228 protein-coding genes, 3 tRNA genes and 1 pseudogene (2 of these 232 only partly in view) are annotated in these 224,191 nt (G+C 73.6%); 108 read left to right on the forward strand and 124 right to left on the reverse strand.

What is annotated here, in order from left to right:
* Both PP1_RS12235 and PP1_RS12240 read left to right on the forward strand, forming a co-directional pair.
* Nucleotides 1-1,022, forward strand: the 3' portion of a protein-coding gene (locus tag PP1_RS12235; RefSeq protein WP_010229754.1) for a magnesium transporter MgtE N-terminal domain-containing protein. The gene continues 280 nt to the left of window position 1, outside the view; the window shows 1,022 of its 1,302 coding nt (coding positions 281-1,302); its start codon lies beyond the left edge, outside the window; it ends in the stop codon at nt 1,020-1,022.
* Nucleotides 1,015-1,572 carry a DUF1003 domain-containing protein gene (locus PP1_RS12240; RefSeq protein ID WP_010229756.1) on the forward strand — a complete coding sequence of 186 codons (558 nt, stop codon included), beginning with the start codon at nt 1,015-1,017 and terminating at the stop codon, nt 1,570-1,572. Before PP1_RS12235 ends, PP1_RS12240 begins: the two co-directional genes overlap by 8 nt.
* Here PP1_RS12240 and PP1_RS12245 read toward each other — a convergent pair.
* Nucleotides 1,562-2,044, reverse strand: a complete 483-nt coding sequence (locus PP1_RS12245; RefSeq protein WP_010229758.1) for a MarR family winged helix-turn-helix transcriptional regulator — start codon at nt 2,042-2,044, stop codon at nt 1,562-1,564. The two genes, PP1_RS12240 and PP1_RS12245, sit on opposite strands and share 11 nt — an antisense overlap.
* A gap of 110 nt (nt 2,045-2,154) precedes the next feature.
* On the opposite strand from PP1_RS12245, the gene PP1_RS12250 reads away from it, so the two are divergent.
* Nucleotides 2,155-3,303, forward strand: coding sequence for an Mrp/NBP35 family ATP-binding protein (locus PP1_RS12250; RefSeq protein ID WP_010229761.1), 1,149 nt, complete (start codon nt 2,155-2,157; stop codon nt 3,301-3,303).
* A gap of 81 nt (nt 3,304-3,384) precedes the next feature.
* Here the strand turns inward: PP1_RS12250 and PP1_RS12255 are convergent, their stop codons facing one another.
* From PP1_RS12255 to PP1_RS12275, 5 genes are all read right to left on the reverse strand, one after another.
* A complete protein-coding gene (locus PP1_RS12255) occupies nt 3,385-4,641 on the reverse strand; it encodes an aspartate aminotransferase family protein (RefSeq protein ID WP_010229764.1) in 1,257 nt (418 codons plus the stop codon).
* 339 nt (nt 4,642-4,980) lie between these two features.
* Nucleotides 4,981-5,910, reverse strand: a complete 930-nt coding sequence (locus PP1_RS12260) for an AEC family transporter (RefSeq protein WP_010229767.1) — start codon at nt 5,908-5,910, stop codon at nt 4,981-4,983.
* Between the two features lie 68 nt (nt 5,911-5,978).
* A complete protein-coding gene (locus PP1_RS12265) occupies nt 5,979-6,650 on the reverse strand; it encodes a GntR family transcriptional regulator (protein ID WP_033199509.1) in 672 nt (223 codons plus the stop codon).
* A gap of 12 nt (nt 6,651-6,662) precedes the next feature.
* Nucleotides 6,663-7,391 carry a maleate cis-trans isomerase family protein gene (locus PP1_RS12270; RefSeq protein ID WP_010229771.1) on the reverse strand — a complete coding sequence of 243 codons (729 nt, stop codon included), beginning with the start codon at nt 7,389-7,391 and terminating at the stop codon, nt 6,663-6,665.
* A 42-nt stretch (nt 7,392-7,433) separates the two neighbouring features.
* Nucleotides 7,434-7,931, reverse strand: coding sequence for a DUF3830 family protein (locus PP1_RS12275; RefSeq protein WP_010229774.1), 498 nt, complete (start codon nt 7,929-7,931; stop codon nt 7,434-7,436).
* A gap of 125 nt (nt 7,932-8,056) precedes the next feature.
* On the opposite strand from PP1_RS12275, the gene PP1_RS12280 reads away from it, so the two are divergent.
* Nucleotides 8,057-9,040 (forward strand): D-2-hydroxyacid dehydrogenase, encoded by a 984-nt coding sequence (locus PP1_RS12280; RefSeq protein WP_010229777.1) that lies wholly within the window; start codon nt 8,057-8,059, stop codon nt 9,038-9,040.
* A gap of 66 nt (nt 9,041-9,106) precedes the next feature.
* A complete protein-coding gene (locus PP1_RS12285) occupies nt 9,107-10,516 on the forward strand; it encodes an amidase (RefSeq protein WP_075313973.1) in 1,410 nt (469 codons plus the stop codon).
* A gap of 34 nt (nt 10,517-10,550) precedes the next feature.
* Here the strand turns inward: PP1_RS12285 and tatB are convergent, their stop codons facing one another.
* The 5 genes from tatB to sigE form a co-directional block, all read right to left on the reverse strand.
* On the reverse strand, nt 10,551-11,015 hold the full coding sequence (gene tatB / locus PP1_RS12290; RefSeq protein ID WP_060573899.1) for a Sec-independent protein translocase protein TatB: 465 nt from the start codon (nt 11,013-11,015) through the stop codon (nt 10,551-10,553).
* 50 nt (nt 11,016-11,065) lie between these two features.
* Complete coding sequence (locus PP1_RS12295) at nt 11,066-12,622, reverse strand: S1C family serine protease (protein ID WP_075313972.1); 1,557 nt, start codon at nt 12,620-12,622, stop codon at nt 11,066-11,068.
* A 92-nt stretch (nt 12,623-12,714) separates the two neighbouring features.
* Nucleotides 12,715-13,050: a hypothetical protein gene (locus PP1_RS12300; protein ID WP_075313971.1), complete on the reverse strand. Its 336-nt coding sequence runs from the start codon at nt 13,048-13,050 to the stop codon at nt 12,715-12,717.
* Nucleotides 13,025-13,369: an anti-sigma factor family protein gene (locus tag PP1_RS12305; protein WP_075313970.1), complete on the reverse strand. Its 345-nt coding sequence runs from the start codon at nt 13,367-13,369 to the stop codon at nt 13,025-13,027. Before PP1_RS12305 ends, PP1_RS12300 begins: the two co-directional genes overlap by 26 nt.
* Nucleotides 13,366-14,001 carry an RNA polymerase sigma factor SigE gene (gene sigE, locus PP1_RS12310; protein WP_010241558.1) on the reverse strand — a complete coding sequence of 212 codons (636 nt, stop codon included), beginning with the start codon at nt 13,999-14,001 and terminating at the stop codon, nt 13,366-13,368. The genes PP1_RS12305 and sigE overlap by 4 nt, the downstream gene beginning before the upstream one ends.
* Nucleotides 14,002-14,166: 165 nt before the next feature.
* On the opposite strand from sigE, the gene PP1_RS12315 reads away from it, so the two are divergent.
* The gene (locus PP1_RS12315) at nt 14,167-14,799 is read left to right on the forward strand and encodes an O-methyltransferase (RefSeq protein ID WP_010241560.1); all 633 of its coding nucleotides are present in this window, start codon (nt 14,167-14,169) and stop codon (nt 14,797-14,799) included.
* A 1-nt stretch (nt 14,800) separates the two neighbouring features.
* Here PP1_RS12315 and glgC read toward each other — a convergent pair whose 3' ends face one another.
* Complete coding sequence (gene glgC / locus PP1_RS12320; protein ID WP_050802543.1) at nt 14,801-16,036, reverse strand: glucose-1-phosphate adenylyltransferase; 1,236 nt, start codon at nt 16,034-16,036, stop codon at nt 14,801-14,803.
* A gap of 125 nt (nt 16,037-16,161) precedes the next feature.
* Here glgC and glgA point away from each other — a divergent pair, with 125 nt between their 5' ends.
* Nucleotides 16,162-17,325 carry a glycogen synthase gene (gene glgA, locus PP1_RS12325; RefSeq protein WP_029239978.1) on the forward strand — a complete coding sequence of 388 codons (1,164 nt, stop codon included), beginning with the start codon at nt 16,162-16,164 and terminating at the stop codon, nt 17,323-17,325.
* 63 nt (nt 17,326-17,388) lie between these two features.
* On the opposite strand, the gene PP1_RS12330 is transcribed toward glgA, so the two are convergent.
* From PP1_RS12330 to dapE, 8 genes are all read right to left on the reverse strand, one after another.
* Nucleotides 17,389-17,556 (reverse strand): DUF3117 domain-containing protein, encoded by a 168-nt coding sequence (locus PP1_RS12330; protein WP_010241564.1) that lies wholly within the window; start codon nt 17,554-17,556, stop codon nt 17,389-17,391.
* A gap of 188 nt (nt 17,557-17,744) precedes the next feature.
* The gene (locus PP1_RS12335) at nt 17,745-18,338 is read right to left on the reverse strand and encodes a DNA-3-methyladenine glycosylase I (RefSeq protein ID WP_010241565.1); all 594 of its coding nucleotides are present in this window, start codon (nt 18,336-18,338) and stop codon (nt 17,745-17,747) included.
* Complete coding sequence (locus PP1_RS12340) at nt 18,335-18,856, reverse strand: SRPBCC family protein (protein ID WP_029239979.1); 522 nt, start codon at nt 18,854-18,856, stop codon at nt 18,335-18,337. Before PP1_RS12340 ends, PP1_RS12335 begins: the two co-directional genes overlap by 4 nt.
* 72 nt (nt 18,857-18,928) lie before the next feature.
* Nucleotides 18,929-19,291, reverse strand: coding sequence for a DivIVA domain-containing protein (locus PP1_RS12345; RefSeq protein WP_010241567.1), 363 nt, complete (start codon nt 19,289-19,291; stop codon nt 18,929-18,931).
* 12 nt (nt 19,292-19,303) lie between these two features.
* Nucleotides 19,304-20,296, reverse strand: coding sequence for a glucosyl-3-phosphoglycerate synthase (locus tag PP1_RS12350; RefSeq protein ID WP_010241568.1), 993 nt, complete (start codon nt 20,294-20,296; stop codon nt 19,304-19,306).
* Nucleotides 20,293-20,886 (reverse strand): TIGR00730 family Rossman fold protein, encoded by a 594-nt coding sequence (locus PP1_RS12355; protein ID WP_010241569.1) that lies wholly within the window; start codon nt 20,884-20,886, stop codon nt 20,293-20,295. Before PP1_RS12355 ends, PP1_RS12350 begins: the two co-directional genes overlap by 4 nt.
* Nucleotides 20,886-21,656 (reverse strand): TIGR00730 family Rossman fold protein, encoded by a 771-nt coding sequence (locus PP1_RS12360; protein ID WP_010241570.1) that lies wholly within the window; start codon nt 21,654-21,656, stop codon nt 20,886-20,888. The genes PP1_RS12355 and PP1_RS12360 overlap by 1 nt, the downstream gene beginning before the upstream one ends.
* 47 nt (nt 21,657-21,703) lie before the next feature.
* Nucleotides 21,704-22,768: a succinyl-diaminopimelate desuccinylase gene (gene dapE, locus PP1_RS12365; RefSeq protein WP_029239981.1), complete on the reverse strand. Its 1,065-nt coding sequence runs from the start codon at nt 22,766-22,768 to the stop codon at nt 21,704-21,706.
* 503 nt (nt 22,769-23,271) lie between these two features.
* On the opposite strand from dapE, the gene PP1_RS12370 reads away from it, so the two are divergent.
* Genes PP1_RS12370 through PP1_RS12380 form a run of 3 tightly spaced genes read left to right on the forward strand, consistent with a single transcriptional unit; the run spans nt 23,272 to nt 25,895 of the window.
* Nucleotides 23,272-23,967, forward strand: a complete 696-nt coding sequence (locus PP1_RS12370; RefSeq protein WP_083697019.1) for a helix-turn-helix transcriptional regulator — start codon at nt 23,272-23,274, stop codon at nt 23,965-23,967.
* Between the two features lie 11 nt (nt 23,968-23,978).
* The gene (dapD, locus tag PP1_RS12375) at nt 23,979-24,917 is read left to right on the forward strand and encodes a 2,3,4,5-tetrahydropyridine-2,6-dicarboxylate N-succinyltransferase (RefSeq protein ID WP_010241575.1); all 939 of its coding nucleotides are present in this window, start codon (nt 23,979-23,981) and stop codon (nt 24,915-24,917) included.
* 9 nt (nt 24,918-24,926) lie between these two features.
* The gene (locus PP1_RS12380) at nt 24,927-25,895 is read left to right on the forward strand and encodes a CHAD domain-containing protein (RefSeq protein ID WP_010241578.1); all 969 of its coding nucleotides are present in this window, start codon (nt 24,927-24,929) and stop codon (nt 25,893-25,895) included.
* Nucleotides 25,896-25,899: 4 nt separating this feature from the next.
* Here PP1_RS12380 and PP1_RS12385 read toward each other — a convergent pair whose 3' ends face one another.
* The 3 genes from PP1_RS12385 to fdxA all read right to left on the reverse strand — a co-directional run bounded on the left by PP1_RS12385 (nt 25,900) and on the right by fdxA (nt 28,648).
* Nucleotides 25,900-27,129 carry an MFS transporter gene (locus PP1_RS12385; protein ID WP_050802544.1) on the reverse strand — a complete coding sequence of 410 codons (1,230 nt, stop codon included), beginning with the start codon at nt 27,127-27,129 and terminating at the stop codon, nt 25,900-25,902.
* Nucleotides 27,130-27,221: 92 nt separating this feature from the next.
* Nucleotides 27,222-28,325: a succinyldiaminopimelate transaminase gene (gene dapC, locus PP1_RS12390; protein ID WP_010241580.1), complete on the reverse strand. Its 1,104-nt coding sequence runs from the start codon at nt 28,323-28,325 to the stop codon at nt 27,222-27,224.
* Nucleotides 28,322-28,648, reverse strand: coding sequence for a ferredoxin (fdxA, locus tag PP1_RS12395; RefSeq protein WP_010241582.1), 327 nt, complete (start codon nt 28,646-28,648; stop codon nt 28,322-28,324). Before fdxA ends, dapC begins: the two co-directional genes overlap by 4 nt.
* 127 nt (nt 28,649-28,775) lie before the next feature.
* On the opposite strand from fdxA, the gene PP1_RS12400 reads away from it, so the two are divergent.
* On the forward strand, nt 28,776-29,846 hold the full coding sequence (locus tag PP1_RS12400; protein ID WP_139323773.1) for a GNAT family N-acetyltransferase: 1,071 nt from the start codon (nt 28,776-28,778) through the stop codon (nt 29,844-29,846).
* Nucleotides 29,847-29,863: 17 nt separating this feature from the next.
* Here PP1_RS12400 and PP1_RS12405 read toward each other — a convergent pair whose 3' ends face one another.
* From PP1_RS12405 to typA, 10 genes are all read right to left on the reverse strand, one after another.
* Nucleotides 29,864-30,673 carry a hypothetical protein gene (locus PP1_RS12405; RefSeq protein ID WP_010241584.1) on the reverse strand — a complete coding sequence of 270 codons (810 nt, stop codon included), beginning with the start codon at nt 30,671-30,673 and terminating at the stop codon, nt 29,864-29,866.
* A 3-nt stretch (nt 30,674-30,676) separates the two neighbouring features.
* Nucleotides 30,677-31,063 (reverse strand): hypothetical protein, encoded by a 387-nt coding sequence (locus tag PP1_RS12410; RefSeq protein ID WP_010241585.1) that lies wholly within the window; start codon nt 31,061-31,063, stop codon nt 30,677-30,679.
* Complete coding sequence (gene mshB / locus PP1_RS12415; protein ID WP_010241586.1) at nt 31,060-31,950, reverse strand: N-acetyl-1-D-myo-inositol-2-amino-2-deoxy-alpha-D-glucopyranoside deacetylase; 891 nt, start codon at nt 31,948-31,950, stop codon at nt 31,060-31,062. Before mshB ends, PP1_RS12410 begins: the two co-directional genes overlap by 4 nt.
* A 9-nt stretch (nt 31,951-31,959) precedes the next feature.
* A complete protein-coding gene (gene tsaD / locus PP1_RS12420) occupies nt 31,960-33,078 on the reverse strand; it encodes a tRNA (adenosine(37)-N6)-threonylcarbamoyltransferase complex transferase subunit TsaD (protein ID WP_050802545.1) in 1,119 nt (372 codons plus the stop codon).
* Between the two features lie 35 nt (nt 33,079-33,113).
* Entirely contained in the window at nt 33,114-35,177 is a 2,064-nt protein-coding gene (locus tag PP1_RS12425; RefSeq protein WP_050802546.1) for an ABC transporter ATP-binding protein, read from the reverse strand.
* Between the two features lies 1 nt (nt 35,178).
* The gene (locus PP1_RS12430) at nt 35,179-36,162 is read right to left on the reverse strand and encodes an ABC transporter permease (RefSeq protein WP_010241592.1); all 984 of its coding nucleotides are present in this window, start codon (nt 36,160-36,162) and stop codon (nt 35,179-35,181) included.
* A gap of 51 nt (nt 36,163-36,213) precedes the next feature.
* Nucleotides 36,214-37,146, reverse strand: a complete 933-nt coding sequence (locus PP1_RS12435) for an ABC transporter permease (RefSeq protein WP_010241593.1) — start codon at nt 37,144-37,146, stop codon at nt 36,214-36,216.
* An 80-nt stretch (nt 37,147-37,226) separates the two neighbouring features.
* On the reverse strand, nt 37,227-38,933 hold the full coding sequence (locus tag PP1_RS12440; RefSeq protein WP_050802547.1) for a peptide ABC transporter substrate-binding protein: 1,707 nt from the start codon (nt 38,931-38,933) through the stop codon (nt 37,227-37,229).
* A 319-nt stretch (nt 38,934-39,252) separates the two neighbouring features.
* The gene (locus tag PP1_RS12445) at nt 39,253-41,121 is read right to left on the reverse strand and encodes an ABC transporter substrate-binding protein (protein WP_010241596.1); all 1,869 of its coding nucleotides are present in this window, start codon (nt 41,119-41,121) and stop codon (nt 39,253-39,255) included.
* Nucleotides 41,122-41,281: 160 nt separating this feature from the next.
* Nucleotides 41,282-43,237 carry a translational GTPase TypA gene (gene typA / locus PP1_RS12450; protein ID WP_010241597.1) on the reverse strand — a complete coding sequence of 652 codons (1,956 nt, stop codon included), beginning with the start codon at nt 43,235-43,237 and terminating at the stop codon, nt 41,282-41,284.
* 64 nt (nt 43,238-43,301) lie between these two features.
* Between typA and PP1_RS12455 the strand changes: the two genes are divergently transcribed.
* Complete coding sequence (locus tag PP1_RS12455) at nt 43,302-43,451, forward strand: hypothetical protein (RefSeq protein WP_010241599.1); 150 nt, start codon at nt 43,302-43,304, stop codon at nt 43,449-43,451.
* A 238-nt stretch (nt 43,452-43,689) separates the two neighbouring features.
* Here the strand turns inward: PP1_RS12455 and PP1_RS12460 are convergent, their stop codons facing one another.
* Nucleotides 43,690-44,724, reverse strand: coding sequence for a type IV toxin-antitoxin system AbiEi family antitoxin domain-containing protein (locus PP1_RS12460; RefSeq protein ID WP_075313969.1), 1,035 nt, complete (start codon nt 44,722-44,724; stop codon nt 43,690-43,692).
* Nucleotides 44,725-44,831: 107 nt separating this feature from the next.
* Nucleotides 44,832-45,656 carry an NUDIX domain-containing protein gene (locus PP1_RS12465; RefSeq protein WP_010232762.1) on the reverse strand — a complete coding sequence of 275 codons (825 nt, stop codon included), beginning with the start codon at nt 45,654-45,656 and terminating at the stop codon, nt 44,832-44,834.
* 161 nt (nt 45,657-45,817) lie between these two features.
* Between PP1_RS12465 and PP1_RS12470 the strand changes: the two genes are divergently transcribed.
* From PP1_RS12470 to PP1_RS12480, 3 genes are read left to right on the forward strand one after another with little or no spacing between them, the layout of a single operon-like run.
* A complete protein-coding gene (locus PP1_RS12470) occupies nt 45,818-46,750 on the forward strand; it encodes an ABC transporter ATP-binding protein (RefSeq protein WP_010232764.1) in 933 nt (310 codons plus the stop codon).
* Nucleotides 46,747-47,550, forward strand: a complete 804-nt coding sequence (locus PP1_RS12475; RefSeq protein WP_075313968.1) for an ABC transporter permease — start codon at nt 46,747-46,749, stop codon at nt 47,548-47,550. Before PP1_RS12470 ends, PP1_RS12475 begins: the two co-directional genes overlap by 4 nt.
* Nucleotides 47,551-47,603: 53 nt before the next feature.
* Nucleotides 47,604-47,903 (forward strand): 4a-hydroxytetrahydrobiopterin dehydratase, encoded by a 300-nt coding sequence (locus PP1_RS12480; RefSeq protein ID WP_010232766.1) that lies wholly within the window; start codon nt 47,604-47,606, stop codon nt 47,901-47,903.
* A gap of 25 nt (nt 47,904-47,928) precedes the next feature.
* Here PP1_RS12480 and PP1_RS12485 read toward each other — a convergent pair whose 3' ends face one another.
* A complete protein-coding gene (locus tag PP1_RS12485; protein ID WP_010232767.1) occupies nt 47,929-48,741 on the reverse strand; it encodes a carbon-nitrogen hydrolase family protein in 813 nt (270 codons plus the stop codon).
* Between the two features lie 230 nt (nt 48,742-48,971).
* Here PP1_RS12485 and PP1_RS12490 point away from each other — a divergent pair, with 230 nt between their 5' ends.
* Nucleotides 48,972-50,042, forward strand: coding sequence for a 3-deoxy-7-phosphoheptulonate synthase (locus PP1_RS12490; protein WP_010232768.1), 1,071 nt, complete (start codon nt 48,972-48,974; stop codon nt 50,040-50,042).
* Between the two features lie 190 nt (nt 50,043-50,232).
* Nucleotides 50,233-50,661 carry a large conductance mechanosensitive channel protein MscL gene (gene mscL / locus PP1_RS12495; RefSeq protein ID WP_075313967.1) on the forward strand — a complete coding sequence of 143 codons (429 nt, stop codon included), beginning with the start codon at nt 50,233-50,235 and terminating at the stop codon, nt 50,659-50,661.
* 22 nt (nt 50,662-50,683) lie between these two features.
* On the opposite strand, the gene PP1_RS12500 is transcribed toward mscL, so the two are convergent.
* Nucleotides 50,684-51,103 (reverse strand): YunG family protein, encoded by a 420-nt coding sequence (locus PP1_RS12500; protein WP_060573948.1) that lies wholly within the window; start codon nt 51,101-51,103, stop codon nt 50,684-50,686.
* A gap of 75 nt (nt 51,104-51,178) precedes the next feature.
* On the reverse strand, nt 51,179-51,685 hold the full coding sequence (locus tag PP1_RS12505; protein ID WP_010223801.1) for a GNAT family N-acetyltransferase: 507 nt from the start codon (nt 51,683-51,685) through the stop codon (nt 51,179-51,181).
* 162 nt (nt 51,686-51,847) lie between these two features.
* On the opposite strand from PP1_RS12505, the gene PP1_RS12510 reads away from it, so the two are divergent.
* Together PP1_RS12510 and PP1_RS12515 are read left to right on the forward strand one after the other, a co-directional pair.
* Complete coding sequence (locus tag PP1_RS12510; protein WP_010223799.1) at nt 51,848-52,432, forward strand: hypothetical protein; 585 nt, start codon at nt 51,848-51,850, stop codon at nt 52,430-52,432.
* Between the two features lie 58 nt (nt 52,433-52,490).
* Entirely contained in the window at nt 52,491-53,048 is a 558-nt protein-coding gene (locus tag PP1_RS12515; protein ID WP_010223797.1) for a TetR/AcrR family transcriptional regulator, read from the forward strand.
* Nucleotides 53,049-53,129: 81 nt separating this feature from the next.
* Here the strand turns inward: PP1_RS12515 and PP1_RS12520 are convergent, their stop codons facing one another.
* A complete protein-coding gene (locus PP1_RS12520; protein ID WP_010223795.1) occupies nt 53,130-53,771 on the reverse strand; it encodes a hypothetical protein in 642 nt (213 codons plus the stop codon).
* A 629-nt stretch (nt 53,772-54,400) separates the two neighbouring features.
* The gene (locus PP1_RS12525; protein ID WP_010223793.1) at nt 54,401-54,859 is read right to left on the reverse strand and encodes a MarR family winged helix-turn-helix transcriptional regulator; all 459 of its coding nucleotides are present in this window, start codon (nt 54,857-54,859) and stop codon (nt 54,401-54,403) included.
* Nucleotides 54,860-55,021: 162 nt separating this feature from the next.
* Between PP1_RS12525 and PP1_RS12530 the strand changes: the two genes are divergently transcribed.
* Together PP1_RS12530 and PP1_RS12535 are read left to right on the forward strand one after the other, a co-directional pair.
* On the forward strand, nt 55,022-55,669 hold the full coding sequence (locus PP1_RS12530; protein WP_010223791.1) for a LysE family translocator: 648 nt from the start codon (nt 55,022-55,024) through the stop codon (nt 55,667-55,669).
* A 113-nt stretch (nt 55,670-55,782) separates the two neighbouring features.
* Nucleotides 55,783-57,705 (forward strand): S9 family peptidase, encoded by a 1,923-nt coding sequence (locus tag PP1_RS12535; protein WP_010223789.1) that lies wholly within the window; start codon nt 55,783-55,785, stop codon nt 57,703-57,705.
* An 11-nt stretch (nt 57,706-57,716) separates the two neighbouring features.
* Here the strand turns inward: PP1_RS12535 and PP1_RS12540 are convergent, their stop codons facing one another.
* Nucleotides 57,717-58,142: a PIN domain-containing protein gene (locus tag PP1_RS12540; RefSeq protein WP_010223787.1), complete on the reverse strand. Its 426-nt coding sequence runs from the start codon at nt 58,140-58,142 to the stop codon at nt 57,717-57,719.
* 178 nt (nt 58,143-58,320) lie between these two features.
* Between PP1_RS12540 and PP1_RS12545 the strand changes: the two genes are divergently transcribed.
* Complete coding sequence (locus tag PP1_RS12545) at nt 58,321-59,034, forward strand: dienelactone hydrolase family protein (protein WP_010223784.1); 714 nt, start codon at nt 58,321-58,323, stop codon at nt 59,032-59,034.
* A gap of 14 nt (nt 59,035-59,048) precedes the next feature.
* Nucleotides 59,049-59,897, forward strand: a complete 849-nt coding sequence (locus tag PP1_RS12550; protein WP_010223783.1) for an RCC1 domain-containing protein — start codon at nt 59,049-59,051, stop codon at nt 59,895-59,897.
* Between the two features lie 604 nt (nt 59,898-60,501).
* Here the strand turns inward: PP1_RS12550 and PP1_RS12555 are convergent.
* The 3 genes from PP1_RS12555 to PP1_RS12565 all read right to left on the reverse strand — a co-directional run bounded on the left by PP1_RS12555 (nt 60,502) and on the right by PP1_RS12565 (nt 62,033).
* On the reverse strand, nt 60,502-60,789 hold the full coding sequence (locus PP1_RS12555) for a DUF6343 family protein (protein WP_349289774.1): 288 nt from the start codon (nt 60,787-60,789) through the stop codon (nt 60,502-60,504).
* Nucleotides 60,790-60,996: 207 nt separating this feature from the next.
* Nucleotides 60,997-61,680 (reverse strand): HAD-IA family hydrolase, encoded by a 684-nt coding sequence (locus tag PP1_RS12560; RefSeq protein ID WP_010223782.1) that lies wholly within the window; start codon nt 61,678-61,680, stop codon nt 60,997-60,999.
* Nucleotides 61,681-61,796: 116 nt separating this feature from the next.
* Nucleotides 61,797-62,033, reverse strand: coding sequence for a hypothetical protein (locus PP1_RS12565; RefSeq protein ID WP_010223781.1), 237 nt, complete (start codon nt 62,031-62,033; stop codon nt 61,797-61,799).
* A gap of 334 nt (nt 62,034-62,367) precedes the next feature.
* Between PP1_RS12565 and PP1_RS12570 the strand changes: the two genes are divergently transcribed.
* The gene (locus PP1_RS12570; RefSeq protein ID WP_010223780.1) at nt 62,368-62,808 is read left to right on the forward strand and encodes an STAS domain-containing protein; all 441 of its coding nucleotides are present in this window, start codon (nt 62,368-62,370) and stop codon (nt 62,806-62,808) included.
* Nucleotides 62,809-63,121: 313 nt separating this feature from the next.
* Nucleotides 63,122-63,580, forward strand: coding sequence for a hypothetical protein (locus tag PP1_RS12575; RefSeq protein ID WP_139323770.1), 459 nt, complete (start codon nt 63,122-63,124; stop codon nt 63,578-63,580).
* 252 nt (nt 63,581-63,832) lie between these two features.
* Here PP1_RS12575 and PP1_RS12580 read toward each other — a convergent pair whose 3' ends face one another.
* The 4 genes from PP1_RS12580 to PP1_RS12595 all read right to left on the reverse strand — a co-directional run bounded on the left by PP1_RS12580 (nt 63,833) and on the right by PP1_RS12595 (nt 69,094).
* Complete coding sequence (locus PP1_RS12580; protein ID WP_249265931.1) at nt 63,833-64,603, reverse strand: GAF and ANTAR domain-containing protein; 771 nt, start codon at nt 64,601-64,603, stop codon at nt 63,833-63,835.
* Between the two features lie 171 nt (nt 64,604-64,774).
* Nucleotides 64,775-65,068 (reverse strand): hypothetical protein, encoded by a 294-nt coding sequence (locus PP1_RS12585; protein ID WP_010223777.1) that lies wholly within the window; start codon nt 65,066-65,068, stop codon nt 64,775-64,777.
* Between the two features lie 1,232 nt (nt 65,069-66,300).
* Complete coding sequence (locus tag PP1_RS12590) at nt 66,301-68,409, reverse strand: AAA family ATPase (RefSeq protein ID WP_075313966.1); 2,109 nt, start codon at nt 68,407-68,409, stop codon at nt 66,301-66,303.
* 256 nt (nt 68,410-68,665) lie between these two features.
* The gene (locus tag PP1_RS12595; RefSeq protein ID WP_029239117.1) at nt 68,666-69,094 is read right to left on the reverse strand and encodes an NUDIX hydrolase; all 429 of its coding nucleotides are present in this window, start codon (nt 69,092-69,094) and stop codon (nt 68,666-68,668) included.
* Between the two features lie 68 nt (nt 69,095-69,162).
* Here PP1_RS12595 and PP1_RS12600 point away from each other — a divergent pair, with 68 nt between their 5' ends.
* From PP1_RS12600 to PP1_RS12650, 11 genes are all read left to right on the forward strand, one after another.
* A complete protein-coding gene (locus PP1_RS12600) occupies nt 69,163-69,939 on the forward strand; it encodes a GntR family transcriptional regulator (RefSeq protein ID WP_010223775.1) in 777 nt (258 codons plus the stop codon).
* A gap of 111 nt (nt 69,940-70,050) precedes the next feature.
* On the forward strand, nt 70,051-70,455 hold the full coding sequence (locus PP1_RS12605; RefSeq protein ID WP_050802171.1) for a hypothetical protein: 405 nt from the start codon (nt 70,051-70,053) through the stop codon (nt 70,453-70,455).
* Nucleotides 70,456-70,775: 320 nt separating this feature from the next.
* The gene (locus PP1_RS12610) at nt 70,776-70,964 is read left to right on the forward strand and encodes a hypothetical protein (protein ID WP_029239116.1); all 189 of its coding nucleotides are present in this window, start codon (nt 70,776-70,778) and stop codon (nt 70,962-70,964) included.
* A gap of 5 nt (nt 70,965-70,969) precedes the next feature.
* Nucleotides 70,970-71,308 (forward strand): hypothetical protein, encoded by a 339-nt coding sequence (locus PP1_RS12615; protein ID WP_010223772.1) that lies wholly within the window; start codon nt 70,970-70,972, stop codon nt 71,306-71,308.
* Nucleotide 71,309: 1 nt separating this feature from the next.
* Complete coding sequence (locus tag PP1_RS12620; protein WP_010223771.1) at nt 71,310-71,498, forward strand: hypothetical protein; 189 nt, start codon at nt 71,310-71,312, stop codon at nt 71,496-71,498.
* Nucleotides 71,499-71,598: 100 nt separating this feature from the next.
* Nucleotides 71,599-73,059, forward strand: coding sequence for an FtsK/SpoIIIE domain-containing protein (locus PP1_RS12625; RefSeq protein WP_050802170.1), 1,461 nt, complete (start codon nt 71,599-71,601; stop codon nt 73,057-73,059).
* The gene (locus PP1_RS12630; RefSeq protein WP_010223768.1) at nt 73,059-73,274 is read left to right on the forward strand and encodes a hypothetical protein; all 216 of its coding nucleotides are present in this window, start codon (nt 73,059-73,061) and stop codon (nt 73,272-73,274) included. Before PP1_RS12625 ends, PP1_RS12630 begins: the two co-directional genes overlap by 1 nt.
* The gene (locus PP1_RS12635; protein ID WP_139323769.1) at nt 73,271-73,951 is read left to right on the forward strand and encodes a hypothetical protein; all 681 of its coding nucleotides are present in this window, start codon (nt 73,271-73,273) and stop codon (nt 73,949-73,951) included. Before PP1_RS12630 ends, PP1_RS12635 begins: the two co-directional genes overlap by 4 nt.
* Before the next feature lie 84 nt (nt 73,952-74,035).
* Nucleotides 74,036-75,388 (forward strand): replication initiator, encoded by a 1,353-nt coding sequence (locus PP1_RS12640; protein ID WP_010223763.1) that lies wholly within the window; start codon nt 74,036-74,038, stop codon nt 75,386-75,388.
* Nucleotides 75,385-75,573 (forward strand): helix-turn-helix transcriptional regulator, encoded by a 189-nt coding sequence (locus PP1_RS12645; protein ID WP_010223761.1) that lies wholly within the window; start codon nt 75,385-75,387, stop codon nt 75,571-75,573. The genes PP1_RS12640 and PP1_RS12645 overlap by 4 nt, the downstream gene beginning before the upstream one ends.
* Nucleotides 75,573-76,709 carry a tyrosine-type recombinase/integrase gene (locus tag PP1_RS12650; RefSeq protein WP_010223759.1) on the forward strand — a complete coding sequence of 379 codons (1,137 nt, stop codon included), beginning with the start codon at nt 75,573-75,575 and terminating at the stop codon, nt 76,707-76,709. Before PP1_RS12645 ends, PP1_RS12650 begins: the two co-directional genes overlap by 1 nt.
* Nucleotides 76,710-76,737: 28 nt before the next feature.
* Here PP1_RS12650 and ychF read toward each other — a convergent pair whose 3' ends face one another.
* The 3 genes from ychF to PP1_RS12665 are packed head-to-tail and all read right to left on the reverse strand — an operon-like array spanning nt 76,738 to nt 79,988.
* Nucleotides 76,738-77,811 carry a redox-regulated ATPase YchF gene (ychF, locus tag PP1_RS12655; RefSeq protein WP_010223757.1) on the reverse strand — a complete coding sequence of 358 codons (1,074 nt, stop codon included), beginning with the start codon at nt 77,809-77,811 and terminating at the stop codon, nt 76,738-76,740.
* A gap of 24 nt (nt 77,812-77,835) precedes the next feature.
* A complete protein-coding gene (locus PP1_RS12660; protein WP_010223755.1) occupies nt 77,836-78,513 on the reverse strand; it encodes a response regulator transcription factor in 678 nt (225 codons plus the stop codon).
* On the reverse strand, nt 78,510-79,988 hold the full coding sequence (locus PP1_RS12665; RefSeq protein WP_010223753.1) for a sensor histidine kinase: 1,479 nt from the start codon (nt 79,986-79,988) through the stop codon (nt 78,510-78,512). Before PP1_RS12665 ends, PP1_RS12660 begins: the two co-directional genes overlap by 4 nt.
* A gap of 217 nt (nt 79,989-80,205) precedes the next feature.
* Here PP1_RS12665 and PP1_RS12670 point away from each other — a divergent pair, with 217 nt between their 5' ends.
* The 3 genes from PP1_RS12670 to PP1_RS12680 all read left to right on the forward strand — a co-directional run bounded on the left by PP1_RS12670 (nt 80,206) and on the right by PP1_RS12680 (nt 82,833).
* Nucleotides 80,206-80,763, forward strand: coding sequence for a hypothetical protein (locus tag PP1_RS12670; RefSeq protein ID WP_170918874.1), 558 nt, complete (start codon nt 80,206-80,208; stop codon nt 80,761-80,763).
* A gap of 76 nt (nt 80,764-80,839) precedes the next feature.
* Nucleotides 80,840-82,324 (forward strand): AlkA N-terminal domain-containing protein, encoded by a 1,485-nt coding sequence (locus PP1_RS12675; protein ID WP_075314944.1) that lies wholly within the window; start codon nt 80,840-80,842, stop codon nt 82,322-82,324.
* Nucleotides 82,321-82,833: a methylated-DNA--[protein]-cysteine S-methyltransferase gene (locus tag PP1_RS12680; protein WP_010237556.1), complete on the forward strand. Its 513-nt coding sequence runs from the start codon at nt 82,321-82,323 to the stop codon at nt 82,831-82,833. The genes PP1_RS12675 and PP1_RS12680 overlap by 4 nt, the downstream gene beginning before the upstream one ends.
* 67 nt (nt 82,834-82,900) lie before the next feature.
* Here the strand turns inward: PP1_RS12680 and PP1_RS12685 are convergent, their stop codons facing one another.
* The 3 genes from PP1_RS12685 to PP1_RS12695 form a co-directional block, all read right to left on the reverse strand.
* On the reverse strand, nt 82,901-83,410 hold the full coding sequence (locus tag PP1_RS12685) for a hypothetical protein (RefSeq protein ID WP_010237558.1): 510 nt from the start codon (nt 83,408-83,410) through the stop codon (nt 82,901-82,903).
* Between the two features lie 193 nt (nt 83,411-83,603).
* Nucleotides 83,604-84,128 carry a hypothetical protein gene (locus PP1_RS12690; RefSeq protein WP_010237560.1) on the reverse strand — a complete coding sequence of 175 codons (525 nt, stop codon included), beginning with the start codon at nt 84,126-84,128 and terminating at the stop codon, nt 83,604-83,606.
* 92 nt (nt 84,129-84,220) lie between these two features.
* Nucleotides 84,221-84,730, reverse strand: a complete 510-nt coding sequence (locus PP1_RS12695; RefSeq protein ID WP_010237562.1) for a hypothetical protein — start codon at nt 84,728-84,730, stop codon at nt 84,221-84,223.
* Between the two features lie 246 nt (nt 84,731-84,976).
* On the opposite strand from PP1_RS12695, the gene rmuC reads away from it, so the two are divergent.
* From rmuC to PP1_RS12710, 3 genes are all read left to right on the forward strand, one after another.
* The gene (rmuC, locus tag PP1_RS12700; RefSeq protein WP_075313965.1) at nt 84,977-86,605 is read left to right on the forward strand and encodes a DNA recombination protein RmuC; all 1,629 of its coding nucleotides are present in this window, start codon (nt 84,977-84,979) and stop codon (nt 86,603-86,605) included.
* Nucleotides 86,606-86,609: 4 nt separating this feature from the next.
* A complete protein-coding gene (locus PP1_RS12705; RefSeq protein ID WP_075313964.1) occupies nt 86,610-87,677 on the forward strand; it encodes a DUF6542 domain-containing protein in 1,068 nt (355 codons plus the stop codon).
* A 203-nt stretch (nt 87,678-87,880) separates the two neighbouring features.
* The gene (locus PP1_RS12710; protein ID WP_010225423.1) at nt 87,881-88,435 is read left to right on the forward strand and encodes a L,D-transpeptidase; all 555 of its coding nucleotides are present in this window, start codon (nt 87,881-87,883) and stop codon (nt 88,433-88,435) included.
* A 100-nt stretch (nt 88,436-88,535) separates the two neighbouring features.
* Here PP1_RS12710 and PP1_RS12715 read toward each other — a convergent pair whose 3' ends face one another.
* Nucleotides 88,536-89,498 carry a 4-hydroxy-3-methylbut-2-enyl diphosphate reductase gene (locus PP1_RS12715; protein WP_010225421.1) on the reverse strand — a complete coding sequence of 321 codons (963 nt, stop codon included), beginning with the start codon at nt 89,496-89,498 and terminating at the stop codon, nt 88,536-88,538.
* A 114-nt stretch (nt 89,499-89,612) separates the two neighbouring features.
* Between PP1_RS12715 and PP1_RS12720 the strand changes: the two genes are divergently transcribed.
* The 4 genes from PP1_RS12720 (at nt 89,613) to PP1_RS12735 (ending at nt 92,861) form a co-directional block, all read left to right on the forward strand.
* Nucleotides 89,613-90,224: a lipid droplet-associated protein gene (locus tag PP1_RS12720; RefSeq protein WP_010225419.1), complete on the forward strand. Its 612-nt coding sequence runs from the start codon at nt 89,613-89,615 to the stop codon at nt 90,222-90,224.
* Nucleotides 90,221-91,498 (forward strand): exodeoxyribonuclease VII large subunit, encoded by a 1,278-nt coding sequence (gene xseA, locus PP1_RS12725; protein WP_010225417.1) that lies wholly within the window; start codon nt 90,221-90,223, stop codon nt 91,496-91,498. The genes PP1_RS12720 and xseA overlap by 4 nt, the downstream gene beginning before the upstream one ends.
* Complete coding sequence (locus PP1_RS12730) at nt 91,495-91,731, forward strand: exodeoxyribonuclease VII small subunit (RefSeq protein ID WP_010225415.1); 237 nt, start codon at nt 91,495-91,497, stop codon at nt 91,729-91,731. The genes xseA and PP1_RS12730 overlap by 4 nt, the downstream gene beginning before the upstream one ends.
* Before the next feature lie 161 nt (nt 91,732-91,892).
* The gene (locus tag PP1_RS12735) at nt 91,893-92,861 is read left to right on the forward strand and encodes a type IV toxin-antitoxin system AbiEi family antitoxin domain-containing protein (protein ID WP_010225413.1); all 969 of its coding nucleotides are present in this window, start codon (nt 91,893-91,895) and stop codon (nt 92,859-92,861) included.
* 413 nt (nt 92,862-93,274) lie between these two features.
* Here PP1_RS12735 and PP1_RS12740 read toward each other — a convergent pair whose 3' ends face one another.
* On the reverse strand, nt 93,275-94,051 hold the full coding sequence (locus PP1_RS12740; RefSeq protein ID WP_010225411.1) for a DUF4245 domain-containing protein: 777 nt from the start codon (nt 94,049-94,051) through the stop codon (nt 93,275-93,277).
* A gap of 115 nt (nt 94,052-94,166) precedes the next feature.
* Between PP1_RS12740 and glpX the strand changes: the two genes are divergently transcribed.
* The 4 genes from glpX to PP1_RS12760 all read left to right on the forward strand — a co-directional run bounded on the left by glpX (nt 94,167) and on the right by PP1_RS12760 (nt 99,857).
* Nucleotides 94,167-95,228, forward strand: coding sequence for a class II fructose-bisphosphatase (gene glpX, locus PP1_RS12745; RefSeq protein ID WP_050802217.1), 1,062 nt, complete (start codon nt 94,167-94,169; stop codon nt 95,226-95,228).
* Between the two features lie 57 nt (nt 95,229-95,285).
* A complete protein-coding gene (locus PP1_RS12750) occupies nt 95,286-96,686 on the forward strand; it encodes a class II fumarate hydratase (protein WP_010225406.1) in 1,401 nt (466 codons plus the stop codon).
* 140 nt (nt 96,687-96,826) lie between these two features.
* Entirely contained in the window at nt 96,827-98,233 is a 1,407-nt protein-coding gene (locus PP1_RS12755) for an EAL domain-containing protein (RefSeq protein ID WP_060573970.1), read from the forward strand.
* A 94-nt stretch (nt 98,234-98,327) separates the two neighbouring features.
* The gene (locus tag PP1_RS12760) at nt 98,328-99,857 is read left to right on the forward strand and encodes an ATP-dependent DNA ligase (protein WP_075313963.1); all 1,530 of its coding nucleotides are present in this window, start codon (nt 98,328-98,330) and stop codon (nt 99,855-99,857) included.
* Nucleotide 99,858: 1 nt separating this feature from the next.
* Here the strand turns inward: PP1_RS12760 and PP1_RS12765 are convergent, their stop codons facing one another.
* The gene (locus tag PP1_RS12765) at nt 99,859-100,608 is read right to left on the reverse strand and encodes a GntR family transcriptional regulator (RefSeq protein WP_170918873.1); all 750 of its coding nucleotides are present in this window, start codon (nt 100,606-100,608) and stop codon (nt 99,859-99,861) included.
* A gap of 111 nt (nt 100,609-100,719) precedes the next feature.
* Here PP1_RS12765 and PP1_RS12770 point away from each other — a divergent pair, with 111 nt between their 5' ends.
* Nucleotides 100,720-102,165 (forward strand): GuaB1 family IMP dehydrogenase-related protein, encoded by a 1,446-nt coding sequence (locus PP1_RS12770; RefSeq protein WP_010240756.1) that lies wholly within the window; start codon nt 100,720-100,722, stop codon nt 102,163-102,165.
* 66 nt (nt 102,166-102,231) lie between these two features.
* Here PP1_RS12770 and PP1_RS12775 read toward each other — a convergent pair whose 3' ends face one another.
* Together PP1_RS12775 and PP1_RS12780 are read right to left on the reverse strand one after the other, a co-directional pair.
* On the reverse strand, nt 102,232-103,512 hold the full coding sequence (locus PP1_RS12775) for a PhoH family protein (RefSeq protein WP_029239924.1): 1,281 nt from the start codon (nt 103,510-103,512) through the stop codon (nt 102,232-102,234).
* Nucleotides 103,513-103,967: 455 nt separating this feature from the next.
* Entirely contained in the window at nt 103,968-105,224 is a 1,257-nt protein-coding gene (locus PP1_RS12780) for a DUF885 domain-containing protein (RefSeq protein ID WP_139323766.1), read from the reverse strand.
* A 315-nt stretch (nt 105,225-105,539) separates the two neighbouring features.
* Between PP1_RS12780 and PP1_RS12785 the strand changes: the two genes are divergently transcribed.
* Both PP1_RS12785 and PP1_RS12790 read left to right on the forward strand, forming a co-directional pair.
* Nucleotides 105,540-105,929: a hypothetical protein gene (locus tag PP1_RS12785; protein WP_010240746.1), complete on the forward strand. Its 390-nt coding sequence runs from the start codon at nt 105,540-105,542 to the stop codon at nt 105,927-105,929.
* A gap of 1,367 nt (nt 105,930-107,296) precedes the next feature.
* The gene (locus PP1_RS12790) at nt 107,297-107,722 is read left to right on the forward strand and encodes a hypothetical protein (RefSeq protein WP_139316990.1); all 426 of its coding nucleotides are present in this window, start codon (nt 107,297-107,299) and stop codon (nt 107,720-107,722) included.
* Between the two features lie 132 nt (nt 107,723-107,854).
* Here the strand turns inward: PP1_RS12790 and PP1_RS12795 are convergent, their stop codons facing one another.
* Nucleotides 107,855-108,625, reverse strand: a complete 771-nt coding sequence (locus PP1_RS12795; RefSeq protein WP_010240742.1) for an isoprenyl transferase — start codon at nt 108,623-108,625, stop codon at nt 107,855-107,857.
* Nucleotides 108,626-108,756: 131 nt separating this feature from the next.
* Here PP1_RS12795 and trhA point away from each other — a divergent pair, with 131 nt between their 5' ends.
* Entirely contained in the window at nt 108,757-109,383 is a 627-nt protein-coding gene (gene trhA / locus PP1_RS12800) for a PAQR family membrane homeostasis protein TrhA (protein WP_010240741.1), read from the forward strand.
* 43 nt (nt 109,384-109,426) lie between these two features.
* On the opposite strand, the gene PP1_RS12805 is transcribed toward trhA, so the two are convergent.
* From PP1_RS12805 to mca, 4 genes are all read right to left on the reverse strand, one after another.
* A complete protein-coding gene (locus PP1_RS12805) occupies nt 109,427-109,993 on the reverse strand; it encodes a hypothetical protein (protein WP_010240739.1) in 567 nt (188 codons plus the stop codon).
* Between the two features lie 45 nt (nt 109,994-110,038).
* Complete coding sequence (locus tag PP1_RS12810) at nt 110,039-112,054, reverse strand: thioredoxin domain-containing protein (RefSeq protein WP_075314942.1); 2,016 nt, start codon at nt 112,052-112,054, stop codon at nt 110,039-110,041.
* Nucleotides 112,055-112,078: 24 nt separating this feature from the next.
* Entirely contained in the window at nt 112,079-112,342 is a 264-nt protein-coding gene (locus PP1_RS12815; RefSeq protein WP_010243006.1) for a hypothetical protein, read from the reverse strand.
* Between the two features lie 74 nt (nt 112,343-112,416).
* Complete coding sequence (gene mca, locus PP1_RS12820) at nt 112,417-113,352, reverse strand: mycothiol conjugate amidase Mca (RefSeq protein ID WP_033200678.1); 936 nt, start codon at nt 113,350-113,352, stop codon at nt 112,417-112,419.
* A gap of 483 nt (nt 113,353-113,835) precedes the next feature.
* Here mca and greA point away from each other — a divergent pair, with 483 nt between their 5' ends.
* The gene (greA, locus tag PP1_RS12825) at nt 113,836-114,324 is read left to right on the forward strand and encodes a transcription elongation factor GreA (RefSeq protein ID WP_010243002.1); all 489 of its coding nucleotides are present in this window, start codon (nt 113,836-113,838) and stop codon (nt 114,322-114,324) included.
* Nucleotides 114,325-114,417: 93 nt separating this feature from the next.
* On the opposite strand, the gene ilvA is transcribed toward greA, so the two are convergent.
* The gene (gene ilvA / locus PP1_RS12830; protein ID WP_010243000.1) at nt 114,418-115,656 is read right to left on the reverse strand and encodes a threonine ammonia-lyase; all 1,239 of its coding nucleotides are present in this window, start codon (nt 115,654-115,656) and stop codon (nt 114,418-114,420) included.
* 96 nt (nt 115,657-115,752) lie between these two features.
* Here ilvA and PP1_RS12835 point away from each other — a divergent pair, with 96 nt between their 5' ends.
* Nucleotides 115,753-115,980 carry a hypothetical protein gene (locus PP1_RS12835; protein ID WP_010242998.1) on the forward strand — a complete coding sequence of 76 codons (228 nt, stop codon included), beginning with the start codon at nt 115,753-115,755 and terminating at the stop codon, nt 115,978-115,980.
* Between the two features lie 26 nt (nt 115,981-116,006).
* Here PP1_RS12835 and PP1_RS12840 read toward each other — a convergent pair whose 3' ends face one another.
* The 3 genes from PP1_RS12840 to PP1_RS12850 are packed head-to-tail and all read right to left on the reverse strand — an operon-like array spanning nt 116,007 to nt 119,030.
* Nucleotides 116,007-117,152 (reverse strand): cystathionine gamma-synthase, encoded by a 1,146-nt coding sequence (locus PP1_RS12840; RefSeq protein WP_010242995.1) that lies wholly within the window; start codon nt 117,150-117,152, stop codon nt 116,007-116,009.
* A 29-nt stretch (nt 117,153-117,181) separates the two neighbouring features.
* Nucleotides 117,182-118,549 (reverse strand): cystathionine beta-synthase, encoded by a 1,368-nt coding sequence (locus PP1_RS12845; RefSeq protein WP_010242993.1) that lies wholly within the window; start codon nt 118,547-118,549, stop codon nt 117,182-117,184.
* A 19-nt stretch (nt 118,550-118,568) separates the two neighbouring features.
* Nucleotides 118,569-119,030 (reverse strand): pyridoxamine 5'-phosphate oxidase family protein, encoded by a 462-nt coding sequence (locus tag PP1_RS12850; protein ID WP_010242991.1) that lies wholly within the window; start codon nt 119,028-119,030, stop codon nt 118,569-118,571.
* 110 nt (nt 119,031-119,140) lie between these two features.
* Between PP1_RS12850 and PP1_RS12855 the strand changes: the two genes are divergently transcribed.
* The 4 genes from PP1_RS12855 (at nt 119,141) to PP1_RS12870 (ending at nt 123,926) form a co-directional block, all read left to right on the forward strand.
* Nucleotides 119,141-120,361 carry an acetyl-CoA C-acetyltransferase gene (locus PP1_RS12855; RefSeq protein WP_010242989.1) on the forward strand — a complete coding sequence of 407 codons (1,221 nt, stop codon included), beginning with the start codon at nt 119,141-119,143 and terminating at the stop codon, nt 120,359-120,361.
* Nucleotides 120,362-120,565: 204 nt separating this feature from the next.
* Nucleotides 120,566-121,741: an ROK family transcriptional regulator gene (locus tag PP1_RS12860; protein WP_010242986.1), complete on the forward strand. Its 1,176-nt coding sequence runs from the start codon at nt 120,566-120,568 to the stop codon at nt 121,739-121,741.
* 206 nt (nt 121,742-121,947) lie between these two features.
* Nucleotides 121,948-123,387, forward strand: a complete 1,440-nt coding sequence (locus tag PP1_RS12865; RefSeq protein ID WP_029240085.1) for a sugar porter family MFS transporter — start codon at nt 121,948-121,950, stop codon at nt 123,385-123,387.
* A gap of 128 nt (nt 123,388-123,515) precedes the next feature.
* Nucleotides 123,516-123,926 (forward strand): DUF2267 domain-containing protein, encoded by a 411-nt coding sequence (locus PP1_RS12870; protein WP_075313960.1) that lies wholly within the window; start codon nt 123,516-123,518, stop codon nt 123,924-123,926.
* Between the two features lie 13 nt (nt 123,927-123,939).
* Here the strand turns inward: PP1_RS12870 and PP1_RS12875 are convergent, their stop codons facing one another.
* The 3 genes from PP1_RS12875 to PP1_RS12885 all read right to left on the reverse strand — a co-directional run bounded on the left by PP1_RS12875 (nt 123,940) and on the right by PP1_RS12885 (nt 125,814).
* Nucleotides 123,940-124,392: a hypothetical protein gene (locus PP1_RS12875; protein ID WP_139323765.1), complete on the reverse strand. Its 453-nt coding sequence runs from the start codon at nt 124,390-124,392 to the stop codon at nt 123,940-123,942.
* A gap of 177 nt (nt 124,393-124,569) precedes the next feature.
* On the reverse strand, nt 124,570-125,376 hold the full coding sequence (locus tag PP1_RS12880) for a Bax inhibitor-1/YccA family protein (protein ID WP_010242976.1): 807 nt from the start codon (nt 125,374-125,376) through the stop codon (nt 124,570-124,572).
* 159 nt (nt 125,377-125,535) lie between these two features.
* A complete protein-coding gene (locus PP1_RS12885) occupies nt 125,536-125,814 on the reverse strand; it encodes a hypothetical protein (protein WP_139323764.1) in 279 nt (92 codons plus the stop codon).
* 148 nt (nt 125,815-125,962) lie between these two features.
* On the opposite strand from PP1_RS12885, the gene PP1_RS12890 reads away from it, so the two are divergent.
* Complete coding sequence (locus PP1_RS12890; protein ID WP_010242972.1) at nt 125,963-126,199, forward strand: hypothetical protein; 237 nt, start codon at nt 125,963-125,965, stop codon at nt 126,197-126,199.
* 17 nt (nt 126,200-126,216) lie between these two features.
* Here the strand turns inward: PP1_RS12890 and PP1_RS12895 are convergent, their stop codons facing one another.
* Nucleotides 126,217-126,510, reverse strand: coding sequence for a hypothetical protein (locus tag PP1_RS12895; protein ID WP_139323763.1), 294 nt, complete (start codon nt 126,508-126,510; stop codon nt 126,217-126,219).
* A gap of 164 nt (nt 126,511-126,674) precedes the next feature.
* Between PP1_RS12895 and PP1_RS12900 the strand changes: the two genes are divergently transcribed.
* The gene (locus PP1_RS12900) at nt 126,675-126,908 is read left to right on the forward strand and encodes a DUF397 domain-containing protein (protein ID WP_010242967.1); all 234 of its coding nucleotides are present in this window, start codon (nt 126,675-126,677) and stop codon (nt 126,906-126,908) included.
* Nucleotides 126,909-126,918: 10 nt separating this feature from the next.
* On the opposite strand, the gene PP1_RS12905 is transcribed toward PP1_RS12900, so the two are convergent.
* The gene (locus tag PP1_RS12905) at nt 126,919-127,968 is read right to left on the reverse strand and encodes an NAD(P)H-dependent flavin oxidoreductase (RefSeq protein ID WP_075313959.1); all 1,050 of its coding nucleotides are present in this window, start codon (nt 127,966-127,968) and stop codon (nt 126,919-126,921) included.
* A gap of 93 nt (nt 127,969-128,061) precedes the next feature.
* On the opposite strand from PP1_RS12905, the gene prcB reads away from it, so the two are divergent.
* Nucleotides 128,062-128,853, forward strand: a complete 792-nt coding sequence (gene prcB / locus PP1_RS12910) for a proteasome subunit beta (RefSeq protein WP_010242963.1) — start codon at nt 128,062-128,064, stop codon at nt 128,851-128,853.
* Nucleotides 128,854-128,905: 52 nt separating this feature from the next.
* Nucleotides 128,906-129,409, forward strand: a complete 504-nt coding sequence (locus PP1_RS12915) for a DinB family protein (protein WP_010242961.1) — start codon at nt 128,906-128,908, stop codon at nt 129,407-129,409.
* 4 nt (nt 129,410-129,413) lie between these two features.
* On the opposite strand, the gene PP1_RS12920 is transcribed toward PP1_RS12915, so the two are convergent.
* Entirely contained in the window at nt 129,414-129,623 is a 210-nt protein-coding gene (locus PP1_RS12920) for a hypothetical protein (RefSeq protein ID WP_010242959.1), read from the reverse strand.
* Between the two features lie 86 nt (nt 129,624-129,709).
* On the opposite strand from PP1_RS12920, the gene PP1_RS12925 reads away from it, so the two are divergent.
* The gene (locus PP1_RS12925) at nt 129,710-130,282 is read left to right on the forward strand and encodes a TetR/AcrR family transcriptional regulator (protein WP_010242957.1); all 573 of its coding nucleotides are present in this window, start codon (nt 129,710-129,712) and stop codon (nt 130,280-130,282) included.
* A 7-nt stretch (nt 130,283-130,289) separates the two neighbouring features.
* Here PP1_RS12925 and PP1_RS12930 read toward each other — a convergent pair whose 3' ends face one another.
* Entirely contained in the window at nt 130,290-130,841 is a 552-nt protein-coding gene (locus PP1_RS12930) for a dihydrofolate reductase family protein (protein WP_010242955.1), read from the reverse strand.
* Between the two features lie 190 nt (nt 130,842-131,031).
* Between PP1_RS12930 and PP1_RS12935 the strand changes: the two genes are divergently transcribed.
* From PP1_RS12935 to PP1_RS12945, 3 genes are all read left to right on the forward strand, one after another.
* The gene (locus PP1_RS12935) at nt 131,032-131,643 is read left to right on the forward strand and encodes an FMN-binding negative transcriptional regulator (RefSeq protein ID WP_010242953.1); all 612 of its coding nucleotides are present in this window, start codon (nt 131,032-131,034) and stop codon (nt 131,641-131,643) included.
* Nucleotides 131,644-131,793: 150 nt separating this feature from the next.
* A complete protein-coding gene (locus PP1_RS12940) occupies nt 131,794-132,345 on the forward strand; it encodes a dihydrofolate reductase family protein (RefSeq protein ID WP_010242951.1) in 552 nt (183 codons plus the stop codon).
* Nucleotides 132,346-132,566: 221 nt separating this feature from the next.
* Nucleotides 132,567-133,268 (forward strand): class I SAM-dependent methyltransferase, encoded by a 702-nt coding sequence (locus PP1_RS12945; protein ID WP_010242949.1) that lies wholly within the window; start codon nt 132,567-132,569, stop codon nt 133,266-133,268.
* 352 nt (nt 133,269-133,620) lie between these two features.
* Here PP1_RS12945 and PP1_RS12950 read toward each other — a convergent pair whose 3' ends face one another.
* The gene (locus PP1_RS12950) at nt 133,621-133,917 is read right to left on the reverse strand and encodes a DUF1905 domain-containing protein (protein WP_029240084.1); all 297 of its coding nucleotides are present in this window, start codon (nt 133,915-133,917) and stop codon (nt 133,621-133,623) included.
* Between the two features lie 213 nt (nt 133,918-134,130).
* Nucleotides 134,131-134,203: transfer RNA gene (locus tag PP1_RS12955), tRNA-Leu, on the reverse strand.
* Between the two features lie 32 nt (nt 134,204-134,235).
* On the opposite strand from PP1_RS12955, the gene PP1_RS12960 reads away from it, so the two are divergent.
* Complete coding sequence (locus PP1_RS12960; RefSeq protein WP_010242945.1) at nt 134,236-135,054, forward strand: class I SAM-dependent methyltransferase; 819 nt, start codon at nt 134,236-134,238, stop codon at nt 135,052-135,054.
* Nucleotides 135,055-135,158: 104 nt separating this feature from the next.
* Here PP1_RS12960 and PP1_RS12965 read toward each other — a convergent pair whose 3' ends face one another.
* The gene (locus tag PP1_RS12965; RefSeq protein WP_010242943.1) at nt 135,159-135,893 is read right to left on the reverse strand and encodes a uracil-DNA glycosylase; all 735 of its coding nucleotides are present in this window, start codon (nt 135,891-135,893) and stop codon (nt 135,159-135,161) included.
* The gene (locus PP1_RS12970; protein ID WP_029240083.1) at nt 135,890-136,843 is read right to left on the reverse strand and encodes a Ppx/GppA phosphatase family protein; all 954 of its coding nucleotides are present in this window, start codon (nt 136,841-136,843) and stop codon (nt 135,890-135,892) included. The genes PP1_RS12965 and PP1_RS12970 overlap by 4 nt, the downstream gene beginning before the upstream one ends.
* Before the next feature lie 85 nt (nt 136,844-136,928).
* Here PP1_RS12970 and PP1_RS12975 point away from each other — a divergent pair, with 85 nt between their 5' ends.
* Nucleotides 136,929-138,584, forward strand: coding sequence for an acyl-CoA dehydrogenase family protein (locus PP1_RS12975; RefSeq protein WP_010242939.1), 1,656 nt, complete (start codon nt 136,929-136,931; stop codon nt 138,582-138,584).
* On the opposite strand, the gene PP1_RS12980 is transcribed toward PP1_RS12975, so the two are convergent.
* From PP1_RS12980 to eno, 3 genes are all read right to left on the reverse strand, one after another.
* Complete coding sequence (locus PP1_RS12980) at nt 138,581-139,108, reverse strand: DUF501 domain-containing protein (RefSeq protein ID WP_010242937.1); 528 nt, start codon at nt 139,106-139,108, stop codon at nt 138,581-138,583. The genes PP1_RS12975 and PP1_RS12980 overlap by 4 nt on opposite strands.
* A 4-nt stretch (nt 139,109-139,112) precedes the next feature.
* Nucleotides 139,113-139,718, reverse strand: coding sequence for an FtsB family cell division protein (locus PP1_RS12985; RefSeq protein ID WP_010242935.1), 606 nt, complete (start codon nt 139,716-139,718; stop codon nt 139,113-139,115).
* A gap of 155 nt (nt 139,719-139,873) precedes the next feature.
* Entirely contained in the window at nt 139,874-141,169 is a 1,296-nt protein-coding gene (gene eno, locus PP1_RS12990) for a phosphopyruvate hydratase (RefSeq protein WP_010242933.1), read from the reverse strand.
* 141 nt (nt 141,170-141,310) lie between these two features.
* Here eno and PP1_RS12995 point away from each other — a divergent pair, with 141 nt between their 5' ends.
* The 4 genes from PP1_RS12995 (at nt 141,311) to efeB (ending at nt 145,120) form a co-directional block, all read left to right on the forward strand.
* Nucleotides 141,311-141,736 (forward strand): tetratricopeptide repeat protein, encoded by a 426-nt coding sequence (locus tag PP1_RS12995; RefSeq protein ID WP_010242931.1) that lies wholly within the window; start codon nt 141,311-141,313, stop codon nt 141,734-141,736.
* A 149-nt stretch (nt 141,737-141,885) separates the two neighbouring features.
* Entirely contained in the window at nt 141,886-142,716 is an 831-nt protein-coding gene (gene efeU, locus PP1_RS13000; RefSeq protein ID WP_010242929.1) for an iron uptake transporter permease EfeU, read from the forward strand.
* A 41-nt stretch (nt 142,717-142,757) separates the two neighbouring features.
* Nucleotides 142,758-143,897, forward strand: a complete 1,140-nt coding sequence (gene efeO, locus PP1_RS13005; protein ID WP_010242927.1) for an iron uptake system protein EfeO — start codon at nt 142,758-142,760, stop codon at nt 143,895-143,897.
* The gene (gene efeB / locus PP1_RS13010; RefSeq protein WP_010242925.1) at nt 143,894-145,120 is read left to right on the forward strand and encodes an iron uptake transporter deferrochelatase/peroxidase subunit; all 1,227 of its coding nucleotides are present in this window, start codon (nt 143,894-143,896) and stop codon (nt 145,118-145,120) included. Before efeO ends, efeB begins: the two co-directional genes overlap by 4 nt.
* A 13-nt stretch (nt 145,121-145,133) precedes the next feature.
* Here efeB and PP1_RS13015 read toward each other — a convergent pair whose 3' ends face one another.
* The 5 genes from PP1_RS13015 to mfd all read right to left on the reverse strand — a co-directional run bounded on the left by PP1_RS13015 (nt 145,134) and on the right by mfd (nt 155,034).
* Complete coding sequence (locus PP1_RS13015) at nt 145,134-145,865, reverse strand: lytic murein transglycosylase (protein WP_249265930.1); 732 nt, start codon at nt 145,863-145,865, stop codon at nt 145,134-145,136.
* A gap of 37 nt (nt 145,866-145,902) precedes the next feature.
* The gene (locus tag PP1_RS13020) at nt 145,903-146,841 is read right to left on the reverse strand and encodes a MazG family protein (protein WP_075313958.1); all 939 of its coding nucleotides are present in this window, start codon (nt 146,839-146,841) and stop codon (nt 145,903-145,905) included.
* Complete coding sequence (locus tag PP1_RS13025; protein ID WP_075313957.1) at nt 146,838-147,758, reverse strand: peptidyl-prolyl cis-trans isomerase; 921 nt, start codon at nt 147,756-147,758, stop codon at nt 146,838-146,840. The genes PP1_RS13020 and PP1_RS13025 overlap by 4 nt, the downstream gene beginning before the upstream one ends.
* Nucleotides 147,759-147,853: 95 nt before the next feature.
* Nucleotides 147,854-151,360, reverse strand: coding sequence for a S41 family peptidase (locus tag PP1_RS13030; protein WP_075313956.1), 3,507 nt, complete (start codon nt 151,358-151,360; stop codon nt 147,854-147,856).
* A 47-nt stretch (nt 151,361-151,407) separates the two neighbouring features.
* A complete protein-coding gene (gene mfd, locus PP1_RS13035; RefSeq protein ID WP_029239170.1) occupies nt 151,408-155,034 on the reverse strand; it encodes a transcription-repair coupling factor in 3,627 nt (1,208 codons plus the stop codon).
* Between the two features lie 311 nt (nt 155,035-155,345).
* On the opposite strand from mfd, the gene PP1_RS13040 reads away from it, so the two are divergent.
* The 4 genes from PP1_RS13040 (at nt 155,346) to PP1_RS13055 (ending at nt 157,918) form a co-directional block, all read left to right on the forward strand.
* Entirely contained in the window at nt 155,346-156,227 is an 882-nt protein-coding gene (locus tag PP1_RS13040) for a hypothetical protein (protein ID WP_033198676.1), read from the forward strand.
* Between the two features lie 164 nt (nt 156,228-156,391).
* On the forward strand, nt 156,392-156,973 hold the full coding sequence (gene nthA, locus PP1_RS13045) for a nitrile hydratase subunit alpha (RefSeq protein ID WP_029239169.1): 582 nt from the start codon (nt 156,392-156,394) through the stop codon (nt 156,971-156,973).
* Nucleotides 156,970-157,629 (forward strand): nitrile hydratase subunit beta, encoded by a 660-nt coding sequence (gene nthB, locus PP1_RS13050; protein WP_010224496.1) that lies wholly within the window; start codon nt 156,970-156,972, stop codon nt 157,627-157,629. The genes nthA and nthB overlap by 4 nt, the downstream gene beginning before the upstream one ends.
* Nucleotides 157,616-157,918, forward strand: coding sequence for a nitrile hydratase accessory protein (locus PP1_RS13055; protein ID WP_029239168.1), 303 nt, complete (start codon nt 157,616-157,618; stop codon nt 157,916-157,918). The genes nthB and PP1_RS13055 overlap by 14 nt, the downstream gene beginning before the upstream one ends.
* 4 nt (nt 157,919-157,922) lie before the next feature.
* Here PP1_RS13055 and PP1_RS13060 read toward each other — a convergent pair whose 3' ends face one another.
* The 3 genes from PP1_RS13060 to PP1_RS13070 form a co-directional block, all read right to left on the reverse strand.
* Nucleotides 157,923-159,398 carry a GntP family permease gene (locus PP1_RS13060; protein ID WP_010224494.1) on the reverse strand — a complete coding sequence of 492 codons (1,476 nt, stop codon included), beginning with the start codon at nt 159,396-159,398 and terminating at the stop codon, nt 157,923-157,925.
* Nucleotides 159,399-159,474: 76 nt separating this feature from the next.
* Nucleotides 159,475-161,070, reverse strand: coding sequence for an N-acyl-D-amino-acid deacylase family protein (locus tag PP1_RS13065; protein WP_010224493.1), 1,596 nt, complete (start codon nt 161,068-161,070; stop codon nt 159,475-159,477).
* Nucleotides 161,070-162,338 (reverse strand): alanine racemase, encoded by a 1,269-nt coding sequence (locus PP1_RS13070; protein WP_010224492.1) that lies wholly within the window; start codon nt 162,336-162,338, stop codon nt 161,070-161,072. The genes PP1_RS13065 and PP1_RS13070 overlap by 1 nt, the downstream gene beginning before the upstream one ends.
* A gap of 122 nt (nt 162,339-162,460) precedes the next feature.
* On the opposite strand from PP1_RS13070, the gene PP1_RS13075 reads away from it, so the two are divergent.
* Genes PP1_RS13075 through PP1_RS13085 form a run of 3 tightly spaced genes read left to right on the forward strand, consistent with a single transcriptional unit; the run spans nt 162,461 to nt 164,621 of the window.
* Nucleotides 162,461-163,459, forward strand: a complete 999-nt coding sequence (locus PP1_RS13075) for a sugar kinase (protein WP_050802191.1) — start codon at nt 162,461-162,463, stop codon at nt 163,457-163,459.
* Entirely contained in the window at nt 163,456-164,220 is a 765-nt protein-coding gene (locus tag PP1_RS13080) for an IclR family transcriptional regulator (RefSeq protein ID WP_010224490.1), read from the forward strand. Before PP1_RS13075 ends, PP1_RS13080 begins: the two co-directional genes overlap by 4 nt.
* Entirely contained in the window at nt 164,217-164,621 is a 405-nt protein-coding gene (locus tag PP1_RS13085; protein WP_010224489.1) for a RidA family protein, read from the forward strand. Before PP1_RS13080 ends, PP1_RS13085 begins: the two co-directional genes overlap by 4 nt.
* Nucleotides 164,622-164,711: 90 nt before the next feature.
* On the opposite strand, the gene PP1_RS13090 is transcribed toward PP1_RS13085, so the two are convergent.
* The 5 genes from PP1_RS13090 to PP1_RS13110 all read right to left on the reverse strand — a co-directional run bounded on the left by PP1_RS13090 (nt 164,712) and on the right by PP1_RS13110 (nt 168,943).
* Complete coding sequence (locus tag PP1_RS13090) at nt 164,712-164,981, reverse strand: DUF2277 domain-containing protein (RefSeq protein WP_010224488.1); 270 nt, start codon at nt 164,979-164,981, stop codon at nt 164,712-164,714.
* A 64-nt stretch (nt 164,982-165,045) separates the two neighbouring features.
* Nucleotides 165,046-166,074, reverse strand: a complete 1,029-nt coding sequence (locus tag PP1_RS13095) for an NAD-dependent epimerase/dehydratase family protein (protein ID WP_010224487.1) — start codon at nt 166,072-166,074, stop codon at nt 165,046-165,048.
* 29 nt (nt 166,075-166,103) lie between these two features.
* Entirely contained in the window at nt 166,104-166,793 is a 690-nt protein-coding gene (locus PP1_RS13100; RefSeq protein ID WP_010224486.1) for a PIG-L deacetylase family protein, read from the reverse strand.
* Nucleotides 166,794-166,851: 58 nt separating this feature from the next.
* Nucleotides 166,852-167,691, reverse strand: coding sequence for a sugar phosphate nucleotidyltransferase (locus PP1_RS13105; protein ID WP_010224485.1), 840 nt, complete (start codon nt 167,689-167,691; stop codon nt 166,852-166,854).
* A 4-nt stretch (nt 167,692-167,695) separates the two neighbouring features.
* Entirely contained in the window at nt 167,696-168,943 is a 1,248-nt protein-coding gene (locus PP1_RS13110; protein ID WP_369821667.1) for a class I SAM-dependent methyltransferase, read from the reverse strand.
* Nucleotides 168,944-169,139: 196 nt separating this feature from the next.
* Here PP1_RS13110 and PP1_RS13115 point away from each other — a divergent pair.
* The 4 genes from PP1_RS13115 (at nt 169,140) to PP1_RS13130 (ending at nt 171,964) form a co-directional block, all read left to right on the forward strand.
* Nucleotides 169,140-169,210, forward strand: a tRNA-Gln gene (locus PP1_RS13115).
* A 400-nt stretch (nt 169,211-169,610) separates the two neighbouring features.
* The gene (locus PP1_RS13120; RefSeq protein WP_029239166.1) at nt 169,611-170,372 is read left to right on the forward strand and encodes a GAF and ANTAR domain-containing protein; all 762 of its coding nucleotides are present in this window, start codon (nt 169,611-169,613) and stop codon (nt 170,370-170,372) included.
* Between the two features lie 381 nt (nt 170,373-170,753).
* Nucleotides 170,754-171,248, forward strand: a complete 495-nt coding sequence (locus PP1_RS13125) for a hypothetical protein (protein WP_075299440.1) — start codon at nt 170,754-170,756, stop codon at nt 171,246-171,248.
* Nucleotides 171,245-171,964, forward strand: a complete 720-nt coding sequence (locus PP1_RS13130) for a LuxR C-terminal-related transcriptional regulator (protein WP_075313954.1) — start codon at nt 171,245-171,247, stop codon at nt 171,962-171,964. The genes PP1_RS13125 and PP1_RS13130 overlap by 4 nt, the downstream gene beginning before the upstream one ends.
* An 85-nt stretch (nt 171,965-172,049) precedes the next feature.
* Here PP1_RS13130 and PP1_RS13135 read toward each other — a convergent pair whose 3' ends face one another.
* Both PP1_RS13135 and PP1_RS13140 read right to left on the reverse strand, forming a co-directional pair.
* Nucleotides 172,050-172,493 carry an OsmC family peroxiredoxin gene (locus PP1_RS13135; RefSeq protein ID WP_010234715.1) on the reverse strand — a complete coding sequence of 148 codons (444 nt, stop codon included), beginning with the start codon at nt 172,491-172,493 and terminating at the stop codon, nt 172,050-172,052.
* A gap of 117 nt (nt 172,494-172,610) precedes the next feature.
* Nucleotides 172,611-173,198, reverse strand: a complete 588-nt coding sequence (locus PP1_RS13140; RefSeq protein WP_060633598.1) for a L,D-transpeptidase — start codon at nt 173,196-173,198, stop codon at nt 172,611-172,613.
* Nucleotides 173,199-173,600: 402 nt separating this feature from the next.
* Between PP1_RS13140 and glmU the strand changes: the two genes are divergently transcribed.
* The 4 genes from glmU to pth all read left to right on the forward strand — a co-directional run bounded on the left by glmU (nt 173,601) and on the right by pth (nt 177,573).
* The gene (glmU, locus tag PP1_RS13145) at nt 173,601-175,079 is read left to right on the forward strand and encodes a bifunctional UDP-N-acetylglucosamine diphosphorylase/glucosamine-1-phosphate N-acetyltransferase GlmU (protein WP_249266073.1); all 1,479 of its coding nucleotides are present in this window, start codon (nt 173,601-173,603) and stop codon (nt 175,077-175,079) included.
* A complete protein-coding gene (locus tag PP1_RS13150) occupies nt 175,076-176,056 on the forward strand; it encodes a ribose-phosphate diphosphokinase (protein WP_010232607.1) in 981 nt (326 codons plus the stop codon). The genes glmU and PP1_RS13150 overlap by 4 nt, the downstream gene beginning before the upstream one ends.
* Nucleotides 176,057-176,287: 231 nt before the next feature.
* Entirely contained in the window at nt 176,288-176,983 is a 696-nt protein-coding gene (locus tag PP1_RS13155; protein WP_010232609.1) for a 50S ribosomal protein L25/general stress protein Ctc, read from the forward strand.
* Nucleotides 176,980-177,573: an aminoacyl-tRNA hydrolase gene (pth, locus tag PP1_RS13160; protein WP_010232611.1), complete on the forward strand. Its 594-nt coding sequence runs from the start codon at nt 176,980-176,982 to the stop codon at nt 177,571-177,573. The genes PP1_RS13155 and pth overlap by 4 nt, the downstream gene beginning before the upstream one ends.
* A gap of 18 nt (nt 177,574-177,591) precedes the next feature.
* On the opposite strand, the gene PP1_RS13165 is transcribed toward pth, so the two are convergent.
* Nucleotides 177,592-179,274, reverse strand: coding sequence for a fatty acyl-AMP ligase (locus PP1_RS13165; protein ID WP_075313953.1), 1,683 nt, complete (start codon nt 179,272-179,274; stop codon nt 177,592-177,594).
* Nucleotides 179,275-179,364: 90 nt separating this feature from the next.
* On the opposite strand from PP1_RS13165, the gene PP1_RS13170 reads away from it, so the two are divergent.
* Both PP1_RS13170 and PP1_RS13175 read left to right on the forward strand, forming a co-directional pair.
* Entirely contained in the window at nt 179,365-180,732 is a 1,368-nt protein-coding gene (locus tag PP1_RS13170) for a M20/M25/M40 family metallo-hydrolase (RefSeq protein ID WP_010225906.1), read from the forward strand.
* Between the two features lie 47 nt (nt 180,733-180,779).
* The gene (locus PP1_RS13175) at nt 180,780-181,610 is read left to right on the forward strand and encodes an LLM class F420-dependent oxidoreductase (RefSeq protein WP_029239271.1); all 831 of its coding nucleotides are present in this window, start codon (nt 180,780-180,782) and stop codon (nt 181,608-181,610) included.
* A 242-nt stretch (nt 181,611-181,852) separates the two neighbouring features.
* Here PP1_RS13175 and PP1_RS13180 read toward each other — a convergent pair whose 3' ends face one another.
* The 7 genes from PP1_RS13180 to metG all read right to left on the reverse strand — a co-directional run bounded on the left by PP1_RS13180 (nt 181,853) and on the right by metG (nt 191,681).
* On the reverse strand, nt 181,853-183,673 hold the full coding sequence (locus PP1_RS13180) for an ABC-F family ATP-binding cassette domain-containing protein (RefSeq protein ID WP_010225904.1): 1,821 nt from the start codon (nt 183,671-183,673) through the stop codon (nt 181,853-181,855).
* A gap of 17 nt (nt 183,674-183,690) precedes the next feature.
* The gene (locus PP1_RS13185; RefSeq protein ID WP_010225902.1) at nt 183,691-184,668 is read right to left on the reverse strand and encodes a 4-(cytidine 5'-diphospho)-2-C-methyl-D-erythritol kinase; all 978 of its coding nucleotides are present in this window, start codon (nt 184,666-184,668) and stop codon (nt 183,691-183,693) included.
* Between the two features lie 673 nt (nt 184,669-185,341).
* On the reverse strand, nt 185,342-186,883 hold the full coding sequence (locus PP1_RS13190) for a DHA2 family efflux MFS transporter permease subunit (protein WP_249265929.1): 1,542 nt from the start codon (nt 186,881-186,883) through the stop codon (nt 185,342-185,344).
* A gap of 60 nt (nt 186,884-186,943) precedes the next feature.
* Nucleotides 186,944-187,822 carry a 16S rRNA (adenine(1518)-N(6)/adenine(1519)-N(6))-dimethyltransferase RsmA gene (rsmA, locus tag PP1_RS13195; RefSeq protein ID WP_010225898.1) on the reverse strand — a complete coding sequence of 293 codons (879 nt, stop codon included), beginning with the start codon at nt 187,820-187,822 and terminating at the stop codon, nt 186,944-186,946.
* Between the two features lie 43 nt (nt 187,823-187,865).
* Nucleotides 187,866-188,774, reverse strand: coding sequence for a resuscitation-promoting factor (locus PP1_RS13200; protein WP_010225897.1), 909 nt, complete (start codon nt 188,772-188,774; stop codon nt 187,866-187,868).
* 265 nt (nt 188,775-189,039) lie between these two features.
* Entirely contained in the window at nt 189,040-189,894 is an 855-nt protein-coding gene (locus PP1_RS13205; RefSeq protein ID WP_010225895.1) for a TatD family hydrolase, read from the reverse strand.
* Nucleotides 189,891-191,681: a methionine--tRNA ligase gene (gene metG, locus PP1_RS13210; RefSeq protein WP_010225893.1), complete on the reverse strand. Its 1,791-nt coding sequence runs from the start codon at nt 191,679-191,681 to the stop codon at nt 189,891-189,893. The genes PP1_RS13205 and metG overlap by 4 nt, the downstream gene beginning before the upstream one ends.
* 124 nt (nt 191,682-191,805) lie before the next feature.
* On the opposite strand from metG, the gene PP1_RS13215 reads away from it, so the two are divergent.
* The gene (locus tag PP1_RS13215) at nt 191,806-192,366 is read left to right on the forward strand and encodes a hypothetical protein (protein WP_139323760.1); all 561 of its coding nucleotides are present in this window, start codon (nt 191,806-191,808) and stop codon (nt 192,364-192,366) included.
* Nucleotides 192,367-192,387: 21 nt separating this feature from the next.
* Here the strand turns inward: PP1_RS13215 and PP1_RS13220 are convergent, their stop codons facing one another.
* The gene (locus PP1_RS13220) at nt 192,388-194,238 is read right to left on the reverse strand and encodes a glycoside hydrolase family 15 protein (RefSeq protein ID WP_010225889.1); all 1,851 of its coding nucleotides are present in this window, start codon (nt 194,236-194,238) and stop codon (nt 192,388-192,390) included.
* Nucleotides 194,220-195,641 (reverse strand): glucose-6-phosphate dehydrogenase, encoded by a 1,422-nt coding sequence (zwf, locus tag PP1_RS13225; protein WP_010225887.1) that lies wholly within the window; start codon nt 195,639-195,641, stop codon nt 194,220-194,222. Before zwf ends, PP1_RS13220 begins: the two co-directional genes overlap by 19 nt.
* Before the next feature lie 77 nt (nt 195,642-195,718).
* Here zwf and PP1_RS13230 point away from each other — a divergent pair, with 77 nt between their 5' ends.
* Nucleotides 195,719-196,201, forward strand: coding sequence for a cation:proton antiporter regulatory subunit (locus tag PP1_RS13230; RefSeq protein ID WP_010225885.1), 483 nt, complete (start codon nt 195,719-195,721; stop codon nt 196,199-196,201).
* Nucleotides 196,202-196,207: 6 nt separating this feature from the next.
* Entirely contained in the window at nt 196,208-197,395 is a 1,188-nt protein-coding gene (locus PP1_RS13235; protein ID WP_010225883.1) for a cation:proton antiporter, read from the forward strand.
* A gap of 327 nt (nt 197,396-197,722) precedes the next feature.
* Here PP1_RS13235 and rsmI read toward each other — a convergent pair whose 3' ends face one another.
* Nucleotides 197,723-198,613 carry a 16S rRNA (cytidine(1402)-2'-O)-methyltransferase gene (rsmI, locus tag PP1_RS13240; RefSeq protein WP_050802236.1) on the reverse strand — a complete coding sequence of 297 codons (891 nt, stop codon included), beginning with the start codon at nt 198,611-198,613 and terminating at the stop codon, nt 197,723-197,725.
* A 25-nt stretch (nt 198,614-198,638) separates the two neighbouring features.
* Here rsmI and PP1_RS13245 point away from each other — a divergent pair, with 25 nt between their 5' ends.
* From PP1_RS13245 to PP1_RS13260, 4 genes are all read left to right on the forward strand, one after another.
* A complete protein-coding gene (locus tag PP1_RS13245) occupies nt 198,639-200,234 on the forward strand; it encodes a dolichyl-phosphate-mannose--protein mannosyltransferase (RefSeq protein ID WP_010225879.1) in 1,596 nt (531 codons plus the stop codon).
* Nucleotides 200,225-201,634, forward strand: coding sequence for a phytoene desaturase family protein (locus PP1_RS13250; protein WP_010225877.1), 1,410 nt, complete (start codon nt 200,225-200,227; stop codon nt 201,632-201,634). Before PP1_RS13245 ends, PP1_RS13250 begins: the two co-directional genes overlap by 10 nt.
* Before the next feature lie 63 nt (nt 201,635-201,697).
* The gene (locus tag PP1_RS13255) at nt 201,698-202,282 is read left to right on the forward strand and encodes a copper resistance CopC family protein (RefSeq protein WP_060574020.1); all 585 of its coding nucleotides are present in this window, start codon (nt 201,698-201,700) and stop codon (nt 202,280-202,282) included.
* Nucleotides 202,213-203,250, forward strand: coding sequence for a CopD family protein (locus tag PP1_RS13260; RefSeq protein WP_075313951.1), 1,038 nt, complete (start codon nt 202,213-202,215; stop codon nt 203,248-203,250). Before PP1_RS13255 ends, PP1_RS13260 begins: the two co-directional genes overlap by 70 nt.
* 24 nt (nt 203,251-203,274) lie before the next feature.
* Here PP1_RS13260 and PP1_RS13265 read toward each other — a convergent pair whose 3' ends face one another.
* From PP1_RS13265 to PP1_RS13290, 6 genes are all read right to left on the reverse strand, one after another.
* Nucleotides 203,275-203,907, reverse strand: coding sequence for a DUF5701 family protein (locus tag PP1_RS13265; RefSeq protein ID WP_010236777.1), 633 nt, complete (start codon nt 203,905-203,907; stop codon nt 203,275-203,277).
* A 129-nt stretch (nt 203,908-204,036) separates the two neighbouring features.
* A tRNA-Ala gene (locus PP1_RS13270) sits at nt 204,037-204,112 on the reverse strand.
* Nucleotides 204,113-204,156: 44 nt separating this feature from the next.
* Nucleotides 204,157-205,527: a divisome protein SepX/GlpR gene (gene sepX, locus PP1_RS13275; RefSeq protein WP_010236773.1), complete on the reverse strand. Its 1,371-nt coding sequence runs from the start codon at nt 205,525-205,527 to the stop codon at nt 204,157-204,159.
* Nucleotides 205,528-205,736: 209 nt separating this feature from the next.
* Nucleotides 205,737-206,399 (reverse strand): GNAT family N-acetyltransferase, encoded by a 663-nt coding sequence (locus tag PP1_RS13280; protein ID WP_029239787.1) that lies wholly within the window; start codon nt 206,397-206,399, stop codon nt 205,737-205,739.
* Between the two features lie 5 nt (nt 206,400-206,404).
* Nucleotides 206,405-207,625, reverse strand: a complete 1,221-nt coding sequence (glp, locus tag PP1_RS13285; protein ID WP_082399152.1) for a molybdotransferase-like divisome protein Glp — start codon at nt 207,623-207,625, stop codon at nt 206,405-206,407.
* Between the two features lie 2 nt (nt 207,626-207,627).
* Nucleotides 207,628-208,530 carry a UTP--glucose-1-phosphate uridylyltransferase gene (locus tag PP1_RS13290; protein ID WP_010236148.1) on the reverse strand — a complete coding sequence of 301 codons (903 nt, stop codon included), beginning with the start codon at nt 208,528-208,530 and terminating at the stop codon, nt 207,628-207,630.
* Nucleotides 208,531-208,591: 61 nt separating this feature from the next.
* Between PP1_RS13290 and PP1_RS13295 the strand changes: the two genes are divergently transcribed.
* Both PP1_RS13295 and PP1_RS13300 read left to right on the forward strand, forming a co-directional pair.
* Nucleotides 208,592-209,215 carry a 5-formyltetrahydrofolate cyclo-ligase gene (locus PP1_RS13295; RefSeq protein ID WP_050802477.1) on the forward strand — a complete coding sequence of 208 codons (624 nt, stop codon included), beginning with the start codon at nt 208,592-208,594 and terminating at the stop codon, nt 209,213-209,215.
* Between the two features lie 37 nt (nt 209,216-209,252).
* Nucleotides 209,253-209,459, forward strand: a pseudogene (locus PP1_RS13300) (FmdB family zinc ribbon protein); the annotation flags it as partial.
* Nucleotides 209,460-209,473: 14 nt separating this feature from the next.
* Here the strand turns inward: PP1_RS13300 and PP1_RS13305 are convergent.
* Nucleotides 209,474-209,785 (reverse strand): hypothetical protein, encoded by a 312-nt coding sequence (locus PP1_RS13305; RefSeq protein ID WP_029239772.1) that lies wholly within the window; start codon nt 209,783-209,785, stop codon nt 209,474-209,476.
* A gap of 15 nt (nt 209,786-209,800) precedes the next feature.
* Between PP1_RS13305 and PP1_RS13310 the strand changes: the two genes are divergently transcribed.
* On the forward strand, nt 209,801-210,457 hold the full coding sequence (locus tag PP1_RS13310; RefSeq protein ID WP_060574027.1) for an SAF domain-containing protein: 657 nt from the start codon (nt 209,801-209,803) through the stop codon (nt 210,455-210,457).
* Nucleotides 210,458-210,473: 16 nt separating this feature from the next.
* On the opposite strand, the gene PP1_RS13315 is transcribed toward PP1_RS13310, so the two are convergent.
* The gene (locus PP1_RS13315; protein WP_162832149.1) at nt 210,474-210,641 is read right to left on the reverse strand and encodes a hypothetical protein; all 168 of its coding nucleotides are present in this window, start codon (nt 210,639-210,641) and stop codon (nt 210,474-210,476) included.
* A gap of 161 nt (nt 210,642-210,802) precedes the next feature.
* On the opposite strand from PP1_RS13315, the gene PP1_RS13320 reads away from it, so the two are divergent.
* Nucleotides 210,803-211,219: an antitoxin gene (locus tag PP1_RS13320; protein WP_010237742.1), complete on the forward strand. Its 417-nt coding sequence runs from the start codon at nt 210,803-210,805 to the stop codon at nt 211,217-211,219.
* Between the two features lie 65 nt (nt 211,220-211,284).
* Here PP1_RS13320 and PP1_RS13325 read toward each other — a convergent pair whose 3' ends face one another.
* The 6 genes from PP1_RS13325 to PP1_RS13350 all read right to left on the reverse strand — a co-directional run bounded on the left by PP1_RS13325 (nt 211,285) and on the right by PP1_RS13350 (nt 217,069).
* The gene (locus PP1_RS13325; protein WP_010237740.1) at nt 211,285-211,776 is read right to left on the reverse strand and encodes a MogA/MoaB family molybdenum cofactor biosynthesis protein; all 492 of its coding nucleotides are present in this window, start codon (nt 211,774-211,776) and stop codon (nt 211,285-211,287) included.
* 235 nt (nt 211,777-212,011) lie between these two features.
* Entirely contained in the window at nt 212,012-213,661 is a 1,650-nt protein-coding gene (locus PP1_RS13330; RefSeq protein WP_139323759.1) for a trypsin-like peptidase domain-containing protein, read from the reverse strand.
* Nucleotides 213,662-213,719: 58 nt separating this feature from the next.
* Complete coding sequence (locus tag PP1_RS13335; protein ID WP_010241002.1) at nt 213,720-215,204, reverse strand: sensor histidine kinase; 1,485 nt, start codon at nt 215,202-215,204, stop codon at nt 213,720-213,722.
* Nucleotides 215,201-215,899, reverse strand: coding sequence for a response regulator transcription factor (locus tag PP1_RS13340; protein WP_010241001.1), 699 nt, complete (start codon nt 215,897-215,899; stop codon nt 215,201-215,203). The genes PP1_RS13335 and PP1_RS13340 overlap by 4 nt, the downstream gene beginning before the upstream one ends.
* A gap of 79 nt (nt 215,900-215,978) precedes the next feature.
* Entirely contained in the window at nt 215,979-216,827 is an 849-nt protein-coding gene (locus PP1_RS13345) for an NAD(P)-binding domain-containing protein (protein ID WP_010241000.1), read from the reverse strand.
* Between the two features lie 14 nt (nt 216,828-216,841).
* Complete coding sequence (locus PP1_RS13350; RefSeq protein ID WP_010240997.1) at nt 216,842-217,069, reverse strand: hypothetical protein; 228 nt, start codon at nt 217,067-217,069, stop codon at nt 216,842-216,844.
* Nucleotides 217,070-217,157: 88 nt separating this feature from the next.
* On the opposite strand from PP1_RS13350, the gene PP1_RS13355 reads away from it, so the two are divergent.
* A complete protein-coding gene (locus PP1_RS13355; protein ID WP_033200476.1) occupies nt 217,158-217,862 on the forward strand; it encodes a mycothiol-dependent nitroreductase Rv2466c family protein in 705 nt (234 codons plus the stop codon).
* A gap of 24 nt (nt 217,863-217,886) precedes the next feature.
* On the forward strand, nt 217,887-218,573 hold the full coding sequence (locus PP1_RS13360) for an SGNH/GDSL hydrolase family protein (RefSeq protein ID WP_010240993.1): 687 nt from the start codon (nt 217,887-217,889) through the stop codon (nt 218,571-218,573).
* Here PP1_RS13360 and PP1_RS13365 read toward each other — a convergent pair.
* Nucleotides 218,570-219,766 (reverse strand): MFS transporter, encoded by a 1,197-nt coding sequence (locus tag PP1_RS13365; protein ID WP_010240991.1) that lies wholly within the window; start codon nt 219,764-219,766, stop codon nt 218,570-218,572. The genes PP1_RS13360 and PP1_RS13365 overlap by 4 nt on opposite strands.
* Before the next feature lie 158 nt (nt 219,767-219,924).
* Between PP1_RS13365 and ppk2 the strand changes: the two genes are divergently transcribed.
* Entirely contained in the window at nt 219,925-220,725 is an 801-nt protein-coding gene (ppk2, locus tag PP1_RS13370; RefSeq protein ID WP_010240989.1) for a polyphosphate kinase 2, read from the forward strand.
* Nucleotides 220,726-220,872: 147 nt separating this feature from the next.
* Entirely contained in the window at nt 220,873-221,976 is a 1,104-nt protein-coding gene (locus tag PP1_RS13375; protein WP_075313950.1) for an SDR family oxidoreductase, read from the forward strand.
* A 1-nt stretch (nt 221,977) separates the two neighbouring features.
* Here the strand turns inward: PP1_RS13375 and PP1_RS13380 are convergent, their stop codons facing one another.
* Nucleotides 221,978-223,177 carry an FAD-dependent monooxygenase gene (locus PP1_RS13380; RefSeq protein WP_010240985.1) on the reverse strand — a complete coding sequence of 400 codons (1,200 nt, stop codon included), beginning with the start codon at nt 223,175-223,177 and terminating at the stop codon, nt 221,978-221,980.
* Between the two features lie 136 nt (nt 223,178-223,313).
* Here PP1_RS13380 and PP1_RS13385 point away from each other — a divergent pair, with 136 nt between their 5' ends.
* Nucleotides 223,314-224,018 carry an ABC transporter ATP-binding protein gene (locus PP1_RS13385; RefSeq protein WP_010240983.1) on the forward strand — a complete coding sequence of 235 codons (705 nt, stop codon included), beginning with the start codon at nt 223,314-223,316 and terminating at the stop codon, nt 224,016-224,018.
* Nucleotides 224,015-224,191: the beginning of an ABC transporter permease gene (locus PP1_RS13390; protein ID WP_010240981.1), read on the forward strand. Its footprint extends 1,032 nt past the window's final position; 177 of the gene's 1,209 nt are visible here — the first part of the coding sequence; its start codon is at nt 224,015-224,017; its stop codon lies off the right edge, out of view. Before PP1_RS13385 ends, PP1_RS13390 begins: the two co-directional genes overlap by 4 nt.

The following is a 224,191-nucleotide window of genomic DNA, read 5'->3' on the forward strand; positions in this document are numbered from 1 at the left end:
GTGAGCTGCTGAACTCCACGGTGGGCGTGCGCGAGTCGGGGGCGTCGGGCGTCGTCGTGGACGCGGCGATCGAGCCGACCCGGACCCGGGACTGGGCGATCACGAAGGTCGCGGTCCGGTTCCGCCGGGCGCGACTGTCCCGTCGCCCGCGCGTCGAGGTGTACGGCTGGGAGGCCGTGTCCGGGCTCGACGTCGCCGCCACCCAGGGCGCCGACCGGCTGCTGGCGGTGTTCGACACGATGCGCCCCGCCGACGTCGCGGCGGCCCTGTCCCGGCTGCCCGACGAGCGGCAGCGGCAGGTCGTCGACGCCCTCGACGACGAGCGTCTCGCCGACGTGTTCGAGGAGCTGTCCGAGTCCGACCAGCGGGAGCTGCTGGCCTACCTCGACGACGACCGGGCCGCCGACGTGCTCGAGGCGATGAGCCCGGACGACGCCGCGGACCTGCTCGGCGAGCTGTCCGACGACGAGGCCGGCCGGCTGCTGGAGCTGATGGAGCCCGACGAGTCCGAGCCCGTCCGGCGGCTGCTGCGCTACGAGTGGGACACCGCGGGCGGTCTCATGACCCCCGAGCCGATCACGCTGTCCCCGGACGCGACGGTCGCGGAGGCGCTGGCCCGGGTCCGGAACCCGGAGGTGCCGCCCGCGCTGGCGTCGATGGTGTTCGTCGTCCGGCCGCCGACGGCGACCCCGACCGGGCGCTACCTCGGCTGTGTGCACGCCCAGCAGCTGCTCCGTGCCGCACCGTTCGAGCTGGTCGCGGGCATGGTGGACACCGAGCTGCAGCAGCTCGGCCCGGAGGCGGGGCTGGGTGCGGTGACGCGCTGGTTCGCCAGCTACAACCTGGTCGCCGGCCCGGTGGTCGACGCCGAGGACCACCTGCTCGGTGCGGTCACCGTCGACGACGTGCTGGACCACCTGCTGCCGCAGGGCTGGCGGGACCGCGACCTCGCCCCCGGCGAGGTGCACAGCGGCACCGCGAACGGCGGGGACACCGGCGGTGCGGAGGTGCGCGGTGCCTGAGGCCCCCGTCGGACGCCGGCTCGACCAGCCCCGCGTCGGACGCCGGCGGTTCGAGGTCGACCCGGACGGCTTCGCCCGGCTGTCCGAGCGCATCGCACGGTTCCTCGGGACGGGGCGCTTCCTGGCGATCCAGTCCGTCATCGTGGTCTTCTGGATCGCGCTGAACCTGATCGCCTGGCGGATCCAGTGGGACCCGTACCCGTTCATCCTGCTGAACCTGGCGTTCTCCACCCAGGCGGCGTACGCGGCACCGTTGATCCTGCTGGCCCAGAACCGGCAGGACGACCGGGACCGGATCGCGCTGGACGAGGACCGGCGCCGGGCCGAGCGGACCAAGGCCGACACCGAGTTCCTCGCCCGCGAGCTCGCGGCGCTCCGGCTGGCGGTCGGTGAGACGGCCAGCCGGGACTACCTCCGCGGGGAGCTGGAGAAGCTCACCGACCGGCTCGACGACGCGGTCGCCCGCGCGGCCGAGGGCACCGGTCCGGCCCCGCACGCGGAGAAGGACGACCGCAAGCGGGGCCGCAAGAAGGACCGGTTCAGGGGATGAGCTTGCGGCTGATCCGCTCGAGGTCGACGAGATCGGCGGGGTCGAGCCGGTCGGCGAAGTGCTCGCGGACCCCGCGCAGGTGCGTCGTGGCGGCGATCCGCAGGCGCTCGTAGCCGGCGTCGGTCAGCTTGGCGGTGACGCCGCGGCCGTCGCCGGCGAACTTGGCGCGGGCGACCAGCCCGGCCCGCTCCAGCCGGTCCACCAGCCGGGTCACCCCGGACCGGGACAGCAGGACGGCGTCGGCGAGCTCGGTCATCCGCAGCCGGTGCTCCGGGGCCTCGGAGAGCTGCACGAGGACGTCGTACGCGGCCAGTGAGAGCTGCTGCTCGACCTCCAGCTCGCCCTCGAGCAGCTTGGTGATGCCGGCGTGCGCGCGCAGGAAGCTGCGCCACGACGCCAGCTCCTCGCGCGTCGGGACCGCGCGGCGCCGCCCGGTGAGCTCGCGCCCCGGGGCGCCGACGGTGTCCTCCACCGAGACGATGCTAGGGGGACGCCGACTGCGGCGTGGTGGGAGGCACGCGTCGTGTCCCGTACCCGCACGTAGCATGGGTGGGACGCGAGAGGAAAGAGGTCGTCAGGCTCATGTCCGTCACCGACAGCACCAGCACCGTCGAGGACCGGGTGCGCGCCGCTCTCGGCACCGTCGAGGACCCGGAGATCCACAAGCCGATCACCGAGCTGGGGATGGTCAAGAGCGTCGCCGTGTCGGCCGACGGGCTCGCCGAGGTCGGCGTCTACCTGACCGTCGCCGGCTGCCCGATGCGCGAGACCATCACCACCCGGGTGACCGACGCCGTCACGAAGGTCCCGGGCGTCGAGCGGGTCGAGGTCGAGCTCGACGTGATGAGCGACGAGCAGCGCACCGAGCTCCGCAAGTCGCTGCGCGGCGACTCCGACGAGCCCGAGATCCCGTTCGCCCAGCCCGGGTCGATGACCCGCGTCTACTGCGTGGCGTCCGGCAAGGGCGGAGTCGGCAAGTCCTCGGTCACCGTCAACCTGGCCGCGTCGATGGCGCGACGCGGGCTGAAGGTCGGCGTGGTCGACGCCGACATCTACGGCCACTCGGTGCCCCGCATGATCGGGGCGGACGACCGGCCGACCAAGGTCGACAACATGATCATGCCGCCGCAGTCGCACGGCGTGAAGGTCATCTCGATCGGCATGTTCACCGACGGGAACACCCCGGTCGTCTGGCGTGGGCCGATGCTGCACCGGGCCCTGCAGCAGTTCCTCGCCGACGTCTTCTGGGGCGATCTGGATGTCCTGCTGCTGGACCTGCCCCCCGGCACCGGCGACGTCGCCATCTCGACCGCGCAGCTCGTGCCCAACGCCGAGCTGCTCGTCGTCACCACCCCGCAGCAGGCGGCCGCCGAGGTGGCCGAGCGGGCCGGTGCGATCTCCACGCAGACCCGTCAGCGGCTGGCCGGCGTCGTGGAGAACATGTCGTGGCTGGAGATGCCCGACGGCTCCCGCAACGAGCTGTTCGGCTCCGGCGGCGGGCAGATCGTGGCCGACTCGCTCTCGAAGATCGTCGGCGCACCGGTGCCGCTGCTCGGGCAGGTCCCGCTCGAGGTGGCGCTGCGCGAGGGCGGCGACGCCGGGAACCCGATCGTGCTGGGCAGGCCCGAGTCCGGGGCCGCGCAGGCCCTGGAGGGCATCGCCGAGAAGCTCACGGTCCGTTCGCGCGGGCTGGCCGGGATGAGCCTGAACATCTCGCCCGTCGGGCGCTGAGTACACCGGGTCCGCCCGGACGACGAACGGCCCCGCACACCGATCGGTGTGCGGGGCCGTTCGCGGTTCCCCCGGGGTTGGTCAGGACAGCGCGTCGTCGAGCGCCTTGGTCCAGAGCGCGAGGCCCTCGTCGATCTGCTCGCCGGTGACGACCAGCGGCGGGATCATCCGGACGATGTTGCCCTGGACGCCGCAGGTCAGCAGGAGCAGACCCTGCGCGGCTGCGGCGGCATGGACCTTCGCCGCGGTGGCGCCGTCCGGGTTGCCCGCGGCGTCGACGAGCTCGATGCCGACCATCAGGCCACGGCCGCGGACGTCGCCGATCGCGGCGATCCCCTGCGCCGCGTCCCGGACCCCGGCGACGAGCTTCTCGCCCTGCACCCGGGCGTTCTCGACGAGACCCTCGCCCTGCACGACGTCCAGGGTGGCCAGGGCCGCGGCGCAGGCGACGGCGTTGCCGCCGTAGGTGCCGCCCTGCGAGCCCGGCCAGGCCTTCTCCATGATCGCCTTCGGCGCGGCGATCGCGGACAGCGGGAACCCGGACGCGAGCCCCTTCGCGGTGACGATGACGTCCGGCGTGAAGCCCTCGGCGTGCTGGTGACCCCAGAACCTGCCGGTGCGGCCGTAGCCCGTCTGCACCTCGTCGGCGATCAGCAGGATGCCGTGCTTGTCGGCCCGCTCCCGCAGACCGTGCAGGAACGCGGACGGGGTCGGGACGTAGCCACCCTCGCCGAGCACCGGCTCGACGATGAAGGCCGCGACGTCCGACGCCGGCGCGGAGCTGGCCAGGACCCGGTCGAGCTCGCGCAGCGCGAACGCGACGGTGTCCTCCTCCGACCAGCCGTAGCGGTAGGCGTAGGGGAACGGGGAGAACGCGACCCCGCCCATCATCGGGCCGATCCCGGCGCGGATCTTCGCACCGGAGGTGGTGAGCGCCGCGGCGCCCATCGTGCGGCCGTGGAACCCGCCGTCGAAGGCGACGATCGTGGAGCGGCCGGTGGCCTGGCGCGCGAGCCGCACCGAGGCCTCGACGGCCTCCGAGCCGGAGTTGGTGAAGAAGACCGAGTCGATGCCCTCGGGCAGGACCTCGCCCATCCGCTCGACCAGCTTCAGCAGCGGCTGGTGCATGACGGTCGTGTACTGGCCGTGGATCAGGGTGCCGACCTGCTCCTGCGCCGCCTTGACGACCGTCGGGTGGCAGTGCCCGGTGGACGTGACGCCGATGCCGGCGGTGAAGTCGAGGTGCCGGCGGCCGTCCGTGTCGTACAGGTAGACGCCCTCACCGCGGGCGGCCTGGACCGGGGTGGCCTGCTTCAGCAGCGGGGACAGCTGTGCCATGGGTTCGCAGCTCCTGGTGCGTCGAGGTGTCCGGCGTGCGGCTGGGATCCGGGTCCGTCGACCCGAGTTGTCGAGTTGTCGACAATCCAAGGGAAGCATGCGCGACCGGGGCGGGGCAAGGGCCTCCCCTGGCTCCCTTTGCTCTGCACACCGGTACGCGCCGGGGGGGGCAGAGCCGGGACTCCGGCACCGGGCCGGCTCCGACCCGCCCGGCCCGGGGGCCGCGCAGGCGGGTGGTGCGTACCGGTGTGCAGAGCAAAGCGGCCCACGGGCAGCACCCTCCCGGGCGGGCGGGCGGGCAGGCAGGCGGCCGGGCGGATCGGTGGGTCGGGACGCCCGTCAGCTCAGGAGACCCGCGATGACCAGCAGGACCGGCACCGCGACGATCGTCGATGCCAGTGCGGACTCACGGGCCACGGAGACGGCGCGGTCGTAGCGCACCGCGTAGCCGAACACGTTCTGCGCGGTCGGCAGCGCGGCCAGGACGACGGCGGCCAGCAACGCCGGCCCCGTCAGCCCGAGCAGGCCGGCGGCCAGGGCCCAGGCGAGCAGCGGGTGCACGACGTTCTTGATCGCGACGGCGGTCCACACCGAGCCTGCGGTGTCCCCGAGGCCCGGCAGCCGGGCGCCGTGCAGGGAGATCCCGAACGCGAGCAGCATCGCGGGCACGGCGAGGTCGGCGAGCAGGTCGATCGGCGCCGCGACCGGCTCGGGCAGCGTGATCCCCGTACCCGACACGATCAGTCCGGCCGCCGTCGCGAGGGCGATCGGGTTGCGCAGCGGCGCGAACGCGATGCGCGTCCAGCCGGGACGCTCGCCGCGGCCGTCGCCGGGCAGGATGTCCATCAGCGTCGTGAACAGCGGTGTGAGGATCGCGAGCTGGAACAGCAGCACCGGTGCGACGGTCGCCGGGTCGCCGAGCACGTAGGTCGCGATCGGGATGCCGAGGTTGCCGGCGTTGACGTAGCCCGACGCCATCGAGCCGACCACCGCCTCCCCCGCGGGCCGGCGGCGCAGCAGCGCGATCGGGACGAACAACGCGCAGGCCAGGGAGCTGGTGACGGCCGTGACCACGAGCGCGGAGGAGAAGACCGCACCGACGTCGGCCCGGGACAGGGTGGTGAACAGCAGTGCGGGCGAGGCGACGAAGAACGCCGTGCGCGCCAGGACCCGGGACCCGTTGTCGCCGAGGACCCCGCCCCGGCCCAGGGCGTACCCGACGGCGACGACGACCGTGATGACCAGGAATCCCTCGAGCACGCCCGTCACGTGCCCAGATGTTACGTATGCGAACGATCGCGCGGGGCGGCGAGCGCCCCGATTCACACGGTTCCGGCTCAGGCGGCCCCGGGCATCGCGGCGAGGATCCGGGTGACGGCATCGTCCATGTGTGCGGCCAGCCGGTCGAGCAGGAGCTCGGTCCGGCCGTCGCGCAGGGCGTCGCGCAGCCGCTCGTGCTCGGCGAGCAGCTCCGGGGCGGGCGGGGCGGTCTGCTGGAACGCGGCCAGGCACATCCGGGTCTCGACGAGCAGCCCGTCGGTCATCCGGCGCAGCCGCGGGCTCCCGGACGCCGCGACCAGCGCGGCGTGGAAGTCGTGGTCGGCGTCGGCGAGGCCGATCGCGTCCCCGGCCGCCGCGGCGGCCTCCATCGCACCGAGCGGGATCTCCAGCGCGACGACGGCCGACGCCCGGTCCCCCGCCAGCACCTGCAGCGCTGCGGCCCGCTCGACCGCGGTCCGGGCCAGGTACACGTCACGGACGTCGTCGGGGCCGAGCTCGCGCACGAACAGGCCGCGGTGCCGCTCGCTGCGCAGGAGCCCCTCGGCGACGAGCCGCTGCATCGCCTCGCGCAGCGGCCCCCGGCTCACCCCGAGCCGTCCGGCCAGGTCCACCTCGCCGAGCTGGGTGCCCGGCGCGAACGTGCCGCGCATGATCGCGGCGCGGATCCGGTCCGCGACGATCTCCGCGGTCGACCGCCGGCTGACCGGCTCCAGGTCCGAGACGTCCAGGCCCACCCGGGCTCACCCCTTCCGGAACAACGTCCCCAGCCCGGGGCGGTCGACGTCCGAGCCGGCCAGGCGCAGGCCCTGCCAGATGCTGACCTGGTTGGCCGTCAGCACCGGCTTGCCGAGACGCTCGTCGAGCGCGTCCAGGATCTCCACGGTGTGCAGTGCGGTGTCCGGCAGCAGCACCGCGTCGGCGGCCGGCGCGTCCGACGACACCGCGTCGGCGAACTCGAGCACCGTCGACGACGGCAGCGTCCCGACCTCCGCGGCGGTGATGATGTCCCGCGCGGAGACGGTCAGCACCGAGATGCCGTGGTGGGTCAGGAACTGCACGAACGCCCCGGCGACGTCCGGCGGGTAGGTCGCGCCGACCGCCACCGTCGTGACGCCGAGCCGCTTGCAGGCGTCCACGAACGCGAACGACGTGCTCGACGCCGGCACGCCCGCCGCCTTCTCCAGCGCCGCCGCCTGCCGGGCCGCCCCCTCGGGGCCGAAGATGAAGCTGCCCGAGGTGCAGGCCCAGACGACCGAGTCGAGGGGCCCCGCCTCGGCGGCGACGCGCCCGGCCGCCTCGGCGAGGACGTCGTCGCCACCGATGTCGAGCAGCGCGTCCTCCCGGTGTGCGTCCACCTTCATCTCGGAGTGGACAAGCGGGAGCCTGCTGCCGTCGGCGAGGAGCTTCTCGGCGCGGGGGTAGTCGTCCTCCGCGGAGTATCCGGGGTACAGGATGCCGACCGTGCTCATGTTGTCGACAATCCTACAGAGCCCGGGGTCACCGCAAGGGGCTCACTCGACCCGCGAGTAGACGAGCCGCTCCCCGACGCTGCCGGAACGCCAGACGTCGTGGCAGGCCGTCGCGATCGCGTCCAGCCCGTCGACGATCGTCGCGAAGACGTTCCCGGGCACCCAGCCGACGTCGCCGTTCAGCAGCAGGTTGTTCCGGCCGTAGAAGATCGCCAGGTCGATGCCGCCCTGGTCGGCGTCGATGCCCTGGTCGTCCTTGAAGGCCGCGTCGAGCATGCCCCCGTGGAAGTCGAAATAGCAGACGTCGCCCGGGATCGGGGTGACGGTCGGGTTCTCCTGGCCGATCCGCGGGCCGAACCGCGGAACGATCGTGTAGACCTCGTTGCGGGCGTACTTGGCGTGCTGCGCGTCACCACCCTGCGGGCCGCCCGCGAGGGCCTCCCAGACCGCCGCGGACGTCCGCGGCGCCTCCTTCTCCAGCAGTTCCGCGGTGCACGCGACACCGCGCTTCGCGAGTTCGATCCTGATCAGCTTGGGCATCCGTTTCCCCTCGGACGTTCGCGGATACGGGGAGACCTCCACCGGATAGGTGGATTGTTGACAATCCTAGGTGCGCTTCCTAGCGTGTCAACGCCGCCCGACCTCCCCACCGACAGGATCTCCCGTTGCCGGTTTCCGCTGGTCAGGACCCCACCACCATCACCGCGCTGTGCGCGGGCGACGCCCCGCCCGGGATCGATGACCGCATCGGTGACGCACGCCTCAGGATCGTGTCGAGCGCCGACGAGCTGGCCGCCGCGCTCCCCGGCAGCGACGTCCTGCTCACCTGGGACTTCACCTCGGACGCCGTCCGGCAGGTGTGGTCGCCCGAGCGCACCGCCGACCTGCGCTGGGTGCACACCGCCAGCGCCGGCGTCGACCGGGTCGCGTTCCCCGAGCTGCTCAGCTCCCCGGTGACGCTGACGAACTCGCGCGGCGTGTTCGACCGGCCGATGGCCGAGTTCGTGCTCGGCGCGGTGATCGCCTTCGCCAAGGACACCGCCCGGTCGCTGGCCCTGCAGCGCGAGCGCACCTGGCAGCACCGCGAGACCGAGACCGTCGCCGGGAAGGTCGCCACCGTCGTCGGGAGCGGCCCGATCGGGCACGCGATCGCCGACCTGCTCGGTGCCGTCGGGATGACCGTGCGGCTGGTCGGCCGCCGCGCGGCCGATGGCGTGCACGCCTTCGACGAGCTGCCCGGGCTCCTGCCCGACTCCGACCACCTGGTGCTCGCCGCGCCGCTGACCGACGCGACCCGCGGCATGCTGCACAGCGGGACGATCGCGCTGCTCCCCGAGCGGGCGCGGGTGATCAACGTCGGGCGGGGGCCGTTGGTCGTGCAGGACGACCTGACCGACGCGCTGGCGTCCGGCCGGATCGCGGGCGCCGCACTGGACGTCTTCGAGGTCGAGCCGCTCCCCGCGGACTCGCCGCTCTGGGACATGGAGAACGTCCTGCTCTCCCCGCACATGTCCGGTGACGTCGTCGGCTGGAAGACCATGCTCGTCGACCTGTTCGCCGACAACCTCGCGCGCTTCCGGGAGGGCCGGGAGCTGCGCAACGTCGTGGACCCGGAACGCGGGTACGTCAGCACCGGGGCGAACTCGTGAGCCCCGCAGACAGCACCGGGGCGAACTCGTGAGCCCCGCAGAAGAGACTGCCACCGGAGGGAACTCGTGAGCGAGACGACCGCGGACCTGAGCGCGACCGAGCTGCTGGCCGCCTACCGCACCGGCGAGGTCTCCCCCGTCCAGGCCACCCGGGACGCGCTGGACCGCATCGAGGCCCACGACGGGGCCGTCAACGCCTACTGCCTCGTCGACGCGGACTCCGCGCTGGCGCGGGCCAAGGAGTCCGAGGCGCGCTGGCAGGCCGGCGAGCCGATCGGCCCGCTGGACGGCGTCCCCACCTCGATCAAGGACATGCTCCTGACGATCGGCTGGCCGACCCGCCGCGGATCGACGACGACCTCGCCCGACGGCCCGTTCGAGGTCGACGGCCCGCCGGTCGCCCGGGTCCGCGCCGCCGGCGCGGTGTTGCTGGGCAAGAACACCACCCCGGAGCTGGCCTGGAAGGGCGTCACCGACTCGCCGCTGACCGGCGTCACCACGAACCCGTGGGACGCGACGAGGACGGCGGGCGGCTCGTCGGGCGGGTCCGCGTCGGCCGTCGGCTTGGGAATGGGCCCGCTGTCGCTGGGGACCGACGCCGGTGGCTCGGTCCGGATCCCCGCCGCCTTCACCGGGACGGTCGCGCACAAGCCCACCTACGGCCGCATCGCACACTACCCGGGTTCGGCCTTCGGCACCCTCGCCCACGTCGGCCCGATGACCCGCACCGTCGCCGACGCGGCGCTGCTGCACGACGTCGTCGCCCAGCCCGACACCCGCGACCCGTGGGTGTTCGACGTGCCCCGGGAGTCCGCCGTCGAGCGGCTGGCCGGCGGGGCCCAGGGCCTGCGGATCGCGTTCTCGCCCACGCTCGGCTTCGTCGACGTCGACCCGGAGGTGGCCGCGCTGGTCGCCGACGCCGTCGCGGTGTTCTCCCGCGCGCTCGGCGCGACCGTGGAGCACGCCGACCCGGGGTTCGCCGACCCGATCGAGCCGTTCCACACGCTCTGGTTCGCCGCGGCGGCCAAGTCGCTCGAACCGATCGGCGCCGAGGCGCGGACGGCGATGGACCCGGCGCTCGTCGGGATCGCCGAGCAGGGCGAGCGGGTGTCCGCGCTCGACTACCTGGGCGCGATGGCCGTCCGCAACGAGCTCGGCACCCTGATGGGCGCCTTCCACGACTCCTACGACCTGCTGCTCACCCCGACGCTGCCGATAACCGCGTTCGAGGGCGGCCGGGAGGTCCCCGAGGGCTGGCACGACCCGCGCTGGACGTCGTGGACGCCGTTCACCTACCCGTTCAACATGACCCAGCAGCCGGCGACGTCGGTGCCGTGCGGGTTCACCTCCGCCGGGCTGCCGGTCGGGCTGCAGGTCGTGGGGCCGCGGCACGCCGACGCGACCGTCCTGGCCGCGGCGCACGCCTACCAGCAGGCCACGGAGCACCACCTGCGCCGGCCGGCCCTGCTGGGCTGAGCCCGCCCTTCGCCCCGGGCCCCGGGGCGTCCCGTCAGGTCGCGTCGGGGTCGACCGGCGGCTGCTCCCCGGAGGACAGCGGCTGCTGCGGCGGCCGGGGCGCCGGTGCGGGTGCGCTCGTCGCGGCGCCCGCAGCACCGGCGGCACCGGTCGCCGCCACGCCCCCGGCAGCGGCCGCGGAGCCGTTCGAGCCTGCGGCACCGGGCGCGAACCCGTTCGGCTTCACCGGGTCGTCGTCGGAGAACAGGCTGCGGGTGATGGCGCGGCGGGGGTTCAGCGACCGCAGGCTCCGCAGGTCGTCCAGGGGCTGGCGGATCTGGTCGAACTCCGGGCCCAGTTCCTTCTTCAGGTGGTTCTGGGCGCCGGTGGCGTAGTCCTTGACCTGCCGTACGGCGCTGCCCAGCCAGCGGGCGGCCTCGGGGAGGCGGTCGGGGCCGAGGATGAACAGACCCGCGACCACGAGGACGAGGATCTCCCACATGCCGATGTTCTCGAACACACCGTCAGCGTACGGCCGGTCCCTGTGAGACCGGTGTGCGCCGGTCCTCCTCAGCGCTCGCCGAGCGTCGCGGTCACGGTGAGCGGTCGGCCCTGACGGACGAGCTCGATCGGGATCTGCTCACCGGGGTCGTGCTCCCGCACCGCGACGACGAACTCGTCGGCGCCGGCGATGGGACGGCCCGCGACCCGGACGACGACGTCACCCTCCACGACACCCGCGGCCGCGGCCGGTCCCCCGGCGACGACGTTCTGCACCTGGGCACCGTCGGTGGAGCCGTCGGTCACCGAGCGCGCGTTCACCCCGAGATCGGCGTGCGCGACCCGGCCGCTGCGGATGAGCTCCTCGGCGATCGCGCGTGCGTCGTCGATCGGGATGGCGAACCCGAGGCCGATCGAGCCGCCCTGACCGCCGCCCTCGGCGGCGCTCGCGCTGCGGATCGCGGTGTTGATCCCGACGACGGCGCCGGTCGCGTCCACCAGCGGCCCGCCCGAGTTGCCGGGGTTGATCGCGGCGTCGGTCTGCACGGCGTCGATGACGGCGTCACCGGCGCTGCCCTCCGGGTCGAGCCGGACCGGGCGGTCGACGGCCGAGACGATGCCGGTCGTCACGGTGCCGGCCAGCCCGAACGGCGACCCGATCGCGATCACCGCGTCGCCGACGGCGAGCTCCGAGGACCGGCCGATGGCCGCCACCGTCGGGTTCGCGACCGGCACCTTCACCACGGCGAGGTCGGTCATCGGGTCGGCGCCGACCACGGTCGCCGGGAGCCGGGAACCGTCGGAGAACACGGCCTCGACCGAGCCCTCACCGGGCCCCGCGGCGGGCGCGACGACGTGGTCGTTGGTCAGGACGTAGCCCTCGGGGTCGATGACGATGCCGGAACCGTTGCCCGCCTGGTTGCCGACCGACACCTCCAGCGACACCACCGACGGCAGGACCCGGCCGGCGACCTCCGGTACCGACCCGGGCGGACGTTCCTTCGCCTCCTCCGCCGACGCGAGCACCGCGCCGGGGCTGGTCAGCTCGCTCGCCCCGGACGCCGTCCAGTGCCCGACGAGACCGCCGAGCGCGCCGATGCCGAGCGCCAGCACGCCGAGGAGTGCCAGGGCGCGGGGCTGCACCCGCTTGCCGAAGAGGACGTCGCGGACGCTGAGCCGCGGACCGTCCTCCGGGTCGGGACCGGGCTCGGGGTCGGCGTCGCCGTGCGGGGCGGACGCGACCACCGGGGTCCCCGGATCCCGCCACGGGTCGTCGGTGGAACCGCCCGGCCAGAACGCCTCTTTGCTCTGCTCACCGGGAGTGGCCGGACCCTCCGCCTCGTCGGCCGCCGGCCGTTGCAGGCCGGGGCCCCCGTCCTCGGGCCTGCCGAACGCACGGGCGACCGCGGCCGTCGGCGGCGGTGCGGCGGGCAGGCCGGAGCCGTTGCGCGAGCCGTGCCGCGGCGGAGGTGCGAACGAGGAGCCGACGCCGTCCGGACGTCCGAACGCGGCCCGCTCACCCGGATCGGTGTCCGGGCGGGTCAGCGGACGCGGCCGCAGCCGGGGCGGAGCTGATCCGGCCGGGTCTCCGGGGCGGTCGTCCCCGTGGTCGGGAGTCCCGCTCATCGGCGGCCCGTCACGCACGACGTCGCGTCACCCCACAGCACCCCGCCAGACTGCCGGTCCGGCGGTGAAGTCCCTGTATCGGTCCGGCGCCGTCAGCCGGACGGGGGCAGCCCGGCGTTGCGGACGGTGGAGGTCGGCGCCGCCGGGGCGACACCACCGGTCGGCGACGCGGGGGTGCCCGGCGCCGGCGTGGCCGACGACGAGCGCTGACGCGGGGCCTGCGTCGGGGTGGTGGCGAACCGGGCGACGGCGGCGGCTCCGGGACCCGGGCCGCCGGGGGCCGGGGCCGACGTCGTCGCGGCCGGTACGCCGAACGCGAGCGCGCCCAGCGCGATCCCGGACACGGCTGCACCGGTGCCGAGCCGCACCCGCCGCGACCGGCGGGAGCGGCGCTCTCCGGTGTCACCGAACTCGGCGGGACGCAGCACCGAGACGAGCTCGCCGTCGGGTGTGAGCGAGAGGCCCGCCGGCGGCGGGGGGGAGTTCGGTGTCCTGCGGGATCGACCGCAGCGCGCTCATCAGCGACGGCGGCAGGGTCGGCGCGTCGGCACCGCGCAGCGCGGACCGGGCCCGCCGCTGCTCGGCGACCTCGGCCGCGCAGTCCGGGCAGTGCCCGAGGTGCCGGGTGGCCCGGTCGTGCGGGCCGCGGGCCAGCTCGTCGTCCACGTAGGCGACGACCGCCTCGAGCGTCAGGTGGGCCTCCCCCCAGTCCGGGGGGACGACCTGGAAACGCCGTCGATCGGTCACGACGTCAACTCTGCCACCGGGTTGCGGTCGGTTGCCACCGCCTCGTCCCGCTCGGCGGCACGGTGCCGCTCCAGCGACGCGCGCAGCGCGGTCCGCCCGCGGTGGATCCGGCTGCGCACCGTGCCCAGCTTCACACCGAGCGTCGCGCCGATCTCCTCGTAGGACAGGCCCTCGACGTCGCACAGGACGACGGCGACCCGGAAGTCCGGCGGGAGCTCGTCCAGCGCGGCCTGCAGGTGCGGGTCCAGGTGGTTGATCGCGAACACGGTCTCCGGCTCGGGGCCGCCACCGGGGAGCCGCTCGGTGTCCTCCGGCAGGCCCTCCATCCGGAGGCGGGCGCGGCGGCGGACCATGTCCAGGAACAGGTTCGTCGTGATGCGGTGCAGCCAGCCCTCGAACGTGCCCGGCTTGTACGACGCGAGCGAGCGGAACACCCGGATGAACGTCTCCTGGGTGAGGTCCTCGGCGTCGTGCTGGTTGCCGGACAGGCGGTAGGCGAGCCGGTAGACACGGTCGGCGTGCTCCCGGACGACCTCGTCCCAGCTGGGCGGGGTCCAGTCGGCGCCCTCACCGGGGCGCGTGCCGGCGGCGTCCCGGACAGGGGCGTCGTCGGCGGTTCGAGGAGCAGGCATCGGGGCGGGGCACCTCCGTCGATCGCGGCCGGTCGGTTGTTCGCTCGCCCGCGAGGTCTGGTTCGTTGCAGTACAGAGTGCCCGCCGCTGATGAGGAGCATGTGAAACGGATCTGAGAGAAGTCTGTGAAATCGTTCCGGACCGGTACGTAGATAATCTTGCGCCATGAGCACACCCGCGGGGGGCGCCGCGTACGCCGAGGGCTACCTCGCCGAGGACGACGCGCTCGGCGAGGCCCGTGCGCTCGGCACGTCGGCGGGCGCGCACCCGATCTCCCCGGCCGGCGGTGCGGCGCTGTCCGTGCTGGCGGCGACGGTCGCCGCGCGCGCCGTCGTCGAGATCGGCACCGGAGCCGGTGTCAGCGGGCTCTACCTGCTCCGGGGCATGGCGGCGGACGGCGTGCTCACCACCATCGACGTCGACCCGGAGCTGCAGCGCGCGGCGAAGCGCACCGCGATCGGCGCCGGCTACGGTCCCGGCCGGCTGCGCCTGATCAACGGGATGGCGCTCGACGTGCTGCCGCGGCTCACCGACGGCGGCTACGACCTCGTCGTCGCGGACGCCGTCCCCGCCGAGTACCCGGGCTACCTCGCCGAGGCGGTCCGGCTGCTCCGCCCCGGTGGCGTGCTGGTCCTGGAGGGTGTGCTCGACGGGGGCCGCGTCGCGGGCGACGGCTCGGACGACGGCCCGGGGACGGCGGCCCTGCGCGAGACCGCCGCGCTGGTGCGCGACGACGAGCGGCTGCTCTCCGCGCTGCTCCCGGTGGCGGACGGCATGCTCTGCGCCGTCCGCCGGTGACTCACTGGGCCGTGACGCCCTTCCCGAGCACGACGACGCCGCCGTTGGAGACGGTGTAGCGGCTGCGGTCCAGGTTGAGGTCGACGCCGATCAGCGCGCCGTCCGGTACGACGACGTTCTTGTCCAGGATCGCCCGCCGCACGACCGCGCCCCGCCCGATCCGGGCACCCGGCAGCACCACCGAGTCGGAGACCTCCGCGCCGCCCTGGACGCTGACGTTCGGGCTGATCACCGACCGGCGCACGATGGCCCCGGAGATGATCGTCCCGGCGCCGACGATCGAGTCCTGCGCGATGCCGCCCTCGACGAACTTCGCCGGCGGCAGGGCGGGCGTCGCGGTGCGGATCGGCCAGCGCGCGTTGTACAGGTTGAAGATCGGGTGCACGGAGACGAGGTCGGTGTGCGCGTCGTAGTACGCGTCGATGGTCCCGACGTCGCGCCAGTAGCCCTCGTCACGATCGGTCGCGCCGGGGACGACGTTGTCGGCGAAGTCGTAGACGTGCGCGTCCCCCTTCGCCACCAGCGCCGGGATGATGTCGCCGCCCATGTCGTGGTCGGAGTCCGCGTTCGCGGCGTCGGCCTTCAGCGCGTCGAGCAGCGCCTCGGTCGTGAAGACGTAGTTGCCCATCGACGCGAAGGTGACCTCGGGGTCGTCCGGCACGTGCGGCGGGTCGGACGGCTTCTCCAGGAACTCGGTGATCCGCCCGGTCTCGTCGGAGGCGATGCAGCCGAACGCCTTGGCCTCGGCCCGCGGCACCCGGATACCGGCGACGGTGACGCCCGCGCCGGACTCGGCGTGCTGGGCGATCATCTGCGCCGGGTCCATCCGGTAGACGTGGTCGGCGCCGAACACGGCGATGTACTCGGGCTCGTCGTCGTAGACCAGGTTCAGGCTCTGGAAGATCGCGTCGGCGCTGCCCGTGTACCAGCGGCGGCCGAGCCGCTGCTGCGCCGGGACCGTGGTGATGTACTGGTCGAGGACGCTGGACAGCCGCCACGTCGTGGAGATGTGCCGGTCCAGCGAGTGGGACTTGTACTGGGTCAGCACGCAGAGCCGGTCCATGCCCGCGTTCACCAGGTTCGACAGGACGAAGTCGATGAGCCGGTAGTTGCCACCGAACGGGACGGCGGGCTTGGCGCGATCGGCGGTGAGGGGCCAGAGGCGCTTGCCCTCCCCGCCGGCCAGCACGATTCCGAGAACCCTTCCGGGAAGACGCCCGGACGCCGTCGGTCGCATGGTGTGAACAGTAGTAGGCACACGGTGGCGGGGCCATATGTCCGGTGCTGCCGGACCCGGCCGGAGCGATCCGGGCACACCGGTGGGTCGCGTGGCGGCACCCGGACGCAGTAGCGTCACCCGCCGTGCGCGTCGGCCTGCTCACCCGTGAATACCCACCTGCCGTCTACGGCGGCGCCGGAGTCCACGTCGGACACCTCGTCCCCGCCCTGCGGGAGCTGGTCGACGTCGACGTCCACTGCTTCGCCGAGCCGGGGATCGACGCCCCGGCCGACGCCCGCGCGCACTCCGCGCCACCGCTGCCCGACGGCGCCAACGCAGCGCTGACGACGCTGGGCGTGGACCTGTCGATGGCCGCCGAGCTGGAGCGGTGCGACGTCCTGCACTCGCACACCTGGTACGCCAACATGGCCGGCCACATCGGCGCGCTGCTGCACGGCCGCCCGCACGTCGTGACCGCGCACTCGCTGGAGCCGCTGCGCCCCTGGAAGGCCGAGCAGCTCGGCGGCGGGTACCGGCTGTCGTCGTGGGTGGAGCGGACCGCCTACGAGGCCGCGGACGCCGTCGTCGCGGTGTCGCACGGCATGCGCCGCGACGTCCTCGCGGCGTACCCGGCGATCGACCCGGAGCTGGTGCACGTGGTGCACAACGGGATCGACACCGGCTTCTACGCGCCCGACCCGGCCCGCGACGCCCTCCTCGAGAACGGCGTGGACCCGGACCGGCCGATGGTGGTGTTCGTCGGGCGGATCACCCGGCAGAAGGGGCTGAAGCACCTCGTCGCGGCGGCGCACCGGTTCGACCCGGCGGCGCAGGTCGTGCTGTGTGCCGGCGCGCCGGACACCGCGGAGATCGCGGCCGAGACCGAGGCGGCGGTGACGGAGCTGTCGGCGTCGCGCTCCGGCGTCGTCTGGATCCAGCGGATGCTGAAGACCACCGAGGTGCGGCAGCTGCTGTCCGCGGCGACGGTGTTCGTGTGCCCGTCGGTGTACGAGCCGCTGGGGATCGTGAACCTGGAGGCCATGGCCTGCGGGACGGCCGTCGTCGCGTCCGACGTCGGCGGGATCCCGGAGGTCGTCGCGGACGGCGAGACGGGTCTGCTCGCGCACTACGACCCGGCCGACACCGAGGGGTTCGAGAAGTCCATCGCCGACGGGGTCAACGCGCTGGTGGCGGACCCGGAGCGGGCGGCGCGGATGGGTGAGCGGGGCCGGGAGCGGGCGGTCGCCGAGTTCGCCTGGGCGGAGATGGCCCGCCGGACCCTCGAGGTCTACGAGAGCGTGGCCTGAACGACGGCGGGGCCGGTCACCCGGCCCCGCCGTCGCACCGCTCGACCGAGGGGGAGCGGTCGGTCAGCCGACGGTCGACTTGAGCGCCTCGCTGAGGTCCGTGGCCTCGTCCGGGGTCATCTCGACGACCAGACGCCCACCGCCCTCGAGCGGGACGCGCATCACGATGCCCCGACCCTCCTTGGTGACTTCCATGGGCCCGTCGCCGGTGCGGGGCTTCATCGCGGCCATTCGTCCGTCCTCCGTCAGCTTCCTCAACAGTCGTTCCTCGGGGACGCGCTCGGGGCACGCGCCGACCGTGGACCTCCATTGTTCCCCATCCCCGGTGGCGGGGTGCAACCGAGGCGATCACGGCGCGGGCGCGGACGCGTGCGCGTTCACGCAGCGCAACAGCGCGGCGACCGTCCGGCGTGGTCGTCTCAGGCGTCCCGGGCGGTGCCGGCCCGCCAGCAGTACGCGACGTGGTCGTCGACGAGACCGGTCGCCTGCATGAGGGCGTAGCAGGTCGTCGGGCCGACGAACCGGAACCCGCGCTTCTTGAGCGCCTTCGACAAGGCGGTGGACTCCGGGGTGCTCCCGGGGACGTCCTCGATCCGGGCCGGGCGGGGATGCTCGGCCGGGTCCGGGGCGAACGAGGCGAGGAGGCCGCCGAGGTCGTCACCGGCGTCGGCCAGGTCGAGGACGGCCCGCGCGTTGGTGACCGCGGCCTCGATCTTCTGCCGGTTCCGGACGATGCGGGCGTCGGTGAGGAGGCGGGCCACGTCGTCGTCCCCGAATCGGGCGACGCGCTCGGGGTCGAAGTCGTGGAAGACCTCGCGGAACGCCGGGCGCTTGCGCAGGATGACGATCCACGACAGGCCGGACTGGAACCCCTCGAGGGTCATGCGTTCGAACCAGGCCGCGGTGCCGTGGACGGGGTGGCCCCACTCGTCGTCGTGGTAGGCGACGTAGTCGGGGGCCGAGAGCGCCCAGTCGCAGCGGCCCCTCCCGTCCGGTGCCTCTGCTCTGCTCACCTCGGCGCTCCTCCCCCGTCCTGCCCGTGATGGCGCTGCTCGGTGCGCCGCGCCATCGCACGCAGGGAGTGCGCGACCCCGGCCCGCATCGCCGGCCGGACGACCGGCCAGCCGAGCCGGCCCAGTGCCCCGAGCGGCAGCTCCAGCAGTTCGGTCCACAGGAACCGGGACCGGCCGGGCCCGAGCTCCTCGACGACGAACACCCCGTCACCCCGGATGACGGTGCCGGTGTGCGTGACGACGATCCGTCGCGTCCCGGACCCGCCGGCGGGCGGCTCGGTCCACTCGGTGACCCGCATCGTGTCGGCGACGCCGAGCGGACCGAGCCCGGTCGTGGCGCGCAGCTCGGTGCCGACCGAACGGCCGTCCCCCGAGGTGATCTGGACGGTCGTGGCGAGCATCCACTCCGACTGGCCCTCGAGGTCGGAGACGACCTCCCAGAGCACCGCGGCGGGTACGTCGACGTCGACCGGGACGGTCAGCTCCGCCGGCCCTTTGCTCTGCTCACCGTCACGCACGTCGCCCACTCCCCCGCCCGTCCCTTGCTCTGCTCACTCCGGCGCACACCCCCGAGCCCGCGGCCCGCGATTTCACCGCTGCCGGCGCGGATCCTCCCCCGGGGTCTCCCCGGCGTGCATCCGCGCGATCGTCGCCTCCAGCCGGGCGACCCGGTCGGCCAGCTCGTGCCGGTCGGCGCGGACCCGGTCCAGCTCACCGGCCAGCCGGTCCAGCGCCCAGTCGACCTCGGCCATCCGGTACCCGCGCAGGACCTGCTGGAACCGCAGGTCCCGCACGTCGGAGCCGGCCACCTCGCGTGCGGGCAGCCGGGTCGGCGTCGCGTCCGGCGCGAGCGGGGCCAGCTCCTCGCCCCGCCCGAAGACGGCGGCGGCGATCACGAAGACGAGCGCCGCCACCACGGCGAGGACGAGCACGTACACCAGCGCGGTCCCCATGGACCCATCTCATCACGAGCGGACGACGGCGGCGCCCGCCCCACGCGGCCGGGCGCCCACGTCCACCGGCTCGGCCGGACCGCCGGCGCGGACGTCACCGGGCGGGGGACGGTCGACCTGGACGAGGGGGTGTGTCTCGGTGCGCCAGCCGGGGGCACCGTCGTCGTCTCCGGGCAGGAACCCCACGAGGCCGGCGCCGGAGTCGTCGATCCCGCACCGGTCCAGCGCGGTCGCGAGCACCTCCCGCGAGGTACGGGCGAGCTCGTGCAGCGGCCGGTTGCGGTGCCGCCGGACGCCGAGATCGGCCTGCCCGACCGCCTCGGGACCCCGGAGCGCGACGGTGTCGAGCAGCAGGCCGACGTCGACGCCGTACCCCGTGGCGAACGGCAGCCGGTCGAGCAGCCCCACGGTGGCCGCGTACTCACCGCCGAGGGGCTGCCGGACGTGCCGCAGCCCGGGCCGCAGCGCCGCCAGCAGGGGCCGGGCCATGAGCTCGGTGACCCGGCCGCCCTCGTGACCGTCCGGCCCGTCGAGCGGACGGCGGTGGAAACCCTTCACCAGCGCCGTCCCCGGCTGGTGCAGCAACGGCGCCACCAACCGTGGGACGAGCTCGGGGTCCGGGTCGACGAGATCGGCGTCGACGAAACAGATCAGGTCGGACGGGGCGGCTCCGGATCCCAGCGCGACGACCGCCCGCCACATCGCCTCGCCCTTGCCGGGCAGCACCGGGACATCCGGCACCGCGCGTTCCCGGTCGAGCACACGGGCACCGGCCGCGGCGGCGCGCTCCGCCGTGCGGTCGGTGGAGCCCGAGTCGAGGACGACGACGTCGTCCACCAGTGCGGTCGGCCCACCCGCGAGCCGCACGAGACCGGAGACCAGTGGGCCGATCGTCGTCTCCTCGTCCAGCGCGGGCAGGACGACGGTGATCCGGCGACCGTCCTTGGACGCGGCCAGGCGCTCCGGATCGACGGACGGCACGCCGTCGCCGCCCGGGCGGCTCACGCGACGGGACGGGCGCAGGCGTCGAGGGCGGCGCCGACGAGCGCGGCGCCGTCCGGTCCTGCGCCGTCGGATCGGACCACCTGCAGCCGTCCCATCGGAGGGCGCGCGGCGAAACCGCGGTCCTGCAGGCCCGCGACCCAGTCGAGCAGCCCGTCCCAGTGCCCGTCCGGGTCGAGCACGACGACCGGCTTGTCGTGCAGACCGAGCACCCCCGACGTCCACACCTCGAACAGTTCCTCGCAGGTCCCGATGCCGCCGGGGAGGGCCAGGAACGCGTCGGACCGCTCCTCCATCTGGCGCTTGCGGTCCCGCATGCTGTCGGTGATCACGAGCTCGTCGCTCTCGTGGTCTGCCCACTCCCAGTCGACCATGGACTTCGGGATGATCCCAACGGTCCGGCCGCCCGCCGAGCGGGCACCGGCGGCGACCGCACCCATCATGGAACGACGCCCGCCGCCCGACACGAGTGTCCAGCCGCGGTCCGCGACGCCCCGGCCGACGGCCCCGGCGAGATCGAGGTAGTGCTCGGCGACGCCGTCGGAGCTGGCGCAGTACACGCAGACGGAGAACCCGGGTGCGGCGTCGGTCATCAGTGCGTCTCCTCCCAGGCGTGGTAGGCCTCGCCGACGACGTCGACGGCGTCGTCGATGTCGTCGGTCAGGTAGAGCAGGTCCATGTCCTTCTCGGAGACCTTCCCGTCGCGCAGCACGGTCTTCGCGATCCAGTCGTGCAGCCCACCCCAGTAGTCGGTGCCGAGCAGGACGACCGGGAACTTGGTGACCTTCTTGGTCTGCACGAGGACGAGGGCCTCGAACAGCTCGTCGAGGGTGCCGAAGCCACCGGGCAGGCAGACGAACGCCTGCGAGTACTTCACGAACATCGTCTTGCGCGCGAAGAAGTACCGGAAGTTGATCCCGAGGTCGACCCACGGGTTCAGGCCCTGCTCGAACGGCAGCTCGATGCCCAGCCCGACCGAGAGACCCCCGGCCTCCGACGCGCCCCGGTTGGCCGCCTCCATCGCGCCCGGACCACCGCCGGTGATCACAGCGAAACCGGCTCCGGCCAGCCGGGCCCCGAGCTCGCGCCCCTGTTCGTACTCGGCCGAGCCGACCGGTGTGCGGGCCGACCCGAACACCGTGGCGGCCCGGGGCAGTTCGGCGAGCATCCCGAAGCCCTCGACGAACTCCGCCTGGATCCGCAGGACCCGCCACGGATCGGTGTGCACCCAGTCCGTCGGCCCCCGCGAGTCGAGCAGCCGCTGGTCGGTGGTCGTCGGCTCGATGCTGCGGCTGCGCCGCAGCACGACCGGGCCACGCTGCTTCTCCGGCAGCCTCTGGGGATCGGCGTTCTCGTCGGCCATGCGGCTCACGGTATTCCGCGTGCGTGCACGCCGATCGCCCGGCTGGCTCAGGGCGCGAGGTAGCGGCGCAGCACGGCCGCGCAGGCGGTGATCGCGTCCTCGGCGACGTGTTCCTCGCGGGTGTGCGCCAGGTTCGGGTCACCGGGTCCGTAGTTGACGGCCGGGATGCCGAGGGCAGCGAACCGCGAGACGTCGGTCCAGCCGTACTTCGCGCGCGGCGTGGCGCCGCTCGCGGTGACGAACTCGGCGGCGGCGGGCGCCGACAGCCCCGGCAGCGCCCCCGGCGAGAGATCGGTGACGGTCAGCGGGAACCCGTCGAACACCTCGCGGACGTGCTCCACGGCCTGGTCCGCCGAGCGGTCCGGCGCGAACCGGAAGTTGACGGTGACGACGCACTCGTCCGGGACGACGTTGCCGGCGACACCGCCGCCGATCCGCACCGCCTGCAGCCCCTCGCGGTAGAGGCAGCCGTCGATGTCGACGTCGCGGGCGTCGTAGGCGGCGAGCCGGGCGAGGATCTCGCCGGCGCGGTGGATCGCGTTGTCGCCCAGCCAGGACCGCGCGGAGTGCGCGCGCCGCCCCGAGGTGCGGAGCTCGACCCGCAACGTGCCCTGGCAGCCTGCCTCGAGCGCACCGTCGGTGGGCTCACCGAGGATCGCGAGATCGGCGTCGAGCCAGTCCCGGTGCTCGCGCTCGATCCGGCCCAGCCCGTTGCGCTCGGCCTCGATCTCCTCGCAGTCGTAGAACACGAAGGCCACGTCGTGCCGCGGATCCGGCAGTGTGGCCGCGAGGTGGGCGAACACGGCGTCGCCGGACTTCATGTCGGACGTGCCGCAGCCGTGCAGGATCCCGTCGGCCCGGTACGACGGCACGTTGTCGGCGATCGGCACCGTGTCGAGGTGCCCGGCCAGGAGGACACGGTGCGACCGGCCGAGGTTCGTGCGGGCGAGCACCGCGTCACCGGACCGCAGGACCTCCAGGTGCGGCGCCTGCGTCCGCAACGCACGCTCGAGCGCGTCGGCGAGCTCCTTCTCGTCCCCGGAGACGCTCGCGACGTCGACCAACGCTGCCGTGAGCGTCACCGGGTCGGAGGTCAGGTCCAGGGCGGGCAGCGTCCTCGTCACCGTCGCGACGCTACCGACCGGCGCTGCAGGTTCCCGGGGCCGCCCGGCTCGGTCGCCACGCCCCGGGCCCGGTTCGCGGACGGACAGTGACCTCGCGCGGGCGGCGCCGTCGTGATCACGGGCCACGCGCCCGAGTCCGGCGGGTCGAGTCGAGGCGGGATCGGGCGGCGGGGGTGTCTACTCCCGGCTTTGCTCTGCACACCGTGGCGCGCGGGCACTCTCGACGTCCGATCACTCGACGAGGTGCGCGCGCATCGGTGTGCAGAGCAAAGGGAGCAGTGCGCACCCCTCCCGGGCCCACCCGATCGGCGCCACGAGGCGCGCCGGCGTACCGGGACGGCACCGGGTAGGCCGCGGGCCGTGGCGCGGAGCGCCGACGCGACTGCCGCCGGAGGAGCGACGTCCGCCGCAACCATCCACAAGTCGTCCGGTTGTCCACAGGCCGGCGAACGACCGCTCCGGACGCCTCGCCGGCAGCCAGGCTCGACCACATGACAGACCATGACCCGGTGCTCGCGGAGCCGCCGGCTGCGCCCGACGACGTGGCGGTCCCCGACGTCTCGGGCCTGGTCCGCGCGGTCCGCCGACGAGCCGAGCTCTCCCAGCGGGAGCTCGCGGAGCGCACCGGGCTGGCCCGGTCGACGATCGGCCGGATCGAGAGCCGGTCGCTCGCGCCGAGCCTCGACACGCTCTCGGCGATCCTCGACGTCGCCGGCCTGCGGCTGGTCGCCGTCGACCAGGAGAACCGCCTCGTGCGGCCGATGGAGGACATCCCGGGCGATGTCCGCGACGGTGCGGGGCGCCGGTTCCCGTCGCACCTGGACACCGTCCTCGACCCCGTGGACGGTGAGTGGTGGGCCGACCGGTTCGGCCTGGCCCGACCGCCGGAGACGTTCCGCCGGGATCGTGCGATGCGCGACGTGATGCGCGCCCGCAGCGTGTGGGAGGTGCGGGTGGCGCTGTACCGGTGCGTCCCGGCTCCTCCGACCGTCGAGCGGTGGATCCAGCTGCAGTCGCGGTGCGAGTCGTGCGGCAGGCTCCCCGCGCCCGTTCCCCCGCCGTTCGCGCCCCAGCGGGTCGCGCGTTACCTGCGGGCCGCTGCCCATCTGAGCGGTGCCGCCACGTCCGGGCACGACGTGGCCCGGCGCACCCACGGCGGCGCGCCACGGGCGTCGCCGGGACGGTAGGTTCGGCGGCCGTGAGTACCGAGTACCGCCGCGAAGGCGCTTCCGGCACCGGCCTGGCCACGGTCACGACCGACGGCACCGTCCTCGACGTCTGGTACCCGGCGCCCGCGCTCGCCGGGACCGACGTGACCGACCCCGCCGACGACCTCGCCGCGCTCGTCGCGACCGACGAGCTGCGCGGGGTGCGCACCGAGGTCGTCCGCACCGAGATCGGCTCGCTGGCCGACGCCCCGGTCGACGCGGCCGACGCCTACCTCCGCCTGCACCTGCTCAGCCACCGGCTGGTCCGGCCGCACCAGGTCAGCCTGGAGGGCCAGTTCGGCCTGCTGGCCAACGTCGTGTGGACCAACCACGGCCCGTGCCCGGTCCCCGGCTTCGAGCTGACCCGCGCGAAGCTACGGTCCCGCGGGCCCGTGACGGTCACGCACGTCGACAAGTTCCCGCGGATGGTCGACTACGTGGTCCCGTCCGGCGTGCGGATCGGCGACGCCGACCGGGTCCGCCTGGGCGCGCACCTCGCCGAGGGCACGACCGTCATGCACGAGGGCTTCGTGAACTTCAACGCCGGCACGCTCGGTGCGTCGATGGTCGAGGGCCGCATCTCGGCCGGCGTCGTCGTCGACGACGGCTCCGACATCGGTGGCGGCGCGTCGATCATGGGCACACTGTCCGGGGGCGGCAAGGAGGTCATCTCGATCGGCCGCCGCTGCCTGCTCGGCGCCAACGCCGGGCTGGGGATCTCGCTGGGCGACGACTGCGTCGTCGAGGCGGGTCTCTACCTGACCGCGGGCACGAAGGTCGTCCTTCCCGACGGGGCGACGACCGCGGCACGCGAGCTCTCCGGGCAGGACGGGCTGCTGCTGCGCCGCAACTCCGTCTCCGGCGCGGTCGAGGCGCTCGCCCGCACCGGCGACGGCATCGCCCTCAACGCCGCACTGCACGCCAACTAGGACGTGAGCATGGACGGGGCCCCGCAGCCTCCCTCGAACCTGTACGGCGTCGCCGACCTGGGCGAACGACTCACGGCCGGGCCCGGTGAGCCGGCCGTCGCCCACGTGCGGGCGCTGCTCGACAAGCGTCTGCGCGCGATGCTGCACCACGAACCCGGTGTCCGGGACGGCTCCGACATCGAGGAGCTGCACCAGATGCGGGTCGCGGTCCGCCGGATGCGGGCCGCTCTCAAGGCGGCCCGCCCGCTCCTCGACCACACCTGGGCCGACGGTCTCCGGTCCGACCTCGGCCGCCTCGGACGGGCACTGGGCCCGGTCCGCGACCTCGACGTCATGATCGAACGCCTGCGCGGCGAGGTCGCGACGCTCCCGCCCGCCGAGCAGGACGCCGGGGACCGTCTCGTCGGTGTGCTCGAGGCCGAACGGATCGCGGCACGGGCGGAGATGCTCGACGAGCTCGACTCCGACCGGCACACCGCGCTGCGGCGACACCTGGTCGAGGCGGTCTCGGAACCGCTGCCGGAGCCGCCCGACGAGGTCGCCCGCCCGGCCCTGATCGACCTGGTGCGCGCCGAGACCCGCAAGCTCACCAAGGCGGTGCGGCGGGCCGGCGAGAACCCGCCGGACATGACGCTGCACGACCTGCGGATCCGCACCAAGCGGCTCCGCTATACCGGCGAGCTCGTCGAACCGGCGATGCGCGACGACGACGGCGACCGCACCAAGGACGCCAAGCACGTCAAGAAGATGCTCAAGGCCGCCGAGGGGCTCCAGGAGGTGCTCGGTGACCACCAGGACGCCTGCGTCGCCGAGCACCGCATCCGGGCCCTGCTGGACGAGCTGGGCAACTCCCCCGACGCGCACGAGGTCTTCGTCGGAGGGCGCCTCGTCGAGCGGGAACGTGCCCGGGCCGAGGACCTCCGCACCCGGTGGTGGGACGCCTGGCTGGAGCTGTCCGAACGCGCCGAGAAGCTCTGACCGGCTACTCCCGGCGGTCGCCGATCCGCCAGACGGCGGCCGCCTGGAGACCGGCAGCGGCGACGAGCAGGACGATCGCCGGCGGGAACCCGCCGAGATCGATCAGCAGCCCCATCACCAGTGGCCCGATCCCGGCCGCGAAGTAGCCGATCCCGAGCCCGAACCCGCTGACGGCCGCGCTGCGCGCCGGCGTCGGCGTCCGCCAGGCGATGACGGTGAGGCCGAGCGGGAACCCGGCCCCGACCCCGATGCCGATCAGCGACGCCCAGAGCCACGGCAGTGGCGTCCCCGGCGCGGGCAGGAACAACGCCCCCAGGGTCCCGGCGAGGCTGCTCAGGACCGTCAGTGACGCCCACAGCTGCCACCTCCGCTGCCGTTCCGCGGCCGCCGGGAACAACAGCGCAGCCGGGATCTGCGCGATGCTCCAGACCGCCAGCAGCAGACCCGCCGCCTGCGGGGACCACCCCTGCTGCTCGTAGAACGGCGACAGCCAGGTCAGCCAGCCGTAGAAGATCGTCGACGACCCGGCGAGGTAGCAGGCGATCCGGCGGGCGAACGGATCGCGCCACGTCCGGAGCTCGTCCCGGACGGTGGTGTCCCCGGCGTCGTCGCCGACCGTGTTCCCGGCCGCCACCGGGGCGGCCCGCCCCATCCGCGACGCGACCGGGATCCACACCGCGACGGCCAGGACGGCGGGCACCGCCCAGACCGCGAGGGAGAACGACCAACCGCCCAGCGCGACGGCGAGCGGCACCGCGACCGCCGACGCGATCGTCGCACCGATCATCATCGAGACGACGTAGGCGCCGGTCACCGCCCCGGCCCGTTCGGCGAGGTGCTCCTTGACCACACCCGTCAGCAGGACGCCCGCAACGCCGATCCCCAGGCCGACCAGCACGCTCCCGCCGATGAGCGCCGGGAGCGCGGCGACGGCACGCAGGAGACTGCCCAGACCGATCGTGGCGACCGCGACACCGAGGAGCCGCTCCCGGCCGACCCGGGCCGCGACCGCGGCGGCCCCGAAAGACCCGGCCGACATCATCAGCACGGCGCCCGCCTGGACCAGTCCGGCGCCGCCCGCCCCGATCCCGAGGTCGGCGCGGGCCGTCTCCAGCAGCGGCGGGTACCCGGCCAGACCGGCACGCAGGTTGACCGCGAGGGCCAGCACCCCGGCGAGGACGAGCCCCGGCCGCACGGCCCGGTGCACGGGCGACGTACCCGCTGACGACGACATCGGCGCAGCTCCCTTGTCCGGCGAAACGATCAGGCCGAGTACCGGGCCCGTCCTCGCCGCACAGCGCGGAGCAGGAGCCCGGCGCGCGGTGCTCAGGTACCGCCGAGGCGCTCCACCGCGGCGTCGATGCGCTCGTCCGGTGCGGTCAGCCCGACGCGGACGTGCCGGGAGCCGGCCGGGCCGTAGAACTCGCCGGGCGCGACGAGGATGCCGAGATCGGCGAGCCGGTCGACGGTGGCTCTGCACTGCTCACCCATGGTGGCCCACAGGTAGAGCCCGGCCTGCGAGTGCTCGATCTCGAGCCCCGCCTTCTCCAGCCCGGCACGCAGGCGGGTACGACGGTCGTCGTAGCGCGCGGCCTGCTCGGTGACGTGGGCGTCGTCCGAGACGGCCGCCTCGAGCGCGGCCTGCACCGGCCGCGGGACGATCATGCCGGCGTGCTTGCGCACCTCCAGCAGACCCGAGACCAGGGCCGGGTCACCGGCGACGAACCCGGCGCGGTACCCGGCCAGGTTCGACACCTTGGACAGCGAGTGCACGGCGAGCAGGCCGGTGACGTCGCCGTCGCAGACGTCGGGGTGCAGCACCGAGCGCGGCGCCGGGTCGGCCTCGCCGGGGAGCCCCAGGTAGCACTCGTCGGACGCGACGACCGCGCCCCGTTCCCGGGCCCACGCGACGACCTTCCGCAGGTGCTCGACCGGAAGGACCCGCCCGGTGGGATTCGACGGCGAGTTCAGCCAGACCAGCCGGACGCGGGCCGGACCGGCCGCGGTCAGGCCGTCGGACCGGACGTGGTCGGCCCCGGCCAGCCGGGCACCCACCTCGTAGGTCGGGTAGGCCAGCTCCGGGATGACGACCGTGTCGCCGCCGGCGAGCCCGAGCAACGTCGGCAGCCAGGCGACCATCTCCTTGGAGCCGATCGTCGGCAGCACCGCCGCCGGGTCGACACCGACCACACCGAAGCGCCGCTGCAGCGAGGCGACGATCGCCTCCCGCAGCGGCGCGGGGCCGTGCGTCGTCGGGTAGCCGGGTTCCCCGGCGGCGGGCCCGGAGAGCGCGTCGCGGACGACCGCGGGGACCGGGTCGACCGGCGTGCCGACCGAGAGGTCGACGATGCCGCCCGGGTGCGCCGCCGCCCGCTCACGCGCCGGGACCAGCGAGTCCCAGGGGAAGTCGGGAAGGTCCAGCCGGCTCACTCGTCGTGTTCCTGCGGGGGCAGGCTCTTGGCCGGCTCCACGTCCATGTCGACCTTCCCGACCTTGGACGCACCGCCCGGCGAACCGAGCTCGTCGAAGAAGTCGACGTTGGCCTTGGTGTAGGCGGCCCACTGGTCCGGGACGTCGTCCTCGTAGTAGATCGCCTCGACGGGGCAGACCGGCTCACACGCACCGCAGTCGACGCACTCGTCGGGGTGGATGTAGAGCATCCGGCCGCCCTCGTAGATGCAGTCCACCGGGCATTCCTCGATGCACGCCTTGTCGAGCAGGTCGACGCAGGGCTCGGCGATCACGTAGGTCACTTCGGTGGTCCTCCACTCGGGCCGCGGGCCCCCGTAGATCATGTGGTGGTGGGGTGCCCGGTCAAACTGGGACTCCCGCAGGTTAACCCGCGACCCCGGCAGGGGCAGGAGTGAGGTGGTCGGCGACATGCTGGACGAGTTGCACGGACGCCGGGTCAGCCTGCGGCACCGCATCGCACCGGGGGGCGCAGCGGGCCCCGGCCTGACCGACGCCGTGGGCGACCTCACCCCCGACGGGCCGGACGGTGTGGTCGTGCACACCCGTTCGGGACCGGTCCGGGTGGCGCGCGACGCCGTCGTCGCCGTGCGGGAGGTGCCACCCGCGCCGACCCGGAGAGCGTCCCGGGCGGCCGTCGCCCGACTTGAACGGCTCCGCTCCGCGGCCTGGCCCGCCCCGGTGCAGGTGGAGCAGGGCGGATGGCTCCTGCGGGCCGCAGGTGGCTACACCAAGCGCGCCAACTCGACGCTCGTGCTCGGCGACCCCGGTGTGCCGCTCGTGACCGCGCTGGACGGGACGACGACGTTCGCCGCCGCCCACGACATCGCCCCGCTGATCCAGGCCCCGGTCGGTTCGCCGTGGTCGAACCGCGTCCGGGAAGCCGGTTGGCAGGTCCTCGACGACCCGGGCGACTGCCTGGTGCTGGTGGCCGCGGTCGACGACCTCGTCCCCGCCGACGAACCCGTACCCGACCTGGCGCCCACCCCGCAGGACGGCTGGTGGTCGGTCGCCGACGAGCCTGTCCCCGAGCCCGGGACGCCGGCGTGGTCGGTCGTCGTCGCCGGCCGGACCGGAGGCCTCGGTGGGGTGGCGCGCCCGGGTGCGCAGAGCAAAGGCGGGGCCGCGGAGGGCCCGGCGCGTCACGGTGTGCAGAGCAAAGGGGCGAAGACAGACCACCCCCACCTCGGCTTCGGCATGATCGTCTCCCAGCGGGACGAGCCCGTCGGGGTCGTCCGGGCCGCGGTCGTCGAGGACCACGTCTACGTCTCCCGGCTGCACGTCCGCCCCGAGCACCGCCGCCGCGGCCTGGCCGGCGATCTCATGCGCAGTGCGCTCGCCTGGGCCCGCGCGCACGGCGCCCGGCACGCGATGCTCGACGTCACCGCCGACAACGACGCCGCCCGCGGGCTCTACGCCCGCGACGGATGGACCGAGCACCACCGCTACCACTATCTGGCTCCGGCGCCCGCCCGCGGCTGATCCCGTGCGCCGGCCTCTCAGCCGCGGGCAGCGAGCCCGCGGCGCTCCAGCCACGTGTGGCCGTGCCGGGCGGCACGCTTGAGCCCCGACCACTCGCCGAGGTACTTCCCGACCACGCCGACGACCGGCAGCAGGCCGATCCACTGATGGTAGAAGCGCCCGTTGGGCCGCTTGTCGAGCTCGTCCTCGACCGACCACAGCGCCCGGCCGAGCCGCCACACGGCGGCCCCGACCCGCTTCAGCGTCGCCCGGGTCCCGAAGCCCGCCAGATCGCCGGTGAGCTCCGAGGCCCGCGTGTCGACCGCCGCGTCCTCCTCGGCCGTGAGGGCCCGCTGGTCCAGCGTGAGTTCGCGCCGGAACAGCACCGACGCCAGCAGCTCCACGAGCCGGTCCTCGTCGCGGACACCGTGCTCGCCGGCGATCGCCACGAGCAGCAGCCCCTCCCCCGCGGCACCGACGGCGTCGGAGACCGGCAGCGTCCGGGCGAGCGCGCCGCCCAGTCCCGGGATCGCCGCGATCAGGGTCGTGAACCGGCCGACCCGGTAGACCCACCAGTGCGCGCGGGCCTCGACGCCCATCCGCGCCCAGGCCGCCGTGCCCGGCACCTGGACCGACGCGAGCGTGTCGAGGATCTTGTCGGCGAGCGAGCGCTCCTCGGGGGTCGGCCCGTCGGCGGAACCGTCCGGGGCCGGGCGGCCCGCGCCCGGCGCCACCCGCGCCCGCAGCCCGAACGGGTCGGACTCGCGCAGCCCGTCGAGGACGGGCCGGGTGGCCCGGACGAACGGCCGCAGCACCGTGACGAGGTAGTCGTCGGGCATCTCGGGCATCGTCTACAGCACCCTCGGTCCGGAATCGGCCACGAGGCCCTCGACGGCCCGCCGGAACGCGACCACACCGGCGGCGGCGCCCGCGACCAGCAACAGGAGCGACTGCCACGTCGCCGGCAGCAGCAGGTCGCCGCCGGGCCCGAACATCCCCAGCACCAACACCGACGCGAACCACAGCAGCACCGGCGCGGCCGCACCGGCCGTCGTCGGGGAGATCTCGGTGACGGTGGTGTGGACGAGCCACGGCAGCGACACCAGGACGACCACCGTCCCCACCGGCACCGGGACCGGCCCGATGTAGAGCATCTGGAACATCAGCTCGAAGGCCGCCAGCAGTACCGAGATCACCACCAGCAGCGCCGCGAACGGCAGCCGGGTCGGGTCGCTCACGTCTCGACTCCCTCGAACAGGTCCGTCTCGGAGGTCCCCGCGTCCGCGCCGTGCAGCACGAACTCCTCCGTACCCAGCAGCGGCTGGACGATCTCGTTGCTCATCGCGAACGCCGTCCACCCGTCCCCGCTGCGCACGTCGATCTGGGTGGTGTGCGCGCGCATCGCCGCGATCCGCTCGTCGTCGTGGGCCGAGACGTCGACCCGCGTCGTGATCGAGGCGGTGTCGTGGCCGGGGTGCTCGTCGGGCTCGGGCCAGCGCAGACCGGTCCGGCCCGGGTCCCCGCCGCAGGCGGTGACCAGCTCGGCGAGGCCCTTGTCGAGCAGCGCGGTGGACCGGACGGCGAAGTACAGCTTGGCGACGACGTCCGGGCGCGCGGCCGCGGCGGCGACCGTCAGTTCGTGCGCACGGACGTGGTCGGGATGCCCGTAGGTCCCGTCCGCCGCGTAGGACACCAGCACCTGCGGCCGGACCGTGTCGACGACGTCGAGCAGCTGGGCCAGCTGGGTCCCGAAGACGTCCGGCGCGGCGAACGCCCGGGGGTGCAGCTCCGGCGGCAGCGCGGCCCGCGTGCCGTGCCCGGCGAGCACCATCCCGGTGTCCCGCCAGCGGCCGGCCCCGCCCAGGTAGCGGTGGTCCGGGCCACCGAGGGCGGTGAGCGCCGCGTCCAGCTCGCGGATCCGGTACCCGCCCAGCTGGTCACCCCGGTCCGGGGCGAGCTCGGCGAGCTCCGGCGGGATCACCTCGCCCTCCTCGCCGAGGGTGCAGGTCACGACGGTGACGCCGGTGTCGGGCTCGGCGGCGTAGCGAGCGATCGTGCCGCCGGTGGTCAGGGTCTCGTCGTCGGGATGTGCGTGGACGAGCAGCAGTCGGCGGGCGGGAGACACCGGGGGAGCTTACGAGGCGGTGATCGTCCGGGGCGCGACGGATCCGGGTAGCGGGTACGCGGCCGCCTCACCCTCGGCGGGCGGGACCGGCACCGACGCGCCGGTCAGCGGGACCGTCGGCACGGCCGTCGACGCCAGACCGGCGGGTTCGATCCCCCCGCGCACCAGCAGGTCACCGAGCGCCGCGATCATCGCGCCGTTGTCGGTGCACAGCCGCGGCGCGGGGACCCGCAGGGTGATCCCCGCGCCGGCGCAGGCCCGCTCCATCTCCGCACGCAGGACCCGGTTCGCCGCGACGCCGCCGACCATGAGCAGGGTGTCGGCGCCGCGTTCGCGGCAGGCCCGCAACGCCTTGCGCACCAGCACGTCGACGACGGCCATCTGGAACGACGCCGCGACGTCCGCGACCGGGAGCGCGCGGCCCGCGTCCTGGGCGGCCTCGACGTGCCGGGCGACGGCGGTCTTGAGCCCGGAGAAGGAGAACCCGAACGCCGCGTCGCGCGGGCCCGTCATCGGCCGCGGGAACGCGATCGCCGCCGGATCACCCTCGAGCGCGGCACGGGACACCGACGGCCCGCCAGGGTAGGGCAGGCCGAGCAGCCGGGCGACCTTGTCGAAGGCCTCCCCCGCCGCGTCGTCGACGGTGTCGCCGAGGTGCTCGACCGGGTCCCGGGCGAGGTCGCCGAGCGACAGCAGCGAGGTGTGCCCGCCGGAGACGATCAGGCAGACGCAGCGGTCCGGGAGCGGTCCGTGCTCCAGCACGTCGACGGCCGCGTGACCGGCCAGGTGGTGCACCCCGTACAGCGGGACGTCCAGTGCGGCCGCGTACGCCTTCGCCGCGGCGACCCCGACGTGCAGCGCCGGCGAGAGTCCCGGCCCTGCGGTGACGGCGACGGCGTCGACGTCGGACAGCGCGACCCCGGCCGACTCGACGGCCGCCCGGACCATCGGTACGACGGCGCTCACGTGGGCGCGGGCCGCGACCTCGGGGACGACCCCGCCGAAGCGGGCGTGCTCGTCCGCCGACGACGCCAGGCCCTCACCGAGCAGCACACCGTCCCGGACGAGACCGGCCCCGGTCTCGTCGCACGACGTCTCGATCCCCAGCACCAGCGACACGCCGGGCATTCTCCCAGCCCGGCGTGCCGCCGCGACGCCAGCCCTCAGGCGCGCACGACCTCGCGCTCCTCGGCGAAGTGGCAGGCCACCTGGTGCGAGGGCCCGGACCCGATCTGCAGCACCGGCCTGTCGTCGATGCAGCGCTGCTTGTCGGCGTCGGACAGCTCCAGGTGCTTCCAGCAACGGGTGCGGAACCGGCAGCCCGACGGCGGGTCGGCCGGGTTCGGCACGTCCCCGGTCAGCACGATCCGCTCCCGCGAGCGCTCCACCGCCGGGTCCGGGATCGGGACGGCCGAGATCAGCGCCTGCGTGTAGGGGTGCTGCGGCCGGTCGAACAGGTCGTCCCGGTCGGCGACCTCCACGACGTTGCCCAGGTACATCACCGCGACCCGGTCCGAGATGTGCCGGACCACCGACAGGTCGTGCGCGATGAACAGGTAGGTCAGCCCGAAGTCGCGCTGCAGCCGCTCCAGCAGGTTCAGGACCTGCGCCTGGATGGAGACGTCGAGCGCGGAGACCGGCTCGTCGAGCACGACGAACTTCGGGTTGAGCGCGATCGCCCTGGCGATGCCGACCCGCTGGCGCTGCCCGCCGGAGAACTCGTGCGGGTAGCGCTCCGCGTACTCGGCGGACAGGCCGACGGTCTCCAGCAGCTCCGGGATCGTCTGGTCGGTGAGTTCGCCGCCGAGCAGCTCGTACTTCTCGGACAGGATGGAGCGCACCGTCATCCGCGGGTTCAGCGACGCGTACGGGTCCTGGAAGACGATCTGCATGTCCTCCCGGGCGGTCCGCAGGTCCTGCTGGGACAGCGCGGTGACGTCACGCCCGTTGACGTGCACGGTGCCCGCGGTGGGCTCGTGCAGCCGCAGGATCGCCCGGGCCGCGGTCGACTTGCCGCAGCCGGACTCGCCGACCAGCGACAGCGTCCGCCCCTCCGGGATCTCCAGGTCGATGCCGTCGACGGCCTGGACGACGCCGACGGTGCGCTGGAACAGCACCCCCGAGCGGATCGGGAACTTCTTGGTCAGTCCGTCGGTGCGCAGCATCGGCTCGCCGGCCGCGTCGGCACCCGCGGCGTGCTCGACGGGGGCCGCGGGCTCCCGCGGGGTCGCGACGGCCTCGGCGACCCGGTCGGCGTGCAGGCACGCGTGCGCGTGCCCCGGCCGGTCGGTGATCTGCAGCAGCTCCGGGACGGTCTCCGCGCAGGCGGCGGTGGCGAACCGGCACCGCGGGTGGAACGCGCAGCCCGACGGGACGTGCGCCAGGTTCGGCGGCTGCCCCGGGATCGGCTCCAGCTTCTCCGGCCGGGCCTGGTCCATCCGGGCCAGCGACGACAGCAGCCCGTAGGTGTAGGCGTGCCGCGGCTCGGCGAAGATCTCGTCGTTCGTCCCGGTCTCGACGACCTTGCCGCCGTACATGACCATGATCCGGTCGGCGTGCGCGGCGACCAGGCCCAGGTCGTGCGTGATGAGCACGATGGCGGTGTCGCGCTGCTCCTGCAGTTCCTCGAGCAGGTTCATGATCTGTGCCTGGACCGTGACGTCCAGCGCGGTGGTCGGCTCGTCGGCGAGCAGCACCTTGGGGTCGTTGGCCAGCGCCATCGCGATCATCGCGCGCTGCCGCATGCCGCCGGAGAACTCGTGCGGGTACTGCGCCGCCCGGGTCGCCGGATTCGGGATGCCGACCTCTCCGAGCAGGTCGACGGCCCGGCGGCGCGCGGTGACCTTGCCTGCCTGCCGGTCGTGCGCCCGGATCATCTCGGCGATCTGATCGCCGACCTTGTAGACCGGGTTCAGCGCGGTCAGCGGGTCCTGGAAGATCATCGCGATGTCCTTGCCGCGCAGCGCGCGCTGCTCGGACTCGGGCATCGTCAGCAACGAGCGGCCCTCCAGCAGCACCTCGCCGCTGGGGAACGTCGCGGGCGGGGCCGGGACGAGCCCCATCAGGCTCATCGCCGACACCGACTTGCCGGAGCCGGACTCGCCGACGATCGCGAGGGTCTCGCCGCGGTCGACGTGCCAGCTGACGCCGTCGACGGCCTTGACCAGGCCGCCGTCGGTCTCGAAGTGCACCCGCAGGTCGCGGACCTCGAGCATGTGCTCGCTCATCTCAGTTCCCCCCGCGCAGCTTCGGGTCGAGTGCGTCGCGCAGCCCGTCGCCGACGAAGGCGAACCCGAGCGTCGTGAGCATGATCGCCAGGGACGGGAACAGCCACAGGTGCGTGACCCCGTCCGCGGACAGGTACCGGGCGGCGGACGCGATCAGGCGTCCCCACTCCGGCACGTCCGGCGGGACACCGACGCCCAGCCAGGACAGCGACGCCATCGCCACGACCGTCACGCCGATGCTGGTCAGCGAGTAGACGAGCACCGGGGCGACGGCGTTGGGCAGGATGTGGCGGCGCAGGATCCGCCCGGTGCCCGCGCCGATCGAGCGGGCCGCCTCGACGTACTCGGCCTCGCGCAGCGCCAGCACCTGCCCGCGCATCAGGCGCGCCGTCGTCATCCAGCCCAGCGCCACCAGCGCGATGATCACCGGGACGACGCCGTTGCCGGTCGCCCGCACGATGACGATCGCGCCGACCAGCGCGGGGAACGCCAGGAAGATGTCGATGATCCGGCCGATCACCGAGTCCCAGGCACCGCCCTTGAACCCGGCCACCGCGCCCAGGGTCAGGCCGAGCAGCAGCGAGAACAGCACCGTCGAGACGCCGACGATCATCGCCAGCCGGGTGCCGTAGATGACGCCCGAGTAGAGGTCGCGGCCCAGCACGTCGGTGCCGAAGAAGTGGTCGGCCGACGGCGGCTGCAGCGTGTTGAGCAGGTTCTGCTCGAACGGGTCGTAGGGCGTCGAGAACGGCGAGACGATCGCGACGACGACCAGGAAGGCCACGATCACCAGGCCGGCCATCGCCAGCTTGTTCCGCCGGTAGCGGCGCCAGATCTCGGTGAACTGGCCGGGGCCCTGCGGGCGGCCGACCGGCCCGGCTGCCGGGACGCCCGGGAGCGCCGACGACGGGTCGGCGTCCGACGGGGTGCCCGGGGTCGAGGTGGGCGCGGAGGTGGTCGCGCCGCTGGAGGGTGGTGGGTTCATGAGGGATCGCCTCGCGTGGGTTCGGGACCGGTCCGCTGCGACGCCGGAGCGTCAGTTCAGCCGGATCCGCGGGTCGAGGTAGGCGTACAGGATGTCGACGATCAGGCTCAGCACGACGTACGCGATCACCGTGTAGATGACGACGGCCATGATCACCGGCGCGTTGTTGTTCACGATCGCCCGCGAGAGCAGGTAGCCCACGCCGTTGTACTGGAACACGGTCTCGGTGATGATCGCGCCGCCGACGTAGGAGCCCAGTGTGAGGCCGACGAACGTGACGACCGGCAGCAGTGAGTTGCGGACCGCGTGCCTGCCGAGCACGGTGCGTTCCGGCAGCCCCTTGGCCCGGGCGGTGCGCACGTAGTCGGCGCGCAGCACCTCGAGCATCGACCCGCGCATCAGCCGGGCGACGAACGCCGCCTCGATGACGGCGAGGGTGAAGGCGGGCAGCAGCACGTCGAAGTACCAGGGCACCTCGACGGTGAAGCTGCGCGGCACCGGCGGGAACGGCCCGATCCCGGAGACGTTCGCGACCAGGAAGATCGCGAGGACGAAGACCGGGATGCCGATCATGACCGTGGTCAGGACGGTGACGAGCGCGTCCCAGAACGAGTAACGCCTGACGGCGGCCAGGATGCCGGCGCTGACCCCGAACAGCAGCAGGAACAGCATCGCGACGAGCCCGAGGATGATCGTGTTCGGGAGCACGGCGCCGATCAGCTCGGTGACCGGGCGGCGCTGGTCGAAGTCGATGCCGAGGTCGCCTGTGAACAGGTTCCCCAGGTAGTGCAGGAACTGGATCACCAGCGGCTGGTCCATGCCGAACTTGGCGCGGTTGAGGGCGGCGACCTCGGGCGGGACGGCCTTCTCCCCGGTCGAGGCGAAGGGGTCACCGAGCGCGAAGGTGGCCAGGAAGATCAGGAGTGCGGCGACGACGACGACCAGGATCCCCTGGAGCACGCGCCGGGTGATGAAGCGACCCATGTGGTGGTTTTCCCGTCAGCAGCGGACCCCGTGCCGGGCCCGCACCGCCGGATCGCGGCGGTGCGGGCCCGGCCCGTGGGTCACTTGAGGGTGATGGTCTCCAGCGTCGGGTTCTCGTAGAAGTCCATGCCGAGGTTGGCGAACTTCTCCGTGTTGATCAGCCGGTACTGCTGGCGCTCGAACATCGGGATGAGGGCGAGGTCGTCCCCGATCGCGATCTTCTCGGCCTGCTTGTACAGGTCGTCGCGCTGCGCCTCGTCCTTGGTGGCCGAGGCCTGGTCCATCAGCCGGTCGAACTCCGGGTTGGAGTAGCGGCCCCGGTTGTCGCCCAGCGCCGGGTCGTTCGGCGACGCGGCGCCGATCGAGCGGGTGGCCAGCAGCGGCGTCAGGAAGTTCGCCGCGGTCGGGTAGTCGGCGCTCCAGGCGAGACGCGAGATGCCGGTCACGGTCGGCGACTGCTGGTTGTCCAGCAGGTCACGGAACGGCACGCCCTCGTAGTTGACCTTGATACCGAGGTTCTGCTCGATCTGCTGGCGCACCGCGGCGGTCCACTCCTCGTGCCCGCCACCGGTGTTGAACTGGAAGTTGATCTCGGTACCGGGCTGGAAGCCGGCCTCCTGGGCGAGCTGCTTGGCCCGCTCCGGGTCGAACGTGCACGCGTCGCAGACGCCCGGCTGGTAGGTCTGCGGGAACGCCGGCGGCACGAACGCGGTGGCCGGGGACTGCCCGCCCTGGAAGACGCCCGCGGTGATCGCGGCCCGGTCGATGGCCATCGAGACGGCCTTGCGCGCCGCGACCGTGTCCAGCGGCGGCTTGGTCACGTTGACGACCAGGAAGTTGATGCCCGCCGTCTTGCGGGACAGCCACTTGCCCTGCGGGTCGAACTCGGCCTGCGCCTGCTGGTAGACGGGCGTGGGCATCCGGGCCCAGTCGAACTGGCCGTTGCGGAAGCCGTTGTACTCGGTGTCCGCACCGGTGTCGGCCGGGGTGATGGTGATCTCGACGGCGTCGAGGTTGGCCTTCTCGCCCGCCGTGTAGGCGTCGTTGCGGACCAGGCGGATGCCCTGGTCGTGCCGCCACGCGCCGTCCATCTTGAACGGGCCGTTGCCGATCGGCAGGTCGTTGTAGGTCGCGTTGTCGGCGCCACCGGCCACGGTCGGGATCGGGGACAGCGCGGGGTGCGCGGTGCGGAGCTCGAACTCGCAGTTCGGCTCCTTCAGCGACACGACCAGCGAGTTCGGGTCGGTCGCGTTCACGCCGGACAGCTGCTGGGCCGTACCGGCCTGCATCTCGTCATAGCCCTGGACCTGGTCCAGGTGGTACGAGACCTCGGAGGCCGACGCCTTCGCGCTGGTGCGCTCCCACCCGCGCTTGAACGACGCCGAGGTCAGCGCCTCACCGTTCGAGAACGTCTGGTTCGGCTTGAGGGCGAAGGTCCACTGCGTGCAGTTGTCGTTCGACTCCCAGGACTGGGCGACACCCGGGTACTCGTCACCGTTCGGCTGCACCTGCACGAGGCCGGTGAACAGCTGCTTGGCGACCAGCGAGCCCTCGGACTCCTGCACGTTGTACGGGTCGATCGCGGTCGGCTCGGTGATGCCGAGCCGGAAGATCCCGCCCGGCTTGCCGGGCACCTGCTCGGGAACGGGCGTCTCCGGGAACCCGGCGCCGGCCTGCGCGGCATCCCCCGAGGTCCCCGTGTTGCTCTGCTGGCTGCAGCCGGTGAGGACGAGCCCCACCACCGCGGTCAGGGCGATGGCCGAGGCGGCCGCCCTTCTACCCCTCATCTGTCGTGCCTCTCGAAATCGGTGGGCGCACGCCGGTGTGGCACCCGCTCGGGACCGGACGGCTCCCCGGATGTACTGCCGGGTAACCGCCCGAGAGGACGCTAGGAATGGCGTTCCTCCGGCCGCGACGCCGGTGGTCGATCGTGACCAAAGGGTGACCTCCGATCGACGTAACACCGTCGCGAACGGACGGGACAGTAACAACGGGAGAGGCGCGTTCCCAGGGGTCCGATGCACTTCGAAACCTGTTTGGTACACACGTACCACTAGCCGTCACGGAAGCGGGACGCAGCGCACCCTCCGGGTGCCGGATCAGGCGTCAGTTGCCGCGGTCGCCCGGCTGCGTCGACATCTCCTCCTCGGCGGAGCCCTCCGGCTCGGCCCAGGTCCGCGCACCCGTCATCGGACCGCTCTGGATCGGCCCCGGCGTCACCCGGGTGGCCGCGTCGGTCTCCCGGTTGCTGATCACCAGGCCCTGCGCCTGGAACAGCGGCAGCGCCGGCAGCTGGCGCCACAGGACCCGCTCCGCCTCGCCGACGACGGCCGGATCGGCGTCACCGACCAGCAGCTCGTCGAGCAGCGGCTGCAGCGCCGGGAAGCACGACGTTCCGGGCAGGTCCTCCGGGAGGTCACCGGGAGGGCAGCCGTAGTCGGAGTCCAGCCGCGGCCCGATCTCCCCGTACGCCGGCCGCGGCGCGACCAGCAGGTCGACCGCGACCTGGGACGCGTCGTCGGAGTCGCTCGACGACGAGGTCGGGCTCGACGACGTCGTGGGCGCCTGCTCCCCCGGCGCCCCGCCGGGGGCCGGGGCGGGCGTGGGAGCCGGCGTCGGCGTGATCGTCGAGGCCGACGTCGGCGTCGGCGTCGTCGGGGCGACGCTCGCGTTCGAGAGCAGGTCCGTCGCCGACGGCGCGACGACCGTCGACCCGATCCCGGCGACCCGGAGCTGTTCGGCGACGACGCGGGCGATCTCGACGTCCTCGCTGCGTTCCGCGCCCGCACCGATCACGATCGACAGCGGCCGGCCGCCGAGCGTCCAGCGCCCGTCGGCACCGCGCACGTAGCCGGCCTCGGTGAAGGCCCGCTCCGCGACCGCCGGATCGGGACGCCCGGGGGCGCCCGCGGGAGCCGTCGGCGCGTAGCCCGCGTCGGAGGGGGCGAACCCGAACGCGTCCACCGGGACCGAGTCCGGGCTGACCCGTTCGCGGATCGCGCCGCGGTCCAGGCTCGCCGCGATGCCCTCGCGCACCCGCGGGTCGGCGAGCGGCCCGTCCTGGGTGCGGAACGCGAGCTGCTGCACCGACGGGCGCGGGGCGCTCTGGACCGTCGGGGGCTCCGGGGAGCGCGCCAGCACGTCGAGCGCCTGGGTGATCTCCGGCCGGGCGTCGGGCAGGGCCAGGTCGATGCCCTGGCTCTCCAACGCGGTAGGGAGGGTGTCGGCCGGGATCCGGCGCAGGACGAACTCGTCGAGCACCGCCGGCGTGTCCCAGTAGGGGTCGTTGCGGACGAGCAGCACCTCACCGCGCAGCCGGTCGACCTGCATCAGGCGGAACGGGCCACCCGCGGCGGGAGTGCCGTTCGCGAACGGCGCGGTCCAGCCACCGGGGGCGTCCTTGAGCAGGTGCGCGGGCAGCAGGTTGTCGAACAGCTCCTGCCAGTGCGGGTAGGGCTCGCGGAAGACGACGTCGACGGCCTTGCCCGCGGCGCGCGACCGGACGTCGGTGATCTCCCGGTAGCCGGCGGCGCCGATGGTGTTGGGCTGGCTGCGCATCTGCTGCCAGAGGTAGACGAAGTCCTCGGCGGCGATCGGCGCGCCGGTCGACCAGCCGGCCTCGACGTTGAGCTCGTAGCTGACCGTGAACGGGCTCTGGGAGGTGACCTTCGCGTCGGTGGCGACCGTCCGGTCGAGCTGCCGGACGCCCTGCGCGTCGGGCCGGAACACCGACGGCATCGTCATCGCGGCGATCGCCGTGGTCGCCGTCGACTGGTCCGACCGCAGGTGCGGGTTGAACCCGGCGCCCAGGTCGTCGATCCCCGCCACGACCCGGCTCGGGGTCGTCACGGGTTCGGCCGGCTGGTCGATGTCCGGCGGAGGTGCCGGCTGCGGGTCCGCGGAGCAGGCGGTCAGCGCCAGCAGGCCGGCCAGCAGCAGCGCGGGGAGCGCTCGGATCGGTCGACGTGCTCTCACGTCGGCAGTATCCCCGTCCGGTCCTCCCGGCCCGGCGGACGGGGTCCGTCGGCGGGTGCCTTTGCTCTGCACACTCCGGCGCACCGGTCCGCTCCCTGCACCCGGGTGCACCGCCTTGCTCTGCGCACCCGGGCGCACGACCCGCCGCGGACCCCGGACCTCACTTCTCGGCGTTCGCCGCCGCCTTGGCCCGCGACCGGGCGCGGGCACGCAGGTTCGGGTCCAGCTCGATCTTGCGGATCCGGACGTTCTGCGGGGTGATCTCGACGCACTCGTCGGGCGCGCAGAACTCCAGCGACTGCTCGAGGCTCAGGATCGTTGGCGGGACCAGCTTGACCAGCACGTCGGACGTCGAGGACCGGACGTTCGAGAGCTTCTTCTCCCGGGTGATGTTGACCTCGAGGTCCTCGTTGCGGGTGTACTCGCCGACGACCATGCCGCCGTAGACCAGGGTGGTCGGACCGACGAACAGGGTCCCGCGGTCGGAGAGCTGGTCGACCGCGTGGCCGGTGACGGGGCCGCTGCGGTCGGAGATCAGCGAGCCCTTGTTGCGGGTGCGGATCTCGCCGACCCACGGGCCGTAGCCGTCGAAGACGTGGCTGGCGATCCCGGCGCCGCGGGTGAGCGTGAGGAACTCGGTCCGGAAGCCGATCAGGCCACGGGCCGGGACCCGGAACTCCATCCGCACGCGCCCCTCACCGTGCACCATGTCGCCCATCTCGCCCTTGCGGCCGGCGAGCAGCTGGGTGACACCGCCGAGGCTGTCGTCCGGGACGTCGACCGAGAGCTGCTCGAACGGCTCGTGCAGCTTCCCGTCGATCGTCTTCGTGACGACCTGCGGACGGCCGACGGTGAGCTCGAAGCCCTCCCGGCGCATCTGCTCGACGAGGACCGCGAGGGCCAGCTCGCCACGGCCCTGGACCTCCCAGGTGTCCGGACGGTCGGTCGGCAGCACCCGGACGGACACGTTGCCGATGAGCTCGGAGTCCAGCCGGTTCTTCACCAGCCGGGCGGTCAGCTTCTTGCCGGGCAGCGGGTCGCGACCGGCCAGCGGCGAGGTGTTGGTGCCGATCGTCATCGAGATGGCGGGCTCGTCGACGTCGATCCGCGGCAGCGCGACCGGGTGCTCCGGGTCGGCGAGGGTGTCGCCGATGGTCACGTCCGCGATCCCGGCGACGGCGACGAGGTCACCGGCTCGGGCCTCCTCGGCCGGGACACGGGTGAGCGCCTCGGTCATCATCAGCTCGGTGATCTTGACGCGCGGGGTGCTGCCGTCCTCCCGGCACCAGGCGACCTGCTGGCCGCGACGGAGCACGCCGCCACGGATCCGGCAGAGCGCGATCCGGCCGAGGAAGCTGGACGCGTCGAGGTTGGTGACGTGCATCTGCAGCGGCGCGGACGGGTCGTCGGCCGGCGGCGGGACGACGTCGAGCAGCGTCTCGAAGAGCGGGGTGAGGTCGTCGGAGTCCGGCAGCTCGCCGTCGCCCGGGCGGATCCGGGAGGCCTTCCCGGCCCGCCCGGAGGCGTAGACGACCGGCAGGTCGAGCAGGTGTGCGGTGGCCGACTCGTCGAGGCCCAGCTCGTCGGCCAGCTCCAGCAGCAGCTCGAGGGACTCGTCGACGACCTCGGCGATCCGGGCGTCGCCACGGTCGGTCTTGTTGACCACGAGCATGACCGGCAGGCCGGCGGCAAGGGTCTTGCGCAGCACGAAACGGGTCTGCGGCAGCGGGCCCTCGGAGGCGTCGACCAGCAGGACGACACCGTCGACCATGGACAGGCCGCGCTCGACCTCGCCACCGAAGTCGGCGTGGCCGGGGGTGTCGACGACGTTGATCGTGTAGCCCTGCCAGCTCACCGCGGTGTGCTTGGCGAGGATCGTGATGCCCTTCTCGCGCTCGAGGTCGCCGGAGTCCATGATCCGGTCGACGGGCTCGGCGCGTTCGCCGAAGGCGCCGGACTGGCGCAGCATCGCATCGACGAGGGTCGTCTTGCCGTGGTCGACGTGCGCAACGATCGCGACGTTGCGCAGCTCGGGCCGGCCCGCGGAATCGGGCACGGCGTCGCTTCCGATGGCGGAGGCAGCGTCGAGGGCCGAGGCGGAACGAGGGATGGTCACACCACCACGGTATCGGCAGCAACCCCTGGCCCCTGCCCGCGGTGCAGGTTAGCCTGACCTCATCATGGGTAAGGTCAAGAAGAAGTGCTGCCGCTCCAAGCCGAAGCGCTGCAAGAACTGCCCGGTGGTCGCGATGCGCCTGCGCAAGGTCGGTGCCGACGACCTGAGCGGCAAGTCGTACCAGCGCGCACTCAAGGTCGCACGGATCTACTGACCACAGTGGACGACCGCTGATCAGCGGCTGAGCCGGTCCGTCGATCGACACGGGCCGAGCGGGCGGAGTGGCCCGGAGCGCGGCGGAGCGCGTCCCCGGACTCCGCCTGCGCCCCCGACGACGGCCGGTCGAACCCGTCCGTCGGCAGTGTCCGGGAGCCCCACGGACCACCCCGCGGGCATGGCCGGGATCACACGGTCTGCTGCGTCACCCCGGTGCCGCGGGGCCACCGGAACCGTCATCCGGCGGCCCGTCCGGCCGTGGCGCCACCGGGCCCGGCCGGTCGCCCGGACACCGCGGCGCCCAGCGCGGCGAGGGTGGCGGCGGGGCGTCCCACGGGGTCCGACGGGTCGAGCACGAGCACCCGCCAGCCGTGCCGGCGGAGCATCGCCCGCCGCCAGCCCGCCCCGCACCCGTCACCCACCGACGAGGCTCCGCGGATCTCCACCGCGACCCGGGCGTCGGGGAACGCCAGCCGCAGGACGACGCCCGCGATCTGGTGCTCGGAGCGCCACCCGGTCACCCGTTCCTGCACGAGCAGGGCGCGGAGCCGGTGCTGGGCGTGCTCGACGGCCTGCCCGGTCGCGGAGGCCAGCATCCGGGCGACGGCCGACGACCCGTGCGCGCCGCGGTACCTCCCGAGCGCGGCGGTGAGCGTGGCCAGGTCCGGGACGGACCGGGCACCTCCCGTTCCCGCCCCGGACAGGACCCGGGTCAGCAGGGCCTCCCCCGCAACGTGCGGTTCGAGGGCCGCCTCGATCAGCGCGAGCGCCGGTGCGGCGACGGCGATCCGGTCCCGGTGCACGACGTCGGCCGGGCTCAGCCCGCGGCGCCGGACCTGCACCTCCGGCCGGGGGCGCGGCGCGCGCCGGCGGGGGACGGTCACGGTGACCGTCACCGGCGCGTCCGGGAGCAGTCCCCACCACCAGGCGGCCGCGGCGCCGGTGAGGACCGCGTCCTCTCCCGCCCACAGCACCGCCGCCCGCACCCGGCCGGCATCGGTGACCGCGTACGCGGTGTCCCGGTAGACCCGCGGATGCACCGGCACCCAGCGGCGCGCCGCCAGCCGGCGGTCCACGGCGTCCGGTGAGACGCCCGCCCGCACCGCCTGGCCACGGGAGAGCACACCGTCCTGGGCGGCGAGCAGGTGCTCGACCGGACCGGGCGGGGCGATCCGCGACCGGCGACGGCCGGGTGGCGCTCCGTGCGACCCGGCGGAGCCGGCGGCAGACCCCCGGGACGGGGACGAGGACGGCGGGAGGGTGGCGGGCATCGGGCTGCGAGTCATGCGGCTTGGACGACACCCGGGGCCCGGCGGTTCCCCCGACTTCCGGAGCCGTCGTCGTTCCGGCACGGTCCACCGCGGTCCACGTGCCGGGATCAGGACCGGAGCAGGTCGACCAGCTCCGCGACGACGGCCCGGTCCGCGTCGAGCCAGCCGAGGGCCGCCACCTCGTGCGCCCCGACCCATCGCAGCGACCGGTGCTCGCGGGCCTCCGGGTCGGGCGAGTCCGGCGTGAGCCGGGCGGTGCGGATACGCAGCACCCGGCGCCCGATCGGCAGGTCGGTCCCGATCCGGCCGTCCGCGCGGATCCGTGCCCCCAGCTCCTCCCGGCACTCCCGGACGAGCGCGTCCGTCTCGCTCTCCCCGGGCTCGACCCCACCTCCGGGCAGCTCCCAGCGACCGGCGAGCTCGGCCGGGTAGGACCGCTGGGCGACGAGCAGCCGCCCGTCGCGCACGATCGCCGCACCGACGACGACGGGGGCCCGGCCGAGCTCCCCGGCCCGCTCGGCGACGACGTCGCGGCGCGCCCCGAGCAGGCGACGGCCGTACCGGCGCAGCACCGGGTCGGAGAGCCGTCCGAGGACGCCGAACGGCGGTGACCAGGTGAGTTCGTCGCGGACCCGGGTACCGGCGCCGTCCGGGATCACCCGGGTCGCGTGCCGCAGGACGGCGGCCGGTCCCGTCGCGAGCTCGGACCACACTCCGGCAACGCCGGCCCGGGTGATCCGGGTCCGGCAGGCGAGGACCCCGCCCGGCAGGGCGACCCGCACCTCGTCGCCGGCGACGAGCAGCCGGGCGGGGGCGGTGAGCCGCGCACCGGTCCGGGAGAGCGCCTGCTCCGCAACGGCCGTCTCCCGGAGGACCCCCGCGACGAGCGCCGGTGGTGCGTCCACGTGGTGGTCGAGGGTCAGCACGGGCACACGGACGATCCTCGCAGGACGGGTCCCGGCGGCCGTCCCGGGCCGGATCTCGCCGAAACGCCACGGCCACCGGCGGTCGCGGCCAGGCTGGCGGCGTGCAGCAGACCCTCGGCGCTCCCGGAGAACGGGCTGTCCCGGCCGCCCGGCCACCCGCCGTCCGCATGACCGGCCTGGGCCGGGACTTCGGCGCGGTGCGCGCCGTCGACGGCGTCGACCTGGACGTCCCGATGGGATCGGTCCTGGGTCTGCTCGGGCCGAACGGGGCGGGCAAGACCACGCTGCTGCGGATGCTGCTCGGGCTGCTCGCCCCGACCGACGGCACGATCGAGCTGCTCGGGCGGCAGCTCCCGGGCCGGGCCGCCGAGGTCCTCCCGCACGTCGGCGCCCTGATCGAGGGCCCGGCGCTGCACGGGCACCGGACGGGCAGGCAGAACCTGCTGCGGTACGCGGCGGCCGAACCGCTGCTGGCCACCGACCGGGTCCCGACCGCCGTCGCCGCCGTCCTGGAGCGGGTCGGGCTCAGCGGCGCTGCGGACCGGAAGGTGCGCGAGTACTCGCTCGGCATGCGGCAGCGGCTGGGCCTCGCCGTCCCGCTGCTGACCCGACGACGGCTGGTGGTCCTCGACGAGCCGACCAACGGTCTCGATCCGGCCGGCACCCGCGACGTCCGCCGGCTCGTCGCGGAGATGCACGCGGCCGGCGCGACCGTGGTGGTCAGCTCGCACCTGCTCGCCGAGATCGAGACCACCTGCACGCACGTCGCCGTGCTGCGGGCGGGGCGGCTGGTGGCCGCGGGCCCGTTGCGGGACCTGCTCGACGGCGCGGCCGGACGGCTGGTCGTGACCACACCGGACGGCGGCCGCGCGGTCCGTGTCCTGCTCGACCGCGGCATCGACGCCGAGGTGGCACCGGAGGGCCGGGTGCAGGTCGCGGCCGGGCCGCCGGCGCCGGACGTCGTCGCGCTGCTCGTGCACGCCGGTGTCGCCGTGCACGGGGTGACCCGGCCCGTGGCCCGACTGGAGGAGGTCTTCGCCGACCTCACCGGGGATCCCGGCCGGAGCCGGACGCCCGGTGGACCCGGGGCGTACCGGTGAGCACCACGGTCCGCCCCGGGACTGCACCGCGCGCGGCCGGCCGGGCCACCGCGGCACCGCTCCCCCGCCTCCTCCGCTCGGAGCTCGAGCTGGCCCTGGCGCGCCCGCGGACCGCCGTCGTGCTCGCCGCGGCGGCGGCCGTCCCGGTGCTCGCGACGCTCGCCCTGGCCGGCGGGCCCGGCGACCTGACCCACGCGCTGGGTGTCCTGGTGGTCGCTCTGTCCGAGCCGGCCGCGTTCTCCCTGGGCATGCCCCTCGTGCTCGTCGCCGCGGACGCGTTCGCCGGCGAGCGGGGCAGCGGCACCCTCGACGGGCTGCGCCTGTCGCCGGTCGGCCCCGGACGGTTGTTGCTGCTCAAGGCCTCGGCGGTGGCGTGTGCGGCGACCCTGTCCGCACTCGTCGTGGTCGCCGCCGCGCTGGTCGCCGGTGGCCTGGTGCTGGGCGCCGGGCCGTACGGCACCGGGGTGACGCTCGGGCGGGCGCTTGTCCTCGCCGCCTGGGTGACCGGGCAGCTGACCGGGCTCGGTCTGCTGCTCCTCGCGTTGTCGGCGGCGGTGCGGCGACCGGCGGTCGTGGTCGCCACCGGGCTCGCCGCCCTCACCGCCGCCCCGCTGGTCGCGACGGTCCTCCCGGATGCCGCCGCCGTGCTCCCCTCCGGGCACTGGCACGAGGTCCTCGCCGCGGTCACGGCCGTACCCGCCGACACCGGCGCGGCGTGGGCCACCAGGGTGCGCGCGGCGGGGTTCGCCGTGGCCGGGGCCGGGATCGCGCTGTTCCTGCTCACCCGCCGCGACGGGTGACCCGGCGGTCGTCCCGCCGTGACGCGCGGTCCGGTCTGCGCCACGATGGGCCGATGGCCACCCCGCTGCTGACCGACGCCGAGATCACCGACGCCCTGCGGACGCTCCCGGGCTGGGACCGGGACGGGGACTCGATCGTCCGCACCGCCCGGCTGCCCGACTTCGTCGCCGCCGTGTCGGTGGTGGACCGCGTCGCCGACGACGCCGAGGCCGCCGACCACCACCCGGACATCGACATCCGCTACAACACGCTCACGTTCCGGCTCTCCACGCACTCCGAGGGCGGGCTCACCGCCAAGGACACCGGCCTGGCCGGCCAGATCTCCGACCGGATCGCCACCGCAGGCGGCTGAGCCCGGCCGGGACGGCCCGGCCGCCTCAGAGCCGGCGGTTGCGCAGGACCGGGATCTGCTCGCGGACCTCGGCGGCGACCGCCGGGTCGACGTCGGCGACGAGCACGCCCGGGGCGGCGTCGAGGGAGTGCACGATCTCCCCGCGCGGTCCGGCGACCAGGCTGTACCCGATCCCGGTGGGGGCCTTGCCGTGCTCCCGGCCGACGGTCGTCGGGTCGGCCTGGTCACAGGCGACGACGAACGACCCGGTGTCCAGCGCCCGCGCGCGGACCAGCAGCTCCCACTGCTCGCGCTTCCCCGCTCCCGCACCCCAGGACGCGGGCACGAGCTGGACGGTCGCGCCTGCGTCGGCGAGCCGCTGGTAGAGCCCGGGGAACCGGACGTCGTAGCAGGTGGAGAGCCCGACCCGGACCGGATCGGCGCCGGGCCCGTCCGCCTCCGGGACGTCGACCGTGACGGGTTCGGTCCCCGGCGCGACGGTGTCGGACTCGGCGAACCCGAACGCGTCGAACATGTGGATCTTGTCGTAGTGGGTGTCCACACCGGCACCGGTGACCAGGAGGGTGTTGCGGACCCGGCCGTCACCGGAGGGGGTGAACATCCCGACCACCACCGTGATCCCGGCGGCCGCGGCCAGCCCACGCACCCGCGACGCCCACGGCCCGTCCAGAGGCTCGGCGACCGGTCCCAGCGCGGTGCCGAAGCAACACATGCCGGCCTCGGGGAACACGACGATGCGGGCCCCCGCACCGGCCGCCTCCCGGACCCGCGGTCCGATCTCGGCGAGGTTCTCCTCGGGGTCGCGGGTGGAGGAGATCTGGGCCAGTGCGATCCGCATGGACCGGTCGTACCACGTCCACCTGGTGGACGCGCCGGTCGAGCCGCGGGCGGAACGTGGGGTACGGTCGAACCGTGCTGCGCGCCTACTACTACTGGTTTCGCCAGCCGGCCCGGGATGGGTCGGCCGGCGCGGTAGCGCGCTGACCTCCATCCCCGCGAGCCGGCATCACGGACCGGCTCGGGCACGGTGATCCGGGGCGGTCTGCCGGGAAAGGACCGCCGTCCCCGATGAGTAGCACTCCCGCTGCACTGCTCGACACCCCGCTGGACGACCGGCGCATCGAGCGGATCAGCCCACTGATCTCCCCCGCCCTGCTGCGGCACGATCTGCCATGCACCCCCCAGGTCGCCGACACCGTCACCCGTGGACGGGCCGCCGTGACCGGGGTGCTCGACGGCACCGACGACCGGCTGCTCGTCGTCGTCGGGCCGTGCTCGGTGCACGACCCGGAGGCCGCCATCGACTACGCCGGCCGGCTTGCCGCGCGGGCCGAGGAACTCTCCGGCGAGCTGTGCGTCGTCATGCGGACCTACTTCGAGAAGCCGCGCACCACGGTCGGCTGGAAGGGCCTCATCAACGACCCGGGCCTGGACGGCACGTTCGACGTCAACCGGGGCCTGCGCACCGCCCGCAAGCTGTTGCTCGACATCTCCGCCCTGGGCCTGCCGGTGGGCTGCGAGTTCCTCGACCCGATCACCCCGCAGTACATCGCGGACGTCGTGACGTGGGGATCCATCGGCGCCCGCACCGCGGAGAGCCAGGTGCACCGGCAGCTGGTCAGCGGGTTGTCGATGCCGGTCGGGATCAAGAACGCGACCGACGGTGACGTCCGGGCGGCGCTCGACGGCATGCGGGCGGCGGCGGCGTCGCACGTGTTCATGGGGGTCAACGCCGACGGGCTCGCCGGGCTGGTCACGACCACCGGCAACCCGGACACCCACGTGATCCTGCGCGGCGGCACCCGGCCGAACTACTCGGCGGAGGACGTCGCCGCGACCACGAGCGCCCTGCGCGACGCCGGGGTCCCGGAGCGGGTGGTCGTCGACGCGAGCCACGGAAACAGCGGCAAGGACCACGAACGCCAGGCCGTGGTGGTCGGCGAGCTGGCCGAGCGGATCGCGGACGGGGAGCGCGGCGTCACCGGGCTGATGATGGAGAGCTTCCTGGAGGCGGGGCGCCAGGAGCTCGGCCCCGACATGGTGCGCGGCCGTTCGGTGACGGACGCCTGCATGTCCTGGGACACCACCGACGAGCTGCTCGGCACCCTCGCCGCTGCCGTCCGCACCGGCCGCCGCTGAGCCGGACCGGCGGGGCCGGGCCGGGAGCCGGTCGCCGCTCCCGCCCCGGCCCGCCGCCACGGGTCCTCTCCCACCGGCCGGGTTCCGTCGCGCACAGTTCCGGCGTGGGCACTGTCCGTCCGTTGCGGACGGTGCGAGGCTCGGCCCCCGTCCGGCCGGGACCGGCCGTGACCACCGGGAGGGGACGAACATGATCAAGGGCTTCAAGGACTTCCTGCTGCGCGGGAACGTCGTCGACCTCGCCGTGGCGGTCGTCATCGGCGCCGCCTTCACCGCGGTCGTCACGGCCTTCACGGAGGCGTTCCTGAAGCCGCTGATCCAGCTCTTCTCCGGCGGCGGCGAGCTGGCCGGGGCGTTCGAGGTGAACGGCGTGACGTTCGACTGGGCGAGCTTCGTGAACGCGGTGATCACCTTCGTGATCACCGCGGCGGTCGTGTACTTCCTCGTGGTGCTGCCGCTGAAGACGATCCAGGAGCGGCGCAAGCGGGGCGAGGAGGCCGGACCGGCCGACCCCACCGAGGTCGAGCTGCTCAAGGAGATCCGCGACCTGCTGCGCGAGGGCCGTGCCGACGGCGTCGCGGGCCGGCACGCCGTCGGGCCCGACGGGTCGACCGACTGATCCCGGGGCCGCCCGGCCGGTCTCACCCCGCACCGCCGCCGAGCCGGGCCCGCACGCGTCGGCGCAGCAGGTCGTACTGGGCGGCGCAGCGCCGCGGCGGCCCGGGCGGCCGCACCACCGGGCGGGGCGGCTGGACGGTCTCCCCCGGTGCGAACTGGTCGCGCGTCAGGTCGATCTCGGTGCCGCCGGGGAGCCGGTTCCACCAGTGGTATCCCTGCAACCTGCCGTCGGGCAGCCAGACCTCGGCGAGCAGCAGCTCCCCGCCGAAGAGGTCGTGCAGCACCAGTGCCGTCGCCCCGCACTGCCCGCGGGACGGCGACCCGGGGCTCCAGTCGTCGAGATCCGCGTCGTCGCAGGTGTCCCGGCCCCACGACGACCGCAGCGCGGCCGCCACCTCGGACAGGGTGGGTGCCGGTGCGGCCGGCCGGGCGGCGGTGGTCATGGCGCGGAAGCTACGACCGACCCCCGACAGTTCCGGCCGGTGCGGGCGCGTCGGCAGCGGTCGCCGCCCGGACGGTCACCGGCACCGCGACACCGGTCGCGGCACGCCGCGCTCCATCCGGTGCTCGGTGATCCCGTCCGGGCGCTCGATCGGTCCGAGATCGACGAACCCGAGCCTGCGGTAGAGCGCGGCGGCCCGCTCGTTCCCGACGACGACGTGCAGGGCCAGCCGGCCCGCGCCCCATCCCCCGGCCCGGTCGAGCACCGCGGAGACCAGTGCCTCCGCCGCGCCGGTGCCACGGGCGTGCGGCGCGACCCACAGCGCGATCAGGTCGGCGGTCCCGGTCTCGTCCGGCGGGACGGCGACGACCTGGCCGCACGGACGCCCGTCGAGGTCGGCGACGAGGTGGCGGTTCGGCGCGGCCAGCCGGTCCCGCCACTCCTGCTCGCCCGCGCCCAGCCAGTCCTCGAGCCTGCTGTGGAACGCGTGCGGGGCCTCGGCGAGCGCGGCGAGCCGCAGCGCACGCCAGGTCCTCCAGTCGTCGGGCTCCAGCTCTCGCACGGTGATCGACGGACCGGCCAACGAGCACCTCCCGGGGTCGGACGGAAGGGCGAACCTAGCAGCGTCCACCCGGCCGCCGACGCCCGCTGCACCGTGGCGTCCGAGACCTCCGGCGCCGCGATGTGTCCGGATCGTCCGGTCCGAACCGGCAACCGGAGCCCGGAGCGGGTACGAACAACGGTCATGCCGCCCGAACCACGTCACCGCGCCCGGACGGTCGTCTCGTCCTGGTCGGCCGGAACCCACCGTGTCCTCGTCCTGCTGATCGTGGCGGTGCTCGTCGTCGCCGGTGTCCTGACCGGACTGATGCTGAGCCGCGCCGACGCGCAGGGCACGGGCGTCGACGCACTCGGCCCCCTGACCGGCCCGCCGACGCTCGTCGGGCGGGTGCAGGAGGTGCGGGACCCGGCCACCGTCGTCGTCGACGTGCAGGGCCGGCCGGTGACCGTCTCGGTGCTCGGTGTCGACACCTCGGCGACGCCGGAGTGCGCGCAGACCGGCGCGCTGGAGTTCGCCCGCGACTTCCTCGACGGCGAGGAGGTCACCCTGGTACCCGACCCGACACTGCCCGCCCCCGCGGCGGACGCCTCGGCCTGGCCGGCCTACCTGGTCGTCGCCAGCCAGCAGTCCTACACCGACGCCGCCCTGGTGGCGGGCTGGGTCTCCCCCGGTGAGGGCAGGTACCGGCCCGGGTTCGAGGCCGGCGAGCGGATCGCTCAGGACCAGGACGCGGGGATGTGGGGCCCGCCCTGCAACCGTCAGCCCTGATCGTGGGCGACACCCCGGTCACGCGGCACGGCGACCACGCTCCTGGGAGGATGCCGCCGTGGATCCCCGGGTGGTACGGACGCGCAGGCGCCTGCAGGACGCCCTGCTCGCCCTCGCCCGCGAACGCCCGCTGGAGTCGATCGCCGTCGCGGACGTCGCCGAGCGCGCCGGGGTCAACCGCAGCAGCTTCTACCAGCACTACGGCGACAAGGAGGCCCTGCTCGCGGACGCGCTGAGCGCGCAGGCCCTCGCGGCGGGCGCCGACCTGTCCGAGCTGGTGACGACCGACGTCGGGCCCGAACCCCCGGGGGCATTGCTCCGCTGGTTCGCGCACGTCGGCGATCACGCGTCGCTGTACCGCCAGGCACTGGGCGGGGCGGCGGCACCGGACGCGGCGGCCGGGATGCGCCGCTGGATGCAGGACTTCGTCGCCGACACCGCGCGGCGGATGGGGTTCGCCGAGGACGACGCCGGCATCCCGCTCGACGTGTTCGCCGCCGGTCTGACGTGGTCGTTGCTCGGCGTCGCGGCGAGCTGGCTGGAGCGCGATCCGCTGCCCGCCCCGGAGGTCGCGGCCGGGTGGGCGTGGCGGATGCTGGTCCGCCGGGACTTCTGAGCTCGCTCGGTCGTTCCGGTCGGCCGTGCCGCCCGGGCCGGGTCCAGCGGCCCGGGCGGCACGTGCCTTCCACCCCGTGGATCAGCCCTGCACGATCCCGGAGTTGCTCGAGTCGACCGTGGTCGAGGACTGCGAGACCGGGCCGCTCGAGAGCAGGCCGCCGATGTTGAGCGTCGGGTTCACCGAGGCGTCGACGTCGATCAGGCCGCCCTTCTGCGACGCGTGGCCGCCACCCTGCCCGTGCTTGCCGGAGCCGGACTGCAGGATGCCGCTGTTGGACTCGTCGACATCGGTCGTCGACTGCTCGACCGCGCCGGAGCTGAGGATGCCACCGACGTTCGCCGACGGGCTCACGTCGAGGCCCAGGCCCACCAGGTCGTCGACCTGGACGGCGTCGCCGGCGCCGCAGCCGGACTGCGCGATGCCGGAGTTCGAGCGGTCGACCTTCGTCGACTGCTGCGAGACCGGGCCGTCGTTGGCGATCCCGCCGAGGTTCAGCGCGGGGTCGACGGCGGCGTCCAGGCCGAGCAGGCCGCCCTTCTGGGAGGCGTGCGACGGGCTGCAGTCACGGTCCTTGCCGTCCTTGCCGTGCCCGCCGTCGCCGTAGTCACCGGCGAAGGCCATACCGGCCGAGCCGAGGGCGAGCGGGACGGTCAGCGCACCGACGGTGGCGACGCGCCGCAGGGCGCGGCGGGAGGAGAACGTCGTCTCGGGGGCGTTCATGGCACTCCTTCTCTTCTGTGTGGCCCGACCGCCCGCATTTCACGCTGTGTCACGGCCAGGTGGCACAGAACGTACGGACGACCGTGACAGAACAGGAGGGCACCCCTCACTTCACGACCTTTTTGTCCGTTTCGGCACTGACCGATGGACCGCTCGCCGTTGATCAACTACACCGAGTGCTATCCATCATCTGTCGGATAGCTACTCTGCGTATAAGTGAGGGCTCTCTCCGATCGTTACACTCGACCGCGGAAATGAGGCCCACGTCACAGGCGCGCAACGGCAGGGCGGACGAGGCGTCCTACTGCGCGGGCACGGAGAACACTCCGAAGCGCGACACTCTCTCGCTTGGGATCTCACCTGCGGCGATGCGCCGTCCGGAGCAACGTCTGCTGCGCCGTTCCGCGAGCGACGGACGGCGGACGGCGACATATCGATCGCCGAACGGCAGCGCGACTCACGCCTCCGACAATTGGCGATAGGCCATCGTGAAACGGCTCGCCGTCAGTGCGTTCGCATCCCGCTCAACGACGTGGCCCGTCTGGAGTAACGGCTCACGGCGAAGAATTACGCCGTCGGTGGTACCCCGACGCGGTGCCACCCGCCCGTGATCGACCCGCGCCCGGCGGTCAGCGTCCGGCGAACGCCGCCAGGAGCCCGTCGGTCAGGGCGGCGCGCTGGTGCTCGGGCACGTCCTCGAGCAGGATCCGGTCGGACTCGCGCAGCACGGACCTGCCCCAGCGGGTCAGCTCCCGGCCGTACTCGGTGACGTGCAGGCGTGCGGCCCGCCCGCGACCGCCCGGGCCCCGCCGCTCGACCGCGCCCAGCTCCTCGAGCTGCCGCAGCGTGGCCTGCATGCTCTGGGCCGTGATCCCGGACCGCCGGGCGAGTTCGCTGTACGAGCGTCCGGAGTCTCCCGCGAGGTGCCCCAGCGCGGAGAGGTGGCGCATGGACAGGTCCCGGGTGCGCAACGTGTCCTCGACCTGCTCGCGGAGCCGGCGGCCGAGCGCCATGATCAGGAACGTCGGGCTGGGCTCGATCGCCGGCCCCGCGACGGGGACGGACGGGGACTCGGACGGCTCGGACACCCGCCCATCATCCCCGTCCGCCGGGCACGGTGAGCACACGTCGAGTGGTACTCGGTGCACCCTCCGGTGATCGCACCGGTGCATGGCGTGCCAGTCGACGGCGCCCGGACCGCTGGGAAACCGGGGCGCGACGGCCGGACGTCGGCGCTTAGCATCGCTTCCATGACCGTCGCGTCGGCCCTGGCCTACACCTTCGCGTTCGTGCTCCTGCTGGTCGTCCCGGGACCCGACTTCGCACTGGTGCTGCGCAATGCAGGCACGGGCGGCCGGCGGGCCGGGATCGCGACGGCGCTGGGCGTCGGCGCCGGACTCGCCGTGCACGCGGTGGGTGTGGCGCTCGGCCTGGGCGCGATCATCGCCGCGTCCGCGACGCTGTTCACGATCGTCAAGTTCGTCGGCGTCGCCTACCTCGCCTACCTCGGGATCGCGGCGCTGTGGGCCGGGCTGCGCCGCCCCCGGCCGTCGGGCACACCCGCGACCGACGACGAGCCTGCCGCTCCGTCCGGCCCCCGGCCGTTCGCCGCGCACTTCCGGCAGGGCCTGCTCTGCAACGTGCTCAACCCGAAGGCGATCCTGGTCTACCTCGCGCTGATGCCGCAGTTCCTCCCTGCCGGGGCGGCGCTCGGCGCGACCCTGACCCTGTCGACGATCACCGTCGCGTCGGCGGTCGTCTGGTTCGTGCTGGTCGCGTGCACCGTGGCGGCCACCGGGCAGGTGCTGCGCCGGCCACGGGTGCGGCGCTCGCTCGACGCGCTGACCGGTACCGCACTGCTCGCGTTCGGAGCGAGACTGGCGCTCGCCCGGCCCTGACCAGCATCGACACACCGGTGTGGCGCCGGTCACATTCTCCCGAGCTTGTGTGTGCCGCTGCGGCACAGCGTCTCCTCGTCGGCGGAACCGGCCGCGAGCAGTGAGGAGATCCCATGAACCCGCCCGAGACCATCGCCGTCGAGGACTTCCTGCGCCCTCCGGAGCGCACCGGGGCCTCGATCTCACCGGACGGCACGAGGATCGCGTTCCTCGCGCCGTGGAAGAACCGGCTGAACGTCTGGATCGAGGACCTCGACCCGGCGGACGGCGAGGTCCCCGAGCCGCGCTGTGTGACCGCCGACGAGACCCGCACCGTGCAGGACTACCGCTGGACGCACGACCCGCGGTGGATGCTGTACCTGCAGGACGACGGCGGCGACGAGAACTGGCACGTCTACCGCATCGATGTCGACGACCCGGACGCCGCGGCCGTCGACCTGACCCCGTTCCCCGGTTCCCGGGTACTCGACCTCGTCCAGCCCCCGGCCCGGCCGGGGACCGCGATCGTCCAGCTCACCGGGCGGGTGTCCGCCGCGATCGAGCTGCACGAGCTCGACATCGCGACCGGGGAGCTGACCTTGCTGTCCGGCGCCCCGGAGACCGCCTCCGACGACGGGGATTACGTCAAGAGCTCGCACCACGTCGGTGACGGGACGCTCCTCGTCGAACAGCTGAACGCCGACGGCGACATCGAGCTCCTGCGGAGCATCGGCTCGGGACCGCCGCGCCGGATCACCACCTTCGACGGATCCGACCTCCCGCTGGGTCTCTACCCGTTCGAGGTGACCCCGGACGGCACCGGCCTCTGGGTCGGCTCGAACCGTGGCACCGACCGGACCCGCCTGGTGCGGGTCGACCTGGCCACCGGGGAGGAGACGGAGGTCGACAGCCACCCGTCGTTCGACCTGGACACGCGCGCGCTCGTCCTGGGCCACCTGCCGAGGCCACTGATCCGTCACCGGCGCACGGGCGAGCTGCTCGGCGTCCGCTACCTCGGCGAGCGGCAGGTGATCCATGCGCTGGACCCGCACTTCGCCGAGGTGCTGCCGCAGCTGGAGGCCCTGTCCGACGGCGATCCGGCCACGATCTCCTCCGACCGGGACGGGCGCCGCTGGATCGTGTCCTTCACCCACGACCGCGAACCCGGCGTCACCTGGCTCTACGACCACGCCACCGGGGAGAGCCGGCTGCTGTTCCGGCCGAACCCGCACCTCGATCCGGACGCGCTGGCGCCGACCACGCCGGTGACCATCACCGCCCGGGACGGTCTCACGCTGCCGTCGTACCTGACGTTGCCGGTCGGGGTGGAGCCGTCGGCGCTGCCGATGGTGCTGCTGGTCCACGGCGGCCCCTGGGTGCGCGACGCCTGGGGGATGGACCGGTCCGTGCAGGTGCTGGCGAACCGCGGCTACGCGGTCCTGCAGGTCAACTTCCGCGGCTCGTCCGGATTCGGCAAGGCCCACATGAAGGCGGCGATCGGGGAGTTCGCCGGGAAGATGCACGACGACCTGCTCGACGCCGTCGACTGGGCCGTCGAGCAGGGGTACGCCGACCCCGACCGGGTCGGGATCTTCGGCGGCTCCTACGGCGGTTACGCGACGCTGGTCGGCGTCAGCTTCACCCCGGACCGCTTCGCCGCGGCCGTCGAGTACGTCGGTATCTCCGACCTGTCGACGTTCATGCGGAGCGTGCCCGAGTTCGCCCGGCCGGGCCTGCGGATGAACTGGTACCGCTACGTCGGCGACCCCGACGACCCGGAGCAGGAGGCGGACATGATCGCCCGCTCCCCGATCAGCCGGGCGGACGACATCCGCACACCGCTGATGGTGGTGCAGGGCGCCAACGACACCCGGGTGGTCCAGGCCGAGTCCGACCGGATCGTCGGGGCGTTGCGGTCCCGCGGGGTCGACGTCGAGTACCTCGTCTTCGACGACGAGGGTCACTTCATCATCAACCCCGAGAACCTGCTCACGATGTTCCGGTCCGCGGAGCGGTTCCTCGCGGAGCACCTCGGCGGACGGGTGCACGAGAGCTGACGACGGTGCGCTCACCCGCGCTGCGGCGGGACGGCGTCGGGGCGTGGGACGAGGGTCGTGAGCTCGGGCACGTCCCGCGCCAGTCCCTCGTCGAGCGTGGCCGGCGACGCGCCCGGGACGGCGGCCACGAGGCTCGTGAGGTAGGCGTCCGTCACCTGCCGGTGTCCGCCCACGTGGCCGAGACGGGCGTCGGCGAAGGACAGGGAGTCCGGCCAGAACTCGCATCCGGGGAGCGCGTGCACGGCCCGGAGGAGCCCGGTCGCCGTCGACGGTGTCTCCCCGGCCCGGACCAGGAACCGGACGAGCGCGCCCTCCACCACGGGGCACAGGGCGAAACGCTCGATGCGTGCACCCCACGCGGACGCCCTGTCGTGGTGTTCGTGTTCCGTGACGGTGAGCGCGATCAGGACGTTCGCATCGAGGAGGTAGGTCGTCACTCCTCGTCCACCGTGGCCGCGACGTCCTCCGAGGTGACCCGCCGTCCCACGCTCACGACCGGGAATCCGGACCGGTCGTCGTCGACACCGATCACGGCGGGCTCCCCGAGCTGGATCAACCCGCGCGCCGCCAGCTCCGCGACCCCGATCGAGGGCGTCCGGTCCCTAGGCTGTTCCCATGGTCAGCACTCGCTACGAGTCGATCGGGACACCGGACGGCGCGTTCGACGCGTTCTGCGCGGCGCCCGACGGGCCCGGCGCCCCGGCCGTCCTGGTCTTCCAGGAGGTCTTCGGGATCAACGACAACATCCGCGGGCTGGCGGTCCGGCTGGCCGAGGCAGGCTTCCTGGCGCTGGCACCGGACGTCTTCTGGCGCATCGAGCCGCGCTTCGAACGCAAGGACGAGTCGGGGCTGGCCGACGGCTTCGCGATGGTGCAGCAGCTCGATCTCGACCTCGCCGCCGCCGACATCACCGCCACGATGGCGCACACGCTGGCGATGCCGGGGTGCGACGGGCGGATCGGCGGCGTCGGGTTCTGCCTCGGCGGCACGCTCGCCTACCTGTTCGCCACCACGTCACGCGTGGCGGGCCGCGGACCGGACGCCGTCGTCTCGTACTACGGCTCCGGCGTGAACGGCCTGCTCGGTTCGGCGGACAGCATCGAGTGCCCGATGCTGTTCCACTACGGGGCGGACGACCCGTACATCCCCACCGAGCAGATCGACGAGGTCGAGCGGGCCCTGGCCGGTCGCGCCGACGTCACCCTGCACCGCTACGACGCCGGGCACGCGTTCTCCAACTGGGACGCCCCGTCGATGTACGACGAGTCCGCCGCGCGGCCGGCGTGGGACCGGACGATCCGGTTCCTCGACCGGCACCTCCGCACCTGAGGCCGCGAGGACGGATGGGTGTCCTGGCGGCAGGACGACGCCACTCGGTCGCATGCCGGACGGACGGCACGGTCGTCGCGACCGGGGACGGCCGGGCCGGCGAGTGCGACGTCGGCGGGTGGACCGGCGTCGTCGCCGTGGCGGTGGGCAACGTCCACACCGCGGCCAACACAGGCAGGGCCCACACGGTCGGACTCCGCTGCGACGGGACGGTGCTCGCGACCGGCTGGAACGGCGACGGGCAGTGCACCGTGGACGGGTGGCGGAGTGTCACGGCGGTCGCAGCCGGGTGGCGCCGGACCCTCGGGCTGCTCGCGGACGGCACCGTGGTGGCTGCAGGGAGGGATGCCGAAGGGCAGTGCCGGGTCGCGGACTGGCGTGGGGTGCGGGCCCTCGCCTGCGGTGACTGGCACTCCGTCGGGGTGCTGGTGGACGGGACGGCCGTCGCCACCGGGAACGACCGGCGCGGCCAGTGCCGGGTCGAGGAGTGGCGCGACCTGGTGGACGTCGGCGCCGGTGCGCTGCACACCGTCGGGCTGAGAGCCGGCGGCACCGTCGTCGCGGCGCCCGGCGACGGGCCGGGCACCGTGGCCGTCAGGGCGTGGCGGGACGTCGTCGCGCTGTCGGCCGGCAGCCACCACACCGTGGCGTTGCGCGCGGACGGCACGGTCCTGGCCGCCGGGGCCGACACCCACGGGCAGTGCGACGTGCAGGAATGGCGTGACGTCGTCGCGGTGGCGGCCGGTTCCACCCACACTCTCGGGCTCCGGGCGGACGGGACGGTCGTCGCCGCCGGGAACGACGCGGCCCGGCGGTGCCGGGTCGGTGGGTGGAGCGGAGTCCGGTCGGCGCCTACACGTTGAAGCGGAACGAATCCGCACGTTCCACGGGCCTGCGGCGTTCACGATCGCACGCGACCTGACCTGTGTGAAAGCATCTTGAAGACTACCGCTGGCTATCGGCATTGGTGGACGCGCTGACGAATGACTGACGAACACCAGCAGCCAGCTTGGAAGATCTCGCCAGACTGGCGCTCCCGAGGGGCGCCCAGGGAGAACAGTGGACGAGATGGCCCTGCGAGTGAGGGTAGTTGACCGCCCGTAGTTGCACGCCACTTGCACGGTCTCACCGGGTACCCGATGAGCGTGAAGCGTCGCTGAACCTGCAGTGGAGAATGTCGCGAAAGTTGCAATGAACGTCCTCAGAATTGCAGCGCCGGGGAGGGCGCTGCCCATGCGACCTCGGTCACCAGTCGGCGACGCTGGCGCCGCTGCTGAACGCGAGCGCGAGGAGGCTGGCGGGGCGGGGGCCGTGGAGAAGTGGAGGGGCGCACTACGGGGTACGAGTCCGCTCAGCGTGACTCGGCGGCCGATCATGTGGGCCAAGCGTTGGGCGCTGCCCCAGTGGCGGCCAGGTGGCGCGAACAGCGGTCGCCCGTCACGGGCTGCTGTCAGGTGACGCGACCGGTCATCCGGGTTCGCCCCGCCACTTTCGGTAGAGGACCCATGCGAGGTCGACCAGCGCGATCATAGCGATCACCCCGAGCGCCCAGGCGAACCATGTGTGGCCAGCTAGCACCGCTAAGACTGTCCCCGCTATGCACACCACCAGGCCGAACCCGGCCAGTAGCGCCCGCAGTGTGAGCGCGCTGCGCCCCGGCGGCGCACCGCCGAGGCCCGCGGTCGGGTCGTGGTAACCGGGCAACCCGCGCCGGTAATCTGTCTCGCCAGAACGTCGTTGCCGGAATCGGCTCACGGTGGCCAACCTCCTTCGGGTGTCGGCCGGCGACGCCGACAGCAGGTCGAGCGATTGGGTCTCTCTCGAAGTGGATGCCACGTCGGCTCGACCGAGTTCCTGAGCAAGCCCTGACCAGCTTGCTCGGTCGGAACGACATCGCCCGGTCAAGTCGTCGTGTTGGTCGAACGTCGGGGGCTTGTGGCTCCCACGGGCCGGAGGTTTGCTCTACATCGCGGTGGTGAGGGGCGTGTGGTCGAGCTCGTCGCGCAGCTGCCCGAGCGACGTAGCGACAGTCACCGCCCCAGCTTTGATGAGTTCGTCGTCGGAGAATCCGCCGGTGCGGACGCCGACAAAGGGCGTGCCCGCGTGCGCGGCGGCCTGGCCGTCCCAGACCGAGTCTCCGATCACCACGCCGGAGCCACCGCCGACCGCGTCGAGCGCGTACCGGATCAGGTCGGGCGCGGGCTTGCTAGCCGCTACGTCACCGGAGGTGACGATCGCTTCGGCGTAACGACGGCCGTCGACCAAGTCCACGAAGTGATCAACGTGCTCGGGCCGTCCGGACGTGGCCAACACGACCTGCAAGCCGCGTGTACGTAGCTGATCGAGCAGCGCCGTGGCGTCGGCGAACGCGCATACCTGCCCGATCCACGCGTCGAACTCGTCCGCGTGTGCCTCCCGGAGCTGGTCGCCATGACAACGCTCGGCCTCGGCGCCGGCCACGTGAGTGATCAGCTGGTCTCCACCCATGCCGATCGCTCGGTGCAGATGCCAGACCGGCACCGTGATGTCGAACCGGCGAAACGCGCGGAACCAGGACAGAGCGTGCTGGTAGTTCGTGTCCACTAGCGTGCCGTCGACGTCGACGATCGCTACGTCGGTCATGTTCACCTCCATCGAGACAGTCACCCACGAACCTCGGGACGCAGGCTCCGGAGCCGGAGCCGCGGTGGTGACTACGAACGTTCACGCGCAGCAACCGCAGTCACGGCCTTGGCACGCGCGCAGCGGCGAAGTGGATGAGCTCAGGCGCTGTGGGTGGGCGCAGCCACCGGCGCCGCGGTGTCGGCGCAGTGCCGACAGCAGAAGAAGCGGCCGGCAGCATGCACACCGTGGCCGATCATCCGGCAGCCGCAGTGTTCGCAACTCGGGGCCATGCGGTGGATGGCGCATTCGAAGCTGTCGAACACGTGCACCGCGCCCTGAGCGTGGATCTCGAAGGTCATCTCGTAGTCGTTGCCACAGACCTCGCAGGTTCCCATCGGGATACCTCCCTCACTTGGGTCCTCTCGTGGACTACCCGCCATGGCCTCGCTCAACCCGCCGGAAGCCACCGAACGCGGTCGGAGCGGCGCACAGGATCTGCTAAGACGGTCGCCGCGGTTGGGCCCGAATCGGAGAAATGGGTCCTCGACTGCTCCGGGCACGACCGAGTACGATCGGTTCACGGCGCGCCACGAGCTGGCTGGCCCCTCGGGGCCTCAACCAGGCATGAGCGGGGCGCGTCGGCCAGTGGCCAGCGGTTCACTCCACGAGTCCCGGCTTCCCGTCGACGTACGCGGTACTCCGTGCGTCCGGATCCGAAGGACCAACGCCGTGACTCTGCTACACGACATCCCGCACACCCAAGGCCGCCGAGGCAACGACAGGGACCCCGGCGGCGGTCTCCGGATCGACATCGCCCGGGCCGCACCCGATGTCGCGATCGTCAGCCTCGCCGGGGACCTCGATATCGGCACCGCCGACGCTGCGGCCACTGCACTGGCCGACACCGTCGCCGCCAACACAGGTGGGCGAGTCGTGCTCGACCTCAACCACGTGAGCTTCCTGGCCGCACACGGACTCGCCGTCATCCTCGCCACGCAGGACCACGCCCACCGCTGGGGCACAACCCTGGTCCTGGTCCACGGCCAGGACGCGCCGGCCGCCCGGACCCTGCGGTTCCTGCCCGCCCACGCGCCGCTCACCTATCCGACGCTGAGCACCGCGCTGGCCGCCGCGCTCGCCATCCCCGCATCCTGCGAGGCCCCGGCATGAGCGCGCGAGGTAGGCACCCGCACGGCCGAGGGGATCCCGCCCGCCGACCGGATCACCGCCGACGCGGCGAGGTGATCGCGGCCCTCGGGCGACTCGGCGAGGGCGCCTGTGCCCGCTGCGACATCTGCGGGGTACAGATCTCCGACCGCCTGTTGCGCCTGGCCCCCGTCGCTGACCGCTGTATGCACCACCTGCTTCACCCCAGCCCTCGCCGCAACCCCTACAGCTCGGCTCCGCACACATCACCGCAGCGAGGCTCCAGCGGCTGGCCAGCCGACAACGGCACAGACCACGACGAGAACGAGGACCAGTGATGACCACAGCCTCGAACAGCGGGCCGCTCACCGGCGACGGACCCCGCCGCGATACCGGGCAGCGGGTCGACCACTTGCCCGTCGGCGTAGCTCCGTCGTCCTCAACCGGCCGGCCTGACGGAAACCACGATTCGTGGGAGTGGCAACTCGGCGAGCTCCTCGCACCATTCGTGGCGTGGCTGGCCACTCAGGGCATCGACGAACCCGACCGCCGACGCCATCGCGTCGCCGCCGAACGGTTCCTGCGCTGGAGCCGCACCGACACCGGCCCGGTGGAGAACCGCCGCCGACGCTACGAGCACCATCTCGACAGCCACGACCCCGAACACCTGTCCGACGCCCGCGCCGGGCTGGACCAGTGGACCGACCACCGCCGGATCCTGGCCCGCACCCGATCCGCCGACCAGCAATGGCCCACCACGCCGCCCACGGCCCCAGGACCAACGCCCTCCAGCTAGAACAGCCCTCCGCCGCAACCGACACCCGGGCTGCCACGAGCCTCCTCAGGCTGCCCAACCCGCACAAGAGGCCAACTACCCAGGTAACCGCCCAACGTAGGACACCACCACCTCGTCGACCCCCTCCAACCGCGGCACCGCCCTGCTTCAGCCGTGTCTCGCTGATCATGATCAGAGGGCGGCCGAGGGCTCATCGATCAACGACACAGAGCACGGCCGTCGGCTGGGCCAACAGTCCGCGCACTGGCCACGTCACCCCGTGCGAGAGCCGTTGGCAGGGCTGGTCTCGTCGACCAGCCAGGTCGCGACATCAACGAGCCGCATGTTGGTGTCCTGCGAGGAGCGCACCAGCAGCGTGAATGCCCGATCGGAACTGATCTGAAATCGCTCCATCAGGATGCCCTTCGCCTGCCCGATCACATCACGAGTGACCAGGGCGGTATTCAGATGAGCGATCCGCTGGGCACCGTGCAGCACCAACGCGGCCTGTGAGGCGAACAACGACCCTGTGTCGGCGGTCCCGTCGTCGAACACCCCCGGCGTTGCAGCATAGAGGTTCAACGCGCCCGCACTGCCGTCACGCGCGAACAACTGGAATGACATCAAGGTCCCGATCCCACGGCCATGGGCCGCGGCCGCCCACCGCGGCCACCGCCCGACCGCCTGGGACATGTCCTCGACCAGGGTGCGCTCCGCCTGCCAGATCGAGTCCAAACACGGGCCCTCTCCCAGCTCGTTCTGCAGCTCATCAAGCTCGCGGACCACCTCACTGCTTGGTGCTGCCGCCCGCACCACGCCCCGCCGCTCCACCAACGAGACACCGGCATGATCGACATAGGGAATGGCGTCGATCGCTCCACCGACGATCAGATCCAGAGTGTGCTCCACACCCTCCTCGCGATCGAGCAGAGCGCGGGCAGCCGAGTCGAGCACACGGGCCAGCTCCGCACCTCCACGCTCCCCACCCACACGCCCAGCGCCACCGGCGGCCTCGTCGGCGTCGTCTCTGCGTTCGTTCCTCACGTGAAGCACGCTCCCTTCCCACATCGCCGCCCGCGACGCGATTCCTAGCTCCCCGAAACTACCCCGCCCCAGGAGCACGACGGCTCACATCAGACCTGGCCCCCGCCGAAGACGACACCGACAACCGGAACGAGTAGCGTGCCGACACCAGCGATCTGGTCGACGGCGAGATCAGTCACCGCCGACCGACCCGAGCTCGCCGGAGTAGCGGACAGGATGGTTCTCGTCCCGGTCGATAAAATGGTCATTAGCAGCCTGGGCCAACGCGTCGTGCTCGTAGGCGGTGCAGATCCGCTCGCCGGCCAACACCTGCTGCACCTGCGGCCACGTCAACACCCCGCTCACCTCGACCAGGTTCCTCCACAACTGTTCAACCGGCATATTCCCCAGCACAAGCCCGGCCCGCAGCGACCGCACCGCCTCGTGCTGCTCGGCCTCAGACAACAACCGCTGCGGATCATCCATCCACCCCGACTACCCCACCACCAGTGAAGTACCCACCAAGGCAGGCCGGAGCAGGCCACGGTCGCGACCGGCCCGGTCGATGGCGCTGGTAACCGTTCCTGGCTGTCGGGCCGGATCCATGCTCGGCGTTCTGCCACGCGACGGTTCGACTCACATCGAGGACGCCGGCCGCCGATGTGCCGGGACAGATCGTCGGCGCCATCGCCTGGCCCGGCTCGGGACCAGTTGGCACAGTAGGCGACCGATGACGTCGCGGTCTCCGGCGCTTCTAGCTAGCCGACTCGACCGCCTTGAAAACGCGAACCGGGTTCGTCCCTTGCCTTGGCGTTCAGATCGGTGCCCGCGATTAGCAGCCCATCCGCTGCCACGTCGTGTCGGCGAGTATTGGGCCGTTCGGGGCGGTTGTGCCCCCAATGTGCCCCGACCTTGTCCTGAATACGGAGGCACCGCCTTGAGTCGCAGCGGCAACGTCAGCGCATGGGAGTCCGCCGCGCAGTCACCGACGATGCCGTCGAACTCGTTAGCGTCCACATCCGCGCCTGCCAGGTGGGCTACCGCGGGCAGCTCCCTGACGAGGTCCTGGACGCGCTCGACCCAGGAAGTGCGCTACCACCGGCCGCTCGCTTGACCGGTAGGCCGACCTTGATGACTCCTTCGGTGTGAAGCAACCGGAACGACGACTCCACGAGCGATGATGCGCAGGTCAGTGCGCTCACTCCGTCCGTGGACGTCCACCGGGAACCGCTTTCGTGAGGGGCCGTTGTCAGGCAGTTGGTCAGGCAGCTCCACCCTCACCTGCACCCTGAATCCGCGAGACAAGATCCACTACTTCCAGCGACGCTCGACGTTCGCCGTCACTCCTCGTGCGCTGCGCGGACTCACCGCCGCGCCTTCCACCGGTAACGGTCCGCCGTCGGCTTCTGCCGTTGAATTCCGGGGTAACCCGGGGGCGAGCCCGCTCCCCCGCGCCTTCTGAGTGCCATCCCGTCGACCTGTCGCCAGACCGACCGTGCGGGCGCCCGTGGGCGGCCCTCGACGCAACCGCGCCCGACCATGCCACGCTCCGCCCACGGGTGCTCGTGCGGTACGCCCTCCGGGAGGTTGACGGGATGGCACGGGGCCACCATCCCGGAGACTTGCCCGCCCGGCGAGGGCGAGAGTTTGCAGTCTCCGTGCACTCTATTCCCGACAAGCGCGCGAGCTTCACAATCTGACCGATTTGCTCGAGGCAACTAGACGTCTACACCCACACCCAGAATGCGTTCGATTGTCGGCTGCATCTTGGGTGGGCTAAAGGCAGCGTCTTCCATTTTGTCAATAATTAGGTTGCGTAAAGTAGAATATGAAACCTGTTGCCCGAAGACGTCGAGTGCGAACTGTGTGAGTACTCGCCGTCCCGGAAAGATGTCTCGCCACGTGCCACTGTCCAGTGCAGCCTGCAATCCCGAGCGAGCCATATCGCCAACCTGCTTTAAAGAGTCGGATTCTTCTAGATCAGCACGAACACTGTCCAGCCGGTCGAATGTGGCCGTAACGGACCCACTGATAGCTCGGACTGGGTCATCAGTGTCCTTATTACCCTTAATATCGATAGAGCTAGCTATTCTCCGGGACGCTGAGTCTCGAACCTTTTCGTACACTATTCGGTTCAAGACTTTGCTAGCACTATCTCGTAATGCAAGATCCACCGCGTCGTCGGATTCGTAGCGATCTTGCCGCAATGCCGCATTCACCGCCAAGCGGACAAATTGGGGCTCTAACAAGAAATTCTCAATGTGGTAGACGCCCCATGTCAAGAATTGCGCATGCGTCGTTGAAGCCTCGTCGAAATCACTATCAACGACAGCAAAGAACCTTCCCCTTGCCCCGAGTTGGTCTCCGGATCTTTCAAGTGTTTCATACAAGTCTCGGACGCGTCGCTTATCGCCCCCGCTAATCAAGTTGACCCGTTTAGCGAACTCGGGCGCCAGAGTACTGACTAGGTCCACGTCGAACTCAGAATCACCGCCACCTTCGAGTATTACGACTCTCGCTGATGGCTTGTAAGACGCAAGATCTCCTACGATCGCAATCGTTGCTTTCTCAAGGTCGTCTTCAGCCACCACTTTGCTTGCCTGATTCTCAAGATCACCTTCTAGGGCATGCAGAGGCGACATGTGGAACACACTGAGCCGAGAGTCGCTAACTGCTTGCCGAAGAAGTGCATCAGAATGCGTAACAAGCCAGAGCTGGTTATCCTGCGCTCGACCGAGATTCTGATGGTAAAAAGTCACGAGCCCTCTCAGCATACCGGGATTGAGGTGAAGTTCAGGCTCATCTATCAGAATCATCGACTCCTTAGGGGCAGAGTTGCGAAGTCGCAGATAACCGTAGACTAGCTCCTTCTCACCACTACTCAGCTCGTTAATGTCGTGAACCTCCCCACTCCCGAGCTGAACCGGAAACGAAACAGTTCCACCAGCCTCTGGCGTGACACCGAGATATGTCTTATCGGGCAAGAACTGTCGAAAAAGCTCCTGGATTGTGTCATTTACATTGCTAATCGAGGTATCTTGGTCCGCCTCCTTAGCAATGAGACCACGTAGGTACGTTGCAGCAAGCTCACTCTTGATGTTCGAATACTTATTTTGCCAGTTGTAGAGCGTGCTTTGGCGTCTTTGATCCTCGAAGTTCTGGACGTTAAGATCGATTCCGCCCAGCGCCTCGCGCTGATACGTGCGGGAGGCGCTATGGTATTCGATGACTCCCAGATGTCCCGGGTCGTACGTCGTAAACAACGCCGCGACGACGTCGTTCGGCACCGCAACAATTTGCGGACTATTAGGCGTCAGCGTGATCGAAATCGATTGCGTGCTCTCCTGTAGTTTTGTACGGAAACCAGGAAGACGGGCGTCGAGCTGTTGGCTCACTGCTGGAAGCTGGCTCTGCGCCTGCATAGACATGTTGGCTCGACGCGCAAACCGCATCTGATATGGGTCCACACCTCCGATTTCCATCCACAGGACAGCCTCTAGCACGGCTTCGGCGTTCTGAGCTAGATACTCACGCTCACTGTCGCCAAGTTGGATCGTCGCCGTGATGACAATCGGCTTCGTTGAGTCGCGGTATAGACGTCGGATGTCGGAGGGGCGATTCAGGTCAATTTGCAGTTCGGCGAAAAAATGGTGCCACTCGTTGGGTGCGTACCCTCCATATATTGATTTCAGTAAACGGATTGCATCGAACACACAGGACTTTCCGCAGCCATTTGGCCCGGCAATCATTACGAAATCCGACAGGTTATCAATGCGAAAGTTTTTCACTCCGCGGAAGTTCTCGATCGACAAGGCAGTGATCCGCACTGAAACCGTCCCTAGCTGAGCTGGCGAGAGCGCCAATCCGATGGATTGAGCATCTGCAGTACAGGATCGCGGTGAGCGGCGATCCCGTTACCAAGCGGGTGCCGGGCGGTGCGGCGTCCGTCGCCGTACGGGGACCGGCCGGAGGCCGCACGCCCCGGGCGGCGACGGACGCGGTGCCGGAGGCGCCGCCTTGATACCGAATGGAAGGTCTAGACACGGCGCGCACTGACTCGACGTGCGCAAGTCGATCGGCTGGTCAGGACACGACGAGCTGCACTCCGTCATGGGCACGCGATGCGGGGGTGTCTGTGAGAGCGTCGAGGACGCGGACGGCGTAGGCGGGGTCCATGTGCTCGCGGACCTCGTCGGGGGTGAGCCAGGCGACGCGGCGGGACTCGTCCGTGGTTGTGGACTCGCCTCCGGTGGGCCGGCAGCGAAAGACCAGGGCGACGATGCCGCGGGTCAGGTTCTTGTAGGCACCGGTCAGCCGCTCGACCTCGACCGCGATGCCGGTCTCCTCGGCGACCTCGCGGCTGACGCCGTGCTCGAAGGTCTCCCCCAGCTCCAGGACACCGCCCGGTGGCTCCCAGTGGGCGTTATCGCGGCGCTGGATCACGAGGATTCGGCCGTCGTCGCGTACGACGATTCCGGCCACGCTGACAGAATGCTTGGGCGTACCGGTCATGGGCCACCTCCCTACCTGAGTTGACAATTACCTATGATAGCTCTCGTCTGGACGACTGGAGGAGTGGCGTGCAGCTCGGGGAGATCGACCGGCAGGATGGCCGGCCGCCGTATCGGCAGATCGCGGATCACCTGCGGTCGGCGATCGAGCGCGGCGACCTACGCGCGGGCGACCGGCTGCCGTCCGAGGCCGAGCTGACCCGGCACTACAGCGTCGCCCGGATGACCGCGCGACAGGCCATCCAGGAGCTGCGCACGGAGGGCCGTGTGGTCGCCGAGCACGGGCGGGGGGTGTTTGTACGTCTCCCTGCGCCCGTCCGGCGTCTGGCCTCTGACCGGTTCGCGCGCAAGCACCGTGAGGCCGGGCAGGCTGCGTTCCTCGCCGAGGCGGACAAGGCCGGTGTGAGCCCGTCGGTCGATCAGATCGAGATCGACCGGTCCGCTCCCCCGGCGGACGTCCGGGAACGCCTGCGTCTGGCGGAGGACGACCAGGTCGCGGTCCGTTCACGCCGCTACATGGCCGATGACCGGCCTATCGAGGTCGCTACGTCGTTCCTTCCGCTGTCCATCGCGGAGGGCACGGCGATCCTGGAGGCGAACACCGGTCCCGGCGGGATCTACGCACGCCTGGAGGAGAGCGGGCACGTCCTGGACCACTTCGTCGAGGAGGTCACGGCTCGGATGCCGACCGCTGAGGAGCGGCGTCGCCTGGAGCTTCCCGACGGCGTGCCCGTTCTCGTGGTCGTGCGGACCGCCTACGACACAGCAGGCGTCCCGGTCGAGGTGTGCGACACCGTCAAGGCCGCACCCGCATACGTATTGGAGTACGAGATCTCAGCTCGCTGAGCAGCGGAGAACCGGTGAGACACTCCAGGCATTGCAACTCGTCTAGACGTCCTCTACTCTCGTTGTTACTCCCCTAGACGTCCAGTCGTGGGGCATGGAGAGGAGATGGCGATGAGGGACCTTCCGGTGGTGCTCGACGGCTTCAAGCTCACGGTGGTGGAGCCGCCGGCACCCAAGATGCGGCAGGACGCGAACGGCGCCGATATCCCGGTGACCGACCGGGACGGGGTCACGCAGTTCGTGGTCTCGCTGTTCGCGAAGCTCCAGGTCCAGGCGGGCCAGCGGGCACCGAAGGGCGAGGAGATCAAGGTGACGCTCACCGCCGACCCGGGGGAGGGCTTCCCGGAGGACGCGCGGGTGCAGCTGATCGACGCCAAGATCAACCCATACTCGATCGAGTCCCCGGACGGGCGCACGGTCTCGGGGATCGCGTTCAAGGCGATGGGTCTCAAGCACGCCACCCCGGCCCCGATGCCGACCCGGCGCCACAACAAGGACGGCGACGGCGAGTCCTGACCGGCGCCAGTAGCGCCAACAGTCCGTAGCTCTGTGCGGGCAGGCCGCCTGATGTAGCGGCCCACTCTTTCCGCCGGACGCGGTTCCGGCACATCGATGCAATTCCGACCTGGGGACACGTGTGTCTCCGACCAGGGGTGATCGCCGGTGGTGTGTGGCGAATGCAGCGGTAGCCGCGCCTGCGACGTGTGTGACGGCTACGGCGACTCGATCAACGGCATCGAGTGCGCGACGTGTGGCGGTTCCGGGGCCTGCCCGGGCTGCTTCGGAGACGGCGAGACCAGCGGCCCGGCGTCGCTGGCCGGAACGGAGATGACGCGATGAGCACGACCACGAACACCCGGCCCCCGGCGACTACCGGCGTAGGTCGTCTGGTGCGGCGCCTGGAGATCGAGCGCCGCCGCTGGTCCCGCACTGAGCTGCCGGTGGTGCCGACCGAGCAAGCGTGGCGGGCCGGGGTCGCGGAGGGCCTGCGCCTGGCCCAGCTCGCGATCCGTAAGGGGGTCTGACCGTCATGGCGATCAGCCTCGGCCCGCGGGACCGGATCAGGACCCTGCCGAAGGTCAACCGGCGCGCGCTGCGCAAGTACGGCGAGTTCTGGCGCGCGTTGCAGCTGGTCGGCGACGCCCTGACCGACGCAGAGAAGGTCGCGGCCAAGGCCACCGACACCCGGACCAAGCGCAGCGGCAAGGGCGCCTCGGCCAAGGCCGGCGCCGACGGGCAGCACTGGTCGGTCGCCTCCCCCGATGAGATCTCCGCGTCGGCGAAGAAAGCCCACGGCTCGCTGAAGGTCATGGCCAGCTCGGCGAAGAAGTGGGAGGCCGAGCTGGTCTCCCGGGAATGGAGGAAATGACATGTCGAAAGCCGTCGACCGCACCGTCGAAGAGCTGGACGCCGCGATGCGCGAACTCAAGCGGTCGCTGCACGGGATCCCGTATCGGACCGGTGGGTTCAAAAACACCCACGACAACCTCGCCCGCGACGTCGCGCACCTGACGGTGCATCTGGACTCGGCCCGCGGCGCGCTGCGCGAACAGAAGTGACCACCCGGGTTGGTGGGGCGCCCGCCGAACTGATTCTTGGCGGAAACACACAGCGGGCGCCCCGCTACCCGGCCAACTCATCTCGTGAGGACTGGTAGCAGTGAACAAGCGTAGTAGCACCGCCACCCGTATCAACGGACCCGCACGCTCACAGTCCGGGCGTGCGCCCCGGCCGCCTGGCCGTGAGGTTCAGGCCGCCGCCTGGCTCGCCCGCCACCCCGGCTTCGTCACCGTCCCCCTCGTTGTCCTGGGCCTGGCACTGATCCTCGGTCCGCTCGTCACCAGCGCTGTGTTCGGCGGCCTGGCTCTGGCCGTGTTCGTCTGGGGCCGCTGCCATCCGGCGAGCTTCGACCGGTTCGCTGCCCCGCTGCTGCGGGCCACCTGGCGGCGCTGGACGGTCTACCGCGGCCGTCGCTGGGCCCAGCTCATGTCCGACACCGGCCTGACTCGCGAGCACCGCCACAGCGGCGAGCAGCTCGTCCCCCGCGTGCTGCGGGTCCGGTCCTCCTCGGCGTCGATCGACACCGTGTACGTCCGCATGGTCCGCGGGCAGGACGTCGCGTTCTGGCAGGAACGCGCCTCGGTGCTGTGGGAGGCCTTGATCGCACACCGGGTCGCGATCACCCGCCACCGCCCCGGCGTGGTTGCGATCGTCATCGAGTGGGAGCTGCCCTTCACCCGCACCATCCCGGCCCCCGACATTCCAGAGCAGGCCGAGGACGTCGACCTCGGCGCGGTCGAGATCGGCGACAACGAGCGCGGCGAGCCCTTCACCGCCCCGATCATCGGTGGGCACCGCCTTGTCGCCGGCGCCTCGGGAGCGGGCAAGGGTTCCGTGCTCTGGTCCACGCTGCGCGGCGTCGGGCCCTGCATCCGAGAGGGCGTCGTCCGTGTCTGGATGGTCGACCTCAAAGGCGGGGTGGAGACCGAGCAGGGCTCACCGCTGTTCCACCGCTACGCCACCTCGATGCCCCAGGCCCTCGAACTCCTGACTGAGTTCCGCGACAGCATGCGCGACCGGCAGGACGACATGCGCGAGCAGAACCTCCGCGTCTGCACCCCCAGCACCGCGACGCCAGTGGAGCTGCTGGTGATCGACGAGATGGCCATGCTCACCGCCTACGGCGACCGCACTGCAGTCCGCGAAGCCCTCCGCTTGCTCGCCGAGGTCATGACCCAGGGCCGAGCGTCGCTGTTCGCCGTTCACGGCTACCTGCAGGAGCCCTCCAAGGACGTCGTCGACGTCCGCGAGCTGTTCACCCAACGGATCTGCCTCGGCGTCACCGCCGCCAGCCACGTCGACATGGTCCTCGGGGAAGGCGCCCGCGAGCGGGGTGCGCTGGCCGACGAGATACCCGGAGACGAGCGGCACGCGGGGATCGGGTTCGTGATCGACCGTGGGTCCCGGCTCCCGGTCCGGTTCCGGGCCGCGTTCGTCTCCGACGACGACATCACCGAACTCGTTACCCGCTGCGCACCGCCGGTGGCTGACGTCATCGGTCTCCTCCAGGACGACGAGACCGGCGACGGTGACAAGCAGGGCGATCGGGGGGCGGCGTGATGGGCACGACGACTATCTGGGCGCTGCGCACCTGGGCCAAGCTCACCCTGCTGTTCCTGCTGGTCATCGGCGGGACCTGGCTCTATCTGGGCACCGGTTCGGGCTGGTTCTGGATCGTGGTCGGCGGCGCGGTCGTGGCCGAGTACTACGTGATCCGCCAGCTGGCCCGTGAGTGGTCCTGGGAGGCCCGCGCCACCTGGTGGTGGTCGGCATGACCGCCCAGACCGGCGCAGCACAGACCGGCACCGTGCAGGACGCACTGTTCGGCGAGCCCGCCGTCGTCGAGACCGCCCACCACGGCCCGGCGGCGACGCAGGACCCGCGCGAGGTCGCCCGCCTCGTGGGCCTGGCCCAAGACCCCGGCCTGTTCCTCGTCGAGCGCTCCGGGCAGGTCCTGCGCGCCGACCCCGCCCAACCAGGCCGCGCCGATCCGGTCGCCCGCCACGACGGGGACACCGTGGCTCAGCTCCTGGACTCCGGTCACCTCAAGCTCGGCGGCACCCACCACCTCCAGCACGCCGGCAATGAGGGCCCGGCTCGGTCCGTGCTAGTGCCGAGGACGACTCGGGACATGGTGTCCCGCTGGGACCACCTGCGACCCATCCCGGAATCGGCCCCGCCGCCGGAGACCAAGAAGCAGCCCCAGCGCTCTACCGGCGTGATCGGCGTCGATGTCGTCGAACCGGGCAAGGCACTGGTCACCCTCGGGGGCGCCGGCCACGGCGGGACCGTGCTGCGCGACGGCGCCCGCTACCGGGTCGAGAACGACCACGGCACCCACATCGGCCACGCCAGCTCCTACCGGGCCGCCGCCCGCCTGCTCGCCCGATACCACGGCTTCACGCCGGGCCCGGTCGAGATCGAGCACGAACACCGCACCTACCGCCGGTGACCCGGCCTGGCCCCGCCGCGTGAGACCAGCTCCCGGCGTGGCCGCGCCCCACCCCCTCAGCTCCGTCCCGGGAGGGATGCCGCCATGACGGCTGCCACCACCCAGCACGAACACGACCTCTCGCACCTGCTGCGCTCGCCGGACTTCCAGGGTTGGCGCCGTGAGGTCACCGCCCTCGGCGGCTGCGCCGCCCCCATCCATCTGACCGGCTCCTCACGGATCCAGGACCGCGCCACCGGTGCTGTGCTGGCCGAGCGCGACGGCGAGATCCTCGCCCCGTGCGGCAACCGGCGCGCCTCGGTGTGCCCGGCCTGCTCGGACCGCTACGCCTCGGATGCCTACCACCTCATCCGCTCCGGAATGGCTGGCGGCAAGGGCGTCCCGGACACCGCTTCCACTCACCCGCGGGTATTCGTCACGCTGACAGCGCCGTCGTTCGGGCCAGTCCACACCCGCCGGGTCACCGCGCGCGGTCTGGTCGTCCCATGCGGATGCGGCGACAAGCACCACCCCGACGACCCGCGCATCGGCACCGCGCTCGACCCCGACACTTACGACTACGTCGGCGCGGTGCTGTGGCAGGCCCACGCCGGGAAGCTGTGGAATCGCTTCGCCATCCGCCTGCGCCGGATCATCGCGCAGATGCTCGGGGTTAAGGTCCGCGAGTTCCGCGACCACGCCCGCCTCTCGTACGCCAAGGTCGCCGAGTACCAGCGCCGCGGGCTGGTCCACTTCCACGCCGTCGTCCGTCTCGACGGCCCGGACGGATCGACCACCCCGGCACCGGCCGGGGTCACCGCCGAGGGCCTGCACTCCGCGGTCCAAGACGCGGCCCGCTCGATCTCGCTGGTCGTCGACCGCCCGGACGGGACACCGCTGCCGCTGGGCTGGGGCCGGCAGGTCGACGTCCGCCCGATCACCTCCACCACCGCGGCCACGCTTGAGAACGACGACGGCGAGATCACAGACTCCGCACTGGCCGCCTACGTCGCCAAATACGCCACCAAGGGCACCGGCAAGTCCGAGGCCACCGACCGCCCCATCCGCGACATCGCCCACCTGCGCCACCTCGACCTCACCGCGCACCACCGCAGGCTGATCGAGACCGCGTGGGAGCTCGGCGGCCAGGAGCAATACGAGGACCTGAACCTGCGCCGCTGGGCCCACATGCTCGGGTTCCGCGGGCACTTCCTCACCAAGTCCCGCAACTACTCCACCACCTTCGGCGCCATCCGCGGCGAACGCCGCACCTACCGCCTCGGCGAAACCCTCGCCGCCCTCGACACCCCTGCCGAACCCGGCTCGGTGCTGGTGGTCAACGACTGGCACGTCACCCAGTTCGGGCACCGCAACGACGCCGAACGAGAAATCGCCCTCGGCATCGCCGAACGACGACGCGAGCAACGCCGCACCCGTACGGAGAGGAACGCCCGATGATCAGCGCTGAGCGACTGTGGACGATCCAGGACCTCGCGCACTACCTCGGGGTGCCGGTGCAGACCCTCTACCAGTGGCGCAGTCGCGGTTACGGCCCGAGGGGCGTCCGGATCGGCCGGCACGTCCGGTACCGCTCGGACGACGTCCGCCGCTGGGTCGCCGACCAGGTCAAGGCGAGCGCCTGATGGCCAGCGTGCGGAAGCTGTCGGACGGTCGGTGGCAAGCCCAGTACCGGCCGTACCCGGGCGGCAAGCAGATCACCCGGACGACCCGGAAGAAGTCCGACGCCCAACGGTGGCTGGACGAGCAGACCACGTCGCTCATCAGCGGCAACTACGTCGACCCGAACGCCGGGCGGGTCACGTTCGGGGTGTACTTCGAGCGCTGGTCCGCCCGCCAGATCTGGGTACCGGGCACCGCTCGGGCGATGAACCTGGCCGCACGCTCGGTGCCGTTCTGGGACGTCCCGCTACAGCGGTTGCTGCGGTCGCACATCGAGCTGTGGATCAAGGAGATGCAGACTGCCGACCGCGGCCCTGACCGTGCCGCCGGGCTCGCGCCGGGAACCATCCGGACGCGGGTGAACAACGTCCGGGCCGTTCTACGCGGGGCGGTCAAGGACCGGGTCCTGGCGACCGATCCGAGCGAGGGCGTCAAGCTCCCCCGCGCCCGTCGTACCGACGTGGCGATGGAGCTACCGACCTCGGACGACGTCCGGGTGCTGCTGGAGATGGCCGACCGACGGTTCGTGTGCTTCATCGCGCTGTGTGCCTTCGCGGGGCTGCGGCTCGGGGAGGCTGCCGCGGTCCAGGTCGGTGACTTCGATCTGGCGGCCCGGAGGCTCGTGGTCCGGCGGCAGGTGCAGCGGGCGAACAACCAGGCCGTCGAGATCCGAGCACCCAAGTACGGGAGCGAGCGGACGGTCCACCTCGCCGACGGCCTGGTGGACATCGTGCGGGTGCACCTGGCTGGGCTCTCGGGCCGTGGGTCGGAGCGGTGGCTGTTCCGGGGCGAGAACGGCAACCCGCCGCACCAGAACACAGTCGGCTATTGGTGGCGCAAGACCCGCCGCGACGCCGGGCACCCGACGATCCGCCTGCACGATCTGCGGCACTTCTTCGCCTCGGGGCTGATCGCGGCCGGCTGCGACGTGGTAACCGTGCAGCGGGCGCTCGGGCACTCCAGTGCGACCGTCACCCTGAGCACCTACGCGCACCTGTGGCCGACCGCGGAGGACCGCACACGAGCCGCTGCGGACTCGATGCTGACGGCCGTCCTCGGCGCTACTGACGAACCGGTGACGAATACGCCGGAGCCCTAACGTGCTGACCAGCGGAAACGGGACCCGATCAGACGTTGAAGCGGAATTCGACCACGTCGCCGTCGTGCATGACGTAGTCCTTCCCCTCCATCCGCACCTTCCCCGCGGCCTTCGCGGCGTTTATCGTCCCGGCCGCGACGAGGTCGTCGTAGGACACGATCTCGGCCTTGATGAACCCGCGCTCGAAGTCGGTGTGGATCACGCCGGCGGCCTGCGGGGCGGTCGCGCCCTGCGGGATCGTCCAGGCGCGGGACTCCTTGGGCCCGGCGGTGAGGTAGGTCTGCAGCCCGAGGGTGGAGAACCCGGCGCGGGCGAGGGCGGCGAGGCCCGCCTCGTCCTGCCCGATCGACTCCAGCAGCTCGGCCGCGGACTCGTCGTCGAGCTCGAGCAGCTCGGCCTCGACCTTGGCGTCCAGGAAGACCGCCTGCGCCGGGGCGACGAGCTCGGTCAGCTCCTTGCGGCGGGCGTCGTCGGAGAGGACGGCCTCGTCGGCGTTGAACACGTACAGGAACGGCTTGGTGGTGAGCAGCGTCAGCTCGCGCAGCAGGCTGGTGTCGGCGCCGGCCTGGAACAGCGTCCGGCCCTCGTTGAGGATCCCGGCCGCGGCCTGCGCGGCGTCGAGCACCGGGCGCCGGTCCTTCTGGGTGCGAGCCTCCTTCTCCAGCCGCGGGAGTGCCTTCTCCAGCGTCTGCAGATCGGCCAGCACGAGCTCGGTCGCGATCGTCTCGATGTCGCTCGCGGCGTCGATGCGGCCGTCGACGTGCACCACGTCCGGGTCGTCGAAGACCCGCACGACCTGGCAGATCGCGTCGGACTCGCGGATGTTGGCGAGGAACTTGTTGCCCAGGCCCGCCCCCTCGGAGGCGCCCTTGACGATGCCGGCGATGTCGACGAACGACACCGTCGCCGGGAGGATCTTGTCCGAGGCGAAGATCTCGGCCAGCTTGTCCAGGCGGGGATCCGGCAGCGGGACCACGCCGACGTTCGGCTCGATCGTCGCGAACGGGTAGTTCGCGGCCAGGACGTCGTTACGGGTCAGCGCGTTGAACAGGGTCGACTTGCCGACGTTGGGCAGGCCGACGATGCCGAGGGTGAGGGACACGGACGACCAGGGTAGTCGCGCCGGTCAGCCGGGTTCGAGCCGGTAGCCCGCCCCGCGCACCGTCGCGATCCAGTCGGGCCCGAGCTTGCGCCGCAGGTAGCGGACGTAGACGTCCACGACGTTGGACGACGTGGCCGCCGCGCTGTACTCCGAGCCCCACACCAGGCGGAGCAACTGGTCCCGGGACAGCACCTGCCCGGGGTGCCGCAGGAACGTCTCGGCCAGCGCGAACTCCCGCGCCGACAGCTCGACCGCGTGGCCGTGCAGGGTCACCAGCCGGGTCCGCGGGTCCAGCTCCAGCCCGCGGTGGGCCAGCACCTCCGGGTCCGGGGCGGGCCGGGCCCGTTCGAGCCGCAGCTGCACCCGGGCCAGGAGCTCCTCGAACTGGAACGGCTTGGCCATGTAGTCGTCGGCGCCACCGGTCAGCCCGGCCACGGTGTCGTGCACGCTGTCCCGCGCCGTCAGGATGATCACGGGGATGGCGCTGCCCGCCGCGCGGAGCCGGCGGAGCACGTCGAAGCCGTCCATCCCGGGCAGTCCGATGTCGAGCACCATCAGGTCGAACCCGCCGGTGAGGGCGTGGTCGTGGACACCGGTGCCGTCCGCGACGACGGTCACCCCGAACCCGGCGGCGACCAGGCCCTTCTTGAGGAACGACGCGATCCGCGGCTCGTCCTCGGCGACCAGGATCCGGCTGCTCACGTCTCGCTCCTCGGCAGGTCCAGTGTGAACGTCGCGCCGTGCCCGGGGGTGCTCTCCAGCAGGACGCGGCCCCCGTGCGTCGTCGCGATCGCCTCGACGATCGACAGTCCCAGCCCGGCGCCGTCGGAGCGCGGTGCGTTCTCGCCGCGGGCGAACCGGCGGAACACCCGGTGCCGGTCCTCGGGCGCGACACCGGGGCCGCCGTCGGCGACCCAGACACGGAGCCGGTCCCCCACCGCCTCGGAGCCGAGCGCGATCCGGTCGCCCGCACCGGTGAACCGGGTCGCGTTGTCCGCCAGCGCGACGACTGCCTGGGTGATCCGGTGCGGATCCATCCGGGCGTGCACGTGCGCGACGGATTCCAGCTGCCAGTCCCGGTCGGCCAGCCCGGTGAGCTTGTCGAACAGCTCCCGGGTCAGCTCGGCGACGTCGACCGACTCGGGCCGGAGCAACGACGGCTGCTCGGCGCGGGTCAGCGCGAGCATCTCGGAGACGAGCCGGTTCATCCGTTCCAGCTCGTCGTCGACCAGCGCGACGGTCTCGGTGACGTCCTCGGGGTCGCGCGCATCCAGGACGCCCAGGTGCCCCCGGACGATCGTGATCGGTGTGCGGAGCTCGTGGCCGGCGTCATCGACGAAGCGGCGCTGGGCCTGCACACCCGACTGCACGCGGTCGAGCATCGCGTTGAGCGTCCCGGCCAGCTCGGCGATCTCGTCGCGGGCCCGCGCGTGCTGCGGGACGCGTCGCGAGAGGTCGCTGCCGGTGATCGTCCGCGCGGTGGCGGCGACGTCGCGCAGCGGGCGCAGGATCCGCCCCGCGACCAGCCAGGCACCGACGGCGCTGAGCAGCGCCGTCCCGAACCCGACCAGACCCATCAGCCGAGCCGCCTCGTTCGCGAACTCGTGCTCCTGCTCGGTGAAGTAGCCGATCACGATGACGCCGGTGGACGGGTCGCCCGCCAGCCCGACCGGCAGCGCCGACCAGCGGACCTCGCCGGCCTCGCTGAGGTAGGAGCCGCTGGTCAGCCGCGGGACGTCGGCGACGAGCCGGTTGAACTCCGGGTCCTCGCGCAGCAGCACCCGGGGGCTGGTGCGGCGGGACTCCCAGCGGAACTCGCCGTCGAGGTAGCCGAGGAACTTCTCGTTCGGGCGGGCGACGTTCGCCGCGATCACCGACCGCAGGATCTCGTCGACCGAGCCGTAGGGCCGGCCGGTCGTCGGGTTGATGCCGGTCACCGTCACCCGGGCGAACTCGGCGGTCTCGGAGCGCAGCGCCTCGTCGATCCGGCGGTCCGACTCGTTGATCAGCAGCAGCCAGGTCACGAACGTGACGACGCCCAGCGACGCGAGCACGAGCAGCAGCACCCAGCCCACGATGCGGGTGCGGGCCGCGGTGGCCCGGCCCGCACGTCGGCCCTCGGGGCCGGCGTCGACGGCCTCGGTCGCGATGATCGCCTCCTCTGCTGCCCGGGTCACCACCATGATCCCGTACGACGCGGGGTGCGCGTCGGCGAGGCCCCCTTGCCAAAGGTCACGGACCGTCGCTGTCACTAGGCCGAGCGGAGTACGACATACTGCGCCGAGCACCCGGTCGTGACGCACCGTTCGTCGGCACGACCGGTGGCATCACCCCACGGACGCAACACCGGCCCGCACGGGGTGGAAGCTGCGGCGCCGAGACCGAGGGGGATTCATGCGCCTGCCGGGAATGCACGCCCTGCTGACCGCCGGGGTGGCGGTGCTCGCCACCGCGGGCACCGTCTCCGCGGTGTCGCTGACGGCGACCGGTGCCGAGGAGGCCGCGCTGCCGCCCGCGACGCCGGCCACCTCGGCGCCGCCGCCCGCGCCGGCCCCGCCGCCGGTCGTCGCGCCGCCGCCCGCGGCGCCGGTGGAGGACGAGGCGTCCGGGGACGGCGGATCGCGCGGATCCGGGGGCTCGGGCTCGGGTTCGGGTTCGTCCGGCTCGGGTTCGTCGGGCTCCGGTTCGTCCGGCTCGGGCACGTCCGGAACCGGGAACTCCGGATCCGGCGGGTCCGGATCCGGCACCTCCGGATCCGGCACCTCCGGATCCGGCGGGTCCGGATCCGGCGGATCGGGTTCCGGCGCCGAGCGGCCCGACCCGCCGCGCGCCACGCCGGACGACGACGGCGTCCCGCCCCGCGGCCGCCCCGACGACCCGGGCGAGCGGGAGCAGCAGGTCGAGTTCGCCTGCGAGCAGGGCTGGCTCTCCGGCTCGGTCTGCGGGAGCTGAACGGCTCGTCGCGGGTCCGATACCCGCGACCGATTCCCGCGAGTCCCGGGCGGTGCGCGGTGGCACAGTCGGTGTCGTGCTGCTCGACCACGACACCTGTTACCGCGCCGTCGCCGCGAAGGACCAGCGGTTCGACGGCCAGTTCGTCACGGCGGTGCGCACGACCGGCATCTACTGCAGGCCGTCCTGCCCGGTGCCGCCACCGAAGGCACGCAACGTCGAGTTCCTGCGCACGGCGGCGGCCGCCCAGTCGGCCGGCTACCGGGCGTGCCGGCGGTGCCTGCCCGACGCCGTCCCGGGGTCCCCGGAGTGGAACCTGCGGGCGGACGCCGCCGGGCGGGCGATGCGGCTGATCGCCGACGGCGTCGTCGAACGGGAGGGGGTGCCCGGGCTCGCGTCGCGACTCGGGTACTCGCCCCGGCAGCTCGGCCGGATCCTCACCGCCGAGCTCGGCGCCGGGCCGCTCGCGCTGGCCCGCGCGCAGCGCGCGCACACCGCCCGCGTCCTGGTGGAGACGACGCCGCTCGGCCTGGCCGACGTCGCGTTCGCCGCCGGGTTCGGCAGCGTGCGCCAGTTCAACGACACCGTCCGCGGCGTCTACGGCGTGCCGCCGTCACGGCTCCGGAGCGAGGCCGCGCGGCGGCGGGGTGCGGCGCACGCGGCACCGGGGACGATCACGCTCCGGCTGCCCTACCGGGCGCCGTTCGACCCGCACGGGCTGCTCGAGCACCTGGCCGCCCGTGCCGTCGACCGCGTCGAACGCGTCGACGGCGGCACCTACCGGCGGACGCTGCGCCTGCCGCACGGCCCGGCGTCGGTCGCGCTCGACCTGACCGCCCGGCCCGGCGCCGTGCTGGCGACGCTGCGCACGACCGACCCGCGCGACGTCGGCCCGGCGGTGTCCCGGCTTCGCCGGCTGCTCGACCTCGACGCCGACCCGCTCGCCGTCGACACCGCACTGGCCGCCGATCCGGTCCTCGCCCCGCTCGTCGCGGCGACGCCGGGGATCCGGCTGGCGGGCACCGCCGATCCGGCCGAGACGGCCGTCCGCACCGTGCTCGGCCAGCAGGTCTCGGTCGCCGCGGCGCGGACCGCGGCGTCCCGGATCGCGGCGTCGCACGGGACGGAGCTGCCGCCCGCCCTGCGCGACGACGACGGTCCCGACCTGCTCTTCCCCGCCCCGGAGACGCTCGCCGACGTCGAGCTCGCCGGTCCGGCGCGGCGGGCCTCCTCGCTACGCGGGCTGTGCTCCGCGCTCGCGTCGGGAGAGCTCGTGCTCGACGCCGGACGCGAGCCCGGCGCGCTGCGCGCCGAGCTGCGGACGCTGCCCGGGATCGGGCCGTGGAGCGCCGGCTACCTCGCGATGCGGGTGCTCGGTGACCCCGACGAACTGCTGGCGTCCGACCTCGCGGTGCGCCGCGGGGCCGCGGCGCTCGGCCTGCCCGGTGAGGAGGACGCGCTCGTCGAGCGCGCCCGCGCCTGGGCGCCCTGGCGGTCCTACGCCGCCACCCGTCTCTGGCGGGCGGCCACGTCCGCCCCCGCCGTCAGGAGGAACGCATGAGCACCGCCGTCTGGGCCACCCGGGACACCCCGGCCGGGCCCTTCACCGCCGTCGTCGACCCCGACGGGTACGTCCTCGCCTCCGGCTGGACCGGATCGGTCGACGACCTGCTGCCGCTGATCCACGACTCGCTGGCCCCCACCGAGGTGACCGAGGGCGACATCGGTGCGGTCGGCGACGCGATCGACCGCTACCACGACGGCGACCTGTCGGCCGTCGACGACGTCGCGGTCCGCCAGCGGTCCGGTCCGTACCGCGAGCACGCCTGGGACGTCCTGCGCACGGTGCCCGCCGGCGCCCCGGTCACCTACACCGGCTATGCCGAGAAGACCGGGCGTCCGGCCGCCGTGCGGGCGGCGGCGGGCGCCTGCGCGCACAACGCGGCCGCCCTGTTCGTGCCGTGCCACCGGGTGCTGCGCACCGACGGCTCGCTGGGCGGGTTCCGCTGGGGGCTGCCGGTCAAGCGGTGGCTGCTCGACCACGAGTCGGCCGACCTGCGGCTGGGCTGACCCGCCGGGGGCGGACCGTCCACGGTGGCCGTGCGTCCGGTCCGGACGCACGGCCGCGTCCTCGCGGTCAGGGTGCGGAGTAGAAGGACGTGACGCCCATCCGCTCCCCGATGCCGATCCTGCCGGTCGCGACGAAGCGCCCCGGGATCGGCTCGAGCGCCTCCGACGCCGTGAACTCGACGGTGTCGGCCGGGACGAGCGCCGGGCCCTCGACCCGGACGTCGAACTGCACCGGGGTGCCGGGGCCGAAGTCGACCGGGCTGGCGGCACCGTCGGCGGGACCGGCGTAGGGCAGCTCCTGCGGCACCCCGGCGAGCGAGGCCGCCACCAGGTGCGGCCAGCCGTTGACCCGGCACGGCGCGGTGCCCTCGTCGGCGACGAGGCGGACGGTGTAGCTGCTGAACTCGCCCGTCGAGACGCCGGGCCGGACGGTCGCCCGGACGTTCTCGGGCGCGCACGCCGTCGGCGCGGCCGGCGGGGGTGTCGCGGCCGACGCGGCGTTCGCGACGCCGGCCGGGGCGAGTGCCAGGCCCGCCGTGACGGCCAGTGCGGCGGCGGTACGGGTGATGGTGCGCATGGGTTCCCCTCGGATTCGATGACGTCCGGCGGCCCGTCCACGGGCGGGGCGGTGTCCCCCCTCCCCTGCCCCGTGGACGGGCGCCGGTGCGCGGTCCCGGACGGGACCGCGCCGCGGGCCGGGTCCGGCCCGCGATGGCTCGGTGCTGCGGATCAGCGGTGCGGCCCGGTGCCGCACGGATCTGCGCCGCGGGTCACTGCTGCCCGGTGACCGGCCCGATCCGGATGCCCGCGTCGACCCCGATCGGGCCGTACGCGGTGAAGGCGCCCGGGATCTCCCCGTCCGGGGCGCCCGGGGCGAAGTCGACCTGGTCCGCCTGCGCGGGGCCGGGCGAACTCGGGACCTGGACGTCGAACTGCACGGGATCGGCCGGGCCGAAGACCACCGGACGCGTCTGGTCGCCGTAGGGCACCGCGTCGACCGCACGCGGCGAACCGTCCAGGCTGAACGTGACGTCGGACGGCGATCCCTGCAGGATGCAGTTCGCCGTCCCGGGCGCGGCGGTGAGCACCACCGAGTAGTGGCGGTGCCCGGCGCTCGACGGCGCCGGCTCCACGACCGCGTTCGTGTTCGCGGGGCGGCAGGCGCTGGGTGCGGGGTCGATCACCGGGTCGGCGCTCGCGACCCCGGCGGGGACGAGCACCGCCCCGGCGGTGGCGACGGCGGCGGCCGTCGTCGCGGCGGTCCGTGCGATGGTGCGGGCGAGTCGGGTGTCCATGGGTACCTCTCTCGGTCCTCGCGGTGCCGCTCCGATGTCCCGGAGCGCTGGTGTCACGGCGGCCGGGCCGCCGGACGGGTCGGCGCCGTCGATCAGCGGGCGGCGCTGGTGATCGGGCCGGCCGTCGTGCCGGCGTCGACGGTGATCGGGCCGTACGCGGTGAAGGTGACGTCGGACGCCGGGATCGGCTTGAAGGTCGTCTCGTTGGCGTGCGCGGGCCCGCCGGAGTTCGGGACGTGGATGTCGAACTGGACCGGGGCGCCGTCACCGAACGCGACGACGTAGCCGTCCTCGCCGGTGGGCTGGACGTCGGCCGGGCGCGGCGAGCCGTTGAGGCTGAAGCCGAAGTCCGTCGGCGAGCCGGACAGGAAGCACTGCTCAGCACCGGGCGCGGCGTGGACGGTGACCGTGTAGTTCGCGACCTCCGCGGTGGAGGGCAGCGCCTCGACGACGGCCGACTGCTTGCCGGGGGTGCACCCGGTGAAAGGCGGCGGGTCCTGTGCGGGCGCGGCCGCGGCGACCCCGGCGGGGACCAGCGCGGCGGCGGCTGCGACGGTGACGGCGGCGGTGATGCGGGCGAGTCGGGTCTGCTTCGTCGTCATCTGCGTACCTCTCTCGTTCCTCGTGGACGCCCCGGCCGCCGATCGGGCCGCCGTGGGCGCTTGCACAGGGAGAGACGCGTGCACCACGGAACAGTTCGCCCGGCGTGTCATCCGCCTCGCCGGAGCAACCCCGAGGTCCGTCCGGACGTCCGCGTGTACGCCGTCCGCCGCACACCGGACTCGCGGACACGCCCATGACCTGCGGGTTCACCGGAACTGTCAGGGGTCCGGTGCACGCTGCGTGCCGTGGACGTCCTGAGCCTTCTCGCCGGAACGCTGCTCGGTGCGGCGCTGGCCGTCGTCGTCACCTGGCTGGTCGCCGCCGCCCGGTTCCGCGCCGAGGCGGCGGAGGCCGCCCGGGTCGCCGCCAACACGGCGGCGACCACGCGGGCCGACGCGGCGGGCCTGCGCGCCGAGCGCTCCGGGTTGATGGAGCGGATCGAGGAGCTGCACGAGTCCCTGGACGACGCGGCCGTCCGCGCGCGACGGGCGGAGTCCGACGCGGCGGGCGCGACAGCGGCGCTGCGTGCCGAGCGGGAGGCGCGGGCCGAGGCCGAGACCGGGTTGAAGGACTCCTTCGCCGCGCTGTCGCAGGACGCGCTGGCCCGCAACAACGAGGCGTTCGTGGCGCTCGCCGAGAGCCGGCTCAAGGAGGCGACCGCCGAGCTGTCGGCGAAGGCCCGGGGCGACGAGACCGCGCGGGCCAAGGCCGTGGAGCAGATGCTCGACCCGGTCACGGCGGCGCTCGGCCGCGTCGAGGGACAGCTGCGGTCGGTGGAGAAGGAGCGCGAGTCCGCCTACGCGGGACTGCGCGAGCAGGTGCGGGCGATGGCCGCCAACTCCGAGAAACTCGGCACCGAGACCAAGGCGCTGGTGAACGCGCTGCGCGCGCCCCAGGTCCGCGGGCGGTGGGGCGAGATGCAGCTGCAGCGGGTCGCCGAGATGGCCGGGATGGTCGAGCACTGCGACTTCTCCACCCAGGTCTCCGCCGACGGCGAGGACGGCGGCGTCCGCCCGGACATGCTCGTCCGCCTGGCCGGGGGCAAGCAGGTGGTGGTGGACGCCAAGGTCCCGTTCGCGGCGTACCTGGAAGCCGTCGAGGCCACCGACCCCGACGTGCACGCGCAGAAGCTCACGGCGCACGCCCGGCAGCTCCGCACCCACGTCGACCAGCTCGCGGGCAAGGCGTACTGGGAGTCGTTCGAGCCGACACCCGAGTTCGTCGTGCTGTTCGTGCCGGGCGACCCGTTCCTGGAGGCGGCGCTGCGTTCCGATCCCGGGCTGCTGGAGCACGCGTTCGGCCGCAACGTGGTCCTCGCGACGCCGACCACCCTGGTCGCGCTGCTCCGCACCGTCGCCTACGGCTGGAAGCAGGAGGCACTGGCCCGCAACGCGGCACAGGTGCACCGGCTCGGCCGCGAGCTGCACGGCCGGCTCGCGACCATGGGCACGCACGTCGCCAAGCTCGGCCGGAGCCTCGACTCGGTGGTGGAGAGCTACAACCGCACCGTGTCGTCGCTGGAGGCGCGGGTGCTGGTGAGCGCCCGCAAGTTCACCGAGCTGCAGGTCGCCGACACCGAGCTCGAGGGGCCCGCCACGGTGGACCGCACCCCGCGCGGTGTCTCGGCGCCGGAGCTGGTCGCCTCCGCCGGGGACTCGCTGGTGTCGCTGGAGGACCTCGGCCGCGGCGACGCCGAGGAGCGGCAGCAGCGGGTCCGCACGCCGTGGGCCGACGCGGCCCGGGCCGAGCACGGCCGGAGCGGGCCCGGCCGGGCCGACCACGCCGGCGACCCGCACCTCCACCCGGACGGCCCCTTCGGCGACGGTGGGCCGGCCGACGGGTCCGGGCCCGCACCGCGGGGGGAGTTAGGCTGACCGGGTGACCACGCGCACGAGCTCGGCCCGCCGGCCCGGCGGATCCGCGTCCCGGTCCCCCGCTCCTGCCCGTGGCAGCTGGCCGGTCCGGGAGCGGTCGCTCCTCTGTCCCGTCCTCGGCATCCCGCCGCTCGCCGCGATCGGCATCGCCGTCGCGACGACGGCCGTCGGGGTGCTCGTCGACCTGCTCCGGATCGGGACCGTGGGCCGGGTCTTCGAGGTCGGGTACCTCCTCGGGTGTGTGCTCGCCGTCTCCTGGGTGCGACGGCGCAGCATCTTCCTCCCGGCGGTGCAGCCACCGCTGCTGCTGGCCGTCGTCGTGCCGTTGACGGCGGTGCTGATCGGCGCCCCGACCGGTGGCGGCGCGGCGGAGAGCGTCCTGATGGCGGGTGCCCCGCTGATCAACGCGTTCCCGGCGATGGCGGTCACGACGGCGGTCGTCCTCCTGGTCACCGGCTTCCGGCTGCTGCGGCAGCGGCTCGGCCCGGACGACTCCGTGGGACGCCTGCGGGCGCGGCTCGGCCGCGACCCGGGTGGCCACGACCCGGACGGTCCCGGCGGTACCCCCGGCGCCGGCCGGAGCCGCCGCGGTGGGGCCCGCAACGCGGACACGGAGCGCCCCGGAGAACGACGTCCCGGGCGTGGCCGTTCCGGACGGGGCACGACGACGGGCCGGTCCGCCGACGGGCGCGGCCGTCCCGGTGGCGCGGGCGGCGCGACCGAGCGGTCCCCGCGACGGGGATCCACCGGCCGGGCCGGGGACGGCGCCGCCCGAACCGGCTCGACCGGCCGTGCCGACGCCGGCCGGGGCGGTTCCGTGTCGGACCGCTCCGGGTCGGGACGGTCCGGGGCACCCGGCTCCGGCGGCTCCGCGGGCGCGGGTGGTGTGGCCGGCTCCCGCTCGTCCGGTACCGGGCGGTCCGGGTCCGGACGGTCCGGCATCCCGGGTGCGGCGCGGTCCGGCGGTACCGGCGAGGCCGGGGGCCGGTCGACGTCCCGGTCGGAAGGAGCGCGACCGTCCGGCGCGACACGGCGGAACCCCTCCGGGCGGACCCGCCGCGACTCCGGCTGACGGAGCCCGGCACACCGGACGGATCACACATCCGGTCCCGCCGGCGTCGTCGCTGGTAGGCGGTCCGGGGGTACCCCGGTCACACCGTCCGGGGCAACCGACCGGACAATCGAGGCAACCCGCCCCCCGGTCCGGGCGTCACATGTTCCGGGGGCAGGCGTGACCGCCCGCTCCCCGACGCCCGTCGCACGACCTGGAGAACGATGTCCACCACCCGGAACACCCGCCTCCCCCGGCCCGCGATCCTCGTCGCGCTCGTCACCGCGGCGATCGCGCTGATCGGCGTCGGTACGGCACTGGCCTCGACGCCGGCGGCGCAGGCGTTCCGCGACCAGCCCCTGGTGCCCGGCACCCCGTGCACCGTGACCGCCCGCGCCTGCGTCGATCTCGACTCGAAGCAGTCCTGGCTGTTCGACGCCGGCAAGGTCGTCAACGGTCCGGTCCCGGTCGCGACCGGCGGTCCCGGCAAGGAGACCCCGATCGGCCACTCGCTGCGGGTCTACCGCAAGGAGCAGCTGCACCACAGCGGGGAGTACACCGCCACCAACGGCGAGCCGGCCCCGATGCCCTGGTCGGTCTTCTTCCAGGACGGCGGGATCGCCTTCCACGAGGGCCGCACCGACACCCCGTCGGCCGGCTGCGTCCGGCTGACCAAGGACCACGCCGTCGCGTGGTTCAACCACCTGCAGATCGGCGACCAGGTCCAGGTCGTGTCCGGCAAGCAGGTCCAGGCGGAGCGCGGCGCGCCCCCGGCCTGATCCCCTCACACACGACGAACGCCCCCGGGACCCGATCGGGTCCCGGGGGCGTTCGTCCGTTCTCGGCCGGCGCGGAGTCCGCGCGGCGGGTCTCGGCGGGTCAGGGTGTCGCGGGCTGGCGCGGCGGGCGCAGCTCGCGCGGCAGCGAGAAGACCAGCGTCTCCTCGGCGGTGTCGACCTCCTCGACCGAGCCGAAGCCGCGCTCGGCGAGATGGTCGACGACACCGCGCACCAGCACCTCGGGGACCGAGGCGCCGCTCGTCACGCCGATCGTCTGCACGCCCTCGAGCCAGGTCTCGTCGATCTCCTTGGCGTAGTCGATCAGGTACGAGGATCCGGCGCCCGCGCCGAGCGCCACCTCGACCAGCCGCACCGAGTTCGACGAGTTCCGCGAGCCGACGACGAGCACGAGGTCGCAGCGCGGTGCCATCGTCTTCACCGCGACCTGGCGGTTCTGGGTGGCGTAGCAGATGTCGTCCGACGGCGGGTTCTGCAGCTTCGGGAACTTCTCCCGCAGCGCACGGACCGTCTCCATCGTCTCGTCGACGCTCAGCGTGGTCTGGGACAGCCACACGACCTTGTCCGGGTCGCGGACGGTGACCTTGTCGACGTCGGCGGCCGACTCGACGAGCTGGATGTGCTCGGGCGCCTCACCGGAGGTGCCCTCGACCTCCTCGTGGCCGGCGTGCCCGACGAGCAGGATGTCGTAGTCCTCGCGGGCGAACCGCTTCGCCTCCTGGTGGACCTTGGTCACCAGCGGGCAGGTCGCGTCGATCGTCCTGAGCTCACGCCCCTTGGCCTCGTCGCGCACGGCGGGCGAGACCCCGTGCGCGGAGAACACGACGTGGGCGCCCTCGGGGACCTCGGAGGCCTCCTCGACGAAGATCGCACCGCGGTCGCGCAGCGTCTCGACGACGTGCTTGTTGTGCACGATCTCCTTGCGCACGTAGACCGGCGCGCCGTACTGGTCGAGCGCCTGTTCCACCGCCTCGACGGCACGGTCGACGCCCGCGCAGTAGCCGCGGGGCTTGGCGAGCAGGACCTGCTTCGCAGAACCGGACATGCCACCAGCGTACGGACCACGATCGGCACGGGCAGCGGTACGTGACGGGCCCGACCGGACACGCCACGGCGGTCCCCCGCGACACGCACGCGCCACTGCTGGACAATGAGCCACATGTCACCGCTGCCGTTCCCCGTGCGGATCGCCGCCGGCCTCGTCGTGACGGCCGTGGAGCAGGCCCGTGAGCTGCCCCGGCACGCCGTCGAGCTGCCGGTCACCGCGGTCAGTCAGGCCCTGCAGGTCTCGATGCGCCTGCAGCAGACGGTCACCGAGCTGGCGATCAAGGGTGATCGCGCGCTGGGCGCGCTGCGCCCCGCCGACGACGTCCCGAACTGGGCCACCTTCGACGACGACCTCGCCGACCTGCGGCTGCCCGAGGCGGAGCCGATCGCGCCGCCGCTGCCGCCGGAGTCGTCGTCGGCCACGCCCGGCGACGGCCCGCGCAACGGCTCCGTGTCCACGCTGCGGCCGTCCCGCTCCGGCATCCCGATCGAGCGCCCCGGGCGGCCCGCGACGGCGTCGAACCGCGCCGAGGCGGCGGCGGGCGCACCGCAGGCCGTGCCGGAGTACCCGACGATGACGGTCCCCCAGCTGCGCGGCAAGATGCGCGCGCTGAGCCTCGATGACCTCTCCGACCTGCTCGCGTGGGAGACCGCGCACGAGAACCGGCCGCCGTTCGTCACGATGCTGACGAACCGGATCGCGACGCTCTCCCAGGAGAAGTGACCACCTCCGAGGAGGACCCCTGGCCCGTCCGCACGGTCGCCCGCAAGATCGCCGAGTGGGTCGACCGGCTCGGAGCGGTGTGGGTCGAGGGTCAGCTCGCGCAGGTCAATGCCCGGACCGGCACCGCGTTCCTGACGCTGCGCGACCCGGCTGCCGACGTGTCGCTGCAGCTCACGGCTCCCTCGTCGCTGGTGCGCGACTCCGGCGGTGCCGTGACCGAGGGCAGCCGGGTGATCGTGCACGGCAAGCCGTCGTTCTACCTGGGGCGCGGGACGCTCAGCCTGCGGGTGGACCGGATCCGCGCCGTCGGTCTCGGCGAGCTGCTCGCCCGGATCGAGCGGCTGCGCCGGCTGCTCGACGCGGAGGGCCTGTTCGATCCCGCGCTGAAGCGCCGCCCACCGCTGCTCCCGCACACCATCGGCCTGGTGACCGGCCGGGACTCGGCCGCCGAGCACGACGTCGTCTCGGGCGCCACGGCCCGCTGGCCCGCGGTGCGGTTCCGGATCGAGAACGTCGCGGTGCAGGGCGGGCTCGCCGTCGAGCAGGTCGTCGGCGCGCTGCGGACCCTCGACCGCGACCCGGACGTGCAGGTGATCGTCCTCGCCCGCGGCGGCGGCAGCGTGGAGGACCTGCTGCCCTTCTCCGACGAGACCCTCTGCCGGGCCGTCGCGGCCTGCCGGACGCCGGTCGTGTCGGCGATCGGGCACGAGCCCGACACCCCGCTCGTCGACCACGTCGCCGACGTCCGCTGTTCCACCCCGACCGCGGCCGGCCGGAGCCTGGTGCCCGACCTCGGCGAGGAGACCGCGCGGATCGCCGGGCTGCGGGACCGGGCCCGGCACGCGTTGCACGGCTGGGTCGACCGCGAGCAACGACGACTGGACGACCTGCGGCGCCGGCCCGCCCTGGCCGAGCCCCTGCGGCTGGTCGGATCCCGGGAGCGGGAGATCGCCGACGCCCGCGCCGCCGCGCACCGGGCCGTGCTGCGGCGGCTGGACCGGTCGTCCGCGGAGCTGGAGCACCTGACTGCACGCCTGACCGCGCTGGGGCCGACGGCGACGCTGGCCCGCGGGTACGCGATCGTCCAGCTCACCGGGTCCGGGGACGACGTCCCGCCGCTGCTGCGGTCCGCCGCCGACGCACCCGCCGGGACCGGGCTGCGGATCCGGGTCGCCGACGGCGCGGTCGCGGCGACCGTCACGGGCCCGGACGACGACAGCAGACGGGCCTCGGGCACCACCACGACCTCGGGCACAGCGAAGGAGACCGGATGAGCGAGCGACCTGCCGTCGACACCCTCGGGTACGAGCAGGCCCGTGACGAGCTCGTCGAGGTCGTGCGCGCGCTCGAGGTGGGCGGCCTCGGCCTGGACGAGTCCGTCGCGATGTGGGAGCGCGGCGAGGCCCTGGCCAGCCGCTGCGAGGACCAGCTGGCCGGTGCCCGTACCCGCATCGAGGATCGGCTCGCCGAGGCCGAGTCGGGGGACGACTCCGCCGACGAGACCTGAGCCCCTGGTTCGCACGGGTTCCCGTCGTTCGCACGGGTTCCCGTCGTTCGCACGGGATCCGATCCCGTGCGAGGAGACCGATCCCGTGCGAGGCGCGGTTGGTTGTCCACAGGGAGCGGATTCGGGGGCGTAGGGGTGCTGCTGGGGGGCAGGGTCGGGGTATGACCAGCTCCGATGCGCTCCCCGGGCTCGGGCCGTTCCGCCGGGCCGACCTGCATGCGGTGGGGCTCGGCGATCCCGCGATCCGGGCCTTGGTGCGGGCGGGCCGTCTGCAGGCGGTGTGCCGCGGCATGTACGTGCCGGGCCCGGTCGCGCCGACCCCGGCGCGGTCCCGGGCCGAGCACGTCGAGCGGCTGACGGCCCGGCACGTCCTCGCGATCCGTGGCGTCGTCGCCCGGCTCGACGCGCCGGCCGTGGTCAGCCACGTCTCCGCCGCGGTCCTGCACGCCGTCGACCTGTGGGACCTGCCGTTCGACCGCGTGCACCTGACCCGGGACCGCCCCAGCGGCGCGCGGCGCGGACACGACCTGCACCTGCACGCGGCACCGCTCCCTCCGGGCGACGTCACCGTGATCCGCGGGATCCCCGTGACGACACCGGCACGGACTGCCGTCGACATCGCCCGGGCGGCGACGTTCGACCAGGGGGTCGTCGTCGCGGACGCCACGTTGCGACAGACCGGCACGAAACGTCCCGCGCTCGAGGAGGTCCTCCGCGCGTCTGCCGGGCGGCACGGGGTGACCCGCGCGGCCCGCGTCGTGGCGTTCGCGGACGGGCGCGCCGCAAGTCCGGGCGAGTCACGCAGCCGGGTCCTGTTCGCGCGGAACCACCTACCGGTGCCGGTGCTCCAGCGGGAGGTCAGGGACCGGGACGGGATGCATGTCGCGACCGTCGACTTCTGGTGGGGCGGACGGCGCCCGGTCGTCGGGGAGTTCGACGGCGAGGTCGAGTACGGACGCCTGCTGCGCCCCGGTCAGGATCCTGGCGACGTCGTCGTCCAGGAGAAGATCCGGGAGGACCACCTGCGGGAGCTCGGGCTGGACGTGGTCCGCTGGACCTGGCAGGACCTGGCCGACCCGCAGCACCTGCTGGCCCGGCTCCGCCGCAGGCTCGGCACCCACAACACATGACCGACCCATGACACCGCCCGCCCACCCGCTGGTTGCGCCACTTCGCACGGGATCCCTTCGTTCGCACGGGATCGGATCCAGTGCGAACGGAGGGATCCCGTGCGAGCCATGGGCCGCGACCGATCCGGAGCGGGCCGCGGCCCCGGCGTAGCGGAGTCCGTTCGGGACGAGGTCCCGTGGCTCACGAGCTCCCGCCGCCCGCACGGGGTCTCGTCGCCCGCACGGGGTCTCGTCGCCCGCACGGGGTCTCGTCGCTCGCACGAGGTCCGACCCCGTGCGAGCGAACCGATCCCGTGCGAACCGGGATCCGACACGGGCAGGTCCTGCGTCGACGCGGGGCCTGTGTCGACGCGGGTCCCGGCGGGGGTGGGCACGGTGGTCACGGGGACCGGGCCGGTCGGCCGGCGCCGGGGTCAGGTCCCGGTGGGGAGGGTCCGGGCGGTGGACAGGGCTCCGGCGAGGGTGCGGAAGTCCTCGTCCGGGGCCGATCCCGTCACCAGGACGCGCACCTCCGGCGCTCCCGGCAGCGTCGTGACGCGGAACGGCTCCCCGCCCTCACGCTGGTAGGTCTCCCAGGTCAGGCCACCGGCGTCGATCGTGCCCTGGCGCAGCGGGGGTCCCTCCCCGCGCCCGGCGGCACCGGACTCGGTCACGAGCACCCCTTCCACCGACGCGTCGGTCTGCACCAGGCTCAGGTAGTCCGCGCCCGGCGTCACGTAGCCGATCCGGACCGCTGTCCCACCGCCCTCGACGGGCCCCCGGTCCGCCGAGTTCGCGCGGAACGGCACCCCCGGCACCCGCAGCGGGAACGCCGAGCCGCGGGCGAAGTCGGCGAGGCGGGCCTCGACGTTCACGGTGGGCCCGGAGTCGGGGTCCTCGACCGGGCCGGTCGGTGCGAAGGAGCACGAGCCACCCACCGAGAAGATCAGCAGTGCGACGGGGATCAGGATCAGCACGGCGCCGATGAGGTCCCGCACCGACGTCTCGCCCCGCTCCGGCTTCCGCATCGCACGTGGCCCCACCCGCGGGGCGGACCGGGTGGACGGCCCGGTCTCGCCCGCCGCACCGGGACCGGCGCCGGTGTCGGCGACCGCGTCGTCCGACCGGCCGGGCGTCGCGGCGTCGTCGGACCGTCCCTGCTCGTCGGCTCCCCCGGACGCGGACGTGCTCGGATCCCGTGGCGAACTCACCGGTACATCGTCCCCCAGGCATGGCGTCGGTCGCTCATCACTCCTCCCCCACCCGGTCACGTGCGAGGATCGGAGGCCGCCGGTCCCCTGGCCGGGACCGAGCACGCCGCCGTGAATGGAGACGTCAGTGAGCCAGCCCCCCAACCCGACGACGAACCGCCGCCGCGAGGCGCCGGACCGCAACCTCGCGATGGAGCTGGTCCGCGTCACCGAGGCGGCCTCGATGGCGGCCGGTCGCTGGGTCGGCCGGGGTGACAAGAACGGCGGTGACGGCGCCGCGGTCGACGCCATGCGCCAGCTCATCTCGTCGGTGTCGATGCGCGGCGTCGTCGTCATCGGCGAGGGCGAGAAGGACGAGGCGCCGATGTTGTTCAACGGCGAGGAGGTCGGGAACGGCGAGGGCCCGTTCTGCGACGTCGCCGTGGACCCGATCGACGGCACCACCCTGATGAGCAAGGGCATGCCGAACGCCCTCGCGGTGCTCGCCGTCGCCGAGCGGGACGCGATGTTCGACCCGTCGGCCGTCTTCTACATGGAGAAGATCGCGGTCGGGCCGGAGGCGGCGGATCTGATCGACATCACCGCGCCCGTCGCCGACAACATCCGCAAGGTGGCCCGCGCCAAGCACGTCGACGTCGCCGACGTGACGGTCTGTGTCCTCGACCGCCCGCGGCACGAGCAGATCGTCAAGGAGATCCGCGAGGCCGGGGCCCGGATCCAGTTCATCTCCGACGGCGACGTCGCGGGCGCCATCGCCGCGGCCCGTCCGACATCCGGTGTGGACATGCTCTACGGCGTCGGCGGCACCCCCGAGGGGATCATCACCGCGGCCGCGCTGAAGTGCATGGGCGGCGAGATCCAGGGCCGGCTGTGGCCGAAGGACGAGGAGGAGCGCAGCAAGGCGGTCTCCGCCGGGCACGACCTCGACAAGGTCCTGACGACCGCGGAACTGGTCCGCGGCGAGAACGTCTTCTTCTGCGCCACCGGCATCACCGACGGCCCGCTGCTGCGCGGCGTCCACTACCGCGGTGGCGGCGCGACCACCCAGTCGATCGTGATGCGGTCGAAGTCCGGCACCGTCCGCCTCATCGACGGCTACCACCGGCTGACGAAGCTGCGCGAGTTCTCCTCGGTCGACTTCGACGGCGTCGAGGGCGAAGCTCCCCCACTGCCCTGATGAGGTGAGCCTCACCTAAGGGAGCGGGGACCGTCGCGGTGGAGTAGACCTGCGCGTATGAGCTCCGACTACCGCATCGAGCACGACACCATGGGTGAGGTCCGGGTTCCCGCCGACGCGCTGTGGCGGGCCCAGACCCAGCGCGCCGTGGAGAACTTCCCGATCTCCGGGCGCGGCCTGGAGCGCGCCCAGATCCGCGCGCTCGGCCTGGTGAAGGCGGCCGCCGCCCGGGTGAACGGCGAGCTGGGCGTGCTCGACGACGACCGCGCGGCCGCCATCGCCGCGGCCGCCGACGAGGTGGCCGAGGGCCGGCACGACGACCACTTCCCGGTGGACGTGTTCCAGACCGGCTCCGGCACCTCGTCGAACATGAACGCGAACGAGGTCATCGCCACGATCGCGAGCCGCGCCGGCACCGACGTGCACCCGAACGACCACGTCAACGCGTCGCAGTCGTCGAACGACGTCTTCCCGACGACCATCCACCTCGCCGCGACCGAGGCGCTGGCCACCGAGGTCGTCCCCGCCCTGGAGCACCTCGAGGCGGCGCTGCGCCGCCGTGCGGCGGAGTGGTCCGAGGTCGTGAAGGCCGGCCGCACGCACCTCATGGACGCCGTGCCGATCACCCTCGGGCAGGAGGCCGGTGGCTGGGCCAGCCAGGCCGGCTACGGCGCCGACCGGGTGCGGGACGCGCTGCCCCGGCTCGCCGTCCTCCCGATCGGCGGCACCGCGGTCGGCACCGGGCTGAACGCACCGGACGGGTTCGGCGGCGCCGTCGTCGCGAAGCTGCGCGAGGCGACCGGACTGGACCAGCTGTCCGAGGCGACCGACCACATCGAGGCGCAGGGCTCCCGGGACGGGCTGGTCGAGGCGTCCGGCGCGCTCCGGACGGTCGCGGTGAGCCTCTACAAGATCGCCAACGACCTGCGCTGGCTGTCCTCGGGCCCGCGCACCGGGCTCGCCGAGATCCACCTGCCGGACCTGCAGCCGGGCAGCTCGATCATGCCGGGCAAGGTCAACCCGGTGATCTGCGAGGCCACGATGATGGTCTGCGCCCAGGTCATGGGCAACGACGCGACCGTCGGCTTCTCCGGCAGCCAGGGCAACCTGGAGCTGAACGTGATGATGCCGGTGATGGCGCGCAACGTGCTGGAGTCCGCGCGGCTGCTGGCGAACACGTCCCGGCTGCTGGCCGACAAGGTCGTCGACGGCATGGAGGCCGATCTCGAGCGCACCCGGGAGTACGCCGAGTCGTCGCCGTCGATCGTCACGCCGCTGAACTCGACGATCGGCTACGAGGAGGCGGCGTCGATCGCCAAGCAGGCGCTGAAGGAGCGGCGGACGATCCGCGAGGTCGTGATCGAGCGCGGTCACGTGGAGTCCGGGAGGCTCACCGAGGACGAGCTCGACCGCGCCCTCGACGTGCTGGCGATGACGCGCGGGGAGAAGCGCTCGTAGGTCTCCGACTGCGGACCGCGACCGCCCCGTCGCTGCAGGTCAAGCCATCTCCTGTTCACCTCGTGGCCCCCGTTCGGTCCACTTCGTCGTGACACCGTGTGGCTGATTGCCGATCATCACCATCCGAACGGATCAGCCGCATGCCCGACCAGCGCTTCGCGTACGAGCCCGTGCACGACCTGCGCAGTGGACGCTTCGCGGGCGTGGAGATCGTGCCGCGGCGTGTCCACGACGCCGTCGCCGTGCAGGCCAGGGACCGCGGGTGGGGCGCCCGGCAGATCGCCGAGCTGGACGCGAGCACCGTCGTCTCGGCGGTGACGTCGGCCCGCGCGGCCGACGGCGTCGTCCCGCTCCAGGTCGACGTCGCCGCCGACACGGTGCTCTACGCGCGGGACCGGCTGCGGGCCGTGCTCACCGTCGGCGCGACGTCGGTCGGCGCGGTCGCCCCGCTGCTGGAGATCGGCCCGCCGATCGCGGCGGCCGCCCCGGCCGAGGTGCTGGTGCCCGCACTCGCGGAGCTGCGCCGGTGGGGGTTCCGGATCGGGCTCGACGGCTGCGGACGGGCGTTCGGGCCCGAGCTCGTCGCGGCCGTCCGCCCGGACGTCGTGAAGCTGGAGCCGGAGCTCGCCGACGGCGTACTGGACGCCGGCACCGGGGCCGCCGTGCGCGCCGTACTGGAGGTCGCGCGGGCGGTCGGGGTGCCGGTGGCCGCGACCGGCGTCCGGGACCCGGACCGGCTGACGGGGCTGTACGCGACCGGGGTGTCCGTCGCGCAGGGACCGCTGCTGGGTGGGGCCAGGCCCGAGCCCACGGCGGATCCGGCGACGCTGCCCGAGCTGCTGGCGTTGCTGCGTGCCGCACCGGGCGGTGCGGCGGTGCGGACGACCGGTCCGGCCACCGTGGGTCCGGCCGCACCCGGCCCGGCCGGACCCGCCCCCGCGGGCCCGCCGGTCCGGGGACTGGCCGCGCCCGCCGTCACGGTCGGCGCGGACGTCACCGGCGACGTCGCCCGCGAGACGATGCGCGAGCACCCGGACTCGGCGGGCGTCGTGCTGGTCGATGCGGCCCGGCGACCGGTCGGCTATCTCGACCGCAGCCGGTTCCTGCTGAGCATGACCGGCAAGTTCGGGCACGCGCTGTGGGCCGACAAGCCCGCGCGGGAGCTGGCCGACCCGCCGCGCACGGTCGACGAGCGCACCCCGCTGTCCCGCGCGCTGGAGCTCAGCCTGTCCGGCGACCCCGCCCGCGCCTACGACGACCTGGTCGTCGTCGCGCCGGACGGGTCCTGCCGCGGGACGGTGACGGTGGCGGAGCTGTGGCGGCAGGCGATCCTGCCGGGCGCCGCCGACCGGCCCGGTCCCCGGTCGCAGGCCGCGGTGTCGGGTCCGCACCCCGTACCGGCGGCCGCGGCGTCCGGGGCGCATCCGGTGCGGGCCGACGCGGGTCGCCGTCCGGTCCACGGCCCGTCGGGCCGCCCGCCGATGAGCGCACCGGCCGCGCGGCACGGCCCGGGTCCCGGGGACGGACGCACGGCACGCAGCGCCTGAGCCACACCTGACCGGCCCGTGTCCGGGGACGGCGACGGGTCCGGGCCCGGCTCGACGCCGCGCGACTGTCGGTGGTCGCTGCTTTCATGAGTTCGTGCTGTTCCACGACGTCGTCGCCACCTCCGCCGCGGTCGGGGCGACCCGCGCCCGCACGGAGAAGACCGCCGCGCTGGCCGGGCTGCTGCGCGCGGCCGGGCCCGGTGAGGTGCTGCCCGTCGTCGCGTGGCTGTCCGGGGTGCCGCGGCAGGGCCGGATCGGGACCGGCTGGCGGACCCTCTCGGCGGTCGACGTCCCGGCGGCCGCGGAGCCCGCACTCGACATCGGGACCGTCGACACGCTGCTCGACGAGCTGGCCGGTACCGCGGGCCAGGGCTCCGCGCAGCGCCGCCGCGACCTCCTGGCGGAGCTGTACGGCGCCGCCACCGCCGACGAGCAACGTTTCCTGCACCGGCTGCTCACCGGCGAGCTGCGGCAGGGCGCGCTCGAGGGTCTGATGGTCGACGCGGTGGCGGCCGCGTCCGGCGCGGGGCAGGCGGCCGTCCGGCGCGCGTTCATGCTCTCCGGCCGGCTCCCGGAGACCGCGGCGACCGCGCTCGACGGCGGCGAGACGGCACTCGCCGCGGTCGGTCTGGAGGTCGGGCGCCCGGTCCGGCCGATGCTGGCCTCCCCCGGCGACTCGCTCGACGCCGCGCTGACCTCGCTCGGCGCCGACGTCGTCGTCGAGCACAAGCTCGACGGCGCCCGGATCCAGGTCCACCGGCGCGGCGACGAGGTCCGCGTCTGGACGCGCACCCTGCGCGAGATCACCGCGGGGGTGCCCGAGCTCGTGGATCTGGCCCGCGGGCTGCCCTGCGACACCGCGGTGCTCGACGGGGAGACCCTCGCCCTCGACGACGACGGCCGTCCCCGCCCCTTCCAGGACACGATGAGCCGGTTCGGGTCCGACACCGACGACGAGGGCGTGATGCTCAGCCCGTTCTTCTTCGACCTGCTGCATCTCGACGGCCGGGACCTCGTCGACGAGCCCCTGGAGACCCGGCTCGACGCGCTCGCCGGGCTGCTCGCCGCCGACCGGCACGCGTCGCTGCGGATGCCGGGGGCACGGCGGCCGTCGGCGGAGGAGGCCGCGGCTGTGCTCGACGGGGCGCTCGGCGCAGGGCACGAAGGTGTCGTCGTGAAGGACCTCGCGACGCCGTACGCGGCGGGCCGGCGCGGGAAGGCCTGGCAGAAGGTCAAGCCGGTGCACACGCTCGATCTCGTCGTGCTCGGCGCGGAGTGGGGTTACGGCAGGCGCACCGGGTCGCTGTCGAACATCCACCTCGGGGCCCGCGACCCCGACGGCGACGAGCCCGTGATGGTCGGCAAGACGTTCAAGGGGATGACCGACGAGCTGCTGGCCTGGCAGACCACGACGTTCCCCGGGTACACGCGCGCCGAGGAGCCCGGCGTGGTGTACCTGCGCCCCGAGCTGGTCGTGGAGATCGCGCTGGACGGTGCGCAGCGCAGCACCCGCTACCCCGGCGGGGTGGCGCTGCGGTTCGCGCGGGTCCTGCGCTACCGGCCCGACAAGACCCCGGAGGAGGCGGACACCCTCGACGCGGTGCGGGCGCTGCTGTCGGGCTGAGTCACCACACGGCCGCCACCGGAGCCGGGAGCGCGCCCTCCGGGCGGCCGTCGCCGGCGGTGCGGGCGGCGTGCGGCACCGGGCCCGCGTGCGCGCGCAGCACCCCGGCGGCGAGCACCCCGCCACCGGGCGCGGCGACGGTCCGCTCGATGCCGAGCAGTGGTGTCGCTGGTGCGACGCCGAGCAGGCCCGCGGTGTCCGGGTCCGCGGGCACCGGCCCCGAACGGGTCCGGACGACACCGGGGTCCAGGCAGGCGTCGGCCAGCAGCCGGTCGAACGGTCCCGTGTCGGGCACGGCGAGCAGCTCGGCGGCGGCGGGCGTCGCGACGTAGTGGGTCTCGAGCACCGTGCCGCCGCCGGCGGTGCCGGCCACGCACTCGGTGCGCAGCACCGGGCTGCCCGGCGGTACCCCGAGCCAGCCGGCGAGCACGTCGGGTGCGGTGATCCCGGCGCGGCCGAGCCAGCGCGGCGGCCGGTACGGGTCGGTGACCACGTCGTGCCCGCCCCGGTAGTCGGGGGTCGCGACGATCCGGTGCGCGGCCGGGCCCGGCCGCAACAGACCCTCGTCGGAGAGCAGTGCGAGCGCGGCCCGCACCACCGAGCGGGACACCCCGAAGGCGACCATCAGCTCGTCCTCCCGGGGCAGGAGGCCGGCGGCCCGGGGCCGGCCCGCGACGGCGATCCGCAACAGGTCCCGCACCCGGCGCGCGTCCGCGGCACGCACCTGCGGGATCGGCGACGGCACCGGCATGTACTCCACGGTAGGGAGGACGGGTTGCCCGAGGGTTCCGCGAACGTGACGTGCGGGTGACGGGCCCGACGCGCACGCCGCACCCGTCGTGGCGCGTATCATTCCGACACCGTGCGCTTCCTCGACGACCGCTCGCCGGACCACGACCTCACCTACGACGACGTCTTCCTCGTCCCGCGCCGTTCCTCGGTCGCCTCCCGGTTCGACGTCGACCTCGCCACCCCGGACGGCACGGGTGCCACGGTGCCGGTCGTCGCGGCGAACATGACGGCCGTGGCGGGCCGCCGGATGGCCGAGACCCTCGCCCGCCGGGGCGGCCTGACGGTCCTGCCCCAGGACGTCGCGACCGACGCCGTCGCCGGGATCGTGTCCTGGCTCAAGTCGCGGCACCCGGTGTGGGACACCCCGCTGGTGCTGCGCACCGGTGACGCCGTGGCGGACGCGCTCAACCTGCTGCCCAAGCGCGCCCACGACGCCGTCGTGGTCGTCGACGACGGCGGACGCCCCGTCGGGACGGTCGGCGAGGCCGCCTGCACCGGCGTCGACCGGTTCACCCGGCTCGCCGACGTCCTCGATCCGGACCCCGTGCTGCTGCCGTTGGACACCGCGCCCCGCGACGTCTTCGAGCAGCTCGACACCCGGCGCGGGAAGGTCGCGCTCGGGATCGACGACGACGGCCGGCTGGCCGGGCTGCTCACCCCGCTCGGCGCGATCCGGGCCGGGATCTACTCCCCCGCCCTCGACGGCGAGGGCCGGTTGCGCACGGCGGCCGCGATCGGGATCAACGGCGACGTCGCGGTGAAGGCGAAGGCGCTGCTCGACGCGGGCGTGGACGTCCTGGTGGTCGACACCGCGCACGGCCACCAGGAGAAGATGCTCGACGCCCTGGGTGCGGTGCGGCGGGTCGTCGCGGAGTCCGGTGCGCCCGTCCCGGTCGCGGCAGGCAACGTCGTCACCGCCGACGGGGTCGCCGACCTGGTCGACGCGGGTGCCGACATCGTGAAGGTCGGGGTCGGCCCGGGTGCGATGTGCACCACGCGGATGATGACCGGCGTCGGGCGCCCGCAGTTCTCCGCGGTCGCCGAGTGCGCTGCGGCGGCCCGCGAGCGCGGCGCCGTGGTCTGGGCGGACGGCGGTGTGCGGCACCCGCGCGACGTCGCGCTGGCTCTGGCCGCAGGAGCCGCGTCGGTGATGATCGGCTCCTGGCTGGCCGGGACGTACGAGTCGCCCGGCGACCTGCTGCGCGACGAGCACGGCCGCGCCTACAAGGAGTCGTTCGGCATGGCGTCCAAGCGCGCGGTCGGTGCCCGCACCCGCGGGGACAACGCGTTCGACCGCGCTCGCAAGTCGCTGTTCGAGGAGGGGATCTCGTCGTCGCGGCAGCAGCTCGACCCGGAGCGGCCCGGCGTCGAGGATCTCCTGGACGAGATCTGCTCCGGGGTCCGGTCGGCGTGCACCTACGCCGGCGCCCGCACCCTCGACGAGCTGCACGAGCGGTCCGTCGTCGGGGTCCAGACGACGGCCGGGTTCACCGAGGGCACCCCGCACGGCCTGTAGCGACCGGGCCCCGGCACGACGTGGCCCCCGCACACCGGGGGGTGTGCGGGGGCCACGGTGCGGTGCCTAGGAGTTCGGCCCCTCCAGCATCTCGGTGACCAGTGCGGCGATCGGCGACCGCTCGCTGCGGGTCAGCGTGACGTGCGCGAAGAGCGGGTGCCCCTTCAGCTTCTCGATGACGGCGTTGACGCCGTCGTGCCGGCCGACGCGCAGGTTGTCGCGCTGCGCGACGTCGTGGGTGAGCACGACGCGGGACGCGGCGCCGAGCCGCGACAGCACCGTCAGCAGCACGTTGCGCTCCAGCGACTGCGCCTCGTCGACGATCACGAAGGTGTCGTGCAGCGACCGGCCACGGATGTGGGTGAGCGGCAGCACCTCGAGCATCCCGCGGGCGATGACCTCGTCGATGACGTCCTGGCTGACCAGCGCTCCGAGGGTGTCGAAGACGGCCTGGGCCCAGGGCTGCATCTTCTCGCTCTCGCTGCCGGGCAGGTAGCCGAGGTCCTGCCCGCCGACGGCGTAGAGCGGCCGGAACACCACGATCTTGCGGTGCTGCTGGCGTTCCAGCACCGCCTCCAGCCCGGCGCACAAGGCCATCGCCGACTTGCCGGTCCCGGCCCGCCCGCCGAGCGAGACGATCCCGACCTCGTTGTCGAGCAGCAGGTCGAGCGCGATCCGCTGCTCGGCGGAACGGCCGTGCAGCCCGAACGCCTCCCGGTCACCGCGGACGAGCTTCACCCGCTTGTCGGCGGTGACCCGGCCCAGCGCGCTCGACGCCCCGGTGAGCCGCAGCCCGGTGTTGCAGGGCAGCTCGCGCGCCTCGTCGTGATCGATGACGCCGTCGCGGAACAGCGCGTCGACGTCCTCGGGGGCGACCTCCAGGTCCGTCATCCCGGTCCAGCCGGAGAACAGCACGTCCTGGCCGTGGTACTCGTCGGCGTCCAGCCCGACCGCGGCCGCCTTCACCCGCAGCGGCATGTCCTTCGTGACCAGGGTGACGTCCCCCGGGGATGCGGGGTCGGCCTTCAGGTTCAGCGCGCACGCCAGGATCCGCGAGTCGTTCGAGTCGGTGCGGAACCCGGCCGGCAGGACCGTGGGGTCGGAGTGGTTCAGCTCGACGTGCAACGTCCCGCCCTTGTCACCGACCGGGATCGGTGCGTCGAGCCGGCCGAACTTCACGCGCATCTCGTCGAGCTGGCGCAGTGCGGTCCGGGCGAACCACCCGAGTTCGGGGTGGTGACGCTTCGCTTCGAGCTCGGAGATCACGACCAGCGGCAGTACGACCTGGTGCTCGTCGAAGCGGAGCAACGACCACGGGTCGGACAGCAGGACGGACGTGTCGAGCACGTAGCAGCGGGTGGTACCTGCCGGGGCGTCCCCGACGGGCTCCGTCAGCGGAGACCTGTCGGTGAGAGCGGGACGATCGGTCACGGGTGCTCCCTCACGGGCGTGGCACCACGCCCGCTCTGCGTCGGGCCGGCCGGCCCTGATGCGGGTCGTGACGGCGTCGGAGGACCGTGGCGGTCCACCGGCCGGCACGCCCACGAGGGCCGGGTGCCGGCCCTCTCGGGTGCGTTCGACACCACGTTCAGGGCCTCCCGGACGAGCCGCATCGGGTACGGCCCGTCGACGAGGACGCTACTAGTGGTCACCCTCGTGCGGTCAATAGCAACTCTCCGTCGGTCAGCCGCAGAGAACCCTGATGGCAGAGTTGTAACCTGCCGTTCATCGCAACATTGCTACCGTCTGCCGTCGCAGCGACCTGCGGCGACACGAACGGGCGCCTACCGTTCGTCGGACGCTCAGTACTCCGGGTGCAGCAGCGCGGGCGCCGTGACTGCTGCCGTACCGGAACCGTTGCCTCTCGCGTCGCCACCCTCGGTGACGAGGTCGGGGGGCAGCACCGGGGTGTCCAGCAGCGCCCGCAGACCGGCCACCGGGCCGCCGGGATGCCGGGCCAGCCAGGACCGGACCAGCGGGGCACCCTCGGCGTAGGTGACGGGGTACCCCCGCCACTGCGGATGGTCGAGGAACGCGAGGATCCGCCGTGCCCGCGCCTCGGGGACGAGCAGCCAGCGTGCGAGGTACGCCGTGACCTCGTCCGGATCCGCGCCGTCGACGTGCCGCAGCAGGGCCGCGTCCTGCCGGACCCGGCCGAGCAGGTCCAGTTCGCTCTCGACCCGCTCGGCGAGGTCTCCGTCGATCCGGACCCCCGCGCCGGCCAACGCCCGCGCCGCGACCGCTCCCCAGCCCGGCCCGGGGACGACGCCCGCGGCCGCCTCCGCCGCGCCCTCGGCGATCAGCCCCTGCGGGCTGTGCACCAGGCGCAGCGCGAGCTCGGGGAAGCGCGCCACCGCCACCTCGGCCCGGCAGTACTGGGTGTGGTGGCCGGGGTAGACCTCGTGCGCGAGCAACGGGAGCAGCGCGCCGGCACGGATCCGCGCGGCATCGGTGATCGACACCCTGCTGCGCAGGCCGCCCCGGTAGCGCGTGAAGGCGGTCCACGGCCGGTCGGCCACGAGCGCGACGACGGCATCCTCCCCCCGCGGCAGCCCCAGCAGGTCCCGGGTGCGGCGACGCAGCTCGGCCGTCACCGCCGTCACCGCCGCACCGAGCCGCCGCGGCGGGACGACGTCGCCCTCCCGGTACGCGCGCATCCGCGCGACCACCGGCCCGCGGCCCGGCAGCAGCGCGCCGAGCCTCCGGTGCACCTCGCGGTACTCGTCGGGGTCCGTACGGCGCGGGGTCACCCCGAAGGTGTCCCTGACCTCGGCGAGGTAGCCGGGCCGGTCCCCGTCCAGCAGCCGGGCCTGGCAGTGCAGTGCAGTGAGACCCGCGTCCAGATGACGACGGCACGGAGCCGGCATCCCCGATCCCGAGAGCTCCGCCCGGAGCCGGGCCGCGTCCGCCACGAGACGACCCGGCTCGGACGGTGGCTCGTCGGCGACCCGGCGGGCGAGCGCCGCGTCCGGTGCGGGCCCGTCGAGTATCCCGGGGCGCAGCCGGTCGAGACGCACGGCGAGCTCGACCGTCGCAACCAGGAGCGGGTCCGGGGTCATCATCGGAGCGTAGGCGGGTCGCAGCTGAACGACGCCCCGAGCCGCGGGGTACGCGTCCGTTCGGTGGCCAGCGGGCACGTAACGTCACCGAAACCTGGGTCCGAACCCACAGCCGGCGCGCTCGAAGAATGCCCGATCGAGGGAGTATCCGAACTCAAAGTAATAGGGTCCCCCGATGGTGTGGCCGAGTTTGTTCGGGCGGAATACGACCGCTAGATTTCTCGGCAGTCGGTACGGGCTCCCCCACTTGTCAACGTGCCGACAGGCGTGAGACCGGCCTTCGGGCGGACTCAGAGACTCTACAGGAGAAGAACTGTGCTGAAGAAGGCTGGAATCGTGGTTGCGGCCTCCGCCGCGTCCCTGCTCGCCGTCTCCCCCCTCGCCTTCGCCGGCGACAAGGGTGACGACCACGGCCACAAGGGTGGGCACCACCACGGCGCCGAGAACGTCATCGACAAGGACGCCAAGGGCCTGATCGCCGGGCTGAACGGCAACAACGTCAACGTGCCGATCCAGGCCTGCAACAACAACGTCCCGGTGAACGTCCTCGGCGTTCAGGTTCCGGTCGAGGACGCCTCCGCCCTCAACGGCGTCACCGGTGCCCTGGGCATCCTGGGCGACGCCAAGGCGAAGTCGGGCGACTCGGTCACCGACCAGTCCGACAACTGCGCGCAGGAGTCGGGCGCGGGCGACAGCATCAACTGATCTCGATCAGTTCGCCGAAAGGCCCCGGAGCATTTCGCTCCGGGGCTTTTTCGCGTTTCCGGGCGATTCCTGATCCAGCCGCGTCCGATCACCACACGTGACTCTTCACGGAACGGCGGACGCCTTCGACACGACCGTGTCCGATAACTGGGAGTAGATCGTCCGTATCGGCCGCATCTAGCTACGTTCCGTGACCGTCTCGTCAGTCGCCTCGACACCGACGGTGGGTCGCGCCGGATTGGTCGGGGCGCTCAGCGGACAGGTTCGCCCGGGCCCGGACCTCCCGACCGAGGGTGGGGTCCGCTGAAGTCGCTGCTTGGGGAAGCGATTTCCCGCACGGGGGGCCCGCCGCCCGGTCCGCCCTGCGGCACCGCGGCCGACCCTCACCGTCGGAGGCGCTCCACCCGCCGGCCCGACCCGCAGCACCGAACCGGACGATGGCCCCGAAGCCCACCCCGGACTCGGCTCGCCCCCGCTCGCCCCAGCTCGCCCCAGCTCGGCTCGGCCCCGCCCGATTCGGCTCCGCCCGGTTCGACCCCGCTCGGTTCGCCCCAGCTCGGTTCGGCCCCGCCCGTCCCAGCTCGGCTCGGCCCCGCTCGGCTCGGCCCCGCTCGGCTCGGCCCCGCTCGGCTCGACCCCGCTCGGCTCGCCCCAGCTCGGTTAGGCCCCGCCCGGCCCCGCCCGGCCGGCCCGGCCCCGCTCGGCTCGGCTTGGCCGGTTCGGCCGGCTCGGCCTGTTCGGCCCGGACAGGCCGGGACTCACCGAATCCGCCGCAGCAGGGCCCGCCGCCCAGCACCTCCCGCCCGCCTCCCTGCAGCGCATTCCCTTCCGCGGCGCCCACGGCGCCCGACCCCGCCGAGATGCAGCTCAGCGCACCTCGGAGATCGACACATCGCGCTGACCTGCATCTCGGCGAGGTTCATCCGGGCACGGACGGCCCAGCGCCCGACCCCGACCCCGGCGGCCGGCGGCCGGCCCCGACGGCCGACGCAACGATCCCCGGCGCTCCGGCCTCCGATCACCGGCGCCCGAGCGCCGCAGCGGCCGGGATCCGGGACGAGCCGGACGGGCGCTCACGATGCCCCCGGGGCGGCTACGCCGATCAGCCGCCGACCGTTGCGCCGCTCCACCCAGCCGCGACACGCCCGAACGCCTCTCCGACATCTGTCGGGATCATCCAGAAATCCGCAGGTACACGAATGGATCGGCGACGCCCGCTGAAAAATACGGAGGGTCAGATTGTCGTCGCGGGAAGCCTCCGTTAGATTGACGCTCAGTCGATGCGGGCTCCCCGGTTCGAGCGTCGACAGGTACTGAGAGTGTGTGCGGCGACTCCGTGCGCGCTCTCCGACTACAGGAGACGGACTGTGCTGAAGAAGGCTGGAATCGTTGTGGCGGCCGGTGCCGCGTCGATGGTCGCGCTGAGCCCGCTGGCGTTCGCCGGCGACAAGACCGACGTCGACTACAAGAAGAACAGCGACAACAAGTCGTACTCGAAGTCCGAGGTCAACAAGCAGCTCGGCGACAACGCCGACCAGCTGGCCAGCAAGGACTCGGCCGGCCTGGTCAACATCTCGGGCAACAACCTGAACGTGTCCCCGCAGGCCTGCGGCACCGCGTTCAACGGCAACAGCCTGGTCCAGGGCGCCCTGGGCGGCCTGTTCTCCGAGGCCGAGAACTCCTCGGGCGTCACCTCGGACAACGGTGTCGACTGCACCAACGCCTCCGACAACGGCGACGAGGTCAACCAGAACTCCTCGGAGTCCGGCAAGCACGGCGGCAGCCACAAGTAAGTCGCCCGCGCACCGCGCACAGGAAGGCCCCGGGGTTCGCCCCGGGGCCTTTCCCGTTCCCGGACCGCCGGGAACCCGCTCGCGAAAATGCTACAACGAGCGAGGACCCGGAAGGTTACGCACGAATTCTGGTCAGCCGCCGAAACGTCGGTGTCGTGCGGCGAAGTCGCGCAGAGCGCGGAGGAAATCGACCCGTCGGAACTCGGGCCAGTACGCCTCGCAGAACCAGAACTCCGAATGCGCCGACTGCCAGAGCAGGAAGCCCGACAGGCGCTGCTCCCCGCTGGTCCGGATGACGAGGTCCGGGTCCGGCTGTCCGGACGTGTACAGGTGCTCCGCGATGTGGTCGACGTCGAGGGTCTCGGCGAGCTCCTCGATCGTCCGTCCGGCCTCGGCCTGGCTCAGCAGCATCTTGCGCACCGCGTCCGCGATCTCCTGCCGGCCGCCGTAGCCGACGGCGACGTTGAGCTGCAGGCCGCCGCGCTCCCCCGTCCGCGCCACCGCGGCCGCCAGCCGGTCCGCGAGCGACTTCGGCAGCAGCTCCATGGCTCCGACGACGCGCAGGCGCCACGGGGTGTCGGGCCCGGAGAGGTCGTCCACGACCCCGCCGATGATCTCCAGGAGGTCCTTGAGCTCGTCCGGCGAGCGCGTGTCGAGGTTGTCGGTCGACAGCAGGAACACCGTCACCACCTCGACGCCCGCCTCCGAGCACCAGCCGAGCATCTCCGCGATCTTCGCGGCCCCGGCGCGGTGTCCCTCCGCGGGATCGGCCAGTCCGGCCTCCCGCGCCCAGCGCCGATTGCCGTCGAGGATCAGCGCGACGTGTTTCGGGCTCTCGGCCCCGTCGAGCTGGCGCAGGATCCTGCGCTCGTACACCGTGTAGAGCAGGTCTCGGACGGCCACGTGCGCAGAGCCTAGTCCGGCCCCGCCGCGTGTGGCGTTCGTCCGCCCCGCGGGACGACGACCGGTGCACCGCGTAGCGTCGGCCCGTGTCTCCCGTGAGCACCTCTCCGTCCGCTCCGGTCAAGCCCCGGATGCGGGGCTGGCTGCACCTGTGGAGCCTGGTCGCCTCGGTCTTCGCCTGCGCGACGCTGATCAGCGTCGCCGGCGCACTCGTCGGCACGTCCGCCGCGCTCGCGACGGCCGTGTACACGCTCACGACGTTCGGGTTGTTCGGGATCAGCGCCCTCTACCACCGGCGCACCTGGGCCGACCCCGCCCACCGGCGCCTGATGAAGCGCCTCGACCACTCGATGATCTTCCTGTTCATCGCGGGGACCTACACACCCGTGTCGGTGCTGGCCCTCCCCACGAGCACCGCGACCTGGGTGCTGACCGTCGTGTGGGTGGGCGCGCTCGCCGGCGTGGCGCTGAAGCTGGCCTGGCCGACCGCACCGTCCTGGGTCGGCGTCCCGATCTACGTCGCCCTCGGCTGGGTCGCCGTGTTCGTCCTGCCCGCCCTGCTGGAGGGCGGCGGGGTCGCCGCGTTCGTCCTGCTGATCGCCGGCGGGGCGCTCTACACGGCGGGCGCGGTCGTGTACGCGCTGCGCCGGCCGGACCCGTGGCCCGCGACGTTCGGGTACCACGAGCTGTTCCACGCGGCGACCGTCCTGGCCTGGGCCTGCCACCACGTCGCGATCTGGCTGGTCCTGCTGCGCTGACCCGGCACGCGCCGCGGTCGCGGCCGGATGCTGCGGACCTCGCTCAGGCGGGGCCCTCCGCCCGCAGGTCGTCCACCCGTGCCATCGCCGACCGCAGCTCGGACAGCCACTCGTCGGCGTTCCGGCCGACCAGGCGCACCGACCAGGCCAGTGCGTCCGAGCGCGACCGGGCGACGCCGGCGTCGACCAGCGTGTCGAGCACGACCCGCTCCGGCTGACGCAGCCGTGTCATCACCGGCACCGAGATCGTCGTGAACAGCTCTCGCGTCTCCCCGAGACGCGCGCCCCACGCCACCTTGCGCCGGTAGCGGCTCTCCGCCTGGCGAGCGATCTCGATCCGCTCGTCGCGGGTCTCCTCACGGAAACGGGCGATGCGCCCGGCCTCCGCGGCGGCGGTGTCCGCACGGCCCTCGTCGGTACCGGCCTGCTCGCCGTCGAGCGGCGGGAGCTCGCCGACGACGACGATCTCGTCGCGGTCGCAGGTCACCTCCGGCGCTCCGGTGAACCAGCCGTCCGGCAGCCGCCCGGAGAACCACGCCGCGGCGTCGTCGGCCGGCGGGAGGTCGGCCTGCTGCCAACCGCCCCGGCCACGTCCTCGTCCTGTCATCATCACGCACCTCCGCGTCGAATGATTACAGGATTACACAGCAAGCGCTCACCGCGCGAGGAGTTCCGCGAGCTCGTCCGGCGTCGTGACCGGCAGGTCGCACACCACCCCGCGGCAGACGTGCGCGGCCGGCAGCCCGTCGACGGTCCCGCGGTCGGCCAGCAGCGGGACGCCGTCCGCCTCCGGTGCCCCTGCGACGACCACCGAGCCGCCCGGCGCGGCCCGCCGGGCCCGGTCCGTCAGCGGCCCGGTCCCGGGCTCGCCGACCACCGCGACCTGCACCGGGCCCGCGACCAGCGCCTCGGCCGCGGAGAGCCAGTGCCCGAGGAACCGCGGCGCGCGCGGCACCAGGGTCCCGACCGTCCGCACCATCTCCTCGGCGGCCGCCCGGTAGCCCGCCGCACGCTCCGGCGGCGCCAGGACCGACGCCGTCACCAGCGCCTCGGCCAGCGCGGACGACCCGCACGGTGACGCGTTGTCGGTCAGTTCGCGGGGCCGGTGCGGCAGCAGCGCGGCGTCCGGGGCGTCGGCGGCGGTGTCCAGGTACGCCCCGGGCCGGTCGTCGGCGGCGAACCGCTCCCGTGCCGTGTCGAGCAGGTCGAGCGCCGCGGTGAGCCGCTGCGGGTCGCCGGTCGCCTGGTGCAGTGCCAGCAGCCCGGCCGCGAGCAGCGCGTGGTCGGCGAGGACGGCGTCGGCGGGCCCGGGCACACCGTCCCGCGACGAGCGGCGCAGCCGGCCGTCGACGACGTGGACGTCCAGCAGCAGGTCGGCGATCTCCCCGGCGGCCCGCACCCACTCCGTACGCCCGGACGCGGCTCCGGCCTCGGCCAGCGCGACGACGGCGAGCGCGTTCCACTCGGTCACGACCTTGTCGTCGCGGGCCGGCTGCGGGCGCGACGACCGCGCGTCGAGCAGCGCGGAGCGGGTCCGTTCCCACCATGCGGCGTCGTCCGGGTCGCGGCGCAGCTGCAGGGTCGAGGCGCCACCGTCGGCGGTCCCGGCCGCGGTCACACCGAGCAGCTCGGCGGCGCGGTCGCCGTCCTCGGTGCCGAGGACCGCGCGCAGCTCGTCCGGCGTCCACACGTAGGTGAGCCCCTCGACGCCACCGGCGTCCGCGTCCAGCGCGGAGGCGAGCCCGCCCTCCGGTGTGCGCAGGTCCCGGAGCAGGAACTCCGCGGTCGACACGGCGACCCGCTCGGCGAGCACCGATCCCCGGCGCCCCAGGTGGGCGTACACGCGGAGCAACAGGGCGTTGTCGTAGAGCATCTTCTCGAAGTGCGGGACCACCCAGGCGTCGTCGGTGGAGTAGCGCGCGAACCCCCCGGCGAGCTGGTCGTGGACCCCGCCGCGCGCCATCGCCTCGCAGGTGCCGGTGGCCAACCGCCACGCCCGGTCCGAGCCGGTCCGCTCGTGGTGCCGGAGGAGGAACTCGCAGACCATCGACGGCGGGAACTTCGGCGCCCGGCCGAACCCGCCGAGCTCGTCGTCGTGCTGCGCCGCGAGCTGCTCGACGACGTCGTCGAGGGCCTGCTCCCCGACGACGACCGGCTCCGGGTCCGCGGCGGCCTGCTCCGCCAGCTGCTCGGCGATCTGCCCGGCGGCGAACCGGACCCGGTCGCCGTCGGATGCCCAGGCCGAGGTGACGGCGTCGAGCACCTGCCGGAACGACGGCAGACCGTGCCGCGGCTCGGCGGGGAAGTAGGTGCCGCAGTGGAACGGCTCACCGTCCGGGGTGAGGAAGCAGGTCATCGGCCAGCCACCCTGCCCGGTCATGGCCTGGGTGGCGGCCATGTGGACGGCGTCGACGTCCGGGCGCTCCTCCCGGTCCACCTTGATCGCCACGAACGACCGGTTGACGACGGCGGCGACGCCCGGATCGGAGAACGACTCCCCCGCCATCACGTGGCACCAGTGACAGGCCGCGTAGCCGACGGAGAGGAGCACCGGCACGTCCCGGCGCCGGGCCTCGGCGAACGCCTCCGTCGACCAGGGGTACCAGTCGATCGGGTTGTCGGCGTGCTGGAGCAGGTACGGACTGGTGGCGGTCGCGAGCCGGTTCGGCATGCCGGCCACCCTGTCAGACCCCGGTCAGGAGCTGCGGGAGTCCGCCTCGTCGTCGGTGCCCGCGGCCGGCTGCTCCTCGAACGACTCCGGCAGTCGCTTGATCCGCTTGCTCATGTTGCGGATGAGCAGCACGGTCGCGAGCAGGAGGACCAGCACGATCGCCAGTCCGACGGGTGCGGCGTTCCCCCACTCGGGCAGCTGCCCGGGGGGCGGCGGGCGGTCCTGCGCGGGGACCACGAAGCCCGTCGCCACCATCTGCACGGTCGCCACCGCGTTGTCGATCAGCACCGCAGTACGCCTCCGAACTCCATGACCGTGCACGCCCGGGCCGCCGGACGGCCCGTGACCAGGCTACCGCCGGGTCAGCCCGCCCTGCGCTGCTCCCCGGCCGTCTCGGCGAGCTCGAACGGGATGCCGGTGAACAGGTCGTCCTCCGGGGTGGTGGTCTCCACCAGCGAGTGCACCAGCTCGTAGTCCTCGGTCGGCCACACCCGGGCCTGCACCTCGAGCGGGGTGAAGAAGAACCGGCTGTCCGGGTCGATCTGCGTCGCGTGCGCACGCAGGGCGTCGTCGCGGCGGCCGAACCAGTCCGAGCACGGGACCTTGGTGGTCACCCGGGTGCCCGGGTCCGGCCGGTCGGACGTCCAGTTGGCCAGCCACTCGGCGTAGGGCGACTCCTGCCCGGACTCCAGGATGGCCTGGTGGAACGCCTCGAGCCGGGTCCGCGAGAAGCCGTGGCCGTAGTACAGCTTCAACGGCTGCCACGGCGCGCCCGCCTCCGGGAAGCGGGTCGGGTCGCCCGCGGCCTCCCAGGCGGCCATCGAGATCACGTGGGTGCGGATGTGGTCGGGGTGCGGGTACCCGCCGTTCTCGTCGTAGGTGACGATCACGTGCGGACGGAACTCGCGGATGACGCGGACCAGCGCCGCGGTCTGCTCCTCGACGTCGCCGACGGCGAAGCACCCCTCCGGCAGCGGCGGCTTCGGGTCGCCCTCGGGGAGCCCGGAGTCGACGTAGCCGAGCCACACGTGCTGCACGCCGAGGATCTCGGCGGCCCGCGCCATCTCGGCGTTCCGCACGGCGGTCATGTTCTCGAGCACGTCCGGCCGCTCCATCGCCGGGTTGAGGATGCTGCCGCGCTCGCCGCCGGTGCAGGTCACGACCATGACGTCGTGTCCCTCGTCCGCGTACCGCGCCGTGGTCGCCGCGCCCTTCGACGACTCGTCGTCGGGGTGGGCGTGCACCGTCATCAGCCGCGGACGCTCCCCGGGAGCGAGGACGGGTTCGGTGTGGGTCATCGGGTCGGGTTCCTCCACGGTCACCGGGCTCGGGTCCCGCGCACCGGGCGCGGGAGGCGAGGTCGTACTCGGGGACGATCCTGGCAGAGGGGACCGACAGGATCGTTCCGAGCGGGCAGCGCCCGCGTTCTCCAACACCCGTCGGCGCCCGGCTGTTCCCGATCGGCCCACGGTCGGCGAGAGGATCCACCGACACACGGTGGACGGTTCCGCGTCACTTCGGAAGCGATTCCCTGACGTCGTCACTGAAGCTGTCACCTGCGAAAACCGGGGTGTGGGGAACTTCCGCGGCCCGCGCTCCGTTCATCGAACGGCTGCGCCGAGCGGTGCGCCCCGTGCTAAGGTGACTCCCACACGGCCCGCCCGCGGGTCGTGTTTTTCCTTACTCGGGGCGTGCCGTCCGGAGCCGCCACCCCCGTGTGCCCCGCCGGCGCCAGGCGCCCGGCGGAAACACGCCCTGTTTTCCTGGAGGAGTTGATGACGGTGACGGATACCCAGGCCACCTGGCTGACCCAGGACGCCTACGACCGGCTGAAGTCGGAGCTGGACGGGTTGATCGAGAACCGGCCCGTCATCGCCGCCGAGATCAACGCCCGCCGCGAGGAGGGCGACCTGAAGGAGAACGGCGGCTACCACGCGGCCCGCGAGGAGCAGGGCCAGCAGGAGGCCCGGATCCGCCAGCTGCAGGAGCTGCTGCGCACCGCCCAGGTCGGCACCGCCCCGAGCAGCGCCGACGAGGCCGCGCCGGGCACCGTGCTCACCCTCAAGTACGAGGACGACGACGACACCGAGAAGGTGCTGCTCGGCTCCCGCGAGGAGGGCAGCCACGGCGACCTGCAGGTGATCTCGCCGAACTCCCCCCTCGGCGCGGCGCTGCTCGGCGCGAAGCCGGGCGACACCCGCGAGTACCAGCTGCCCGACGGCGGCAGCATGAAGGTCAGCCTCGTCGAGGTCGAGGCCTTCACCGGCTGATCCGGCGCACACACCACGACGGGGCCCGGCCGGTTCGGCCGGGCCCCGTCGGCGTCCCGTGTCCCGGTGGGGCAGGACAGGTGCCGGAGCAGCTCAGGAGGGCGCGGTGACCGCGTGCCCGGTGTCGCGGAGGCCCGCGACGATCGTGTCGCGGTGCTCCGGGCCGCGCGTCTCCAGGCTCAGCTCCACGTCGACCTCGCCCACCGGCAACGCACCGCTGATGCGGGAGTGCGCGACGTCGGTGACGTTCGCGCCGAGCGTCCCGACCCGGGCCAGCAGCTCGGCGAGCGCGCCGGGCCGGTCCGGGATCTGCACGTGCAGGGTCAGGTAGCGCGACGACGCGACCAGCCCGTGCCGGATGACCTGCAACAGCACGAGCGGATCGACGTTCCCGCCGGACAGCACGGCCACCACCGGTCCCGGGAAGCGGCCGGGCTCGGCCATCACGGCCGCGACCGGCGCCACACCGGCCGGCTCGACGACCAGCTTCGCGCGCTCCAGGCAGTGCACCAGCGCGCCGGACAGCGCGTCCTCGCCGACCGTGACGAGCTCGTCGACCAGGGCCGACACCTGCGGGAACGTGACGTCCCCCGGCCGTCCGACGGCGATGCCGTCGGCCATCGTCCGCATCCCGCCGAGCGGCAGCGGCCGGCCGGCGGCGAGCGACGACGGCCACGCCGCGGCTCCCGCGGCCTGCACCCCGACGATGCGTGTCTCCGGCCGGTGCTCGCGCAGCACGGCCGCGATCCCCCCGAGCAGCCCACCGCCGCCGGCCGAGACGAGCACGGTCCCGGCGTCGGGGACCTGCTCCAGGATCTCGCAGCCGACCGTGCCCTGACCGGCGATGACGTCGGGATGGTCGAACGGGTGCACCAGCACGGCGCCCGACTCCCGGGCGGCCGCCGACGCCGCCTCCACCGCCTCGTCGACCGTCCGCCCCGTCAGGACGACGTCGGCGCCGTAGCCGCGCGTCGCGTCGACCTTGGGCAGTGCGGCACGTTCGGGCATGAACACCGTCGCCCGCACGCCGAGCAGCCGCGCCGCGAGTGCGACGCCCTGGGCGTGGTTCCCGGCCGAGGCGGCGACCACCCCCGCGGCCCGCTCGTCGGCGGTGAGCCGGGCGATCCGGGTGTACGCACCGCGGATCTTGAACGAGCCGGTGCGCTGCAGGTTCTCGCACTTCAGGTGGACGGGCGTGCCGGTGAGGTCGGAGAGCGCGCGGGCGCCCGCGACGGGGGTGGTGCGGACGACCCCCTTGAGCAGCTCACGAGCGGCGAACACGTCGGCGGAGGTGACCGGTGGGGTGACGGGGGCGTCCGGTGGGGCGACCATCCGGGCAGTCTCGCACCCGCGGCGGTAGCCTCGGTGGTGTCTCACCGGGCGTGATTCCCCAGTAGCTGCGCGTCCGGTGTCGGGAGGGACTCGCTGATGACGCGGCTGCGCACGACCGTGCCCCTGCTGCTGGCCGCCGGGCTGACCGTGCTGGCCGTGGCGACGGTGCGCGACGCGGGCTGCGACGACCCGGGTCACTACGAGCCGCGGACCGACGGCACCTGGTCGCTGGTCGGTGGGTGCATCGAGCCCGGCGACCTGGTCGTCCCGCCGCCGCCCGCGGTCGCCGACCCGGTGCCCTCCCCGGAGCAGTCCCGCAGCTGACGCCGCGCTGCCCCGGGGCGGACGGGTCAGCGGACGATGTCGAGGGCGGTCCGCAGGTCCTCGAGCAGGTCGTCGGCGTCCTCGATGCCGACCGACAGGCGCACCAGGTTGTCCGGCACCTCGAGCATCGACCCCGCGGTGGACGCGTGCGTCATCTGGCCCGGGTGCTCGATCAGCGACTCCACCCCGCCGAGCGACTCGGCCAGGGTGAACAGCCGCGTCTCGGCGCAGATCCGCAGGGCCGCGTCCCGCCCACCGGCGGCCAGGAACGACACCATCCCGCCGAACCGGCGCATCTGCTTCGCGGCGACCTCGTGCCCGGGGTGCGACGGCAGGCCCGGATAGAGGACCGACGCCACCGCCGGGTGCGAGCCCAGCATCTCGGTGACCCGCTCGGCGTTGTCGCAGTGCCGCTCCATGCGCACCGCGAGCGTCTTCGCCCCGCGCAGGGTCAGCCAGGCGTCGAACGGCCCCGGCACCGACCCGACCGAGTTCTGGGTGAAGGAGATCCGCTCGGCGAGCTCGCCGTCGTCGGTCACCAGTGCACCGCCGACGACGTCGGAGTGCCCGCCGACGTACTTGGTCGTCGAGTGCACGACGACGTCGGCGCCGAGCGCCAGCGGCGTCTGCAGGTACGGCGACGCGAAGGTGTTGTCGACGACGAGCCGCGCACCGGCCTCCCGGGCCACCCCGGCGAGACCCGCGATGTCGGCGATGCCGAGCAGCGGGTTGGTCGGGGTCTCCGACCAGATCACCTTCGTGGCCGGCCGGATCGCGGCCCGGGTGGCGTCGAGGTCACCCAGGTCGACCGGGGTGTACTCGATGCCGGTCCCGGACAGCACCTTGTCGACCAGCCGGAACGTGCCGCCGTAGGCGTCGTGCGGGATGACGATGTGGTCACCGGGCCGCAGCAGGATCCGCAGGAGGGTGTCGGTGGCCCCCATGCCCGACCCGAACGCGTGCGCGTGCCGGCCGCCCTCGAGAGCGGCGAGGCACTCCTGCAGCACCGTCCGGGTCGGGTTGGCGCTGCGGGAGTACTCGTACCCGCCGCGGGTGCCGCCGACGCCGTCCTGCGCGAAGGTCGAGCTGGTGTGGATGGAGGTCGTGACCGCACCCGTCGTGGGGTCCGGTTCCTGACCGGCGTGGATGGCACGCGTGGAGAAGCCCTGCATGTCCGCGGAGGCTACTCCCGCCCCCGACGTCAGCCGTTGCCGAGGAACCCGATGACGTCGGAGCGTGTGACCACCCCGGCCGGCTTGCCGTCCATCAGCACCAGCGCCGCGTCCGCCTTCGCGAACGCCTCCATCGCGTCCTGCACCGACTCGCCCGCGCCGAGCGTCGGCAGCGGCGGGGACATGTGGTCCTCCAGCCTGTCGGCGAGCTGCGCACGGCCGGTGAACAACGCGTCGAGGAGGTCGCGCTCGACGACCGCCCCCGCCACCTCCGCGGCCATCACCGGCGGCTCGGCCTTCACGACCGGCATCTGCGAGACGCCGAACTCGCGCAGGTAGAGCGCCGCGTCGGCGACGGTCTCGTTCGGGTGGGCGTGCACCAGGGCGGGCATCGACCCGTCCTTGCGGCGCAGCACGTCGCCGATGGTGGCGCCCTCCGACGGCGGCAGGAAGCCGTAGCTGGCCATCCACCGGTCGTTGAAGACCTTGCCCAGGTAGCCGCGGCCACCGTCGGGCAGCAGCACGACCACCACGGCGTCGGCCGGGAGCGTCGCGGCGACCCGCAGCGCGGCCACCGCCGCCATCCCGCAGGAGCCGCCGACGAGCAGCGCCTCCTCCCGGGCGAGCCGGCGGGTCATGTGGAAGGAGTCGGTGTCGGAGACGGCGACGATCTCGTCACAGACGTCGCGGTCGTAGGTGGTCGGCCAGAAGTCCTCACCGACGCCCTCGACCAGGTACGGACGCCCGGTGCCGCCGGAGTAGACCGAGCCCTCCGGGTCCGCGCCGATGATCTTCACGGCACCGCCGGAGACCTCCTTGAGGTAACGCCCGATGCCCGAGATGGTGCCGCCGGTGCCGATGCCCGCGACGAAGTGCGTGATCTTCCCGTCGGTCTGCTCCCAGATCTCCGGGCCGGTCGAGTGGTAGTGGGACTCCGGGTTCGCCGGGTTGGCGTACTGGTTGGGCTTCCAGGCGCCGTCGATCTCCTCGACGAGCCGGTCGGAGGTCCGGTAGTAGGAGTCCGGGTGGTCGGGGTCGACCGCCGTCGGGCACACGACGACCTCGGCCCCGTACGCCTGGAGCACGTTGCGCTTGTCCTCGCCGACCTTGTCCGGGCAGACGAAGACGCAGTGGTAGCCCTTGCGCTGCGCGACCATGGCCAGCCCCACGCCGGTGTTGCCCGACGTCGGCTCGACGATCGTCCCGCCGGGGCGGAGCTCCCCGGATGCCTCGGCGGCCTCCACCATCCGCAGGGCGATCCGGTCCTTCACCGAGCCGCCCGGGTTCAGGTACTCGACCTTGGCGAGGACCGGCGGGGCGATCCCCTCCGCCGTCGCCCCCAGCCGGACGAGGGGTGTGTTCCCGACCAGGTCGACGACGTGTTCGACGTAGCGCATGTGCGCATCCTCGCACCGATCACTCACGTTCGACCGACCGCAGCCCCGTCGACGGCCGCCACCACCGCACGACGAGCCGGTTCCGGGCGTCGTTCAGGCCGGTCCACACGACCTCCGAGAGGTCGGCCCGGAACGCGTCGCCGGCGACCGGGCCGGACAGTGGACCGTTCCAGACCGCGCGCCCGGACACCTTGAGGTCGCCGTCACCGAGATCGCCGCCGGACTGGTCGGCGGGTGCGGCGTGCAGCGCGAAGCGCGGGTCCCGCCGCAGGTCGGCACCCTTGCGGGAGCCGGGCATCGATCCGAAGGCGAGTTCCGTGGACGGCCCCGCGTCGTCGAGCACCACCTCGATGCCGGAGACCCGGGGCGAGCCGTCGGCGCGCAGGGTCGCGATCACCAGGGCCACCCCCCGCTGCAGGATCCGCTCGGCCAGACCGGCGAACTCGGGTTCGGCCGCCCGGAACTCTCCCCACGACGTCATGGGTGCAGCATGCCCGCCACCCCTGACAGGTTCGTCACGTCCGGGCGGGCACCGCTGTTACCGCTGAGTAGTCTCGGTCCGGACACATCCTGCGATGGAGGAGGACGACGATGCCCGAAGCCGTGATCGTCGCCGCGGCCCGGTCCCCGATCGGCCGCGCGAACAAGGGCTCCCTGGCCGGGATGCGCCCGGACGACCTGACCGTGCAGATGGTGCGCGCCGCACTGGACCAGGTGCCCGCACTCGACCCCACCGAGATCGACGACCTGATGCTGGGCTGCGGCCTGCCCGGGGGCGAGCAGGGCAACAACCTGGCCCGGATCGTGGCCGTGCAGCTCGGCTACGACTCGCTGCCCGGCACGACCATCACCCGGTACTGCTCCTCGTCGCTGCAGACCACCCGGATGGCGCTGCACGCGATCAAGGCGGGCGAGGGCGACGTGTTCGTCTCGGCCGGGGTCGAGACGGTGTCCCGCTTCCCGCGGGGCACCTCGGACTCGTGGCCGGACACGCACAACCCGCTGTTCGCCGACGCCGAGGCCCGGACCGTGGAGACGGCGGAGAAGGGCTCCGAGACCTGGACCGACCCGCGCGAGCAGAACCTGCTGCCCGACGCCTACATCGCGATGGGCCAGACCGCGGAGAACCTCGCCCGCCACAAGGACGTCTCCCGCGAGGACATGGACCGGTTCGCGGTGCGCTCGCAGAACCGCGCCGAGCAGGCCATCGCCGACGGGTTCTTCGCGCGCGAGATCACCCCCGTCACCCTGCCGGACGGCACCGTCGTCTCCACCGACGACGGCCCCCGCGCCGGCACCACGTACGAGAAGATCTCCGAGCTCAAGCCGGTGTTCCGGCCCGACGGGCGGATCACCGCGGGCAACGCCTGCCCGCTCAACGACGGCGCCGCGGCCCTCGTGATCATGTCCGACACGAAGGCCGAGCAGCTCGGGCTCACCCCGCTGGCCCGGGTCGTCTCCACCGGCGTCACCGGGCTCTCCCCGGAGATCATGGGCTACGGCCCGGTCGGCGCCTCCGAGCAGGCGCTGCAGCGCGCCGGGCTGACCATCGACGACATCGACCTCGTCGAGATCAACGAGGCGTTCGCCGCGCAGGTCCTGCCCAGCGCCCGCGACCTGGGCATCGACGAGGAGAAGCTGAACGTGCACGGCGGGGCGATCGCGCTCGGCCACCCGTTCGGCATGACCGGCGCCCGGATCACCACCACGCTGCTCAACGGCCTGCGCTCCACCGGCGGCCGCTACGGCCTGGAGACCATGTGCGTCGGCGGCGGCCAGGGCATGGCGATGGTGCTCGAGCGCCTGTCGTAGCTCCGCACCGCGGTACGACGGGCCGGTCCGCACCGTGCGGGCCGGCCCGTCGTCGTCCGGAGGGTCGGTGTCGTCCCGGCGGCACCGGGTGCCCGCCTTCGACGGCCAGGTCCGCTCGGCACGACTCACGTTCATTTCTTGAACACAGGGACGCGGGATAGGCTCGGACAGGAGACGCCGTCCGACGGAAGCAGGTGGCGCGGCATGGACGTCCGGATCCCGGACGGTCGACCGGGCTCACAGACCGCGCTGCGCCGGGCGAACCGGGACCGGGTCGTCTCGGAGCTGACCGGCACCGGGGACGCGGCGACGCAGGCGGATCTCGCCCGCTCGACGGGCCTCGCTCCGGCGACGGTGTCGAACATCGTGCGGGAGCTCGAACGCGACGGCGTGGTCGAGGTGTCCGAGACCGGACGGCGCAGACGGGTGCGCCTGCGGGCCGACGTCCCCGCCGCGCCGGCCGCCGGTGTCGACTACGGCCACCGGCACGTGACCGTGGCGATCGCCACCCCCGACGGCCGGATCACCGCCGAACGGCGCGCCGACCTCGCACCGGACCTCCCCGCCGAGCAGGGCATGGAGATCGCCGCTGGACTCCTGCGGGAGACGCTGGCCGAGACCGGTACGGAGCTGGGCGACCTGGCGGGTATCGGCATGGGCCTGCCCGCCCCGATCGACGTCAGGTCCGGCAGCGTCGGCTCGCTGACGATCATGCCCACCTGGGTGGGCCTCCCGGCGGCGGCGCTCGCGGAGCAGAAGTTCGGCCGTCCCGTCGTGGTCGACAACGACGCGAACCTCGGCGCGATCGCCGAGTCCCGCTGGGGCCGGGGTGCCGGTCTGGTCAGCCTCGTCTACCTGAAGCTCTCCGAGGGCGTCGGCGCGGGACTGATCATGGACGGCCGGCTGTACCGCGGCCCCACGGGCACGGCGGGCGAGATCGGGCACACCACCGTGGACGAGTTCGGCGCACTGTGCCGCTGCGGCAACCGGGGGTGCCTGGAGACCCTGATCGCCGCCAGGCACGTCATCGAGCTGCTCCGCCCCGTCGTCGGGGGCGAGCTCACGATCGGCGCCATCGCGGCCCGGGCACGTGCGGGCGATCGGGCGTGCGCCCGGGTCGTCGGGGACGTCGGCCTGCAGGTCGGCAGGGCGATCGCGGACGTGTGCAACATGCTCAACCCCGAGCTGCTGATCGTCGGCGGGGAGCTCGCCCAGGCGGACGAGCTGCTGCTCGAGCCGATCAAGCAGGTCATCGCCCGGCGCGGGATCCCGAGCGCGGTCGACCAGCTGGAGCTCACGACGGCGGCCTTCGGAGCGCGGGCGCACGCGCTCGGCGGCGTCGCCCTGGCCTTCGACGCCGCCGGGATCTCCACGCGATGAACACATCGCGCGTCTTCGCCTGAGGTTCTTGCCTATTTCTTGAACGGTGACTACGGTCACTCCTCGACGCGGACGCCCGATCGGCGGCCGCAGCAGTCCGCACGAGCACTGCACACCACACCCCCTTCCCACGCCCGTCGGCGGGGCGCTCCGGCGCGCCCGTCGACGAGCGCTGTCTCCGGGTGCCGGCCGAGGGAGCCCTGCGCATGAGCGAACACCGTTCGATCGATGACGAGCCGTCCGTCTTCGACGGCGACGACGAGGGTGCCGGTACCGGCGTGGTGCGGATCGCCTCCGTCGCCGCGCTGGGCGGTCTGCTGTTCGGCTACGACAGCGCCGTGATCAACGGCGCCACCAGCTCGATCAAGGAGGTCTACTCCATCGGTGAGGGGCCGCTCGGCTTCGCCGTGGCCTCGGCCCTGCTGGGCGCCGCGGTCGGGGCCTTCTCGGCGGGGCGGATCGCCGACCGGGTCGGCCGGCTCCAGGTCATGAAGATCGCGGCGGTGCTGTTCCTGCTGAGCGCCGTCGTCACCGGCATCGCCCCCAACCTGGAGATCCTGGTGCTCGGCCGGGTCATCGGCGGCTTCGGCGTCGGGATCGCGTCGGTCATCGCACCGGCCTACATCGCCGAGACCTCGCCGGCCCGTATCCGCGGGCGGCTCGGGTCGCTGCAGCAGCTGGCGATCGTGAGCGGCATCTTCCTGTCGTTGCTGGTCGACTGGCTGCTGGCCGAGACGGCGGGCGGCGCGGACCAGCAGCTGTGGCTGGGCATGGAGGCCTGGCGCTGGATGTTCCTGTGCATGGCCGTCCCGGCGGTCGTCTACGGGGCGCTGGTCACCACCATCCCCGAGTCGCCGCGGTTCCTGATCGCGCAGCAGCGCATCCCGGAGGCCCGCACGGTGCTCACGGCACTGCTCGGCGAGAAGAACCTGGACATCACGATAGACCGGATCCGGTCGACGCTGGACACGGCGACCACGCCGTCGTGGCGCGACCTGAGGCGGCCCGGTGGCGGGATCTGGCCGGTCGTCTGGGTGGGGCTGTTCCTCTCGATCTTCCAGCAGGCCGTCGGCATCAACGTGATCTTCTACTACTCGAACGACCTGTGGCAGGCGGTCGGGTTCGCCGAGAGCGCGTCGTTCGGGATCAGCGTGTTCACCTCGGTGGTCAACATCGCGACGACCCTCATCGCCATCGCGCTCGTCGACAGGATCGGACGGCGGCCGCTGCTGCTGATCGGCTCGGTCGGGATGGCGGTGTCCCTCGGCGCCATGGCGGTCTGCTTCGCCACGGCCGGGACCGGGGCCGACGGCCGGCTCGAGCTGACGGGTGCCGCGGGCCCGGTGGCGCTCGTCGCGGCGAACCTGTTCGTCATCGGCTTCGGCATGTCGTGGGGGCCGATCGTGTGGGTGCTCCTGGGCGAGATGTTCCCCAACCGCATCCGGGCCGCCGGCCTGTCACTGGCCGCCGCGGGTCAGTGGGCCATGAACTGGCTGATCACGGTGACGTTCCCGGCGCTCGCCGCGTTCTCCCTCGGCTTCGCCTACGGCCTCTACACGCTGTTCGCCGTGCTGTCGCTGATCTTCGTGGTCCGGTACGTCGCGGAGACGAAGGGCCGCGCGCTCGAGGACATGGAGGCGTCGTGACCGCCCGTCGGTCGTGCCGGCCGGGCACCCGTGCGTGGTCCGGGGTCCGTTTCGTGCCGGCGGCACCGGGTAGGCCGCCGTCGGCGGCACCGACGCCCGCCGTACCGATGTGACCCGAGGAGGTCCGTATCTCCGCGAACGATCCGCACCCCGCCGACTCCACCCCCGGTCTCGACGCCTTCGTCGCCCGGGTCCGCGACCGCGCCGGTGTCGACACCGCGTCCGAGGCCGAGGCGCTGGCCCGCGCCACCTTCCGCCGTCTCGGCGAGCAGATCAGCCGCGGCGAGGCCGAGAAGCTGGCCCCGGCCCTGCCCACCGAGCTCTCCTCGGAGCTGCTCGCGCAGGCGACCGGGCAGGCGCGCGGCTTCGATCGCCGCACCTTCGTCGACGCCGTGTCCGGCGCGACCGGTGACTCCGACATCGAGCAGGCCGACGCGCGGGTCGCCGCCGTGCTGGGCACCTTGGACTCGTGGGCGGACCTGTCCGACACCGTCGAGCAGCTGCCGGACGGGCTCGCGGCGATGGTCCGCGCGCGCTGACCCGCCCGCGGACTCAGGCCGCCGACGGGCCGGGCGGGTCGATCCGCACCCCGGTGGCCTCCAGCTCGGCCTCGGTGCGCAGCCGTGCGAGATCACGACCCGGGTCGAGCGCCCCCGTCACGCCGCCGCGCTCGACGAACGCCCGCAGCGGCGGGTCGTCGACGCCGGTGGCCCGGCACGTGGCGAGCAGGACGTCGTCGTAGGCGGCGAGCAGCGCGAGCCGGCGGACCCGGGTGGTGGGTGGTGGCCCGCGGCGCATCCGGTCGAGCCGGCGGAGATCGGCGACGAGCCGTTCCAGCGGCGGTCCGGCGGGTACCGGCGGCGGTGGCCGTCGTCGTCGCCAGGACCGGGCCACCCACCGCAGGACAGCGGGCAGGCGCACCAGCAGCCACAGCAGTACCGCGGGACCGAACGAGACACCGAGGAAGACGGCGAGCCCGGCGAGCACCGGGTCGTTCCCGGGCATCCGCCCGACGGTACGCCCGGCCCGGGACACCGGGAAGCGCCCGGCCGGGCGCACGGAGGGCCCCGGTACGACGACGCCGCGGACACCCGTGAGGGCGTCCGCGGCGCGTGGGACCGGAGGGGGCGATTCCGGCCCGCTCCCCGGCCCGCAGGGGCCGGGTCGTCGTGTGACCTGCCGCTAGTTCTGCTGGAAGTAGCTCAGCAGGCGGAAGATCTCGATGTACAGCCAGACGATCGTCGTCATCAGGCCGAACGCGATGTACCAGGAGTACTTCTCCGGCACGCCGGACCGCACGGCGTTGTCGGCGGCGTCGAAGTCGAGCATCAGGCTGAACGCCGCCACACCGATCACGACGAGGCTGAACAGGATCGCGAGCGGGCTGCCGTCGCGGAGGCCGAGGCCGCCACCGACGAAGAAGCTCATGACCAGGTTCGCCAGCATCAGGACGACGACGCCGATCATCGCGCCCATGATCCACTTGGTGAACCGCGGCGTGACCTTGACGGCGCCGGTCTTGTAGAGGACCAGCATCCCGAAGAACACGCCCGCGGTGCCGATCACGGCCTGGAAGGCCACGGTCGGGAACATCGCGGAGATGGCGCCGAGCGCGGCACCCATCGCGACCGAGTAGGTGATGGTCAGCGGGGCGCTGGGCTTCTGCTTGAAGATGACGACCAGCGACACGATCAGACCGACGACGAAGCCGGCGATGCCGATCGCCATGCCGATCGGGCCGAGCATCCCGGTGACGACACCGGAGACGAGCGCCAGGACGGCACTGATCGCCGTCTTCTGGACGATGTCGTCGATCGTGATCGGCCGACCGGTCTCCTGCGCGGCGCGCGGGTCGATCTGGGACGACTGGGCGCCGGCGTAGGCGGTGGCTCCGCCCATCATGCCGCCGCCCGAGCCGCCGAACGTGGCGTAGCCGCCCTGCCCACTGGTGGGCAGGTTGCGGAACGCCGGGTTGCTCGTGGAGCGCACCTGGATCCTCCTCGACGGACGTGTGCGGGACCCGCCATCGGCGGGCCCTCGCATCTGTGCAACGTCGAGGGAGCGCCGGAGGTTCCCGCCGGTAAAAGAAAATTTACCGCTTGCCGGTCACCGGGCGACAGGGCACTCCACCAGGACCGACCCGGCTCCTCACTCGGGGCGTCCCACCTGCGGGAACGTGCGCGTCGCCGGCGGCTCGTCGCGCACGGCGGGGATGTCCGGCGTCGTGTCGTCGCGACGGTCGGCCTGCTCCCCCGCCTCGAGCGGCGCGTCGCCCCGCAGCTCGGAGCGGATCAGCCCCGGCCAGCGCCCGACGGAGCTGAACACCGCGTGGGCCGCACGGCGGCCGGGCGGGCTGAGCAGCGCGACGACGACCAGCAGCAGCGCGACGGCGAGTGCCGTCACACCTCCGGTACCCGAAACGAGCACGGGGGACCTCCTCGTGACCCGGGCGTCCGGCCGGGGGCCGCCGAACCCGCCCTGCCCTGATCAACGAGCCGGCGCCCGACCGGTCACGTAGCGGGCGCCGACGCGACCGGCGTACTACGGTCGCGGGAGGACGAGGACGACGAGGAAGGTGGGCCGGACCGTGTGGGCGTTGCTGTCCCGGCACCTGCGGGTGTGGCTGCTGCTGGCGGTGGGTGCGCCGGTTCTCGCCTGGCTGCTCGGCAAGCTCGGCGCGGCGATCGAGCGTCGCCGCGGGCCGAACGCACTCAGCAAGCTCTCGCACGCCGGCAGGCGGTTCCTGGAACGCCGCTCCCGCGGCCCGCTGCGACACCGCGAGCAGCCCGATCCGGACCGGCTCGCCCGCTGACCCGGGTACCCGGTCACTCAGACCGGGAGGAGCCTGCGCAGACCCCAGCCGCGCCGCCGGCGACGGCGTCGTGGCCGCGCCGTCGCGGGGGTCGGGTCCAGCTCGGTGCACCGGTCGCACGGGGCGCCGTCGGCCTCGATCAGCGGCGCCGGCGACACCAGATGTCCGCAGAGCGCCTCGAACCGTCCGGTGTGCGTCGTGTGCGGTGCACAGAGTTCCGAACCGATCACTTTGTGTGCACGATTGTCGATCACCGACGTCAAGGTCAGCACATCGAGCTCGTCCGCGTCAGTACTCCGGTCGGCTGTCACGACGACGACCGTCCGGAGTCACATCCGTGCGTCGACCGGCGCATTTTCGGAACTCCTTCGCGGTGGATCACTCCTATGGTCGACGATGCTCGTTGCGGATGCAAGTGCGAACGCACACCCACTTGTGACACTCCGCAGTTGGTCGAACGCTCCTGGAGGCCCCTGTGAGCCACCCGAACGGAACCCGCGCCGCCGATCTCGGACCGGTGACGTGGCGTCGCCCGGCCGGTGCGTCCGCCGACGACGAGAGCGTCGAGTTCGCCGTGCTCGACGACGGCCAGGTGGCCGTCCGCAACGCCCGCGACCCCGAGGGCCCGGTGCTCGTCTACACGCCCGCGGAGATCTCGGCGTTCGTCGACGGCGCGAAGAAGGGCGAGTTCGACGACATGGTGGAGTGAGCCGCCCGGGTCAGGGCAGCAGCGCGTCCGCCTCGCGCCACATCCGCTCCACGACGTCCCCGGCCGGGTCGGTGGTCGAGCGCGCCGCGGCCTGGCCCGCCCAGTGGTTGGCCCGGTCCACCCGGCCGGGCTCGCCCGCGCGGTAGCGGGCCACCATGTGTCGCTGGTGGGGGTAGGGCGCCGGGGCCGGGGCGTCCGGCCGGGCCCAGGCCCGCACGAAGTCGGTCGGGACGGCACGGGCCAGACGCCCGGTGTACGCCCGCGTGGTCACGGTCGCCTCGGGGGCGAGGCCGTCGAAGGTCGCGGCCCAGCCGTCGTCGATCCCGGCCTCGGGGGTGCGCAGCAGCGCCGTCCCGACCTGTGCGGCGCTCGCGCCGAGGGTGAGCGCGGCGGCGAGCGAACGGCCGTCGGCGACCGCCCCGGCCGCGACGACCGGCACCGTGAGCGCGTCGGCCAGCCACGGGACCAGCGCGAACAGCCCGACCACAGTGGACTCGGCGTCGGCGGGATCGGTGGTCCCGCGGTGCCCGCCGGCCTCCATCGCCTGCGCGACCACGACGTCCGCGCCCGCCCGCTCGGCCGCGAGGGCGTCGTCGCGGGTGGTGGCCGTGGCGAACCACGCGATGCCCGCGTCGTGCGCGGCCGCGACCTGGTCGGGACCCAGCAGACCCATGATCGTCGAGACGGCGGTGGGCCGGGCCTCGAGCACCGCCTCGAACTGGGCGTCGACGTCCGGGCCGGGGCCGGGCGGGGGCGCCGGACGGCCGCCGAACCCGGCCAGGAAGGCGTCGGCAGGGCCGGTCGCGGCCTCGACCGGCGGGTCCGGGATCCACAGGTTCAGCTGGAACGGGGCGTCCCCGGCGAGCTCGCGGAAGCGCCGCGCCCAGGCCGCGATCCGCTCCGGCGGGTCGTTCACGACGCCCGCGGCGCCCATTCCGCCCGCCGCGGCGACCGCGGCCGCCAGCTCCGGCGGGCAGGCGCCCGCCATCGGTGCCTCCAGGACCGGCGCCCGCAGGCCGTACCGCGTGCAGAAGTCCGTCGTCCGTACCCGCGCGTCCACGGGGACGAGTCTGCACCCGATCCGGCTGGACCCGCGGCGCGCGGGAGGGAAGGATCACCGCAGAGCCCCGACCCGAAGGAGCCCGCTCCCTCCATGACCGGCCCGTCGTTCCTGGAACAGCTCCGCGTGCACGCCCCCGAGTCGCTGCCGGTGAACCTGCCGCGCGATCCCGCGCAGCGGGTGCCCGCCGATCTCCGCGCCCCGCACGGCACGACGATCATCGCCTTCACCTGGGCCGACGGTGTGCTGCTCGCCGGCGACCGGCGGGCGACCTCGGGCAACGTGATCGCACAGAAGGACCTGGTCAAGGTCATGGCGATCGACGACACGTCGGCCGCGGGCTTCGCCGGGTCGGTCGGGCACGCGCTGCTGATGCTGAAGATGTTCGCGGCCGAGGTGGAGCAGTACGAGAAGGTCGAGGGCTCCCCGATCAGCCAGGACGGCAAGATCCGTCGGCTGTCCACCGTCGTCCGGGAGAACCTGGGGGCGGCGATGCAGGGCTTCGTCGCGCTGCCGCTGTTCGTCGGCTACGACCCGGCCGACGCCGATCCGGCCCGGATCGTCACGTTCGACCCGTCGGGCAGCATCGCCCGCAACCGTTCCGGCTACACGAGCATCGGCTCGGGGTCGTACTTCGCCGAGGCGTCGCTCAAGAAGCTGCACCGCCCCGACACCGACCGCTCCGGGGCGATCTCGCTCGCCGTGAACGCGCTGTGGGACGCCGCCGACGACGACACCGCCACCGCGGGCCCCGATCTCACCCGCGGGCTGTTCCCGAACCTGATCACCGTGACGGCCGCCGGCGCCGAGGAGGTCGACGAGGCGGAGGTCCGCACCGCGACCGAGGCCATGCTGGCGGCGCGAGCGGAGCGCCCGGGCGGCTGAGCGTCGCGAACCCGCTGGCGCCGGACCGGCCCGCCCTGCAGGATCGCCCGCCGTGACCGACCTCCTGCGCGAGCAGTTCGACCTGACCTGGGCGCTGGCCGAGTACCACCTCGAACGGCTGACCGACGACGACCTCGCCTGGGCCCCGGCGCCGCTGCACTGGACCGTGCACCGCGGCCCGGACGGCCGGTGGACGCCCGACTTCCCCGCCGACGGCACCGAGCCCGATCCGGTGCCGGCCCCGACCGGCGCCTGGATCGCCTGGCACCTGCTGTGGTGGTGGGGCACCGCCCTCGACGAGCTGACCGGGGTCCCGCGGCGCGACCGGGACGACGTCGTCTACCCGGGCAGCGCCGCCGGGGTGGCCACCGCCCTGCGCGCCCTCGCCGCGTCCTGGTCGGACGCGCTCGGCACCGCGGACCGGGACCGCCCGGTCGGGTTCCCCTGGCCGGAGGGCCACGACGTCCGGCAGATGCTCGGCTGGGCGAACGCCGAGCTCATGAAGAACGTCGCCGAGCTGGGCCAGCTGCGGGTGCTGCGGGGCGCGGGGGCCTGACCGGTCAGTGCCGGGCGCGCTCGGCGCGGTCGAGGCCGACCACCCCGACGGCCGCCACCACGAGCACCACCAGCGGGTAGAGCCACGGCAGCGGCGGTGCCTCCCCCACGACGAACCGCCAGAGGCCGATCCCGCCGGCGAACAGGTACTGCAGCAGCGGGATCAGGCCGAGCACGATCCCGGCGAACCCCAGTGCGTTCTGCGCTGCCTTCACGATGACTCCCCTCGTTGCAATGCAGATGCATTGCAACACTCGCACGGACATCGTGTCAATGCGATCGCATTGCTACGGTGGGCGGCATGCCGCGCTCCGTCGACCACGAGGCCCGCCGCACCGAGATCGCGGAGGCGGTGCTCGCGATCGTCGCCCGGGACGGCACCGAGGCCGTGTCGCTGCGATCGGTCGCGGCCGGGGCGGGGATCTCGATGGGCCGGGTGCAGCACTACTTCGCGAGCAAGGACGCGCTCCTGCTGCACGCGCTGGAGCTCTCCCACCGGCGGATGGAGACCCGCATCGAGGCGCGGGCCCGGGCGACGACCGGCGGGGAGCGCGAGGTGCTGGCGACGATCCTCGACGAACTGCTCGGCGGGCACCCCGAGTCGCGGGACGCGCTGCGGATCCACGACGCGTTCGCCAGCCGCCGCACGGACGAGAAGGCGCAGGCCGTCCTCACCGACGGCGACGACGAGATCCTGGCTCTCGCCGTCCGGGTGGTCGCCGACGCCGGATCACCCGACCCGGAGACCGACGGCTACGCGCTGATGGCACTCACCGCCGGCCTGTCCGGTGACGTCGTCCAGCACGGGGCGCCGATCGAACGGGCCCGGCGGACCCTGGTGTCGATGCTCGACCGGCTCGCACCGCCGCGCTGAACCACCCCTACCTGCGCCGGTAGTGCAGGAACACGAAGCCGTTGCCGAACCGCCGCTCCCCGGCGAGCTCCAGCCCCGTCCGGACGCCGTCGGGCAGCGCCCGCAGCCCACCGCCGACGAGCTGCGGCACCAGGTAGAGCTCGACGTCGTCGACGATGCCGGCCCGCAGCGCCGCCGCGGCGAGCGTCGGGCCGGAGATCGACGCGTCGTTCGGCGCGGCGTCGACGACCGCCCGCGCCGCCACCGGGTCGAAGGTGCGCTCCAGGGTGGTCCGGGCCGTCGTGACGGCGGGCAGTGTCGCCGAGTAGACGACCTTCGTCGCCGCACGCCAGGTCCGGGCGAACTCGAGGTCCGGCTCGGGCCGGCCGGAGATGGTGTCCTCCCAGCCCACCATCTCCTCGTACATCCGGCGGCCGTAGAGATGGGTGTCGGCGGTGCGCTCCCGTTCGGTGACGAAGGCGAGCACCTCGTCGTCGGGCATCGCCCAGTCGTAGCGGCCGTCGGGGTCGGCCAGGTAGCCGTCCGCCGACATGATCACGATGTAGCGCAGGCGACCCATTCGTCCCTCCCGCGGCGCACGGTGCGCCGTCCCTCCCCCATGGACCGCGGCCGGGTGCGGAACTCATCGGTCCGGGGCCGGGACCGCGCAATGGCCTCCTGGGATCCGGCGGGATCGGCCGTCGTCAGGGGCCACCGGCCCGGGCATCCTCGGCGTCACCGATCCGACGACCGAGGAGCCCTGCAGCGCCGTGTACGTGCCGTCCCACTTCGCCCCCGACGACGAGGCCGTGCAGCAGCTGCTCGCCCGGCACGGCGCCGCGGACCTGGTCACCTGCGGTCCCGACGGGCCGGAGGCCACGCTGCTGCCGTTCGTCCACGATCCCGCCGAGAACGTCCTGCTGGGGCACCTCGCCCGCAACAACGACCACTGGACCCGGATGGACGGGCAGCGCGGGCTGGTCATCCTGCGCGGTCCCGACTCCTACGTCAGCCCGTCCTGGTACGCCTCGAAGGCCGAGCACGGCCGTGTCGTGCCGACCTGGAACTACGTGACCGCCCACGTCCGCGGCACGGTCACCGTGCACGACGACGTCGACTGGCTCGACGGCGTCGTCCGGCGACTGACCGACCTGCACGAGGCCGGCCGGGCGGCGCCCTGGCGGGTCGACGACGCCCCGGAACGCTTCTACCGCGGCCAGCTGCGTGCCGTCGTCGGTGTCGAGGTCCGGATCGAGCGGATCGATGCCAAGTTCAAGCTGAGCCAGAACCGCCCCGCCGCCGACGTCGACGGCGTCGTCGCGGGCCTGCGCGCGGACGGGGACACCGCGGGGGCCGACGCCGTCGCCGCTCACCGGTCGTGAGCTCCGCGCGAGGCTCGCGGTCCTCGCCACGGCGAGGACCATGCCGGTTGCGGGACGGGTCGTGACCGAGGACGACCGGCAGCCCCCGGTCTCCGCCCCGAGACGACCCTGGACCGATGAGTTCGTGACGTGCACCGGGTCCACACGGGTATGAGCGACACGGCTGCGGGCAAGGTCGTCGTGAACCGGGCGATGTCGCTGGACGGCTTCATCGCCGGTCCCGGCGACGCCATGGACTGGGTCCTCGAGTACCGGACCCAGACGGGGTTCCCCGAGGTCATGGAGGCCACCGGCGCCATGCTGGCCGGCCGGGGGACCCACGAGGTCGGCAGGCGGATGGCGCACGGCGGCACCGACACCGACTACGACGGGGGGCCGGTGTTCGTCCTGACACACCGCCCGCCGGACGAGCCGGAACCGGGCGTCACGTTCCTCACCTGCGGTCTCGACGAGGCCGTCGCCACGGCGCGCGCCGCCGCGGGCGGGAAGGACCTGGAGATCCTCGGGGCCGACGTGGCCTCGCAGTGCCTGCGGCGGGGACTCGTGGACGAGATCCTGGTGTACGTCCTGCCGGTGCTGCTCGGTGACGGCGTCCGGTTCTCGACCCCGGGGCTCGGCAGGATCGACCTCGAGCCGGTGGGCAACAGGCAGTCGGGGCCGGTCACACTGCTCCGCTTCCGGGTGCGGACCAGGGACTCCTGACCCGGCGTCGGTGTGCCGCCGGCCGCGCCGCCCGTCCGGGTACGTCCGGCTCCCGCCGAGATGCGGCTCAGCGCGAATCGCGGATCTCCGGACGACGCTGATCTGCATCTCGGCGAGGGGCTGCGTTCCGCGGAACGCGGACCGACCGCCACGGACGGTGTGCCAGGCTCGGCCGCGTGCCCGACACCTCCCAAGATCCTTCCGGACCGTCGGGTCGGCCCGTGGCGAACGACTACGACGCCGTCGCCGAGGCGTACACGGCCGAGACCGAGCACAATCTCGTGAACGGCTACTACGAACGGCCGGCTCTCCTCGACCTGGCCGGTGACGTCCGGGGTCGACGGATTCTCGACGCCGGCTGTGGGTCGGGCCCCCTGCTCGCGTCTCTGAGGGACCGCGGCGCGACCGTGACGGGCGTCGACTCCAGCTCCGCGATGCTCGCTCTCGCCCGGCGTCGGCTCGGCGACGACGCGGCCCTACAGCTCATCGATCTCCGCGACCCACTGCCGTTCCCCGATGCAGCGTTCGACGACGTGATCGTGTCGCTGGTCCTGCACTACCTCGAGGACTGGTCCGGCCCGCTGACCGAACTGCGACGTGTCCTTGTTCTCGGCGGAAGGCTCATCGTGGCCGTCGACCATCCGTTCCAGAGCCAGATGCAGGCCCCGTCCGGAGCCGACTACTTCGCGCTCCGGCCCTGGTCGTTCACCTGGAATCTCGGCAGCCGGACCGCTCCGATGACCTTCTGGCACCGGCCGCTCCACGCCATGACCGATGCCTTCACCGCGGCGGGCTTCCGGATCACGGTCGTCAGCGAACCACCGGTTGCGCACGGCGCGCGCGAGGCGTTCCCCGACCAGGTGGCGACCATGCCGTCGGGCGCGTTCCTGTGCTTCCTGTTCTTCGTCCTGGAGGCCGTGTGAGCGCACATCATGCATGGTGCGCTCCACAGGTGGATGCCTGCAGCGACGCGCTGGGCCCGGCCACGAGTGTCGAAGCAGCTCCTCGAGCTGTTGAGACCGTCGGACAGTCACCGCGGGCCAGAGGTGCGGTTCGCGCGCATCCTCATGGGCCGGCCGTAGCCGGCGGACCGCAGGCCAGCACGAGAAGAGCCCGGGGGTGTCCGAGCGCACCGGGACCGAGCTCGCCCGGCCGACCGTCCGGGCACGTCCGGCTCCCGCCGAGATGCGGCTCAGCGCGAATCGCGGATCTCCGGACGACGCTGAGCTGCATCTCGGCGAGGGGCTGCGTTCCGCGGAACGCGCCGCGGGACGTTCACCGACGTTCGAGGCGCTCCTCCAGGTGGACGGTGACGGTGTCGCCCACCTGCTTGCCGATCGCCGCGCGGACCGCGGCGGTCACCGGCAGTTTGTGGGTTCCGTCGCCCAACGCCATGAAGGAGCCCCGGAACGGGTGGCCGTCGATCGTGCCCCGGACCTTGACCAGACCCCGGGTACCGAAGAACTCGGCGGACCAGCCGGTGCGCAGGTGGACCCACCCACCCGGTGCGTCGCTCTTCCGGAGGGTGCCGGTGAACCCGTGGTCGAGGGCGTGAGTGGTGGATGCGCTCATGGCGGTCTCCTCGTCGGACGGCTCGTCCGGGCTGCGCGTGGCCCGCACGAACGAGGAGACCGGCACGGGACGAAGGACTCATCGGCGCTCGGCAGTGACTGCGGTCGGAGGTCCGGCGCAGACCGACGATCCGACGGCGGACAGGCACCGCTCCGCCGCACGGTCCGGCGGGGTGCCCCTGGTCAGAGAGGTAGCGTCGGGGCCGGATCGGGGTGCCCCCGGTCGGACTCGAACCGACACTGGGACCCTTTTAAGGGGCCTGCCTCTGCCGTTGGGCTACGGGGGCGCCGTACCAGCCTATCCAGGCAGGAGGCCGGGATGACGAGCACCGAGAAGGTGGACCTGCGCGGAGCCGCGGCCACCCTGCTCCTGACCCTCTACATGCGACGCCAGGACGCCCGGTCCCGGCGCCCGATCCTGGGCGACCCGTACGCCGAGGAGGTCTGGGACCGCATCGAGCACGACGTCGGGGGCCTCTGGCAGTTCACCGGGGACGTCTCCACCATCGCCTGCCGCTCCGCGATGCTGGACCGCTGGACCCGCGAGTTCCTCGACGCCGAGCCCGGCGGCCAGGTCCTGCACCTGGGCTGTGGCCTGGACAGCCGTCCGCTGCGGGTCGGGGTGCCGGAGTCGTGCCGCTGGCTCGACGTCGACCAGCCCGAGGTCATGGACGTCCGGGGCCGCCTCTACGACCTCCCCGGCCACGTCCTGCAGGTCCCGGGGTCGATCACCGACGACGACTGGTGGGACGCCGTCGATCCCGCCCGGCCCACGCTGGTGGTCGCCGAGGGGCTGTTCATGTACGTCCCGCCGGAGGACGTGCACGCCACGGTCGACCGGGTCGTGCAGGGCACGCCACGGTCGGTGCTGGCGTTCGACGCCGTCGCGCCCTGGACGGTCGGGGTGTCCCGCTGGACGCCGACCTTCCGCGCCGTCGGCACCGAGTTCCGCTGGGGCTGGGACCCGGCAGGGTTCGCGCACCGGCACCCGCGCCTGCGGGAGCGCGACGACGTGTCGGTCTACGACGAGGTGACGCTCGTGGAGCCGAGGGTCTGGCTGCGGCCGCTGCTCTCCGCCGCCGGCCACCTGCCGGCGCTGCAGGACGCGATGCGGCTGCACCGCTTCACCACCGGCTGAGCCCCGCGACGCAGATCCTCGCCGAGATGCGGCTCAGCGCGATGTGTGGATCATCGGACGACGCCGAGCTGCATCTCGGCGAGGATCGGACGGGGCCGGACGGGTCATCGTCCGGCCGGGGAGAGTCCTGCGGCGCGGGCGGTGTCGGCCAGGACCTGCTCCAGCATCGCCGGGGTCAGGCGTCCGGTGAAGGTGTTCTGCTGGCTCACGTGGTAGCAGCCGACGAGCGCCAGCGGCTCCCGGTCGTCGTCCGCGGGATGCAGGGTCACCGACGCCCCGTGCCCGAACCTCGGCGCCGGGCGGGGCACCGTCCAGCCCGCGCCGGCGAGGACGGGCAGCAGCGCCTGCCAACCGAAGCCGCCGAGCACCATGATCGAGCGGACGGTCGGGGCGAGCAGGTCCAGCTCGCGTTCCAGCCAGCCCCGGCAGGTGTCGCGCTCGGCGGGCGTCGGCTTGTTCGCGGGTGGCGCGCAGTGCACCGGGGCGGTGATCCGGACGCCGTACAGCTCGAGCCCGTCCCCGATGTGCGTGGCCGTGGGCTGCGACGCGAGCCCGACGGCGTGCAGCCCCGCGTACAGCACGTCGCCGCTGCGGTCCCCGGTGAACATCCGGCCGGTCCGGTTCGCGCCGTGCGCGGCGGGTGCGAGTCCGACGATCAGCATCCGGGCGTCCGGCGGGCCGAAGCCGGGCACCGGGCGTCCCCAGTAGGTCTGGTCGCGGAACGCGGCCCGCTTCTCGACGGCGACCCGTTCCCGCCACTCGACCAGCCGCGGGCACGCCCGGCACTCGGAGATGTCCCGGTCGAGGAGGTCGAGCGGGCCGGGCAGGTCCCGGGTCATGCGATCGAGCGCGCGATGCCGTCCAGGATGTCGTGCTCGGACACGACCACGGATCCGATGCCCGCGCGGGTGTGCAGCTCGTCGGCGAGGGCCTGCACGACCAGCGAGCCCGCCCCGATGACGTCGCCCCGTCCCGGGTGCAGCGACCCGTGCTTCTCCCGCTCCGAGCGCGACGAGTGGATGAGCAGGTCCGCGACGCGGTGCAGCTCCTCGCGGGTCAGGGTCGAGTTGTGCACCTGGTCGCGGTCGTAGGCGGGGAGCTCCTGGGCGATCGCCGACAGCGAGGTGATGGTCCCGGCGACGCCGACCCAGGTACGGACGCCCTCGACCGGCACCGCCTCGAACGCCGACGACAGCACCTCGGCGGCGACCGCGCGGGCGGCGGCGATCTCGGACTCCGACGGCGGGTCCGACGGCAGGCACCGCTCGGTCAGCCGTACCGATCCCATGTCCACCGACTTCGCCGCGGTCACCTCGGCGACACCGTCGCGCAGCTCCCCCACGACGACCTCGGTCGAGCCGCCGCCGACGTCGGTCACGACGAACGGGCCGTCGTCCGGTTCGAGGTCGCCGACCGCGCCGACGAACGACAGCCGGGCCTCCTCGTCGCCCGTGATGATCTCGGCCTCGACGCCGAGGGTGTCGCGCACCATCGCGAAGAAGTCCTCGCGGTTGGACGCGTCGCGGGTCGCGGAGGTCGCGACCATCCGCACCCGCTCGGCGCCCTTGCGGCGGGCGGCGACGGCGTAGTCGACGAGCGCGGCGCGGGTCCGTTCGAGGGCTTCCGGGTCGAGCCTGCCGGTCGCGTCGACGCCCTTGCCGAGCCGCACGATCCGCATCTCGCGGTGCAGGTCACGCAGCTCCTTGCGGCCGTCGAACGCCTCGGTGACGTCGGCGACGAGCAGGCGGATCGAGTTGGTCCCGCAGTCGATGGCGGCCACCCGCGACATCGGCACTCCCAGCGTCGAGGAACGGTCGCGCTCACCGTACGCGGAAGCCTCGGACCGGGCGGCCAGGCCGGGTTACCCTCGAGTAGTGACGACGACGCACACCCGGCCGGGGACCCCTGCACCGCTGTCCGACCTGGGCACCCACGAGGTGACGAACCAGGTCCCGCCCCGCGCGGACGGCGACCTGCTGGGCGCGGACCCGGCCGTCGTCGAGGCGTCGGACCGGGAGGGCGGTGACCGGGCCGCGCTGGAGTCGCTCGCCGAGCGGATCGGCACCGCCGCGCACCGCGAGCACGCCCGCGCGGCGAACGCGCACGAGCCCGAGCTGCACACCCACGACCGCACCGGGCACCGGATCGACGAGGTCGGGTTCCACCCGTCCTGGCACGAGCTGATGCGGGTCAGCGTCGAGCACGGCCTCGCGGCCGCGCCGTGGGCCGCCGCACCCGGCACCGGCGCGCACGTCACCCGGGCCGCCGGGTTCTACCTCCACTCCCAGGTCGAGCAGGGCCACCTCTGCCCGATCTCGATGACCTACGCCGCGGTGCCCGCGCTGCAGCACGCCCCCGAGCTCGCCGCGGCGTACCTGCCGGGGCTGACCGCGCGCAGCTACGAGCCGGGCCTGGCCGATCCCGCGACCAAGTCCGGGCTGCTCGCGGGTATGTCGATGACCGAGAAGCAGGGCGGGTCCGACGTCCGGTCCGGGAGCACCGTCGCCGTCCCGCAGCCGGACGGCAGCTACCGCCTCACCGGTCACAAGTGGTTCACCAGCGCCCCGATGAACGACCTGTTCCTCACCCTCGCGCAGGCCCCGGGCGGGCTGACCTGCCTCGTGCTGCCCCGCGTCCTGCCGGACGGCACGCGCAACGCCATCCGGCTCCAGCGCCTCAAGGACAAGCTCGGGAACCGGTCCAACGCGTCGTCGGAGATCGAGTACTCCGGTGCCGCCGGGTGGCGGGTCGGCGAGGAGGGCCGCGGCGTCCGGACGATCATCGAGATGGTCTCGATGACCCGGCTGGACTGCGTCCTCGGCGCCGCGGGGACCCAGCGGGCGGCGGTGACCGAGGCCGCGCACCACGTCGCGCACCGGTCGGCGTTCGGTGCCCGGCTGGCCGACCAGCCGCTGATGCGGGAGGTGGTCGCCGAGCTCGCGGCCGAGTCCGAGGCCGCGACGGTGCTGGCGCTCCGGCTGGCCGGGGCCGTCGACCGGGGCGAGACGGCGCTGCTGCGTCTCGCGCTGCCCGCGGCGAAGTACCTGGTGTGCAAGCGGACCTCGGCCGTGGTCGCGGAGGCGCTGGAGTGCCTGGGCGGCAACGGCTACGTCGAGGAGTCCGACCTGCCGCGGCTCTACCGCGAGGCGCCGCTCAACTCGATCTGGGAGGGATCGGGCAACGTGACCGCCCTCGACGTGCTGCGCGCGATCGCCCGCGAGCCCGCCGCCGTCGACGCGCTGCTGGCCGAGATCGACCTCGGCGCGGGGAGCGACCCGCGGCTGGACGCCGTGATCGCCGCCCTGCGGGCCGAGCTGGCTGCTCCGCAGGAGCGCCGGGCCCGCCGGCTCGCGGAGCTGGCGGCGCTGGCGCTGCAGGGCTCGCTCGTGGTGCGGCACGCGCCGGCCGCGGTGGCCGACGTCCTCCTCGCCAGCCGGCTGGACGGCGACGGCCCGCTGCGCACCGCGGGCACCCGTCCCGGGTCGGACGCGGTCGGCACCCTCCTCGAGCGGGCGACGCCCGGGCGCTAGGAGCACTCCCCGGCGGGCAGCCACCACGCCCCGAGTTCGGCGATCGCCTCGTCCCCGAAGGGGTTCACCCCGGACCCGGCGGCGAGCGCGTGCGCGACGTGCACGTGGAGGCACTTCACCCGGTCCGGCATCCCGCCGGCGGTGACGTCCGGATGGGTGGACAGCGGCTCGATCGCGTCGCGCTCGGCGAGGTACTGCTCGTGGGCCCGCCGGTACGCGTCCGCGAGGTCCGGGTCGACGGCGAGCCGGTCCTGCATCTCCTTCATGCGGCCCTCGGCCTCCAGCGTCCCGATGCGGGACGAGAGCCGCGGGCAGGTCAGGTAGTAGAGCGTCGGGAACGGGGTGCCGTCCGGCAGCCGCGGCGCCGTCTGCACGATCGCCGGGTGCCCGGACGGGCAGCGGTAGGCGACGGCGAGGATCCCGCGCGGGGCACGTCCGAGCTGCCGGGCGACGGCGTCGAGGTCGGCCTGTGCCACGGGGCCGGCTTCCAGGCCGGGGGGACGGGGGTCCTGCGAGACGTTCACGGTCTCATCGTCGTTGCTCGCCCGAGACGTCGTCCCACAGGGTGTGGAACCAGGGCACGCCGGGCTCGGCCTGCCCGTCCTCGGGCGCCGGTTCCTGCGGGACCGGGAACTGCACGACGTAGGGGGTCTCGCCGGGCTGGACCATCCCGAGCCGGGTGCGCGCCTGTGCCTGCACCTCGGCGGGGTCGGACAGCCGCGCACGGTCCGCCGACAGCCGGGCGACGTCGGCCTCGAGCGCCTGCTGCTGCTCGGACACGGCGGCCAGCTCCTGGCGCTGGGCCACGAAGTTGTGCAGCGGGACGGCCACGGTGAGCGCCAGCGCGCAGACGACGATCGCGAGGATCGCGGCCCGCTTGGTGGACGACAGGCCGAGGAGGCCGGTGGTGCGGGCGACGACCTCGCCGGCCTTGGAGCGGGCCCGGGTCAGCCGCGGCCGCGCCGAGGGCGGCCCGGCCGGACGTGAGCGTCCGGACGCGCTGCGGGACCGGTCCCCGTTCCGGGCCCCCGACGAGCGGGAGGGCGACCTCCGCGGCGTGGCCGCGGCCCGGCTCCGGCCGGCCCCGGTGGCACGCGCCCGCGTGTCACGACTGCGGCTGCGCCGTTCGCCCATGCGTTCCCCTCCCCCGGTCCGGCCGGCACCCCGGACCGGCCCGATGGTGCCGCAGCGTGTGCGTCACCCCCAGGATGCCGCCCGATCGGGCGTCGGTCCGGGTGCCGCGCCGAGGAGACCTCGACACGGCACCCGGATCCGCGGGTCCCGGCCGCTCAGGCCTGGCCGGGCACCACGTAGCGCGGGAACGCCAGCTCGCCGTTGTAGCGGGCGGCGTCGCCGAGGAGCTCCTCGATGCGCAGCAGCTGGTTGTACTTCGCCACCCGCTCGGACCGGGCCGGGGCGCCGGTCTTGATCTGACCGCAACCGGTCGCGACGGCCAGGTCCGCGATGGTGACGTCCTCGGTCTCCCCGGAACGGTGGCTCATCATGCAGCGGTACCCCGCGTTGTGCGCCATCGTCACCGCATCGAGGGTCTCCGACAGGGTGCCGATCTGGTTGACCTTCACCAGCAGCGCGTTCGCGGCGCCGCGGGCGATGCCGTCCTCCAGCCGCTCCGGGTTGGTGACGAACAGGTCGTCGCCGACCAGCTGCACCTTGTCGCCGACCGCCTCGGTCAGCGCGACCCAGCCGTCCCAGTCGTTCTCGTCCAGCGGGTCCTCGATGGACACCAGCGGGTAGGCGTCGACGAGCTCGCGCCAGACCTCGGCGAGCTTGTCCGCGGTCAGCTTCTTGCCCTCGAAGGCGTACCTGCCGTCGGAGTGGAACTCGGTCGCGGCGACGTCGAGGGCCAGCACGACGTCGGTACCCAGGGTGTAGCCCGCCCGCTGCACGGCGGCCGCGATCAGGTCCAGCGCCCCGCGGGTGCCGCCCTTGACGTCGGGGGCGAACCCGCCCTCGTCGCCGAGGCCGGTCGACAGTCCCTTGTCCTTCAGCTCCGACTTCAGCGCGTGGTAGCACTCGGCACCCCAGCGCAGCGCCTCGCGGAAGGTCTCCGCGCCGATCGGCGCGATCATGAACTCCTGCACGTCGACGGAGGTGTCGGCGTGCGCACCACCGTTGAGGATGTTCATCATCGGGACCGGCAGGACGTGCGCGTTGGAGCCGCCGACGTACCGGAACAGCTCCAGCCCGGACGACTCGGCGCCGGCCTTCGCCACCGCCAGCGAGACGCCCAGGAGAGCGTTCGCGCCGAACTTCGACTTGTCCGGGGTGCCGTCGAGGTCGACGAGACGCTGGTCGACCAGCCGCTGGTCGACCGCCTCGACACCGACGAGCTCCGGGCCGATCTCGTCGAGGACGGCCGCGACGGCCTTCTCGACACCCTTCCCGCCGTACCGGTTCTTGTCGCCGTCGCGCAGCTCGACGGCCTCGTGCTCTCCGGTCGAGGCGCCCGACGGGACCGCGGCACGCGCCAGCGTGCCGTCGTCCAGTGCGACCTCGACCTCCACCGTCGGGTTGCCCCGCGAATCGAGGATCTCGCGTGCCCCGACCTGCTCGATGACCGCCACCGTGACTCCTGTTCTCATGGGGGTCGCGTCCGGTGCGCCAGCGTAGTCACCGACCGCGGGGGCGCGGGGGATGCGCTGGTCACCCTCGGCGCGCTGTCAAGCCTCGCGTTGCCGTTGGATCACACCTAACGTGGGGTGACCATGAGCAGTCCCCGCGCGAACTCCCCGGACCCGGTCGCCGCGTTCCGGCGCGCCGACCAGCTGCTCTCCCGGCACCGGCCGCTCGAGGCCCTGGACGCGCTGCGGACCGCCCTCCGCCCCGGTGATCCGGCCGACTCCACCGACGCCTCGGTGCACCTGCTGGCCGGGCGGGCCTATCTGGACTCGGCTCAGCTGCGGAAGGCCGAGGCGGCGTTCCACCGGGTGATCGAGATCGAACCGGCGGACCACTACGCGCGGTTCGCGCTCGGCAAGACGCTGCAACGACAGGGACGGCTGACCGAGGCGGAGACGCAGCTGAAGATGGCGTCCGCGATGGACCCCCGCCCGGAGTACCAGGAGGCGCTCGGGGAGATCCGCGCGCGGATCGCGCTGAGCGGCGACCGGCCGTCGGACCCGAAGTCCTGACCAGCACGAACGGCGCTCCGGGGATCTTACGGGAGGAAGCAGACATGACCCTTCCTCCGCATCGGCGGTGAGGTTAGCCTTCGCGCCGGGCAGCGCACCCTGACCTCGCGTCTGCCGACAGCGACGAGAGGTCCGAGGAGCGGCCCGTCATGCTCGGAAACGCCCTGATCGGGTTGCGCGAAGGCCTGGAGGCCTCGCTCGTCGTCGCGATCCTGGTCGCCTTCCTCGTCCGCACGGGGCGCCGCGCGGAGCTGCCGCGGGTCTGGCTGGGTGTCGGGGCCGCCGTCGCCGTCAGCGTCGGGGTCACCCTCGGGCTCACCCTGACCCAGCAGGCGCTCACGTTCGAGGCGCAGGAGGCGCTCGGCGGCTCGCTGTCGATCCTCGCGGTCGGCTTCGTCACCTGGATGATCTTCTGGATGCGGTCGCACGGGCGCACGCTGTCGGCCGAGCTGGAGGGGAAGCTGGACCGGGCGGTCGCGATGGGGCCGTGGGCCGTCGTCGTCGTGGCCGCGCTGGCCGTCGGCCGGGAGGGGCTGGAGACCGCGGTCTTCTTCTTCGCCGCCGCGCAGGCCGCCGGCGAGACCGCGGGCCCCCTGGCCGGGTTCCTGATCGGGATCGCGGTCGCCGTGACCATCGCCTACCTGATCTACCGGGGCGCGCTGCGGATCGACCTCGGGCGGTTCTTCACCGTCACCGGGTTCCTGCTGATCTTCGTCGCCGCCGGGATCCTCGCCTACGGCGTCCACGACCTGCAGGAGGCCGGGATCCTGCCCGGCCTCACCACCCTCGCCTTCGACGTCAGCGCCGCCGTCCCGCCGGACTCCTGGTACGGCACCGTGCTGAAGGGGATCTTCAACTTCTCCCCGCAGACGACCGTGCTGGAGGCCGTCGTCTGGTCCGTCTACGTCGTGGTGGTCCTGGTGCTGTTCCTGCGCCCGGCCCGCCGTCCCGCGCGCCGTACGTCCTCCACCACCTCGTGACCCGTTCCGCCCCCGGCCCCTTCTCGCCCCGCAGGAGAGTCATGTCCCCGCAGATGCGCACGGCCACCGGCCTCGCGTCCCTCGCCGCCGTCGCCGTCCTGGCCGGTTGCACCTCCACCGCGCCCACGGCGGCGGGTGAGGGCGGCCCGATCGAGGTGAACAACACCGACACCGCGTGCGAGGTGGCGACCGCCGAGGCCCCCGCCGGGAACATCACCTTCCGGGTCACCAACGCCGGCTCCAAGGTCACCGAGTTCTACCTCTACGGCACCGGTGACCGGATCATGGGCGAGGTCGAGAACATCGGCCCGGGGCTGTCCCGCGACCTGATCGTCGAGGTCCCGGACGGCGGGTCGTACACGACCGCCTGCAAGCCGGGCATGTCCGGCGACGGCATCCGGGCACCCTTCACCGTCACCGGGTCGGTCGCCCGCTCCACCGACTCCGACGCCCGGCTCGCCGAGGCCACCGCCGGCTACTCGCGGTACGTCGCCTCCCAGGTCGGGGCGCTCGTCCCGAAGACGCAGGAGTTCGCCGACGCCGTCAAGGCGGGCGACGTGGAGAAGGCGAAGGCGCTGTACCCGGTCGCGCGGACCTACTGGGAGCGGATCGAGCCGGTCGCCGAGTCGTTCGGCGACATCGACCCGAGGATCGACGGCCGCGAGGACGACGAGCGTGACCCCGGCGTGGGTTTCACCGGGTACCACCGGCTGGAGAAGGACCTCTGGGTGACCGGACTGCAGCCGGACTCGCCCGCCGTCGCCGACCAGCTCACGGCCGACGTCGGCGACCTCGCGACCCGCACGACGACCGTCGTGCTCACGCCCGTGCAGCTGGCGAACGGCGCCAAGGAGCTCCTCGACGAGGTCGCCACCGGCAAGATCACCGGCGAGGAGGACCGCTACTCGCACACCGACCTGTGGGACTTCCAGGCGAACGTGGAGGGCTCGCAGGCCGCGGTCGCGGCGCTGCGCCCGGTGATCGACGCCAAGGACCCCGCACTGGGCCCGGTGCTCGACGAGCGCTTCCAGGCCGTCGACACCCTGCTGCAGGGCTACCGCTCCGGTGACGGCTACGTGCTCTACACCGCGCTGACCCCCGAGGACATCAAGAAGATGAGCGCGGCGGTCGACGCCCTCTCCGAGCCGGTCAGCAAGGTCGCCGGAACCGTCACCACATGAGTGCCCGGCTCTCCCGGCGGCAGGCGTTCGGGCTGGCCGGTGCCGGCGTGGCGCTGGCCGGCGCGGGTGCCGCCGCGTACGGCCTGGCCGGCGCGGGTGCCCCCGGCGCACGCACGGTCGGGTTCCGCGGCGGCCGGCAGGCCGGGATCGTCACCCCGGCCCAGGACCGGCTGCACTTCGTGGCGCTCGACCTGACCAGCACGGACCGGGACACCGTCCGGGAACTCCTGCGGCGGTGGACGACGGCCGCGGAACGGATGACGGCCGGGCTGGAGACCACCGACGGCGGCGCCGTCCCGGCCAACCGCTACGTCGCCCCCGCCGACACCGGGGAGGCGCTCGGGCTGGCGGCGGCCTCGCTGACGCTGACCTTCGGCGTCGGGCCGTCGCTGTTCACCAAGCTCGGGATCCCGGACCGGCGCCCGGCGCCGCTCGCCGAACTGCCCCGGTTCCAGGGCGACCAGCTCGACCCGGCCCGGTCGGGCGGGGACCTGTGCATCCAGGCCTGCGCCGACGACCCGCAGGTCGCCGTGCACGCGATCCGGAACCTCGTACGCGACGGCTTCGGCGTCACCGAGGTCCGCTGGTCGCAGCTGGGGTTCGGGCGGACGTCCTCGACGTCGACGGGTCAGGCCACCCCGCGCAACCTGTTCGGGTTCAAGGACGGCACCAACAACCTCAAGGCCGAGGAGCCCGACCTGCTCGACGAGCACGTCTGGATCGGCGACGAGGGCCCGGCCTGGCTCCGCGGCGGCTCCTACCTCGTGGCGCGCCGGATCCGGATGCACATCGAGACCTGGGACCGGACCAACCTCGACGAGCAGCAGCAGATCATCGGCCGGGACAAGGGAGAGGGTGCCCCGCTGACCGGGACGGCCGAGTTCGACCTCGCCGACCTGGCGGCGACGGGCCCGGAGGGCCCGGTCATCCCCGACGACAGCCATATCCGGCTGGCCTCCGCGCAGGAGAACGGCGGGGTGCGGATGCTGCGGCGCGGTTACAACTTCGTCGACGGCTCGGACGGCCGCGGCCACCTCGACGCGGGCCTGTTCTTCGTCGCGTTCGTGCGGGACCCGCAGCGCCAGTTCGTCCCCGTGCAGCGCAGGCTCGCCCGCTCCGACACGCTCAGCGAGTACCTGGAGCACACCGGGTCGGCCGTGTTCGCCGTCCCGCCCGGCCTGCAGGACGGCGACGACTACTGGGGCCGTTCACTGCTGGCGTGATCCCGCCGAGGGCTCAGGACCGGGCGGTGCGGCGGCCGTAGTCGGCGGCGGCGGACCAGACGTCGCGGGCGTAGCTGCCGGACGCGTTGTAGGCGAGCACGCCGTCCCACCAGTCGTCGCCGTCGCCGGCGTCGCGGCCGCCCGCGCAGAGCAGCCCGGCCGCGGCGAGCGCCGCGTCGTCCACCTGCTGCGGGTCGGCGGCACCGTCGCCGTCACCGTCGGCGCCGTACCGCGCCCAGGTCTCGGGCAGGAACTGCATCGGGCCGACCGCGCGGTCCAGGACCGGGTCGCCGTCGAGCCGCCCGCCGTCGGTGTCGGCGATCCGGCGGGTGCCGTCCGTCCCGTCCAGCGCGATCCCGACGATCGGCGGGTCGGCCCGGCCGTCCGGTCCGGTCGTGGCACCTCCGATCCGCGCGTGCCGGGACTCGACGCGGCCGATCCCGGCCAGTGTCGACCAGCTCAGCCGGCACTCCGGGGCCCGCTCGCGCTGGCGGAGCTCGGCGGTGGCGTAGGCCTGCAGGGTGCGCTGCGGGATCCGGGTGTCCCCGGCGGCGTCCCGGGACCACGCGACGACGTCGGTGTCCGCCCCGAGTGGGGCGACGGCGGGTGGCGGGGCGTCCCGGTCGACCGGGTCCGAGGGGGACGTCCTGGAACCGGGGCCGGCGACGAGGGTGGCGAGCACCACCAGCACCAGCACCCCGGCGAACAGGACACCGAGCATCGAGAGGACGACGCGGACAGCCACTCCGTCCACCGTACCGACGCGGCCGGGAACGGTGCTGCTACGGGGTGTCCCAGAAGGCCCGCCAGTCCTCGGCGGTCAACGCGTGCGGGGCCTTCCCGGCGGCCGCGGCGGCCTTCTCGGCGGCGCGGACCCGGGCGTCGAACGCCCGGGCGGCGGTGCGCAGCGCGGCCTCGGGATCGCCGCCGCCGAGCTGCGCGGCGGCGGCCACCCGGAACAGGTGCTCGCCGGTCTCCTCGCCGCCCGGCAGCAGGTCGGCGGGCAGGCCGGCCTTCGCCGTGCGGGACGCCAGCTTCGCGGCGAGCGCGACGGCGGGCTGAGCGGCCGCGACACCGTCCAGGCTGGACTCGCGCTGCTTCTCGGCGCGCTTCAGCTCGTCCCACCGGCGGTCCTGGTCCGCGGCGGTGCGGACCTCCTCCCCGGCGTCGTCACCGGCCGGGAACACGTGCGGGTGCCGGCCGACGAGCTTGTCGACCAGGCCCGTGGCGACCTCGTCGATCCCGAACGGCGCGTCCGCGTGCTCGGCAGCGACGCGGGCGTGGAACAGCACCTGCAGCAGCACGTCACCGAGCTCCTCGCGCAGCTCGGTGCGGTCGCCGTCCTCGATCGACTGGTAGAGCTCGTAGCACTCCTCCACGAGGTAGCGCAGCAGCGACTCGTGGGTCTGCTCGGCGTCCCACGGGCAGCCGCCGGGCGAGCGGAGCCGGTCCATCACCGCGACCGCGTCGAGCACGCCGTGCCCGGCGGGCGGCGGCACCGCTCCGGTGGCCGTCGCGGCGGGGTGGCCCGCGGGGACGAGCAGGACGGTGCCGTCGGGCAGGCCGCCGGGATCGGTGCCGTCCCAGTCCTGCGCGCCGGCGGCGGCGCCGGCGTCGAGGCCCGGGACCGCGAGCACGCGGTCCGCGGCCCGGAGGGCGGGCAGCGCGGCCGCCGGGAGCGCGGCGCCCCGCCGGGGGCAGGTGACGACGACCGCGGTCACGGCGTGGCCGCCGGGGCCGGCGTGGCGCCCGCGACCGGGAGGACGAGGGAGGCGTCCGCCGCCGTCGGCGCCGCGACCATCCGGACCGGGTCCCAGACGCCATAGCGCGGGTTGAGCTCCACCCCCGCGTCCAGGGCGGTCGGGGTGAGCAGCCGGACACCGGCCTCGGCCAGGGTCTGCTGGTCGAGGCCCGCGGTGGCGCTCGCCCCCGGCACCGGCTCACCGAGACGGCGGTCGGTCACCCGGACCACGACCCAGCCCTGGCCGGTGCCGAGCGGGAACGCGGCGACCTGCCCGGCCGGCAGCCCGATCAACGGGGTCAGCGCGGCCTGGGGGGTCTCGGCCGGGCGGATCGCGAGGTCACGCTGCGCCGTACCGGCTCCGGCGAGTGCGCTGTCGGCACGGGCACCGCCCGCGGCGATCTCGCGGGCGAGCTGCTCGGCCTCCTCGCGGGTCTGCGCGACGGCGATGTCGGCGGTGACCGACAGCCGGTCGAGCTCCGAGCGGGCCAGCCCGGCGAGCTGGAGGTCGTCGCGGGCGGAGGCCTGCGGCCCGCCGACCGACAGCGACCCGGCGACGACGGCCTGCTCGCCGCCCGCACGGTCGATCTGCTCCTGGACCTGCTGCTCGGTGACCGAACCGGTCTGCTCGGCGGGCAGCCGGTCGAGCAGGTCCCGGATAACCAGCTGGGACACGATCGCACGGCCGATGTCGGCCTGGGAACCGCCCTGCGACGTCAGCCCCTCGACGAGACCGGGCCGGGTGAGCACCGAGCTGATCGCGGCCTGGGCGTCGTCGAGCGGGATCGACGTCTCCCCGACGACGGCCGCCGAGTCGACCCGGTTCGGCCCGGTTCCGCACCCGGCCAGGAGCGCCCCGGCGACCACCAGGGCGGCGATGATCCTGCGTGTCCGCACGGGCTCCACCTTCTCACGGGGTGTGGCGCCGATCTCCCTCGCCCGCCCCGTCGCGGTGCAACGGCACGGGCGAGGCGTCCGGCGGCCGGATCCGGTCAGCTCCCCGGGCGGCCCGGGAGCGCCGGGCGCGCCATCGAGGGCCGGGTCGCGACGTCCGGCGGCCGGGCGGGCGGGTGCTCGTCGAGCCGTTGCAGCGCCAGCTCGATCGCCCGGTCGAGCTGCGGGTCCCGCCCGGCGGCCCGGTCCTGCGGGGTCACGACGACCTCGATGTCCGGATCGACGCCGTGGTTCTCCATCCCCCAGCCCGTGTCGTCGAACCAGGTGGCGTAGCGGGGCTGGGTGATGCGGGTGCCGTCGACGAGCCCGTACCGCCCGTCGATGCCGATCACCCCGCCCCAGGTGCGGACGCCCACGACCGGCCCGATCCCGAGCCGCTTGATCGCGGCGGTGACGATGTCGCCGTCGGAGTCGGAGCGCTCGTCGGCGAGTGCCACGACCGGTCCGCGCGGCGCCTGCTCCGGATAGGTCGACGGCGCCCGGTGCCGCGGCAGGTCCCAGCCGATCACGGTGCGGGCCAGCTTCTCCACGACGAGCTGCGAGGTGTGCCCGCCGCGGTTGCCCCGCACGTCGAGCACCAGGCCGTCGCGGGCGGTCTCCCGGGCGAGGTCGCGGTGCAGCTGCGCCCAGCCGTACCCCATCATGTCCGGCACGTGCAGGTAGCCGAGCCGGCCACCGGAGCGCTCGTCGACCTCGGCCCGCAGCCGGGCCACCCGGTCCTGGTAGCGCAGCTCGGCGTCGGAGCGCAGCGGACGGACCGCCACCCGGCGCACGGTGCCCGCGTCGTCGCGGCCGGGGCCGGACCGGACGGTGAGCTCGACCGTGCGGCCCGCGGCGGACACCAGCAGCGGCGCCGGACCCCAGTGCGGGTCGACAGGGGCGCCACCCACCTCCAGCAGCACGTCCCCGGCCCGGACGTCGACGCCCGGTGCCGACAGCGGGCTGCGGGCCGCCGGCGCGGACGTCTCCGGCGGCAGCACCCGGGTGATCCGCCAGCCGTCGCCGGCGGGTTCGAGATCGGCGCCGAGCAGCCCGGGCCGGCCGGTCGGGTCGCCGGCGGGCCGCCCGCCGATCACGTAGGCGTGCGAGGTGCCGAGCTCGCCGTGCAGTTCCCACAGCAGGTCGACCAGGTCGTCGTGGCTGCCGAGCCGGTCCACGAGCGGCCGGTAGCGCGCGACCTCGGCGGCCCAGTCGACCCCGGCCATGTCCTCGACCCAGAAGTGGTCGCGCATCAGCCGGGCGGTCTCGTCGAACATCTGCCGCCACTCCGCCGACGGGTCCACCGTGACGACGAGCCGGGAGGTGTCGATCTCGAACTCGTCGCCGGCGCCGTCGTCGGGGGCCGACGAGCCGCTGCGGTCGGCGCGCAGCAGCCGGACCTTGCCGCGGTCCCGCACGACGATCCGCTTCCCGTCGCCGCTGACGGCGAACCCGGACGCCGGGTCGGCGATCACGGTGACCGAGCGCCGGGCGAGGTCGTAGCGCTCCAGGACGGCGCGCTCCCGCTCGTCGTCGGGGTCCGGGAGGCTGTCGCCGAGGACACCACCGCCGGGGAGCCGGAGCCAGACCAGACCGCCGGAGATCGCGGTGAGGCCGTGGTAGCGGGCCGCCTCGACGGGGATCCCGACGACGCGGTCGGCGAGCCCGGCGACGTCGACGACGACCTCCGGCGGGCCGTCGTCGCCGCGCCTGCGCCCCGCGCCCGCCGTCGCCGGGGCCGCCGCCGCGGGTGCCGCCGTCGCGGTCGCGTCGGTGGCCGCGGCGCGGTCGGTGCCGCCGTCGTCCTCGCCGCCGCCCGCCGGGTCGGGCGGGGTCGCGGGCGGGTCCTCCGGACCCTCGTCGCCCGGGTCGACCGGCCTGCCGTCCGGGCTCTCCCCGAACGGCGACGGCGTGCGCGCGGCGAGCGGCACCAGGAACGGCTTCCAGCCGGTCCCGAAGGTCAGGTCGAAGGAGTGCTGGTCGTAGGACGGGTCGAACACCCTGCGGGACAGGAACGCCAGGTGCTTGCCGTCCGCGGTGAACGCCGGGTCGCTGTCGTGGAACCGGCCGTGGGTCACCTCGGTGTGGCCGCCGTCGTCGAGGCGGGTCAGCACCACCCGCGACAGCCCGGCCTCGGTCGGATCGCACCACGCGAGCCACGACGAGTCCGGTGACCACACGACGTCGAACGGCTCCCCGGCCGCGCCCCGTGCGAGCTCCCGCAGCTCACCGGCGGCGCGCTCGGGCACCGCGGTGGCCCCGTCCCCGGCGGCCCCGTCGACGACCCCGTCCGGGTTCTCCGCCCCGGACGCGGGGACACCGGTGTGCAGCACCAGCAGCCGACCGTCGTGCGTGGTCAGCGCGACCGCGCCGCCGTCCGGCGACGGCGCGAGCTCCAGCACCCGGCCGAGCCCGCCCGCCGCGTACCGCACCCGCTCCGGGGCACCGGGTGCGTGCGGGTCCAGCGGGGCGACGCAGACCGCGTCCTCGCCCTCGGCGTCGTCCACCCACACCGCGCGGTCGTCGCCCAGCGGGTGCGCCAGCCGGGCCCGGACCCCGGGCTCGGCCAGCAGTGCCCGGGCCGGGCCGTCGCGGTGGGTCAGCCGGTGCACGGTCCCGCGCACCCCGACGACGCCGGCCCGGCCGCTCCGGTCCGGCCGCACCGGCCCCAGGTCGCCGGGGATCGACGCGCGGAACGGGTCACGGGCCGAGCGCGGGCCGCCGAGCCGGACGTCGATCCGGCGCGGCCGTGATCCGGCGTCCAGCCCGTCGAGCAGGAAGATCTCCCCGGCGCACTCGTAGACGACCCGGCGGCCGTCGGTCGAGGCGTGCCGGGCGTAGAAGTCGGGGACCGCTCCCCCGGCGCCGTGGTCGGTGTGCCGGCGCAGGTCGGAGCCGGGGTCGGCGAGCGGGACCGAGTAGACGTTGCCCCAGCCCTCGTGGTCGGACACGAACGCCAGCCGCGCGCCGCCCGGGGTGTCGACGACCATCGGGGACTCCAGCTGCCCGTCCAGCCCGGCCAGCACCCGCACGAAGTCGCCGGTGCCGCCGGCGTCGAGCCACAGCCTGCCGGCCCGGCCGCCGCGGTAGCGCTTCCAGTGCGCGGCGTCCCGGCCGCCCTCGACCTGCGTGAGCACCGCGGGACCGCCGGGCTGGAACGCGACCGCGGTGAGCGACCCGTACGGCAGCAGCCGCGGCGTGCCACCGGTCGCGGGCACGGCGTACGCCCGGGACCGGGCGGTCGCCTCGTCGTGCGCGGACAGGGCCACGACCCCGCCCTCCGGGGTCCAGCCCGCGGCCCGGGTGGACGCGTCGCCCCACCAGGTCAGCCGGGTGACGCCGCCGCCGTCGAGCGCGGTCCGGTAGACCTCCCACATGCCGTCGCGCCGGGAGGTCCAGGCCACCGCCGCACCGTCCGGCGAGATCCGCGGCGCCGTGACCGGGACCTCGTCGGCGGTCAGCCGGTAGGCCCGCCCGCCCGCGACCGGGGCGGTCCACACGTCGTCCTCCGCGACGAGGACGAGCGTGTCGTCGTGCAGGTGTGGATGGCGCAGGAAGGCGGGCATGCGGCCACGCTAGCCCGCGCCACCGACAGCCCCGGCCGGTGCGGGGATCAGCCCGACGAGCTGTGCACCGGGGTCGACGACGGCACGATCTGCAGCAGCAGCTCCGCGCACCAGCCGAGCAGCTCGACGTCGCGCACCGGCGATCCGCCGATCCGCCCGCCCTGCACCGGCTTCGGCACGGTGACGATCTGCGCGGCCGCCTTGTACTGCGCCTTCGGGTACAGCCGCCGGAGCCTGAGCTGCGCGGAGTCCGGCAGCTGCAGCGGGCCGATCCGCAGCTGGGTGCCGGCCGAGGCGACCTCGCGGACGCCCAGGCGACGGCAGAGCTGCCGGAACCGGGCCACCTCCAGCAGGTTCCGCACCGGGGTGGGCGGCTCGCCGTAGCGGTCGGTCAGCTCCTCGACGATCGCGGACAGCGCCGCGTCGTCGGGCGCCTCGGCGATCTTGCGGTAGACCTCCAGGCGCAGGCGCTCGCCGTCGACGTAGTCGTGCGGGACGTGCGCGTCGACCGGCAGGTCCACCCGCACCTCGACGAGCTGCTCGTCCTCGACCGACGCCCCGGTCTCCCCGCCCGCCTGCTTGCGGAACGCCGCGACGGCCTCCCCGACCAGCCGGATGTAGAGGTCGAACCCGACGCCCGCGATGTGCCCGGACTGCTCGGCACCCAGGATGTTGCCCGCGCCGCGGATCTCCAGGTCCTTCATGGCGACGGCGGCACCGGAGCCCAGCTCGGAGTGCTGGGCGATGGTGGCGAGCCGGTCGTGCGCGGTCTCGGTGAGCGGGTGCTCGGGCGGGAACAGGAAGTAGGCGTAGCCCCGCTCCCGGCCCCGGCCGACCCGGCCGCGCAGCTGGTGCAGCTGGGAGAGCCCGAGCGTGTCGGAGCGCTCGACGATCAGCGTGTTGGCGTTGGAGATGTCCAGGCCGTTCTCGACGATCGTCGTGCACACCAGCACGTCGAACTCGCGGTGCCAGAACGCGTTGACCGTGCGCTCCAGCAGCTCCTCGTTCATCTGGCCGTGCGCGACCGCGACCCGGGCCTCCGGGACGAGGTCCTGGATGTTCTTGGCCGCCTTGTCGATCGAGCTGACCCGGTTGTGCACGTAGAACACCTGGCCGTCGCGCAGCAGCTCGCGGCGGACGGCGGCGGCGACCTGCTTGTCGTCGTAGGCGCCGACGTAGGTCAGGGTCGGGTGCCGGTCCTCGGGCGGGGTCGTGATCGCCGACATCTCCCGGATGCCGGCGAGGCTCATCTCCAGGGTCCGCGGGATCGGCGTCGCGGACAGCGTGAGGACGTCCACGTGCGCCCGCAGCGCGGTGATGTGCTCCTTGTGCTCGACGCCGAACCGCTGCTCCTCGTCGACGACCACGAGGCCGAGGTCCTTCCAGCGGACCGCGCCCTGCAGCAGCCGGTGGGTCCCGACGACGACGTCGACGGTGCCCTCGGCCAGCTTGTCGATCGTCTCCTTCGCCTCGGCGGCGTCGGTGAAGCGGGACAGCCCGCGGACCGTCACCGGGAACTGGCGCATCCGCTCGGCGAAGGTGTTGAGGTGCTGGGTCGCCAGCAGCGTCGTGGGCACCAGGACGGCGACCTGCTTGCCGTCCTGGACCGCCTTGAACGCGGCCCGGACGGCGATCTCGGTCTTGCCGAAACCGACGTCGCCGGAGATCACCCGGTCCATCGGGACCGGCCGCTCCATGTCCTTCTTGACCTCGTCGATCGCCGAGAGCTGGTCGGGGGTCTCGGTGTAGGGGAAGGCGTCCTCGAGCTCGCGCTGCCACGGGGTGTCGGCGCCGAAGGCGTGCCCCGGGGACGCCTGCCGCGCCGCGTAGAGCTGGACCAGCCCGGCCGCGATGTCCTTGACCGCCTTGCGGGCGCGACCCTTGGTCTTCGCCCAGTCCGCGCCGCCGAGCTTGTTGACCGAGGGCTGCTCGCCGCCGACGTAGCGGCTGATCTCGTCGAGCGCGTCGGTCGGGACGAACAGCCGGTCGGCGGGCTGCCCGCGCTTGGAGCTGGCGTACTCCAGCACCAGGTACTCGCGGGTGGCGCCCTGGACGGTGCGCTCCTTCATCTCGACGAAGCGCCCGATGCCGTGCTGGTTGTGGACGACGTAGTCGCCGGGCTGCAGCACCGCCAGGTCGACGGCGTTGCGGCGGCGCGGGGTGGTCTTGCGCGGGGCGGCGTCGAGCCCGGCCCTGCTGCCGGTGAGGTCGGCCTCGGAGATCAGGACGAGCCCGACCTCGGTGGCGGTGAAGCCGTTGAGCACCCGGCCGCAGGTGACGGTGACGACGCCCTTCTCCGGGGCGTCCGGCAGGGTGTCCACCTTGGACGCCGGGACCTCGGCGTCGCGCAGCTGCTCCAGGGAGCGGTCCGCGGTGCCCTGCCCGGCCAGCACCAGCACGGCCGCGCCGCCGGTGGCGACGTGCGCGCGCAGGTCGGTGATCGCGCGGTCGGTGTCGCCGCGGTAGGGCTCGATCTCGTGCACGGCCGGGACGACGACGTCGTCGGCGCCGGACAGCAGCGGGGACAGCGAGACCACCGGGCGCCCGGTCGCGGTGGACTGCGCGAGGGTCGTGGTGAGGTCGCGGTAGGCCGATCCGGAGACGTCGATCGGGGCCTCGCCGCCCGATCCGGTCGCCAGCCAGGACGCCTCCAGGAACTCCTGCCCGGTCCGGACCAGGTCCGCGCAGCGGGTGCGGATCCGCTCCGGGTCGGCGAGCAGCACGCGGGACCCGGCGGGCAGCAGGTCGGACAGCAGCTGCATCTCGCCGCCCACGAGGGCCGGGATCAGCGACTCCATGCCCTCGCCGGGGATGCCCTCGGACAGCTTCTCCAGCAGCTCGCGCAGCGGGTTGCGGTTCAGGCCCGCGGTCTCGGGCTGCTCGGCGGCCAGCTCGGCGGCGCGCTGCCGGACCGGCCCGGTCAGCAGCAGCTCCCGGCACGGCGGCACCTCGACCCGACCGACCTCGCCGACCGAACGCTGGTCGGCGACCGAGAACGCGCGCATCTCCGACACCTCGTCGCCCCAGAACTCGACGCGTACCGGGTGCTCGGCGGTCGGCGGGAAGACGTCGAGGATGCCGCCGCGCACCGCGAACTCACCGCGGGTCGTCACCATCTCGGCGCGGGTGTAGGCGAGCTCGACCAGGCGCTCCAGCAGCTGCTCGAACTCGTGCTCCTCGCCGACCGCGAGGGAGACCGGCGCCAGCGCGCCCAGCCCGGGCGCGACCGGCTGGATCAGGCTCCGTGCCGCCGTGACGACGACCCGCGGTGCGGTCGCCGGCGAGGCGAGCCGGTGGAAGATCGTCAGCCGGCGGGCGACGGTGTCCGGGCGGGGCGACAGCTTCTCGTGCGGCAGCGTCTCCCAGGACGGCAGCACGACGACGGGCGCGCCGGCGCTGTCGTGCACGGTGTCGGCGGCCGCGTCCAGCGCCTCGCCGTGCCCGAGCAGGTCGGACACGGCGGCCGCCAGGTCCTCGGCCTCCCGGTCGGTGGCGGTCACGGCCAGGACGCAGCCGTCCTCGGCGAGGCCGGAGACGAGCAGCGGGCGGAGCGCGGCCGGACCCTCGACGCTCACCGCCGGGGTCTCGGCGGTACGGGTGTCCGCGGCACGGGCGGCGTCGACCGCGGCCCGCAGGCCGGTGTCGGACAGTGCTGAGGTGAGCAGACCGGACAGGATGGCCACGGCGGCGCTGGCTCCTCGGGGTGGGGCTGGTGGTGCGCGGGACGCGGGACAGACCCCTGCCCGGGACGCGGGCCTCACGGTGGGCCCGGGCCTGGGTGCCGGAGGACGACGATACGCCTGGCCCTGTGACCGCGGGCGGGGCCGGGTGGTGACGGCTGCCGCACCGCGAACGGGACGATTCCGACACCCCGTCGCAGAACCCGACTACTACGCTCCTTCGTAGAAGACCACCCGATCGTGTGCGCTAACGTCCGCCCTCGTCAGCCGGGGTGTACCCGGACTCCCGCACGGAGGAGCACGCGTTGATCACGGTCTACCTGAACCGCCGGATCGGCGACGACGAGCGCCGCGAGTCCCTGTTCCAGGGCAACTTCTTCCTCTACTCCGGCATCGGCGGTGCGAACGCCCTGGCCGACCACGCCAAGGACCTGATCGCCCGTGCCTTCGGCGAGCTGGACCCCGAGCGTGCGCAGTACGAGATGGACGTCGACGAGTTCATCCGCCGGGTCGAGCCGCTCAAGGGCGAGTTCACCAACGGGCAGCGCACCAAGGAGCTGTGCCAGCAGTTCGCGATCGACCTCGGTGTCGACCCGGAACGCACCTACTTCGACATCCCCCGGCTGCGCGTGATCCCCGCCGACCAGTTCCTGACCGCGGGCGTCTCCTACAACTACAAGGCCCACCGCGACATGTGGTACGGCCACCCCCAGCAGCTCGTGAACTACTGGACGCCGGTCTTCGACGTCGTCGGCGAGAACGTCATGAGCATGTACACCGACTACTTCGACAAGCCGGTGAAGAACGGCTCGAACCAGTACGACTACGACGAGTGGGTCGCGAAGCACCGCACCGCCGCCGCGGACAACAAGACCGCCGACACCCGCCCGCACCCGCTCCCGCTGGAGGACTTCGACTCCCGCGGCGAGATCCGGATCGCGGGCCAGTCCGGCGACGTCTTCATGTTCTCGTCGAACCACCTGCACGCGTCGGCACCGAACACCTCCGACGTCACGCGGTTCTCCTACGACCTGCGCACCATCAACCTGGACGACGTCCGGGCCGGCCGCGGGCCGAAGAACGTCGACTCGGGTGCGACCGGCACGACCCTCGGCGACTTCCTGCGGGTCTCCGACCTCGCCCCGCTCAAGGCGGACGAGTTCGAGTCCGCGCTCGCGGACGCCTGACGTCCTGCCTCCCGCACGCACGGCCCGGCACCGCCTCCGCGGTGCCGGGCCGTCGTCGTCCGGCGGCCGACACGCCGGTGACTCGCGGGGGACACGCGGGCGACGGCCCGGTGACCTGCACACGACCCTCGACGGACGGCACCGGGATGATTAGCGTCAGGGTGATGTCGGGAGAGCTGCGGCCGGTCGACGCCCGGGTACGGGCGCTCGAGTCGATCCTCGTCGAGAAGGGGTACGTCGACCCGGACGCGCTCGACGAGATCATCGAGACCTACCAGCACCGGGTCGGGCCGCGGAACGGCGCGCACGTCGTCGCCCGGGCGTGGACCGACCCCGGCTTCGCCGGGAGGCTCGCGGAGGACGCGACGTCGGCCGTCGCCGAGCTCGGCTACGGCGGTCGCGGCGGCGAGCACCTCGCGGCGGTCTTCAACTCCCACGACGAGCACCACCTCGTCGTCTGCACGCTGTGCTCCTGCTATCCCTGGCCGGTCCTGGGACTGCCCCCGGTCTGGTACAAGTCCCCGGCCTATCGGTCGCGGGCGGTGCTCGACCCGCGCGGGGTGCTCGCCGACTTCGGCACCGTCCTCGGCGACGACGTCGCGATCCGGGTGCACGACTCCACCTCGGAGCTGCGCTACCTCGTCGTCCCGCAGCGCCCGCCCGGCACCGACGGCTGGTCCGCCGACGACCTCGCCGCGATCGTCTCCCGCGACTCCATGATCGGCACCCGCGTGGCGACGGCGTGAACGGCGCGCACGACCTCGGCGGGGCGATGGGGTTCGGCCCGGTCGAGCCCGAGCCCGAGGACGTCCGGTTCCACGCGGACTGGGAGCCGCTCGTGCTGGCGCTGACCCTGGCCGCGGCCCGGCCCGGCGGCTGGTCGATCGACGAGTCCCGGCACGCCCGCGAGTCGCTCCCGCCGCCGCTCTACCTGAACCTGACCTACTACGAGATCTGGCTGGCGGCGACCGAGAAGCTCCTCGTCGCGCACGGCCTCGTCGGCGACGACGAGCTCGCCTCGGGCCGGTCGCTGCGCCCGGGCGTCGCCACCCCGGCCCCGCTCGGCGCGGCCGAGACCGCCGAGGTGCTGGCCACCGGCGCACCGACCCTGCGCGACGAGCCCGCCGGCCCGCGGTTCGCCCCCGGCGACCGGGTCCGGGCCCGGGTGGTGCACCCGCGCGGGCACACCCGGCTCCCCCGCTACGTCCGCGGCCGCTGCGGGGTCGTCGAGACACGGCGCGGGGCGCACGTGCTGCCCGACTCACGCGCACACGGCCACGGCGAGGCCCCCGAGCAGCTCTACACCGTCGTCTTCACCGGACCGGAGCTGTGGGGGCCCGACGCCGACCCGACGTCGTCGGTCTCGGTCGACGCCTGGGAGAGCTACCTTGAGCCCGCCTGACGGCCCGGTGTTCGACGAGCCCTGGCAGGCGCAGGTGTTCGCGCTGGCGGTGTCGCTGCAGGACCGCGGCGTCCTCGACCGGCAGGACTTCGCCGAGACCCTCGGCGCCGAGCTCGAGGACGGCCGGGACTACTGGGACGCCTGGCTCGCCGCGCTGGAGGAGCTGCTCACCGAGCACGGCCTCACCGATCCCGGCTCGGTCGACGAGCGCACCGATGCCTGGCTGCGCGCCGCTGCCGCGACCCCGCACGGGGCCCCGATCAGCCTCGACGCCGACCCGCGGCACTGACGGCTCACACGACCAGCCACACCAGACCGGCGGCGGCGAACCCGACGACGGACAGGATCGTCTCGAGCACCGTCCACGTCAGCAGGGTCTGCTTCACCGACATGTTGAAGTACTTCGCGACGATCCAGAACCCGCCGTCGTTGACGTGGCTGGCGACGATCGACCCGGCCGACACCGCGACGACGATCAGCGCGATCTGCGGCTGCGAGTAGCCGCCGGCGGCGACGGTCGGGCCGATGATCCCCGCCGTCGTCACGATGGCGACGGTGGCCGAGCCCTGCGCGATCCGCAGCGCCGCGCTGATCAGGTAGGCGGACACGATCAGCGGGAGCCCGATCGCCGTCATCGACCCGGCGAGCGCGTCGCCGACCCCGGTCTCCTGCAGCACCTTGCCGAAGAACGCGCCGGCGCCGACGACGAGCAGGATCATCCCGACCGGGCGCAGCGACTCGCCGGAGATCCGGCTCAGCTCGGCCATCGACGTCCCGCGGCGCACGCCGAGCAGGTACATCGCGAGGAGCACGCTGATCGTCAGCGCGATCGCCGGGGTGCCCAGGAAGACGAGGACGTCGTGCAGGACGGTGCCCTCCGGCAGTGCGACCGATCCGACCGTGGCCCCGAGGATCAGCAGCATCGGCACCGCGATGATCAGCGCGATGAGGGCTACCGACGGCGGCCGCGGCGTCGTCGCCACCTCCGCCCGCTCGGCGGTGCGGGTGGCACCGCCGGCACCGTCCGGGGAGGACTCCGTGCCCGCGGCCGTGCCCGCAGCCGGACCGGTGGCGCCCGGGGCGTCCTCGGGGACGTCGACGAGCACCCGCTTCCCGATGAACGCACCCCACCAGACGCCGCTGACCAGCCAGGCCGGGATCCCGCAGAGCAGGCCCATCGCGATGATCCAGCCCATCCCGACGCCGAGCAGGCCGCCCGCCGTGACGGGGCCGGGGTGCGGCGGCAGGAACGCGTGCGTCATCGACAGGCCGGCGAGCATCGGCATCGCGTAGAGCACCAGCGAGCGGCCGCCGCGCCGGGCGGCGACGTAGACCAGCGGGGCGAGCACGAAGATCCCGATGTCGAAGAAGACCGGGATCCCGAGCACGACGCCGGTGACGCCCATCGCCAGCGGCGCGCCCCGCGGCCCGAACAGCCGCAGCAGCCGCTCGGTGAGCGCGTCCGCTCCCCCGGACCGCTCCATGATCGCCCCGAGCACGGTGCCCAGGCCGATGATCGGCGCGATGTGACCGAGGATCCCGGCGAAGCCGGTCTCCAGCAGCGAGTCCGACGCTGAGATCGGTGTCCCGACGAGGTCGGTGATCGGCACGCCGGCGACCAGCGCCACCAGCACACCGGTCACGATCAGCGCGACGAACGGCTCCAGCCGCCACCGCATGATCATCAGCAGGAGCAGCACGACGCTCGCCGCGGCCAGGGTGAGCAGGCCGGACGTGTCGTTCTGCAGCCAGTCGAGGAAGGCCGTCATCGGGGTTCTCCTGCCGGGGCGGCGGTGCTCGGGCGGGGGGTGGTGCGTGGCGGTCTGCAGAGCAAGGGGGCGCAGGTCACGACGTGCTCCCGTCCGCACGGCGGCGCAGGGCCCGGCCCGCGAGGGCGGCGGTCCGCTCGCCCTCGTCGATCGCGAAGGTCCCGTTCACCAGTACGAACGGGATGCCGGCGGCCTGCTGGGCCGGGTCGGCGAAGGTCGCGGTGTCGGCGACCGCGTCCGGGTCGAACACGACGAGATCGGCGGCGAGGCCCGCGCGGACGTACCCGCGGTCGGCCAGCCGCAGCCGGTCCGCGGCCCGCCCCGTCAGGTGCGCGACGCACTCCTCCAGGGAGAACAGGCCGAGCTCGCGGCAGTAGTGCCCGAGGTAGCGCGGGAAGGTGCCCCAGGCGCGCGGGTGCGGTTTCGCCCCGGCGAGCAGCCCGTCGCTGCCGCCGGTGTGCCGGGGATGGCGCATGATCGCGCGGACGTTCTCCTCGTGCCCGACGTGCTGCAGGATCCCGGTGCCGAGGTCGTCGCGCAGCAGGAGATCGACGCAGACGTCGAACGGGTCGTCCGGCCCGGCGATCTCCGCGACGGTGCGCCCTACGTACCCGGCCAGCCCCGGGTCCGTGACGCCGCTGATCTCGATGGTGTCCCACTCTGCGACGACGCCGTGGCAGCCGTCCGAGCCGTGCACCTCCAGGTCCTCCCGGATCCGGGCGAGCGCGGCCGGGTCGCGCAGCCGCCCGAGGGTCGCCTCGTGCCCGCCGGACTGGGCCCAGCTCGGCAGGATCGCCGACAGCGTCGTCGCGCCGGGCAGGTACGGGTAGGTGTCCAGGGTGACGTCGGTGCCGCCGGCGATCGCCGCGTCCAGCATCGCGATCAGCTCACCGGCCCGGCCGCGGTTCGGCCCGAAGTTGAGCGTCGCGTGCGACAGGTGCAGCGCGCAGCCGGACCGGTCGGCGACGTCGATCATCTCGGCGTACGCCTCCAGGGCGCCGGCCCCGTAGCTGCGGTGGTGCGGGGCGAAGAACCCGCCCAGCTCGCCGACCGCGCGGCACAGCTCGACGAGCTCGCCGCCGTCGGCGTACATCCCGGGGGTGTAGGTCAGTCCCGCCGAGAGCCCGACCGCGCCCTCGGTCATGCCGGTGCGGACGACGTCGGCCATCCGCGCGACCTCGTCCGGGCGGGCGGGCCGGTCGTCCCAGCCGCAGACCAGGGCACGCACCGTGCCGTGCGGGACGAGGTAGGCGGCGTTCCCGGCGACGCCCTCGTCGAGCCGGTCGAGGTACCCGGCGACGCTGCGCCAGGTGAAGGCGTCCGGGCCGGGGTCGCCGTTCCAGCCGGCGATCTTGCGGCGGAGCGTGACGAGGACGTCGTCGTCGACCGGGGCGTAGGACAGCCCGTCCTGGCCGAGCAGCTCGGTCGTCACACCCTGGGAGATCTTCGCGAGGTGCGCGGGCTCGGTGAGGAGCCGCAGGTCGGAGTGGGCGTGCATGTCGACGAACCCGGGTGCGACGACCATGCCGGTCACGTCGACGACCCGGTCCGACCGGGCGCCCGCGCCGTCACCGACCGCGGCGATCCGGTCGCCGTCGACGAGGACGTCGGCGGTGTGGCGAGGCCCCCCGGTCCCGTCGACGACGGTCCCGCCGCGCAGCAACGTGCGCATCAGAAGAACGTCCGGACCAGGCCGGCGACCCGGGGGTCGGGGTCGTCGGCGCCGGTCAGGAGCGGGATCCAGCGCCACTTGTCGAAGGCGGTGCACGGGTGGGACAGCCCGAGCCGCACCACCTGCCCGACCGTCACCGGCTCGTCGGTCCGCAGGAACGCGTGCTGGTCGTTGACCGCGGTGACCGTCCCGGCGAGCGGGCGGGCCGGGCGCCCGAGGTCGTCGGCGAGCAGCTGCGGCTCGGGCAGGCCCTCGTCGAACGGCACGTCCCGCTTGCCGGCGTCGAGCAGCGCGAGACCCGGCTCCGGTGTGGACACCACCCGGGCCCAGACGTGCATCGCCGAGCGGAACGGCCGGTCGCCCTCCCGGGCCAGCGGGGAGATGCCGCGGTAGAAGCCGTCGTCGTGCACCAGGTAGGCACCCGAGCGCAGGACGACGCGGGTGCGGTCGTCCGCGAGCCCGGCCAGGGCCTCGACGACCTGGTCGAAGTACGCGCTGCCGCCCGCGGTCACGACGATCTCGCCGGTCTCGTAGGAGGGCAGCAGCCGTCGGTGCAGCTCGGCCAGGTCGTCGAGGTAGGCCCGGACGGTGCCGAGCGACTCGGGTGACGGGTCGTGGGCGAGCGCGCCCTCGTAGCCGCCGACCCCGCCGAGCCGCAGCACCGGGCTGGCGACGACGGCCGCGGCGACCCGCTCGGCATCGGCGACCGACCGCGCCCCGGTCCGGCCGCCCGGCGCCCCGAGCTCGACGACGACGGTGAGCGGCCGTTCCGGGCTCCCGGCCCCGGCCTCCATCGCGACGACCGTGTCGACCGAGTCGACCCAGCTGACGACCTCGAGCGACGGGTCGGCGTCGCGGGCGGCGGCCACCGCGCGGAGCCCGCGGGGGTCGACCAGCGAGTTCGCCAGCATGACCCACCGGACCCCGAACTCGATCGCCACCAGCGCCTGCCACGGGGTCGCCAGGGTGATGCCGCGCGACCCGGTGCGGAGCTGCAGGTCCCACAGGGCGGGCGCCATCGTCGTCTTGCCGTGCGGGGCGAGCTCGACGCCGTGCCCGGTGCACCACTCCGCCATCCGGCGGGCGTTCGCGTGCAGCGCGGCGTCGTCGAGCGTCAGCACCGGGGTGGCGAGCGCGGACAGCGGGGGCGCCCCGGCGAGCCAGTCGGCGACCGTGCCGTCGAGCGGCGGGAGCGACTTGGCGAACGGGCCGGGCCGCTCGGCCCCGAGCGATCCGAGCCGGAGTCCGGTCTCCGTCGACGTCGTCATCCCCTGTTTCCCCCGTCTGAACTGGCGCGTTGCGTATTTTGCAGCGCTGGTTGCGTATTTCGGTTCGGCCGTTCTAGCATCGCCCCGACGGCCGGGTCAACGGCGACGAAGGAGTTCGAGCAGTGGAGAGCGCAGGTCGGCGGCCCGCGACGGGCGGTGTGGTGTGCTTCGGCGAGGCACTGGCGCTGGTGTCCCGGCCCGGCGGGATCGACGATCCGGCCGCCCCCGCGAGCGCCGCGGGCGCCGAGGTGAACGTGGCGCTCGATCTCGCCGCGGCCGGGGTGCCCGTCGCCTGGGTCGGCCGTCTCGGCGACGACCCGCACGGCGCTCTCGTCGCCGGAGCGCTCGCCGCCGCGGGCGTGGACACCGGCGGCATCGAGACCGACCCCGCACGGCCGACCGGTCGCTACGCGAAGTCCACCGAGCCCGGCCCCGACGGCCCGCGGACCCGGATGCACTACCGGCGGGCGGGGTCCGCGGCCTCCGCCGCCGGACCGGACCTGCGGGAACGGCCGGGCATCCGGGACCGGCTGGCGTCGGCGTCCTGGCTGCACGTCGGCGGGATCACCTCGGCCGTCTCCCCCGCCGCGCTGGCGGCGCTGCTGGAACGGCCCCGGGCGTACCGGGTCTCGTTCGACGTGAACTGGCGCGAGCAGATGTGGCCCGGCGGCGACCCGGCGACGGTCGTCGCGCACGCCGGCCGGGCGGACATCGTCCTGACCGGCGGCGACGAGGCGCTCCGGGTGTTCGGCACGGCCGACCCGGCCGGGCTGCGGGCGCTGCTGCCGGATCCGGAGCTGCTGGTGCTGAAGGACGGCGCCGACCGTGCCGTCGCCGTGCACCGCGACGGCTCGGTGACCGCGCGCCCGGCACTGCAGGTCGACGTCGTCGAGCCGGTCGGTGCGGGCGACGCGTTCGCCGCGGGCCTGCTCACCGGGCTCGTCCGCGGCGAGGACGTCGGCCGCTGCCTGCGCCGCGGACACCTCGGTGCCGCGGCCGTGCTCGTCGTCGCCGGCGACTCGGCCGCCCCGCTGCCCGACCGCCTGCTCGACCTCGGCGACGACGCGTGGGCGCGCCTGCGCGTCGGCCCGGACGGCGTCGTCGAGGGGGTCCGCACGTGAGCACCAGCCTGGGCAAGGCGCTGCGGATCCTGGTCGTCCTCGGCGAGGGACCGGCGTCGCTGGACGAGCTGGCGACCCGGCTGGACGTGCACAAGACGACCGTCCTGCGGCTGCTGCGCACGCTCGGCGACGAGCACTTCGTGCACCGCGACGGGCAGCACCGCTACCACCTGGGGTCCCGGCTGTTCGAGCTGTCGTCGCGCGGGCTGGACCAGCGCGAGGTCCGCTCGATCGCCGCCCCGCACCTGCTCGCGTTCAACCGCGCGCACGGCCACACCACGCACCTGTCCGAGCTGGTCGGCAGCGAGATCGTCTACATCGACAAGCTGGAGTCGCACGACCACGTGCGCATGGCGTCCCGGGTCGGGCTCCGCGGCCCGGTGCACTCGACGGCGGCCGGGAAGGTCCTGCTGGCCGACCTCACCCCGGCCGCGGTGGACCGGGTGCTCGACGGCGCGGACCTCACCGCCCGCACCCCCGCCACGATCACCGACCGCGGCGCCTACCGGGCGGAGCTGGCCCGTGTCCGCGAGCAGGGCTGGGCGCAGGACCGCGAGGAGAACGAGCCCTCGATCAACTGCATCGGGGCGCCGGTCCGCGGACCGGCCGGAACCGTGGTGGCGGCCGTCTCGGTGTCCGTGCCGAGCATCGTCGCCACCTACGACCAGCTGATCGAGCTGGTCCCGTCACTGCTGGCCGTGACCGGGACGATCTCCCGGGAGCACGGCTGGCGCCCGACCCGAGAGGAACCCTCCCCATGAGCACGACCGTCGTCTCCACCCCGGACGCGCCGGCCCCGGCGCACACCTTCAGCCAGGCGATCCGCAAGGGCGGTCTGCTGCAGGTCTCCGGCCAGGGACCGATGGACCCGGCCACCGCCACCTACATCGCCCCGGGTGACGTCCAGGCGCAGACGCTGCGGACGCTGGAGAACGTCCGGGCGATCCTGGAGGCCGGCGGGTCCTCGGTGGCCGACGTCCTGATGTTCCGGGTCTATCTCACCGACCGAGCGCACTTCGCGGACATGAACACCGCCTACGGCGAGTTCGTGTCCCGGCACGTACCGGACGGGAACCTGCCCGCCCGCACGACGGTGATCGCCGGCCTGCCCCGCGAGGAGATGCTCGTCGAGATCGACGCCCTGGCGGTCCCCGCGGAGTAGGGCCCACGGTTCGGCGGACCCGCCCGCCCGGCGTGACGTTCCGGTGGCCGGGACCACCGGCACGTCATGCCCGTCGGGCGCGGGGGCCGGTCAGCGGGCGTAGCGCACCTCGGCGCGGGCCCGGGCCTTGGCCGCCTCCACCTCGCGGTCCTTCGGCGGGGCGGTCGTGGTCAGACCGTCCAGGAGCTCGCGGGTCGCCGCCGCGACCACCGACACCGCCTTCTCGAACGCCTCGGCGTTGGCCTGCGACGGCTTCGCCGAACCGGAGATCTTGCGGACGTACTGGAGCGCGGCCGCGTCCACCTCGTCGACGGTCGCCGGCGGCTCGAAGTTGTGCAACGTCCGGATGTTGCGGCACATGGCGCCTCCGGCGCTCGTGAGTGGTTATCGCGGTCAGGGCCACGATAACCACTCACGGGCGGCGTCAGCCGCCGATGACGTGCATCCCCCCGTCGAGCTCCCCCGCAGCCTGCCGCGCGTTGAGCACCGCGAGCCGGGTGAAGGAGTTGTCGAAGGCGTCCTGGGTGAGGCCCCGGGCCTTGTACTCGGTCGCGAGCTGCTCGGCACCGGCCGGGATGGTCCAGCCGGCCTCGAAACCGAGCTCCTTGCGGGCGCGGGCGAAGTCGACCCGGTACGACCGCGGGTCGTTGCCCGCCTCGCCGGTGATGTTCAGCGTCGAGCCGGGGACGGCGTCGATGACCGCCTGGGCGATCTCGGCGACGGTCCGGTTGTTCTTCTCGGTACCCACGTTGTAGGCCCGGGCCCGGACGACGTCGGCGGGGGCGTCCAGCGCGGCGACGACCGCACCGGCGATGTCCTCGGCGTGCGCGAGCGGGCGCCACGGGGTGCCGTCGGACAGGACGGTGACCTCGTTCGTGAGGATCGCCCGGCCGACCAGGTTGTTCAGCACGATGTCGGCGCGCAGCCGCGGCGAGAAGCCGAACGCGGTCGCGTTGCGCATCGAGACCGGCACGAAGTCGGCGTCGGCCAGCTCGGCCAGGTCGTCCTCGACGCGGACCTTGGAGATCGCGTACGGGGTGACCGGCTTCAGCGGGGCGTCCTCGTCGACGAGGTCGTCGCCGGACTGGGCGCCGTAGACCGAGCAGGTGGAGGCGTAGACGAACCGCCCGACACCGGCCTCCTTCGACAGCCGCGCCAGCCGGGTGGAGGCGTGGTGGTTGATGTCGTAGGTGATCTCCGGGGCCAGCGAGCCGAGCGGGTCGTTCGACAGCGCCGCCATGTGGACGACGGCGTCGAAGCCCCGGAGCTGCTCGACGGTGACGTCGCGGAGGTCGGTCGGGAAGCCCTCGACGTCGGGGGTGTCCAGGCTGCCCAGGACGCACGAGGCGAACAGCCCGGAGTCGAGCCCGGTGACGTCGTGGCCGGCCGAGGCGAGGAGCGGTGCCATCACCGTCCCCAGGTAGCCCTGATGTCCGGTGAGCAGTACCCGCATGGTGGTCCCTTCAGTAGGTCGGTGGGGTGTCACGGCCCGGTGCCGAAGCCGGGCGCCGGCTCCGATCCGGCGATCGGGGCGACGGACAGCGTCAGCTTCTGGACGTGGAACGCCTCGGCGTACCGGGCGTGGCACTGCACGCCGCGGACCCGGGCGATCCCGCGGAACGTCTCGTCGTCGAACCAGGTGCGGTCCCGCTGGGAACCGTAGTGCTCGTTCAGCTTCGCGATCTTCTCGCCGAGCACCGGCTCGGACAGCGGGAGGTAGACCGACGGCTGGGCGAGGTCGCCCTCCCACTTGAGGATCTCGTACCCGAGCGTCAGGTGGTCCCGGTAGGCCGTCGGGATCATCTGCGCGAGCGTCCGGTGGTCCTGGTGCGCGTCGTGCGGCGACGGCCCGATGACGAGGTCGGGCTCGCCCCGGGTGCGCAGGTCCTCCAGCGCCATCTTGGCCCGCTCCCAGTGCTGCGGTACGCGGCCGTCGGGCAGGTCCATGACGACGACCTCGAGGTTCGCGCCGGGGGTGAAGGCGGCGAGCGCGGCCCGCTCCTCCTCCTCGCGCAGCGACCCGGCGCCGGTGAGGACGAGTGCGGTCACGTTCACCCCCGGGTAGGCGCGGCACAGCTCCAGGAGCGTGCCGCCCGCCCCGATCGGGATGTCGTCGCAGTGCGCGCCGAGCAGCAGGATGCGGTCCAGCCGCTCGGGCAGCAGGTTCAGCACGGTTTCTCGTCCCCCCGGACTCGCGCGTGGGTGTCCATGGTCGCTGCGCGGGCGTCGCTCAGTCGCGCTGGTGGCTGCTGCGGTGCATCTCGGCGATCGCGGCCTGCAGCGGGTCGCGGTCGGTGCCGTGTGCCTCCCACAGCATCCACGGCCGGGTGCCGCCCTGGTAGGCGGCCTCGAGCGCGTTGCGCTCCTTGACCGTGTCGGCCGGCTGCCAGAACCCGCGGTGCCGGTACGCCGACATGCGGCCCTTGCGGGCCAGCGGGGCGCAGACGTCGCCGATCAGGTCGCAGTCCTTCTCCAGGAAGTCGAACACCTCGGGCCGGAACATGAGGTAGCCACCGTTCTCCCAGAGCGGCATCTCCTGGAGCGTGGTGATCGAGTCGAGCGTGCCGTCGTCGGACACGTCGACGCAGTGGAACGCCGACTGCGGCGGCACGGCCATCAGCTGCCCGACGGCGTCGGAGCGGGTGAACTGCTCGACCATCGTGTCCAGCGGGGCGTCGGTGAGGACGTCGGCGTAGTTCGCGTGGAACATCTCGTCGTCCTGGACGATGGCCTTGACCCGGCGCAGCCGCTCACCGATCGGCGAGTCCAGGCCGGTGTGGACGAACGTGATGTTCCAGTCCTGGATGTCGCTGCCCATGAGCTCGACCTCGCCCTGGTGCAGGACGAAGTCGTTCGACTCGGTCTCGTCGTAGTTGAGGAAGTAGTTCTTGATGTGGTGCGCGCCGTAGCCCAGGCACAGGACGAAGTCCGTGTGCCCGAAGTGGGCGTAGTAGCGCATCACGTGCCAGATCAGCGGGCGCGGGCCCACCGGGTGCATCGGCTTCGGGAGATCGGACGCGCCGTCGCGCATCCGCATGCCGTAACCACCACAGAACAGGACGACCTTCACGGCGTCACACCACCTCGAGCGACGGGATCGGGAAGACCAGCGTGCCGCCCCACTCGTGCACGTAGGACAGCTGCTCGGTCAGCTCGGTGCGCAGGTTCCAGGGCAGGACGAGCACGTGGTCGGGGCGGTCCTGCGCGATCCGCTCCGGGGCGTGGATCGGGATCCGGGTGCCCGGCGTCAGCCGGCCGTGCTTGTACGGGTTCCGGTCCACCGTGTACTCGAGCAGGTCCGGCCGGATCCCGCAGTAGTTCAGCAGAGTGTTCCCCTTGCCCGGCGCGCCGTAGGCGACGACCCGCTTACCCCGGCGGCGGGCGTCGACGAGGAAGGACACCAGGTCGTCGCGGATGGTGGAGACGGCCTCGGAGAACCCGTCGTGGCCCTCCGGGGTGTGCAGGCCGGCGGCCTCCTCGGCCGCGAGCACCTCGCGCACGCGCTCCGACGGCTCGCCCGCGACGTCGGCGGGACGCGCCCACATGCGGATCGAGCCGCCGTGGGTGTCGAGCAGCTCGACGTCGACCAGGGTCAGGCCGCCCGCGGCGAGCGCCCGCTGCCCGGTGAGCAGCGTGTAGTACTGGAAGTGCTCGTGGTAGATCGTGTCGAACTGCTTGCGCTCGACCAGCGTGAGCAGGTGCTGGACCTCGATCGAGACCCAGCCGTCGTCGGCGACCATGGCGCGGAGGCCCTGCGCGAAGCCGACGACGTCGGGGATGTGGGCGAACACGTTGTTCCCGCACACCAGGTCCGCCGGGCCGTGCTCGGCGCGGACCCGGGCGCCGGTCTCCGGGGTGAGGAACGCGGTGAGCGTCGGGACACCCTTGCCGCGGGCCGCCTCGCCGACGTTGACGCTCGGCTCCACACCGAGGCAGCGGATGTCGCGGGCGACGACGTGCTGCAGCAGGTAGCCGTCGTTCGAGGCGACCTCGACGACGAACGAGCCGGTGCCGAGTCCCGCGCGGACGACGGCGGAGTCCACGAAACGACGGGCGTGCTCCACCCAGGACGAGCTGAACGACGAGAAGTACGCGTACTCCTCGAACGTCTCCTCCGGAGAGATCTCCGGCGGCAGCTGGGCCAGCAGGCAGGAGTTGCAGACCCGCACGTGCAGCGGGTACGTCGTCTCCGGACGCTCGGCCGTCTCGGCGGTCAGGAACAGCTCGCACGGCGGTGTCGCGCCGAGGTCGCAGAAGCTGCGCAGGTCCGTCGAACCGCACAGACGGCACGTGACGGTGGTGCCGGACAGTTGCGACGTCACCGGCTCGCCCACCTCACTGGAAGCATCCGTGTTCAGCACGGACGGAAGTCTGTCAACTCGACGCGCGGGCACCGCGCCCGGGGTCACATCGCCCGATAGTGGGTGTTTGTCCGTGAGATGGAGCATCGCAAAGCAACCGTCGGGCGAGGTGCGCCGCGGGGGCCCGGAACCGGCCGTGCCACGATGAACCGCACGATCCACCGTGGTGTAACGGCAGCACCTCGGATTTTGGTTCCGATGGTCCAGGTTCGAATCCTGGCGGTGGAGCACGCACGACGACGCGGGCGCGGGAGCCCGGCGTGGCCGTCCGGGTGGTGCGGCTCCGGCGTCCGGCCGAGCCGCGGTCGCCCTCCCGGGTACGGCGCCCCGACCTGCGGGATCTCCGGGGCCCCCGAGCGCCCGACGTCGCCGCCCGGACGTTGCCCGACAGCGCCGATCGCGACACCATGGCTGCGGAGCCGTCAGGTGGGACGTCGCCGGCAGGAGGCCGGTCCGGACGGTTCGGCCCTGGCAGGCCCGCGGGCTGCCACCTTCATGACCGGACCGGAGCCCGGCCGGATCGCCACGGACGTCGTCGCCCGCCGGCTGCGGCTGTCGCGGACGGATCGCGGCAGCCCGGTCTCACCGAGATCGACCCGACCGAGCACGGCATCGAGGGGGACATGTGATGACTCCGTCACCGCCCGTGCCGGCGCCGCCGGAACGGGAACGGCCGCTGATCGAGGCGTTCGTCCGGCTCGCCGACACCCTGGTCGACGACTACGACGTGATCGAGCTCTTCGAACGGTTGTGCTCGGACTGCGTCACCCTGCTCCGGGCCGACGCCGCGGGCCTGGTCCTGACGGACCAGCGGGGTGCACTGCAGGCCGTCTCCGCGTCCACCGAGGTCGCCGCGCTGCTCGAGCGGTTCCAGATCGACACCGACCAGGGGCCGTGCCTGGAGTCCTTCCGCAGCAGCGCCCTGGTGCGCGCCCCGGACCTCGGCGGCGACCCCCGGTGGCCGGCCTTCGGCGGTCGCGCGGTGGCCTCCGGGTTCCGGGCCGTCCACGCGCTCCCGATGCGCTGGCGCGGCAGCACGATCGGCGCCCTCAACCTGTTCCACCACGCCCCGACGGCCATGCCCGCGGGCGACCTGGCCGTCGGGCAGGCGCTGGCCGACGTCGCCACGATCGGCATCCTGTCCGACCGGGCGTCCCGGGAGCGGGACCTGCTGACCGAGCAGCTGCAGGCCGCCCTGACCAGCCGGGTGGTCATCGAGCAGGCCAAGGGTGTGCTGGCCGAGCGCGGCGGTATCGGCATGGACGAGGCGTTCGGCCGGTTGCGGGCGTACGCCCGTTCCACCAGCACCCGGCTCTCGGACGTGGCGCGCGGCGTCGTCGAGGGCACCCTCGACACCGCGACGATGACGCCGTCCGAGGGGAAAGCCTGACGCTCTGCCGCAGGGCCGCCACCCCGCCGTTCAGGGCGTGAACCCACGAAAGGGGGTACCGGGCGCCGCCTCCGCGGAGCAGTATTTTCCGACCCGCCCCGGACCCCGGCGGCTGTAGGACACAGTCGACGAGCGCGCCCGGAACCGGACCGGTACCCCGTGCGCGGACACGGAGGGACCCGTGCGGCGGACACCCGTGCAGATCCTCGCGGCGGAGCCACACCCCGCGCCGGTACCCCCTGCCGGGAAGGACCGGACACCGCTCCCCGCCGGCACCGGACCACCCCGCCTCCCGAGCCGCTCGTAGCGGACCGGCGACGACGACCGCCCAGGAGCGGCGTCGCCGCCACTGCGGTCACCGGAGACGACCAGGGAGAACGCATGCACGGGTCGCACCCACCACTCGACCCCGCCACGGACCACCTCCAGCGCCGCAGGCTCCGCAGGCTCCCCCGGCCGCGGGACGCGGCGGCGCACGTCCTGCGCCGCATCCCCGTACCGGGGCGCAGACCCCCCGGACACGACGACGATCCCGGCCCGGAGCCGGACGCCCGGCGGTCCGCGGAGCCCGGCCCGGCGACCTACCTGCTGGTCCACGACCGGATGGCGGACTCCGGTCACGTGCACGAACGCGGCTGGGAGCTGCAGGCGTGGAACGGCCGGGTGCGGAGCTGGTCGATCACGCTGGCCGCGCGCGGCGCCGGGCACGGGGCACCGGCCCGGGTCGCGCAGGCCGTGGCCGTCCGGGTGCTGGGCGAGCGCGACGTCGTCGTGCGGGCCTGGCACCCCTGCGGCGCCGACCACGTGCCGGTCTTCCTCGCCGGGGTCGGGCCCGCAGGGCGGCGGGCGGTCCCCGGCCCGGGGGCCCGGCGGTGACCGGCACGGCGTCCCGGCTCTCGCCGACGGGCGACACCCTCGCCCGGCCCGTCCTCGTGGTCGACACCCACGAACTCGTGGGCACCGCGCTCGCGATGGAGCTGCAGTCGGCGGGCGAGCGGGCCGCGTTCTACCCGCCCCGGTCCCTCGAGACCGTGCGGCGGCTGACCCGGCACGGCGAGGGGATCGTCGTGCTCGAGCTCGACCTGGGGCACGACGAGTTCGGGAACCGGATCGACGTCGCGACACTGATCCCCGACCTGACGGCGGCGGGCTGGCGGGTCATCGTGCTGACCGGCAGCTCGGACGCCGTGCGGATCGGGGCGGCGCTCGACGCGGGCGGCTACCTCTGGGTGTCCAAGCGCGAGCCGCTGAAGGCGCTGCTGGAGGCCGTCCAGCAGGCCCGCAACGGCCGGAGCCCGCTGTCGTCGGCCCGCCGGGAGGACCTCGTCCGGCACTTCCTGACCCACCGGAACGGGGCCCTCCAGGACGACGCCCGGCTCGCCACGCTGACCCCGCGCGAGCACCAGGTCCTCGCCATGCTCGCGGCGGGCCACCGGGCCCGGACGATCGCGGACACCCTGGTCGTCTCGCTCGCCACGGTCCGCACGCAGATCGGCTCGATCCGGACGAAGCTGCAGGTCACCTCGCAGCTCGAGGCGGTGGCGGTGTACTCCCGCGCCCGCAAACGCAGCCGCGAGTGGTCCGGCACGTGACCGGACCCGCCGAGATGCGGCTCAGCGTCGTCCGGTGATCGACGAATCGCGCTGAGCCGCATCTCGGCGAGGGTGTGCTCCGGGCTCAGCCCTCGAGTGCGGCGTCCAGGTCGATCCGGACGCCGGTCAGCGCCTTCGAGACCGGGCAGCCGTCCTTGGCGGCGCGGGCCGCCTGCTGGAACCCGTCGTCGTCGAGGCCGGTGACCTCGCCGCGGACCTTCAGCGTGATGCCGGTGAGCTTGAAGCCACCGTTGTCCTTGTCCGGCCCGAGCGAGACGTCCGCGGACACCTCGAGCGACTCGGGCGTCCCGCCGGCCTCGGCCACGTTCGCCGACAGCTGCATCGCGAAGCAGGCCGAGTGGGCCGCGGCGATCAGCTCCTCGGGCGAGGTGTTGCCGTTCGCCTCCTCGGCGGAGCGCTTCGGGAAGCTGACCTCGTAGGTGCCGATCTTCGAGCTGCTCAGCTCGACCTGACCGGAACCCTCCTCGAGCGTGCCGTTCCAGGCGGTGCGAGCGCTGCGGGTGGGCATCGTGCCTCCAGGCGGATCGGAATCAGTTGTGCACAACCGGATGGCCCGGCCGCGCTTCCGTCCACTCCGTTCCCGGTGGCCGTCGCGCCGAAACGCGCCGGGCCACCGGGCGGCAGGTCACTCCCGGATCTCGACCCGGTCGCCCACCTGGAGCGCCCCGAACCAGCGCTCGGCGTTCGCCCGGTCCAGGCGCACGCAGCCCGCCGACGGCGAGTCCACGTTGCCCTCGTGGAAGGCGATCCCGCCCGGTGCGAAGAACACCGCGAACGGCATCGGCGCGTTGTCGAACTCCGCGCTGCGGTGGTCCCGGTTCTTCCACTCGACCTGGAAGGTGCCGAGCGGGGTCGACTGCCCCTGCCCGCCCGGCGCCGCGGGCACCGGGCCGACCTCGATCCGCCCGTCCTTGATCAGCCAGGCCTTCCGGCCGGCGCGGTCGACGCACGCGCGCGCCTCGGTGCTGCACGGGGTGCCCTCGGTGCGGCCCTCGGCCCGGGCGTCCGAGCCGCCGTCACCGCCACCCTCGCCGCCGCCGTCCTGCGACGACCCGCGCCCGCGGTCACCGTGATCGTCCGGGCCCTCCGGCGGCGCGGCCGACGCCGTCCCGACCAGCCCGGCGAGCAGCACGCCGAGAGCCAGGGCCACCACTGTGGCCAGGACCGTCACCACGCGGGAACGCCGGCGGCGTCCCCCGACCTCGCGCGTCATCGCACTCCTGTCGTCACTCCGGTCACGGCCCGGACTCCGGCCGCGTGCCCGGTTGAACGACACCTCGCGGCGGCGGTTACCACCCGAAGGTTTGATCTTCGACGAGGCCACCCGAACGGGGTGTGCCGGTCACCGTGGGTAGGACGCGGCGCCCCTCCCGTGAGGGGCCGGGGACGTCCCGGCCGGGCCCCGTACGATTCCCTTCCGTCACGGCGGGCCGGTCCACGCCGACCCCCTGTCGTGTGGCTGAGCGCACGGGCCGCCCGGACGGGCGGCGGTGGACCCCAGCAGGAGGAACCGAACATGCCCGACCCCCATCAGGGCGACGACGGGGGACCGACCGACCCCGCCCGCGCCGCGGTCGCCGCGGGGGTGGTCCTCGCCGCAGGCGCCGGCTCCCGGATGCGCTCGGCGACCCCCAAGGTCCTGCACCCCCTCGGCGGCAGGCCCATGCTCGGGCACGCGCTGCACGCCGTGGCGGGTGTCCGGCCGGAGCACCTGGTGGTCGTCGTGGGGCACCAGCGCGAGCGGGTCGCCGGTGCCGTCACCGGGTTCTCCGGGGAACTCGGCCGCGAGGTCGCGACCGCCGTGCAGGAGCAGATGCTCGGCACCGGCGACGCGGTGCGCTGCGGCCTGACCGCGCTCCCGGCGGACCTGACCGGCACCGTGCTGGTGACCTACGGCGACGTCCCGCTGCTCGACTCCACGACGCTGTCGTCGCTGGTGACCGAGCACGAGCGGCACGCCGCGGCCGTGACCCTGCTGACCGGCGAGCCCGCCGATCCCACCGGGTACGGGCGGATCGTGCGCGACGGCCCGGCCGGTGCGGTGACGGCGATCGTCGAGCACTCCGACGCCGGGCCGGAGCAGCGGGCCATCGGCGAGGTCAACTCCGGGGTCTACGCCTTCGACGCGGAGTTCCTGCGCGCGGGCGTCACGGGGCTCGCCGCGCACAACGAGCAGCAGGAGCTGTACCTGACCGACCTGGTCGAGAGCGCCGTCGCCGGCGGGCGGACGGTGCACGCCGTCCGCTGCGACGACGAGTGGCTGCTGCGCGGCGTCAACGACCGGGTGCAGCTGGCGGAGCTGCGGGCCGAGCTGAACCGCCGGGTGCTGCGCGGCTGGATGCTCGCCGGCGTCACCGTCGTCGACCCGGCCACGACGTGGGTGGACGTCCAGGTGGAGCTGGGGACCGACGTCGTCCTGCACCCGGGGACGCAGCTGCACGGCGCGTGCACCGTCGGCGAGGGAGCCGAGATCGGCCCGGACACCACGCTGACCGCCTGCGCGGTCGGGGCCGGCGCGACGGTCGTCCGGACCCACGGCTCGGACTCCGAGATCGGCGAGGGCGCCTCGGTCGGCCCGTTCGCGTACCTGCGCCCGCACGCCCGGCTCGGAGCCCGGGGCAAGATCGGCACCTTCGTCGAGGTCAAGAACGCCGACATCGGCGCGGGCAGCAAGGTGCCGCACCTGACCTACGTCGGGGACGCGTCGATCGGCGAGATGAGCAACATCGGCGCCTCGTCGGTGTTCGTGAACTACGACGGCGTCCGCAAGCAGCGGACGACGATCGGTTCGCACGTCCGGACCGGCTCCGACACCATGTTCATCGCCCCGGTCACGGTCGGGGACGGCGCCTACACCGGAGCCGGGACGGTGCTCCGGTCGGACGTCCCGCCGGGGGCGCTCGCGGTGTCGGGTGGGACACAGCGCACCATCGAGGGGTGGGTGAACCGCAAGCGCCCGGGCACCCCGGCCGCCGAGGCGGCCGAACGGGCGGGCTCCGGCCCGGCCGGCGACGGCACATCCGGCGGCGTCGACCACGACGCCGGGAACAACAGCGACAACAGAGACCTCAGCCGAGGAGGCACCGCACGGTGAGCGCGATCGCAGGCACGCCGAAGAAGAACATGATGCTCTTCTCGGGGAGGGCGCACCCGGAGCTGGCCGACCACGTGGCCAAGGAGCTCGACGTCACGGTCACTCCGCAGTCGGCGTACTCCTTCGCCAACGGAGAGATCTTCTGCCGCTTCGAGGAGTCGGTCCGCGGCAGCGACGCGTTCGTGATCCAGGCGCACTCCGCCCCGATCAACGACGCGATCATGGAGCAGCTGATCATGGTCGACGCGCTGAAGCGCGGTTCGGCCAAGCGGATCACCGCCGTCATGCCGTTCTGGGGCTACGCCCGCCAGGACAAGAAGCACCGCGGCCGCGAGCCCATCTCGGCCCGCCTCGTCGCGGACATGTTCAAGACCGCCGGTGCCGACCGGATCCTGACCGTGGACCTGCACACCTCGCAGATCCAGGGCTTCTTCGACGGCCCGGTGGACCACCTGTTCGCGCTGCCCGTGCTGGCGCAGCACATCAAGGACACCCGGCCGGACGAGAACTTCGCGGTCGTCTCGCCCGACTCGGGTCGCGTGCGGCTCGCCGAGCGCTGGGCCGACACCCTCGGCGGGACCCCGCTGGCATTCATCCACAAGACCCGCGACCCGCTGAAGCCGAACGAGGCGGTCGCGAACCGGGTCGTCGGCGAGATCGAGGGCCGCTGCTGCGTGGTCATCGACGACATGATCGACACCGGTGGCACGGTGGCGAAGGCGGTCGAGGTGCTGCTGAAGGAGGGCGCGACCAAGGTCGTCGTCGCGGCGACGCACGGCGTGCTCTCCGGCCCGGCCACCGAGCGCCTCGCCAACTGCGGCGCCGACGAGGTGATCTTCACCGACTCGCTGCCGATCCCGGCCGAGAAGCGCTTCGACAAGATGACCGTCCTGCCGATCGCGCCGCTGCTGGCCGAGGCGATCCACCAGGTCTTCGAGGACGGCTCGGTGACCAGCCTGTTCGACGGCAACGCCTGACCGACGCCTGATCCCGGCGGTCCCCGGACGGCGCTCCACCTTCGTGGTGGGGCGCCGTTCGCCGTTGCGGGCGGGGGCCCGGACGTGTAGTGGAGGGCGTCGCGTAGACTTCCGCCATCTCCGCGGCGAGGGCGGGTGCACCTTGACCCGCCGTGATCGACGTGAACCGATCCCGGTCGGCTCCTCGCCGCGCGCCTCCATCCGCAGCAGATCTACGAGGAGCACGGACCCGTGGCCCAGACCCGCATCCCCGCCGAGAACCGCACCGAGTTCGGCAAGGGCGCAGCCCGCCGCACCCGCCGTGCCGGCAAGATCCCCGCCGTCCTCTACGGGCACGGCACCGACCCGGTGCACCTGTCGCTGCCGTCGCTGGAGTTCGCGGCCGTCGTCCGTGACCAGGGCCGCAACGCCGTGCTCGAGCTGGACGTCGACGGCAGCAAGCCGCAGCTCGCGCTGACCAAGACCGTGGTCGTGCACCCGCTGCGCCCCTACATCGAGCACGTCGACCTCCTCGTCATCAAGCGGGGCGAGAAGGTCGAGGTCGAGCTGGACGTCGTCGTCACCGGCGACGCCGCCCCGGGCTCGCTGGTCACCCAGGACCTGAACACCGTCTTGGTCGAGGCCGACGCGCTGAACATCCCGGAGAACATCGAGGTCTCCGTGGAGGAGGCCGAGATCGGCACCCAGTACTACGCGAAGGACCTGCGCCTGCCGAACGGCGTCGAGCTGCGCACCGACGAGGAGTACCTCGTCGTGCAGGTCGTCCCGGCCCCGACCGAGGAGGACCTGGAGGCCGAGATCGACACCGAGGGTGCCGGTGTCGTCGAGGACCCGTCCGACGACGAGGAGGCCGCCGGCGAGTCGGCCGAGGCGTCCGAGTCCTCCGAGGGCTCGGACGAGTCCTCCGAGGGCGACTCCGACAAGTGAGTGCGGTGCCGGGTCCCGCGCTCGTCGTCGGGCTCGGGAACCCGGGCCCGGAGTACGAGGGGACCCGGCACAACGTCGGTACCCGCGTCGCCGCCCTGCTGGCGGCGCGGGCCGGCGCCGGCCGGTTCTCGGTCCACAAGCGGTCGAACGCCGACGTGGCCCAGGGCCGGCTGGCCGGCCGCCCGGTGACCGTGGCCGTCCCCCGGACGTACATGAACCTCTCGGGCGGTCCGGTCACCGGTCTCGTGAAGTACTTCTCGGTCCCGCCGACCGAGGTGATCGTGATCCACGACGAGCTGGACCTCGACTTCGGCGTCGTCCGGCTCAAGCGGGGCGGCGGCGAGGGCGGGCACAACGGCCTGCGCTCGATCAGCCGCTCGCTGGGGACGAAGGACTACCTGCGGGTCCGGTTCGGCATCGGCAGGCCGCCGGGTCGTCAGGACCCGGCGGACTACGTGCTCAAGCGGTTCTCGGGCGCCGAGAACAAGGAGCTCGACCTGGGGCTGGACCTGGCCGCCGACGCCGCCGAGGCGCTGCTGTCCGACGGCCTGGAGCCGGCCCAGAACCGCTTCCACCCGCTCTCGGGCTGACCCCCTGACCCCGCGGGGTCAGCGCGGGGCGGTCAGCAGGTCGGCGGTGGCGGCGCGGCGGAGCTTGCCCGACGGCGTCTTCGGCAGGCTCCCCGGCGCCAGCACCGCGACCTCGGCGGGCCGGACCCCGACCGCGGACACCACCCGGCGGACGACGTCCGCGCGGATCGCCTTCACGGCGTCGTCGGTGTCGGCGCCCTTCGCCTCCACCGCGACGGCGAACGACTCGCGGTGCCGGCCCTCGCCCGCCGCGATCCGCACCGCGACGACGTTGCCCGCGCGGACCCCGTCGGCCTCCCCCGCCGCACGCTCGATGTCGGTCGGGTAGATGTTGCGGCCGCCCATGATGATCACGTCCTTGGTGCGGCCGCAGACCACGACGGCGCCGCCGTCGGTCAGGTAGCCCTCGTCGCCGGTGTCGAACCACCCGTCTGCGTCCTGCGTGGACAGCGGGCCCTCCACGGTGAGGTAGCCGGGCGTCACGGCGGCACCGCGCAGGTGCAGCACGCCGACCTCGCGCGGCCCCAGGTCCGCTCCCCCGGAGCCGACGACCTTCACCTCGATGCCGGGCAGCGGCGGTCCGAGCTCCGGGAACCCCCGGGCCGGGGCGGTACCCGCGGGCGTCGCGCGGCGGTGCGCCTCGAGCTCCTCGGCGTCGACCCGGTCCACCGCGAGACCGGTGTGGACCGGTGCGAACGCCACCCCGAGGGCGGTCTCCGCCATCCCGTAGGCGCACAGCACCGACTCGGGACGCAGCCCGAACCGGGCACCGGCCACGGTGAACGCCTCGACCGCCGCGGGATCGACGGGCTCGGCACCGTTGAGCGCGATCCGCAGCGAGGACAGGTCGAGCTCGCCGTCGTCGACCCGGGCGAGCTGGCGGGCCAGCACCGCGTAGGCGAAGTTCGGGGCGGCGGTGACCGTGCCGCCGTAGCGCGAGATCAGCTCGGCCCACAGCCGTGGCCTGCCGAGGAAGTCGGCCGGGGTCACGGTGACGAGATCCAGGCCGACCGTCATCGGGACGGTCAGGAACCCGACCATCCCCATGTCGTGGAACAGCGGCAGCCACGACACCATCCGGTCGGTCGCCACGTCGAGCTGCGACGCGGTCACCATCGAGCCGATGTTCGCGTGCAGGTTCCCGTGGGTGATCCGCACGGCCTTCGGCGCGGCAGTCGACCCGCTGGTCAGCTGCAGCAGCGCGGTGTCGCCCTCGTCGGCGACGTCCGCGGCGGCGGTGAAGGCGTCCGGGTCGCCGTCGAGCGAGTCGAGCGTCCGGAACGCGACCCCCTGCTCGGTCAGCACCGGCGCCAGCGCGTCGAACGGCGGCCCCAGCAGGACCATGGCCGCGTCGACCATCTTGAGCGTGGTGACGGTGTCCTCGGCCCAGACCGCCAGGTCGGTGCGGGGGGTCGGCTGGTGCAGCATCGTCACGCTGCCCCCGCACAGCCAGACCGCCTGTGCGGCGGGGGCGATCTCCGCGGGCTCGCCCGCCAGCACCCCGACCGCACCGCCGAACGGCAGCGCGGGCTCGCCCGCCGCACCGGGCCGCCGCAGCGCGTCCGCGGACGCCAGGGCCGCCCGGTGCACCTCGGCCCAGCTCCGGCGGACCGGCTCGCGCGGCTCACCCGTCGTCATCCCGCGGGCGTCCCGATCGGGACCGGTCGCGGACTCCAGCATCATCGCCAGGAAGCGGGACATGGGCCCGACACTAGCGACGAATCACCCGTCCCCGCCGCGAAGATCGGTGACCGGCGGACCCGGACGGCCGCGGGCGTAGCATCCGGCGCCATGGGCGAGCAGCAGATCGGCACCCCTCCCACGGAGCTCTCCTCGGCGGTCGACGCGGTCCTGCCGGGAGCGCGCACCGACCTGGAGGCGCTGGTCCGCATCCCGAGCATCTGGGCCGACCCGGCGCACGCCGAGGACACCCGGCGCTCCGCCGACGCGGTCGCCGCACTCGCCCGCGACGCCGGCGCCTCGGAGGTGCGGGTCCTCGCCGCCGACGGCGGGGCACCGGCCGTCGTCGCGCACTGGCCCGCGCCCGAAGGCATGCCGACGGTGATGCTCTACGCCCACCACGACGTCCAGCCGACCGGCGGCGACGACAACTGGACCAGCCCGCCGTTCGAGCCGACCGAGCGGGACGGCCGGCTCTACGGCCGCGGCGCCGCCGACGACAAGGCCGGCGTCATGACCCACCTGGCGGTGCTTCGCGCCTACGACGGCCGGCCACCGGTCGGCGTGACGCTGTTCGTCGAGGGCGAGGAGGAGTCCGGCTCGCCGACGCTGTCCGCGCTGCTGGCCGAGCACCACGCCGCGCTCGCCGCCGACGTCATCGTGATCGCCGACGCCGCGAACCCGGCCGTCGACGTCCCGGCGCTGACCACCAGCCTGCGCGGTCTCGTCGACGTCGTCGTCGAGGTGTCGGTGCTGGAGCGGCCGGTCCACTCCGGCGTCTACGGCGGTCCGATCGGGGACGCGCTCACCGTGCTCTGCCGGACGCTCGCCACGCTGCACGACGACAAGGGCGAGGTCGCCGTCCCCGGCCTGGTCCGCAGCAGCTCGGACGCTCCCGACCCGGACGAGGCCACCTACCGCGCCGACGCCGGCCTGCTCGACGGCGTCGAGCTGCTGGGGACCGGCAGCATCCCGGACCGGGTCAACCTCTCCCCCGCCGTCGCGGTGCTCGGCATCGACGCGCCGAAGGTCGCCGAGGCGTCCAACGTGCTCCTCCCCCGTGCCCGCGCGATGGTCAGCATGCGGCTCGCACCCGGGCAGGACGCGGCCGAGGCCCAGCGGGCGCTCGCGGAGCACCTGGAGCAGAACGTGCCGTGGGGCGCGCAGGTGGCCGTGACGCCCGGGACCGGGGTCGCCGAGCCGTTCAGCCTGTCCTCCACCGGTGCCGTGTACGACCACGCCCGGGCGGCGTTCTCCGCGGCGTTCGGGAACGCCGCGGTCGAGGCCGGCATCGGCGGCTCGATCCCCTTCATCGCCGAGTTCGCGCGGACCTTCCCCGGAGCGGCCGTGCTGGTCACCGGCGTCGGCGACCCGGCGAGCCGCTGGCACGGGATCGACGAGAGCCTGCACCTGGGCATGTTCGGCCGCGGGGTGCTGGCCGAGGCGTTGCTGCTGCGGCGGCTCTCCGGGACGGGCTGACCGCAGCCGGCGGAATGCGGCGGGCCCGGACCGGGTACCACTGCACCATGAAGTTCGGCATCGCGACGTTCGTGACCGACGAGGGCATCCGCCCCGGCCCCCTGGGCGCGGCCCTCGAGGAGCGCGGGTTCGACTCGGTGTGGCTCGCCGAGCACTCGCACATCCCGACCAGCCGGGAGTCCCCGTACCCGGGCGGCGGGGACCTGCCCCGGGTCTACTACCGCACGCTCGACCCGTTCGTCACGCTCGCCGCGATGGCGGAGACCACGACGAACCTGTTGCTGGGCACCGGCATCGCGCTGATGCCGCAGCGCGACGTGATCCACACGGCGAAGCAGTCGGCGAGCGTGGACCTCGTCTCCGGCGGGCGGCTGCTGTTCGGCGTCGGGGCCGGGTGGAACCGCGAGGAGATGCGCAACCACGGCGTCGACCCGACGAGGCGCGGCAAGCTGATGACCGAGCAGCTGCACGCCCTGAAGGCGCTGTGGACCGAGGACGAGGCCGAGTTCCACGGCGACCACGTCGACATCGAGCGGTCGTACTGCTGGCCGAAGCCGGTCCGTTCCCCGCACCCGCCGATCTACCTGGGTGGGGAGAGCGATGCGGCGCTGACCCGGCTCGCCGAGGTCGGCGACGGCTGGCTGCCGCGGGGCCACGCGTCCTTCGACGAGATCAAGCAGGTGCGGGCGGACCTCGCCGGACGCGGCAAGCCGGACGTCCCGACCACGGTGTTCGGCGCGCCCGCCGACCCGGACGTGGTCGCGGGCTACGCCGACGCGGGGGTCGAGCGGGTGACGTTCATGCTCCCGACGCGGCCCGAGAAGGAGACCCTGACGACGCTGGACGAGCTCGCGGAGGTGGCGGCGAAGGCCCGCTGATCCCCGTCCGGCGGACGGGGCCGGTCACCGTCGGCGGAGACGAGAAAACCGGCCCCGCCGTCGTCCCCCGACGGACGGCGGCGGGACCGGCTCGTCCCCCTCGTCACGACGACGCTCCCCAGCCCGTCGTGGCGTGGTCACGACGCTAGCCGGTCACCGGGGGCCCCCGGATCAGCCGAACTACGGATTTCCAACCGGATTCCCTCCTACTTCGGTAGGAGAGGTCCGGTAGGAGAGCGGCCTCAGCCCTCGGCCCGCTCGGCAGCCTCGAGCCACTCGATCTCGACGGACTCCCGCTCGGCGACGACGTCGCGGAGCTCCCGGTCGAGCTCCTGCAGACGCGCCGGATCGGTCGCCGCCTCGGCCAGCTGGGCGTGCAGCTTCTCCTCGCGCTTCGTGAGCTGGTCCATGCGGCGTTCGAGGCGCTGGGCGTCCTTGCGGGCGGTGCGCTGGGCCGCCGCGTCGACCTTCGGCGCCGCGGGCCGGGCCGCCGTCGCACCCGGGGTCGCCGCGGTGGCCGCCGGACCCGCCGTGATCCGGTCCGCCGACGCGCGCCGGGCGAGGTACTCGCCGATGCCGCCGGGCAGGTGGGTCAGCGTGCCGTCGCCGAACAGCGCGACCACCTGGTCGCAGACCCGCTCGGTCAGGTACCGGTCGTGGCTGACGACGACGAGCGTCCCCGGCCAGCCGTCGAGCAGGTCCTCCAGCCCGGCGAGCGTGTCGACGTCCAGGTCGTTCGTGGGCTCGTCGAGCAGCAGCACGTTCGGCTCGTCCATCAGCAGCCTCGTGAGCTGCAGCCGTCGGCGCTCGCCGCCGGACAGGCGTCCGACGGGGGTCCACTGCCGCGACGCGGGGAACCCGAGCCGCTCCAGGACCTGCGACGCCGTCATCTCCTGCTTCCCGAGCCGCACGTACTTGGCGACGGCCTCGGTCGCCTCCAGCACGCGCATCTCGGGGGGCAGGTCGACGAGCTCCTGGGTCAGCTGCGCCATCTTCACGGTGCTGCCCTGCACCCGCCGTCCGGCGTCGAGCTCACGGTCCCCGGACAGGGCCCGCAGCAGCGTCGTCTTGCCGGAGCCGTTGACGCCGACGATGCCGACCCGGTCGCCCGGACCGAGCCGCCAGGTGACCCGGTCGAGCAGGGTGCGGCCGGCGATCGCGACGGTCGCGTCCTCCAGCTCCAGCACGGTGCGCCCGAGCCGGTTGGTCGCGAACTGCATCAGCTCGACGGTGTCGCGGGGCGCCGGGACGTCGGCGATCAGCGCCTCGGCCGACTCGATCCGGTACCGCGGCTTCGACGTCCGCGCGGGCGGCCCGCGACGCAGCCAGGCCAGCTCCTTGCGGGCGAGGTTGCGGCGGCGCTGCTCGGCCGCGTCGGCCTGCCGGGAACGCTCGGCCCGCGCGTAGATCCAGTCCGCGTAGCCGCCGGTGTAGGACTCGACCCGGCCGTTCGCGACCTCCCAGGTGCGGGTGCAGACGGTGTCGAGGAACCAGCGGTCGTGCGTGACGACGACGAGCGCGATCCGCCGCTCGGTCAGGTGCCGGGCGAGCCAGCCGATGCCCTCGACGTCGAGGTGGTTGGTCGGCTCGTCGAGCACGACGAGATCGAGGTCGCCGACCAGCGCCGCGGCCAGCGCGATCCGCCGCTTCTCCCCGCCGGAGAGGCCCTCGGTGGGCCGGTCGAGCGCGTCGGCGCCGGCGCCCTTCGGGGTGATCCCGAGACCGTCGAGCACGTCACGCACCCGGGGGTCGGCCGCCCACTCGTGGTCGGCGCCGTAGCCGGCGAGCACGATGTCGCGCACCGTGGAGCCGGCCGGGAAGCGGTCGTGCTGCACCAGGTGCGCCATCCGCAGCCCGCCGACACGGCTGACCCGGCCGCCCTCGACCGGTCGCTCGTCGGTGATGACGTCGAGCAGCGTGGACTTGCCGCCGCCGTTGAGGCCGACGACGCCGATCCGGTCGCCGCGCTCGACGCCCAGCGACACGCCGTCGAGCAGCACGCGCGACGCGTCACCGGGCACGTGCGCGGTGACGTTCTCCAGGTTGAGCAGGTTCTCGGGCATTCAGCTCTCTTGGTCCGTCATGCGCGTGCCGGGGGCCAGGCGCCCGAGGACGCCGGTCCGCCGCGCTCGGGCGGGGGTTCGTTCTCGTCGACGACGCGGGCGCCGCCGACCGGTCCGTGGGCGACCCGGACGGTGCGGCACACGCCCATCCCGGCCAGCTCCGTGGCGACCTCGACGGCCGCGTCGGCGTCGGCGCAGAGGAACGCGCACGTCGGCCCGGACCCGGACACCAGCCCGGCCAGCGCGCCCGCGTTGACCCCGGCGCGCAACGTGCGGCGAAGGTCGGGCGCCATGGAGACCGCGGCGGCCTGCAGGTCGTTGCCCAGGTTCAGCGCGAGCCGGTTGGGGTCTCCCGAGGAGAGCGCCTCGAGCACCGGCTCGACCGGACGCTCGGTGATCTCGCCGTCGCCGCGCAGCCGGTCGAGCTCGCCGAACACCGCCGGTGTGGACAGCCCACCCCGCGCCAGCGCGATCACCCAGTGCAGGCGGTGCCGGGCCAGCACCGGGATGATCCGCTCACCGCGCCCGGTACCGAGCGCGGTGCCGCCGTGCAGCCCGAACGTGACGTCCGATCCCAGCTCGGCGGCCAGCGTGGACAGCTCGTCGCGGCCCAGCTCCATCCGCCACAGCGCGGCGAGCGCGACGAGCGCCCCGGCCGCGTCGGCGGAGCCGCCCGCCATCCCGCCGGCGACCGGGATGCCCTTGCGCAGGGTGACCCGCACGTCCGGGTCGCGGTCGGCCTTCTGCGCCAGCAGCTCGACGGCCCGCCAGGCCAGGTTGGTGGCGTCCAGCGGGACCTCGGCGACGCCGTCGCCGTGCACCTCCAGTGCCGGCTCGTCGGCGGGCTGCACCGACACCTCGTCGAAGAGGCTCACCGCGTGGAAGACGGTCACGAGGTCGTGGAAGCCGTCCGGCCGCACCCCGCCGACGGCGAGGTGCAGGTTGATCTTCGCGGGGACCCGGACGGTGACCGGTCGCGGAACGGCGGACAGCACCGTTCAACCCTACGGGCCGGGACCCGGACCTGCCGTCGCCCGTCCCGATGCGTGGGCGGGCTCACCAGCGCTCCGGGCGCCACGCCGGGGTGCCCGGACCGGCTCGGCCCGGCCCGGCTCGGCTCGGCTCGGCTCGGCTCGGCTCGGCTCGGCTCGGCTCGGCTCGGCTCGGCTCGGCTCGGAGGCATAACGGGGCGGCACCACCGCCGCGGCGACGCCGGCTGTCCGTCCGGCCGGGGAGGGGTTCCGGAAAGTCGCTGCGTGAGGAAGCGATTCGGCAGAAGAGGAAGGTCACCGCGACGGCCGCACCGCGTCCCGGCGTCCCGGCGTCCCGGCGTCCCGGCATCCGACGTCCGCGTCCCGGCATCCCGGCATCCCGACGTCCGCGTCCCGGCGTTCCGACGTCCGGTGTCCGGTGTCCGGTGCCGGAGTCCCGACGCCGCGTCGGCTCCGTCTGCCCGCCGGGTCGGAGTGGGGTTCCGGAAAATCGCTGCCTGGGGAAGCGATCCGGCAGAAGGCACGGTGGCCGCGACGGCCGCACCGGTCTTCGCGTCCCGACATGCGGACGTCCGCATCCCGGTGCCCCGGTGTCCCGGTGTCCCGGTGTCCCGGTGTCCCGGTGTCCCGGTGTCCCGGTGTCCCGGTGTCCCGGTGTCCCGGTGTCCCGGCCGGATCATCCGCCCGGCGACTCCCTCGGTGCGGACGACGCGGCGGCCGCGGGCTCGCCGGCGCCGGGGCGCTGCGCGAGCAGGTGGCGGGGCGTCGTGAAGCAGGCCACGGCGACCAGCCCGACCACGAGGACGCCTGCGGGCAGCAGCACCGACTGCGCCATCGCCACGGCGAACGGCTCCCGCACCGCCTCGGGGAGCGGACCACCGGCGACGGCCGTCTCCGGCGAGCCCCCGGACCCGCCGCCGGCCCCGGGGACCAGGGCGGCGATGCGGGCCTCCATCAGCACCGCGATCCCGGCGCTGCCCAGCACCGCGCCGACCTGCCGGGTGGCGTTGTAGATCCCCGACCCCGACCCGGCCTGGTCCATCGGCAGGTTCCGGGTGGCGCTCGTCGAGATCGGCGCCCACACGCACGAGTTGGAGATGCCGAGCAGCGCGATCGGCAGCACCAGCTGCCAGACCGGGGTGTCCGGGCCCATCGCCAGCGCGAGCCACAGCAGCCCGGCGACGAACGTCGCCATCCCGAACCCGCCGATCAACCGCGGATGGATCCGGTCGGTGAGCCGCCCGGTCCACGGCGCGAGCCCGCCGGACAGGATCGCCAGCGGCGCCAGCAGCAGCGCCGCCTCGGTGGGGGTGAACCCGCGCACGCTCTGCGCGTAGATCATCAGCGGGAAACCCTGCGCGGTGATCGCGAAGCCGACGGTGCAGATCGCGATGTTGGCCAGCGAGAAGTTCCGGTCCCGGAACAGCTGGAGCGCGACGAGCGGCTCGGACCGCGTCCGGGACTGCCACCACACGAACACGACGAGGATCCCGGCGCCGACGAGGATGGACGTCCACACCAGCGGGCTCCAGTCGTACTTCTGGCCCTCCTGGATCCCGAACACCAGCAGGAACATCCCGGCCGCGGACAGCACGACGCCGACCAGGTCGAACCGTCGCCGGGAGGTCGGCAGCGACGGCACCAGCCGCCACACGGCGACGAACGCGACGACGCCGAACGGCACGTTGACGAAGAAGATCCACTCCCAGCCGAGACCGCCGACCAGCAGCCCGCCGAGGATCGGCCCGGCCAGCGTCGCGACCCCGGCGACGGCACCCCACAGGCTCATCGCCCGGCCACGCTGGGCCGCCGGGAACGTGCGGGTGATCACCGACATCGTCTGCGGGGTCATCAGCGAGGCGCCGAGGCCCTGCGCGACCCGCGCGACGATCAGGCCGCCGACGGTCGTCGTGAGCCCGCACCACAGCGACGCGAGCGTGAACACCGCGAGCCCGGCCAGGTACACGTGCTTCGGGCCGAACCGGTCCCCGAGCCGGCCGGTGATCAGGAGCGGGACGGCGTAGGCCAGCAGGTAGGCGCTGGTCACCCAGATCACCGAGTTGACGTCCGCGCCGAACGCGGCCAGGAGTGCCGGCGTCGCGACGGTCACGATCGTCGCGTCGACCAGGATCATGAAGAACCCGATGACCAGGGCCCACAACGCCGGCCACGGGCTCGTCCCGTCCGTGCCGACCACTCGCCCGCTCGCCCGTGTCACCCCGACATGATGCGGCCCGCCGCGTCCGTCGCTCCGGTCACCCCCACGTACCGGTGCGGGTCAGCGGTACGCGGCGACGGCGGCGAAGTCGGTCACCGACAGGCGCTCGGCGCGCGTGGTCGGGTCGATCCCGGCCGCCCGCAACGCGGTCTCGGCCGCCGCCGGGGATCCCGCCCAGCCGGCGAGTGCCCCGCGCAGGGCCTTGCGGCGCTGGGCGAACGCAGCCTCGATCACCGCGAAGGTCGCGGCCCGGTCCGCACCGGACGGCGGGTCGTGCCGGGTGAAGGCGAGCAGTCCGGAGTCGACACCGGGAACCGGCCAGAACACCGCCCGCGGGACGGGACCGGCGCGGCGGGCGTCGGCGTACCAGGCGAGCTTGGCGCTGGGGGCGCCGTACTGCCGGGAGCCGGGGCCGGCGGCGAGCCGGTCGGCGACCTCGGCCTGCACCATGACCAGCCCGCGCTCGAGGCTCGGCAGCTCGGCGAGCAGGTGCAGGATCACCGGGACCGCGACGTTGTACGGCAGGTTCGCCACGATCGCGGTGGGATCCGCAGGCCGGGCCCCGCCCGCGTCGGCGGCGAGCTCGGCGGCGGAGACCCGCATCGCGTCGGCGCCGGTGACGGTGAGCCGGTCGGCGAGACCGGGTGCCCGCTCGGCGACCGTCTCCGGGAGCAGCTCCGCGAGCACCGGGTCGATCTCGATCACGTGCACGCGGGCGGCCACCGGGAGCAGCGCCAGGGTCAGCGACCCGAGCCCGGGCCCGACCTCGAGCACGACGTCGTCGGCGCCCACACCGGCCGACTTCACGATCCGGCGGACGGTGTTCGCGTCGTGCACGAAGTTCTGGCCGAGCTTCTTGGTGGGTCGCAGCCCGAGCCGGTCGGCCAGCACCCGGACGTCGGCGGGGCCCAGCAGCCGGGCGGTCCCGTTCTCGCTCACGCGCCCATTCTCGCCGGGACGGCGGACGGGCGGCCCGCCGGGATCAGCTCAGGCCGAGCTTGGACGAGCAGGACGGCCAGGCGCTGTAGCCGCCGCGGTCGTCCTTCACCTTCTCGGCGACCGAGATCTGCTCCTCGCGGCTGGCCTTGTCCGCGGTCGGGGCGTACTGGTCGCCGCCGTAGGACTGCCAGGTCTGCTTGTCGAACTGCAGGCCGCCCTGGTAGCCGTTGCCGGTGTTGGTCGACCAGTCGCCGCCGGACTCGCACTTCGCGAGCTTGTCCCAGGTGGCGCCGTTCGAGACGGCGGGCGCGGCGGACTTGGCCTTCTCGACGATCTCCTCGGCCTTCTTCTTGGTGCCGACCTTCACGACCCGCGGCGTGGCCGGGGTGTCCTGGCCGGCACCGATCCGGTCCCGGGCGACCTCGCGGCCCTTGTCGTAGGTGACCCGCCAGATCACGCTGCGCTCGCCCTCACGGCCCGGGTCGACGACGGTGCGGGTGCCCTCCTCCAGGGAGGGGTCCTGCACCTCCTGCTCGGGGACCGGGAGCTTCTGCGACTCGACGATCTGGGCGTCGACGATGTCCGCCCCGGAGGTCGGCGCCGCGACCGGCGCGAACGACGTCGACGGGGATGCCTGGCGCTCCAGCGACATCGACGCGGTGCCGAGGTCGGTCGCGTTCGAGGCGAGGTCGGCGCGCAGCGACTGTGTCGCGTCGCCCGGCTCCGGCGCCATCACGGCGACGGCCAGGCCCGCGGTCGGCACCGAGAACAGCGCGGCCGCGGCGACGGTGCGGACGCCCGTCTTCGACGGTCCGCCGCGGTGCCTGCCCTCGTAGCTGACGTACCCGGCCTCGTCGCCGGAGAGCCCGGCGGGTGCGGCGGCACCACCGGACAGGGGAAGGGGACGCGTGACGTCGTCGTCGGGGGTCGGAACAACGCTGCGCTCGAACATGACTTCCCGTGGGCTCGGCTGTCCGGGACAAGGCCATGACCTGCGGAGACGACGACCGGCGCGGTACCGGGGAGCGGAACCTCTGCTGGGGAGCGGACCGGTCGTCGTCCCGCGGGTCGGGGGAGCGACCCCGTCCCGGCGGGTACGGCCGACGACGTTAGCGGACCGTGACCGGACCGAGGCCATCGGACACGGGACCGGCGACGAGCGGCCCGTGATCGACGCCGAGTGACGAGGACCCCGACCGCCGCTGCGATGGGCGGTGTTATTCGGTTGCGTCCAGCCGAAAGATCCGTTCGGCGTTGCGTCGTGCCGACTCGGCGACCCGGGCTTCCGTCTCCCCGCGGGTCGCCGCGATCCCGCGGACGGTCCACGGCAGGACGTACGGCTCGTTCGCCCGCCCGCGGTGCGGGTGCGGGGTGAGGAACGGGGCGTCGGTCTCCACCAGGTACCGGTCGTCGGGCACGAGCGCCGCCGCGGCGCGCAGCTCGTCGTTGCGCTTGAAGGTGACGGGCCCCGCGAACGACAGGACGTACCCGGCGTCGACGCACTCGCGGGCCATCGCCGCGTCGCCGGAGAAGCAGTGGAAGACGACGTCGTCGGGGGCGCCCTCCTCGCGGAGGATCCGCAGGACGTCGTCGTGCGCGTCCCGGTCGTGGATCATCAGCGGCTTGCCGGTGCGCTTGGCGAGGCCGATGTGCCAGCGGAAGGCGTCCTGCTGGGCCGACGGCGGCGCGTGGTCCCAGTAGTAGTCCAGGCCGGTCTCGCCGATCGCGACCACCCGGTCGTCGGCGGCGAGCCGCTCGATCTCGGCGAGATCGGCGCCGGACACCGACGCCGTACGGGTGGGGTGCAGCGCCACCGCCGCCCACACCCGGTCGTCGGCGTGCGCCGCCCCGACCGCCCAGCGGGCCGCGACGAGGTCGTCGGCGATCGTCACCACCCCGGCGACACCGGTCGTCGCCGCCCGGTCCAGTGCGGCGACGACGTCGGCGTCGGTCTCGCAGCCGCACGCGTCGAGGTGCGTGTGCGAGTCGATCGTCGGTGCCGCGAGCGGCTCCGGCGGATCCGGGCGGGGACGGCGGCCGTGCGGGCCCTGGGTCTCCGACGGCGCGCTCACTGCTGGATCGGTGCCCACTCCGGACCGGTCTCCCCCAGTTCCGGCGGGAGCTTGGCGAAGATCGGCGTCGGCTTGGCCAGCGGACGGCCGACCTCGACCGGGGTGGACCCCCAGTGCGCCTGCTCGGCCGCGTAGTCCCCGGTCAGGACCGGGTACGACGGCCCGTCGCCGAGGTCGTCGACCTCCTGGCGCTCCGGCTGCGCGGCCCACACCCCGGCACCACCCAGCGCCTCGTGCACCTTCTGGGCCGAGTGCGGCAGGAACGGGGTGAGCAGGGTGTTGGCGTCCTGCACGACCTGCAGTGCCGTGTGCAGGATCGTGTCCCGGCGCTCCGGGTCGTCCTTGCGCTTCCACGGCTCCTGGTCGGACAGGTACCGGTTCGCCGCGGTGACGACCCGCATCGCCTCGCCGGCGGCCTGCTTGAACCGGTTCCGGGCGAGCAGCCCGCCGACCGTGTCGAACCCGGCCCGCGAGACCGCGAGCAGCTCGGCGTCGGCCTGCTGCGGGGCCGTCGGCGCCGGGATCGCACCGACGTTCTTGTGCGCCATCGAGACCGACCGGTTGACGAGGTTGCCCCACTCGTTGGCCAGCTCGAAGTTCACCCGGCGGACGAACTCGTCCCAGGTGAAGTCGACGTCCTGGTTCTCCGGACCGGCGACGGCGATGTGGTACCGCAGCGCGTCCGGCCCGAACTCGCGGAGGAAGTCGCCGACGTAGATCACGGTGCCGCGCGAGGTGGAGAACTTGGAGCCGAGCATCGTCAGGTACTCCGAGGACACGACCTCGCTGGGCAGGTCGAGCTTCCCGTAGCGCCCCGGGTCGCCCCCGCGGTCGCCCTGCCCGTTGTGCCCGAGCAGGATCGCCGGCCACATCACCGAGTGGAACGTGATGTTGTCCTTGCCCATGAAGTAGAAGGCCTGGGCCTCGGGGTCGGTCCACCACTGCTTCCAGGCGTCCGGGTCGGGACCGCGGCGGGCCCACTCGACCGACGCGGACAGGTAGCCGATGACGGCGTCGAACCAGACGTAGATCTTCTTCATCGGGTTGTCCGACCAGCCGTCCAGCGGCACCGGGACGCCCCACTCCAGGTCCCGCGTGATCGCCCGCGGCTTCAGGTTCTCGGCCAGGTTCGCCGAGAACTTCAGCACGTTCGGCCGCCAGTCGGTGCGGGTCGACAGCCACGACCCGAGCGCCTCGGAGAACGCGGGCAGGTCGAGGAAGAAGTGCTCCGTCTCGACGAACGACGGGGTCTCCCCGTTGATCTTCGAGCGGGGGTTCTTGAGGTCGGCCGGGTCGAGCTGGTTGCCGCAGTTGTCGCACTGGTCACCACGGGCGCCGTCGTAGCCGCAGATCGGGCAGGTGCCCTCGATGTAGCGGTCCGGCAGGGTGCGCCCGGTCGACGGGCTGATCGCGGCGAGCTGGGTCCGCGGCACGATGTAGCCGTTCTTGTACAGCGCCGTGAACATGTGCTGCACGACCTCGTAGTGGTTCGAGGTCGTGGTGCGGGTGAACAGGTCGTAGCTCAGGCCGAGGCCCTGCAGGTCCCGGGTGATCACGTCGTTGTACTTGTCGGCCAGCTGCCGCGGGGTGAGCCCCTCGGCGTCGGCCTGCACCTGGATCGGTGTGCCGTGCTCGTCGGTGCCGGAGACCATCAGCACCCGGTCCCCCGCCATCCGCCGGTACCGGGCGAAGACGTCGGAGGGCACACCGAACCCGGACACGTGGCCGATGTGCCGGGGGCCGTTGGCGTAGGGCCACGCCACGGCGGTCAGCACGGCTTTGCTCATGCCCTCCAGCGTATTCACCGGGGCCACCGCCTTCCGCGGCGGCACGGCCCGGCGGTGTGTCCGACCGTGTGTGTCCGCTGTGGAAACGGCCCCGCACCGGACCCGCGGTGCCATGATGACGGTCATGGACCGTGCCGAACAGGACCGCGAGGGACTCCTCGACGCGGCCCTCCAGCAGTGGGTGGACGGCGGCTGGCCCGCCGTCGACCCGGTCGCCGCGGCCGCGCGGGCGGGGCTGCCCGGGACGGCCGCCGCGGAGTTCCCGACCGGCGCCGACCTGGTGTGCGCGGTGTTCGACGCGATCGTGGACGAGCGCGCCGCGGCCATGCTGCAGGCGGCGGCGTCCGCCCCGACCCCCGTCGACCGGTTCCGGGCCGTGATGGCGGCGATGCTCGACGACGTCGCCCGCGACCCGCGACGGGTCGTCGTGCTGGCCGACGCGTTCGGGTGCCCGCCGCTGGTCGCCCGGCGGCGCAGCGCGAACCGCGGGTTCGGCGAGCTGATGGCCGCGCAGCCGATCGACACCCGGGTCGGGCCCGACGACCTCCGCCTGGCCGGGCACTTCGTGATGGGCGGGATCGCCGAGATCGTCCTCGCCTGGCTCGACCCGGCCAGCCCGGTGGACCGGGAGCGGGCCGTCGACCACGGGGCGCGGCTGATGGAGGCGTGCGCCACCGCGCACTGAGCGCTCCCGCCCTTCCGGCCGTCAGCCCAGCGCGCGGTCGAGGTTGATCGCGGAGCTGATCAGCGACAGGTGGGTGAAGGCCTGCGGGAAGTTGCCCAGCTGCTCCCCGGTCAGTCCGATCTCCTCGGCGTAGAGCCCCAGGTGGTTGCCGTAGGAGAACATCTTCTCCAGCGCGATCCGGGCGTGCTCGAGCCGTCCGGCGCGGGTCATCGCCTCGACGTTCCAGAACGAGCACATCGAGAACGTGCCCTCCTCCCCCTCGAGACCGTCCGGGGAGTCCTCGACGTCGTAGCGGAACACCAGGGTGTCGACGACGAGGGTGTCGTTGATCGCGTCCAGGGTCGCGGCGAACCTCGGCTCGGTCGGGGCGCAGAACTTGACCATCGGCATGAGCAGCACCGAGGCGTCCAGCGTGGTGGCGCCGTAGCGCTGGACGAACGAGCCGCGCGGGCCGACGTCCGGGTCCCAGCCCCGGTCCATGATCTGGTGGTAGATCTCGTCCCGGGTCGTGGTCCACGCCCCGACGTCGCCGGGGAGCCCGCGCCGCCGCGCCATCCGGATCATCCGCTCGACCGCGACCCAGCACATGAGCCGGGAGAACACGTGGTCCTGGCGGCCGGCACGGGTCTCCCAGATGCCCTCGTCGGGGGCGTCCCAGTGCCCGCGGAGCCACTCGAGGATCGCGCAGAGGTTCGTCCAGTCCTCGTGCCCGACGCCCCGGCCGTGCTTGTCGTAGAGGTAGACCGAGTCGATGATCTCGCCGTAGATGTCGAGCTGGAGCTGCCCGGCGGCGCCGTTGCCGCACAGCACCGGGCGGGACCCGCGGTAGCCCTCCAGGTGGTCGAGCTCGATCTCGGCGGGGACGTCGTCGCCGTCGATCGTGTACATCACGCGGAGCGGTCCCTGGGCGCCGTCCTCGGGCTCCACGAACCGGTCGGTGAGCCAGTCGATGAACGCCCCCGCCTCCTCGGTGAACCCGAGCCTCAGCAGGGCGTAGAGGGTGAAGGCCGCGTCGCGCATCCAGACGTAGCGGTAGTCCCAGTTCCGCTCCCCGCCGAGCTGCTCGGGCAACGCCATCGTCGGTGACGCGATCACGGCGCCGGTCGGTTCGTGGGTGAGCATCTTGAGGGTGAGCGCGGAGCGGTGCACCCGCTCCCGCCACCGTCCCGTGTACGACGACCGCTTCAGCCAGTCCTTCCAGAACGCGACGGTGCCCTCGAACAGGTCGTCGGCGCCGTCGTCGCAGGGGTCGGGTCCGTCGCCGTCGACCTCCAGGACGAAGACCTCGGTACGGCCCTCCCGGGTGTCGAACTCGGCCCGCGCGGCGTGGTCGACGACCGACAGCTCGACCGTCGAGGTCAGGTCCAGCACGATCCGGCTGCCGGTGAACCGGATCCCGGCGCCGCCCGTCACGACCTCCGGCACCTCGCGGGCGTAGTCCGGGCGCGGGACGACGTCGACGACCATCGGCACCGATCCCCGCACCCCGGTCACCCGGCGGACGAGGCGCTGCCGGTGGCCTGCGTCGTGCGGGGCCAGCAGCACCAGGAAGTCCTGCACCTCGACGATGCCGTCCGCGGTGAGGAAGCGGGTGATCAGGATGTTCGAGTCGGGGTAGTAGAACTGCTGCTGGGTGGTCAGCTCGGTGTCGTCGGTCCGCGGCGCGAGGCCCCAGTGCCCGCCGGAGCCGGCGTCGAGCAGCGAGGCGAACACGCTCGGCTCGTCGAACCGGCCGGGACAGAACCAGTCGACGGTGCCGTCCGTGCCGACCAGTGCCGCGGTGCGCAGGTCGCCGATGATCCCGTGCTCGGCGATCGGCAGGTAGCCGGTGCCGCCCGGGCCGCCCGCGCCGCTCACCCGGACACCCGCCATCCGCGCGGGCCCGGGAGGTCCAGCGCGTCCTGCGGGCCCCAGGAGCCGCGCGGGTACTCCTGCACCGGAGGCGGGTCGGCGAGCACCGGGTCACAGAGCTCCCACAACCGCTCCACCTCCTCGGTCGTGGTGAACAGCGTGCGGTCGCCCTTCATCACGTCGAGCAGCAGCCGTTCGTAGGCCTCCAGCGAGACATCGTCCGGGAAGGAGCCGGCGAGGTCCAGGCACATCCGGCCGCGGCCGACCCGCAGCTCGGGACCGGGGACCTTCGCGCGGACGTCGAGCTCGACGCTCGGCTCGTCGGCCAGCTCCAGGACGAGCTCGGTCGGCGGGCCGTCCGACGCGTCGCCCGTGAAGGAGCCGCCCGGGAACATCGTCAGGGCGGGCTCGTCGAAGCCGATCGTCACGGTGCGGCGGGTCGCACCCATCGCCTTGCCGGTGCGCAGCAGGAACGGGACGCCGAACCAGCGCCAGTCGTCGACGTGCACCTCCAGCGCGACGAACGTCTCGACCCGGGAGTCGCCGGCGACGCCGTCCTCGTCGCGGTAGCCGGCGTACTGGCCGAACACCACGCGGGACGGGTCCAGCGGCCGGATCGAGCGGAAGACCTTCGCCTTCTCGTCGTGCAGGGCGTCCGGCGAGATCTCGTACGGCGGTTCCAGCGCGACGAAGCCGAGGATCTGGAACAGGTGCGTGGAGATCATGTCCCGGAACGTGCCGGTGGACTCCATGAACGACGCCCGGCCCTCGATCCCGATCTCCTCCGGGACGTCGATCTGCACGTAGCGGATGTTCTGCCGGTTCCAGACCGGTTCGAACAGGCCGTTGGCGAAGCGGAGGGCGAGGATGTTCTGCACCGACTCCTTGCCGAGGAAGTGGTCGATCCGGAACACGTCGCGCTCGTCGTAGACCTGCTCCAGGCCGGCGTGCAGCTCGCGGGCCGAGGCCAGGTCGGTGCCGAAGGGCTTCTCCAGCACCAGCCGGGACCGCTCGGCGATCCCGGTCCGGCCGAGCATTGCGACCATCGGGGTCATCGCCGCGGGCGGGACCGACAGGTAGACCAGCCGCCGGACGTCGGCGTCCCCCGGCCCGCGCAGGTCGTCCTCGGCCCGGCGGACGGCGTCGGCCAGGTCGGAGCCGTCGTCGGCATCGTCGGCGTCGGAGACGACGAAGTTCAGCCGGGGTGCGAGGTCCTCCCAGCCGGTGGTGTCGCCGAGTGCGTCCCGGATCCGGTCGCGGAACTCGTCGTCGGTGCCGGGTGAGTGCCGCCCGGAGCCGATCACGCGGAAGTCCTCGGGGAGCAGGCCCGCGTTCTGCAGGTGCAGCAGCCCCGGGAAGAGCTTGCGCCGCGCGAGGTCGCCGGTGGCGCCGAAGAGCACGATGACGTGCGGGGGCAGAGCCATGACGGGTCGTACCCCCGTGAACGGGGGTCGAACCGGCCCGCTTCGCCACACCGTGTCCGCGGCGTACCGTTGCACGGGTGAACGTCGATGTCACTCCGCTGCCCGGGATCGGGGTACGCAAGGAGATCGAGCTGCGCAACGGGCGCAGGGTCGGGGTCATCACGCACCGCGACGGGAAGATCGACCTGATCCTCTCCCGCGCGGACGACCCGGACGCCTGCGTCGCCGAGCTGCCGCTGACCACGGAGGAGGCCGGTGCGCTGGCGAACCTGCTCGGCGCACCGCAGCTGGTCAACCAGCTCAACGACGAGCACGCGGACCTGCCGGGCATCACCACCCGCAAGCTGCCGATCAAGCACAACAGCCCGTACGACGCGCGCCCGCTGGGCGACACCGCGCTGCGCACCCGCACCCAGGTGTCGGTGGTCGCGGTGATGCGCGCCGGACAGGTCCTCCCCTCCCCGACCCCGGACTTCGTGCTCGCCGCCGGCGACATCGTGATCGCGGTCGGGACCACGGAGAAGCTCGAACAGGCCGCCGACGTCCTCGCGCGCGGCTGAGCCGCCTTGGACCACACCGCACTCGAACTCCTCGAGCTCGGCGCCGTCTTCTTCGGTCTCGGCCTGCTCGGCAGGCTCGCGCAGAAGATCGGTCTGTCGCCCATCCCGCTGTACCTGGTCGGCGGGCTCGCCTTCGGTTCCGGCGGGATCTTCCCGCTGGGCGACATCGGTGACTTCACCTCGCTGGCCGGTGAGGTCGGCGTCGTCCTGCTGCTGTTGCTGCTGGGACTGGAGTACTCCGCCGCCGAGCTCGTCACGGGACTGAAACGGTCCTGGACGGCGGGACTCGTCGACATCGTGCTCAACGCCGCGCCGGGCGTCGCGGTGGCGCTGATCCTCGGCTGGGGGCCGGTCGGCGCGATGGTGCTCGGCGGCGTCACGTACATCTCGTCGTCCGGGATCGTCGCGAAGGTGCTGTCCGACCTGGGACGGCTGGGCAACCGGGAGACCCCGGTGATCCTCTCGGTGCTGGTGTTCGAGGACCTGGTGATGGCCCTCTACCTGCCGATCCTGACGGCGCTGCTGCTCGGGGTGACGCTGTGGGGCGGGATCAGCGCGGTCACGATCTCGCTGGTCGTCATCGCCGTCGTCCTGGTCGTCGCGCTGCGCTACGGCCGCTACGTCTCGGCGATCGTCGACTCCGACGACCGCGAGGTCTTCCTCCTCAAGGTCCTCGGCGCTGCGTTGCTCGTGGCCGGGTTCGCCCAGGCCATGCAGGTCTCGGCGGCCGTCGGGGCGTTCCTTCTCGGGATCGCGATCTCCGGGTCGACCGCGGAGAACGCGACGAAGCTCCTGGAACCGCTGCGCGACCTGTTCGCCGCCGTGTTCTTCGTGGTGTTCGGCCTGACGACGGACCCGCGGGCGATCCCTCCGGTGCTGGGCTGGGCTCTGGTGCTGGCCGTGTCGACCACCGCCACCAAGTACGCGACGGGCTGGTGGGCCGCCCGCCGGGCCCGGATCGGCCGGATGGGCCGCGCCCGCGCCGGGGCCGCGCTGGTCGCGCGCGGCGAGTTCTCGATCGTCATCGCCGGCCTGGCCGTCGGCTACGCCGCGGTCCCCGCCGAACTCTCCGCGCTGGCGACGGCCTACGTGCTGATCATGGCCGTGCTGGGGCCGATCGCGGCGCGCTACGTCGAGCCGGTCGTGCGCGCGATCCCGGTCCGGGCCCGCGCGACGGAGAAGGCGAACGCCTGAGCGGACGGCGCAGCGGGTTCCGGCGCAGCGGATTCCGGCGCTCGCTCCCGGCGCCCGGCTTCCGGGCCGCTGGTGGGTCCGCCACCGCGAAGGCCCGGGACACCCCTTCCAGGAAATCGCTGCTTCAGGCAGCGATTCGACAGGCAGGTACGGGCCCGGGTCGGCGAGCGCACATCGCAGCCGTCCTTCGACGGCGCTCGCACGCCTGCACCGTCCACGACATCGCTTCCTGAGGCAGCGATTCCACAGAGAGCGATTCCGCAGAAGGGGGCACGGCCGTGCGGCACGACGACCGCGGCAGCCTCGCCCGGACCGGCAGGTGACGGCTCAGCCGCGCGCCGCGAGCGTCGCGTTGTACAGCTCCCGCTTCGGCACCCCGGCGGCCTCGGCGACCGCGGCGACGGCGTCCTTCAGCCGCTCGCCGTCGTCGGTGCGCTCCTGGACCGCGTCGACCAGCGACTCGACCGGCGGGGCCTCGCGGGCCTCCGCGCCGGCCAGGACGATCGTCACCTCACCCAGGACGTCGCCCTCCGCCGCCCACGCGGCGAGCGAGGCGAGCGTCCCGCGCTTCACCTGCTCGTAGGTCTTGGTCAGCTCCCGGCACACCGCGGCGCGGCGGTCGGGCCCCAGCACGGCGACGGCGTCGGCGAGGGTGTCGGCGGTCCGGCGCGGCGACTCGAAGAAGACCGCGGCGCGGCGCTCGTCGCGCAGGGTCTCCAGCCAGCGCCTCCGGTCACCGGAGCGCCGCGGGGGGAAGCCGTCGAAGCAGAACCGCTCGCAGGGCAGCCCGGACAGGACCAGCGCCGTCGTCACCGCCGACGGACCGGGGACGCAGGTGACGGGAAGGTCCTCGGCGGCGGCCGCGGCGACCAGCCGGTAGCCGGGATCGGACACCGCGGGCATCCCGGCGTCGGACACCACCAGCACGGTCGCGCCGTCCCGGACCGCGGCGAGCAGGCCGGGGAGCCGCTCGGTCTCGACGGCGTCGTAGTGGCTGACGATCCGGCCGACGTAGGTGACCTCCAGTGACGCGGCGAGCGTCCGGAAGCGGCGGGTGTCCTCGGCGGCGATGACGTCCGCGGTGCCGATCAGCTCACGCAGCCGCGGTGAGGCGTCCCGCGGGTCGCCGAGCGGGGTCGCGGCCAGGACGAGGCGTCCGGGCGTCGTCGCTGGGGAGGCGACGGACGCCCCGGGACCGGAGGCAGCGGCGGGCGACACGGGGACCAGCCTACGATCGACGGCGATGCCCACCTCGACCGCCGACCCCGGGAGCAGGGTCGCCGGAGCGGGTCCGGAGCCCGGTCTGACGCCGCACGGCACTCCCCCGCCGCTGCGGCGGGCCGATCCCGGTCCGGGAGCCCGGCTCGGTGTCCCGCCTCCGACCGATCGGCTGTACGGGTGGCTGGTGACGGCGGGCGTCGTGCTGATCGCGGCTCTGCTCCGGTTCTACGACCTGGGCGAGCCGACCGACCGTGGCACCCCGGTGTTCGACGAGAAGCACTACGTCCCGCAGGCCTGGGAGATGGTCCGGAACGGCGGCGTCGAGAACAACCCGGGCTACGAGAAGATCGTCCACCCGCCGCTGGCCAAGCAGCTGATCGCGCTCGGGCAGCTGGTCTTCGGCTACGACGGCGTCGGCTGGCGGGTCTCGGCCGCGCTGGCCGGGGTGCTGACCGTCCTGCTGGTCGTCCGGATCGGGCGGCGGCTGACCCGGTCGACGGCGCTCGGCGGCCTCGCCGGCCTGCTGCTCGTCGCCGACGGCCTGTCCCACGTGCAGTCCCGGATGGGGATGCTCGACGCGTTCTCCGCGGTCTTCGTGGTCGCCGCGTTCGCGGCGCTGCTCTGCGACCGGGACGACGTCCGCGCCCGGATGGCCCGGGTGATCGCCGAGGGACGTGTCGGTGACCACCCGTTCGGCCCGCGCTGGGGGGTGCGCTGGTGGCGGCTGGTCGCCGGCGTCTGCCTCGGGCTCGCCTGCGCGGTGAAGTGGAACGGCTCGTACTACGTGGCCGCGTTCGGCGTGCTGTGCGTGCTCTGGGACGTCTCGCTGCGGCGGCGGGCCGGGGTGGCGCGCCCGTGGGCCGGTACGGCGGCCCGCGACCTCGCGCCCGCGCTCTGGGCCCTCGCGCTGGTCCCGATCCTCACCTACGTCGGTTCCTGGTGGGCCTGGTTCGGCAGCGAGACCGGGATCGACCGGCACCAGGTCGGACGCGAGATCGGCACCGGCGGCATGTGGTCCTGGATGCCGGACGCGGTGCGGTCGCTCTGGTACTACCACGGTCAGGCGCTGGCGTTCCACGAGAACCTGACGACCAGCTCCGCGGGACGGCACCCGTGGGAGTCGAAGCCGTGGACGTGGCCGATGGGGCTGCGCCCGATGCTCTACCGCTACTCCGACTCGGCGACCGGCTGCGGGGAGTCCGAGTGCGTGTCGGCGGTGATGCTGATCGGGACACCCGCCCTGTGGTGGCCGGCGATCCCCGTGCTGCTGTGGGGCCTGTGGCGGGCCGTGACGCGGGCCGACTGGCGCTGGATCGCGGTGCTCGTCGGCTACGGCGCCGGGTTCCTGCCCTGGTTCCTGAACCTCGACCGGCAGATGTACTTCTTCTACATGATGCCGGTGGTGCCGTTCCTGGTGCTGGGGGTCGTGCTGGTGATGGGCCGGATGCTGGGGCACGCCGGCGAGTCCGAACGACGACGGCGGACCGGCCGGCTCGTCGTCGCCGGGTGGCTCGCGCTGATCCTGGTGAACTTCGTGTGGCTGTGGCCGATCCTGGTCGGCGACCCGATCACCCAGGCGCACTGGCAGGCCGAGCTCTGGCTGCCGTCGTGGCGCTAGACGCGGTCGTCGTCGGGTCGGGGCCGAACGGTCTCGCCGCCGCGATCACGCTGGCCAGGGCCGGACGCGCGGTGCGGGTGTACGAGGCGGCCGACGAGCCGGGCGGGGGGCTGCGCAGCACCCACCGCGACGGGTGGACGCACGACGTCTGCTCCACGGTGCAGGCGCTCGCGATGGTCTCGCCGTTCTTCCGGACCCTCGACCTGGACGGGCTCGGGGTGCGGATGCGGTACCCGGAGATCGCGTTCGCGCATCCGCTCGACGGCGGTCGCGCCGCGCTGGCCCACCGCTCCGTCGCGTCGACCGCCGCCGGGCTGGGCGAGGACGGCCGCGCGTGGGAACGGCTGCTCGGTCCCCTCGTACGCGACCACGAGCAACTGTGGCCGGAGATGCTCGGGTCCCTGCGCCGGGTGCCGCGCCACCCGGTGACGCTGGCCCGGTTCGGGCTGCCCGGCCTGCTCGGGGTGCGTGACCTGGGCCGTGCCGCGTTCCGCACCGACGAGGCCCGCGCCCTCCTCGCGGGGGCGGGCGCGCACACGATCCGCCGCCTCGACGCCCCGCTGACCTCGGCGTTCGCGCTGGCGCTCGTCGTCGCCGCGCATGCAGCCGACTGGCCGGTCGTCGAGGGCGGGTCCGGGGTGCTCGCCGACGCGATGGTCCGGGAGCTGCGGCGGCTCGGCGGCGAGGTCGAGACGGGGCACCGGATCGGCTCGCTCGCCGAGCTGCCGGCCCGGGACCTGACGCTGCTCGACGTCACCCCGTTCCAGTTCCTGGCGATGGCGGACCTCCCGGCCGGGTACGCCCGCTCGCTGCGCCGGCACCGGTACGGACCGGGCGTCTGCAAGGTGGACTTCGAGCTGTCCGGGCCGGTGCCGTGGACGAACCCGGACTGCCGCCGCGCCGGGACGCTGCACCTCGGCGGCACCCTCGACGAGATCGCCCGCTCGGAGGCCGACGCCGAGGCCGGCCGGCACCCGGACGCGCCCTACGTGCTCGCGGTGCAGGCCTGCGTCGCCGACCCCACCCGGGCGCCGGCCGGGAAGCACACGCTGTGGAGCTACTGCCACGTCCCGAACGGGTCGGACCGGGACATGACCGCGGCGATCGAGCGGCAGGTCGAGCGGTTCGCCCCCGGCTTCCGGGACCTGGTCGAACGCCGCACCGTGCGCACGGCCACCGATCTGCACCACGACGACGAGAACTACGTCGGCGGCGCGATCAACGGGGCCATGGCCGGCCTGTTCTCGGCCGTGCTCGGCCCGGTCCCCCGCTGGTCGCGGTACGCGACACCGCTGGACGGGGTGTACCTCTGCTCCGCGTCGACGCCACCGGGCGGCGGGGTACACGGCATGTCCGGCCACCTCGCCGCGACCGAGGCGCTCGCCCGCGCGGGCCGGTGAGAGTGAGCCCATGAATCTCGGCACCACGGGAACCGGACCGGCGTCCACGACGACCGCTACGGGGTGAGCCCCCTACTCCCCACCCTCCGGCGCGCCGCGGTCGTGCTGCCCGCCGTGCTGCTCGCCGTCGTCCTCGGCGCCGCACCGGCCTGGGCGCACACCGAGCTCGAGTCCAGCACCCCGGCCGCCGACGCGCAGGTGGCCGACGCCCCGACGACGGTGACGCTGACGTTCTCCGAGGAGATCCCCGCCGACGAGGCGACCGTGACGGTCCGCGGCCCGGACGGCGCCGCGTACGCCGCCGGCCCCGCCACCGGCGACGGCGCCACCCTCACGGTGCCGCTGCGCCCGCTCGGACCGGCCGGCGCCTACACCGTCGACTACCGGGTCGTCTCCGACGACGGCCACCCGGTCGCCGGGACCGTTCCCTTCACCCTGACCCGGCCGGGCCCCGGCGCCGCGGCCACCACCCCCGCCCCGGCCGCCGCGCCGGGCGCGGAGGCACCGGGCTCCCCCGCCCCGGAGGCGTCCGCGGCACCCGCCGCGGCAGAGTCGGGAGACGGGGCGCCGGTCTGGCCGTGGATCCTCGCCGCCGTCGTCGTGATCGGCGGCGGTGCGGTCGTCGCGTTGCGCCGGGCGAAGAGCTGACCTCCGCCGACGTCCCCGCTCCCGGGGAGGCCGGGCCCGCCCGGGAGCCCCGTGCCGGGCCCGCCGCCTGGTGCGCGGTCGCGGCGGGCGCCGCGGTCCTCACGGCCGGCGTCACCGGCGGGATCGGACCGGACGGCGTCCCGCTCGACGTCGCCCGCACCCTGGTACGGACGGCGGCCGACCTCGCCGCGCTGACCGTCGCCGGGGCGGCACTCGCCGCGCTCCTCGCCCCCGGCCGCGCACCCGGCGCCGACCGGGTGCTCGCGGCCGCCGTGCCGGCCTGGCTCGCCGTGCTGCTGGTCGAGGCGGTGGTGCGCGGGGCGATCCTCGCGGGACGCCCGCTCGGGTCGGTGCGGATCGGCGACGTCGTCGCGTTCCTCACCGGTCCCCGGGCCGGGGCGGGGCTGCTCGCCGCCGCGGTCGCGGTGGTGCTGCTGGCCGGGGCCGTCGCGGCCCGGCCCGCCCGGCCCGGTCAGGGCGCCGGACCGCCGGCGCTGGTGCTCGTCGTCGCCGTGGCCGGTGCGGCCGCGCCCGCCGCGACCGGGCACACGGCCGCGTCACCGGCAGCCGCGCTCGCCGTGCCCGGTGTCGTGCTGCACGTGGCGGCGGCGCTGCTGTGGGTGGGAGGGCTCGGGGCGGTCCTCGTCCTGGCCCGGGACCCCGCCGTGCTGCGGGTCGCGCTGCCCCGGTTCTCCCGGCTCGCCGCGGTCTGTGTCGCGGTGCTGACGCTGTCCGGGGTGGCCGCCGCGACCGCGCGGCTGTCGTCGCCGGCCGACCTGGTCACGACGACGTACGGCGCGGTCGTCCTGACGAAGGTGGCGCTGCTCGCCGGGGCGGTCGCGCTCGGCGCCCGCACCCGTCGCCGGCTGCGGGACGGCCGGTCACCCGTCCTCACCTGGGCCGCGGTCGAGATCCTGGTGCTGGTCGCCGCGACCGGCGTCGCGGCGACCCTCACCCACACGGCCTGACCCGGGGGCGCGCCGTCCGGGTGTTCAGCGCGCCGGCGCAGGCCCCACCAGCCGCGCGGCACCGGATCCGAAGCCCAGCCAGGTGTGCCGGTTGTTCCACCAGCACCAGCCGACCTTCGGGGCGTCGCGGCGGTCCCGGCCGTCCCGCCCGGTGCCGTTCGAGATCCAGACGGCGGGGGTGCGGGCGTCGAACCGGCCGGTCGCCTTCCGCAGCCGGGAGCCGGTCGTCATGAAGCAGTGGTTGCGTTCCAGCACGTCGGGGGCCTGCAGCGCCCACTGGACGCCCTCGGTGAGGAGCATCGGGAGCCGGTCGCGGGCGGCGAACTCCACCTCCGCCTCGGCCGGCGACGCGTTCTGCAGGTCGTCGCCGCGACCGGGATCGGTGAGCAGCCAGACCGGGGCGTCCGGGACCTCGGCGGTGGGGGCGAAGTCGTCGGCGTCGGTCATGTCCTCGACGACGAAGCCGGGCCGCCCGGCACGGCGCAGCAGTGGCGCGAGCGCCGACGGCCGCAGTCCGGCGACGACGAGCAGGCCCGGACCGCCGGGCAGCGCGGCCGCCTCCTTCCGCAGCACGTCCGGGGCGAGGGGGCCGGTGGCTCCCAGCTCGATCAGCTTCTCGGCCTGGTCGGCGACGGACGGGAGGGTGGGGACGGGCACGCGGGACCTCCGGGTCGGGCGGGTCGGGCCGCCCGTCAACGCCCCTGGATGACGGCGTGTTCCCGATGCCGGAACTCTCCCGGGAACGACAAAGGCCGGACCCGATCGCCGGGTCCGGCCTGTGAGGTGTGGTGGAGCTGAGGGGAATCGAACCCCTGACCTTCTCGATGCGAACGAGACGCGCTACCAACTGCGCTACAGCCCCGCGGCCCGCCCTCTCGGGCTGACCTGGAGAACCCTAACAGACCCCTATTCGCCCACCGCGCGCCGGTGGGGGGTCAGGTCGTCCATGGTGTCCGGACGCTCCTCCTCGTCGACGTCGACCAGCGACGTCCCGTCGGGAACCGGTGGCGGCGGGGCCACCTCGAGGCGCGGCAGCGACGACTCGTGCTCGGTGGAGGCGGTGCCGTCGACGGTGCGCCGGCGCGCCGGGAGGACCCCCAGGGGCTCCCCGGTGCCGCGGACGCGGGTGGGCTCGCCGTCGTCGGCGGTCCAGTCGGTCTCGTCGTCGGCGTCGCCCGCGTCGTCGTGGTCCGCGTGCGCGGGATCGGTGTCGGGCCGCTCCTCGATCTCCGGTTCGACCTCCGGACGACGACGCGCCCCGGTCAGTCGCGCGGCCCGGCGGGCCCGGATCGACTCCTCGATCCGCACCTGGCGGCGCAGGTAGGTCAGGTAGCCGACGAGCCCGGCGCCGAGGGCGCCCGCGACCCACCAGAACACCGCGGAGACCAGGAGCGCGACGGCACCGGCGGCCAGCAGCAGCACGAGCAGCGCGAGCACGACACGCTGGCGGAACGCGTACTTGGCGTGCGCGGCCGCGGCGGCGGCCTCCGGGTCGAACCCGCCCCGGCCGGGCCGGTACCGGGTCGGGGCCTGCTCGGGGTCGTCGGTGTCGAGGTCGTCGAGATCGTCGAGGTCGTCGAGGTCGTCGGTGCGGTCGAGAGCGTCGGCGTCCTCGGGGTGGTCGAGGTCGTCGTACCCGGCCCGCTCGTCGGGATCGGCGTCGTGCTCGTCGTCCCGGTCGAGGTCGTCGACGTCGTCGTGCCTGTCGTCGTGCCTGCCGTCGTGCCGCACGTCGTCCGCGTCCTCGTCGTCGATCCCGCCGTCGGACCCGCGGTCGTCGAACCCGTCGTCCTCGAGGTCCGTGTCGGCGGGACCGGCGTCGCGGTCCGGCCGGTACCGGGCGGCCGCGCGGCCGGACCGGGGATCGCGCTCCCGGTCTTCGACCCGCCCGCCGTCCCGGCCGTCACCAGGGCCCTCGTGGACCTCGTCGACGGGACCGTCGAGGTCGTCGTCGAGGCCGTGCACGCGGCCGTCGTCGTCGATCTCGGCGTCGTAGGTGTCGTAGCTGTCGTAGGTGTCGTCGGAGTCGTGGCGGTCGTCGTCGCGGCCGCGCGGGCCCGGGACGTCGTCCCGCGCCTCGACCAGCTCGCCGACGGTGCTCGGTCGCTCCATCTGGCCCACCTCCGGGTATCGATGACGCATCGGACGTTCCAGCACCCGCCCGGACAGCAGCGCCGGACTGAGCCGGGCCACCTCCTGCTGGCGCCGCGCGACGGTCGGCACGAGGATCAGCAGCCACAGCACGACCAGACCCACGAAGATCAGAGAGCTGGGCACGGGCTGCCTCCTCCCCGACCGGCGCAGTCCACCCGGTGAACAGGCCCCGATCCCGTCCACCATGGATCACCTTAAGAGGGGAATCCGGCGGGACCCGGGTGCGACGCGCCGTCGTCCCCCGGTCGGCGGTGCGATTCCAGGGACCGGCGGGACCGGTGTGACTCCGGTGGGTCACCGTGCGCACAGCCTTGACTACGGAGCGTGGCAGTTCAGGCGCGCGCCGCGCGACCCTCCCGGATCAGCTTCCCGGCGAACCCGCCGGGCGGGGTCTCCTCCGCCGTCACGGCGAAGCCGTAGTGGTCGCGCCAGGCACCGTCGACGTCGAGGTACCGGCGCAGCAGGCCCTCCCGGCGGAACCCGAGGCGGGTCAGCACCGCGATGCTGGCCATGTTCTCCGGCCGGACGGTCGCCTCCACCCGGTGCAGCCGCACCGGCCCGAAGCAGTGGTCCAGCACCAGGGCGACGGCGGCGGTGGTGATCCCGCGCCCGCCGAGACGCGAGTCGAGCCAGTAGCCGACGTAGGCCGACAGCAGCGGCTCCCGCACGAGGTTGCCGATCATGACGTGTCCCGCGAGCGCACCGTCCACCGTGATCGCGAACGGCAGCGACAGGCCCCGCCGGCCCGCCGATCGGAGCAGGTACCAGCGGCCCGGCCACTCCACGGTGGAGTTCCGGCGGGACCAGCCGCCGTAGGTGGTGGGTTCCCACGGGCGCAGGTGGTCCTCGTCGCGCAGCCGGATCCGCGCCCAGTCCGCGCCGTCGCGCAGCCGCACCGGGCGCAGCCGGATCTCGTGGTCACGCACCCGCAGCGGCCCCAGCCGCGCCGGCCACCCGGGGTGGCTCCCGGGTGGCTCCGGGACGGGCGGAGGCACGGCGGTCAGCCGCGGCCGCGGGCCACGAGCTCGATCTGCTCGCCGACGGTCAGCTCGGTGACGTCCTCCGGCACGACGGCCAGGGCGTTGACCTCGGCCAGCACCGCGAGGAGGTGTGCACCGGAGGCGCCGAGCGGCTGGGCGAGCAGCTCGCCGCCGTCGTCGGAGCGCAGCAGCCGGCTGGGGATGTAGGACCGCCGGCCCTCCGGCGAGACGACCGGCGAGGTCAGCCGGGCGGTCCAGGTGCGGCGGACCGGCTCCTGGCCGAGCGCCAGCCGCACGAGCGGCCGCACGAACACCTCGAACAGCACCAGCGCGGTGGCCGGGTGCGACGGGAACAGGAACACCGGCACGGCGTCCGGCCCGAGCCGCCCGTAGCCCTGCGCGGAGCCGGGGTTCATCGCGATCCGGGTGTCGTCGATCCCGCCCAGGTCGGCGAGGCCGCTCTTGGCCTCGGCCGCGGTCGCCCCACCACCCGCACCGCAGACGACGACGATCTCGCTGGCCGGCAGCAGGTCCTCCACGGCACCGCGGATCTCGGTGGCGCTGCCGCCGACCGTGCGGGCCCGGTTGGTCTCGGCCCCCGCCTCGCGGGCGGCGGCGACCAGGGCGTGCGAGCAGACGTCGGCGACCTGGCCGGACGACGCCGACCTGCTCACCTCGACCATCTCGTCCCCGACCACGACGACCGAGACGCGCGGCCGCGGGTGCACCAGCAGCTTGTCCCGCCCCGCCGCGGCGAGCATCGCGACCTGCGCCGATCCGACGATGTCGCCCTCGCGCACCGCCACGTCACCGGACTGGACGTCCTCGCCGACCCGGCGGACGAACCCGGCCGACGGCACGCTGCGGTGCACCGACAGGCGGGCGGCGCCGCCGTCGGTCCAGCCCACCGGTGCGACGGCGTCGGCGAGGGTCGGCAGCGGCGCCCCGGCCGCGACGCGGACCGCCTGCCCTGGCTGCAGCCGCAGCGGCTGCCGCGAGCCCGCGGCGATCTCCCCGACGACCGGGACGGTGATCGGGGAGGCCTCGCTGGCCCCGGCGACGTCGACGCTGCGCACGGCGTAGCCGTCGATCGCGGCCTGGTCGAAGACCGGCAGCGGGCGCCCCGCGACGACCTCCTCGGCGCTGCGCAGTCCCTGCGCGTCCGCGATCGCGACCCGCACCGGCGCGGGCCGCACGGCGACGTCCAGGATGCGGCTCAGGTGCTCGATGACCGTACGCAACGTCAGTCCTTCAGGCGGTCGTTCAGCCAGCCGCGCAGGCTCTCGCCGTACTCCGGATGCCGGAGCATGTGGTCGACGTAGGCCCGCGCGTAGCCGGCGGGGTTGCCCAGGTCATGGCGGCCCCCGCGGTGCACGACCACGTGCACCGGGTGCCCCTCGGAGATCATCAGCGCGACGGCGTCGGTCAGCTGCAGCTCACCCCCGGCGCCCGGGGTGATCCGGTCCAGCGCGTCGAAGACCGCCCGGTCCAGCAGGTAGCGGCCGGCGGCGGCGAAGCTCGACGGAGCTTCGTCGGGCGCCGGCTTCTCGACCATGCCGTGGACCTGCTTGACGTCGTCGTCGTCGGTGTCGGAGACCTCGAAGACGCCGTAGGCCGAGATCTGCTCCTGCGGGACGTCGAAGGCACAGAGCACGCTGCCGCCGAGCCGCTCGCGCACCTCGGCCATCTTCCCGAGCACCCCGGTGGGCAGGACGAGATCGTCGGGCAGGAGCACCGCGACGGCCCCCTCGTCGTCGCGCAGCGCCGGCCCGGCCTGGGCGACGGCGTGCCCGAGCCCCTTCGGCTCGTACTGGTAGACCGAGTCGACCTCGAGCAGTCCGGGGGCGCGACGGACCCGTGCGGCCAGGTCGTCCTTGCCGCGACCCTCCAGGGTCTTCACCAGCTCGGCGTCCTCACGGAAGTACTCCGCGACGGACTCCTTGCCCGGCGAGGTGACGATGAGCAGCCGCTCCGCGCCCGCCTCGGCGGCCTCGGCCGCGACGAGCTCGATGCCCGGCGTGTCGACGACGGGGAGCAGCTCCTTCGGCACAGCCTTGGTGGTCGGCAGGAACCGGGTACCGAGACCGGCCGCGGGGACCACGGCGGTACGGAACGCCCCGGCCGTGCTGGAGGTCTGCGCGTTCATGGTCGGCGAGCCTAGCCACAGCACTAGGCTGTGGCGGTGACGGCTCGCGCGGAGGCCACGGATGAGATCGTCCCCTGATCAGGGTGGGCGACCCGGTGACGCCAAACGGACCCTGCGCCGCACGCTGCTGGACGCACGTGCCGCCAGGCCTCCCGGGGACCGCGCCGCGACCACCGCCGCGCTCGCCCCGCATGTGATCTCGCTCGCATCCGATCGGGGTGGTCCGGTCGCCTGCTACCTGCCGATCGGGACCGAACCCGGCGCCGCCGGACCGGACGGCGGCTCCCTCCCGGACGCGCTGCTCGCCGCCGGGTGCACGGTGTTCGTCCCGGTCGTCCCGGCGGAGCCCGGTCCGCTCGACTGGACCCGCTACACCGGCCGCCACGACCTGGTCCGCGGGTCGCTGGGTGTCGACGAACCCGCAGGCGAGCGCCTCGGCAGCGGGGCGGTCACCACCGCGGCCCTGGTCCTGGTCCCGGCGCTGGCCGTCGACCGGCGGGGGCGACGGCTGGGACGCGGCGGCGGCTACTACGACCGCACGCTGCCGCTGCTCGCACCCGGGACCCTCACCGCCGTCCCGCTGCACGACGGCGAGTTCCTCGACGAGGTGCCCGCCGAGGACCACGACGTACCGGTCGGTGCGGTGGTGCTCCCGCGGGCCGGGGTGGTGCACGTCTCCCCCTGACCGGTCGGACGGCTCGGACCCGCGCGCGAGGCCGAGTATGCTTGGCACTCGCAGTGTGGGAGTGCCAGCTGCTCGAGTGCCCGACGGCCGTCCGGAGGATGTTGTGCCGACCTACCAGTACGCATGCACGTCGTGTGACCACCGCTTCGACGCGGTGCAGGCGTTCTCCGACGACGCCCTCACGACCTGCCCGAACTGCGGCGGCAAGCTGCGCAAGGTGTTCTCCTCGGTCGGCATCGTGTTCAAGGGGAGCGGCTTCTACCGCACCGACTCCCGGTCGGGCTCGGTCAGTGGCTCCTCCGAGTCGTCGAAGGCGGACAGCACAGCGTCGTCGTCCTCGTCGTCCTCCTCGTCCTCGGACTCGTCGAGCTCCTCGAACTCCTCCGGGTCGTCGTCCGCGGCGGCGACGTCCGGTTCGGGCTCGTCGTCATCGTCCTCCTCGGCGTCCTCGTCGTCGAAGGCCGCCGGCTCCTGAGCCCGGAGTTGTCCACAAGTAGCTGAACCATCCACAGGCCCGTGAACAGGGCCGTGGAGCGCCCGTTCCCGCCCTAGCGTCGGCTCGACGACCACGGCGGAGGAGCGGGCATGGACGACGACGATCGGCGGCGGGTGCCGCGCCCCTGGGAGCGCCTGCTGCGCGCACCGGCCTGGTCCCGTGCCCTGCTGCTGCGGCGGGTCGCCGCCGCGCTGCTCGCGCTGGCCGCTCTCGTGGTGGCACTGCTCCCCGACGCTGCGGACGACCGCGCGGGCGTCCTCGTCGCGGCCCGTGATCTGGCCCCCGGGGTACCGCTGGAGCCGGCCGACCTGACCGTCACGGCGTGGCCGCCGGCCCTCGTGCCCGCCGGTGCGCTGCGCGCGGTCGCCGACGCGGGTGGCCGGGTCCCCGCCGGTCCGGTCCGGGCCGGTGAGCCCCTGACGGACCTGCGCCTGGTCGGGCCCGGACTCGCCGTGCGCGCCGGCGGCCCCGGCGCGTCGGCGGTCCCGCTGCGGCCCGCCGACCCGGCCGTCGCGGCGCTGCTCTCCCCCGGCTCCCGGGTCGACGTCGTCACGGACGGCCCCGAGGGACCACGGGTGCTCGCGGCCCGGGCCGTCGTGGTCGCGGTGCTGCCGCCGTCGCCGACGGGCGGGCCCGGTGCGCGCGCCGAGCCCGGCCCCCTGGTGCTCGTGGCGCTGCCGGAGGGCGAGGCCACCGCGGTGGCCGCCGCGACCCTGGGCGGCGAGGTCACGGTGACGCTCCGGTGAGCGGCACCGGTGCGGGTCAGCCGCCGTGGTGCGGGGGCCGGTTCTCGGTGAACCACCGGTCCGGGTCGCGGTCGTCGCGCTCCTCGGCCGAGCCGCCGTCGGAGCGCTCGTCGGCGGTGGTGGCGTGGTCGTCGCCGAAGATCTCCTCGATCCGCCGGCGCAGCCGGTCCGCGGGCTCGGTCATGCCCCCATGGTGGCACCGCACGGAGGTGTCGATCGCGTTGCACCGTGCCGCGCCGGGCTCGCCGGGCACCACCGGATCGCCGTGCGGTGCCACCATGGACCCAGCCGTACGCATCACGTCCACGGGTGTCGTGGGCGCCGACAGCAGGAGGGGGACCGGTCATGGGGTTCCTGGACAAGGCCCGCGAGGCCGCCGAGAACGCGCTGGAGAAGGCCGCACCGCACCTGGAGAAGGCCAAGGAGAAGGCCGGCCCGCACCTGGAGAAGGCGAAGGAGAAGGCCGGGCCGCTCGTCGAGAAGGCCGCGGAGCGGGTCGACCACGCCACCGGCGGCAAGTACAGCGGCCAGATCGACGGGGTGAAGGGCAAGGTCGAGGGGGCGCTCGGTCACACCGGCGAGACCCCGCCGGGTGCGGGGACCCGGTCGGACTCCGTGCCGCCGGTTCCGCCGGCGCCGCCCGGGGGCGACGCGCTGAAGCCGGACGGCAACCCGGCCGCGTCGCAGCCGCCGGCGACCCCGCCCCCGTCGTCGACCGACGACGGGAAGGGCGGCGTGCCGCCGGTGCCGCCGGCGAACTGAGCCACGACGACGGACGGGCCCCGGCGGAGTCGCTCCGCCGGGGCCCGTCCGTGTTCGGGGGGAGATCAGGCCAGCGGCCCGGACAGCTCCGAGATGACGTGCGGGACGAGCGGGGTCAGCGTGGCCATGCCGTCACGGACGGCGGCCCGCGACGCGGCGAGGTTGACGACCAGCGTGCTGCCGGAGACCCCGACGACCCCGCGGGACACACCGGCGTCGACCGCACCGGCCGCGAGCCCGGAGGCGCGGACGGCCTCGGCGATGCCCGGCACCGGACGGTCCAGGACCCCGGTCGTCGCGTCGGGGGTGACGTCGCGCGGCGAGACCCCGGTCCCGCCCACGGTGACGACGAGGTCGACCCCGCCGATCACGGCGGTGTTCAGCGCGCTGCGGATGGCGACGACGTCGCCGGGCGCGGTGACCACACCGTCGACGAGGAAGTTCGCCTCCTCCAGCAGTTCGGTGACCAGCGGACCGGTCTCGTCCGAGCGTTCACCGCCACTGACCCGGTCGTCGACGATCACCACGAGGGCACGGCCGATCTGCGGACCCGGCATCTCCATGGTCGTCACCCTATCGCCGGGCCGGCGGTGCCCACGGGGAGGCCGCACCGGTGCGGGGAGGGGGAACCCGCGCCGGCACGGCGCTCCGGTCGCATCCGGTGGGGCACCACCGAATACGCAGACAGCCCATCATGCGGATGTTTCACAGGTCAACGAGATGCGAGCGGCTCCACCCGGCCGGACCCGTCCGTGTGGACGTTGCGTATTCACGTGCGGATGCATGCGCACCTCACTGCTCCCCGAGTGTCACCTGAACGGTCCGGTCCTGCAGTTGCAGCTCGACGACGCTGCCCGGCGGCTGGGAACGGACGGCCGCCTGGAGATCGGTGCCCGTGGAGATCCGCTGGTCACCGAGCCGCTGCACCACGTCGTTCGGCCGCAGCCCGGCCTGCTCCGCCGCGCCACCGGGTGTGACGGTCCGGACGATCGCCCCGCCGAGCTGTGGGTCGTCGGCGACCTCGACGCCGAGCACGGCGTGCGTGGCCGGGCCGCCGGTCCGGAGCTGGTCGGCGATCCGGCGGGCCTGGTTCACCGGGATCGAGAACCCGACGCCGATCGACCCGCCGCCGGGGCCGGCCGTCGCGATCGCCGAGTTGATCCCGACGACCCGGCCCTCCATGTCGACGAGCGGTCCGCCGGAGTTGCCCGGGTTGATCGCGGCGTCGGTCTGGATCGCGTTCAGCACGGTCGAGGCACCACCCGCCTCACCGCCGACGCTCACGGCCCGGTCGAGCGCGGACACGATGCCCGTGGTCACCGACCCGCCGAGCCCGAGCGGGGAGCCGAACGCGGTGACCTGCTGCCCGACCCGGACGCCGTCGGAGTTCGCCAGCTCGACCGGGGTGAGGCCGGCGAGCTGCACCCGGACCAGCGCCACGTCGGACTGCGGGTCCTGGCCGACGATCGAGCCCACCGCGACCCGGCCGTCCTGCAGCACCGCTCGCAGCGTCCCGCCGGAGCCTGCCGGTTCCACCACGTGGTTGTTGGTGAGGATCAGGCCGTCCTCGCTGATCACCATGCCGGAGCCCTCGCCGCGGCTGCCGGTGTTGCCGGCACCACCCTCGACCCGCAGCTGCACCACGCTCGGCAGCACGCGCGCGGCGACCGACTCGACGGGGGTGACGGGCAGGTCGGACTCGGCCTCGGGGACCGGGGAGTCGAGGACACCCCCGCCGGAGGCCGACGAGCGGGCGATGTCGGTGCCGATCGCGCCGCCGATGGCGCCGGCGACCAGGGCCAGCACCAGCCCGCCGACGATCATCGCGACGGTCCGGCGCGGCCGGCGCGGCGGCGGGGCGTCCACCCCGGGGCCACCGGACGGGGCGTCGCCGGGCACCGGCTGCGCCCCGTAGGCCCAGGGCGGCAGCTGCTCGGTGACGGGCCGGGCCGGGTCCGGCGCTCCCGTCCCCTCCGCCGCCGGGTCCGGCGCTCCCGTCCCGTGCGCCGGGGCCCCCGGGTCGGTGCCGCCGGAGCGGGACCACGGGCTGGCCGGGGGGACCTCCCACCGGTCGGTCGGCGGGTCCTGGGTGGAGACGGCGTCGGCGTCCGGCCCCGCGTCCGGGTCCGGTCGGTCGGCAGGGTTGGAGGCGGGGGTGGAGGCCGTGACGACCCCGTCCGATCCGGCGTCCCCGGTGCCGGTGTCCCCGGAACCGGTGCCCACCGTGTCCGCGGTGTCCGGACCGCGGTCCGCCGCCGATCCGTCGTCCCCCGCCCGGAGGTCCGCCGGGGTCCCGGCCGCGGCCGTCCCGGAGTCCACGCGCCCGGTCTCCCGCTCGCCGGCACCGGACCTCTCCGGGTACGCGGCTCCCGCCGAGCCGGGACCGCCGGTGGTCGGCACGTCGGCGCCGGTCCCCTCGTCGGGCGGGTTGTCCTGGGCCATGCGTCCACCGTCCGTCACATCGCGTGCACGGCCCGCCGTCCCGGACCGTCCCCCCAGGCTATGGGCTGCCGGCCCCGTCCACGTGCCGGCCCGGCAGCGCCATCGACAGCAGGGCCCCTCCCTCGGGGGCCCGGCCCGCGCGGACCTCGCCGCCGTGCCGGGCCGCGGCCTGCGCCACGATCGACAGGCCCAGCCCGGAGCCGGGCATCGTCCGGGAGAGGTCGGCCCGGTAGAAGCGGTCGAAGACGTGCGGGAGGTCCTCGGCGGCGATGCCGTCGCCCGCGTCGGCGACCTCGACGACCAGCCACTCCGGGGAGATGGGGACCATCGACAACCGCACCGTGCCGCCCGGCGGGCTCCATTTCACGGCGTTGTCGAGCAGGTTCAGCACGGCCCGTTCGAGGGCGTTCGCGTCGCCGTCGAGGGTCCAGCGGGTGAGGTGGACGTCGAACTCGACCTCCCCGGCCCGGCGGCGGACCCGGGCGAGTGCGCGCTCGACGACCTCGCCCAGTTCGAGGGCCTCGGTGGCCATCGTGGGGGCGTCGTCGCGGGCCAGCTCGACGAGATCACCGACCAGGTGCGAGAGCTCCTCGACCTGGGCGCGGACGTCGCCGAGCAGCTCCACGCGGTCGTCGGCGGGGAGGTCCGGGGTGTCCGGCCGGTCGGCCGCGGCGAGCAGCTCCAGGTTGGTGCGCAGGGACGTCAGCGGTGTGCGCAGCTCATGTCCGGCGTCGGCCACCAGCCGTCGTTGCTGCTCGCGCGACGCGGCCAGCGCCCCGAGCATCGCGTTGAAGCTGATCGTCAGGCGAGCCAGCTCGTCGGACCCGGACACCGGGATCGGCCGCAGGTCCCCGGTGTTCGCGACCCGCTCGGTCGCCGCGGTCAGCCGCTGCACGGGCCGCAGCCCCGTCCGGGCGACGGCCACACCGGCCAGCGCGGCCAGCACGACCCCGCCCAGGCCGACCAGCGGCAGCGCGGTGCCGAGCCGGGACACCACCCGGGTCATCGTGTCCAGCTGCTGGGCGATGACGAGTGCACGCCCCTCCCCCGCCGGTACCGCGACGACTCGGTACGGGACGCCCTCGAGCGACGCCGTCCGGCCTGGCTGGATCTTCTCCTCGCCCTGGGCGACCGCGAGCTCCGGGCCGTCGACCGGCGGCATCGAGGTCGGGTCGGCGGAGGTGTAGACGCCCGAGGCGTAGACGAGCGCGATGTGCAGGTCCGCCGCGCCCAGCACGGCGGGTGGCAGCGCCGCGAGCAGCTGCGGGTTGATCAGGTCGCTCTCGGCGGCGGCCTGCGCGCGCAGCTGCAATGTCTCGTCCAGCGAGCTGGTGAGGTTCTGCCGGACCACGAGGAACGCGGCGGCCGACACGATCAGCACCATCGCCGCCGCGACGAGCGCGGCGAGCACGCCGATCCGGGCGCGCAGGGTGAACCGCTCCCGGTCCGGGGCGCGGTACCCGTACACCCGCCGCCACCAGCGCTCGCCCCGTTCCTCGGTCTCGCCGAGCCGGGTCGGGCCGGAGTGGGGCGGGCCGGTCACGGCGGCGACTCCCGCAGCACGTACCCGACGCCGCGCACGGTGTGGATCAGTCGCGGCTCGCCGTCGGCCTCGGTCTTGCGGCGCAGGTACCCGACGTAGACCTCGAGCGCGTTGCCGCTGGTCGGGAAGTCGTAGCCCCACACCTGCTCGAGGATCTGCCCGCGGGTCAGCACCCGGCGGGGGTGCGCGAGCAGCAGCTCCAGCAGGGAGAACTCGGTGCGCGTGAGGCTGATCGACCGTCCGCCGCGCGACACCTCGCGGGTGTCGGGGTCCAGCGACAGGTCGGCGAACGTCAGCGCGGCACTGGGCGGGTCGGCGCCGTCGTCGGTGTCGGGGACCCGCCTGCGCAGCAGCGCCCGGAGCCGGGCCAGCAGCTCCTCCAGCGCGAACGGCTTCGGCAGGTAGTCGTCGGCGCCCGCGTCGAGACCGGCGACCCGGTCCGACACCGCGTCCCGCGCCGTCAGCACCAGGATCGGCAGGTCGTCGCCGGCGCTGCGCAGCCGGCGGCACACCTCGAGGCCGTCGACCCGCGGCATCATCACGTCGAGGACGAGCGCGTCCGGCCGGTCGGTGAGCATCCTGTCCAGCGCGGCCTGGCCGTCCTCGGCGAGATCGACCTGGTAGCCGTTGAAGGCCAGGGAGCGGCGCAGCGAGTCACGGACCGCCTTGTCGTCGTCGACGACCAGAATGCGCATGGCGCCAGTCTCGCCCAGACGTCTGAGAGGCTGCTGAGCGGCGCTCGGGTAGCGACCGTCACCACCGGGTGGGAGCAGGTCAGGACGCCTTGTAGGCCGCGGCCATGTCGTCGCCGCCGTGCCCGCGCCCGGACGCCCGCCGCAGCCGCTCCCGCACCGCCTCCGCGACGTCGAGCCGCACCCCGGCGCCCTCCGCGGCCTCGACGATCAGGCCGGCGTCCTTCGCCGCGTTGTCGACGGTGAAGTTCGGCGTCCAGTCGTCGGCGACGATCGCGGCGGCCTTGTTCTGCAGGTAGGGCAGGTCGAGCGGGCCACCGGCGACCGAGTCGAGGAACGCCTGCGGGTCCACGCCCAGCCCCTGGGCGAGCGCCACGGACTCCCCGGTGGCGGCGGTGATCGCGAGGACCCAGCTGTTCGCGACGAGCTTCAGCCGGCTCGCGGCTGCGGTGGCGTTCGTGTCGGCGACCCACACGGTCTGCCTCCCGACGGCGTCGAGCACCGGGTCGACGGTCGCCCGCACCGACGGATCGCCCGCCACGAAGATCACGAGCTGGCCGGACTCGGCGGGCGCCCGGGTCCCGAGCACGGGGGCGTCGAGCAGCACCAGGCCGTGCCGCTCCGCGATCGGGCGGAGCCCGTCGAACGGCTCGACGCCGACCGTGGTGGTCTGCAGCCAGACCTGCCCCTCGGTGAGCCCGCCGGCGGCCCGCTCCATGACGGCGGTGACGTCGCCGGCGTCGCCCAGCATCGTCACGACCACGTCGGCGCCGCGGACGGCGTCGGCCGGGTCCTCGCACAGGGTCGCGCCGGCGTCGGCCAGCGGCTGCGCCTTCGACGACGTCCGGTTCCAGACCCGCAGCTCCAGACCCGCGGCCAGGACGTTGTGCCCCATCCCGGCGCCCATGATCCCGGTTCCCAGCAGTGCCACGCTCGTCATGGACCTCACCGTAGGACGACGTCGCCGGGTGCGCCGAAGTCCGCCCGGTGCCGGGGGTCGTGCGAGACCCGGATCTCGGCGGAGTGCTCGCGGGCGAGCAGGACGAGCGTGCCGTCACCGAAGACGTCGTGGTCGCCGTCGGCGAACCGCCGGTCGGCGGTGCGGACCGGGGCGATGTCGGCGTCGCGCCGGATGCCGTGTTCGTCCGGTCCCAGGAGCGGCTCCCGGTCCATCGTGAGCCGGGCCCGTCGAGCGCCCGGAGCCGCATCCGAGGTCGTTCGTCCGGTGAGGAGGCCACGCCGGGCGGGTACCCCGCGGGTGATGAGCGACGAACTCGAGTTCTTCTTCGACCCGATCTGCCCGTTCTGCTGGGTCACCTCCCGCTGGGTGGTGGAGGTGGGCCGGCAGCGCGAGCTGGCCGTGACCTGGCGCCCGCTGCCGCTGGTGATGCTGAACGAGGGCATCTCCTACGAGGAGCGCCGGAAGGTGTCCGAGTCCTACCCGGACTCGCACCGGCGCGGGCTGGAGATGCTGCGGGTGGTCCGGGCCGCGTCGGACAGGTACGGCCCCGAGGTCGTCGGCGACCTCTACACCGGGTTCGGCGAGCTGGTCTGGGACTCCCCCGCCCCCGACGGCGACGGCTTCGACCCCGTGATGCAGGTGATGGCGCAGGAGCGGGACCTGCGCCCGGTGCTGGAGGGGCTCGGCCTCGACCCCGCCCTGGCCGACGCCGCGCACGACATCGCGTTCGACGACGACCTGCGGGCGAACGTCGAGGAGGCCCGTTCGCGCTGCGGCGACGACGTCGGCACGCCGATCCTGTCGTTCTCCCCGCCGGACGGGCCCGCCCTCTTCGGCCCGGTGATCGACACGGTGCCGTTCGGCGAGGACGCGCTGCGCCTGTGGGACGCGACGTACACCCTCGCGACCTGGCCCGGGTTCGCCGAGCTCAAGCGCAGCCTGCGCTCGTTCCCCGACACCCCGCTCACCGCCCGGATCGCGGGCGACGGGACGACGGTGCGCTGAACCGTCTCTGCTTGACTGGCTGGCGTGACCGACACGGGTGATCCCGGCTTCTCCAACCGGACCGGCCGCCCGCCCGGGCGCCTGATCACCCTCGCGTCGCGGTTCGTCCCGGCGATCCGCCGCGTCCAGGAGCAGATCGGGCCGTTCGCTACCTATTGGGGGGAACGCAACCGCGCCGAGCTCGCCCGGACCGGGCCGCTGTGCGTGGTGCTGGGCGACTCGATGGCCCAGGGCCTCGGTGCGACGAGCCCGGAGGGCGGCTGGGCCGGCCGCCTGGAACCGGAGCTCCCGGGGTGGCGGCTGGTGAACCTGTCGCAGCACGGCGCCCGGGTCGACGACGTGCTCCACCAGCAGCTGCCCGCGGCGCTGCGGCTGCGGCCGGACCTGCTGATCTGCCTGATCGGCTCGAACGACCTGATGCAGCCGAAACACCAGGACGGCGTCGGCGACCGCTACGCCGTCCTGCTCGACCGGCTGCCGCGCGGGACGGTGATCGGCAACCAGCCGGGCACGTTCGCGGCCGCGTTGCAGGTCAACGGCCTGATCGACGACGCCGTGCGGCGCCGCGGGCTCGTGCTCGCGGAGCTGCGCGATCCCCGGACCCGGCACTGGCGCGGCAAGCTCGCGTCCGACCGGTTCCACCCCAACGACCGCGGTTACGCCGCGATCGCCGAGGTGTTCACCGAGGCCCTGCGCCGGGCCGGGTACTAGCTGCCGACCTGCGCGGGCTCGCGGCGCGCGTCGGCCTTCGCGGTGCGGCCGGCGACGATCGCGACGCCCAGCCCGACGACGGCCAGCCCGGCCGCGACGACGTTCGGCGAGGCGAACCCGAAGCCCGCGGCGATCACCGCGCCGCCGAGGGCGGCGCCGAGCGCGTTGGCGACGTTGAACGCGGCCTGGTTCGCCCCGGACGCGAGGTTCGGCGCGTCCCCCGCCGCGGTGATGATCCGCAGCTGGACCGGCGGGACGATCGCGAACGTCGTCACCGCGAGGGTGAACAGCGCGATCATCGCGGTCGCCTGGTTCTGCAGGGCAGGGACGAACAGCAGCGAGACGACCGCGGTCGCGGTGAGCGCGCCGTAGATCGTCGGCATGGTCGCGATGTCGGCGAGCCGGGCGCCGACGATGTTCCCGACGGTCATGCCGATGCCGAACAGCGCCAGCAGCAGCGTGACCTCGGTCGGGGTGAAGCCGGCGATCTCGGTGAGCATCGGGGTGATGTAGCTGTAGGTCGAGAACAGCGCGGCACCGCCGACGGTCCCGATCAGCAGCGCCATCCACACCGGACGGCGGCCGAGCGCGCGGAGCTCCTGGCCGAGGCGGACCGGGGTGGCGCTGCGGACGTCCGGCACGCACAGCACGATCGCGGCGGCGGCGAGCGCGGCGATCAGCCCGACGACGGCGAACACCCATCGCCAGCCGGCCTGCTGGCCGACGAGCGTCCCGACCGGGACGCCGGCGACGTTGGCCAGGGTGAGCCCGGCGAACATCATCGCCATCGCGCGGGCCCGGCGGTCCTTGGTGACCAGGCTCCCGGCGACGACCGCACCGATGCCGAAGAACGCGCCGTGCGGCAGGCCGGCGAGGAACCGCGCGCCGAGCACGAGGCCGTAGCCCGGTACGAGGGCGGAGAGCAGGTTGAACCCGGCGTAGCCGCCCATCAGCGCGATGAGCACGGCCTTGCGCGGGAACCGGTTCGCCGCCGCGATCAGCAGCGGCGCACCGACGACGACGCCGAGCGCGTAGGCGGAGATCAGGCGGCCGGCGTCGGGGATGTCGACGCCGAGGCCCCCGGCGACGTCGGGCAGCAGGCCCATGATCACGAATTCGCCGGTACCGATGGCGAAGGCGCCGACGGCCAGCGCGGCGAGCGCGAGCGAGGGGCGCGTGGTGACGGCACGCATCAGCGGACCCTTCCTGGGACGTGTGGTGGGTGAGCCGACGTGGCTCGGAGATGACGGGCGGCGGCCTCGACGCGAATATCCACGCTAGACGAGGAAACTCGCGGATTGCCAGCCGGAACCGTGTCCACTCCGTCACGTCGATCTGGTTGGGTGGTCCGATGGCGACCGGAAAGCTGCCCCGCAAGGTCTACGACGCCGAACTGCTCCGTCTGCAGGGCGAGCTGCTGAGGATGCAGGAGTGGGTGCGGGCGAGCGGCGCACGCGTCGTCGTCGTGTTCGAGGGCCGTGACGCCGCGGGCAAGGGTGGCGCGATCCAGCGGGTCAGCCAGTACCTCAATCCCCGGTTCTGCCGGATCGTCGCGCTGCCCGCGCCGACCGAGCGGCAGACGACGCAGTGGTACTTCCAGCGCTACGTCGAGCACCTGCCGGCGGCCGGGGAGATCGTGCTGCTGGACCGGTCCTGGTACAACCGCGCCGGCGTCGAGCGGGTCATGGGGTTCTGCTCGGAGGCCGAGTACCGGCGGTTCCTGCGCCAGGCCCCGGTGTTCGAGCAGCTGCTCGTCGACGACGGCATCCACCTGCTCAAGTACTGGTTCTCGGTGAGTGCCGACGAGCAGGCCCGCCGGTTCGCCGAGCGGCTGGACAACCCGCTCAAGCAGTGGAAGCTGTCCCCGATGGACCTCGAGTCGATGACCCGGTGGGACGACTACTCGAAGGCCCGCGACGACATGCTGGTGCACACCGACACCGACCACGCCCCGTGGTGGATCGTCGAGGCCGAGCAGAAGCGCAACGCGCGGATCAACATGATCCACCACCTGCTGTCGGCGATCCCGTGGGAGCCGGTGGAGCGCCGGGTGCTGACGCTGCCGGAGCGGGCCCCGTCGTCGGGCTACGAGCGGCCCTCGCGCGAGGTCCAGCGCGACGTCCCCGACCACGCCGCGACGCTCGCCGGGTAGCACCGCCCGGACGGGTGGCGTCCCGCACACCACGCCGTCCGGTACCGGCGGTACCGGATACCGTCGCCCGCGACACGGGCCCGCGCCCCGGCCGGGCCGATCGACGACGGGCGCGGCACCCCGGCCGCGCGGAGAGGTGGCGCGGCCGTGAGCGTCGTCCTGTTCACCGGATTCCCCGGCTTCCTCGGATCGGCCCTGCTGCCGCGCACGCTGCGCCGCGCCCCCGGCGCCCGCGCGGTGGCCCTGGTGCAGGCGAAGTTCGCCGGGCAGGCCCGGGCCACGCTGGACCGGATCGAGCACGAGGACCCGGAGATCGCGGGCCGCACCGATCTCGTCGTCGGCGACATCACCGCGCCCGGCCTCGGCCTGTCCGGCGAGGACCGGGCCCGGCTGCTCGCCGCGCCGCTGGAGATCTTCCACCTGGCCGCGGTCTACGACCTGTCGGTGCCTGCGGACGTCGCCTGGCGGGTCAACGTCGAGGGCACCCGCCACGTCGTCGAGCTCGCCGTGGCGGCCGCCGGCGGCGCCGGCCTGACCCGGCTCCAGTACGTCTCCACCTGCTACGTCTCCGGCCGCTACGACGGCATCTTCTCCGAGACCGACCTCGAGCTCGGCCAGGCGTTCGCGAACCACTACGACCACACCAAGCACGAGGCGGAACGGGTCGTCGCGAAGGCCCGCGACGCGGGACTGCCGGTGACGGTCTACCGGCCCTCGATCGTCGTCGGGGACGCGGTCCGGGGCGCGACGCAGAAGTTCGACGGGCCCTACTACCTGCTGCAGCTGCTGGCCCGGCAGGGCCGCACCGCGTTCGTGCCGCTGCCCCGGCAGGCGGCGCGCACGCAGTTCAACCTGGTGCCGTCCGACTACGTCGTCGACGCGATCGCCGCCCTCGCCGGGCACGACGGCGCGGCCGGCCGGACGTTCGCGCTCGCCCAGCCGGACCCGCCGACGGTGACCCGGATGTGCGAGACCTTCGCCGAGCGGCTCGGCACGCGCCTGCGGGTGGTCCCGATGCCGACCGGTGCGGCCGCGTTCTCGATCGACCACGTGCCCGGTGTCGGACGCCTGTTCAAGGTCCCGTCCAGCACGCTCGACTACCTCACGCACCCCTCGCGCTACGACACCGCGGCGACGACGGCGACCCTCGCCGGGCTGGGCGTGCACTGCCCGGCGTTCGACGAGCATGTCGGCCCGATGGTGCGGTTCTACCGGGAGAACCCGCAGGTCGGCACCGCGGCGATGGTCTGACTCAGGCGGCGAGCGGCCCGCCCGGCACCGGGTAGGCGGGGAGCGTGATCGCCTCGGCGGGCGGCCGGACCAGGCCGGAGAGCGCCCCGAACGCCGGTGACGCGGCGAGCCGGGTCGCGGCCCGGAACGCGGCGAGCCCGGCCGCGGTGCGCGGGTGGGCGAGCCGCGGCGTGCCGGGCGGCAGCTTCTGTGCCCGCGTCACCAGCGGCCGGAGTACCTGCTCGTAGCGGGCGAGGGCGGCCAGGGGGTCGTCGTCCGACGCGAGCTCGCCCGCCAGGACGTAGGCGCCGGCGAGGGCCAGCGTCGCCCCCATCCCGCTGATCGGGGACGACGCGTACGCGGCGTCGCCGAGCAGCGCGACCCGGCCGCTGCTCCAGGCGGGGAGCCGGGCCTGGCCGATCGCCTCGAAGTACAGCTCGGCGTCGTCGAGGTCGCGCAGGATCCGCGGGACCTCCCAGCCGGCGTCGGCGTAGGTCGCGCGCAGCACGGCGACGACGTCGTCGCGGCCGAGCCGGTCGAGCCCGCGCACGTCGGAGACGAAGCTGAGGAACACCCGGGTGGTGCCGGCGTCGTCGGGCCGCAGCGACGCCGTCCGGCCGCGGCCGCAGGGGTGCCAGCGCCAGCGCTCGTCGTCACCGGTGGTCCGCGGGATCGCGGCGTACGCGCAGTAGAGGCCGAGCTCGTGCACGGCGGCGCCGGGCACGACCAGCTCCCGGGTGCGCGAGCGCAGCCCCTCCGCGACGACGACGAGATCGAACCGGCGCCGCGGCCCGCGCTCGAACTCGACCTCGACGCCCTCGCCGGCGTCGTGCAGGGCGGTGATGCGGTCGCCGAACACGTACCGCGTCCCGGGCAGCGAGTCGTCGTGCAGGATCCTGGCGAGCCTGCCGCGCAGGATCTCCAGCTCGGCGGTGGCGCCGCCGGAGTCGTCGGTCCCGGCGTCGAACGACGCGAACGGCCGCCCGCGCCCGTCGACGAAGTCGGTGCCCGACTCGCCGGTCCCCGCCGCGCGCACGGCGTCCTCCAGCCCCATCCGGCGCAGCACCTCGCGGCCGACCCCGCGGACGTCGACGTTCTGTCCCTCCTCGCGCAGGCCGTCGGCCCGCTCGACGACGGTGACGTCCACTCCGGACGCCGTCAGCAGGGAGGCGAGCGCCGGGCCGGCGACGCTCGCTCCGGAGACCAGGACGTGCTGCACCATGCCCCGACGGTAGGCGCTCCACCGCCGCCCCGGACGGGTGGAATCCGTGCCCGTTCACGATGTCTTCCGATTTGTTCGTTACCTCCTACGCCGTAACCCGTTGGACCGTTCGAGCCATCCGGGGGACCAGGCGTAGATGATCGAACTCCGATCCGTGACGAAGACCTATCGAGCGGGTGCCGGCGACGTGCACGCACTCGCCGGCGTGGACCTGACGATCGACGAGGGCGAGCTCGTCGCGATCATGGGGCCGTCCGGGTCGGGCAAGTCGACGATGATGAACATCCTGGGGTGCCTGGACGTCCCCACCGACGGTCACTACCGCCTCGACGGCGAGGACGTCGTCGGGCTGCGGGAGAACCGGCTGGCCGACCTCCGCAACCGGCGGATCGGGTTCGTCTTCCAGTCCTTCAACCTCATCCCCCGGACCAGCGCGGCGCGCAACGTCGAGCTGCCCCTGGTCTACGCGGGCGCCGGGCGCCGGGCGCGCCGGGACCGGGCGCTCGCCGCGCTGTCCCGGGTGGGCCTCGGCGACCGCGGCGACAGCATGCCGAACGAGCTCTCCGGCGGGCAGCAGCAGCGGGTCGCGATCGCCCGCGCGCTGGTCACCGAGCCGTCGATGATCCTGGCCGACGAGCCGACCGGCAATCTCGACACCCGCTCCACCGTCGAGGTCATGGAGCTGCTGGTGGAGCTCAACGAGGCGGGCCGGACCGTCGTCCTGATCACGCACGAGGACGAGGTCGCCGAGTTCGCGCGACGGGTCGTACGGCTGCGCGACGGCCGGATCACCAACGACGTCCGGCAGGAACCGACCCGCACGACGGCCGGTCCGGCATGAACGTCGTCGAGGCGGCCCGGCTGGCGCTGCGCGGGCTGCGGGCCAACAAGCTGCGCTCCGCCCTGACCACGCTCGGCATCATCATCGGGGTCTCCGCGGTCATCGTGCTGGTCGCGCTCGGCAACGGGATCCAGCGCGGTTTCAGCGACTCGTTCGGGTCGCTGGCCACCCAG

This window comes from Pseudonocardia sp. P1 (assembly GCF_000178675.2).
In the GTDB taxonomy this organism is placed as follows: domain Bacteria; phylum Actinomycetota; class Actinomycetes; order Mycobacteriales; family Pseudonocardiaceae; genus Pseudonocardia.

Bases quoted from the DNA above. Each gene is read 5' to 3' on its own strand.
- PP1_RS12250 (WP_010229761.1), top strand. From the start codon at position 2,155: ATGTCCGTCACCGACAGCACCAGCACCGTCGAGGACCGGGTGCGCGCC.
- PP1_RS12255 (WP_010229764.1), bottom strand. From the start codon at position 4,641: ATGGCACAGCTGTCCCCGCTGCTGAAGCAGGCCACCCCGGTCCAGGCC.
- PP1_RS12270 (WP_010229771.1), bottom strand. From the start codon at position 7,391: ATGAGCACGGTCGGCATCCTGTACCCCGGATACTCCGCGGAGGACGAC.
- PP1_RS12275 (WP_010229774.1), bottom strand. From the start codon at position 7,931: ATGCCCAAGCTGATCAGGATCGAACTCGCGAAGCGCGGTGTCGCGTGC.
- PP1_RS12295 (WP_075313972.1), bottom strand. From the start codon at position 12,622: ATGAGCGGGACTCCCGACCACGGGGACGACCGCCCCGGAGACCCGGCC.
- sigE (WP_010241558.1), bottom strand. From the start codon at position 14,001: ATGCCTGCTCCTCGAACCGCCGACGACGCCCCTGTCCGGGACGCCGCC.
- PP1_RS12315 (WP_010241560.1), top strand. From the start codon at position 14,167: ATGAGCACACCCGCGGGGGGCGCCGCGTACGCCGAGGGCTACCTCGCC.
- glgC (WP_050802543.1), bottom strand. From the start codon at position 16,036: ATGCGACCGACGGCGTCCGGGCGTCTTCCCGGAAGGGTTCTCGGAATC.
- PP1_RS12330 (WP_010241564.1), bottom strand. From the start codon at position 17,556: ATGGCCGCGATGAAGCCCCGCACCGGCGACGGGCCCATGGAAGTCACC.
- PP1_RS12345 (WP_010241567.1), bottom strand. From the start codon at position 19,291: ATGGGGACCGCGCTGGTGTACGTGCTCGTCCTCGCCGTGGTGGCGGCG.
- PP1_RS12355 (WP_010241569.1), bottom strand. From the start codon at position 20,886: ATGACCGACGCCGCACCCGGGTTCTCCGTCTGCGTGTACTGCGCCAGC.
- PP1_RS12360 (WP_010241570.1), bottom strand. From the start codon at position 21,656: ATGGCCGACGAGAACGCCGATCCCCAGAGGCTGCCGGAGAAGCAGCGT.
- PP1_RS12370 (WP_083697019.1), top strand. From the start codon at position 23,272: ATGACAGACCATGACCCGGTGCTCGCGGAGCCGCCGGCTGCGCCCGAC.
- PP1_RS12380 (WP_010241578.1), top strand. From the start codon at position 24,927: ATGGACGGGGCCCCGCAGCCTCCCTCGAACCTGTACGGCGTCGCCGAC.
- PP1_RS12385 (WP_050802544.1), bottom strand. From the start codon at position 27,129: ATGTCGTCGTCAGCGGGTACGTCGCCCGTGCACCGGGCCGTGCGGCCG.
- PP1_RS12400 (WP_139323773.1), top strand. From the start codon at position 28,776: ATGCTGGACGAGTTGCACGGACGCCGGGTCAGCCTGCGGCACCGCATC.
- PP1_RS12405 (WP_010241584.1), bottom strand. From the start codon at position 30,673: ATGCCCGAGATGCCCGACGACTACCTCGTCACGGTGCTGCGGCCGTTC.
- tsaD (WP_050802545.1), bottom strand. From the start codon at position 33,078: ATGCCCGGCGTGTCGCTGGTGCTGGGGATCGAGACGTCGTGCGACGAG.
- PP1_RS12425 (WP_050802546.1), bottom strand. From the start codon at position 35,177: ATGAGCGAGCACATGCTCGAGGTCCGCGACCTGCGGGTGCACTTCGAG.
- PP1_RS12430 (WP_010241592.1), bottom strand. From the start codon at position 36,162: ATGAACCCACCACCCTCCAGCGGCGCGACCACCTCCGCGCCCACCTCG.
- PP1_RS12435 (WP_010241593.1), bottom strand. From the start codon at position 37,146: ATGGGTCGCTTCATCACCCGGCGCGTGCTCCAGGGGATCCTGGTCGTC.
- PP1_RS12440 (WP_050802547.1), bottom strand. From the start codon at position 38,933: ATGAGGGGTAGAAGGGCGGCCGCCTCGGCCATCGCCCTGACCGCGGTG.
- PP1_RS12455 (WP_010241599.1), top strand. From the start codon at position 43,302: ATGGGTAAGGTCAAGAAGAAGTGCTGCCGCTCCAAGCCGAAGCGCTGC.
- PP1_RS12460 (WP_075313969.1), bottom strand. From the start codon at position 44,724: ATGCCCGCCACCCTCCCGCCGTCCTCGTCCCCGTCCCGGGGGTCTGCC.
- PP1_RS12470 (WP_010232764.1), top strand. From the start codon at position 45,818: ATGACCGGCCTGGGCCGGGACTTCGGCGCGGTGCGCGCCGTCGACGGC.
- PP1_RS12480 (WP_010232766.1), top strand. From the start codon at position 47,604: ATGGCCACCCCGCTGCTGACCGACGCCGAGATCACCGACGCCCTGCGG.
- PP1_RS12485 (WP_010232767.1), bottom strand. From the start codon at position 48,741: ATGCGGATCGCACTGGCCCAGATCTCCTCCACCCGCGACCCCGAGGAG.
- PP1_RS12490 (WP_010232768.1), top strand. From the start codon at position 48,972: ATGAGTAGCACTCCCGCTGCACTGCTCGACACCCCGCTGGACGACCGG.
- mscL (WP_075313967.1), top strand. From the start codon at position 50,233: ATGATCAAGGGCTTCAAGGACTTCCTGCTGCGCGGGAACGTCGTCGAC.
- PP1_RS12500 (WP_060573948.1), bottom strand. From the start codon at position 51,103: ATGACCACCGCCGCCCGGCCGGCCGCACCGGCACCCACCCTGTCCGAG.
- PP1_RS12510 (WP_010223799.1), top strand. From the start codon at position 51,848: ATGCCGCCCGAACCACGTCACCGCGCCCGGACGGTCGTCTCGTCCTGG.
- PP1_RS12520 (WP_010223795.1), bottom strand. From the start codon at position 53,771: ATGAACGCCCCCGAGACGACGTTCTCCTCCCGCCGCGCCCTGCGGCGC.
- PP1_RS12530 (WP_010223791.1), top strand. From the start codon at position 55,022: ATGACCGTCGCGTCGGCCCTGGCCTACACCTTCGCGTTCGTGCTCCTG.
- PP1_RS12535 (WP_010223789.1), top strand. From the start codon at position 55,783: ATGAACCCGCCCGAGACCATCGCCGTCGAGGACTTCCTGCGCCCTCCG.
- PP1_RS12545 (WP_010223784.1), top strand. From the start codon at position 58,321: ATGGTCAGCACTCGCTACGAGTCGATCGGGACACCGGACGGCGCGTTC.
- PP1_RS12550 (WP_010223783.1), top strand. From the start codon at position 59,049: ATGGGTGTCCTGGCGGCAGGACGACGCCACTCGGTCGCATGCCGGACG.
- PP1_RS12565 (WP_010223781.1), bottom strand. From the start codon at position 62,033: ATGGGAACCTGCGAGGTCTGTGGCAACGACTACGAGATGACCTTCGAG.
- PP1_RS12575 (WP_139323770.1), top strand. From the start codon at position 63,122: ATGACCACAGCCTCGAACAGCGGGCCGCTCACCGGCGACGGACCCCGC.
- PP1_RS12585 (WP_010223777.1), bottom strand. From the start codon at position 65,068: ATGGATGATCCGCAGCGGTTGTTGTCTGAGGCCGAGCAGCACGAGGCG.
- PP1_RS12595 (WP_029239117.1), bottom strand. From the start codon at position 69,094: ATGACCGGTACGCCCAAGCATTCTGTCAGCGTGGCCGGAATCGTCGTA.
- PP1_RS12605 (WP_050802171.1), top strand. From the start codon at position 70,051: ATGAGGGACCTTCCGGTGGTGCTCGACGGCTTCAAGCTCACGGTGGTG.
- PP1_RS12610 (WP_029239116.1), top strand. From the start codon at position 70,776: ATGAGCACGACCACGAACACCCGGCCCCCGGCGACTACCGGCGTAGGT.
- PP1_RS12615 (WP_010223772.1), top strand. From the start codon at position 70,970: ATGGCGATCAGCCTCGGCCCGCGGGACCGGATCAGGACCCTGCCGAAG.
- PP1_RS12620 (WP_010223771.1), top strand. From the start codon at position 71,310: ATGTCGAAAGCCGTCGACCGCACCGTCGAAGAGCTGGACGCCGCGATG.
- PP1_RS12630 (WP_010223768.1), top strand. From the start codon at position 73,059: ATGGGCACGACGACTATCTGGGCGCTGCGCACCTGGGCCAAGCTCACC.
- PP1_RS12635 (WP_139323769.1), top strand. From the start codon at position 73,271: ATGACCGCCCAGACCGGCGCAGCACAGACCGGCACCGTGCAGGACGCA.
- PP1_RS12640 (WP_010223763.1), top strand. From the start codon at position 74,036: ATGACGGCTGCCACCACCCAGCACGAACACGACCTCTCGCACCTGCTG.
- PP1_RS12645 (WP_010223761.1), top strand. From the start codon at position 75,385: ATGATCAGCGCTGAGCGACTGTGGACGATCCAGGACCTCGCGCACTAC.
- PP1_RS12650 (WP_010223759.1), top strand. From the start codon at position 75,573: ATGGCCAGCGTGCGGAAGCTGTCGGACGGTCGGTGGCAAGCCCAGTAC.
- PP1_RS12670 (WP_170918874.1), top strand. From the start codon at position 80,206: ATGCGCCTGCCGGGAATGCACGCCCTGCTGACCGCCGGGGTGGCGGTG.
- PP1_RS12680 (WP_010237556.1), top strand. From the start codon at position 82,321: ATGAGCACCGCCGTCTGGGCCACCCGGGACACCCCGGCCGGGCCCTTC.
- PP1_RS12685 (WP_010237558.1), bottom strand. From the start codon at position 83,410: ATGCGCACCATCACCCGTACCGCCGCCGCACTGGCCGTCACGGCGGGC.
- PP1_RS12690 (WP_010237560.1), bottom strand. From the start codon at position 84,128: ATGGACACCCGACTCGCCCGCACCATCGCACGGACCGCCGCGACGACG.
- PP1_RS12695 (WP_010237562.1), bottom strand. From the start codon at position 84,730: ATGACGACGAAGCAGACCCGACTCGCCCGCATCACCGCCGCCGTCACC.
- PP1_RS12710 (WP_010225423.1), top strand. From the start codon at position 87,881: ATGTCCACCACCCGGAACACCCGCCTCCCCCGGCCCGCGATCCTCGTC.
- PP1_RS12715 (WP_010225421.1), bottom strand. From the start codon at position 89,498: ATGTCCGGTTCTGCGAAGCAGGTCCTGCTCGCCAAGCCCCGCGGCTAC.
- PP1_RS12720 (WP_010225419.1), top strand. From the start codon at position 89,613: ATGTCACCGCTGCCGTTCCCCGTGCGGATCGCCGCCGGCCTCGTCGTG.
- PP1_RS12730 (WP_010225415.1), top strand. From the start codon at position 91,495: ATGAGCGAGCGACCTGCCGTCGACACCCTCGGGTACGAGCAGGCCCGT.
- PP1_RS12735 (WP_010225413.1), top strand. From the start codon at position 91,893: ATGACCAGCTCCGATGCGCTCCCCGGGCTCGGGCCGTTCCGCCGGGCC.
- glpX (WP_050802217.1), top strand. From the start codon at position 94,167: ATGGAGACGTCAGTGAGCCAGCCCCCCAACCCGACGACGAACCGCCGC.
- PP1_RS12750 (WP_010225406.1), top strand. From the start codon at position 95,286: ATGAGCTCCGACTACCGCATCGAGCACGACACCATGGGTGAGGTCCGG.
- PP1_RS12755 (WP_060573970.1), top strand. From the start codon at position 96,827: ATGCCCGACCAGCGCTTCGCGTACGAGCCCGTGCACGACCTGCGCAGT.
- PP1_RS12765 (WP_170918873.1), bottom strand. From the start codon at position 100,608: ATGCCGGTGCCGTCGCCGATCCCGCAGGTGCGTGCCGCGGACGCGCGC.
- PP1_RS12780 (WP_139323766.1), bottom strand. From the start codon at position 105,224: ATGACCCCGGACCCGCTCCTGGTTGCGACGGTCGAGCTCGCCGTGCGT.
- trhA (WP_010240741.1), top strand. From the start codon at position 108,757: ATGCGGGGCTGGCTGCACCTGTGGAGCCTGGTCGCCTCGGTCTTCGCC.
- PP1_RS12805 (WP_010240739.1), bottom strand. From the start codon at position 109,993: ATGATGACAGGACGAGGACGTGGCCGGGGCGGTTGGCAGCAGGCCGAC.
- PP1_RS12810 (WP_075314942.1), bottom strand. From the start codon at position 112,054: ATGCCGAACCGGCTCGCGACCGCCACCAGTCCGTACCTGCTCCAGCAC.
- mca (WP_033200678.1), bottom strand. From the start codon at position 113,352: ATGACCCACACCGAACCCGTCCTCGCTCCCGGGGAGCGTCCGCGGCTG.
- ilvA (WP_010243000.1), bottom strand. From the start codon at position 115,656: ATGGTCGCCCCACCGGACGCCCCCGTCACCCCACCGGTCACCTCCGCC.
- PP1_RS12835 (WP_010242998.1), top strand. From the start codon at position 115,753: ATGACGCGGCTGCGCACGACCGTGCCCCTGCTGCTGGCCGCCGGGCTG.
- PP1_RS12840 (WP_010242995.1), bottom strand. From the start codon at position 117,152: ATGCAGGGCTTCTCCACGCGTGCCATCCACGCCGGTCAGGAACCGGAC.
- PP1_RS12845 (WP_010242993.1), bottom strand. From the start codon at position 118,549: ATGCGCTACGTCGAACACGTCGTCGACCTGGTCGGGAACACACCCCTC.
- PP1_RS12850 (WP_010242991.1), bottom strand. From the start codon at position 119,030: ATGACGTCGTGGGGAGAGTTCCGGGCGGCCGAACCCGAGTTCGCCGGT.
- PP1_RS12855 (WP_010242989.1), top strand. From the start codon at position 119,141: ATGCCCGAAGCCGTGATCGTCGCCGCGGCCCGGTCCCCGATCGGCCGC.
- PP1_RS12860 (WP_010242986.1), top strand. From the start codon at position 120,566: ATGGACGTCCGGATCCCGGACGGTCGACCGGGCTCACAGACCGCGCTG.
- PP1_RS12865 (WP_029240085.1), top strand. From the start codon at position 121,948: ATGAGCGAACACCGTTCGATCGATGACGAGCCGTCCGTCTTCGACGGC.
- PP1_RS12875 (WP_139323765.1), bottom strand. From the start codon at position 124,392: ATGCCCGGGAACGACCCGGTGCTCGCCGGGCTCGCCGTCTTCCTCGGT.
- prcB (WP_010242963.1), top strand. From the start codon at position 128,062: ATGACCGGCCCGTCGTTCCTGGAACAGCTCCGCGTGCACGCCCCCGAG.
- PP1_RS12925 (WP_010242957.1), top strand. From the start codon at position 129,710: ATGCCGCGCTCCGTCGACCACGAGGCCCGCCGCACCGAGATCGCGGAG.
- PP1_RS12930 (WP_010242955.1), bottom strand. From the start codon at position 130,841: ATGGGTCGCCTGCGCTACATCGTGATCATGTCGGCGGACGGCTACCTG.
- PP1_RS12940 (WP_010242951.1), top strand. From the start codon at position 131,794: ATGAGCGACACGGCTGCGGGCAAGGTCGTCGTGAACCGGGCGATGTCG.
- PP1_RS12950 (WP_029240084.1), bottom strand. From the start codon at position 133,917: ATGAGCGCATCCACCACTCACGCCCTCGACCACGGGTTCACCGGCACC.
- PP1_RS12960 (WP_010242945.1), top strand. From the start codon at position 134,236: ATGACGAGCACCGAGAAGGTGGACCTGCGCGGAGCCGCGGCCACCCTG.
- PP1_RS12965 (WP_010242943.1), bottom strand. From the start codon at position 135,893: ATGACCCGGGACCTGCCCGGCCCGCTCGACCTCCTCGACCGGGACATC.
- PP1_RS12970 (WP_029240083.1), bottom strand. From the start codon at position 136,843: ATGTCGCGGGTGGCCGCCATCGACTGCGGGACCAACTCGATCCGCCTG.
- PP1_RS12985 (WP_010242935.1), bottom strand. From the start codon at position 139,718: ATGGGCGAACGGCGCAGCCGCAGTCGTGACACGCGGGCGCGTGCCACC.
- PP1_RS12995 (WP_010242931.1), top strand. From the start codon at position 141,311: ATGAGCAGTCCCCGCGCGAACTCCCCGGACCCGGTCGCCGCGTTCCGG.
- efeU (WP_010242929.1), top strand. From the start codon at position 141,886: ATGCTCGGAAACGCCCTGATCGGGTTGCGCGAAGGCCTGGAGGCCTCG.
- efeO (WP_010242927.1), top strand. From the start codon at position 142,758: ATGTCCCCGCAGATGCGCACGGCCACCGGCCTCGCGTCCCTCGCCGCC.
- efeB (WP_010242925.1), top strand. From the start codon at position 143,894: ATGAGTGCCCGGCTCTCCCGGCGGCAGGCGTTCGGGCTGGCCGGTGCC.
- PP1_RS13030 (WP_075313956.1), bottom strand. From the start codon at position 151,360: ATGCCCGCCTTCCTGCGCCATCCACACCTGCACGACGACACGCTCGTC.
- nthA (WP_029239169.1), top strand. From the start codon at position 156,392: ATGTCGGGAGAGCTGCGGCCGGTCGACGCCCGGGTACGGGCGCTCGAG.
- PP1_RS13060 (WP_010224494.1), bottom strand. From the start codon at position 159,398: ATGACGGCCTTCCTCGACTGGCTGCAGAACGACACGTCCGGCCTGCTC.
- PP1_RS13065 (WP_010224493.1), bottom strand. From the start codon at position 161,070: ATGCGCACGTTGCTGCGCGGCGGGACCGTCGTCGACGGGACCGGGGGG.
- PP1_RS13070 (WP_010224492.1), bottom strand. From the start codon at position 162,338: ATGACGACGTCGACGGAGACCGGACTCCGGCTCGGATCGCTCGGGGCC.
- PP1_RS13085 (WP_010224489.1), top strand. From the start codon at position 164,217: ATGAGCACGACCGTCGTCTCCACCCCGGACGCGCCGGCCCCGGCGCAC.
- PP1_RS13090 (WP_010224488.1), bottom strand. From the start codon at position 164,981: ATGTGCCGCAACATCCGGACGTTGCACAACTTCGAGCCGCCGGCGACC.
- PP1_RS13095 (WP_010224487.1), bottom strand. From the start codon at position 166,074: ATGCGGGTACTGCTCACCGGACATCAGGGCTACCTGGGGACGGTGATG.
- PP1_RS13120 (WP_029239166.1), top strand. From the start codon at position 169,611: ATGACTCCGTCACCGCCCGTGCCGGCGCCGCCGGAACGGGAACGGCCG.
- PP1_RS13125 (WP_075299440.1), top strand. From the start codon at position 170,754: ATGCACGGGTCGCACCCACCACTCGACCCCGCCACGGACCACCTCCAG.
- PP1_RS13135 (WP_010234715.1), bottom strand. From the start codon at position 172,493: ATGCCCACCCGCAGCGCTCGCACCGCCTGGAACGGCACGCTCGAGGAG.
- PP1_RS13140 (WP_060633598.1), bottom strand. From the start codon at position 173,198: ATGACGCGCGAGGTCGGGGGACGCCGCCGGCGTTCCCGCGTGGTGACG.
- glmU (WP_249266073.1), top strand. From the start codon at position 173,601: ATGCGCTCGGCGACCCCCAAGGTCCTGCACCCCCTCGGCGGCAGGCCC.
- PP1_RS13165 (WP_075313953.1), bottom strand. From the start codon at position 179,274: ATGTCCCGCTTCCTGGCGATGATGCTGGAGTCCGCGACCGGTCCCGAT.
- PP1_RS13170 (WP_010225906.1), top strand. From the start codon at position 179,365: ATGGGCGAGCAGCAGATCGGCACCCCTCCCACGGAGCTCTCCTCGGCG.
- PP1_RS13175 (WP_029239271.1), top strand. From the start codon at position 180,780: ATGAAGTTCGGCATCGCGACGTTCGTGACCGACGAGGGCATCCGCCCC.
- PP1_RS13180 (WP_010225904.1), bottom strand. From the start codon at position 183,673: ATGCCCGAGAACCTGCTCAACCTGGAGAACGTCACCGCGCACGTGCCC.
- PP1_RS13200 (WP_010225897.1), bottom strand. From the start codon at position 188,774: ATGTTCGAGCGCAGCGTTGTTCCGACCCCCGACGACGACGTCACGCGT.
- metG (WP_010225893.1), bottom strand. From the start codon at position 191,681: ATGAGCAAAGCCGTGCTGACCGCCGTGGCGTGGCCCTACGCCAACGGC.
- PP1_RS13215 (WP_139323760.1), top strand. From the start codon at position 191,806: ATGGACCGTGCCGAACAGGACCGCGAGGGACTCCTCGACGCGGCCCTC.
- PP1_RS13220 (WP_010225889.1), bottom strand. From the start codon at position 194,238: ATGGCGGGTGTCCGGGTGAGCGGCGCGGGCGGCCCGGGCGGCACCGGC.
- zwf (WP_010225887.1), bottom strand. From the start codon at position 195,641: ATGGCTCTGCCCCCGCACGTCATCGTGCTCTTCGGCGCCACCGGCGAC.
- PP1_RS13245 (WP_010225879.1), top strand. From the start codon at position 198,639: ATGCCCACCTCGACCGCCGACCCCGGGAGCAGGGTCGCCGGAGCGGGT.
- PP1_RS13290 (WP_010236148.1), bottom strand. From the start codon at position 208,530: ATGAACGCGCAGACCTCCAGCACGGCCGGGGCGTTCCGTACCGCCGTG.
- PP1_RS13295 (WP_050802477.1), top strand. From the start codon at position 208,592: ATGAGATCGTCCCCTGATCAGGGTGGGCGACCCGGTGACGCCAAACGG.
- PP1_RS13310 (WP_060574027.1), top strand. From the start codon at position 209,801: ATGGACGACGACGATCGGCGGCGGGTGCCGCGCCCCTGGGAGCGCCTG.
- PP1_RS13315 (WP_162832149.1), bottom strand. From the start codon at position 210,641: ATGACCGAGCCCGCGGACCGGCTGCGCCGGCGGATCGAGGAGATCTTC.
- PP1_RS13320 (WP_010237742.1), top strand. From the start codon at position 210,803: ATGGGGTTCCTGGACAAGGCCCGCGAGGCCGCCGAGAACGCGCTGGAG.
- PP1_RS13325 (WP_010237740.1), bottom strand. From the start codon at position 211,776: ATGCCGGGTCCGCAGATCGGCCGTGCCCTCGTGGTGATCGTCGACGAC.
- PP1_RS13330 (WP_139323759.1), bottom strand. From the start codon at position 213,661: ATGGCCCAGGACAACCCGCCCGACGAGGGGACCGGCGCCGACGTGCCG.
- PP1_RS13340 (WP_010241001.1), bottom strand. From the start codon at position 215,899: ATGCGCATTCTGGTCGTCGACGACGACAAGGCGGTCCGTGACTCGCTG.
- PP1_RS13350 (WP_010240997.1), bottom strand. From the start codon at position 217,069: ATGGACCGGGAGCCGCTCCTGGGACCGGACGAACACGGCATCCGGCGC.
- PP1_RS13355 (WP_033200476.1), top strand. From the start codon at position 217,158: ATGAGCGACGAACTCGAGTTCTTCTTCGACCCGATCTGCCCGTTCTGC.
- PP1_RS13365 (WP_010240991.1), bottom strand. From the start codon at position 219,766: ATGCGTGCCGTCACCACGCGCCCCTCGCTCGCGCTCGCCGCGCTGGCC.
- ppk2 (WP_010240989.1), top strand. From the start codon at position 219,925: ATGGCGACCGGAAAGCTGCCCCGCAAGGTCTACGACGCCGAACTGCTC.
- PP1_RS13380 (WP_010240985.1), bottom strand. From the start codon at position 223,177: ATGGTGCAGCACGTCCTGGTCTCCGGAGCGAGCGTCGCCGGCCCGGCG.
- PP1_RS13385 (WP_010240983.1), top strand. From the start codon at position 223,314: ATGATCGAACTCCGATCCGTGACGAAGACCTATCGAGCGGGTGCCGGC.